This is a genomic window from Tepidicella xavieri (genome assembly GCF_004363315.1).
Taxonomy (GTDB): domain Bacteria; phylum Pseudomonadota; class Gammaproteobacteria; order Burkholderiales; family Burkholderiaceae_C; genus Tepidicella; species Tepidicella xavieri.
Map to the genome: position 1 here is coordinate 33,342 of NZ_SNYL01000003.1, position 223,289 is coordinate 256,630.

208 protein-coding genes, 5 pseudogenes and 1 CRISPR repeat array (2 of these 214 cut by a window edge) are annotated in these 223,289 nt (G+C 67.0%); of the genes and pseudogenes, 96 read left to right on the plus strand and 117 right to left on the minus strand.

From position 1 onward, the window contains the following. The 6 genes from DFR43_RS03040 to DFR43_RS03065 all read left to right on the plus strand — a co-directional run. Window positions 1-1,042: the 3' portion of an ATP-binding cassette domain-containing protein gene (locus tag DFR43_RS03040; RefSeq protein WP_133595893.1), read on the plus strand. Its footprint begins 890 nt before the window's first position; 1,042 of the gene's 1,932 nt are visible here — the last part of the coding sequence; its start codon lies off the left edge, out of view; the stop codon is at window positions 1,040-1,042. A gap of 80 nt (window positions 1,043-1,122) precedes the next feature. Further along, window positions 1,123-1,767 carry a LysE family translocator gene (locus DFR43_RS03045; RefSeq protein ID WP_133595894.1) on the plus strand — a complete coding sequence of 215 codons (645 nt, stop codon included), beginning with the start codon at window positions 1,123-1,125 and terminating at the stop codon, window positions 1,765-1,767. A gap of 41 nt (window positions 1,768-1,808) precedes the next feature. Next, on the plus strand, window positions 1,809-3,065 hold the full coding sequence (locus DFR43_RS03050; protein ID WP_133595895.1) for an aminotransferase-like domain-containing protein: 1,257 nt from the start codon (window positions 1,809-1,811) through the stop codon (window positions 3,063-3,065). Beyond that, window positions 3,062-3,931 (plus strand): PhzF family phenazine biosynthesis protein, encoded by an 870-nt coding sequence (locus DFR43_RS03055; RefSeq protein ID WP_133595896.1) that lies wholly within the window; start codon window positions 3,062-3,064, stop codon window positions 3,929-3,931. The genes DFR43_RS03050 and DFR43_RS03055 overlap by 4 nt, the downstream gene beginning before the upstream one ends. After that, window positions 3,928-4,899 (plus strand): threonine dehydratase, encoded by a 972-nt coding sequence (locus DFR43_RS03060; RefSeq protein WP_133595897.1) that lies wholly within the window; start codon window positions 3,928-3,930, stop codon window positions 4,897-4,899. The genes DFR43_RS03055 and DFR43_RS03060 overlap by 4 nt, the downstream gene beginning before the upstream one ends. 89 nt (window positions 4,900-4,988) lie before the next feature. Next, the gene (locus DFR43_RS03065) at window positions 4,989-5,657 is read left to right on the plus strand and encodes a histidine phosphatase family protein (protein ID WP_133595898.1); all 669 of its coding nucleotides are present in this window, start codon (window positions 4,989-4,991) and stop codon (window positions 5,655-5,657) included. A 25-nt stretch (window positions 5,658-5,682) separates the two neighbouring features. Here DFR43_RS03065 and DFR43_RS03070 read toward each other — a convergent pair whose 3' ends face one another. Continuing rightward, the gene (locus DFR43_RS03070; RefSeq protein WP_133595899.1) at window positions 5,683-6,528 is read right to left on the minus strand and encodes a creatininase family protein; all 846 of its coding nucleotides are present in this window, start codon (window positions 6,526-6,528) and stop codon (window positions 5,683-5,685) included. A gap of 10 nt (window positions 6,529-6,538) precedes the next feature. Beyond that, on the minus strand, window positions 6,539-7,783 hold the full coding sequence (locus DFR43_RS03075) for a class I SAM-dependent methyltransferase (RefSeq protein WP_425471069.1): 1,245 nt from the start codon (window positions 7,781-7,783) through the stop codon (window positions 6,539-6,541). Window positions 7,784-8,091: 308 nt separating this feature from the next. Between DFR43_RS03075 and DFR43_RS03080 the strand changes: the two genes are divergently transcribed. From DFR43_RS03080 to priA, 6 genes are all read left to right on the plus strand, one after another. Further along, window positions 8,092-10,263 carry a protein-disulfide reductase DsbD family protein gene (locus DFR43_RS03080; protein ID WP_133595901.1) on the plus strand — a complete coding sequence of 724 codons (2,172 nt, stop codon included), beginning with the start codon at window positions 8,092-8,094 and terminating at the stop codon, window positions 10,261-10,263. Between the two features lie 14 nt (window positions 10,264-10,277). Next, entirely contained in the window at window positions 10,278-10,895 is a 618-nt protein-coding gene (locus DFR43_RS03085; RefSeq protein ID WP_133595902.1) for a thioredoxin family protein, read from the plus strand. Between the two features lie 2 nt (window positions 10,896-10,897). Then, window positions 10,898-11,290, plus strand: coding sequence for a rhodanese-like domain-containing protein (locus DFR43_RS03090; RefSeq protein ID WP_245988810.1), 393 nt, complete (start codon window positions 10,898-10,900; stop codon window positions 11,288-11,290). A gap of 33 nt (window positions 11,291-11,323) precedes the next feature. Then, entirely contained in the window at window positions 11,324-11,803 is a 480-nt protein-coding gene (locus DFR43_RS03095; protein WP_133595904.1) for a CoA-binding protein, read from the plus strand. After that, window positions 11,800-12,918, plus strand: coding sequence for a uroporphyrinogen decarboxylase (gene hemE, locus DFR43_RS03100; protein WP_133595905.1), 1,119 nt, complete (start codon window positions 11,800-11,802; stop codon window positions 12,916-12,918). Before DFR43_RS03095 ends, hemE begins: the two co-directional genes overlap by 4 nt. A 323-nt stretch (window positions 12,919-13,241) precedes the next feature. Beyond that, window positions 13,242-15,350: a replication restart helicase PriA gene (gene priA, locus DFR43_RS03105; protein WP_133595906.1), complete on the plus strand. Its 2,109-nt coding sequence runs from the start codon at window positions 13,242-13,244 to the stop codon at window positions 15,348-15,350. 11 nt (window positions 15,351-15,361) lie between these two features. On the opposite strand, the gene DFR43_RS03110 is transcribed toward priA, so the two are convergent. Then, window positions 15,362-16,315 (minus strand): AEC family transporter, encoded by a 954-nt coding sequence (locus DFR43_RS03110; protein WP_133595907.1) that lies wholly within the window; start codon window positions 16,313-16,315, stop codon window positions 15,362-15,364. 131 nt (window positions 16,316-16,446) lie between these two features. Between DFR43_RS03110 and DFR43_RS03115 the strand changes: the two genes are divergently transcribed. The 3 genes from DFR43_RS03115 to DFR43_RS03125 all read left to right on the plus strand — a co-directional run bounded on the left by DFR43_RS03115 (window position 16,447) and on the right by DFR43_RS03125 (window position 21,005). Further along, window positions 16,447-18,510: an ATP-dependent helicase gene (locus DFR43_RS03115; RefSeq protein ID WP_133595908.1), complete on the plus strand. Its 2,064-nt coding sequence runs from the start codon at window positions 16,447-16,449 to the stop codon at window positions 18,508-18,510. Window positions 18,511-18,576: 66 nt separating this feature from the next. Beyond that, a complete protein-coding gene (locus DFR43_RS03120) occupies window positions 18,577-19,092 on the plus strand; it encodes a putative pterin-binding protein (RefSeq protein ID WP_133595909.1) in 516 nt (171 codons plus the stop codon). Continuing rightward, window positions 19,089-21,005, plus strand: coding sequence for an ATP-binding protein (locus DFR43_RS03125; RefSeq protein ID WP_133595910.1), 1,917 nt, complete (start codon window positions 19,089-19,091; stop codon window positions 21,003-21,005). Before DFR43_RS03120 ends, DFR43_RS03125 begins: the two co-directional genes overlap by 4 nt. Before the next feature lie 31 nt (window positions 21,006-21,036). On the opposite strand, the gene DFR43_RS03130 is transcribed toward DFR43_RS03125, so the two are convergent. The 4 genes from DFR43_RS03130 to def are packed head-to-tail and all read right to left on the minus strand — an operon-like array spanning window position 21,037 to window position 23,619. Further along, window positions 21,037-21,372 (minus strand): AzlD domain-containing protein, encoded by a 336-nt coding sequence (locus DFR43_RS03130; protein WP_133595911.1) that lies wholly within the window; start codon window positions 21,370-21,372, stop codon window positions 21,037-21,039. Then, window positions 21,365-22,114 carry an AzlC family ABC transporter permease gene (locus DFR43_RS03135; protein ID WP_133595912.1) on the minus strand — a complete coding sequence of 250 codons (750 nt, stop codon included), beginning with the start codon at window positions 22,112-22,114 and terminating at the stop codon, window positions 21,365-21,367. Before DFR43_RS03135 ends, DFR43_RS03130 begins: the two co-directional genes overlap by 8 nt. A 1-nt stretch (window position 22,115) precedes the next feature. Continuing rightward, window positions 22,116-23,090, minus strand: a complete 975-nt coding sequence (gene fmt, locus DFR43_RS03140; protein WP_133595913.1) for a methionyl-tRNA formyltransferase — start codon at window positions 23,088-23,090, stop codon at window positions 22,116-22,118. Between the two features lie 10 nt (window positions 23,091-23,100). Then, window positions 23,101-23,619, minus strand: coding sequence for a peptide deformylase (gene def / locus DFR43_RS03145; RefSeq protein ID WP_133595914.1), 519 nt, complete (start codon window positions 23,617-23,619; stop codon window positions 23,101-23,103). A gap of 227 nt (window positions 23,620-23,846) precedes the next feature. On the opposite strand from def, the gene DFR43_RS03150 reads away from it, so the two are divergent. Then, window positions 23,847-25,100 carry a LysM peptidoglycan-binding domain-containing protein gene (locus DFR43_RS03150; RefSeq protein WP_133596111.1) on the plus strand — a complete coding sequence of 418 codons (1,254 nt, stop codon included), beginning with the start codon at window positions 23,847-23,849 and terminating at the stop codon, window positions 25,098-25,100. Window positions 25,101-25,108: 8 nt separating this feature from the next. Next, window positions 25,109-26,227, plus strand: coding sequence for a DNA-processing protein DprA (dprA, locus tag DFR43_RS03155; protein ID WP_133595915.1), 1,119 nt, complete (start codon window positions 25,109-25,111; stop codon window positions 26,225-26,227). A 20-nt stretch (window positions 26,228-26,247) separates the two neighbouring features. Here the strand turns inward: dprA and DFR43_RS03160 are convergent, their stop codons facing one another. From DFR43_RS03160 to yajC, 4 genes are all read right to left on the minus strand, one after another. Beyond that, window positions 26,248-28,542, minus strand: a complete 2,295-nt coding sequence (locus DFR43_RS03160) for a DUF1631 family protein (RefSeq protein WP_164499690.1) — start codon at window positions 28,540-28,542, stop codon at window positions 26,248-26,250. A 43-nt stretch (window positions 28,543-28,585) separates the two neighbouring features. Next, on the minus strand, window positions 28,586-29,536 hold the full coding sequence (secF, locus tag DFR43_RS03165; RefSeq protein ID WP_133595917.1) for a protein translocase subunit SecF: 951 nt from the start codon (window positions 29,534-29,536) through the stop codon (window positions 28,586-28,588). 15 nt (window positions 29,537-29,551) lie between these two features. Beyond that, entirely contained in the window at window positions 29,552-31,438 is a 1,887-nt protein-coding gene (secD, locus tag DFR43_RS03170; RefSeq protein WP_133595918.1) for a protein translocase subunit SecD, read from the minus strand. 78 nt (window positions 31,439-31,516) lie between these two features. Continuing rightward, window positions 31,517-31,831, minus strand: coding sequence for a preprotein translocase subunit YajC (gene yajC / locus DFR43_RS03175; RefSeq protein ID WP_133595919.1), 315 nt, complete (start codon window positions 31,829-31,831; stop codon window positions 31,517-31,519). Between the two features lie 367 nt (window positions 31,832-32,198). On the opposite strand from yajC, the pseudogene DFR43_RS03180 reads away from it, so the two are divergent. Next, window positions 32,199-32,594, plus strand: a pseudogene (locus tag DFR43_RS03180) (barstar family protein); the annotation flags it as partial. Window positions 32,595-32,811: 217 nt separating this feature from the next. Here the strand turns inward: DFR43_RS03180 and rsmA are convergent. Genes rsmA through DFR43_RS03195 form a run of 3 tightly spaced genes read right to left on the minus strand, consistent with a single transcriptional unit; the run spans window position 32,812 to window position 37,377 of the window. Then, a complete protein-coding gene (gene rsmA / locus DFR43_RS03185; protein ID WP_245988811.1) occupies window positions 32,812-33,624 on the minus strand; it encodes a 16S rRNA (adenine(1518)-N(6)/adenine(1519)-N(6))-dimethyltransferase RsmA in 813 nt (270 codons plus the stop codon). Next, window positions 33,621-34,970 carry a peptidylprolyl isomerase gene (locus DFR43_RS03190; protein ID WP_133595922.1) on the minus strand — a complete coding sequence of 450 codons (1,350 nt, stop codon included), beginning with the start codon at window positions 34,968-34,970 and terminating at the stop codon, window positions 33,621-33,623. Before DFR43_RS03190 ends, rsmA begins: the two co-directional genes overlap by 4 nt. Continuing rightward, window positions 34,963-37,377, minus strand: a complete 2,415-nt coding sequence (locus tag DFR43_RS03195; RefSeq protein ID WP_133595923.1) for an LPS-assembly protein LptD — start codon at window positions 37,375-37,377, stop codon at window positions 34,963-34,965. Before DFR43_RS03195 ends, DFR43_RS03190 begins: the two co-directional genes overlap by 8 nt. Window positions 37,378-37,477: 100 nt before the next feature. Between DFR43_RS03195 and DFR43_RS03200 the strand changes: the two genes are divergently transcribed. Continuing rightward, window positions 37,478-38,590 (plus strand): aminoglycoside phosphotransferase family protein, encoded by a 1,113-nt coding sequence (locus DFR43_RS03200; RefSeq protein ID WP_133595924.1) that lies wholly within the window; start codon window positions 37,478-37,480, stop codon window positions 38,588-38,590. 6 nt (window positions 38,591-38,596) lie between these two features. Beyond that, a complete protein-coding gene (locus DFR43_RS03205; protein ID WP_133595925.1) occupies window positions 38,597-39,325 on the plus strand; it encodes a 16S rRNA (uracil(1498)-N(3))-methyltransferase in 729 nt (242 codons plus the stop codon). 61 nt (window positions 39,326-39,386) lie between these two features. On the opposite strand, the gene DFR43_RS03210 is transcribed toward DFR43_RS03205, so the two are convergent. Beyond that, window positions 39,387-39,872 (minus strand): NUDIX hydrolase, encoded by a 486-nt coding sequence (locus DFR43_RS03210; protein WP_133595926.1) that lies wholly within the window; start codon window positions 39,870-39,872, stop codon window positions 39,387-39,389. Window positions 39,873-40,050: 178 nt separating this feature from the next. On the opposite strand from DFR43_RS03210, the gene DFR43_RS03215 reads away from it, so the two are divergent. The 3 genes from DFR43_RS03215 to DFR43_RS03225 are packed head-to-tail and all read left to right on the plus strand — an operon-like array spanning window position 40,051 to window position 42,959. Further along, window positions 40,051-41,184 (plus strand): Re/Si-specific NAD(P)(+) transhydrogenase subunit alpha, encoded by a 1,134-nt coding sequence (locus tag DFR43_RS03215; protein WP_133595927.1) that lies wholly within the window; start codon window positions 40,051-40,053, stop codon window positions 41,182-41,184. Between the two features lie 18 nt (window positions 41,185-41,202). Further along, window positions 41,203-41,526, plus strand: a complete 324-nt coding sequence (locus tag DFR43_RS03220; protein WP_133595928.1) for an NAD(P) transhydrogenase subunit alpha part 2 — start codon at window positions 41,203-41,205, stop codon at window positions 41,524-41,526. Continuing rightward, window positions 41,523-42,959, plus strand: a complete 1,437-nt coding sequence (locus tag DFR43_RS03225) for an NAD(P)(+) transhydrogenase (Re/Si-specific) subunit beta (RefSeq protein WP_133595929.1) — start codon at window positions 41,523-41,525, stop codon at window positions 42,957-42,959. The genes DFR43_RS03220 and DFR43_RS03225 overlap by 4 nt, the downstream gene beginning before the upstream one ends. A 46-nt stretch (window positions 42,960-43,005) precedes the next feature. Here DFR43_RS03225 and mnmA read toward each other — a convergent pair whose 3' ends face one another. From mnmA to DFR43_RS03245, 4 genes are all read right to left on the minus strand, one after another. After that, entirely contained in the window at window positions 43,006-44,208 is a 1,203-nt protein-coding gene (mnmA, locus tag DFR43_RS03230) for a tRNA 2-thiouridine(34) synthase MnmA (RefSeq protein ID WP_133596112.1), read from the minus strand. Between the two features lie 74 nt (window positions 44,209-44,282). Continuing rightward, a complete protein-coding gene (locus DFR43_RS03235; protein WP_133595930.1) occupies window positions 44,283-45,521 on the minus strand; it encodes a saccharopine dehydrogenase family protein in 1,239 nt (412 codons plus the stop codon). A gap of 85 nt (window positions 45,522-45,606) precedes the next feature. Continuing rightward, window positions 45,607-46,713 carry a carboxynorspermidine decarboxylase gene (locus tag DFR43_RS03240; protein WP_211338590.1) on the minus strand — a complete coding sequence of 369 codons (1,107 nt, stop codon included), beginning with the start codon at window positions 46,711-46,713 and terminating at the stop codon, window positions 45,607-45,609. 86 nt (window positions 46,714-46,799) lie between these two features. Continuing rightward, window positions 46,800-48,101 (minus strand): glutamate-5-semialdehyde dehydrogenase, encoded by a 1,302-nt coding sequence (locus DFR43_RS03245; protein ID WP_484421919.1) that lies wholly within the window; start codon window positions 48,099-48,101, stop codon window positions 46,800-46,802. A gap of 173 nt (window positions 48,102-48,274) precedes the next feature. Between DFR43_RS03245 and putP the strand changes: the two genes are divergently transcribed. After that, on the plus strand, window positions 48,275-49,768 hold the full coding sequence (gene putP, locus DFR43_RS03250; protein ID WP_211338591.1) for a sodium/proline symporter PutP: 1,494 nt from the start codon (window positions 48,275-48,277) through the stop codon (window positions 49,766-49,768). 81 nt (window positions 49,769-49,849) lie between these two features. On the opposite strand, the gene DFR43_RS03255 is transcribed toward putP, so the two are convergent. Further along, entirely contained in the window at window positions 49,850-50,341 is a 492-nt protein-coding gene (locus DFR43_RS03255; RefSeq protein ID WP_133595933.1) for a MarR family winged helix-turn-helix transcriptional regulator, read from the minus strand. A gap of 136 nt (window positions 50,342-50,477) precedes the next feature. Between DFR43_RS03255 and DFR43_RS03260 the strand changes: the two genes are divergently transcribed. Genes DFR43_RS03260 through DFR43_RS03270 form a run of 3 tightly spaced genes read left to right on the plus strand, consistent with a single transcriptional unit; the run spans window position 50,478 to window position 53,472 of the window. Then, complete coding sequence (locus DFR43_RS03260) at window positions 50,478-51,689, plus strand: 3-hydroxybenzoate 6-monooxygenase (protein ID WP_133595934.1); 1,212 nt, start codon at window positions 50,478-50,480, stop codon at window positions 51,687-51,689. A 13-nt stretch (window positions 51,690-51,702) separates the two neighbouring features. After that, a complete protein-coding gene (locus DFR43_RS03265; protein WP_133595935.1) occupies window positions 51,703-52,746 on the plus strand; it encodes a cupin domain-containing protein in 1,044 nt (347 codons plus the stop codon). A gap of 24 nt (window positions 52,747-52,770) precedes the next feature. Next, complete coding sequence (locus DFR43_RS03270; RefSeq protein WP_133595936.1) at window positions 52,771-53,472, plus strand: fumarylacetoacetate hydrolase family protein; 702 nt, start codon at window positions 52,771-52,773, stop codon at window positions 53,470-53,472. Between the two features lie 31 nt (window positions 53,473-53,503). Here DFR43_RS03270 and dacB read toward each other — a convergent pair whose 3' ends face one another. Beyond that, on the minus strand, window positions 53,504-54,910 hold the full coding sequence (gene dacB, locus DFR43_RS03275) for a D-alanyl-D-alanine carboxypeptidase/D-alanyl-D-alanine endopeptidase (protein WP_245988813.1): 1,407 nt from the start codon (window positions 54,908-54,910) through the stop codon (window positions 53,504-53,506). Window positions 54,911-54,956: 46 nt separating this feature from the next. Between dacB and tsaB the strand changes: the two genes are divergently transcribed. The 4 genes from tsaB (at window position 54,957) to DFR43_RS03295 (ending at window position 58,387) form a co-directional block, all read left to right on the plus strand. Beyond that, window positions 54,957-55,787: a tRNA (adenosine(37)-N6)-threonylcarbamoyltransferase complex dimerization subunit type 1 TsaB gene (gene tsaB, locus DFR43_RS03280; protein WP_133595938.1), complete on the plus strand. Its 831-nt coding sequence runs from the start codon at window positions 54,957-54,959 to the stop codon at window positions 55,785-55,787. Next, window positions 55,784-56,335, plus strand: a complete 552-nt coding sequence (locus DFR43_RS03285) for a GNAT family N-acetyltransferase (RefSeq protein ID WP_133595939.1) — start codon at window positions 55,784-55,786, stop codon at window positions 56,333-56,335. The genes tsaB and DFR43_RS03285 overlap by 4 nt, the downstream gene beginning before the upstream one ends. A gap of 5 nt (window positions 56,336-56,340) precedes the next feature. Next, on the plus strand, window positions 56,341-57,252 hold the full coding sequence (locus DFR43_RS03290; RefSeq protein ID WP_133595940.1) for a uracil-DNA glycosylase: 912 nt from the start codon (window positions 56,341-56,343) through the stop codon (window positions 57,250-57,252). Window positions 57,253-57,346: 94 nt separating this feature from the next. After that, window positions 57,347-58,387, plus strand: a complete 1,041-nt coding sequence (locus DFR43_RS03295) for an outer membrane lipoprotein (protein WP_164499691.1) — start codon at window positions 57,347-57,349, stop codon at window positions 58,385-58,387. Window positions 58,388-58,414: 27 nt separating this feature from the next. On the opposite strand, the gene DFR43_RS03300 is transcribed toward DFR43_RS03295, so the two are convergent. The 7 genes from DFR43_RS03300 to mltA form a co-directional block, all read right to left on the minus strand. Then, the gene (locus DFR43_RS03300) at window positions 58,415-59,461 is read right to left on the minus strand and encodes an ABC transporter ATP-binding protein (RefSeq protein WP_245988814.1); all 1,047 of its coding nucleotides are present in this window, start codon (window positions 59,459-59,461) and stop codon (window positions 58,415-58,417) included. Beyond that, window positions 59,458-60,462 carry an ABC transporter ATP-binding protein gene (locus tag DFR43_RS03305; RefSeq protein WP_133595942.1) on the minus strand — a complete coding sequence of 335 codons (1,005 nt, stop codon included), beginning with the start codon at window positions 60,460-60,462 and terminating at the stop codon, window positions 59,458-59,460. The genes DFR43_RS03300 and DFR43_RS03305 overlap by 4 nt, the downstream gene beginning before the upstream one ends. A gap of 10 nt (window positions 60,463-60,472) precedes the next feature. Beyond that, a complete protein-coding gene (locus tag DFR43_RS03310; RefSeq protein ID WP_133595943.1) occupies window positions 60,473-61,384 on the minus strand; it encodes an ABC transporter permease in 912 nt (303 codons plus the stop codon). A 16-nt stretch (window positions 61,385-61,400) separates the two neighbouring features. Next, entirely contained in the window at window positions 61,401-62,381 is a 981-nt protein-coding gene (locus tag DFR43_RS03315) for an ABC transporter permease (RefSeq protein ID WP_133595944.1), read from the minus strand. Between the two features lie 70 nt (window positions 62,382-62,451). Continuing rightward, a complete protein-coding gene (locus tag DFR43_RS03320) occupies window positions 62,452-64,023 on the minus strand; it encodes an ABC transporter substrate-binding protein (protein WP_133595945.1) in 1,572 nt (523 codons plus the stop codon). A 102-nt stretch (window positions 64,024-64,125) separates the two neighbouring features. After that, complete coding sequence (locus tag DFR43_RS03325; protein WP_133595946.1) at window positions 64,126-65,181, minus strand: 6-phosphofructokinase; 1,056 nt, start codon at window positions 65,179-65,181, stop codon at window positions 64,126-64,128. A 49-nt stretch (window positions 65,182-65,230) separates the two neighbouring features. Continuing rightward, on the minus strand, window positions 65,231-66,556 hold the full coding sequence (gene mltA / locus DFR43_RS03330) for a murein transglycosylase A (protein ID WP_133595947.1): 1,326 nt from the start codon (window positions 66,554-66,556) through the stop codon (window positions 65,231-65,233). Here mltA and DFR43_RS13605 point away from each other — a divergent pair. Next, a complete protein-coding gene (locus DFR43_RS13605; RefSeq protein WP_164499692.1) occupies window positions 66,489-66,656 on the plus strand; it encodes a hypothetical protein in 168 nt (55 codons plus the stop codon). The genes mltA and DFR43_RS13605 overlap by 68 nt on opposite strands. Before the next feature lie 3 nt (window positions 66,657-66,659). Here the strand turns inward: DFR43_RS13605 and DFR43_RS03335 are convergent, their stop codons facing one another. The 4 genes from DFR43_RS03335 to DFR43_RS03350 are packed head-to-tail and all read right to left on the minus strand — an operon-like array spanning window position 66,660 to window position 74,220. After that, complete coding sequence (locus DFR43_RS03335) at window positions 66,660-67,292, minus strand: response regulator transcription factor (RefSeq protein WP_133595948.1); 633 nt, start codon at window positions 67,290-67,292, stop codon at window positions 66,660-66,662. Between the two features lie 7 nt (window positions 67,293-67,299). Further along, window positions 67,300-69,330 (minus strand): two-component system sensor histidine kinase NtrB, encoded by a 2,031-nt coding sequence (locus DFR43_RS03340; RefSeq protein WP_133595949.1) that lies wholly within the window; start codon window positions 69,328-69,330, stop codon window positions 67,300-67,302. Window position 69,331: 1 nt separating this feature from the next. Then, complete coding sequence (locus DFR43_RS03345; protein WP_133595950.1) at window positions 69,332-70,138, minus strand: carbon-nitrogen hydrolase family protein; 807 nt, start codon at window positions 70,136-70,138, stop codon at window positions 69,332-69,334. Then, complete coding sequence (locus tag DFR43_RS03350) at window positions 70,135-74,220, minus strand: YhdP family protein (RefSeq protein ID WP_164499693.1); 4,086 nt, start codon at window positions 74,218-74,220, stop codon at window positions 70,135-70,137. The genes DFR43_RS03345 and DFR43_RS03350 overlap by 4 nt, the downstream gene beginning before the upstream one ends. Before the next feature lie 23 nt (window positions 74,221-74,243). Between DFR43_RS03350 and glnE the strand changes: the two genes are divergently transcribed. Next, window positions 74,244-77,021: a bifunctional [glutamate--ammonia ligase]-adenylyl-L-tyrosine phosphorylase/[glutamate--ammonia-ligase] adenylyltransferase gene (glnE, locus tag DFR43_RS03355; RefSeq protein ID WP_133595952.1), complete on the plus strand. Its 2,778-nt coding sequence runs from the start codon at window positions 74,244-74,246 to the stop codon at window positions 77,019-77,021. Window positions 77,022-77,061: 40 nt separating this feature from the next. Here glnE and DFR43_RS03360 read toward each other — a convergent pair whose 3' ends face one another. Beyond that, on the minus strand, window positions 77,062-77,919 hold the full coding sequence (locus tag DFR43_RS03360) for a ferritin family protein (protein ID WP_133595953.1): 858 nt from the start codon (window positions 77,917-77,919) through the stop codon (window positions 77,062-77,064). Window positions 77,920-78,089: 170 nt separating this feature from the next. Here DFR43_RS03360 and DFR43_RS03365 point away from each other — a divergent pair, with 170 nt between their 5' ends. Beyond that, window positions 78,090-78,743 carry a glutathione peroxidase gene (locus DFR43_RS03365; RefSeq protein WP_133595954.1) on the plus strand — a complete coding sequence of 218 codons (654 nt, stop codon included), beginning with the start codon at window positions 78,090-78,092 and terminating at the stop codon, window positions 78,741-78,743. An 18-nt stretch (window positions 78,744-78,761) separates the two neighbouring features. Here DFR43_RS03365 and holA read toward each other — a convergent pair whose 3' ends face one another. Then, window positions 78,762-79,814: a DNA polymerase III subunit delta gene (gene holA, locus DFR43_RS03370; protein ID WP_133595955.1), complete on the minus strand. Its 1,053-nt coding sequence runs from the start codon at window positions 79,812-79,814 to the stop codon at window positions 78,762-78,764. Between the two features lie 7 nt (window positions 79,815-79,821). Further along, complete coding sequence (locus DFR43_RS03375; RefSeq protein WP_133595956.1) at window positions 79,822-80,454, minus strand: OmpA family protein; 633 nt, start codon at window positions 80,452-80,454, stop codon at window positions 79,822-79,824. A gap of 156 nt (window positions 80,455-80,610) precedes the next feature. Here DFR43_RS03375 and DFR43_RS03380 point away from each other — a divergent pair, with 156 nt between their 5' ends. Beyond that, a complete protein-coding gene (locus DFR43_RS03380) occupies window positions 80,611-81,063 on the plus strand; it encodes a FecR family protein (RefSeq protein ID WP_133595957.1) in 453 nt (150 codons plus the stop codon). Between the two features lie 9 nt (window positions 81,064-81,072). Here DFR43_RS03380 and DFR43_RS03385 read toward each other — a convergent pair whose 3' ends face one another. Beyond that, window positions 81,073-83,241, minus strand: coding sequence for a CHASE2 domain-containing protein (locus DFR43_RS03385; RefSeq protein ID WP_133595958.1), 2,169 nt, complete (start codon window positions 83,239-83,241; stop codon window positions 81,073-81,075). A 659-nt stretch (window positions 83,242-83,900) separates the two neighbouring features. On the opposite strand from DFR43_RS03385, the gene DFR43_RS03395 reads away from it, so the two are divergent. Continuing rightward, window positions 83,901-86,372 carry an HD domain-containing phosphohydrolase gene (locus DFR43_RS03395; protein ID WP_425471070.1) on the plus strand — a complete coding sequence of 824 codons (2,472 nt, stop codon included), beginning with the start codon at window positions 83,901-83,903 and terminating at the stop codon, window positions 86,370-86,372. On the opposite strand, the gene DFR43_RS03400 is transcribed toward DFR43_RS03395, so the two are convergent. Both DFR43_RS03400 and DFR43_RS03405 read right to left on the minus strand, forming a co-directional pair. Next, window positions 86,373-87,155, minus strand: a complete 783-nt coding sequence (locus tag DFR43_RS03400) for an MBL fold metallo-hydrolase (protein ID WP_133595960.1) — start codon at window positions 87,153-87,155, stop codon at window positions 86,373-86,375. A 78-nt stretch (window positions 87,156-87,233) separates the two neighbouring features. Then, window positions 87,234-87,656 carry an Lrp/AsnC family transcriptional regulator gene (locus DFR43_RS03405; RefSeq protein ID WP_133595961.1) on the minus strand — a complete coding sequence of 141 codons (423 nt, stop codon included), beginning with the start codon at window positions 87,654-87,656 and terminating at the stop codon, window positions 87,234-87,236. A gap of 157 nt (window positions 87,657-87,813) precedes the next feature. Here DFR43_RS03405 and DFR43_RS03410 point away from each other — a divergent pair, with 157 nt between their 5' ends. Continuing rightward, a complete protein-coding gene (locus DFR43_RS03410) occupies window positions 87,814-88,887 on the plus strand; it encodes an ornithine cyclodeaminase (protein WP_133595962.1) in 1,074 nt (357 codons plus the stop codon). A 40-nt stretch (window positions 88,888-88,927) separates the two neighbouring features. Then, complete coding sequence (gene rocF, locus DFR43_RS03415; RefSeq protein ID WP_133595963.1) at window positions 88,928-89,878, plus strand: arginase; 951 nt, start codon at window positions 88,928-88,930, stop codon at window positions 89,876-89,878. Here the strand turns inward: rocF and DFR43_RS03420 are convergent, their stop codons facing one another. Genes DFR43_RS03420 through DFR43_RS03435 form a run of 4 tightly spaced genes read right to left on the minus strand, consistent with a single transcriptional unit; the run spans window position 89,879 to window position 94,575 of the window. Then, window positions 89,879-90,421, minus strand: a complete 543-nt coding sequence (locus tag DFR43_RS03420; protein WP_133595964.1) for an LPS-assembly lipoprotein LptE — start codon at window positions 90,419-90,421, stop codon at window positions 89,879-89,881. 4 nt (window positions 90,422-90,425) lie between these two features. Continuing rightward, window positions 90,426-93,155 (minus strand): leucine--tRNA ligase, encoded by a 2,730-nt coding sequence (leuS, locus tag DFR43_RS03425; RefSeq protein WP_133595965.1) that lies wholly within the window; start codon window positions 93,153-93,155, stop codon window positions 90,426-90,428. A gap of 22 nt (window positions 93,156-93,177) precedes the next feature. Beyond that, entirely contained in the window at window positions 93,178-93,993 is an 816-nt protein-coding gene (gene dapB, locus DFR43_RS03430; protein ID WP_133595966.1) for a 4-hydroxy-tetrahydrodipicolinate reductase, read from the minus strand. A 9-nt stretch (window positions 93,994-94,002) separates the two neighbouring features. Further along, entirely contained in the window at window positions 94,003-94,575 is a 573-nt protein-coding gene (locus DFR43_RS03435; RefSeq protein ID WP_133595967.1) for an outer membrane protein assembly factor BamE, read from the minus strand. 151 nt (window positions 94,576-94,726) lie between these two features. Between DFR43_RS03435 and fur the strand changes: the two genes are divergently transcribed. Continuing rightward, window positions 94,727-95,167, plus strand: coding sequence for a ferric iron uptake transcriptional regulator (gene fur / locus DFR43_RS03440; protein ID WP_133595968.1), 441 nt, complete (start codon window positions 94,727-94,729; stop codon window positions 95,165-95,167). A 28-nt stretch (window positions 95,168-95,195) separates the two neighbouring features. Here the strand turns inward: fur and hprK are convergent, their stop codons facing one another. The 3 genes from hprK to hpf all read right to left on the minus strand — a co-directional run bounded on the left by hprK (window position 95,196) and on the right by hpf (window position 97,130). Next, window positions 95,196-96,146 (minus strand): HPr(Ser) kinase/phosphatase, encoded by a 951-nt coding sequence (gene hprK / locus DFR43_RS03445; RefSeq protein WP_133595969.1) that lies wholly within the window; start codon window positions 96,144-96,146, stop codon window positions 95,196-95,198. 52 nt (window positions 96,147-96,198) lie between these two features. Next, window positions 96,199-96,669 (minus strand): PTS sugar transporter subunit IIA, encoded by a 471-nt coding sequence (locus DFR43_RS03450; RefSeq protein WP_133595970.1) that lies wholly within the window; start codon window positions 96,667-96,669, stop codon window positions 96,199-96,201. 128 nt (window positions 96,670-96,797) lie between these two features. Then, window positions 96,798-97,130, minus strand: coding sequence for a ribosome hibernation-promoting factor, HPF/YfiA family (gene hpf / locus DFR43_RS03455; protein ID WP_133595971.1), 333 nt, complete (start codon window positions 97,128-97,130; stop codon window positions 96,798-96,800). Window positions 97,131-97,448: 318 nt separating this feature from the next. Here hpf and corA point away from each other — a divergent pair, with 318 nt between their 5' ends. Next, window positions 97,449-98,435 (plus strand): magnesium/cobalt transporter CorA, encoded by a 987-nt coding sequence (corA, locus tag DFR43_RS03460; RefSeq protein ID WP_133595972.1) that lies wholly within the window; start codon window positions 97,449-97,451, stop codon window positions 98,433-98,435. Window positions 98,436-98,439: 4 nt separating this feature from the next. On the opposite strand, the gene DFR43_RS03465 is transcribed toward corA, so the two are convergent. The 4 genes from DFR43_RS03465 to DFR43_RS03480 form a co-directional block, all read right to left on the minus strand. Beyond that, window positions 98,440-99,195: a 5'-methylthioadenosine/adenosylhomocysteine nucleosidase gene (locus DFR43_RS03465; RefSeq protein ID WP_133595973.1), complete on the minus strand. Its 756-nt coding sequence runs from the start codon at window positions 99,193-99,195 to the stop codon at window positions 98,440-98,442. Window positions 99,196-99,211: 16 nt separating this feature from the next. Continuing rightward, window positions 99,212-100,906 carry a long-chain-fatty-acid--CoA ligase gene (locus DFR43_RS03470; RefSeq protein WP_133595974.1) on the minus strand — a complete coding sequence of 565 codons (1,695 nt, stop codon included), beginning with the start codon at window positions 100,904-100,906 and terminating at the stop codon, window positions 99,212-99,214. A gap of 126 nt (window positions 100,907-101,032) precedes the next feature. Further along, a complete protein-coding gene (locus DFR43_RS03475; protein ID WP_133595975.1) occupies window positions 101,033-102,064 on the minus strand; it encodes a GGDEF domain-containing protein in 1,032 nt (343 codons plus the stop codon). Window positions 102,065-102,116: 52 nt separating this feature from the next. Further along, complete coding sequence (locus tag DFR43_RS03480) at window positions 102,117-103,043, minus strand: LysR family transcriptional regulator (protein ID WP_133595976.1); 927 nt, start codon at window positions 103,041-103,043, stop codon at window positions 102,117-102,119. A 94-nt stretch (window positions 103,044-103,137) separates the two neighbouring features. Here DFR43_RS03480 and DFR43_RS03485 point away from each other — a divergent pair, with 94 nt between their 5' ends. Continuing rightward, complete coding sequence (locus DFR43_RS03485) at window positions 103,138-103,737, plus strand: FMN-dependent NADH-azoreductase (RefSeq protein ID WP_133595977.1); 600 nt, start codon at window positions 103,138-103,140, stop codon at window positions 103,735-103,737. A 20-nt stretch (window positions 103,738-103,757) separates the two neighbouring features. Then, window positions 103,758-104,630: a pirin family protein gene (locus DFR43_RS03490; RefSeq protein ID WP_211338594.1), complete on the plus strand. Its 873-nt coding sequence runs from the start codon at window positions 103,758-103,760 to the stop codon at window positions 104,628-104,630. A gap of 626 nt (window positions 104,631-105,256) precedes the next feature. Here the strand turns inward: DFR43_RS03490 and DFR43_RS03500 are convergent. From DFR43_RS03500 to csm6, 12 genes are all read right to left on the minus strand, one after another. Then, window positions 105,257-105,619 (minus strand): CRISPR-associated endonuclease Cas2, encoded by a 363-nt coding sequence (locus DFR43_RS03500; RefSeq protein ID WP_211338592.1) that lies wholly within the window; start codon window positions 105,617-105,619, stop codon window positions 105,257-105,259. After that, window positions 105,612-106,586 (minus strand): CRISPR-associated endonuclease Cas1, encoded by a 975-nt coding sequence (gene cas1 / locus DFR43_RS03505; RefSeq protein ID WP_133595981.1) that lies wholly within the window; start codon window positions 106,584-106,586, stop codon window positions 105,612-105,614. Before cas1 ends, DFR43_RS03500 begins: the two co-directional genes overlap by 8 nt. 24 nt (window positions 106,587-106,610) lie before the next feature. After that, window positions 106,611-106,892 carry a CRISPR-associated endonuclease Cas2 gene (gene cas2, locus DFR43_RS03510; protein WP_133595982.1) on the minus strand — a complete coding sequence of 94 codons (282 nt, stop codon included), beginning with the start codon at window positions 106,890-106,892 and terminating at the stop codon, window positions 106,611-106,613. Between the two features lie 136 nt (window positions 106,893-107,028). Next, window positions 107,029-108,238: a CRISPR direct-repeat array (repeat unit 36 nt; unit sequence GTCTTAATCCCTTTGATATCAGGGCTTTGTCCGGAC). Window positions 108,239-108,313: 75 nt separating this feature from the next. After that, a complete protein-coding gene (gene cas6, locus DFR43_RS03515) occupies window positions 108,314-109,297 on the minus strand; it encodes a CRISPR system precrRNA processing endoribonuclease RAMP protein Cas6 (protein ID WP_133595983.1) in 984 nt (327 codons plus the stop codon). Beyond that, window positions 109,294-110,379 carry a type III-B CRISPR module RAMP protein Cmr6 gene (gene cmr6 / locus DFR43_RS03520; protein WP_164499695.1) on the minus strand — a complete coding sequence of 362 codons (1,086 nt, stop codon included), beginning with the start codon at window positions 110,377-110,379 and terminating at the stop codon, window positions 109,294-109,296. The genes cas6 and cmr6 overlap by 4 nt, the downstream gene beginning before the upstream one ends. 247 nt (window positions 110,380-110,626) lie before the next feature. Further along, window positions 110,627-110,977, minus strand: coding sequence for a type III-B CRISPR module-associated protein Cmr5 (cmr5, locus tag DFR43_RS03525; RefSeq protein WP_133595985.1), 351 nt, complete (start codon window positions 110,975-110,977; stop codon window positions 110,627-110,629). A 67-nt stretch (window positions 110,978-111,044) separates the two neighbouring features. Then, window positions 111,045-111,953, minus strand: a complete 909-nt coding sequence (cmr4, locus tag DFR43_RS03530) for a type III-B CRISPR module RAMP protein Cmr4 (RefSeq protein WP_133595986.1) — start codon at window positions 111,951-111,953, stop codon at window positions 111,045-111,047. 49 nt (window positions 111,954-112,002) lie between these two features. After that, on the minus strand, window positions 112,003-113,196 hold the full coding sequence (locus tag DFR43_RS03535) for a type III-B CRISPR module-associated Cmr3 family protein (protein ID WP_133595987.1): 1,194 nt from the start codon (window positions 113,194-113,196) through the stop codon (window positions 112,003-112,005). After that, a complete protein-coding gene (gene cas10 / locus DFR43_RS03540) occupies window positions 113,193-116,216 on the minus strand; it encodes a type III-B CRISPR-associated protein Cas10/Cmr2 (protein WP_133595988.1) in 3,024 nt (1,007 codons plus the stop codon). The genes DFR43_RS03535 and cas10 overlap by 4 nt, the downstream gene beginning before the upstream one ends. Window positions 116,217-116,220: 4 nt before the next feature. Next, window positions 116,221-117,357 carry a hypothetical protein gene (locus DFR43_RS03545; protein WP_133595989.1) on the minus strand — a complete coding sequence of 379 codons (1,137 nt, stop codon included), beginning with the start codon at window positions 117,355-117,357 and terminating at the stop codon, window positions 116,221-116,223. 61 nt (window positions 117,358-117,418) lie between these two features. Next, complete coding sequence (gene csx2, locus DFR43_RS03550; protein WP_164499696.1) at window positions 117,419-118,630, minus strand: TIGR02221 family CRISPR-associated protein; 1,212 nt, start codon at window positions 118,628-118,630, stop codon at window positions 117,419-117,421. A 7-nt stretch (window positions 118,631-118,637) separates the two neighbouring features. Beyond that, window positions 118,638-119,774, minus strand: a complete 1,137-nt coding sequence (gene csm6 / locus DFR43_RS03555) for a CRISPR-associated ring nuclease Csm6 (RefSeq protein WP_133595991.1) — start codon at window positions 119,772-119,774, stop codon at window positions 118,638-118,640. A gap of 255 nt (window positions 119,775-120,029) precedes the next feature. Between csm6 and DFR43_RS03560 the strand changes: the two genes are divergently transcribed. The 3 genes from DFR43_RS03560 (at window position 120,030) to DFR43_RS03570 (ending at window position 121,436) form a co-directional block, all read left to right on the plus strand. Beyond that, on the plus strand, window positions 120,030-120,401 hold the full coding sequence (locus DFR43_RS03560) for an STIV orfB116 family protein (RefSeq protein ID WP_133595992.1): 372 nt from the start codon (window positions 120,030-120,032) through the stop codon (window positions 120,399-120,401). A 258-nt stretch (window positions 120,402-120,659) separates the two neighbouring features. Beyond that, window positions 120,660-120,935, plus strand: a complete 276-nt coding sequence (locus DFR43_RS03565; RefSeq protein WP_133595993.1) for a type II toxin-antitoxin system TacA family antitoxin — start codon at window positions 120,660-120,662, stop codon at window positions 120,933-120,935. Beyond that, window positions 120,936-121,436 (plus strand): GNAT family N-acetyltransferase, encoded by a 501-nt coding sequence (locus DFR43_RS03570; RefSeq protein ID WP_133595994.1) that lies wholly within the window; start codon window positions 120,936-120,938, stop codon window positions 121,434-121,436. It abuts the gene before it with no gap. A gap of 13 nt (window positions 121,437-121,449) precedes the next feature. On the opposite strand, the gene gyrB is transcribed toward DFR43_RS03570, so the two are convergent. The 3 genes from gyrB to dnaA form a co-directional block, all read right to left on the minus strand. Further along, on the minus strand, window positions 121,450-124,044 hold the full coding sequence (gene gyrB, locus DFR43_RS03575) for a DNA topoisomerase (ATP-hydrolyzing) subunit B (protein ID WP_133595995.1): 2,595 nt from the start codon (window positions 124,042-124,044) through the stop codon (window positions 121,450-121,452). A gap of 109 nt (window positions 124,045-124,153) precedes the next feature. After that, window positions 124,154-125,260, minus strand: coding sequence for a DNA polymerase III subunit beta (gene dnaN / locus DFR43_RS03580; RefSeq protein WP_133595996.1), 1,107 nt, complete (start codon window positions 125,258-125,260; stop codon window positions 124,154-124,156). A gap of 119 nt (window positions 125,261-125,379) precedes the next feature. Further along, entirely contained in the window at window positions 125,380-126,804 is a 1,425-nt protein-coding gene (dnaA, locus tag DFR43_RS03585; RefSeq protein WP_133595997.1) for a chromosomal replication initiator protein DnaA, read from the minus strand. A 208-nt stretch (window positions 126,805-127,012) separates the two neighbouring features. Between dnaA and rpmH the strand changes: the two genes are divergently transcribed. Genes rpmH through DFR43_RS03615 form a run of 6 tightly spaced genes read left to right on the plus strand, consistent with a single transcriptional unit; the run spans window position 127,013 to window position 132,276 of the window. Beyond that, a complete protein-coding gene (gene rpmH, locus DFR43_RS03590) occupies window positions 127,013-127,147 on the plus strand; it encodes a 50S ribosomal protein L34 (RefSeq protein WP_133595998.1) in 135 nt (44 codons plus the stop codon). A gap of 26 nt (window positions 127,148-127,173) precedes the next feature. Beyond that, window positions 127,174-127,617 (plus strand): ribonuclease P protein component, encoded by a 444-nt coding sequence (locus DFR43_RS03595; protein ID WP_245988815.1) that lies wholly within the window; start codon window positions 127,174-127,176, stop codon window positions 127,615-127,617. Continuing rightward, the gene (yidD, locus tag DFR43_RS03600) at window positions 127,607-127,900 is read left to right on the plus strand and encodes a membrane protein insertion efficiency factor YidD (RefSeq protein ID WP_133595999.1); all 294 of its coding nucleotides are present in this window, start codon (window positions 127,607-127,609) and stop codon (window positions 127,898-127,900) included. Before DFR43_RS03595 ends, yidD begins: the two co-directional genes overlap by 11 nt. After that, complete coding sequence (gene yidC / locus DFR43_RS03605; protein WP_133596000.1) at window positions 127,897-129,588, plus strand: membrane protein insertase YidC; 1,692 nt, start codon at window positions 127,897-127,899, stop codon at window positions 129,586-129,588. The genes yidD and yidC overlap by 4 nt, the downstream gene beginning before the upstream one ends. Window positions 129,589-129,592: 4 nt before the next feature. After that, entirely contained in the window at window positions 129,593-131,026 is a 1,434-nt protein-coding gene (mnmE, locus tag DFR43_RS03610; RefSeq protein ID WP_133596001.1) for a tRNA uridine-5-carboxymethylaminomethyl(34) synthesis GTPase MnmE, read from the plus strand. 56 nt (window positions 131,027-131,082) lie between these two features. Beyond that, entirely contained in the window at window positions 131,083-132,276 is a 1,194-nt protein-coding gene (locus tag DFR43_RS03615; RefSeq protein WP_133596002.1) for a pyridoxal phosphate-dependent aminotransferase, read from the plus strand. 22 nt (window positions 132,277-132,298) lie between these two features. Here DFR43_RS03615 and DFR43_RS03620 read toward each other — a convergent pair whose 3' ends face one another. The 4 genes from DFR43_RS03620 to recA all read right to left on the minus strand — a co-directional run bounded on the left by DFR43_RS03620 (window position 132,299) and on the right by recA (window position 136,227). After that, window positions 132,299-134,143, minus strand: coding sequence for a methyl-accepting chemotaxis protein (locus DFR43_RS03620; RefSeq protein ID WP_133596003.1), 1,845 nt, complete (start codon window positions 134,141-134,143; stop codon window positions 132,299-132,301). A 110-nt stretch (window positions 134,144-134,253) separates the two neighbouring features. Continuing rightward, window positions 134,254-134,661, minus strand: coding sequence for a response regulator (locus DFR43_RS03625; RefSeq protein WP_164499697.1), 408 nt, complete (start codon window positions 134,659-134,661; stop codon window positions 134,254-134,256). A 4-nt stretch (window positions 134,662-134,665) separates the two neighbouring features. Further along, the gene (recX, locus tag DFR43_RS03630) at window positions 134,666-135,160 is read right to left on the minus strand and encodes a recombination regulator RecX (protein ID WP_133596005.1); all 495 of its coding nucleotides are present in this window, start codon (window positions 135,158-135,160) and stop codon (window positions 134,666-134,668) included. Further along, window positions 135,157-136,227 (minus strand): recombinase RecA, encoded by a 1,071-nt coding sequence (gene recA / locus DFR43_RS03635; RefSeq protein ID WP_133596006.1) that lies wholly within the window; start codon window positions 136,225-136,227, stop codon window positions 135,157-135,159. Before recA ends, recX begins: the two co-directional genes overlap by 4 nt. Window positions 136,228-136,368: 141 nt before the next feature. Here recA and DFR43_RS03640 point away from each other — a divergent pair, with 141 nt between their 5' ends. The 3 genes from DFR43_RS03640 (at window position 136,369) to DFR43_RS03650 (ending at window position 139,091) form a co-directional block, all read left to right on the plus strand. After that, window positions 136,369-136,866 carry a MarR family winged helix-turn-helix transcriptional regulator gene (locus DFR43_RS03640; RefSeq protein ID WP_133596007.1) on the plus strand — a complete coding sequence of 166 codons (498 nt, stop codon included), beginning with the start codon at window positions 136,369-136,371 and terminating at the stop codon, window positions 136,864-136,866. 52 nt (window positions 136,867-136,918) lie between these two features. Beyond that, on the plus strand, window positions 136,919-137,593 hold the full coding sequence (locus tag DFR43_RS03645) for a response regulator (RefSeq protein WP_133596008.1): 675 nt from the start codon (window positions 136,919-136,921) through the stop codon (window positions 137,591-137,593). 103 nt (window positions 137,594-137,696) lie between these two features. Then, complete coding sequence (locus tag DFR43_RS03650; RefSeq protein WP_133596117.1) at window positions 137,697-139,091, plus strand: sensor histidine kinase N-terminal domain-containing protein; 1,395 nt, start codon at window positions 137,697-137,699, stop codon at window positions 139,089-139,091. Here DFR43_RS03650 and DFR43_RS03655 read toward each other — a convergent pair. Continuing rightward, window positions 139,076-139,726 (minus strand): glutathione S-transferase family protein, encoded by a 651-nt coding sequence (locus tag DFR43_RS03655; RefSeq protein ID WP_133596009.1) that lies wholly within the window; start codon window positions 139,724-139,726, stop codon window positions 139,076-139,078. The two genes, DFR43_RS03650 and DFR43_RS03655, sit on opposite strands and share 16 nt — an antisense overlap. 31 nt (window positions 139,727-139,757) lie before the next feature. Further along, a complete protein-coding gene (locus DFR43_RS03660; protein ID WP_245988816.1) occupies window positions 139,758-142,418 on the minus strand; it encodes a DNA topoisomerase III in 2,661 nt (886 codons plus the stop codon). A 104-nt stretch (window positions 142,419-142,522) separates the two neighbouring features. On the opposite strand from DFR43_RS03660, the gene DFR43_RS03665 reads away from it, so the two are divergent. The 3 genes from DFR43_RS03665 to DFR43_RS13885 are packed head-to-tail and all read left to right on the plus strand — an operon-like array spanning window position 142,523 to window position 144,713. Then, window positions 142,523-143,071: an SET domain-containing protein gene (locus DFR43_RS03665; protein ID WP_245988817.1), complete on the plus strand. Its 549-nt coding sequence runs from the start codon at window positions 142,523-142,525 to the stop codon at window positions 143,069-143,071. Continuing rightward, on the plus strand, window positions 143,068-143,871 hold the full coding sequence (locus tag DFR43_RS03670) for a biotin--[acetyl-CoA-carboxylase] ligase (protein ID WP_133596011.1): 804 nt from the start codon (window positions 143,068-143,070) through the stop codon (window positions 143,869-143,871). Before DFR43_RS03665 ends, DFR43_RS03670 begins: the two co-directional genes overlap by 4 nt. Beyond that, window positions 143,865-144,713, plus strand: coding sequence for an SPOR domain-containing protein (locus DFR43_RS13885; protein WP_133596012.1), 849 nt, complete (start codon window positions 143,865-143,867; stop codon window positions 144,711-144,713). Before DFR43_RS03670 ends, DFR43_RS13885 begins: the two co-directional genes overlap by 7 nt. A gap of 22 nt (window positions 144,714-144,735) precedes the next feature. On the opposite strand, the gene gap is transcribed toward DFR43_RS13885, so the two are convergent. From gap to DFR43_RS03750, 15 genes and pseudogenes are all read right to left on the minus strand, one after another. Continuing rightward, window positions 144,736-145,752 carry a type I glyceraldehyde-3-phosphate dehydrogenase gene (gene gap, locus DFR43_RS03680; RefSeq protein WP_133596013.1) on the minus strand — a complete coding sequence of 339 codons (1,017 nt, stop codon included), beginning with the start codon at window positions 145,750-145,752 and terminating at the stop codon, window positions 144,736-144,738. Window positions 145,753-145,785: 33 nt separating this feature from the next. After that, the gene (gene tkt / locus DFR43_RS03685; RefSeq protein ID WP_245988818.1) at window positions 145,786-147,843 is read right to left on the minus strand and encodes a transketolase; all 2,058 of its coding nucleotides are present in this window, start codon (window positions 147,841-147,843) and stop codon (window positions 145,786-145,788) included. Window positions 147,844-147,907: 64 nt separating this feature from the next. Further along, window positions 147,908-148,633, minus strand: coding sequence for a ligase-associated DNA damage response endonuclease PdeM (pdeM, locus tag DFR43_RS03690; protein WP_133596014.1), 726 nt, complete (start codon window positions 148,631-148,633; stop codon window positions 147,908-147,910). Window positions 148,634-148,650: 17 nt separating this feature from the next. Continuing rightward, window positions 148,651-151,164: a ligase-associated DNA damage response DEXH box helicase gene (locus tag DFR43_RS03695; RefSeq protein ID WP_133596015.1), complete on the minus strand. Its 2,514-nt coding sequence runs from the start codon at window positions 151,162-151,164 to the stop codon at window positions 148,651-148,653. Further along, window positions 151,161-152,921: an ATP-dependent DNA ligase gene (locus tag DFR43_RS03700; protein ID WP_133596016.1), complete on the minus strand. Its 1,761-nt coding sequence runs from the start codon at window positions 152,919-152,921 to the stop codon at window positions 151,161-151,163. The genes DFR43_RS03695 and DFR43_RS03700 overlap by 4 nt, the downstream gene beginning before the upstream one ends. Then, window positions 152,918-153,937 (minus strand): ligase-associated DNA damage response exonuclease, encoded by a 1,020-nt coding sequence (locus DFR43_RS03705; protein WP_133596017.1) that lies wholly within the window; start codon window positions 153,935-153,937, stop codon window positions 152,918-152,920. The genes DFR43_RS03700 and DFR43_RS03705 overlap by 4 nt, the downstream gene beginning before the upstream one ends. A gap of 125 nt (window positions 153,938-154,062) precedes the next feature. Continuing rightward, window positions 154,063-154,175: pseudogene (locus DFR43_RS03710) on the minus strand (IS5/IS1182 family transposase); the annotation flags it as partial. Between the two features lie 253 nt (window positions 154,176-154,428). Next, window positions 154,429-154,692, minus strand: a complete 264-nt coding sequence (locus tag DFR43_RS03715) for a Txe/YoeB family addiction module toxin (protein ID WP_133596018.1) — start codon at window positions 154,690-154,692, stop codon at window positions 154,429-154,431. Next, entirely contained in the window at window positions 154,689-154,931 is a 243-nt protein-coding gene (locus tag DFR43_RS03720) for a type II toxin-antitoxin system Phd/YefM family antitoxin (RefSeq protein ID WP_133596019.1), read from the minus strand. The genes DFR43_RS03715 and DFR43_RS03720 overlap by 4 nt, the downstream gene beginning before the upstream one ends. Before the next feature lie 741 nt (window positions 154,932-155,672). Next, complete coding sequence (locus tag DFR43_RS03725) at window positions 155,673-156,023, minus strand: Ltp family lipoprotein (protein WP_133596020.1); 351 nt, start codon at window positions 156,021-156,023, stop codon at window positions 155,673-155,675. Between the two features lie 104 nt (window positions 156,024-156,127). Continuing rightward, window positions 156,128-156,634 (minus strand): hypothetical protein, encoded by a 507-nt coding sequence (locus tag DFR43_RS03730; RefSeq protein ID WP_133596021.1) that lies wholly within the window; start codon window positions 156,632-156,634, stop codon window positions 156,128-156,130. 26 nt (window positions 156,635-156,660) lie between these two features. Next, window positions 156,661-156,978, minus strand: coding sequence for a hypothetical protein (locus DFR43_RS03735; RefSeq protein WP_133596022.1), 318 nt, complete (start codon window positions 156,976-156,978; stop codon window positions 156,661-156,663). A gap of 84 nt (window positions 156,979-157,062) precedes the next feature. Continuing rightward, a complete protein-coding gene (locus tag DFR43_RS03740; protein ID WP_133596023.1) occupies window positions 157,063-157,494 on the minus strand; it encodes a hypothetical protein in 432 nt (143 codons plus the stop codon). A gap of 13 nt (window positions 157,495-157,507) precedes the next feature. Continuing rightward, a complete protein-coding gene (locus DFR43_RS03745; protein WP_133596024.1) occupies window positions 157,508-157,807 on the minus strand; it encodes a DUF2442 domain-containing protein in 300 nt (99 codons plus the stop codon). After that, window positions 157,779-158,018 carry a DUF4160 domain-containing protein gene (locus tag DFR43_RS03750; protein WP_133596025.1) on the minus strand — a complete coding sequence of 80 codons (240 nt, stop codon included), beginning with the start codon at window positions 158,016-158,018 and terminating at the stop codon, window positions 157,779-157,781. The genes DFR43_RS03745 and DFR43_RS03750 overlap by 29 nt, the downstream gene beginning before the upstream one ends. A 122-nt stretch (window positions 158,019-158,140) precedes the next feature. On the opposite strand from DFR43_RS03750, the gene DFR43_RS03755 reads away from it, so the two are divergent. From DFR43_RS03755 to DFR43_RS03765, 3 genes are read left to right on the plus strand one after another with little or no spacing between them, the layout of a single operon-like run. Beyond that, window positions 158,141-158,494, plus strand: coding sequence for a phage integrase N-terminal SAM-like domain-containing protein (locus tag DFR43_RS03755; protein WP_133596026.1), 354 nt, complete (start codon window positions 158,141-158,143; stop codon window positions 158,492-158,494). Further along, window positions 158,491-159,261 carry a nucleotidyltransferase family protein gene (locus tag DFR43_RS03760; protein ID WP_133596027.1) on the plus strand — a complete coding sequence of 257 codons (771 nt, stop codon included), beginning with the start codon at window positions 158,491-158,493 and terminating at the stop codon, window positions 159,259-159,261. The genes DFR43_RS03755 and DFR43_RS03760 overlap by 4 nt, the downstream gene beginning before the upstream one ends. 55 nt (window positions 159,262-159,316) lie before the next feature. After that, complete coding sequence (locus DFR43_RS03765; protein ID WP_133596028.1) at window positions 159,317-160,714, plus strand: aminopeptidase P N-terminal domain-containing protein; 1,398 nt, start codon at window positions 159,317-159,319, stop codon at window positions 160,712-160,714. 36 nt (window positions 160,715-160,750) lie between these two features. Here DFR43_RS03765 and pcaF read toward each other — a convergent pair whose 3' ends face one another. Next, window positions 160,751-161,953, minus strand: a complete 1,203-nt coding sequence (pcaF, locus tag DFR43_RS03770) for a 3-oxoadipyl-CoA thiolase (RefSeq protein ID WP_133596029.1) — start codon at window positions 161,951-161,953, stop codon at window positions 160,751-160,753. A gap of 26 nt (window positions 161,954-161,979) precedes the next feature. After that, window positions 161,980-164,040, minus strand: coding sequence for a 3-hydroxyacyl-CoA dehydrogenase NAD-binding domain-containing protein (locus tag DFR43_RS03775; protein WP_211338593.1), 2,061 nt, complete (start codon window positions 164,038-164,040; stop codon window positions 161,980-161,982). Window positions 164,041-164,119: 79 nt separating this feature from the next. Between DFR43_RS03775 and DFR43_RS03780 the strand changes: the two genes are divergently transcribed. After that, window positions 164,120-165,031 carry a LysR family transcriptional regulator gene (locus DFR43_RS03780; protein ID WP_133596120.1) on the plus strand — a complete coding sequence of 304 codons (912 nt, stop codon included), beginning with the start codon at window positions 164,120-164,122 and terminating at the stop codon, window positions 165,029-165,031. A gap of 3 nt (window positions 165,032-165,034) precedes the next feature. Here DFR43_RS03780 and DFR43_RS03785 read toward each other — a convergent pair whose 3' ends face one another. Next, window positions 165,035-167,509 carry a Lon protease family protein gene (locus DFR43_RS03785; RefSeq protein ID WP_133596030.1) on the minus strand — a complete coding sequence of 825 codons (2,475 nt, stop codon included), beginning with the start codon at window positions 167,507-167,509 and terminating at the stop codon, window positions 165,035-165,037. A gap of 83 nt (window positions 167,510-167,592) precedes the next feature. Between DFR43_RS03785 and DFR43_RS03790 the strand changes: the two genes are divergently transcribed. Further along, window positions 167,593-168,399 (plus strand): YecA/YgfB family protein, encoded by an 807-nt coding sequence (locus tag DFR43_RS03790; RefSeq protein WP_133596031.1) that lies wholly within the window; start codon window positions 167,593-167,595, stop codon window positions 168,397-168,399. Window positions 168,400-168,420: 21 nt separating this feature from the next. On the opposite strand, the gene DFR43_RS03795 is transcribed toward DFR43_RS03790, so the two are convergent. The 5 genes from DFR43_RS03795 to apaG are packed head-to-tail and all read right to left on the minus strand — an operon-like array spanning window position 168,421 to window position 171,747. Further along, the gene (locus DFR43_RS03795; protein WP_133596032.1) at window positions 168,421-168,912 is read right to left on the minus strand and encodes a CinA family protein; all 492 of its coding nucleotides are present in this window, start codon (window positions 168,910-168,912) and stop codon (window positions 168,421-168,423) included. Window positions 168,913-168,919: 7 nt separating this feature from the next. Beyond that, the gene (locus DFR43_RS03800) at window positions 168,920-169,438 is read right to left on the minus strand and encodes a phosphatidylglycerophosphatase A family protein (RefSeq protein ID WP_245988819.1); all 519 of its coding nucleotides are present in this window, start codon (window positions 169,436-169,438) and stop codon (window positions 168,920-168,922) included. Then, complete coding sequence (locus tag DFR43_RS03805; protein WP_133596034.1) at window positions 169,435-170,313, minus strand: NUDIX hydrolase; 879 nt, start codon at window positions 170,311-170,313, stop codon at window positions 169,435-169,437. Before DFR43_RS03805 ends, DFR43_RS03800 begins: the two co-directional genes overlap by 4 nt. A 49-nt stretch (window positions 170,314-170,362) precedes the next feature. Then, on the minus strand, window positions 170,363-171,358 hold the full coding sequence (gene thiL, locus DFR43_RS03810) for a thiamine-phosphate kinase (protein WP_133596121.1): 996 nt from the start codon (window positions 171,356-171,358) through the stop codon (window positions 170,363-170,365). After that, window positions 171,358-171,747, minus strand: coding sequence for a Co2+/Mg2+ efflux protein ApaG (gene apaG / locus DFR43_RS03815; RefSeq protein ID WP_133596035.1), 390 nt, complete (start codon window positions 171,745-171,747; stop codon window positions 171,358-171,360). Before apaG ends, thiL begins: the two co-directional genes overlap by 1 nt. 92 nt (window positions 171,748-171,839) lie before the next feature. Between apaG and rpe the strand changes: the two genes are divergently transcribed. The 3 genes from rpe (at window position 171,840) to DFR43_RS03830 (ending at window position 176,390) form a co-directional block, all read left to right on the plus strand. Further along, on the plus strand, window positions 171,840-172,523 hold the full coding sequence (gene rpe / locus DFR43_RS03820) for a ribulose-phosphate 3-epimerase (RefSeq protein WP_133596036.1): 684 nt from the start codon (window positions 171,840-171,842) through the stop codon (window positions 172,521-172,523). 155 nt (window positions 172,524-172,678) lie between these two features. Continuing rightward, window positions 172,679-175,039 (plus strand): methyl-accepting chemotaxis protein, encoded by a 2,361-nt coding sequence (locus DFR43_RS03825; RefSeq protein ID WP_133596037.1) that lies wholly within the window; start codon window positions 172,679-172,681, stop codon window positions 175,037-175,039. 127 nt (window positions 175,040-175,166) lie between these two features. After that, a complete protein-coding gene (locus tag DFR43_RS03830) occupies window positions 175,167-176,390 on the plus strand; it encodes an MFS transporter (RefSeq protein WP_133596038.1) in 1,224 nt (407 codons plus the stop codon). 136 nt (window positions 176,391-176,526) lie between these two features. On the opposite strand, the pseudogene DFR43_RS03835 reads toward DFR43_RS03830, so the two are convergent. Further along, a pseudogene (locus tag DFR43_RS03835) lies at window positions 176,527-177,906 on the minus strand (chloride channel protein); the annotation flags it as partial. On the opposite strand from DFR43_RS03835, the gene ssb reads away from it, so the two are divergent. Then, a complete protein-coding gene (gene ssb, locus DFR43_RS03840) occupies window positions 177,900-178,397 on the plus strand; it encodes a single-stranded DNA-binding protein (RefSeq protein WP_133596039.1) in 498 nt (165 codons plus the stop codon). The pseudogene DFR43_RS03835 and the gene ssb overlap by 7 nt on opposite strands. 128 nt (window positions 178,398-178,525) lie before the next feature. After that, window positions 178,526-179,056: an Mpo1 family 2-hydroxy fatty acid dioxygenase gene (locus tag DFR43_RS03845; RefSeq protein WP_133596040.1), complete on the plus strand. Its 531-nt coding sequence runs from the start codon at window positions 178,526-178,528 to the stop codon at window positions 179,054-179,056. 21 nt (window positions 179,057-179,077) lie between these two features. On the opposite strand, the gene DFR43_RS03850 is transcribed toward DFR43_RS03845, so the two are convergent. After that, the gene (locus tag DFR43_RS03850; protein WP_133596041.1) at window positions 179,078-180,541 is read right to left on the minus strand and encodes an NADP-dependent isocitrate dehydrogenase; all 1,464 of its coding nucleotides are present in this window, start codon (window positions 180,539-180,541) and stop codon (window positions 179,078-179,080) included. Between the two features lie 106 nt (window positions 180,542-180,647). On the opposite strand from DFR43_RS03850, the gene DFR43_RS03855 reads away from it, so the two are divergent. The 8 genes from DFR43_RS03855 to DFR43_RS03890 all read left to right on the plus strand — a co-directional run bounded on the left by DFR43_RS03855 (window position 180,648) and on the right by DFR43_RS03890 (window position 186,825). Then, complete coding sequence (locus DFR43_RS03855) at window positions 180,648-181,565, plus strand: LysR substrate-binding domain-containing protein (RefSeq protein ID WP_133596042.1); 918 nt, start codon at window positions 180,648-180,650, stop codon at window positions 181,563-181,565. 78 nt (window positions 181,566-181,643) lie between these two features. Continuing rightward, on the plus strand, window positions 181,644-182,633 hold the full coding sequence (locus DFR43_RS03860) for a DUF533 domain-containing protein (protein WP_133596043.1): 990 nt from the start codon (window positions 181,644-181,646) through the stop codon (window positions 182,631-182,633). Between the two features lie 48 nt (window positions 182,634-182,681). After that, window positions 182,682-183,746, plus strand: a complete 1,065-nt coding sequence (fba, locus tag DFR43_RS03865) for a class II fructose-bisphosphate aldolase (protein ID WP_133596044.1) — start codon at window positions 182,682-182,684, stop codon at window positions 183,744-183,746. Window positions 183,747-183,764: 18 nt separating this feature from the next. After that, window positions 183,765-184,673, plus strand: coding sequence for a phosphoribosylaminoimidazolesuccinocarboxamide synthase (locus DFR43_RS03870; protein WP_133596045.1), 909 nt, complete (start codon window positions 183,765-183,767; stop codon window positions 184,671-184,673). Between the two features lie 18 nt (window positions 184,674-184,691). Continuing rightward, window positions 184,692-185,081, plus strand: coding sequence for a DUF2946 domain-containing protein (locus DFR43_RS03875; RefSeq protein ID WP_133596046.1), 390 nt, complete (start codon window positions 184,692-184,694; stop codon window positions 185,079-185,081). A 113-nt stretch (window positions 185,082-185,194) separates the two neighbouring features. Beyond that, on the plus strand, window positions 185,195-185,809 hold the full coding sequence (locus DFR43_RS03880; protein ID WP_133596047.1) for a cyclic nucleotide-binding domain-containing protein: 615 nt from the start codon (window positions 185,195-185,197) through the stop codon (window positions 185,807-185,809). Next, on the plus strand, window positions 185,806-186,285 hold the full coding sequence (locus DFR43_RS03885) for a copper chaperone PCu(A)C (protein ID WP_133596048.1): 480 nt from the start codon (window positions 185,806-185,808) through the stop codon (window positions 186,283-186,285). The genes DFR43_RS03880 and DFR43_RS03885 overlap by 4 nt, the downstream gene beginning before the upstream one ends. 36 nt (window positions 186,286-186,321) lie before the next feature. Further along, the gene (locus tag DFR43_RS03890; protein WP_133596049.1) at window positions 186,322-186,825 is read left to right on the plus strand and encodes a copper chaperone PCu(A)C; all 504 of its coding nucleotides are present in this window, start codon (window positions 186,322-186,324) and stop codon (window positions 186,823-186,825) included. Window positions 186,826-186,894: 69 nt separating this feature from the next. Here the strand turns inward: DFR43_RS03890 and DFR43_RS03895 are convergent, their stop codons facing one another. From DFR43_RS03895 to DFR43_RS03930, 8 genes are all read right to left on the minus strand, one after another. Further along, on the minus strand, window positions 186,895-188,064 hold the full coding sequence (locus DFR43_RS03895) for an MFS transporter (protein ID WP_133596050.1): 1,170 nt from the start codon (window positions 188,062-188,064) through the stop codon (window positions 186,895-186,897). A gap of 4 nt (window positions 188,065-188,068) precedes the next feature. After that, window positions 188,069-188,449 carry a diacylglycerol kinase gene (locus DFR43_RS03900; protein ID WP_133596051.1) on the minus strand — a complete coding sequence of 127 codons (381 nt, stop codon included), beginning with the start codon at window positions 188,447-188,449 and terminating at the stop codon, window positions 188,069-188,071. 79 nt (window positions 188,450-188,528) lie between these two features. Continuing rightward, a complete protein-coding gene (locus DFR43_RS03905; RefSeq protein WP_133596052.1) occupies window positions 188,529-189,524 on the minus strand; it encodes a cytochrome d ubiquinol oxidase subunit II in 996 nt (331 codons plus the stop codon). Window position 189,525: 1 nt separating this feature from the next. After that, window positions 189,526-190,890 carry a cytochrome ubiquinol oxidase subunit I gene (locus DFR43_RS03910; RefSeq protein WP_133596053.1) on the minus strand — a complete coding sequence of 455 codons (1,365 nt, stop codon included), beginning with the start codon at window positions 190,888-190,890 and terminating at the stop codon, window positions 189,526-189,528. A gap of 20 nt (window positions 190,891-190,910) precedes the next feature. After that, complete coding sequence (locus DFR43_RS03915) at window positions 190,911-191,492, minus strand: GbsR/MarR family transcriptional regulator (protein ID WP_133596054.1); 582 nt, start codon at window positions 191,490-191,492, stop codon at window positions 190,911-190,913. Between the two features lie 124 nt (window positions 191,493-191,616). Further along, window positions 191,617-191,940, minus strand: coding sequence for a 2Fe-2S iron-sulfur cluster-binding protein (locus DFR43_RS03920; RefSeq protein ID WP_133596055.1), 324 nt, complete (start codon window positions 191,938-191,940; stop codon window positions 191,617-191,619). Continuing rightward, a complete protein-coding gene (locus tag DFR43_RS03925) occupies window positions 191,940-193,418 on the minus strand; it encodes a glutamine synthetase family protein (protein WP_133596056.1) in 1,479 nt (492 codons plus the stop codon). The genes DFR43_RS03920 and DFR43_RS03925 overlap by 1 nt, the downstream gene beginning before the upstream one ends. Next, window positions 193,415-194,788, minus strand: coding sequence for a Rieske 2Fe-2S domain-containing protein (locus tag DFR43_RS03930; RefSeq protein ID WP_133596057.1), 1,374 nt, complete (start codon window positions 194,786-194,788; stop codon window positions 193,415-193,417). Before DFR43_RS03930 ends, DFR43_RS03925 begins: the two co-directional genes overlap by 4 nt. A gap of 118 nt (window positions 194,789-194,906) precedes the next feature. On the opposite strand from DFR43_RS03930, the gene DFR43_RS03935 reads away from it, so the two are divergent. Next, window positions 194,907-195,629: a GntR family transcriptional regulator gene (locus DFR43_RS03935; protein WP_133596058.1), complete on the plus strand. Its 723-nt coding sequence runs from the start codon at window positions 194,907-194,909 to the stop codon at window positions 195,627-195,629. Window position 195,630: 1 nt separating this feature from the next. Here DFR43_RS03935 and trxA read toward each other — a convergent pair whose 3' ends face one another. Then, window positions 195,631-196,587: a thioredoxin gene (trxA, locus tag DFR43_RS03940; RefSeq protein ID WP_133596059.1), complete on the minus strand. Its 957-nt coding sequence runs from the start codon at window positions 196,585-196,587 to the stop codon at window positions 195,631-195,633. A 258-nt stretch (window positions 196,588-196,845) separates the two neighbouring features. On the opposite strand from trxA, the gene DFR43_RS03945 reads away from it, so the two are divergent. The 7 genes from DFR43_RS03945 to DFR43_RS03970 are packed head-to-tail and all read left to right on the plus strand — an operon-like array spanning window position 196,846 to window position 202,674. Next, the gene (locus DFR43_RS03945; protein ID WP_133596060.1) at window positions 196,846-198,540 is read left to right on the plus strand and encodes a site-specific DNA-methyltransferase; all 1,695 of its coding nucleotides are present in this window, start codon (window positions 196,846-196,848) and stop codon (window positions 198,538-198,540) included. A 39-nt stretch (window positions 198,541-198,579) separates the two neighbouring features. Then, on the plus strand, window positions 198,580-198,786 hold the full coding sequence (locus DFR43_RS03950) for an addiction module protein (RefSeq protein WP_068606257.1): 207 nt from the start codon (window positions 198,580-198,582) through the stop codon (window positions 198,784-198,786). After that, the gene (locus tag DFR43_RS03955; protein ID WP_133596061.1) at window positions 198,786-199,088 is read left to right on the plus strand and encodes a type II toxin-antitoxin system RelE/ParE family toxin; all 303 of its coding nucleotides are present in this window, start codon (window positions 198,786-198,788) and stop codon (window positions 199,086-199,088) included. The genes DFR43_RS03950 and DFR43_RS03955 overlap by 1 nt, the downstream gene beginning before the upstream one ends. Then, window positions 199,081-199,245, plus strand: a complete 165-nt coding sequence (locus DFR43_RS13610; RefSeq protein WP_164499689.1) for a hypothetical protein — start codon at window positions 199,081-199,083, stop codon at window positions 199,243-199,245. Before DFR43_RS03955 ends, DFR43_RS13610 begins: the two co-directional genes overlap by 8 nt. A gap of 2 nt (window positions 199,246-199,247) precedes the next feature. After that, complete coding sequence (locus tag DFR43_RS03960; protein ID WP_133596062.1) at window positions 199,248-199,769, plus strand: ATPase; 522 nt, start codon at window positions 199,248-199,250, stop codon at window positions 199,767-199,769. Continuing rightward, entirely contained in the window at window positions 199,766-199,972 is a 207-nt protein-coding gene (locus DFR43_RS03965; protein ID WP_133596063.1) for a hypothetical protein, read from the plus strand. Before DFR43_RS03960 ends, DFR43_RS03965 begins: the two co-directional genes overlap by 4 nt. Next, complete coding sequence (locus DFR43_RS03970; RefSeq protein WP_133596064.1) at window positions 199,969-202,674, plus strand: DEAD/DEAH box helicase; 2,706 nt, start codon at window positions 199,969-199,971, stop codon at window positions 202,672-202,674. Before DFR43_RS03965 ends, DFR43_RS03970 begins: the two co-directional genes overlap by 4 nt. Window positions 202,675-202,812: 138 nt before the next feature. Here DFR43_RS03970 and DFR43_RS03975 read toward each other — a convergent pair. The 3 genes and pseudogenes from DFR43_RS03975 to DFR43_RS03985 all read right to left on the minus strand — a co-directional run. After that, window positions 202,813-202,983: pseudogene (locus tag DFR43_RS03975) on the minus strand (integrase core domain-containing protein); the annotation flags it as partial. Window positions 202,984-203,009: 26 nt separating this feature from the next. Next, entirely contained in the window at window positions 203,010-203,339 is a 330-nt protein-coding gene (locus DFR43_RS03980; protein ID WP_133596065.1) for a type II toxin-antitoxin system RelE/ParE family toxin, read from the minus strand. Continuing rightward, the gene (locus DFR43_RS03985; protein ID WP_133596122.1) at window positions 203,336-203,587 is read right to left on the minus strand and encodes a type II toxin-antitoxin system ParD family antitoxin; all 252 of its coding nucleotides are present in this window, start codon (window positions 203,585-203,587) and stop codon (window positions 203,336-203,338) included. Before DFR43_RS03985 ends, DFR43_RS03980 begins: the two co-directional genes overlap by 4 nt. A 169-nt stretch (window positions 203,588-203,756) precedes the next feature. Here DFR43_RS03985 and DFR43_RS03990 point away from each other — a divergent pair. From DFR43_RS03990 to DFR43_RS04010, 5 genes and pseudogenes are all read left to right on the plus strand, one after another. Then, window positions 203,757-203,855: pseudogene (locus DFR43_RS03990) on the plus strand (IS5-like element ISCARN85 family transposase); the annotation flags it as partial. Window positions 203,856-203,969: 114 nt separating this feature from the next. Beyond that, on the plus strand, window positions 203,970-204,473 hold the full coding sequence (gene purE, locus DFR43_RS03995) for a 5-(carboxyamino)imidazole ribonucleotide mutase (protein WP_133596066.1): 504 nt from the start codon (window positions 203,970-203,972) through the stop codon (window positions 204,471-204,473). Further along, window positions 204,470-205,684: a 5-(carboxyamino)imidazole ribonucleotide synthase gene (locus DFR43_RS04000; RefSeq protein ID WP_133596067.1), complete on the plus strand. Its 1,215-nt coding sequence runs from the start codon at window positions 204,470-204,472 to the stop codon at window positions 205,682-205,684. The genes purE and DFR43_RS04000 overlap by 4 nt, the downstream gene beginning before the upstream one ends. Next, window positions 205,681-206,706 (plus strand): L-threonylcarbamoyladenylate synthase, encoded by a 1,026-nt coding sequence (locus DFR43_RS04005; RefSeq protein WP_133596123.1) that lies wholly within the window; start codon window positions 205,681-205,683, stop codon window positions 206,704-206,706. Before DFR43_RS04000 ends, DFR43_RS04005 begins: the two co-directional genes overlap by 4 nt. 58 nt (window positions 206,707-206,764) lie before the next feature. Beyond that, window positions 206,765-207,676: a mechanosensitive ion channel family protein gene (locus DFR43_RS04010; RefSeq protein WP_133596068.1), complete on the plus strand. Its 912-nt coding sequence runs from the start codon at window positions 206,765-206,767 to the stop codon at window positions 207,674-207,676. A 13-nt stretch (window positions 207,677-207,689) separates the two neighbouring features. Here the strand turns inward: DFR43_RS04010 and DFR43_RS04015 are convergent, their stop codons facing one another. Further along, complete coding sequence (locus tag DFR43_RS04015; protein ID WP_133596069.1) at window positions 207,690-208,106, minus strand: Cd(II)/Pb(II)-responsive transcriptional regulator; 417 nt, start codon at window positions 208,104-208,106, stop codon at window positions 207,690-207,692. Window positions 208,107-208,183: 77 nt separating this feature from the next. Between DFR43_RS04015 and DFR43_RS04020 the strand changes: the two genes are divergently transcribed. Together DFR43_RS04020 and DFR43_RS04025 are read left to right on the plus strand one after the other, a co-directional pair. After that, on the plus strand, window positions 208,184-208,876 hold the full coding sequence (locus DFR43_RS04020) for a cation diffusion facilitator family transporter (RefSeq protein WP_133596070.1): 693 nt from the start codon (window positions 208,184-208,186) through the stop codon (window positions 208,874-208,876). 26 nt (window positions 208,877-208,902) lie between these two features. Continuing rightward, window positions 208,903-209,931 carry a sensor domain-containing diguanylate cyclase gene (locus DFR43_RS04025; protein ID WP_133596071.1) on the plus strand — a complete coding sequence of 343 codons (1,029 nt, stop codon included), beginning with the start codon at window positions 208,903-208,905 and terminating at the stop codon, window positions 209,929-209,931. Between the two features lie 4 nt (window positions 209,932-209,935). Here DFR43_RS04025 and DFR43_RS04030 read toward each other — a convergent pair whose 3' ends face one another. The 7 genes from DFR43_RS04030 to DFR43_RS04060 all read right to left on the minus strand — a co-directional run bounded on the left by DFR43_RS04030 (window position 209,936) and on the right by DFR43_RS04060 (window position 213,537). After that, entirely contained in the window at window positions 209,936-210,109 is a 174-nt protein-coding gene (locus tag DFR43_RS04030; protein WP_245988820.1) for an EAL domain-containing protein, read from the minus strand. Window positions 210,110-210,115: 6 nt separating this feature from the next. Next, window positions 210,116-210,376: a cell division topological specificity factor MinE gene (gene minE / locus DFR43_RS04035; RefSeq protein ID WP_133596073.1), complete on the minus strand. Its 261-nt coding sequence runs from the start codon at window positions 210,374-210,376 to the stop codon at window positions 210,116-210,118. 5 nt (window positions 210,377-210,381) lie between these two features. After that, window positions 210,382-211,194 (minus strand): septum site-determining protein MinD, encoded by an 813-nt coding sequence (minD, locus tag DFR43_RS04040; protein WP_133596074.1) that lies wholly within the window; start codon window positions 211,192-211,194, stop codon window positions 210,382-210,384. A gap of 31 nt (window positions 211,195-211,225) precedes the next feature. Next, window positions 211,226-211,981 (minus strand): septum site-determining protein MinC, encoded by a 756-nt coding sequence (gene minC, locus DFR43_RS04045; RefSeq protein ID WP_133596075.1) that lies wholly within the window; start codon window positions 211,979-211,981, stop codon window positions 211,226-211,228. 334 nt (window positions 211,982-212,315) lie between these two features. Next, window positions 212,316-212,807, minus strand: a complete 492-nt coding sequence (locus tag DFR43_RS04050; protein WP_133596076.1) for a Spy/CpxP family protein refolding chaperone — start codon at window positions 212,805-212,807, stop codon at window positions 212,316-212,318. A gap of 116 nt (window positions 212,808-212,923) precedes the next feature. Beyond that, window positions 212,924-213,346 carry a Cu(I)-responsive transcriptional regulator gene (gene cueR / locus DFR43_RS04055; RefSeq protein WP_133596077.1) on the minus strand — a complete coding sequence of 141 codons (423 nt, stop codon included), beginning with the start codon at window positions 213,344-213,346 and terminating at the stop codon, window positions 212,924-212,926. Continuing rightward, a complete protein-coding gene (locus tag DFR43_RS04060; protein ID WP_133596078.1) occupies window positions 213,343-213,537 on the minus strand; it encodes a heavy-metal-associated domain-containing protein in 195 nt (64 codons plus the stop codon). Before DFR43_RS04060 ends, cueR begins: the two co-directional genes overlap by 4 nt. 117 nt (window positions 213,538-213,654) lie before the next feature. On the opposite strand from DFR43_RS04060, the gene DFR43_RS04065 reads away from it, so the two are divergent. Both DFR43_RS04065 and DFR43_RS04070 read left to right on the plus strand, forming a co-directional pair. Continuing rightward, window positions 213,655-216,021, plus strand: coding sequence for a heavy metal translocating P-type ATPase (locus DFR43_RS04065; protein WP_133596079.1), 2,367 nt, complete (start codon window positions 213,655-213,657; stop codon window positions 216,019-216,021). Window positions 216,022-216,045: 24 nt separating this feature from the next. Continuing rightward, window positions 216,046-216,633, plus strand: a complete 588-nt coding sequence (locus DFR43_RS04070) for a hemerythrin domain-containing protein (protein WP_133596080.1) — start codon at window positions 216,046-216,048, stop codon at window positions 216,631-216,633. Window positions 216,634-216,646: 13 nt separating this feature from the next. On the opposite strand, the gene DFR43_RS04075 is transcribed toward DFR43_RS04070, so the two are convergent. Then, a complete protein-coding gene (locus DFR43_RS04075; RefSeq protein WP_133596081.1) occupies window positions 216,647-218,023 on the minus strand; it encodes a transaminase in 1,377 nt (458 codons plus the stop codon). 42 nt (window positions 218,024-218,065) lie between these two features. Between DFR43_RS04075 and DFR43_RS04080 the strand changes: the two genes are divergently transcribed. Together DFR43_RS04080 and DFR43_RS04085 are read left to right on the plus strand one after the other, a co-directional pair. Then, on the plus strand, window positions 218,066-219,319 hold the full coding sequence (locus tag DFR43_RS04080) for a YbfB/YjiJ family MFS transporter (RefSeq protein WP_133596082.1): 1,254 nt from the start codon (window positions 218,066-218,068) through the stop codon (window positions 219,317-219,319). Window positions 219,320-219,394: 75 nt separating this feature from the next. Further along, window positions 219,395-220,714, plus strand: a complete 1,320-nt coding sequence (locus DFR43_RS04085) for an NAD(P)/FAD-dependent oxidoreductase (protein ID WP_133596083.1) — start codon at window positions 219,395-219,397, stop codon at window positions 220,712-220,714. Window positions 220,715-220,730: 16 nt separating this feature from the next. Here DFR43_RS04085 and pdxR read toward each other — a convergent pair whose 3' ends face one another. After that, window positions 220,731-222,209, minus strand: a complete 1,479-nt coding sequence (pdxR, locus tag DFR43_RS04090; protein ID WP_133596084.1) for a MocR-like pyridoxine biosynthesis transcription factor PdxR — start codon at window positions 222,207-222,209, stop codon at window positions 220,731-220,733. Between the two features lie 119 nt (window positions 222,210-222,328). Between pdxR and DFR43_RS04095 the strand changes: the two genes are divergently transcribed. Together DFR43_RS04095 and DFR43_RS04100 are read left to right on the plus strand one after the other, a co-directional pair. Continuing rightward, on the plus strand, window positions 222,329-223,147 hold the full coding sequence (locus DFR43_RS04095) for a gamma-glutamyl-gamma-aminobutyrate hydrolase family protein (RefSeq protein ID WP_133596085.1): 819 nt from the start codon (window positions 222,329-222,331) through the stop codon (window positions 223,145-223,147). A gap of 58 nt (window positions 223,148-223,205) precedes the next feature. Further along, window positions 223,206-223,289 carry the beginning of a glutamine synthetase family protein gene (locus DFR43_RS04100; protein WP_133596086.1) on the plus strand. 1,284 nt of this gene lie beyond the right edge of the window, so 84 of the gene's 1,368 nt are visible here — the first part of the coding sequence; it begins with the start codon at window positions 223,206-223,208; its stop codon lies beyond the right edge, outside the window.

Below are 223,289 nucleotides of genomic sequence, written 5' to 3' on the forward strand. Positions count from 1 at the left end.
GGAGGTTCACCGCGGCGATGCCGGCGGCAGGCTGGTGGCGGAGTTGGAAGGGGTCAGCAAGCATTTCGAGGCAGACGGGCAGCGCAAAACGGTGGTGGACCGTTTCAGTGCCACCGTGTTGCGTGGCGACAAGATCGGGCTGATCGGGCCCAATGGGGCAGGCAAAACGACCTTGCTCAAGCTGATTCTGGGCGAGCTGGCGCCGGATTCGGGAACGGTGCGGCGGGGACAGCGGCTGGAGGTGGCGTATTTCGATCAAATGCGTCAGCAGCTGGACCTGGACGCGACGCTGGAGGACTTCATCAGCCCGGGCAGTGAGTGGATCGAAATCGGCCAGCGGCGCACGCATGTGAAGAGCTATTTGGGGGATTTTCTGTTTTCACCGGCACGGGCGCAGTCGCCGGTGCGCAGCCTCTCGGGCGGAGAGCGGAACCGGCTGCTGCTGGCGCGGCTGTTTGCACGGCCTGCCAATGTGTTGGTGCTGGACGAACCGACGAATGATCTGGATATCGAAACGCTGGAGTTGCTGGAGCAACTGCTGGCCGACTTTGACGGCACGGTGTTTCTGGTCAGTCATGACCGGCGTTTCTTGGACCATGTCGTCACGAGCACCATCGTTTACGAAGGCCATGGGCAATGGCGCGAGTATGAGGGCGGGGTGACGGACTGGGTGCAGCAGTCGATCCGCCTGCATGGGCGCGCGCCGGTGTGGCAACCGGCTGCCGATGCGCCTGCGGCAGCCCCTTCCCCTGCCGCACAGAGCCGGCAGACCCCATCCCCAGCCACGCCGCCCGTATCAGCGAGCCGACCACCGCGCCGCAAGCTCAGCTACAAGGAGCAACGGGAACTGGAGGCCTTGCCCGGGCTCATCGACACCCTGGAGGCGGAGCAGCGCTCGATCGACACAGCGCTGGCCGATGGCTCCTTATACGGCACAGACCCGGCCCGGGCCGCTGCCCTGGCGGCCCGACATGGCGAAATCGAGGAGGCGCTGATGGCGGCGCTGGAGCGCTGGGAGGCCTTGAGCAGCCCAGGGGGCTGAGGACCAGCCGCGTCGCTCACCCGGATGGCTCTGCTCTATAGTGCGGTCATGCATTTGATAAAAAATCCTGGAGACTTCCTTTGACCGCCGCTGAATTCGGCGCCCTGCTGGCGCTGGCGACGGCCACCAGCTTCACCCCGGGGCCGAACACCACGCTGTCCACAGCGCTGGCGGCCAATTTCGGCCTGCGGCGTGCGCTGCGTTTTGTGCTGGCCGTGCCAGTGGGCTGGACGTTGTTGCTGACCTTGTGCGCCGCCGGCGTTGGCGCGCTGGTGCTCGCAGCCCCCCTGCTGCGCGGTGCCATCTTGATGGGCGGCGTGGCTTATCTGCTGTGGCTGGCTTGGCGCCTGGCGGGCAGCCAGACACTGGCCAGCGCCTCTACATCGAGCCTGAACGTGACCTTCGTGCAGGGCGTGGGCCTGCAATTTCTCAACATCAAGGCCTGGATGCTGGCCCTGTCGATCGTGGCCGGCTGGATCGCCGGCCAGCCCGATGCATGGCAACGGTTCGGGCTGGTGGTGCCGGTGATGATGTTCTACGCCTTTTCCAGCAACCTGGCGTATGCGCTGGTCGGCTCCGTCTTGCGCCACTGGTTGGCCGGGCCCTGGGTACAGGGGCACCCCACCGGCCAGCGGCTGCGCGCATTCAACCGCTGGATGGCGCTGGCCCTGGTGCTGACCGCCGTCTGGATGTCGTTCAGCGGCCTGGGTGCCACCACGCACTGAACACCGATGCCCTCAACCCAAGACTCTGCAAGGAAACCCTCATGGACTGGACCCTGGCCCAACGCGCCCACAAGATGAACCCTTCGGTGATCCGCGAGATTCTGAAGGTGACGGAGCGCCCCGGCATCATCAGCCTGGCCGGTGGCTTGCCCTCCCCCAAGACGTTCCCGGTGGAGGTGTTTGCCGAAGCGTGCGCCAAGGTGCTGCGCGACGATGGGCGCGCGGCCTTGCAGTATGCCGCCAGCGAAGGGCTGCCCGCCCTGCGCGAGCAGGTGGCTGCCATGCTGCCCTGGCCGGTGGACCCGGCACAGATACTGATCACCACGGGTTCGCAGCAGGGTTTGGACCTGGTGGCCAAGGTGCTGATCGACCCGGGCAGCCGCGTGCTGGTAGAAACGCCGACCTACCTGGGCGCCTTGCAGGCTTTCACACCGATGGAGCCGCTGATCGAGGGCGTGGCCAGCGACGACGAGGGCCCGGTGCTGCAAGACCTGCGCCACGCATTGGGTGTGGCAGACGACCCGGCCGATGCGCCACCAGCCCCTGATCGGCGACGCCTGTTGCGACTGGATCTGGACCCCGGCCACGACTTTCCGCGTTTCATGTACCTGCTGCCCAACTTCCAGAACCCGACCGGGCGCAGCATGAGCGAGGCCCGGCGTGCGGCCCTCAGCGCCGAAGCCCAGCGGCTGGGCTTGCCCATCGTGGAAGACAACCCCTACGGCGACCTCTGGTTCGACAACCCGCCGCCAGCCCCCCTGACGGCGCGCCATCCGCAAGGGTGTGTGTACCTGGGGTCGTTCTCCAAGGTGCTCGCGCCCGGGCTGCGCCTCGGCTTCGTGGTGGCCCCTGCGGCACTCTATCCCAAACTGCTGCAAGCCAAGCAAGCGGCCGACCTGCACACCCCGAGCTTCAATCAGCGGGTGGTGGCCGAGGTGCTGAAAAACGGTTTTCTGGAGCGCCACGTCCCGACCATCCGGGCGCTGTACCGCGCCCAGCGCGACGCCATGCTCGCGTCCCTGGACCATGAAATGCAAGGACTGGGTGTGAGTTGGAACCGACCGGACGGTGGCATGTTCCTGTGGGTGCGGCTGCCCGAAGGCATGAGCGCGATCGAGCTGCTGCCGCGCGCCGTGGACAAAGGCGTGGCATTCGTGCCGGGGGCCGCTTTCTACGCCGACCACGCCGACCTTCGCACCCTGCGCCTTTCGTTCGTGACCGCCACGGCTGAGCAGATTCAAGCCGGCGTGGCCGCGCTGGCACAGGCCGTGCGCGAACAGCAGGATGCAGCACGATGAGCCGCTCCCGCCCTTTCCAGCAGGTGGATGTGTTCACCGACACCCCTCACATGGGTAATCCGCTGGCGGTGGTGCTCGACGGCACAGACCTGAGCACCGAGGAAATGCAGCGCTTCACCGACTGGACCAATCTGTCGGAGTGCACCTTCGTGCTGCCACCTTCGGACCGAGGGCGGGCGGGGGGTGCAGACTATCGTGTGCGCATCTTCTGCCCAGGGCAGGAGCTGCCGTTTGCCGGCCATCCCACACTGGGCACCTGCCATGCGTGGCTGCGCACAGGCGGCCGCCCACGTGCGCCCGGCACCGTGGTACAGGAATGCGAAGTGGGCCTGGTGCCCATCCGGCAGAAAGTGGCCGACGGTCAAGCGCGTTTGGCTTTTGCCGCGCCGCCCCTGCGCCGCAGCGGGCCGCTGGACGAAGACGACGTCCAGCGTATCGCGCGAGGGTTGGGTTTGCAACGGCATGCGATCGCAGCCCATGCCTGGTGCGACAATGGCCCGGGCTGGCAGGCAGTGATGCTGCGCGACGCCCCAACGGTGCTTGCGCTGCGCCCCGACCCCGCTGCACTCAAAGGCATGACAGTGGGCGTGGTCGCTCCTCAGGCGTCTGGGCACGACACGAACTTCGAGGTGCGGGCCTTCTTCCCGGGGAACCACGGCGTGGCTGAAGACCCGGTGACGGGCAGCCTCAATGCCGCGCTGGCACAGTGGCTGATCGGCACAAACCTGGCACCACCACGCTACGTCGCCACCCAAGGCACCGCGCTGGGTCGCGCCGGGCGTGTGTATGTGGAACGCGACGAACATGGGGGCGTCTGGATCGGTGGCGGCACCATCACCTGCATCCAGGGCGAGGTGATACTGTGATCGCCTCTGCATTGCCGACGCTCGCCGAGATCGAAGCCGCCGCTCGAGTGGTCCGGCAAGTGTTTCAACCCACCCCCCAATACCGCTGGCCCCTTGCCGAGCAACGCCTTGGCACACGCTGCTGGATCAAGCATGAAAACCACACACCAGTGGGCGCCTTCAAAATCCGGGGTGGGCTCTACCACTTTCACCGACTGGCCACCCAGGGCCGGCTGCCCCGTCATGTGGTCAGTGCGACACGGGGCAACCATGGACAAAGCATCGGTTGGGCCGCACGGACCTATGGGGTGCGTTGCACCATCGTCGTGCCGCACGGCAATTCGATGGAAAAGAACGCCGCCATGCGCGCCCTGGGGGTGGATCTGGTCGAACAGGGCGATGATTTTCAAGCCAGTCGCGAGTACGCTCAGGCTCTGGCCGAAGCCACCGGCGCCTATATGGTGCCGAGCTTTCACCGGGATTTGGTCGCTGGCGTCGCCACTTATTGGCATGAGTTGCTGCAAGCAGCGCCAGAAGTGGATGTGATTTACGTGCCGATTGGACTGGGCTCTGGCGCCTGCGCGGCGATTGCCGCCAGACAGGCGCTGGGGCACCGGGCTCGGATCGTCGGCGTGATCAGCGCCCACGCCACCACCTACGCCGACTCGCTGGCCGCCGCACGGGTGGTGGACGCAGCGGTGCATACCCGACTCGCTGATGGCATGGCCTGCCGACGCGCCGACCCAGAGGCGCTGGCCATACTCGCCCACGGCCTCGACCGCGTGGTGCAGGTCAGCGATGAAGCGGTGGCTGAAGGGATACGCACGCTCTACCATGACACCCACAATGTGGCCGAAGGCGCAGGCGCTGCGGCATGGGCAGCCGCATTGCAGGAGCGCGAGCAACTGCGCGGACAAACCGTGGCCGTGGTGCTCAGCGGCGGCAATATCGATGCCTCGATGTTTGCCGATGTTTTGAATCGCCGCTGAATGGCGACAAGCCGCGGTATGCCCAGCCGAATCGGCAACGGTCGCAGCGGTGACTGTCGCGCTGACCACTGCCCCGGACAATCGCGGCCATGGGAACGCTATACCTCGTGCGCCACGGCCAGGCCTCATTCGGCGCGGACGATTACGATCGGCTCAGCCCGCTGGGCATGCAGCAGAGTGTGCGCCTGGGCGAGTACTGGCGGGCACATGGGCTGCGCTGGGAGGCCGTGCTCACTGGCACGCTGCAGCGGCATCGGCAGACCTGGGAAGGCATCGCCCAAGGCATGGGGGATGTGCCCGAGGCCCAGGCTTGGCCGGGATTGAATGAGTACGACAGCGCCGCCCTGATCGACGCCCTGCCCGTCAAGCCCACCGAGCCACCCACCACACCCGAAGGATACCGCCAACACTTCCGGCTGCTGCGTGACGCGCTGCGCCAGTGGATGGCGGGGGTGATTTCACCCCGAGGCATGCCGCGCTATGAAGCTTTCGTGGCTGGCGTGACGGCGGCGCTGGAGCATGTGCGGACCCGCCATCAGGGGGCGGTGCTGATCGTCTCCAGCGGCGGGCCGATTGCCACGGCCGTGGGCCATGTGCTGGGCACGTCCCCGGAGACGACGGTGGAGCTGAACCTGCGCATGCGCAACACCTCGGTGACCGAATTCGACTACAACCCCAAGCGCCACGCGCTGGTCAGCTTCAACACCCTGCCCCACCTGAACACGCCTGAGTTGCGCGACTGGATCACGCACGCCTGAGGCCTGGCCCGCCATGGGTGGCAGATCACTGGCCCTGCGGGCGATCGACCAGGGTGTGCAGCGGCAGTTCGCTGAATTCGCGCAGCAGCGCCGCCAGCGAGCGCCCGGCAGCCTGTATCAGCGCCGCCCCCAAATCGGCGGTGGCGGCAGCGGCGTTGCCGACGGCTCCAGCGGGGTGATAGTCCTGCATCTGCCAGGCGAGCTTGGCGCTGCGGCCATTGCCCAGGATAGACCAGCGCGCGGCACGCTGCTGTGCGCTGGAGGCAAAGTCCTGCGCCTGCGCCATGCGCACGGTGTGCGGGCGCAACGCCAGCATCATGCTGGTTTCCACCTGGCCGGCGTGGATGCCGTAACGGTGCTCCTGTGGCGGGATGCGCTCGTTGAGGTCATGCCCCTGCTCGTCGAGCAACGGCAGGTTGAACCAGCTGGCACCATAGACCAGCAAGTCGTGGCGGGCACGCAGTTCGCGGCCCACCAGATCCATCACGCCGGTGTGTCCGCCATGGCTGTTGAAGATGAGCAGCTTGCGCACGCCCGCCCGCGCCACACCGGCACCGATATCGCACCACAGATGCAGGAGGGTTTGGGGGCTCAGGGTCAGCGTGCCGGCAAAGCGCTCGTGCTCGGGGCTCAGGCCCACGGCCTGGGTCGGCAGGACATAGACGGGCCAGCCCTGCCCCAGGTGGGGGCCGGCAGCGGCCAGCACGCCCTCCAGCAGATCGGTATCGACCGACAGCGGCAGGTGCGGTCCGTGTTGCTCGGTGGCGGCCACAGGCAGCACGGCCACGGTGCGCGCGGGGTCCAGCGCGGCAAAATCGGTGGTGCACAAGTCAGCCCAACGGGGCAGCGTGGCAGAAGGCGGCATCGACATGCCAGCCATCTTAGCCGCTGGCGGGTGCGCCGGCGTACATCCAGCGGCGCGACCAGGGCAGTTCCTGGGCCGAACGCCCGGCCCGGCGGCACAGCACCTGGAACAGGGAAATCTGGTCGTGCTCGAAGGCCCAGGCGCAACCGGCCAGGTACACGCGCCAGATGCGCCAGGTTTTTTCGGGCACCATGGCCCGCAAGCGCTCGGCCTTGGCTTCGAACGTTTCGCTCCAGCAACTCAGCGTGCGGGCATAGTGGCGGCGCAGGCTTTCGGCGTCCCAGGGCTCCAGGCCGCCTTCCTGCATGGTGCGCAGCACGGTGGAAATGTGGGGCAGCTCCCCTTGCGGGAAGACGTATTTGTCGATGAACCGTCCGCCGCCGTGGGCGGTTTCGCCATCGTGCGCATCGGTGGAGGTGATGCCGTGGTTCATGCACCAACCGTCGGGCGTGAGCAATTCGCCAATGAGGCGGAAGTAATCGGCCAGGTGCTTGAGCCCCACGTGCTCGAACATGCCCACGCTGGTGATGCGGTCGAATGGCCCGGTCACGTCCCGATAATCTTGCAGGCGGATCTCGACCTGGTTCTGCAAACCAGCGGCCCGCACCCGTTCGGTGGCCAAGTCGTATTGGTTCTGGGACAGGGTGATGCCGACGCACCGGGCGCCGAACTTCTGCGCAGCGCGGATGACGAGCGCCCCCCAGCCACAGCCGATGTCGAGCAGGCGTTGGCCCGGTTGCAGCCGGATCTTGGTGAGGATGTGGTCGATTTTCTTGAGCTGTGCCTGCGCCAGCGTCTCGTCGCCGTTTTCGAAATACGCGCAGGAATAGACCATGGCGGGGTCGAGCCATTCGCTGTAGAAGGCGTTGGAGACGTCGTAGTGGTACTGGATGGCCGCCTGGTCGCTCTTGCGGCTGTGGGTGAACGATTTGACGATGCGCGACAGGGTTCCGCCCCCTTCGGCCGCGCCGTTTTCCGCGAGGGTATGGGCCATGGCCAGGATGTCCTCGATGCGCCCGTCCACGTCGATGCGGCCTTCGACATAGGCTTCGCCGAGGCTGTCGAGCGTGGGGGTGAGCAAGGCGGGCAAGGCAGCCCCGTCACGCACGGTCACGGTGACGGCGGGCTGCTCGAATGCCCCCAACCGCCAGCTCGGCGCATCCGGAGGGACTTCGCCAGGCGCGGTGTGCCAGCGCACCAGCAGCGGCAAATCGACACGCTGGCGCCAGCGTGCCACCCAGGATTCCAATGCCTTGTCCATCGAAAGCATCCGTTCGTCCTCCATGACAGGGGGCCATCCGTCCCGTTTGGCCCATTGTTCAACAGCGCGGCGGGTTTGAAAACCCCTTTGGGGCTATGGTTTTGATAGATTTCCCATTTGACCCATTGTTCAACAGCGCGGCGGGTTTGAAAACCCCTTTGGGGCTATGGTTTTGATAGATTTCCCCAATAAGCATTCCCCGATCTCGGCTGCACGCAACGCGCGTCTGCCGGACAATCCAGCCCTGCACCGGGCGGAACTTTGACCGCCCCGGGGTATTCCCAACTGTGTTTCATTGCCCCACTCCCATGCTCAAACACTGGCTTCGTTTCTGCTTGGCCCTGCTCATGGCCGCAGGCGGTGCTCATGCCCAGGCGGTGATTTCTCCGCCCGTGCAGAGCGAGTATTCGCGCGCCGAACTGCTGGTGCATGCCCCCAACGGGGTGACCCCGGGCCAGCCGCTCTGGCTGGGGTTGCAGATCACCCACGCCCCGGACTGGCACACGTACTGGAAGAACCCGGGGGATTCCGGCTTGCCCACCGAGCTCGAATGGCAATTGCCGGTGGGGGTGACGCCGGGGGAAATTCAGTGGCCCACGCCCCGCAAGTTCCCCCTGGGCGATCTGGCGAACTATGGCTACGACGGCACGGTGCTGCTGCCGGTGCCGCTGCGCGTCGGGGCGGACTTTCAAGGCACGGCGTTGGAAGCCGAGGTGTTGGCAACCTGGCTGATCTGCCGCAAGGAGTGCATCCCGGAAGAAGCGGCGTTCCGCATCCGGCTGCCGGCACAGGCGTCCTGGGTGGCGCACGCCACGGCGTTTGAACAGGCCTGGAACGCCGCGCCGACCGACCAGCCGGCAGCCGACAGCCTGTTGCAGGCCAACGGCGAGCGGCTGCACATCCGCTTGAACGGCTTGCCTGCCGACTGGCGTGGCCGGGCGCTGGAGTTCTTCCCCGAAGCCGCCGGGCTGATCGAGCCGGGATCGGCCTGGACACAACGCTGGGAAGGCGAGTCCTGGCAGGCCGAGGTGCCCCTGTCGCGCTTCCGGGCCGACAGCCCGGCCCGCGTGGCCCTGGTGGTGGCGCCCGCCGATGCGCCTGGCCAAGGCCCGGGGCTGCGCGGGGTGCGCATGGAGGTGCCGGTGCCCGAGGGCTGGCCCCCGGTGGCGGCCCCCGCCGGGCCGGGTGCCTCGGCCGCTTTGCAAGCGGCCTTGGCCGAGAATGCGGCACGCGCGGCGGCAGCCAGCGGGGCGGCCAGCGGCCCATCGCTGACCCTGTGGGCCGCGCTGCTGGGCGCCTTGGTCGGCGGCATGATCCTCAACCTCATGCCCTGTGTGTTCCCGGTATTGGCCATCAAGGTGTTGGCTTTTTCGCAACACGGCAATCAGCTGCGCGCCCACCGCATCGGTGGGTTGGCGTACACGGCCGGGGTGGTCTTGTCGTTCATGGCCTTGGGCGGCGTGCTGCTCGCGCTGCGCGCTGCGGGTGAGCAATTGGGCTGGGGCTTTCAACTGCAGAACCCGGCCGTCGTGGCGGCGCTGGCCGTGCTGTTCACCGTGATCGGCCTCAATCTGGCGGGCCTGTTCGAATTTGGTCGTCTGGTGCCCAGCGCCGTGGCCAGCCTGCAAGCCAAAAACCCCACCGCCGACGCATTTCTCACCGGCGTGTTGGCCACGGCAATCGCGTCGCCCTGCACAGCGCCTTTCATGGGGGCTTCGCTGGGGCTGGCGGTCACTCTGCCGGCGGGGCAGGCCTTGGCCGTCTTTGGCGCGCTGGGCCTGGGGATGGCCCTGCCGTATCTGGCCGCCAGCTGGGTGCCGGCGGTGGCCCGCGCTCTGCCACGCCCCGGCCCCTGGATGGAGACCTTCCGCCAACTCATGGCCTTCCCGATGTTTGCCACGGTGGTTTGGCTGCTGTGGGTCTTGGGCCAGCAAAGTGGCATTGACGGCGCTGCGGCGCTGCTCATGATGCTGGTGGTGCTGGCCTTGCTGATCTGGGCGTTGGGGCGGGGGGGGCGGGTGCGCACCGTGCTCGGCGCCCTCTCGGCCCTGGGCCTGGGCTGGCTGCTGTGGGCGGCAGGCCCTTATGTGACGCGGGTGCAAGACGCCTCGGCCACCGCCACGCCCACGGCCATCGAAGGGTTGGCCTGGGAAGCCTGGAGTCCGCAGCGCGAGGCGCAACTGCTGGCCGAAGGGCGCGCCGTCTTCGTGGACTACACCGCGGCGTGGTGCGTCACCTGCCAATACAACAAGCGCACGGTCCTCAACCATCCCCAGGTGCTCGATGCATTCGCTCAGCAGCAGGTGGTGCTGCTGCGGGCCGATTGGACCCGGCGCGACCCGGTCATTTCGGCATCGCTGGCGGCGCTGGGCCGCAGTAGCATCCCGGTTTATGTGCTGCGCCGCGCCGGCCAGCCACCGCAGGTGCTTTCGGAAATCCTCACGGTCGAGGAGGTGCGTTCGGCCGTTTTGTCTCTCTAACAAGGAGTACCGCCATGCAACGACGTGTGTTTTCCCTGGGCCTGATGAGCACCGCCGCTGCCCCGCTGTGGTGGAGCCAGCCCGCCTGGGCCGCCCAGATTGGACAGGCCGCGCCCGCCTTCAGCCTGAGCGATACGCAAGGCCGCCGCGTGAGCCTGGCCGATTTCAAAGGCCGACCCGTCGTGCTGGAATGGCTCAACCCCGGCTGCCCGTTCGTGCGCAAACACTATCAAGGCAATATGCAAGGGTTGCAGCGGGAATACACCGGCCGGGGCGTGGCATGGTTGGCCATCAACTCCACCGAGCCGGCCAGCGTGGACTACATGGCCCCGGCAACCTTGGCGCAATGGATGCGCGAGCAGCAGGCCGCAGCCACGGCCGTGCTGATGGACGAGGACGGCCGCACCGGCCGTGCCTACGGTGCCCGTGTGACCCCCCACATGTACATCATCGATGCCGAAGGCATGCTGCGCTACGCGGGGGCGATCGACAGCATCCCCTCGGCCCGCGTGAGTGACATCGAGCGGGCCACCAACTACGTGCGCCAAGGCCTGGACGAACTGCTGGCCGGCCGGCCGCTGAGCGTCAGCACCAACCAGCCCTACGGCTGCACCATCAAGTACAAGGCCTGACGGTGCGCCGCATCGGATTCGTGCTGGCGCTGCTCATCGGGCTGAGTGCTTGCACCCGCCCCCCGGAGGACTGGCGGGTGTCGCTGGAGGAAGGCCGCGCCCTGCTCGAAAGCGGCCAGGCGCTGGTGTTCGACATCCGCGAACCCCAGGAACATGCCACCGGGGTGGCCGCGGGTACCGTGCTGCTGCCCATGTCGCAATGGAACCAGCGGCTCGGCGAGATTCCCCGCGACGCCGACCGCCCGGTGCTGCTGATCTGCAACACCCAAAACCGTTCGGCCAAAGCGGTGCAAGCCCTGCGGGAAGCGGGCTGGCACGATGTGCGTTACATCCACGGCGGCATGAGCGAGTGGGCGCGGCGCGGCTGGCCCATGGGGCCCCCATCGGAGCGCTGACAATCTCCCTCTGCCTAGTCGTACACTGCGCCCATGATCGACGACGCCACCCTGCACACCATCCTGTCCACCTGCCGCACCCTGGCGGTGGTGGGCCTGTCACCCCAAGCCGATCGCCCCAGCCATGGGGTGGCCCGCTACATGCAGTCGCACGGCTATCGCATCGTGCCGGTCAACCCGCTGGTGGCCCGCGAAGGCGGGCGCATTCTGGGCGAGCCGTGCCATGCCAGCCTGCCGGATGCCGCTCGCGCATTGGCCGCCGAGGGACTGCGCATCGATCTGGTGGACTGTTTTCGCAAGAGCGAAGACATCCCTCCCCTGGCCGAAGACGCCATCGCCGTGGGGGCGCGTTGTCTGTGGATGCAGCTCGGCGTGTCCCACGCCCAGGCCGCCGATCGGGCGCAAGCAGCCGGTCTGCGGGTGGTGCAAGACCGCTGCATCAAGATCGAACACGCCCGCTGGATGGCCAGCCGCGCGCCCCAGGCAGAGGCCCTGCGACAATCGGGGGCATGAGCACGACCTTCGCCCCCCTGCGCAACGACACTTTTTTGCGCGCCTGCCTGCGCCAGGCCACCGAGTACACACCGATCTGGCTGATGCGCCAAGCGGGGCGCTACCTGCCCGAATACTGCGCCACCCGGGCACGGGCCGGCTCGTTCATGGGCCTGGCCACCAATGTCGATTTCGCCACCGAGGTGACGCTGCAACCCCTGGAACGCTATGCGCTGGATGCGGCGATTCTGTTCTCCGACATCTTGACCGTACCCGATGCGATGGGGCTGGGCCTGTCGTTCCAGCAAGGTGAGGGGCCGCGTTTCGAACGCACCGTGCGCACCGAAGCGGACGTGGCCGCGCTGACCGTGCCCGACATGGAGCGGCTGCGCTATGTGTTCGACGCTGTCACCTCCATCCGGCGGGCCTTGAATGGGCGCGTGCCGCTGATCGGTTTTTCTGGCAGCCCCTGGACACTGGCCTGCTACATGGTCGAAGGCGGCGGCAGCGACGATTACCGGCTGGTGAAAACCCTGATGTATCAGCGCCCCGACCTGATGCACCGCTTGCTCGCCATCAATGCCGATGCGGTGGCCTTGTATCTGCGGCATCAGATCGAAGCCGGTGCGCAGGCCGTGATGATTTTCGACAGCTGGGGCGGGGTGCTGGCCGACGGCTGCTTCCAGACGTTCAGCCTGGCCTACACCCAGCGGGTGCTGGCCCAACTGCCGCAAACGCATGCCGGGCAGCGCATTCCGCGCATCGTGTTCACCAAAGGCGGCGCCTTGTGGCTGAGCGACATGAACACGCTGGACTGCGACGTGCTGGGGCTGGACTGGACCGCCCACCTGGGCCGGGCCCGGGCGGCCGTCGGCGGCGAACCCGGTACCCCCGGCAAGGCCCTGCAAGGCAATCTGGACCCCAACGTGCTGTTCGCTAACCCCGAGCAGGTGGCCGCCGAAGCGGTGCAAGTGCTGGAGCGCTTTGGGGCGCCCCATACCGACCCGCAGACTTGCGGCCCCACCCACATCTTCAACCTGGGGCACGGCATCAGCCAATACACCCCGCCCGAGCATGTGCACGCTTTGGTCGAAACCGTGCATGCCCACTCCCGGCGCATGCGGCAGACGGCTTGATCCCCGGGGCGCGGATGCGTCGCTTTAGCACAAAAACAGGGCTTCGAGGCGGCGACGCACCGGGTTTATGCACAAAATGTGGTGTGCAGCGCAGCATCGGTGCACGCCGTGTTTTTTGCCCTTAAGCGCCTCCACGCAGATCGCAAGTCATTGATTTTATTAGACATGCTCCGTTGCACATTTTCTGAGCAGTCTAATCAAGGCCTTGATTTTCAAGCCCTTGCGCGACGGATTCAAGCACTATCAACAAAGTTATCCACAGAAACCTTGAGCAAGTCAGACAAGCCACGGCGAATCAATGACTTATCGGTTTTTTCACCAAAATGAGTGAACTTCGGGCGCCAAATTTGCTCGCGTGGGTCGATGTGGTGGTGACGGCCCCGGCCCACAGTGGCCTAGGGGAAACCCTGACCTATCGCTGTGAGCAAGCACTCACACCGGGAACCCTGGTTCGGGTGCCCATGGGCCGGCGGGAAACCCTGGGGCTGGTATGGGCGGTGCGCGATCACCCACCCGAAGGCCTGCAGCCGGCACAAACCCGGCCTGTGACCGCGGTGCTCGACGCCCTGCCCCCCTTGAATGCCCGGTGGCGCGAATTGGTGGCTTTCGCGGCACGGTACTACCAACGTGCGCTGGGCGAGGTGGCGCTGGCCGCCCTGCCACCCGCCTTGCGGGACCTCACGCCCGAACAGCTCGGCCGTCGTTTGAAAAAAACCCAGCCAGAAACACCCACTGCCGTCTCTGCCTCCGCCTTGGCCCCGCTCAGCCCAGACCAGGCCCAAGCCTTGGCCGATTTGCAGGGCGAATCCCGCCCGGTGCTGCTGTACGGGACCACCGGCAGCGGCAAGACCGAGGTGTACCTGCGCGCCGCCCAGCGCCTGCTGGAGGAAGACCCCGAGGCCCAGGTGCTGGTGATGGTGCCGGAGATCAACCTCACGCCCCAGTTGGAAGCGCGCCTGCGGGAGCGCTTTGCGGCTCACGCCCTGGTCACGCTGCACAGCGGTCTCACCCCGGCCCAGCGCCTCAAGCACTGGATCGCCGCCCACCTGGGGCAGGCGCGCATCGTGCTGGGCACGCGCATGGCCATTTTTGCCAGCCTGCCGCGGCTGCGCCTGATCGTGGTGGACGAGGAGCATGACCCGAGCTACAAGAGCCAGGAAGGCGCGCGCTATTCGGCCCGGGATCTGGCGGTGTACCGTGCCCGGCTGGAGTCGGCCCATGCGCCGTGCCAAGTGCTGCTGGGATCGGCCACCCCGTCGCTGGAAAGCTGGCATGCGGCCGAGCAAGGCCGCTACCGGCGGCTGGCGATGCCGAGCCGCATCGGCGGCGGTGCCTTGCCCCGGCTGCGGCTGGTGGACATGAACCAGCAACCCAGACACACGGTGATCGCCCCCGCGCTGCTGCAGGCGATGGCCGATCGCGCCGCTCGCGGCGAGCAAAGCCTGGTGCTGCTCAACCGGCGGGGCTACGCGCCCGTGCTGGCCTGCCACGACTGCGGATGGAAAAGCGATTGCCCGCACTGCAGCGCCCATGCGGTGTTTCACAAGATCGACCGCACCCTGCGCTGCCACCACTGCGGCCACACCACGCGCGTGCCACGCGCCTGCCCAGAATGCGGCAACCTCGACATCACTCCTTTGGGGCGGGGCACCGAGCAGATCGAGGAGCAGCTCACCGGCCTGCTGGCCGACGCCCGCCGGCCCGACGGGCAACCGGTGCGCGTGGCCCGGCTGGACGCCGACACCACCCGCGCCAAGGGCAGCCTGGAAAGCCAGCTGGCCGGCATGCACAGCGGTGAGGTGGATGTGCTGGTGGGCACCCAGATGGTGGCCAAGGGGCATGATTTCCGTCGCATCACACTGGTGGCCAGCCTCAACACCGACAGCGGCCTGTTTGCCAGCGACTACCGGGCCCCGGAACGCCTGTTCGCCCTGCTGATGCAGGCCGCGGGCCGGGCCGGCCGAGACGCCGCTTTCGTGGCCGAACAGGGCAGCCAAGTGGAACTGTGGGTGCAGACCTGGTACCCCCAGCACCCACTCTTTGCCGCGCTGGCCCGCCACGACTATCCGGCATTCGCCGCACAGCAGCTCGAAGAGCGCGCCTCGGCCCAGATGCCTCCCTACGGCCATCAGGCCCTGGTTCGCGCCGAAGCCCGCACCCAACCAGCGGCGCAAGCCTGGCTGCGCCTGGCCGCCGAAGCCGGCGCGGGCCTGCCCGGGCACGAGCGGCTCACCCTCTACCCGGCCGTGCCCATGGCCATCCAGCGCGTGGCCAATGTGGAGCGGGCGCAAATGCTGATCGAAAGCCCATCGCGCCCGGCGCTGCAAGCCTTCCTCGCTGCTTGGCAACCGGCCCTGCAGGCCTTGCGGGCGCACCCCGAAACACACGGCTTGATCCGCTGGGCCATCGACGTCGATCCGTTGACGATCTGACGGCGCCGGGGTCAGCCTTTGAGCAAGGCCACGGCCCCAGAAAACGACACGAAGGCCAGGGCCGTGGACACCAGAATGATGCGTGCGATGCGGCCATTGTCAGCGCCGAAACGCTCGGCGAGCATGGACACGTTGCTGGCGCTGGGGAGGGCCGCCACCAGCACCATCACCGTCAAGGCAAAGGGGTCCAGCGGCACCCCCAGCTGGATCGCCACCGACCCCGCCAGCAACACCAGCAAAGGGTGCAGCAACAGTTTCATCAAGGCCACCGGCACATAATCGCTCCAGGGCATGGGGTGGTCGGCCTGCATTTGCGAGCGCGCCAACACCGCGCCGATGGTGAACAACGCCACCGGTGAAGCGGCATCGGCCAGCAGCCAGACCGTTTTTTCGATGGGTGCGGGCAAGGTGAGCTCGATCGCCGAAGCGGCAGCCCCCAAGATGATGGCCCAAGGCATGGGGTTGGCCAGCACGCCACGCAGCGCTTTGCCGGCGGCGGCCAGGGCGCCGCCATCGCGCTGGTCCAGCCGCGACAGCGCGATGCACAGGGAACTGGTGATCACCATGTCCACCACGATCAACACGATCACCGTGCCCACGCTTTCGGGCCCCATGAGCGCGGCCAGCAGGGGCACGCCCATGAACCCCGTGTTGGGAAATGCCGCGACCAGCGCGCCCAGTGCGCCGTCGTTCCAGCGAATGCGCCGGTTCAGGGTCATCGCCAGCGTGAAGGCCACCATGACCAACGCGCACAACAGATACACCCCGAAGACCGCCGCATCCAGCAGCTGCGCGATCGGCGTGGTGGACCCGAAGCGATACAGCATCGCTGGCAAGGCGAAGTACAGCACGAAGGTGTTGAGCCCCGGGATGGCCTCCAGCGGCAGCCAACGGCGACGCGCCGCCACGAAGCCAGCCAGCACCAGCGCGAAGAACGGAAAGGTGACGAGAAGGACGGTGAGCACGGGCGACATTGTCGCAGGCACGCCCAAGCGCTGCAGAAGGCGCCCACCTTCACACAGCGCCGCCTGACGCCTGGGCGACGCGAGCCTGCCACGGCCCGTTATCATCCCCGCTCCATGCGCAATGCCTGCCTATGTCCGCTGGTCTGAATCTTGCCCAACTCCAAGCCGTCAACCATTTGTCCGGGCCTTGCCTGGTGCTGGCTGGCGCCGGCTCAGGCAAGACGCGCGTCATCACGCACAAAATCGCTCGCCTCATCCAGACCGGGCTGGCGGCCGAGCGCATCGCCGCCATCACCTTCACCAACAAGGCCGCTGCCGAAATGCGCGAGCGCGCCCGGCAGTTGGTCGGCAAGCCGGCCAAAGACGTCGTCATCTGCACTTTTCATGCGCTGGGGGTGCGGCTGCTGCGCGAAGACGGTGCCGCCCTGGGGCTGAAACCACAGTTCTCCATTCTCGATACCGACGACATCGTCGGCATCCTCAAGGACTGTGGGGGCACCACCGATGCCGTCACCGCCCGCCACTGGCAATGGACCATCAGCGCGTGGAAAGGCGCCGGGCTCGATGCCGCCCAGGCCTTGGCCCAGGCCCGGGACGACAACGAGCGCTTCATTGCCCTGGTGATGGCCAAGTACCAGGAGCGGCTGGCCGCATACCAGAGCGTGGATTTCGACGACCTCATCGGCCTGCCGCTGAAGCTGCTGCGCGAACACGACGACGTACGACAGCGCTGGCAACAGCGCCTGGGGCATGTGCTGATCGACGAGTACCAAGACACCAACGCCTCGCAGTACGAGTTGCTCAAGCTGCTGGTCGGCCAGGCAGCGCGATTCACCGCCGTGGGCGACGACGATCAGTCCATCTACGGCTGGCGGGGCGCGACGCTGGAGAACCTGAAAAAACTGCCTCAGGACTTCCCCCAACTGCAAGTCATCAAGCTGGAGCAAAACTACCGATCCACCAGCGCCATCTTGCGGGCGGCCAATGCCGTCATCGGCCCCAACCCCAAGCTGTTTCCCAAAACCTTGTGGAGCGAGCTGGGCGAGGGCGAGCCGGTGCGCGTCATCGCCTGCGACCACGAGGAGCACGAGGCCGAGCGGGCCGTGGCCCGCATCCAGAGCATCCGCGCCGGCTCCAGCGCCGCCGGCGGCAGCGGCGCGCGGTTCAAGGCGTTCAAGGACTTTGCCATCCTCTACCGCGCCAACCACCAAGCCCGCGCCTTCGAGGCGGCGCTGCGCAAAGCGCAAATCCCGTACAAAGTCTCGGGAGGCACGAGCTTTTTCGACCGCGCCGAGATCAAAGACCTGTGCGCCTGGCTGCGCCTGCTGGTCAATCCGGACGACGACCCGGCCTTTCTGCGCGCCATCACGACTCCCCGGCGCGGCATCGGGCACCAGACCCTGGCCCAGTTGGGCGCATTTGCGACGCAGTACAAGCTCAGCCTGTTCGAGGCCCTCTTTGCCCATTCACTGTCGGCCGTTTTGCCAGCCCGGGCCGTCAGCGGACTGCACGAGTTCGGCCGTTATCTCAACGAGTTGGAGCACCGCGCGCGCCACACCACCGGCCACGAAGCCGCCCGCGCCTTTCTGGACGACTGGCTCAAGACCATCGGCTACGAGCAGTACCTGCACGACAGCGAAGACAGCGACAAAATGGCCGCCGCCCGCTGGGGCCATGTGCTGGACTTTTGCGACTGGGTCGCCCAGCGTTGCGGCGGCCAAATCGACGACAGCGGCGGCCTGACCACAGAGCGCGAACCCAAAACCCTGCTGGAAGTGGCCCAGACGATCGCGCTCATCGCCACCATCTCGGAGCGCGAGCAAGACCAGGATGTCGTCACCCTGTCCACCCTGCACGCCGCCAAGGGCCTGGAGTGGCCGCACGTCATCCTCGCCGGTGTCAACGAAGGGTTGCTGCCGTTCAAGCCCGACGACGACGGCCCGGCCGAGGCGCTGGCTCAGCGCATTCAAGAAGAGCGCCGCCTCATGTATGTCGGCATCACCCGCGCCCAGCACACCCTCGTGGTGAGCTGGCTGAAGCGGCGCAAAAAAGGGCGCGAGCTGGTGCCCGGGCAGCCCAGCCGCTTCATCGAAGAGATGCAACTGGACGCCGACACCACCCGCGAAGACCCTCGGGCCAAGCTGCGAGCGTTGCGCGAAGAGTTCGCCCGTCGCGCCGGCACGCCTGCCGCCTGAAAGGGTTGGCACACACTGCCATTTCGCCTACCATTGCGCGCTATCAATCGAAAAATCGACAGCGCCATGCGCATTTTTTTTGATAAAAACATCATTCGCGGCTGCTGGTTCCTCATCTGGGTCGGCTGGTCCCTGGCCGCGCAAGCGCTGGAGCCCCCGCGCAGCGAACCCATCCTGACCTTCACCGGCCAGGTGGGCGTGCGCAATCATGGCCAAGTCGCCGCTTTCGACATGGCCATGCTCGAAGCCCTGCCGCAGCATCGCTTCACCACGCTCACCCCGTGGGAGGACCGCCCCATCACCTTCAGCGGCCCACTGCTGCGCGACGTGCTGCGCCTGGTGCAGGCCAGTGGGCAGACGCTGCGCGCCACCGCGTTGAACGACTACCGCATCACCATCCCCGTCTCCGACGCGCATCGGTTCGACGTCATCATCGCCACGCGGCTCAACGACCAGCCCATGTCGGTCCGCACCCGCGGCCCCCTGTTCATCATCTACCCATTCGACGCCCACCCGCAACTGCGCAGCGCGCGCTACTATGAGCGCTCCATCTGGCAGTTGAAGGCCATACACGTCGAATGACGGAGACATCCACCCCCACACGCCGCGAAGGCCGCCGGTTCTATCTTTGGCTGGCCCTGACCACGCTTGCGCTGGCCGTGGGACTGGGGGTGATCACGGCCGTGTTCCTGCGCCAGTCGCAGACGGTGGAAATCACCGCCCGCCTGCAAGCCGATTCAGTCACCTCGCTGACTTTCCAGCTCGAACGCGAATTCCTGCGACTGCGCAGCGAATTGGCCCTGGCGCTGGCCCGCCCCGAGCAGGCCGACTGGAACCCGCTCATGGTGCGCTACGACATCTTTGTCAGCCGCATCGGGCTGATGCGCAACAACCCCAGCCTCCAAAAACTGACCCACCGGCCCGAATACCGCGAGACCATGCCCAAGCTCGAAGCCTGGGTGCAAGAGGCCGACCCGCTGATGACCCATCCGGCCCGGCACGTCGAGGCGCTGCGGGGCTTGCTCGATGCCATGAACGCCCTCGGCCCGGACGTGCAAGCGCTGAGCTTCGCCGCCAACAGCCTGGTCACCCATTTGATGGAACGGCAGCTCGATGTGGTGCATCAGCAAAACCGCTGGATCGCCTGGCTGGTGGGCGTGCAAATCCTGGTGCTGCTGACGGCATCGGCCAGCCTGCTGCTGCGCCAGCGGCGGCAGCTCCGGGAGCGCCGCGAGCTCGAAACCCTCAATGCCGCGCTCGTGCAGGCCAAGGAACAGGCCGATCAGGCCAATCTGGCGAAAAGCCAGTTTCTGGCCAACATGAGCCACGAGCTGCGCACCCCCTTCAACGGCATGTTGGGCATGATCGACATGCTCGAAAACAGCCCACTGTCTGAGCGGCAGCGCGACCAACTCGCCACCGCCCGCGCCTCGGCCGAGCACCTGCTGAGTCTGCTCAATGACCTGCTGGACCTCTCGGCCATCGATGCGGGGCGCATGAAGATCCACCCCGAACCGATGCAGATGGCCGCGGTCGTCCGCGACGCGCACCAACTCGTGCGGGCCCAAGGCCAACGCAAGGGCCTGGACATGCCGCTGCAGATCAGCCCGCATGGCCCAGTCTGGGTGCTGGCCGACGCCACCCGGATCCGACAAATCCTGCTCAACCTGCTGAGCAACGCCATCAAATTCACCGATGAGGGCGAAGTCCGGCTCCACGTCGGCTGCAAAAGCGACGGCCAACGCGCCCTGTGGACCATCACCGTCTCGGACACAGGCATCGGCATGGACGAGCACACCGTGGCCAGCCTGTTCCAGCGCTTCCGCCAGGCCGACGACAGCACCACCCGGCGCTATGGCGGCAGCGGGCTGGGGTTGGAAATCTCGCGCTCACTGGCGCGCATGATGGGCGGCGACATCACCGTCACGAGCCAACGCGGCCAGGGGTCCACCTTTGTCGTCACGCTGGCCACGCCCATCTGCGATGCCCCCCTGCCCAGCCAGACCGCCGACCCGGCCGCTGTATTCAGCCCCCCGCCCTGCCCTCCCCCGGCACCGAGGCATGACACCGCCGCCCCCAGCTCCACGCCCCTGCGCGTGCTGGTGGCCGAAGACCACCCGGTGAACCGCAAATTCATCGGCATGCTGCTGGACAAGCTGGGCCACCACGCCACCTTCGCACACAATGGGCGCGAAGCCCTGACGCTCGCTTCAACGCAAGACTTCAACCTCATCCTGATGGACGTGCACATGCCCGAGATGGATGGGCTGACCTGCGCCCAGCACATTCGGGCGCTCGAAGGCGAGCGCGCCCGCGTGCCCATCATCGCCCTGACCGCCGACGTGATGGACGAAGCCCAGGAGCGCGCACACGCCGCTGGCATGAATGCCTTTCTCGCCAAACCGGTGCAGCCGCACCAGCTGCGCGAGGTGATGGCCCACTGCGTGGGCCAGCGCCAGGGCGGCCAGCGGGCGCCCGACGAATCCCCCAATTAACGGCCCCCTGACGGCCCGCCGGCACGCAGACTCACCAGCCCAGCGCCAGGCGCAAAGGCAGGTACACCGCCATGCCGGTGACGATGGTGCCCAACACGCCGCCACGCCAGAAGAACCAGCCCGTCCCCGCCACAGCGGCAAACAGTCGAGCGTCGCGCCAGGTGTCGATCAACTGGCCTTGATCGGCAATCACCTCCGGCACCACCACCGCCGCCAATGCGGCGATGGGGGCATACTGCAAGCCGCGCTCGGCCCAGCGTGGCAAAGTCCAGTCGCGTTCGGAAATGAAGAAAAACCCGCGGGTGACCACCGTCACCACGGCCAGCGCCGCAATCACCAGCAAGGTCCACGGATCGAATTCAGGCATGAGGGGGCACCGGCTGGCCACGCAACCAGCGCGGCCCATACGACTCGATCACCAAGCAGATGGCCACCGCCGCCGCGATGGCCACCACGATATTGAGCTTCAGCGGCAAGGCCCAGGCCGCAATGGCCGCCGCCCCCGCCACGCCGGCGGAAACGACGCGCAAGCGCGACGTGGCCAGCGAACAGCCCACCCCCAGCAGCGCCAGGATGCCGGCAAACCCCAGCCCCCACTCGGGCGGAATGACGTTGGCCAGCGCGATGCCGATCAGGCTGGCCGACATCCACGCCAGGTAATTCACCGCGCAGTTGCCCGCCAGATACGCTTGCTGGCATTCGCGCGCCTGTGGCGTCTGACCGGGGTGGGGATAGCGCCGGGCAAAAAACACGTAGCTCAAATCGCCCGTCACGTAGCCGGTGGCCAGTCGCTCGCGCAGCGGCATGTGCATCACATAAGGCCGCAGGTGCGCGGAAAACACCACGAAGCGCAGATTGACACAGAAGGCAGCTGCCAAAATCACCCACAGCGGCGCCCCAGAGGCCATCAACGGCACCGCCGTCAGCTGGGCGCTGCCCGCATACACCAGCAAGGTCATGGCCACGGCCTCGAAGGCGCTGAGCCCGGCCTTGACCATGGCCACGCCCGTCATCAAGCCCCAGGCCGCGATGCCCGTGGCCACGCCGGCTTGGTCGCGCACCCCTTCCCAGAACTCCGAATGGCGGCGATGGCTGGAGCGCCAGAACATGTCAGTGCCCGGGCGCCGCTCGCCCCCACACCTCGCCGGCGCTCAGGGGATGGCCACGCAAAAAATCCGCCACGGGCAGGCGCTTGCCGCCGGCGCGCTGCAACTCCAGCAGCCGCAGCACGCCTTCGCCCGTCTGCACCCGAACGCCAGACGCATCGGCCGACAGCACCGTGCCCGGGGCCACCGTGGCCTGCCCGGGCTCCAGCGCCGCCGTCCAGACCTTGACCCCCTCGCCCGCCGCATCGGTCGTCGAGGCGCCGGGCATGGGCTGAAAGGCACGGATGCGGCGTTCGATCTGCGCCGCCGGCGCGCGCCAATCGATCACGGCCTCGGCCTTGTCGATCTTGTGGGCGTAGGTCACGCCCTCGGCCGGCTGAGGCTGTGGATGCAGCCCGCCGCAGGCCGCCAGTTCCAGCGCCTCCACGATCAACCGCCCGCCGAGTTCGGCCAGCCGGTCGTGCAGACTGCCCGTCGTGTCATCGGGGCGAATCGGCAGGCGCTCGATCAGCAGCATGTCGCCCGTATCCAACCCCTCGTCCATCTGCATGATGGTCACCCCCGTCTCGGCATCACCGGCCTCGATCGCGCGATGGATGGGGGCAGCGCCACGCCAGCGCGGCAAGAGCGAGGCATGGATGTTCAAGCAACCCAGGCGGGGGGTTTGCAGCACCCAGGCCGGCAGGATCAGGCCATAGGCCGCCACCACCATGGCATCGGGCTGCGCCGCCCACAGCGCCTGCCGCGCCGCGGCCGCTTCCTGCGGATAGCGGCCGTCGAGCCGCAGCCCGTGCGGCTGCGCCACCTCGATGCCATGCGCCTGCGCCAGCTGCTTGACGGGAGATGCCTGCAGCTTCATGCCCCGGCCTGCGGGCCGATCGGGCTGGGTGAGCACCAGCGGCACCTCGAAGCCGGCCGCAAGCAAGGCTTGCAGGGCCTGCGCCGCAAATGCCGGCGTGCCGGCAAACACCACTTTCATGCGCGCCCCTTCACCGTGCCGCTTCGCGCTCGGCTTTGAGGAGCTTGGTCTTGATGCGATTGCGCTTCAGGGGCGAGAGGTATTCGACAAAGACCTTGCCCATGAGGTGGTCCATCTCGTGCTGGATGCACACCGCCAGCAGGCCTTCGGCCTCGATGGCGCGCGAATTCCCATCGGCATCCAGCGCGCGCACCCGCACCGCCACCGAACGCTCCACGCCGTCGTAAATGCCCGGCACGGACAGGCAGCCCTCCTCGCCCTTGCGCTTTTCTTCGCTGGCCCACTCCAGTTCGGGGTTGATGAGGACCATGGGCTGGTTGCGCTCCTCGCTGACATCGATCACGATCAGGCGCTCGTGGATATCCACCTGCGTGGCCGCCAGGCCGATGCCGTTGGCGTGATACATGGTGGCCAGCATGCGCGGGATGATCGCCCGAATACGATCATCCACTTCGGCGATGGGGCGGGCCACTTTGTGCAGACGTGGATCGGGATAACGCAGAATGGGGAGCAGTTCGGGTTCGTTCATGGGTGATCGCGCAGACGGGAGGCCACAAGCGCGCCCCCCGGGAAATGTCGCTATTTTCGCCACTTTCGCCGCCCGTTGCAGGCGGCAGCAGGCGATATCATTGCCAGAAATAGGGCTTGATCGCAAAATCTCCAGTGATCACATCACCAAACACCACGACCGGGAGGGAAGGCCATGGATGCATCGGCGCGACTTTCCCACCGTGACTTCGGGGCACCACCATGCGTATGAACCCACTTTCCGCCGACCTTCATCACAGCGCTTGCGTGCCCCCGCCGGTGTGGCGCCGTGTCGGTTCTTGGGCGCTGGCCACCTCGCTGCTGGTAGGCCTGGCGGCTCAGGCCCAGACCTTCCCGAATTACCCGATCACCGCCGGGCAGCGCAGCACGGCCCAGCAAGTCGCCCAGGCCGGGGTGCCCCTGAGCGAGCTCTCGCCCAACGCGCCCGAGCGCTACACCGTCAAACGCGGCGACACCCTATGGGACATCTCCGCGCTGTTCCTGCAACGCCCCTGGCGCTGGCCCGAGCTCTGGGGCATGAACATGGACCAGATCCGCAACCCGCACCTCATTTTCCCGGGCCAGGTGCTGGTGCTGACCCGCGTGGGTGATCGCGCCTTCCTCGCGTTGGAGGGGTCTGGTGATGTGCCCACCGTCAAGATTTCGCCCCGCATTCGCGCCGAAAGCCTGGCCGAGGCCGCCGTGCCGCCGATCCCCCTGAATGTGATCGAGCCGTTCCTGACCGAATCGCTGGTGGTGGACGAGGCGGAACACGCCCGCGCGCCACGCATCGTGGCCACCCAGGAAAACCGCGTCTTTCTCAGCCGCGGTGACCGCGCCTACGCCCGCGGGCAATACGGCAACGCCGACGCCCTCGATGGCCTGGCCTTGAGCATCGACCCCGGTCAGCCCCAGGTGCACCGCATCTACCGCAACGCCACGGCGCTGATCGATCCGACCACGGGCGAAACGCTGGGCTACGAGGCCCAGTTCATCGGCCAATCGCGCCTGGTTCGCAGCGAGACGCTGCGTGAAATCCCCGGCCCCAATGGCGTCCAGCTCCAGGTAGAGCCTGCGACCATCGACATCACCCTCTCGCGCGAGGAAATCCGCGTCGGCGACCGGCTGCTGCCCGAGCCTTTGCGCGAGGTGCCGGTGTACGTGCCCCGCGCCCCGGCAACGGCCCAGTCGGGCCAGATCGTCAAGGCCTACGGCAATGCGCTGCGCTTCAGCGGGCAAAACCAGATCGTGGTGCTCAACCGCGGCGCACGCGACGGGCTGGAGCGCGGCCATGTGCTGGCCATTCTGCGCGACACCGAGCGCTTGACCGACGCCACCGATCCGAGCCGCCCGGCGCTGCAATTGCCCGGTGAACGCAACGGCTTGATGATGGTGTTTCGCACCTTCGACCGCGTCTCCTACGCCTTGATTCTGCAAATCACCGACGGCGTGAAGGTGGGCGACCGCTTCGTCACCCCCTGACCGGGCTGATGCTGCCCGACGCACTCGACGCCTGGCTGCGCCTGACCACCACGCCCGGCGTGGGGCCGGCCACGGCACGCCGGCTGCTCGCAGCCCTGGGGCCAGCGGAATCGGTGTATGCCGCCTCGCCGGCCACCCTCACCCACCTCGTGGGTGAGCGGCTCGCCCGGGCGCTGCTGGACCACGGCGCGGCGGCCGACGCACTGGTCCGTCAAACCCTGAACTGGTGCGCGGCCGAACCCGAGCACCGGCACGTGATCACGCTGGCCGATGCCGCCTATCCGCCAGCCCTGCTGCACACCGAAGATCCGCCGGTGCTGCTCTATGTGCAGGGCCGGCTCGACGCGCTGACCCATGCGCGTTCGATCGCTGTCGTGGGCAGCCGCCACCCCACGCCGCAGGGGATGGAAAACGCGCGCCATTTCGCCCACGAACTCGGCAAGGCGGGGGTCTGCGTGGTCTCTGGCCTGGCCCTGGGCATCGACGGCGCAGCCCACGAAGGGGCGCTGGACGCCGACGCGCTGACCGTGGCCGTGGTCGGCACCGGGCTGGACCGTGTCTACCCGCGGCGTCATCACGCCCTGGCGCACCGCGTCGCCCAGCAGGGCGCGCTGGTCAGCGAGTATCCGCTGGGCACGCCGCCCCTGGCCCCGCATTTCCCGCGCCGCAACCGCATCATCGCCGGGCTGGCGCACGGAACGCTGGTGGTGGAAGCGGCGCTGCGCTCCGGCTCGCTGATCACGGCCGAACTGGCCCTGCAAATGGGGCGCGAGGTCTTTGCCATCCCCGGCTCCATCCACGCGCCCCAGTCGCGCGGCTGCCATGCCCTCATCCGTCAGGGGGCCCTGCTCGTCGAATCGGCGGCAGACATCCTGCAAGACCTGCGTCACGTGCTGGGCCCGGCGGAGGACCCCCCAGTGACCACAGCGCCTTCAACGCCTACGCCGCCGGCAGACCCATGCCCATTGTTGCAAGCCTTGGGGTTCGATCCGGCCGACCTGGACACGCTCCAGGCCCGCACCGGTTGGGACACGGCAGCCCTGCAGGCCCGGCTGCTGGAGCTCGAACTGGACGGCCGGGTGCAGCGCATGCCTGGCGGGCGCTTTCAGCGCCTGGCGCGGGCGTGATCGCGCCGCGGCAGCGCACACTATCCATCGGTTTGCAAAAGACGCTCGGGATTGGCCTGTAGCTTGACCAGCGCCTGCCGTGTCGCCCGGGTCGTCAGTGCCTCGGCTTCGCCCGGGCGCAACAACCCGGCCTTGAGATACATCGCCACCCGCCCCTGCTGCAACAGCCATGCGGCCTGCGCACTGCTGACAAACAGATACAGCTGTCGTTTCGGACTGACCCAGGCCAACCGGACCACCGCCTTGACGCCGCTGTGTTCCAGCCCATACCAACTGCCCACGGGCAACGCGGCCGCCCAAGCCATGAGATGCTTGGGCACGGCCACCTCCGGAGCGGGCACGACGGTCAGCCCGGCCAGCTCCTGTCCGGTGAGCCACTCCAGGCTCTCGGGGCTCAGCACCCATTCCCCGCCTGCCTGCGCCGAAGGCAGCACGCCCTCCAGGGTTTCGAGCCGGCGGGTAAAGCGCGCGAGCCAGGCCGGATCGACGCTGGCGGCGCGAGAGACGAAAGCGGCCGCCAACGCGTCCGTCACGGGCTTGAGCGCAGCCTCCTGATGCGCCTCGTCCATGCCCAGCAGGCCCAGCCCCTCCCGCAAGCGCGCCAGCAACGCCGGCACCCTGGCGATGACCAGGGCCCGCTCCTGCCGCGTCGGCTTGGCGCTGGCGGCCCAGAGCAAGTCCGCGGCCAGCTCTCGAGCCTGAACCGCGCGCGCATCTTTCTCCCCATACACCACGGCAGCCTGGGCCATCGCCTCGGCCCAGGTATGAAACAGGAAATCACGCAGCCCGTCGTCCACGGCCGTCTGTTCCAGCAGGCGCCGCAGTTCAATGGTGTAGCGCACGGTCAGCGTCTCGCGCTGCTCCAGCTGGCTGGCCACATCGACCACACGCTGCCACTGCGGCTGCTCGCGCACGACGCTGGCCAGAAAGGCCTCGAACTCTTTGAGCACCAACTCAAACACCCGGCATCCGGTCTCCGGGTACTGTTCGACCACTTGCACGATGCGCCGAATTTCCGCTTCCAACGCCTCGATGCCAGCGCTGGGATCGAAGCCGAGCACGCAAGCCCCCATGCGGTCAATCAGGCGCCGCGCCGGATGGTTTTCCGCCGTGAGGAAAGAAGGTTCGGCCAGCGCGCAACGCAACACCGGCATCTGCAAACGGGCAAACCACAGCCGAATGCTGGCCGGAATCCGGTCTTCACCGAGAATGCCATCAAAAATCAGCGCCACCAGTTCGATGATCGCCTTGTCCTCGTCACTGCGAGCCGCTCGCTTGAACGCACGCGACTGGGCATGCAACCCCGCCATCCCGGCTTCCAGACTGCTCCAGTCTACCGGCGGCAATGCCGGCATCATCGGCTCCCGGGTGCTTTGGGCAGACGCGGCCTCGTTGACGGAGCCGCCCGCTGGCATCGCCTTGGCCCAACGGGCCGCAGACGGCAGGCGCTGGCCAATGAACGCCATGAGCCGCTGTGCCACCGCCTGATGCCCCGTGTGCGGTGGGATCCATTCCGTGCCATGCGCGCTGACTTGCTCGGCCATGGCCTGGATGGGTGGAATGTCGCCCAGCCCCTCACGCTCTGCCGCATGCCCGCCGGTGGCTGCGCGACCGGGCATGACGTGCGTGACCTGCGCGCCGGCAGACACAGGGCGCTGACTGCGCCGCATCAAGTCGCGCAAATCGATCTCGGGCAGCACGCCCTGCGTGAGCAGCCACTGGTTGGCCTGCCCGTACCCTGCGGCGACCAGCTTGGCCACAGCCCCCTGCAAGGCCGCCTGGCCAACCTGCCAGTCCAGCCGCAGCAATCCAGCCTCCACCCAGGCTTCGACCAAGATCTGGCACACCTGCAAGGCCTGAACCGGGTCACGCTTGTCGAGCTCGTCGGACAGTTCCAGGTGTTGCAGCCGCAAACGCAATTCATTGAAGGCTTCGCTGGCCTTGTCCAGCACCACCAACGCCGCCCGGGCCGCCAGGATCTGGCTCTCTACCGTGTCTTCGGCCACCAGACTCAGCGCTTGCGGGCTGGCGCCGACGGACGGGGCGGCGTCGCGCTGCCGCAAGGCCTGTTTCAGGCGCTCAGCGGCAAGATCACACCAGCGCACGCCGGCCTGGTTGAACCGTTGGTAGGCATCGCGCAGGCGCTGCGCCTCCTCGCCAAACAGCACCTCGTTGCTGCGTTGCAGCAGATACTCCCGCATCCGCTGTGCCACCTGTGGCAGGCCGGCGCACACATGCGCCACGAAGCGCTCGCGCGCCTGTTGCGCGAGCGCACCCGAAGGCGATGGGACGAAAGACGTTGGAGACTGCGCCACGCCAGCGAGTATGCCAGTTCCTCGGTGGCGCAGCGCCCTGCCATCAGACGGCGGCGCCCGCGTTGGGATCGTCCGGATCCTCCACCTTGCGGGTGGGTTTGACGAGGTCTTCGCGGCGCACGCCCAGCCACATCGCCACGGCCGAAGCCACGAAGATCGACGAGTAGATGCCAAAGAGAATGCCGATGGTCAGCGCCAGAGCGAAGTAGAACAGCGTCGGCCCGCCAAACAGCAGCATCGAAACGACCATCACCTCGGTCGAACCGTGGGTGATCGCCGTGCGGCTCATGGTCCGCGTGATGGCGTGATCGATCACCTCGCGGGTGGTCATTTTGCGCTGGCGTCGGAAAGTCTCGCGGATGCGGTCGAAGATCACCACCGACTCGTTGACCGAGTAGCCCAACACGGCCAGCACCGCGGCCAGCACCGCGAGCGAGAACTCCCATTGGAAAAACGCGAAAAACCCGAGCACGATCACCACATCATGCAGGTTGGCCACGATGGCGGCCACGGCGTATTTCCATTCGAAGCGGAATGCCAAATACACCATGATGCCCAGGATCACGAAGGCCAAGGCCATCAAACCGTCTTCGGCCAGCTCACGCCCCACCTGCGGCCCCACGTATTCGGTGCGGCGCAACTCCACCGTCGGATCGTGGGCGCGCAGGGCCGCCAGCACGATCTCGCTCTGCTGGCCCGAGGTCTGGCCTTCCATCAACGGCAGGCGCATCAGCACATCGCGCGACGTGCCGAAGTTTTGCACCGGCACCTCGGTATAGCCCAGGCCCGCGATCACCTGCCGAATCGCTGGCAAATCGGCCGGCTGCTCATATGCCACCTCGATGACCGTACCGCCCGTGAATTCGACCGACAGGTTGAGCCCGCGCGTGACGAGGAAGAACACCGCCAGGACGAACGCCGTGATGGAAATCGCGTTCAGCAGCACCGCGTGCCGCATGAAGGGGATGTCTTTTTTGATGCGGAAAAATTCCATGTTCGCTTCCCCCGTTCAGTCGGCCTTGAGGCCACGTTTGCCAGCCTCGTCCGCGCGCCAGACGGTGCCGATCGACAGGCTCTTGAGCTTCTTTTGGCGGCCATACCAGGCGTTGACCAGACCGCGCGAGAAGAACACGGCCGAGAACATGCTGGTGAGGATGCCGATGCAGTGCACCACCGCAAAACCGCGCACCGGGCCGGAGCCGAAAGTCAACAGCGCCAGCCCGGCCAGCAACGAGGTGATGTTGGAGTCCAGGATGGTGCCCCAGGCGTTGTCGTAGCCGGTGTTGATCGCTGTCTGAGGCGCCGAGCCGTTGCGCAACTCTTCGCGTATGCGTTCGTTGATGAGTACGTTGGCGTCGATCGCCATGCCAAGCGCCAGGGCCATCGCCGCCATGCCGGGCAGGGTGAGCGTGGCTTGCAGCATCGACAGCACCGCCACCAACAGCATCAGGTTGAACGCCAGCGCGATGCTCGAAATCACCCCGAACAGCATGTAGTACACGCTCATGAAGGCCACCACGACGATGAACCCCCACTTCACGCTGTTGAAGCCCATCTGGATGTTCTCGGCCCCCAGGCTCGGGCCGATGGTACGCTCCTCGACGATCTCCATCGGCGCAGCCAGCGAGCCCGAGCGCAACAGCAGGGCGATGTCGGCCGCCTCGGTGGTGGTCATGCGCCCCGAGATCTGCACCCGCCCGCCACCGATTTCGGTCCGGATCACCGGGGCGGTGACCACCTCGCCACGGCCACGCTCGAACAGCAGGATGGCCATGCGCTTGCCCACGTTCTCGCGCGTGACGTCGCGGAAGATGCGCGCGCCCTTGGCGTCCAACGTGAGATGGACCGCCGGCTCCTGGTTCTGGCTGTCGAAGCCGGCCTGGGCGTCGGTGAGGTTTTCGCCGGTGAGCAGCACCTCGCGGCGGGTGATCACAGGCTGCCCGTTGCGGTCCAAGTGTCGCTCGGACCCAAAGGGCACCGGGCCCAGACCGCGCTCGGCCGCCAGGCCTTCGGGGCTTTCATCCACCAGACGCAGCTCCAGCGTGGCGGTGCGGCCGAGGATGTCCTTGGCCTTGGCCGTGTCCTGCACGCCGGGCAGCTGCACCACGATCCGATCCAGCCCTTGCTGCTGAATGATGGGCTCGGCCACGCCGAGTTCGTTGATACGGTTGTTCAGCGTGGTGATGTTCTGCCGCAGGGCCTGTTCCTGGATGCGGCGCGCGGCATCGGCGCGCAAGGTGCCCACCAGCTTGAGGTCGGCGCCATCAGTGGTGCGATCGAACTGCAGTTCGGGAAACTGTTCCTCCAGCACACGCAAAGCGGCGGCTTGCGTCTCGGCATCGCGGAAGCGCAGCTCCACCGACTGCCCTTCGCGGCGGATGCCGCCATGGCGAATGTTGCGGTCGCGCAGCGTGGTGCGCATGTCGCTGGCCAGCACTTCGGCGCGTTTTTCCAGCGCGCCCGGCATGTCCACCTGCAGCAGGAAGTGTACGCCGCCGCGCAAGTCCAGCCCCAGGTACATGGGCAAGGCGTTGATGGACTGCAGCCAGGCCGGCGTGCGCGGCAGCAGGTTCAGCGCCACCACGTGGGTGAGATCGGCCGGATCGGGATTGAGGGCGCGGTCGATCGCATCGCGCGCCAGAATCTGGGTGTCCGTGCTGTCGAAACGCACGCGGATCGACTGCCCGTCGAACTGGGTGGCCGCGGGGGTGATGTTCTGCTCGGCCAGGATGCGCTCGACCCGGCTCAGCGTCGTCTCATCGAGGCGAACCGAAGGCTTGCCCGCCGAGATCTGCACCGCCGGCGCCTCGCCGTAAAAGTTGGGCAGGGTGTAGAGCGTGGCGATGATCAACGCGACCACGATGGTCACGTACTTCCACAAGGGGTATCGGTTCATGAGCGACGGGCTCCGGAAAAGCCAAACGGCCGGGCGCAAGCCCAGCCGGATGGCAGCAGTGCATGGGGGATCGGTCGTTTATTGCACGGTGCCTTTGGGCAGCACCTGCACCACGGCCGTGCGTTGCATCTGGACTTCGACGCCATTGGCAAGTTCCACGGCGATGTACGGGTCCCCGACCTTGGAGACCTTGCCCAACAGCCCGCCAGCGGTGACCACTTCGTCGCCTTTGGCCAGCGCCTCGACCATGGCCTTGTGCTCTTTCTGGCGCTTCATCTGAGGACGGATCATGACGAAGTACAGCACCACGAACATGAGCACCAGCGGCAGCAGGCTCATGAGGGTAGAGGGAGAACCCTCGGCGGCTTGGGCGTATGCGGGAGAGATGAACACGGCAATTCCTGTGGAGATGAGTGGTCTCGGATTCGGCGGGCACCAGGCCCACCACAGCCAATCGGTCATTTTAACCGGGCTGTTTTCAGCAGAAACCTCCTGACGTGCGCAAGGGTCCCATATCGCCCCGCATATCACCCCTTCGGCAGGCCTGTCAAGCCTTGCATTTTGGGGCCGGATCGGGCACACTTGCGCCCTTGAAATTCAGGGTTTACCCGTGGCAACGCGGGGGCCCAGAGTCTCGGCTCAGCCGAGGCCGTCGCCAGGTAAAGCCATCGCCCTCCCCTGCCCGGCGGGCAGTCAGCCAGGCGCCTGGCACCGTATCGATTTCGCTTATTTTTCACCATTCATCGGAAGAACCGCGGAGATGGATACACCGCTTCGTAACGTGCGAACCAACATCGTGCAATCGATTCGTGCCTTCACGGTCAAAGACCTGCAGGCTGCCGCCGAACAGCTGGGGCACCATTTTCTTTACGCCAACCTGGCCACCGCCCAGAGCAAGCAGGACGTGATCGACCTGGTCGCCGAGCAGTACACCCTGCCGGTGCAAAACGGCAAGAATTTCGATGCGCTCTACGACAGCATGACCGACGTGGTCCACAAGTCCGGGCCGCAGACCGGCTTCATCGTGGTGCTGGAGCACATCCCCACCGGGCCGAAGTTCGACAAGGAAGCCCGCGAGCAGTTGCTCGACATCTTCCGCGACGTGGCCGACTACTGGAGCGACCGCAAGGTGCCGTTCCGCTGCTTCTACTCTTTCTCGGTGGCCCGCGCGCCCAAGGCGTCCGACCTGGAAGCCGCCGAGGAGCCGCTGCTGACCGACAAGCTGGTGGACGTCAGCCCACAGGCATTGCGCATGAGCAGCCCCTTCAACGCCGGCTACTGGCTCAGCGCGGCCTGACGCCTCGCGCCCCACGGCGCCTCGGGTGGCGCGGGATTGCGGCCTGCACCCTTCCCCGGGGCAGGCCGTTTGGCTTTCAGGGGGCGATGGCCTGCGCCAAGGCCACGTACTCGGCCACGGGCACCTCCTCGGCACGACGCTGCAGATCGAAGCCGCCCCCATGGCCGCGCTCCTCCAGCCAGCGCCCCAGGGTGTGGCGAAGCAGCTTGCGGCGCTGTGAAAACGCCACCTGCACCAAGGCTTCCAGACAGGCGACATCCACCGGCGCCGGGCTGGGTCGCGGCACCATGCGCACCACGGCGCTGTCCACCCGGGGCGGCGGGTCGAAGCTCTCGGGGGGCACGAACAAGACGTCCTCCATCTCGTAGCGCCACTGCAGCATCACGCTCAGCCGGCCGTAGCCGGCGGTGGCGGGCGGCGCGACCATGCGGTCGATGACCTCCTTCTGCAGCATGAAGTGCTGATCCTGCACCCAGTCGGCCACGGGCATCAGGTGGAACAGAATGGGGCTGGAGATGTTGTACGGCAGGTTGCCCACGATGCGCAAGCGCGGCGGCGCGGCGGCAGCGCTTGGCGCCAGGTCGATGGCCAGTTGGCGAAAGTCCACCCGCAGCACGTCGGACTCGATCACCACCAGTTGGGGATGCCGGCGCAAGCGAGCGGCCAAATCGCGGTCGAGCTCAATGACAGTCAGCCGCCCCAGCCGCTCCACCAAAGGCTGGGTGAGCGCGGCCAAGCCGGGGCCGATTTCGACCATGGCATCCCCGGGGCGGGGCGCGATGGCCCGCACGATGGCGTCGATGATGGCCGGATCGGCCAGGAAGTGCTGGCCAAACCGTTTGCGGGCCTGGTGCGGCCCGTTCAACGGGTCGCGCTGGACGGGTTTCACCGGCCGTTCTCTCGGTATTCGACGAAGGCACGCGCCCGCAGCTCGCGCGCCCATTCCTCGTAAGCTTCCTCGGCTTTCTGTTCGCGCAGCACGTTGCGCACCCACTCGCGGCGCTCGCGCGCGGGCAGTTCCACCTCGCGGCGCTCGACGACCTGGATCAGATGCAGGCCAAAGCGCGAGCGCACGGGCTCGGACACCTCGCCGGGCGAGAGCCGGTTCATCACCTGCTCGAATTCGGGCACGAACTGCCCGGGCTGGGCCCAGCCCAAATCGCCACCGGCACGGGCCGAGCCGTCCTGGCTGTGCTCACGGGCCAATTCCTCGAAGCGGGCCTGCCCGGCCTGCAGGCGCTCGCGCCACTCGATCATGCGCCGGGCCATGCGCTCCTCCTCGGCCGGCGAAGCGGGCTGCAGCAGGATGTGGCGGGCGCGTGTCTGGGTGATGTGGGTCGGCGGCAGGTTGAGGCTGCGGTTTTCCAGCACCTTGAGCACATGGAACCCGGCGCCGCTGCGCACCGGACCGGCCACATCGCCCTTTTTCAGCGACTGGACGGCTTCGACGAACAGGGTCGGGTAGCGATCGGCCGTGCGCAAGCCCATGTCGCCGCCCGCCGCCCGCTCGGGGCCTTCGGAGAACTCGCGGGCCAGCGTGGCAAAGTCCTCGCCGGCGCGGGCGCGTCGGGCCACGTCTCGGGCGCGGGCTTCCAGGCCGGCCAGCGCGGCCGCATCGGCATTTTCGGGCACGGCGATGAGCACCTGCGCCAGTTGCAAGGCCGTCTGCTCAGGGCGGCGGCTGGCGGCGTGTTCACGCAGGTAGTTGTCGATGTCGAGCTCGCTGACGCGCACGCGGCTTTCGACCTCGCGCTCGCGCACCCGCTGCAGCAGGATTTCGTTGCGCAGATTGGCGCGGAAACCGGCCGGCGTCATGCCCATGGCCGCCAGGCGCTCGTGCAGTTGCGGCACGGTCAGCCCGTTTTGCCGCGCCACCGAGGCTTCGGCCTCGTTGACGGTGGACTCCTCCACCCGGATGCCGATTTCGCGCGCCCATTGGATCTGGGTGCGCTCCACGATCAGCCGCTCCAGCACCTGGCGCGCCAGTTCGTCGGGCGGCGGCAGGGTGCCGCCCGGGGGCGCCTCGATGCGTGCCATGCGGTTGCGCACGTCGGCGCTGGTGATGGGCTCGGAGTTGACCAGGGCCACGATGCGGTCGGCCTCGCGCACAGTGGTCGTTGCGCTGGCCTGCGCCCAGGCCGGGGCTGTGGGCAGGGCCGTCAGGCCGATAGCGCCCAGAACCGCCAGCGACAAGCCGCGGCGCAGCAAAGTGGCAAAGGAGTGAATGTCAGTCATAGCGCTCGAAACGGCTCGGCGGGTTGATCTGCTCGCGCAGGTATTGGTAACGCGGAACGTTCTCGCGCAGCGTCTGCAAGGGGTTGGAGCCGATGCGGGAGAAACCGGTGAATTCGAGTTGGAACAGGATGCGCTGGTTCGCGCTGGTGCGGCTTTGCTGCAGGCGTTCCAGCACGATGCGGCCAATCCAGCAGCCGGCGTCGTACTCGAAGCCGGCGATCAAGTCCACGATGCGACGGTCCTGCAAGCTGTAGTTGAGCCGGCCCACGCTGTACCAATGGCCAGGCCCGAGCCCACGACCGGGGCCGAGATCGGGCACGCGGGGCCCGCCCAACAGGTCGCGCAACGGCCACTGCCAGCCCAGGTCGAGCTGTTCGCTTTCGCCGCGCTGCAAGCGGTAGGCGGCGCTGACCACCCGGTAGTTGCCGGGGCTGTAGCGGCCGCTGAGGGTGGTCCGCACCGACTCGCGGTTCTTGGGGTTGTATTGCACGGTGCCACCGAAAGACCATTGCGGCGTCCAGTTCAGCGAGCCGCCGAACAGCACGTCGCTCAAGCGCTCATTGATGGGCGTCTGCCCGGGCAGCACCACGCGCTGGTCGCTGAGCCGGATGCGCTGCGCCACCCCAAAGCTCATCCATTCCGCCCCGGTCTGCGGGCTCAGCAGCCGCGAGGTGAGGCCCAGCGTCAGCGCATGCAGGTCGGCCACCCGGTCGTGCCCCCCGAAGGCGTTGGGGGTGAAGATGGTGGCCAGGTTGAAATCCAGCGCGGAACTGTCGTACACCGGCAGGTAGCCCTGTTCCCGGAAGGGGGTGGCGGTGTAGAAGGCGCGCGGCTCCAGGGTCTGGAGCACGTCGCGTCCGAAGAGGCTGGCCTCGCGCTCGAAGAACAGCCCGCCGTCGAGGAAGGCGGTCGGGATGAGGAAGCTCTGGCTGCGCTGGCGCTCGCCCACGGGCCCCACCCCTTGCGCGAACTGGTACTGCCGCGCGTGCAGGCGCAGGCCTGGGCGCAGGTACCAGCCAGGGGTCTGCCAGGTGTGGTCGAACTGCGCCACGCCCAGCCAGCGGGTGCCGTTGACATCGGTGGTCTGGTTCAAGCCGCCGATCACCGGGGAGCGGTCGGTGCGGAAATGGGTGACCTCCCCCAGCACGTCCAGGCTTGTGTCGCCCCAGCCGGCCCAGGCTCGCGGCCGGTAGGCCACGGCCACCGAAGGCAGCCGGTCGTAGGGCGCCACGATGGGTGCATCCACGTCCTGCAGGGTCTGCCAGCGATAAGCCCCGGCACTGAAGGACCAATCGCCGCGCCCGCCGGAGAGCACGGCCTCGCTGGGCAGCAAGCGTTCGGTCAACGCGGTGCTGGTGCGGGGAAAGTCGCGCCAATAGTTGTCGTCACTGACGCGGTTGAGGTTCAGACGCAGACCGATCGGGCCGAGCCAGTCGTGGCGGCCCAGTTGGTGCTGGTGCTGCAGCGTGGCGGCCCAGCGGTCTTCACGGCGCAGCCGGTCATTGGGCATGTAGGCGGCGCGCAGCACGCCGGCGTAGGTGCGCTCCAGATAGCGGTATTCCCCCGCCAGATCGACCCCGCGCCGGCTCATCAGCGTGGGATAGAGGGTGGCATCGCGGTTGGGGGCCAGGTTCAGGTAATAGGGCGCGGTGATTTCGAGGCCGCTGCGGTTGTCGATGTTGAAGGTCGGCGGCAGCACGCCGGACTTGCGCCGGTCCGACAGGGGAAAGCTGACCCAGGGCGAAGCCAGCAAGGGCACCCCTTTGAAGCGCAGCACCCCATTGATGGCCGTGCCCGTTTCCTCGGCCTGGTCGAAATCGATGCGGCTGGCGCTGACGTACCAGTCGGGCGCCCACTCACCGCTGGCCGGACGGGGGCAGGTGGTGTAGCGCACCCGGTGGGCCACCAGCAGGTCACGCCCTTTGAACTCCACCTGGGCCGCATCGCCTTCGCCCCCAGTGCGCAGAAAGGCAAAGCGGGGCTGCTCGAACACCCCTTCATAGGTGTCGAGCTGCAACTGCAGCGCTGGCCCCTCGAACACGTCGCCCTCGCGGTTGATGCGCACGTCGCCCTGCGCGATGGCCAGATTATCCGGGCGGCGGTGCTCCAGCCGTTGGGCGCGAATGACCAGATCGTGGCGGCGCAATTCCGCATCACCTTCCACGACGACCCGCGCGTCGGTCTGCCCCTCGATCCGCTGCCCGGAGACGAACACCGGGGCCTGCTCCACCGCGGCCTTGGGCAAGGTCTCCTGCAACCGCTCGCTCATCTGCAGGCTCAGGCCCTGGCTGTGGGCCAACGGCCCCCAGCTCAGCAGCAGACAGCCGCAGGCCTGCAGCACCCAGCGGGGCACGGCGGGCGAGACGCAATCGGCAAACGGACGCGCTGAGCGCAAGACAACGGGCATGAACAGGGTCAGTGACTAGGCACGGTGGGGCAACACGGCCTCCGTAGAATAAGCGGCAATTATCCACGAGCCCCCGGCAGGTCTGCCGCCAGCCCACACCATGTCCGCCTCCCTCCCCCAGAACGCCCAGACCGTGACCTGGGCCGACCCCGCGCGTGGCGCCCGCTTTGCCCGCTGGATCGCCGCCATCGCCCCCGACCAAGCCATCGACCCGTCCACCCTGCGGCTGGCCTCGGCCGACGCGAGCTTTCGGCGCTATTTCCGCGTGGACCGCACCGACGCGCCGGGCAGCCGCATCGTCATGGACGCCCCGCCCGACAAAGAGGATTGCCGCCCTTTCGTGCGCGTGGCCGCCCTGCTGCACGAAGCCGGCGTGCGGGCCCCCGAAGTCCTGGCCTGGGACGAAGCCCAGGGCTTCATGCTCTTGACCGACCTGGGCGAGCAAACCCTGCTCACCGCGCTGGACCCGGCGCAGCCCACGGCGGCCCTGCCCTATTTCAAAGATGCCGCCGCCACCCTGCTGAGCTGGCAACGCGCTTCCCGCCCGGGCGTGCTGCCGGCCTACGACGCGGCTTTGCTGCAACGCGAACTCCAACTGTTTCCCGATTGGTACCTGACTCGACACAAAGGCCTGGCGCTGGACGAGGCCACCCGCAGCCTGTTGGCACAGACCTTTGCCCGCATCGTCGAACGCAACCTGGCCGCGCCCAGCGTGTTCGTGCACCGCGACTTCATGCCGCGCAATCTGATGCTGCCGCGCGAGGGCTTCGACCCTGCCGACCCGGCCCGGCGACTGGGGGTGCTCGACTTTCAGGACGCGGTCTATGGCCCGGTGACCTACGACATCGCCTGCCTCATGCGCGACGCCTTCCTCACCTGGGAGGAAGACATGGTGCTGGACGTGACCATCCGCTACTGGGAACAGGCGCGCAAGACCGGTCTGCTGGACTTCGAGGGCTGGAGCGAGGACTTCGGCGCCTTCTACCGCGCCGTGGACTGGATGGCGCTGCAGCGCCACCTCAAAGTGGCCGGCATCTTCGCACGGTTGACCCTGCGTGACGGCAAGCCCCAGTACCTGGCCGACGCGCCGCGTTTCCTCCTGTACATCCGCAACACGGCGGCGCGTTACCGCGAACTCACGCCCCTGCTGCGGCTGATCGACCGGATCGAAGGCTGGGAAGCCGCCAGCGGCTTTGCCTTCGGCCGGGTTTGAGCCGCCATGCCGCGCATCTACCACCCCGAAGCGCTGCGCCCCGGCCAGACGCTGGCGCTGCCGCCCGAAGGCACGCGCCATGTACAGGTGCTGCGGCTGCAACCCGGCGATGGGCTGACCCTGTTCGGCGACCCGACAGCAGGCGGCGAGTGGCACGCGACCATACTGCGCATGGGCCGCAGCAGCGTGGAAGTGCGGATCGATGACCATGCGGCGGTGGAGCGCGAGCCGGCACGGGCCGTTCACCTGGCCGTGGGCATGCCCGCCAACGAGCGCATGGACTGGCTGGTGGAGAAAGCCACCGAACTCGGCGTGGCCAGCATCCAGCCCCTGATGACGGAGCGCACCGTGCTGCGCCTGCAGGGGGAGCGGGCCGACAAGAAACAGGCCCACTGGCGGGCCGTGGCGGTGAGCGCCTGCGAGCAATGCGGCGGCAACCGGATCCCCACCATCCACCCGGTGCGCACGCTCGCCCGCTGGCTGGAGCAACTGCCTGCCGGCGCAGGCCCGTGGCGGGGCGTGCTGTCGCTGGCCGCCGGCAGCCAGCCACTGGCCCAAGCCCTGCCCCGCGACGCGGCCACTCCCGTCTGCCTGGTCCACGGCCCCGAAGGCGGCCTGACGCCGGCCGAAGACGCCGCCTTGCGCGCGGCAGGCTTTGCCCCCGTCAGCCTGGGGCCGCGCGTGCTGCGGGCCGAAACGGCGGCCTTGGCCGCGCTCGTTCAAGCGCTCTGCTGAACCGTGCCAGCTCGATGGTCGCGCTGGTGACGGCCTTCGAGCGCCTCAGAACCGCCCGCTTTTAGCGTGCGGCGGCGAACACCGAGGCATCGGTGTGGATGAGCTGGAGTGGAAAGCGCTGCCCGGCCAGATGATCTTCCATGCACTGCAGCACCAAGGGGCTGCGGTGCCGGTGGCGACTGGCCCGCACCTCCTCGGGCGTGAGCCAGACGGTGCGCACGATGCCCGTATCGAGCGCCCGACCGGGCACCGCTTCCCCCAACGCGCCGCAGAACGCAAAGCGCACATAGGTGATGTCTTCGCCGGTGGCGGGCCGCTGAAAGCGTGAGAGGTAGATGCCCACCAGGGCCGTGGGCTCGAAACGGTGCGTGGTCTCTTCCAGCACTTCGCGGATGCAGCCTTCCACCGGGCCCTCGCCCGGGTCCAGGTGGCCGGCGGGGTTGTTCAGCCGCAAGCCTTCGGGGGTGTGCTCCTCGACAAGCAGGTAGCGCCCATCGCGCTCGATGATGGCGGCCACGGTGACGCTCGGTGTCCAGCGGGTCTGCATAGGCGGGATTATGGCGAAAGCGGTGCAGGGAAGGCCGTGTCAGAATATCAGCCAACGCTGATGTTTTCGCATCCACGCGACAGATGTCGTTGCGCCGACAGCACAGCCCGCCCAAAACCGGTTACGCTGCGGGGCGCAGACTGTTGAACCAACTGTTTCAGCGAGTGAGGAGACCGACATGCAGATAGGCGTACCCGCCGAGACGATGGCGGGGGAGACCCGTGTGGCCGTCACGCCCGAGACGGCCAAGAAACTCGTGGCCCAGGGCCACACGGTGCGCGTGCAGGCGGGCGCCGGCCTGGCCGCCAGCGCCACCGACGAGGCCTACCGCGCAGCAGGCGCCGAGATCGTGGATGCGGCCGGCGCGCTGGGCTGCGATCTGGTGCTCAAGGTGCGCGGCCCGTCGCCCGAGGAACTGGCGCTGATGAAGCCCGGTGCCACCCTGGTCGGCATGCTCAACCCGTTCGACGCCGAAGGGCTGCAGCGCCTGGCCAGCGCCGGGCTGACCAGCTTTGCCCTGGAAGCGGCGCCACGCACCACGCGGGCGCAGAGCATGGACGTGCTCTCCAGCCAGGCCAACATCGCCGGCTACAAAGCCGTCATGATGGCCGCCAACCAGTACCAGCGGCTGTTTCCCATGCTGATGACGGCGGCCGGCACCATCAAGGCCGCGCGCGTGGTGGTGCTGGGCGTGGGGGTGGCGGGCTTGCAGGCCATCGCCACGGCCAAGCGGCTGGGGGCGGTGATCGAAGCCTCCGACGTGCGGCCCGCGGTGAAGGAGCAAGTCGAGTCGCTGGGCGCCAAGTTCATCGACGTGCCTTACGAAACCCCGGAAGAAAAAGAGGCGGCCGAAGGCGTGGGCGGCTATGCCCGCCCCATGCCCCAGAGCTGGCTGGACCGGCAGAAAGCCGAAGTGGCCAAGCGCGTGGCGCAGGCCGACGTGGTCATCTCCACCGCGCTCATCCCCGGGCGGCCCGCGCCGGTGCTCATCACCGAAGACATGGTGAAAAGCATGAAACCGGGCTCGGTGATCGTGGACATTGCCGCCGGCAAAGGCCCCAACGGCCACGATGGCAACTGCCCCCTGACCGAAGCCGGCAAGACGGTGCACAAGCACGGCGTCTACATCATCGGTGAGACCAATCTGCCGGCGCTGGTGGCGGCCGACAGCTCGGCCCTGTACGCGCGCAATGTGCTGGACTTCCTCAAGCTCATCTGTCCCAAGGATGCCACCGCCGTGCAGGTGCCCATGGACGACGACATCGTCGCGGCCTGCCTGATGACCCAAGGCGGCGAAGTCAAGCGCCGATAACCACCGAGGAGCCTTTTCATGGATGCCATCTCCCCGATCGTCTTCAACCTCATCATCTTCGTGCTGGCCATTTACGTGGGCTACCACGTGGTCTGGAACGTCACGCCGGCGCTGCACACCCCGCTGATGTCGGTGACCAACGCCATTTCGGCCATCGTGATCGTGGGCGCCATGCTGGCCGCCGCGCTCACCGAAACCGGCCTGGGCAAAACCATGGGCGTGCTGGCCGTGGCGCTGGCCGCCGTCAACGTGTTCGGCGGCTTTCTGGTGACGCGCCGGATGCTGGAAATGTTCAAGAAAAAAGAACGCAAGGCCGAGCCCAAGAACGGGGGTGCGCAATGAGCATGAACCTCGTGGTACTGCTGTACCTGGTGGCTTCGGTGTGCTTCATCCAGGCCTTGAAGGGCCTGAGCCACCCGACCACCTCCATCCGCGGCAACGTGTTCGGCATGACGGGGATGGGTATCGCCATCCTGACCACCATCGGCCTGATCGTCACCCTGGCCGAACAAATGTCGGTCAGCGCCGCGCAGGGCCTGGGGTGGATCGTGCTGGGCTTGTTGGCCGGGGGGGCGTTCGGCACCCTGCTGGCGCGGCGCGTGGAGATGACCAAGATGCCCGAGCTGGTGGCCTTCATGCACAGCATGATCGGCATGTCGGCGGTGTGCATCGCCATTGCGGTGGTGGCCGAGCCCTGGGCCTTTGGCATCGCCGACAAAGGGGCGGAGATCCCCTTCGGCAACAAGATCGAGCTGTTCCTGGGGTCGGCCATCGGCGCCATCACCTTCAGCGGCTCGGTGATTGCGTTTGGCAAGCTCTCGGGCAAGTACAAGTTCCGCTTGTTCCAGGGCGCGCCGGTCGTCTTTGCCGGCCAGCACCTGCTCAACCTGGCGCTCGGCCTGGCGGTGCTGGCGCTGGGCCTGTACTTCGCCGCCACCGGCAGCTGGACGGCCTTCTTCGTGCTGACGGCCATCGCCTTCGTGCTGGGCGTGCTCATCATCATCCCCATCGGCGGAGCCGACATGCCGGTGGTGGTGTCCATGCTCAACAGCTACTCGGGCTGGGCGGCGGCGGGCATCGGCTTCAGCCTCAACAACTCCATGCTGATCATCGCGGGCTCGCTGGTGGGCAGCTCGGGCGCCATCCTGAGCTACATCATGTGCAAGGCGATGAACCGCTCGTTCTTCAACGTGATCCTGGGCGGCTTCGGGGGTGAGTCGTCTGCGGCGGCCGGCAGCGGCGGGGTGCAGCGCACCGCCAAGAGCGGCAGCGCCGACGACGCCGCCTTCATCCTGAGCAACGCCGAGACGGTCATCATCGTGCCGGGCTATGGCCTGGCCGTGGCGCGCGCCCAGCATGCGGTCAAGGAACTGGCCGAGAAGCTCACGCACAAGGGCATCACGGTGAAATACGCCATCCACCCGGTGGCCGGCCGCATGCCGGGCCACATGAACGTGCTGCTGGCCGAGGCCGAAGTGCCGTACGACCAGGTCTTCGAGATGGAAGACATCAACCCCGAATTCGGCCAGGCCGACGTGGCCATCATCCTGGGTGCCAACGACGTGGTCAACCCGGCCGCGCTGCAAAAAGGCAGCTCCATCTACGGCATGCCGATTCTGGAGGCGTACAAGGCCAAGACCGTGATCGTGAACAAGCGCTCCATGGCCACCGGCTACGCCGGGCTGGACAACGAGCTGTTCTACATGGACAAGACGATGATGGTCTTTGGCGACGCGAAAAAGGTTGTGGAAGACATGACCAAGGCCATCGAGTGAGAGCCTGATACCCTGCAAGCCCGCCAGCCAAGGCGGGCTTGCGTTTTCAGGGTCGGCCGACGGCCGGCGCGGCAGGCACCCGGCGCCGCGGCCGCCGGACGGTGGCGGGGGCCGCTGGCGGCAAGGGCCGGTCGGTGGCGCTGGCGCTGTGGATGACGCCACCGCCCAGGCACACGTCGCCATCGTAGAGCACGGCGCTTTGCCCGGGCGTGACCGCCCACTGCGGCTGGTCGAAATCCAGCCACGCCGCCCCATCGGCCCCGAGGCTCAGGCGGCAAGCCGCATCGGCTTGCCGGTAGCGGGTCTTGGCCGCGTAACGGCCCGGCGCGGGCGGCACGCCGGCGATCCAGCTGAGGTCTTGCGCCTGCAAGCGCGGCGACAACAGCCACGGATGGTCATGCCCTTGCACCACCCAGAGGGTGTTGTGCGGCACATCCTTGTGGGCGACGAACCAGGGGGCATGATCGCTGCCGCCCTTGGCTTGGCCCTGCGCCTTGATGCCGCCGATGCCCAGGCCCTGACGCTGCCCCAGGGTGTAGAAGCTCAGGCCCACGTGCTGCCCAATTTCGCGCCCCTGATCGTCGCGGATGGGGCCGGGCGCCTTCTGGATGTAGCGGTTGAGGAATTCGCGAAACGGCCGCTCGCCAATGAAGCAGATGCCGGTGGAGTCCTTTTTCTTGGCATTGGGCAGGCCGATCTCGGCGGCGATGCGCCGCACCTCGGTCTTGGGCAGCTCGCCCACCGGAAACAGGGTTTTGCTCAGTTGCGCCTGATTGAGGCGGTGCAGGAAGTAGCTCTGGTCCTTCAGCGGGTCGCAGCCCTTGAGCAGCTCGTGCAGGCCGGTCTGCGGGTTGTGGCGCACCCGGGCATAGTGGCCGGTGGCGATCTTCTCCGCGCCCAGGCGCATCGCATGGTCCAGGAACGCCTTGAACTTGATTTCCGCATTGCACAGGATGTCGGGGTTGGGCGTGCGGCCGGCCTGGTATTCGCGCAGAAACTCGGCAAACACGCGGTCCTTGTACTCGGCAGCAAAATTGACGTGCTCGATGTCGATGCCGATCACGTCGGCCACGCTGGCCGCGTCCAGCCAGTCCTGCCGGCTGGAGCAGTAGTCGCTGTCGTCGTCATCTTCCCAGTTCTTCATGAAGATACCCACGACCTCATGCCCCTGCTGCTTGAGCAGGTAGGCGCTGACGGCGGAATCCACGCCGCCGGACAAGCCGACGACGACCCGGTGTTTGCGATGCATCATGGGCCGATTATCCCGCCACCGGAGCGGGCGCGCCACGCCACAGCGGCACACCATCACCCGGCGGGTGGCGCTCAGGCATCCCAAGGGCGGTCGCCCTGCGCGTCGCGCACGCGCGTGGGCAGGCCCATGCGGTCCATCAGGCGCAGGAAGGGGGCGGGGTCGAGTTCCTCGACGTTGACCATGGTGCGGGCGTCCCAGGTGCCTTCGGCAATCAGGAGCGCCGCTGCCACGGGCGGCACGCCCGCGGTGTAGGAGATGGCCTGACTGCCCACTTCGGCGTAGGCTTGGGCATGGTCGGCCACGTTGTAGATGAAGACTTCGACCGGCTGCCCGTTCTTGGTGCCTTTGACCCAATCGCCGATGCAGGTCTTGCCGGTATAGGTCGGGGCCAGGCTGGCGGGGTCAGGCAGCACGGCCTTGACGACTTTGAGCGGCACCACTTCCAGCCCTTCAGCGGTTTTCACCGGCTGCTCGGACAACAGGCCCAGGTTCTTGAGCACAGTAAAGACGTTGATGTAGTGGTCGCCAAAGCCCATCCAGAATCGCAAGTCGGCGTGTGGGTAGCGGGCCGACAGGGAGTGCAGTTCGTCGTGCCCGGTCAGGTAGGCTTTTTGGGCGCCGACCACCGGCAAGTCCCAGGTCTGGCTGACTTCGAACATGCGGTGGGTCTGCCATTGCCCGTTTTGCCACGAATAGACCGTGCCGGTGAACTCGCGAAAGTTGATCTCGGGGTCGAAATTGGTGGCGAAGTAGCGGCCGTGGCTGCCGGCGTTGATGTCGATGATGTCGATGCTGGCGATGGTGTCGCAAAAGCGGTCTTCGGCCAGCCGGGCATAGGCGTTGACGACGCCGGGGTCGAACCCGACGCCCAGGATGGCCGTCACCCCGGCATCGGCGCAGCGCTGGCGGCGCTTCCACTCATGGTTGGCGTACCACGGCGGGGTTTCGCAGACCTTGAGCGGGTCTTCGTGTATGGCCGTGTCCATGTAGGCCACGCCGGTGTCGATGCACGCCTCCAGCACCGACATGTTGACGAACGCGCTGCCCAGGTTGATGACGATCTGGGCGCCTGTGCGCCGGATCAAGGCGGCCACGGCGGCGCTGTCCATGGCATCGACTTGGTGGGCCTGCAGCACGCCAGGCACCTTCAGGCTGCCCTTGGCCTGGACCGACGCGATGATGGCCTCGCACTTGGCCAGCGTGCGCGAAGCGATGTGGATGTCGCCCAACACGTCGTTGTGCTGCGCACACTTGTGCGCTGCCACCTGGGCCACGCCACCGGCGCCGATGATGAGCACATTGCGCTTCATGTCGTTGTCCTTTCGTCGGAGGGGGTTGAGGAAAACCGGGATCGGGCCGGTGCCTGGGGCTGGCCGGCCGCTGGGGCCTGGCGGCTCACGACAGAGCGGCGGCGAAATCGTCGTAACCGAAATCGCGCACCAGCCGCACCTGCCCATCGAGCTCGCGCACCGCGATGGCTGGCATCTTCACGCCGTTGAACCAGTTTTTCTTGACCATGGTGTAGGCGGCCGCATCCTCGATGGAGAGGCGGTCGCCCACTTGCAGGGGCCGCTCGAAGCGGAATTCCCCAAAAATGTCACCGGCCAGGCAGGACTTGCCACACACCATCCACACGTGCTCGCCACGGTTGGGCTCGATGCGGCCGCTGTAGCGGTACACCAGCAAATCCAGCATGTGCGCTTCGATGGAGCTGTCCACGATGGCCAGGTGCTTGCCGTTGTGCAGCGTGTCGAGCACGGTCACTTCCAGCGTGGTGGAGTTGAGAACCGCAGCTTCGCCCGGCTCCAGATAGACCTGCACGCCGTACTCGCCCGCGAAGCGCTTGAGCCGTTCGGCCAGGCCGGCCAGTGGGTAATCCGGATGGGTGAAGGCGATGCCGCCGCCCAGGCTGATCCAGTCCATGCGCCGGATCAGGTGGCCAAAGCGGCGCTCGATGTGGTCGAGCATGTCGCTGAAACGGTCCAGACGACCGTTTTCGCAGTTGTTGTGGAACATGAAGCCGCTGATGCCGCCGATCTCGTCGAGGGCCTGCTCGATGGCGGCCGGCTCATGCTCGCCCAGACGCGAGAACGGCCGCGCCGGATCGGCCAGGTCGTAGCTGGACGAGCTCACGCCGGGGTTGACGCGCAGCCCCCGCACCCGGCCGCGAGACGCCGCCTCGAAGCGGCGCAATTGCCCCAGGGTGTTGAAGATGATCTTGTCGCAATGGCCCAGCACTTCGTCGATTTCGTGGTCGGCCCAAGCCACCGAGTAGGCGTGCGTCTCACCCGGGAATTTCTCGCGGCCCAAGCGCACTTCGTACAACGACGAGCTGGTCGTGCCGTCCATGTACTGGGCCATGAAGTCGAACACGGCCCAGGTGGCGAAGCACTTGAGCGCCAGCAACGATTTGGCGCCGCTGGCTTGCCGCAGCCAGGCGATTTTTTCCAGGTTGGGCAGCAGCCGGGTTTTGTCGATGAGGTAATACGGTGTCTGGATCATGGACGGTCTCGGACATCGGCCTGTCGGCAAAACGCCCGATTATCGCAAACCGCCCGTGACAGGCGTTTGACGGCATGGGGCCCGCCTCAGCCCCGCACTTCCCCGTCGCCCAGCACCACGTACTTGAGCGAAGTCAGCCCCGCCACGCCCACCGGGCCGCGGGCATGGAACTTGTCGGTGGAAATGCCGATCTCGGCGCCCAGCCCGTACTCGAAGCCGTCGGCGAAGCGCGTGCTGGCGTTGACCATCACGCTGCTGGAATCGACCTCGCGCAGGAAACGCTGCGCGTGCCGGTGGTCGGTGGTCAGGATGGCCTCGGTGTGGTGGCTGGAATAACGGTTGATGTGGGCGATCGCCTCATCCAGCCCGGCCACCACCTTGACGCTGATGATCGGCGCCAGGTACTCCTCAAACCAGTCCTGCTCGGTGGCGTCCTTCAGCAGCGCGCCCGGCACGCCAGCCAGCAGCGCCTTGGCCTCGGGGCAGCAGCGCATCTCCACCCCCTTGGCGGCGAACACCGCGCCGATGCGCGGCAGGAAAGCCGCCGCCACCCCGCGCGCCACCAGCAGGCTCTCGGTGGCGTTGCAGGGGCTGTATTTCTGCGTCTTGGCGTTGTCGGTGACGCGCACGGCCATGTCCAGGTCGCACGGGTCGTCCACGTAAGTGTGGCAGTTGCCGTCCAGGTGTTTGATGACCGGCACCTTGGCCTCGCGGCTGATGCGCTCGATCAGGCCCTTGCCACCGCGCGGGATGATGACGTCCACATACTGCGGCATCGCGATCAGGCGGCCGACGGCCTCGCGGTCGGTGGTGGGCACGAGTTGCACCGCTTCGGGCGGCAGGCCGGCCTGCTGCAGCGCCTGCTGCACCAGCGCGGCCAGCGCCCGGTTGCTGTCGATGGCTTCAGAGCCGCCGCGCAGGATGCAGGCGTTGCCGCTCTTGATCGAGAGGCTTGCCGCCTCGATCGTGACGTTGGGGCGGCTCTCGTAGATCATGCCGAAGACGCCGATGGGCACGCGCATCTGCCCGACGCGGATGCCGCTGGGCTGCTGCTGCAGGCCGATGATCTCGCCGATGAGGTCCGGCATGGCGGCGAGCTGCTCGCAGCCCTGGGCGCAGGTCTCGATCACCTGGGGCGTGAGCTTGAGGCGGTCCACCATCGGGTCGCTGAGGCCCACGGCGCGGGCGCGGTCGATGTCGCGGGCATTGTGGGCCTGCAAAGGCTCGGCATGGTCACGCAGCAGCGCCGCCAAGCCACGCAGCGCCCGGTTTTTCGCCTGGGCGGAGGCTCGGGCCATCTCGAAAGCCGCCGCACGGGCATGGCGGCCCAAGGTTTCCATCAGGGGCGTGACGTCTGCTGTGCTCATCCGGCGATTGTGGCACAGCATTAGCACATCTGATGGCCGATGCAATTCACCGCATACATACCTAGGGTAAACCCTAATTCGCGCCATGGAGCCCTGGGCGGATGGATAGCATTCGTGCCTTTGTCAACCATCGGAACGGGCGCCACGAGCGCCCGTCTTCATGCCCGGTACCCACCGGCGCCAAGGATTTTCATATGCAAAACATGGATGGCCCCGTTTTGGGGATGTTTGGCCTGTATCTGGCAGGCATGATGCTGATTGGATGGCTGGGCTGGCGCGCCACGCAAAGCCTGTCGGACTACATTCTGGGCGGCCGCCGCCTGGGCGCTTTCGTGACCGCGCTGGCCGCTGGCGCTTCCGACATGAGCGGCTGGCTGCTTATGGGGCTGCCGGGGGCCATCTTTTTGGCGGGCCTGTCGGAAGCCTGGATCGCCATCGGCCTGATCGTGGGCGCCTACCTCAACTGGCGCTGGGTGGCGGCGCGGCTGCGCCTGTATTCGGAGCGCTGTGGCAATGCGCTGACGCTGCCGGATTATTTCGCCAACCGCTTCGGCGCGCACGCGCACCTGCTGCGCACCGTCTCGGCCGTGGTGATTCTGGTGTTCTTCACGCTCTACGCCGCCTCTGGCGTGGTGGCCGGCGCCCGTCTGTTCGAGACGATGTTCGGCCTGCCCTATGGCACGGCGCTGTGGATCGGGGCGCTGTGCACCATGGCCTATGTGTTCATCGGCGGCTTTTTGGCCGTGAGCTGGACCGACACCATCCAGGCTTCGCTGATGTTCACCGCCCTGGTGCTGGCGCCGCTGATGGTGATGGCCGCATTGGGCGGCCCCACGGCCAGCGTGCAAGCCGTCGCGCTGACGCACCCCGGTCACATGGATTGGATCGGCAATCTGGACACGATCGCCATCGTGTCGCTGCTGGCCTGGGGGCTGGGCTACTTCGGCCAACCGCACATCCTGGTGCGCTTCATGGCCGCGGAATCGGCCGGCGCCATGGCGCGTGCCCGTCGCATTGGCATGACGTGGATGGTGCTGTGCCTGGCCGGTGCGGTGGCCGTCGGCTTCTTTGGCAGCGCCTACTTTGCCGCCCATCCGGACCAGGCCGGTGGCGTGGCGGCCAATGCCGAGCGGGTGTTCATCGAGCTGGCGCTGGTGCTGTTCTCGCCTTGGCTGGCCGGGATGCTGCTGGCCGCGGTGCTGGCCGCCATCATGAGCACGCTGTCGGCCCAGTTGCTGGTGTGCTCCAGCGCGCTGACGCAGGACATTTACAAAAACTTCGTTCGCCGGCAGGCCAGCGAGCGCGAGCTGGTGTGGTTTGGCCGCGCCACCGTGCTGGGCGTGACGCTGCTGGCCATCGCTTTGGCGTCTGACCCCAACAGCCGCGTGCTGGGCATGGTCAGCTATGCCTGGGCCGGCTTTGGCGCGGCCTTCGGCCCGGTGGTGCTGCTGTCGCTGATGTGGCGCCGCATGACCGCCCGTGGCGCGCTGGCCGGCATGGTGGTGGGCGCAGTGACCGTGCTGGTGTGGAAGCAGGCCGGCTGGTTCGGCCTGTATGAGATGGTCCCCGGCTTCGTGCTGGCGACGCTGGCCATCGTGCTCACGAGCCTGCTGGACCGCGAGCCTGCCCGCGCCGTGGTGGCCACGTTCGACGAGGTGCAAGACCGCCTCCAGCAAGCCCGCGCTTGAGCGGGCCTGGCGCAGGGCGTGGGCGGCTGCCGGGGCCGCCCGCCGATGCGCCCCCATCGCCGCGATGCCTGCCCCCGCGGCTCATTCGCTGGGGGCGCGGCTGAAGGCGTTGTTTTCTTCGACCAGTCGCAACAGCAAGCGCATGAACGTGCGCTGCTGCGGCCCGGTCAGCGGCGCCAGAATGAGCGCCTGCGCCCGCGCCACGGCGGGCTCGGCTTCGGCCAGGAGGGCTTGCCCGGCTTCGGTGATGTGCAGCAGCCGCACCCGCCGATCCTGCGCCGACAGCCTGCGCTGCAACAGCCCCCGGGCCTCCAGCCGGTCCACCACGCCCGCGGTGGTGGAGGTGTCCAGCGCAATCAGCCGCGCCAAGGTGCGCTGATCGATGCCGGGCTGCTCGCGCACCGTCCACAAAGCGCCGTACTGCAACGGCGTGAGATGGAAACCCTCGACCTCTTGATGGAAGATGCCCACGGCGATCTGGTGCAGCCGCCGGATGGCGTGACCAGGCAGGCGATTCAGGCCAAGGGGATCGGGCGTGTCAATGGGCTGGGTGTCGGGCAGGGTGTCGCTCATGGGGCGTCAGTCTAGGGCATGCGAGACAGGCGCCGGCACCGGCCACAGGCCCGTCAAAAAAACTTGCACACCGCCGATTTAATCACTACACTTACTGTCAGTGTACTGATTATTTGCCACCCACAGGAGACAAGCCATGAGCACATCCTCCCCGCAAAGCCTGCCCGTCCTGGTGGCTGGCGGCGGCATCGGCGGCCTGGCGGCCGCCCTCGCCTTGGTCAACCAGGGCTTTCGCGTCCAGGTGTTTGAACAGGCTCCCGAAATCGGCGAAATCGGTGCCGGCATCCAGCTCGGCCCCAACGCCTTCCATGCCTTTGACGCGCTGGGGGTGGGGCCGCAGGCGCGCGCCCGAGCGGTGTACACCGATTACATGGTCATGCACGACGCGGTGGACGAATCCCTGGTGGGCAAGATCGAGACCGGCGAAGCCTTCCGCCAGCGCTTCGGCAACCCCTATGCCGTGATCCACCGCGCCGATGTCCATCTGTCGCTATTGGAAGGCGCCCAGGCCAGTGGGCAGGTGGAGTTTTTCACCCACACGCGAATCGAAGCCATTCAGCAAGACGAAGCGGCCGGCACCGTCACCGCCATCGACCAGAACGGCAAGCGCTGGGTGGGCCAGGCGCTGATCGGCGCCGATGGCGTGAAGTCGGTGGTGCGCCAACAGTATGTGGGCGATCCGCACCGCGTCACCGGCCACGTGGTGTACCGCGCGGTGGTGGACAAGGCCGACTTTCCGAAAGACTTGCAGTGGAACGGCGCCAGCCTGTGGGCCGGGCCCAAGTGCCACCTGGTGCATTACCCCCTGCGCGGCGGCGAACAGTACAACGTGGTGGTGACCTTCCACAGCCGGCAGCAGGAGCAGTGGGGCGTGACCGAAGGCTCCAAGGCCGAGGTGGAAAGCTACTTCCAGGGCATCAGCCCGAAGGCGCGCCAGCTCATCGAACTGCCGAAAAGCTGGAAGCGCTGGGCCACAGCCGACAAAGACCCGATCGAGAACTGGGTGTTTGGCCGCGTGACCCTGCTGGGCGACGCCGCCCACCCCACCACCCAGTACATGGCCCAAGGCGCCTGCATGGCCATGGAAGATGCCGTGACCCTGGGCGAAGCCCTGCGCGTGACCGGCAAAGACTGGGCCGCAGCGCTGGAGCTATACCGGAAGAACCGGGTTCCGCGCACCGGCCGCATCGTGCTGAGCAGCCGCGAGATGGGCCGCATCTACCATGCCACCGGGGTGGAGCGCCTGATCCGCAACCAAATGTGGAAGAACCGGCCGCAAGAACGCTTCTATGATGCGTTGGAGTGGCTGTACGGCTGGAATGTGAGCAACTGCCTGCAACAGGGCTGACGAGGAGACGAACATGGAAGAACTCGGCCGACTGGAAGACCTGCCGGCGGACTACCGCGAGGCGCTGACCCGGCTCAACCTCGTGCCCTTGTGGCCCAGCCTGCGCAGCGTGCTGCCCCCCCACATCCCTACGCGCCAGACCCGCGCCACCCACTGGCCCTACGCCAGCCTCAAGCCCTTGTTGCTCAAAGCCGGGGAGCTGACCCCGATTGAAAAAGCCGAGCGCCGCGTGCTGGTGCTGGCCAACCCCGGCCACGGCCTGGAAAAGATGCAAGCCAGCGCCGCCATGTACCTGGGTATGCAGCTACTGCTGCCCGGTGAATGGGCACCCAGCCACCGCCACACGCCCAACGCCGTGCGCATGATCGTCGAGGGCGAAGGCGCCTACACCACCGTGGACGGTGAAAAGTGCCCCATGAGCCGGGGCGACCTGATCCTCACCCCCACCGGCCTGTGGCACGAGCACGGCCACGACGGCACCGAGCCCGTGGTGTGGCTGGACGTGCTGGACCTGCCGCTGGTGTACTACATGGAAGCCAGCTACCACGTCAATGGCGAGCGCCAGCAGGTCAAGCCGGGCAGCGGCGACCGCGCCTGGACACGTGCCGGCGTGGCGCCCACGCCGGTGTTCCAGCGCAGCCAACAGCGCTACCCCATGCTGCGCTACCCCTGGGCCGACACACGGGCCGCCCTGCTGGCCCTGGCCGAAGACCAACCCGCGCTGGAGTGCGTGCAGGTCACCTACATCAACCCCGAAACCGGCGAGGACGCCGAGAACATCCTGGGCTTCTACGCGCTGATGCTCAAGCCGAGCCAGACGCTGCGCCTGCCCGCGCGCTCGCCCGCCCAGGTGTTCCACCAGATCGAAGGCAACGCCGCAGTCACGGTGGACGGCGCCAGCCAGCCCTTCACCCTGGCCGAGGCCGACACCTGCTGCGCCCCCGGCTACACCGCCGTCACGCTGCACAACCTCAGCTCCGACCAACCCGCCTTCCTCTTCATGGCCGACGAGTCCCCACTGCACCGCAAGCTCGGCGTCTATGAAGTGCGCGCCTGACCCCCTCTTTCCCCTGGAGACGACATGACCGCCTACCTGTTCAGCCCGCCCTCTGTCCCATCCCTGCCCATCCGCGGCAAGACGGAGCGCTTCCCCATCCACCGCCTGTTCTTCGTCGGGCGCAACTACCATGCGCACGCGGTCGAAATGGGCCGCCCGGTGGACAAAAGCACCGACAACCCGTTCTACTTCACCAAATCGCCCAGCGCCCTGGTAGAAAGCGGCGCCACCATCCCGTACCCGCCGCGCACCCAGAACTATCACTACGAAATGGAACTGGTCGTCGCGCTGGGCCGGCCGGGCTTTCGCGTCAGCCCAGATGAGGCCCAGGCGCTGATTTACGGCTATGCCGCCGGCCTGGACATGACCCGGCGCGACCTGCAACTGGTGGCTCGGGACAAGGGACGCCCCTGGGACACCGGCAAAGACGTGGAGCAAGGCGCGGTGTGCAGCGAGATCGTGCCGATGGAAGGCGTGGTGGTGAGCCAAGGCGCCATCAGCCTAGACGTCAACGGCGTGACCAAGCAGTCGTCCAACATCGACAAGCTGATCTGGAACATCACGGAAATCATCGCCGACCTGTCCACCTACTACCACCTGCAACCGGGCGACCTCATCTACACCGGCACGCCCGAAGGCGTGGGCCCGGTGGTGGCGGGCGACCGCCTGCACGGCCGCGTGGAAGGCGTGGCCGACGTGTCGTTACACATCGCCTCGCCAGCCTGACGGCCCATCCGGCACCTGGGCTCACCTCGGATCAACGGCTGGCCGCCCACTGCACCAGCGCATCCAGGGCCGGTCGGGCGGCGCGGGCGTTGGGGTGGTTGACGATGGCCACCAGCACCAGTCGCTGCCCGTCGGGGCGGTGCACATACCCGGCCAAGGCCTGCACATCGCGCAGGCTGCCGGTCTTCAGATGGGCCAGCCCCTCACCCATGGCGCTGCGGCGCAAGGTGCCATCCATGCCGCTGACCGGCAACGACGCCATCAGCTCCGGCATCATGGGGGACACATAGGCCACCTGCAGCAACCGGGCCAAGGCATCGGCGCTGATGCGGGCATCGCGGCTGAGGCCCGCGCCGTTGTCCACCAGCGGCGCAGGCGGCACGGGGCCGATGCGCTGACCCCACCATTGGGCGATGCGCTCACGCGCCGCGTCGAACGTGGCCGGACGCCCAGGGGTCTGGGCCAAGGCCAACAGCAGGTGCTGCGCCATCACGTTGTTGCTGAACTTGTTGACGTCGCGCACCACCTCGGTCAGCGGCACGGACTCCAGGGCGATGCGCTCTTGCGCCTGCGGCGGCGTCAGCCCCTCGCGCACCTGACCGTCGAGCCGACCGCCCAGGGCTTGCCACATGCCCTGCACGGCGCGCAGCGCCATGGCGGAGGGCTCCGGATGGGCCAGAGGCCAGCTGCGCTCGCCGCAAGCAGCCGGGTAGCTGCCGCCAAAGCGCGGCCGCAACGGGTCGGCAAAATCGGCCCGTAAACTGGCCCGCCAGTCGCCACAGGCCCCGCCGGTCAGCGGCACCGTGATCGGCCATTGCACGCCGGCCAAGGGGGGCTCCATGCCCACCCGGGCCACCCCGGCGCCGGCATCGGGGACGAAGGTGAACACCTGCGACTTGAAGTTCACCAGCAAGGCATCCGGGGCCGCGTTGTAAGGGCGCAGCGGCTCGCCGTCGAAGGCGCCAGGATCGATGGGGGGCAGATCGAAGGTGCTGCGATCGACCACGATGTCGCCGGCGATGCGCGTGATGCCCAGGGCCTGGACGCGGCGCATCAGCAACCAGAGCTTTTCCGAAACGAGTTTCGGGTCGCCACCGCCTTTGAGGTAGAGGTGGCCTTGCAGCACGCCGTCTTGCACCGGGGCGTCGGTCAGCACCGCGGTGCGCCACACGTGAGCAGGCCCCAGCAGGTCGAGCGCGGCAAACGTGGTCACCAGCTTCATGGTCGAAGCCGGGTTGACAGGCTCCCCCGCTCGGTGGCTCACCCAAGGGGGCGCGCCGGGGACGGCCGGGGCCACCACCACCGCCAGCGCGTCGGGCGGCAACTGCGCCCGCTGCAACGCCGCCTGCACATCGGCAGGCAGTCCGCTGGCCTGCGCCCATCCCCCAACAAGCATGCCCAGCAGGCAGGCCCACCCCCAACGCCGACACCACGTCATCCAACCACGCATCCCTGCATTATGCGGGGCACCGGATAATCACGGCATGACCGCATCGCCCTCCTCTTCCCCGGCCTGGCCGAACAAAGTGCTGGCCTTGGACACCAGCACCGACCGTCTGAGCATCGCCGTGGGCGCGGCCGGTCAGGCGGCGCTGTTGCACCACGAAGCCGAAGGCGGGGCCCAGGCATCGGCCACGCTGTTGCCCGCCATCCTGGACATGCTCGATGCGGCAGGCTGGCGCCTGGACGAGCTCGAAGCCATCGCCTTCGGCTGCGGGCCCGGCACCTTCACCGGCCTGCGCACGGCCTGCGCCGTGGTCCAGGGCCTGGCCGTGGCGGGCCGCCCGGGCGGCATCCCCGTGATTCCTGTCCATGGCCTGCTGGCGGTGGCTCGGGCGGCGCTGGATCGCTGGCTGGCACAGCACGGCGACTGGCCTGGCGGACGCCTCTCCGCGGCGCTGGACGCCCGCATGGACGAAATGTATGTGGCCGACGTGGCGGTGACCCCGGCCACCGACATGCCCGACGGCTGGCGGCTGGCATTGGTCCAAGACGCCCGGTTGTGCACCCCCCCCGCGCTGGCCACGGCGGATGGCTGGCCAGTCAGCCCCGCCACCCCGCCCACCCTGCTGGCGGGCAACGTATCGGGCTACGCCTCCCGCTGGCCCACAGCCTGGCAGACCGTGCCCCTGATCCCTGCCTGGCCCGATGCCCAAGCCTTGCTACGCCTCAGCGCCGCCCTGTGGGCAGCGGGTGCCGCCGTGCCCGCCGCCGCGGCCCAGCCGCTGTATGTGCGCGACAAAGTCGCCCTCACCACCGAAGAGCGCGAACGGCTGCGCCCACCCGGCCACATGCCACCCGCCCCTAAGCCATGAACCCGTGGCCCGATGCCCTGCCGCCCCCAGACCAGCGGGTCGGCTTCACCCCCATGACCGACGCGGTGCTCGACCTCATCGCCGAGGTGGACAAGACCGCTTACGCCCATCCCTGGAGCCGGCGCCATTTTGCTGACTCGTTGCACCAGGGCCACCTCATGCAGATGCTGGTCATGCGTCCGTCGCCCCCGCTGGACCCTGCCACCTGGACCCATGCCCCCGCGCTGCCAGACGGCCGCTGGCTGCTGGGCTACCTGGTGGCCATGGAAGGGGTGGAGGAAGTGCATCTGCTCAACCTGACCACGGTGCCGCTGCACCGGCGCCGTGGCTGGGCCCGCCGCATGCTGGCCGCGCTGGTGGCCTGGGCGCAGACCCGCGGCGCCCAGGCCCTGTGGCTGGAGGTGCGGGCCAGCAACCAAGCGGCGCGCGCCCTGTATGAGGGTTGCGGCTTTGCGGCCGTGGGCGTGCGCAAAGGCTATTACCCCGACCACGGCATCCAGCGCGAGGACGCCGTGGTGATGCGTCGCGTGCTCGACCCATTACACTGACCCGCATGTCTGCCGCTCCTATCTTGGCACCAAGCGTGCCCCGGCTCAGCCCCCGCCAGCGTGCCATGCTGGTGGAAATGGGCGTGCCGGTGTGGTGGCCGGCCGACAGCGAGCCCACCTCGCCCCCGGCCGCGGCCCAGGCGGCCACCCGCGCCATGCCCGAGGCGCCCACCAGGCCCGAGGCCAAACCCGTGGACGCACCGCCGCCCCCGCGCGTTCCCCACGGCCCCCCCGGCGTCCCCGCGGCACAGGCCGCGGCGCCTGTGACGCCCGGCGGCACCGAACACCCCGCCCCCCTGCTGCCCGACCTCCCCAGCCTGGAAGCCTGCGTGCACGACTGCCGCCGCTGCGTGCTCGGCCAAAGGCGCCAGCGGGCCGTCCCCGGCATGGGCGATGCGCAGCCCGACTGGCTCATCGTGGGCGAGGCGCCGGGCGAGGAGGAGGACCGTCAGGGCCTGCCCTTCGTGGGGCGGGCGGGCCAGCTCCTCGACCGCATGCTTGCTGCCATAGGGTTGGCGCGCGGGCACAAGGTCTATATCGCCAACATCATCAAATGCCGGCCGCCGCTCAACCGCAACCCCGACCCGGCCGAGATCGCGCAATGCAGCCCCTACCTGCTGCGTCAGATTGCGCTGCTGCGCCCCCGCCTCATCGTGGCGATGGGCCGGTTCGCCGCGCAAACCCTGCTGGCCGAAGGGGGCACCCTGCCTCCCGAAACGGCTCGCCAAATGCCCTTGGGCAAACTGCGTGGCCAGGTCCATCGGGCCTCCCTGGGTGGGCTGGAATTGCCCGTCATCGTCACCTACCACCCGGCCTACTTGCTGCGCAGCCCCGCGGAAAAAGCCAAAGCCTGGGCCGACCTGTGCCTGGCGCTGGAGACATTCGACGCGCTGCCAGCGCCGTTTAGCAAGCCGTAACAGTGGTAACGGTTGACGCCAGTGCTTGAAGGCGCCCCGCGCCGGTGGTACCGTATGCATGCATGCCTGCGTCCAGGCACCTACAGGAAACACCATGATGATCCAACCCCTCGCTCGCGTCTGGCTGGCGCTATTGGCCTTGTGCATGTTCAGTGTGTCCGCAGTGGCACAGACCCGCCCCGCCATCCAGACCTTCACCGTGCAGCAGGTGACCGAGCTGACCCCTGGCACGGAGCTGGTGTTCCAGCTCAACGGCACCCCCGGTGCCACGGTGACACTGACCCTGGAAGGCAGCACCAACACCGTCGCCCTGCGTGAAACCCGGCCTGGCCGCTATGACGGCAGCTACACCCTCAGCGTGCGGGATCAGGTCAAGCACAGCAGTCAGGTGCGTGCCATCATGCGCTTGGGCAGCGCCGAAACACAGGCCGTCCTCGGCCAGACGCTGCTGACCGCTGCCGCCCACCAACGAGCCGTGGCGGCCGCCACCCCCACGCCGGTCATCGACTATTTCGCCACCCAGGCCACCGGTTGGACGGGCGGACATGAAATCACCCTGACGGTACGCGGAACGCCGGGCGCCCAGGCCACGGCCACCCTGGCCGGTACCGATGTTCGCCCCACGCTCAGCGAGGTCAAACCCGGCGAATACAGCGGCACCTACACCATCCGCACGCGCGATTCGATCAGCGAGCGCAGCCAGGCCAGCGTCACGCTGGCACTGGCCGGCAAAACCGTGAAAGTGGACAAGCCCCTGGGGGCCGCCGCGGTCCACCCCACATTGGCCCAACGCCAGAGTTGCGCCACCTGTGGCGTGGTGCAAGCCGTCCAGGCCGTGGAAGTGGAAGGCGAAGCCGGCGTCGGCGGCATGATTGCCGGCGGCGTGGCTGGTGCCGTGCTGGGCAGCCAAGTGGGCAAAGGCAGCGGCCGCACGGCTGCCCAGGTGCTGGGGGCCGTGGGAGGCGCCTATGCCGGGCGCGAAATCGAAAAGACCTTGAAAAAGGAAACCCGCTACGACGTGACCGTGCGGCTGCACAACGGCACGGTACAGACCGTGCGCATGGCCCAGGACCCGGGCCTCGCTGTGGGTCGTCAGGTCAAGATCGTGGACGGTGCGGTGGTCGCCAACGACTGACGACCACCGGCACCTGGCACCAGCGCCTCACACGCCGATGCGGCCTTCTTCCACCGCGTGGCAAGCCACACGCACCCCATGGAAGGTCTGCATCGCGGGGCGTTCGGCTTTGCAGCGGGCGTTCGCATGGGGGCAGCGTGGGTGAAACGCACAGCCACTCGGCGGGTTGAGCGGATTGGGCACTTCCCCCTGCACCGGCGTGCGCGCGCGGCCCGTGTCGTGCATCTTGGGGATGGCATCGAGCAGCATCCGGGTGTAGGGGTGGCGGGGCGTGTTGAACAAGGTGCTCTTGTCGGCCAGTTCGACCAAGCGGCCCAAGTACATCACGCCGACCTGATCGCTCACGTGCCGCACCACCGCCAGGTTGTGGCTGATGAACAGATAGGTCAACCCCTGCTGGCGCTGCAGGTCTTTCATGATGTTGAGCACCTGGGCCTGCACGCTCACATCCAGCGCCGAGGTGGGCTCGTCGCACACCAGAAACTCCGGATGCGTGGCCAAGGCGCGGGCGATCGAGATGCGCTGGCGCTGACCGCCGGAGAACTGGTGCGGGTACTTCACCATGTCCAGCGGGCTCAGGCCCACCGATTGCAGCAGTTCCCCCACCCGGTCCTTGATGGCCTGGGGATCGCGCAGCAGCCCATGCTCGCGCAGGGGTTCGGCCACGATGTCGGCCACGCGCCAGCGCGGATTGAGGCTGGCGTAAGGGTCCTGGAAGATCATCTGGATGCGGCGACGCAATTGCCGGCCTTCGGCGGTCGCGTAAGCGGCATGGGCGTCTTGCCCGTCGAAGGTGAAACGGCCGCGGGTGGGCGCATACAACCCCACCAGCAGACGCGCCACGGTGCTCTTGCCACAGCCGGATTCCCCGACCAGCGCCAGCGTCTGGCCGCGCTGGATCTCGAAACTCACCCCATCGACGGCGTGCAGGAGCTGGCGCGGCTTGCGCTCCAGCACCCGGTTCAGCCAGGGGGCCGACACGTCGAACGTGCGGGTCAGGTCGTGGGCCTGCACCAGCGGGGCCGTGGCAGAGGAAGCGGCAGAAGTGGACATCGGTTCCATGACGAGGCTCATGCGACGGCCTCCGGTTGAGCGGTGGACGAAACGGCGCCGCCGCCGGCCTCGTGCAGCCAGCAGGCCGCCTGCGTGGCGCCTGCGGGCATCAGATCGGGGCGGTCAAGGGTGCAACGCGGCAAGGCGTGCGCGCAACGCGGGTTGAAAGCGCAGCCCGTGGGGATGGCGTTGAGCCGCGGCATCGCCCCATCGATCTGGTGCAGACGCTCGCGCTCGACATCCATGTCGGGGATGCAGCTCATGAGGCCACGGGTGTAGGGGTGCGCCGGGTGGTTGATCACCTCGTGCACCGGGCCGATTTCGGCCACCCGGCCGGCGTACATGACGGCCACGCGGTCGCAGGTTTCAGCAATCACGCCCATGTCGTGCGTGATCAGCATCACCGCCGCCCCGCGCTCCTTGCAGATGGTCTTGAGCAGGGTGATGATCTGCGCCTGGATGGACACGTCCAGCGCGGTCGTCGGCTCGTCGGCCACGATGAGCTTGGGCTCGGCCGCCAGGGCCAGGGCAATCACGACGCGCTGGCGCATGCCGCCGCTGAACTGGTGCGGGTAGTGGTCGATGCGCTCCTCGGCGGCCGGGATGCCCGTGTCCTTGAGCAGCTGGATGGCGCGCTGACGTGCCTCGGCCCGACTCACCGGCAGGTGGGTCATGATGGTTTCCACCAATTGGCGTCCGATGGAGTACAGCGGGTTCAGGGAGGTCAACGGGTCCTGGAAAATCGCGCCGATCTGCCGCCCGCGCACCTGACGCATCTGCTCGTGCGGCAGGTTGTCGATGCGGCGGCCTTCCAGCAGGATCTCGCCGTTGGCCACACGCCCCGGGGGCTCCAGCAGCCCGATGATGGAGGCGCCGGTCAGCGACTTGCCGGCACCGGACTCACCCACCACCCCCAGGATCTCACCGGGGGCGATGTCGAAGGACACGTCGTCGAGCGCGCGCAGGGTGCCGCGCCGGCCCGGGAATTCGACGACCAGGTTCTTGACTTGCAACAGACTCATGGACGTCTCCTCAGCGCAGTCGGGGGTTGAGGGCGTCGCGCAGCCAGTCGCCCAGCAGGTTGACGCTCAGGGCAATCAGCACCAGCACCACGCCCGGGAAGATGGTGATCCACCACTCACCCGAGAACAGGTAGTCGTTGCCGATGCGGATCAGCGTGCCCAGCGAAGGCGACGTGGGCGGCGCGCCCACGCCCAGGAAGGACAGCGTGGCTTCGGTGATGATGGCCGTGGCCACCTGGATGGTGGCCAGCACCAGCACCGGCCCGAGCACGTTGGGCAGCACATGCTTGCGCATGATGCGCAGCGGCGCCACGCCGATGACGCGCGCCGCCTGCACATACTCCTTCTGCCGCTCCACGAGGGTGGAGCCGCGCACCGTGCGGGCGTACTGCACCCAGCCGGTCAGCGAAATCGACAGAATCAGCACGCCGAAGGCCAGCGTCTCGTGGGCGTTGGGAAACAGCGCGCGGCCCACGCCGGCGATCAGCAAAGCCACCAAGATGGCGGGGAAAGACAGCATCACGTCGCACAGGCGCATGAGGAAAGCATCGAGCCAGCCGCCGAAGAAGCCGGCGAGCAGGCCCAGCGTGACGCCGACCAGCACCGACAGCACGACCGAAGCCACGCCCACGGCCAGCGAGATGCGTGCGCCATACATCAATGCCGAGAGGATGTCGCGCCCTTGGTCATCGGTGCCGAGCGGAAACTCCCAACGTCCGTCCGCGCTCCAGGCGGGCGGCAGGCGGGCGTTGCCCAATTCCAGCGTGGCCAGATCGAACGGATTGTGCGGAGCCACCCAGGGGGCGAAGGCGGCGCAAAACACACAGATGAAGGCAATCACGGCGGCCGTGATCGCAGTCGGAGAGGTGCGGAAACTGTAGCCGACATCACTGTCGAGCCAGCGTTTGAGTGTGGAAATCATGATGGGGGTCGCCTCCTCAATGCCCGCCAGCCTTGTCCACGCGCAGACGCGGATCGACGGCAAAGTACAGCAGGTCAACGATCAGGTTGATGACGACGAAAATCAGCGCGATCAGGCACAGATAGGCGGCCATGACCGGGATGTCGGCGAAGGTGACGGCCTGGATGAACAGCAGCCCCATGCCGGGCCACTGGAACACCGTCTCGGTGATGATGGCAAACGCGATCAGCCCACCGAGCTGCAGGCCGGTGATGGTCATCACGGGCACCAGCGTGTTTTTCAGCGCATGGCCGAAATGCACGGCGCGGTCGCTCAGGCCGCGGGCGCGGGCGAACTTGATGTAGTCGGTGCGCAGCACCTCCAGCATCTCGGCGCGCACCAGTCGCATGATCAGGGTGAGCTGGAAGATGGCCAGGGTCACCGCCGGCAACGTGATGTGGTGCCAGCCCTTGGCAGTCAGCAGGCCCGTGGTCCACCACCCCAGCGCGGTGACTTCGCCCCGGCCAAAGCTGGGAAACCAGCCCAGTTGCACCGCGAACACCAGAATCAGCAAAATGCCGATCAGGAACGTGGGCAGCGAGACCCCCAACAGCGAGACGGTCATGAACACCTGACTGAGGAAAGAGCCGCGGCGCAGCGCCGCGTACACCCCCATCGGGATGCCCACGATCAGCGCCAGCAACGCCGCCACCACGGCGAGCTCCAGCGTCGCGGGGAAACGTTCGGCAATGAGTTGCGACACCGGTACGCCCTGTCGCAGACTGATGCCAAACTGGCCCTGCATGGCATTGAGCAGGAAGTGCCAGAACTGGACGATGAACGGTTGATCCAGACCCAGAGCGGCGCGCATCTCGGCCACCTGCTCCGGCGTTGCGTCCTGCCCCAGGATGAAGATGACCGGGTCACCCACATATTGGAACAGCATGAATGAAACGAAGGCCACGGCGACCATGACGAGCACGGCCTGCCCGAGCCTTCGCAAAATGAAAGCCAGCATATCGGTAGGTCCCAGAAAGGGTATCGGGCCTGATGGCCCGATACCCTGTGTTGACGCAATCCCTGACGGATCAGTTGACCTTGACCAGGCGCCAGTCGATCCGGTTGTCGGCGCGGTGCACGACCTCGATGTTGCGCTTCATGGCCCAGGGGATGACCTGGTTGTGCAGCGGGATGTGCGCGACATCGTCATTTTGCAATTGCAGCGCCTCGGTCATGAGGGCCGTGCGCTTGGCCGGGTCCATCTCGACCTTGATCTGGTCGATCAGCGCATCCATCTTGGGATTGCTGTAGCGGCCCACGTTGTAGTTGCCGTCACCGCCCTGGCCCGGGGTGCGCACCAGCGACTGCAGCGAATACAGCGCATCGAAAGTGGGCACGCCCCAGCCCAGCATGTAGATGCTGGCCTCGTGGCGCTGGATCATGGGGAAGTACGTCACCAGCGGCATGGTGCGCAGCTTGGCGCGCACGCCGATGCGGGCCCACATGGCCGTGACGGCCTGGCAGATTTGCTCGTCGTTGATGTAGCGGTTGTTCGGACAGGCGAAGTCCACCTCGAAGCCGTTGGGATAGCCGGCATCGGCCAGCAGCTTGCGGGCGGCTTCCACGTCGAAGGGGAAGCGCTTGTGCACCCCTTCCGTCCAGCCGGCCACCTGGGGGGCCACCAGCGCGCCGGTGGGTTGGCCCAGACCACGCATGGTCACGCGGCTGATGGTGTTGGCGTCGATGGCCTGGTACAAGGCCTTGCGCACGCGCACGTCTTTCAGCGGGTTCTTGCCCTTGACGTCGCTGCCCACCAGCTCGTCGCGGTGCTGGTCCATGCCGAAGAAAATGGTGCGGTTTTCGATGCCGTCGAGCACCTTCAGGTTGGCGTTGGAGCGGATGCGGGGCAGATCCTGCGGGCTGGGATCGAGCACGAAATCGACCTCGCCCGAGAGCAGCGCAGCCATGCGGGTGGCCACCGCGCTGACCGGGGTGTAGACGATCTCGGTCACGTTGGTGGGGGCCGTGCCCCACCAGTTGGGGTTGCGCACCAGCACGAGGCGCTGATCCGGCTGCCACTCCCGCAGCATGAAGGGCCCGGTACCCATGGCATTGCGGTGGGCGAAGTTCTCGTCCTGCGTCTTGATGTCTTTGGGGGCGACGGAGTTGTTCTTCTCGGCCCACGCCTTGCTCATCATGCGCAACTCGGTGAGCTGGTTGAGCAGCACCGGGTTGAACGCCTTGGTGAAGATGTCGATGGTGCGGTTGTCGACCTTGACCACGCGGTCGATGCCCTGGGTGTAGGGCGTGAAGTTGGAGGTCGGCGCCATGGCCCGCTGCAGGGAGAACACCGCGTCGTCGGCCGTGAACTCCGAGCCGTCATGGAATTTCACCCCGCTGCGCAGGGTCACCCGCAGTTGGGTCGGCGAGACCTGGGTCCAGGACGTGGCCAGCATCGGCTCGATCTTGAACGTCTGGCTGTTGTAATAGACCAGGCTCTCATAGACCGCTGCGTGGATGCCGTTTTGCAGCGCGTTGTTCTGGGAATGGATGTCCCAGGTGGCGATGTCGCTGGCGCTGGACCATTTGAAGGTTTTGGCCTGCACATGGGCAGCCCCCAGCGCCAACAGGGCGGACAGCGCGATGAGTCGAAGTTTCATGGACTTGACACCTCAAAAAATGTAAAGCCTCGACTATGCAACAACCGTGCCCGGCACACGGTTGGGAGATACCCGAATGGGTCGGCGAACCGACAAGTGGCTTCAGGGTTCGCCCAAGGCCACCCCGATCTGCCGGGCGGTCTGCAACAGCGGGTGATCCAGCGGCACGCTGCGATGCTGGTGCGCGACATCGGCCAGGGCGATGCAGCCCAACTGCCCTTGCTGGAGGGTGACCATGCGGTCATGCCGCCCTGCCATGACGAGCTGCGCGGCCTGGTTGCCAAACTGGGTGGCCAGCACCCGGTCGAACGGCGTGGGCGAGCCGCCGCGTTGCACATGCCCGAGCACCGTGGCACGGACTTCGCTGTGCAGCAGCGGCTGCAACTGCTCGCGCAAGGCGTGCGCCACGCCGCCGAGCCGGATCGGGTCCGGACTGTCGGCAAGGCGGCGCTCCACCGTGAGCGCGCCACCGATCGGCTTGGCCCCTTCGCCAACGCAGATCACGGTGTAGCGCTCGCGCCGCTCGCGCTCCCGGCACACCCGGGCCACGGCCTCGATGTCGTAGTCGATCTCGGGCAACAGAATCACGTCGGCCGCGCCGGCAATCCCCGCCTCCAGCGCGATCCAGCCGGCATAGCGCCCCATGGTCTCGACGATCATGACGCGGCTGTGGCTCTGCCCGGTGGTCTGGATGCGCTCCAGCGCCTCGGTGACGGTGGCCACGGCGGTGTCGAAACCGAAGCTGCGTTCGCAGCCGACGATGTCGTTGTCGATGGTCTTGGGCACGCCCACGATGGGCAGCCCGTGCCGGCTCAGGCCGTGGGCGATGGCCATGCTGCCGTCCCCGCCGATGACGACCAGCGCATCCAGCCCGAGGCGCTGGGCGTTGGCCAGCGTCTGCGCGGTGGCTTCGGGCGTGGCCAGGGGGTTGGCCTTGTTGGAGGTGCCCAGGATGGTGCCGCCCTGCATGAGAATGCCGCTGACGGCGTCCCAGTGCAGCTCGCGCACGCGGGGACTGGGCGCCATGAGGCCGGCAAATCCGTCTTCGATGCCCAGCACCTGCGCGCCGGCCTGCCGCAGCAACGACTTGGTGACGGCGCGGATCACCGCATTGAGGCCGGGGCAGTCACCGCCACCGGTCAGTACGCCGATGCGCATGGGCATTCCTTCTGAAAAGTGAGGGTTTCATGGAATGAGCGGCACGGATTCAGGGCCGCGGCCACAAGGCCCACATCTGCAGCGGCTGCTTGATGCCCGCCGCCAGGGTGTAGGCCTCGTCGCCCCAGCCGGTGAAGAAATCGGCACGCACCGCCCCGATGATGGCACCGCCCGTGTCCTGCGCCATCACGAGCCGGCGCACATGGGCGAAGGGGCCGGGCGAATGGATCCACACCGGGGTGCCGTAGGGAATGCTGTCGCGATCGACCGCGATGGAGCGGCCCGGCGTGAGCGCCACGCCTTGGGCGCCGCGCGGGCCGAACTGGGCATCGAGCTCGCTCAGCGGCTCCTCGCGAAAAAAGACGGTGCGCGGGTTGCTCCAGAGCATTTCATCGACCCGCTGCGGGTTTTCCGCGGCCCAGGCACGGATGGCCTCCCAGGTGCCTTCGCGGATCCAGCCGCGGTCGAGCAGCCAGCGCCCGACGCTGCGGTACGGGTGGCCGTTGTGGGCGGCGAAAGCGAGCCGCACGGTGTGCTGACGGCCATCGGGCTCGGTGATGACGAGGCGCCCCGAACCCTGGATTTGCAACAGCAGGGCATCGAGCGGATCGGCCAGCCAGGCGATCTCGCGGCCGCGCAGCTGGGCCTGGGCGACGGGGTCGGTGGCGATTTGCTCGCGGGTGAACCAGGGCTGGCCGGCGCGCAAGGTGGGCGGCGCCGCGTACAGGGGGGTCTGATGCACGGCGTCGGGCTGGCGCCGCGCGGGCAGCACGGGCTCGTAGTAGCCCGTCAGCAGCCCTTGGGCCTGCCCGTCGGGCGCCTGAACGCGGTAGGGCTGCCAGCGCCGCATCACCCAGGCATGCTGCTCTTGCGGGCTGGCGATGCTGTGCTGGCGCACCTCGGCGCACAGCGCGCCGAGCACCGGCGCCGGGCGCTCGCAACTGCGCAGCCAGGCGTTCCAGACTTCGTGCAGGGCGTCGCGCCCCCAGCCAGGCAGCTCGCTCCAGCGCACCGGTTGCCACACGCTCTTGCCGCGCTGCAGGGGGGGCGGCAGAGGCTGGCTGTCGGCCCAGCGCCATTCGTCGTGCTCGGGCGTGACGACGGGCTGCGGCCAGTGCTCGTCCAGCGAAACCGTGGGGGGCAAAGGCGTCGGCACCGGGGCCGGCGCGGGCTGCGCCGGTGGGGTGACCGGCACGGTGGGCGGGGTTTCCGGCCGGGGCGGGGTGGCACAGGCCGCCAGGGTGCCTACAATCAAAGGCCATGCCACCCTGCGCCCCGCCAGGCGCAACCACACCGTCACCCGCTCCATGACCCTGTTGTTGCTCGAAGCGCTCGGCGCGCTGTTGATTTTTTTGTTCATCATCTGGTGGACCATGTTTTCCGGCCGCAAGAAAGGCGAGCTGCCGGATGACGTGGAACAGGAGAAGGCCGGCAAGCAGACGCCGCCGCGCCAGGAAGACCATCGGGACGCATGACGTTCACAGACCGCGCAGCAGGTTGACCAGTTCCACCGCCGAGCGCACGCCCATCTTGTCGAACACATGGGCGCGGTGCACTTCGACAGTGCGCACGCTGATGCCCAGTTCATCGGCCACCAATTTGTTGGGCAAGCCGCTGGCGATCAGGCGCATGACGTCGCGCTCGCGCTCGGTCAACGCCGCCACCCGGGCTTGCAGCTCGCGGCGGCTGCGCCGCTGCGCCTGCACCGCCGCCGCATGCCGCAGGGCTTGCTCCACCCGATCCACCAAGGCGTTGTCGGAAAAAGGCTTTTCACAAAAGTCGTAAGCCCCGCGCTTGACGGCATCGACGGCGGTGGACACGTCGGCATGGCCGCTCAGGAAAATGACCGGCAAGGTATCGAACCAGTCGAGCTCGCGCAGCCGCTCGAACAGCGCCAAGCCACTCATGCCGGGCATGCGCACGTCCAGCAGCAAGCAAGCCGGCGAGCGGGGCTCTTCCCAGCGGCTGGCCTCGTCCCAAAAGCGCTCGGCGCTGTCGTAAGGGATGCTCAGTAGACGCCGGGTGCGCAGCAGCCAGCCCAGCGCATCGCGCACGCTGGCGTCATCGTCCACCACGTGGACACAGGCATCGGCGACGAGAGAGGGGTTCATCAGGCCGTCATGATAGAGCGTCGGCGGCCGGCAGCGTGAACCGGAACACCGTGCCGCGGGGGGCATGGGCCTCGAAGCGCAGCCCCCCGCCGTGCTGCTCGACCACCGTTCGGCACAGGTTGAGCCCCAGCCCCATGCCTTCGGGCTTGGTGGTGAAGAAGGGCGTGAAGAGGCGCTCGGCGTCTTCGTCGGAAATGCCTCGGCCGTGGTCGGCCACGACGAACTCGACCCAGCGCTGGGTGCTGTGGGCCGCCGCGGTGCGCACGGGCTGGGCACTCAGGCGCAAACGGCGCAGCCCGCTGGCCGCCGCGGGCTCGCCCGGCGGCATGGCCTGCATGCCGTTGCGCGCCAGGTTCAGCAGCACCTGTTCGACCATGGTGCGGTCGCACCAGACGGGCGGGCAGTCGGCCGCCACCTGGACGTCAACCGCGATGCCGAGCTTGCGCGCCTGCAGTTGGAGCAGGGGCATGATGGCCTCGAACAGGGCCGGCACCGCCACGGCTTCGCGCTGCCGCTCGCGCCGGCGCACGAGATCGGCCACGCTGCGGATGACGCGCCCGGCACGCTCGGCCTGCTCCAGAATGCGCTGCAGCGCGGTGCGCAGCTCCGTGGCCTGCGGGGCCGTGTGCTCGACGTCCGGTCCAATGAGGTTGAGCGAGCCGGTGGCATAGCTGGAGATGGCCGCCAACGGCTGGTTGAGTTCGTGGCTGATGAGGGAAGCCATCTCGCCGGCCATGGCCAGCCGCGCGGTGGCCTGCAACCGCTCTTGCGAAGCCCGGTTGAGTTCCTCGACCTGGCGCTGCTCGGTCAAATCGACGATCGCGCCCATGTAACCGCGCTGCAGGCCTTGCGCGTCCAGCAGGGGCGCCTCGATGATGAGGACCGGGAAGCGGGTCCCGTCGCGGCGCAGATACACCGATTCGTACCCTTCGCGCGGCAGGATGTGCCCGGCCAGGCGAATGGCCTGCCGACGCCCGTATTCGTCGGCCAGCTCGGGCGGCCACCAGGGATAGGGAACGCCGGTACCCAGCAGTTCCTCGGCGCTCCAACCCACCATCTGGCAGAACGCGGGGTTCACGTAGGTGATGCGCCCTTCCATGTCGCGGGCGCGCAGGCCCGTGACCAGCGAGTCTTCCATCGCTTTGCGGAAGGCCAGCGCATCGGCCAGCTTCTGCTCGGCCACCTGGCGGCGGCGCAGGTCTCGCGCCAGCAGGGCCAGCACGCCCAGCAGGCTCAAAGCCAGCGTGCCAACGGCCACCGTCATCACATGCGGCAGCCAGCCCCCGGCCGTGCGTGGCTGCTCCAGCCGCAGGATGTAGGTGGCCCCCGGCAGGTCCACGAGCTGGTTGACGTGGATGACGGGCACGCCCGTGGGCAGATCGCCCACGATGGTCAGGCGGGTGCCGTCGGGCTCGGTCCAGGCGATGCGCTGACCGCGCCGGGCTTCGGCCGGGATGTGTTCCGTCAGCAGGGCGGCCATGGCATAGGTGGCCACCAGATAGCCGTCGGCGCGGCCGTCGCGGTTCAGCGGCAGGCACATCTCCATGAGTTCGATGCCCTGGCCCTGTGCCAAGGGCCAGAAGTAGCTGTTGGAGTAGGCCGGTCCACTGACCCGCTCGGCGTTGAGGCAGGCCTGGGAAATGTCGGGCAAGGCGTCTTGCCGTGGGCGGTAAGCGTAGACGCCGGGCAAATAAGGGGTGGCGCGGGCGGCCAGCACGCGCAGTTCGGGATCGCGCCACTCCAGGTGCACGATCTCGCGCTGCGCGGTCAGGATGTCAGCCGCCAAGGCGGCCCAGCTCGCCGGGGTGGGAGCGACGCTGTGCAGCGCCACGAGGTTTTGCACACTGCGCGTCAGGCCGTTGCGCACGTCCATGCCCATGCTCGCGGCGCTGCGCTCTAGGCGAGCCAGGGTCTGGGCCTCCTCGTATTCACGCACCAGGAACACGAGCACCGCAAGCAGGGCCACCACCAGCAGGCAGGTGAGCCCCCACAGCAGCCAGCGCCGCGACAGGCGGGCGGGCCCATGCGGCCAGGCCACCTCAGAACCGCCGGTGTTGCAGGGCCGGCAGTTGCTGGCGCACCTGCTGCAACCGGCTCATGGCGATGTCGGCCACGACCACGCCCGCGCCGCTGGCACGCTGGGCCAGCACCACCCCCCAGGGGTCGATGACCATGCTCTGGCCCCAGGTCTGGCGGCCGTTTTCATGGGAGCCGCCTTGCGCGCTGGCCAGCACATAGGCCTGATTTTCGATGGCACGGGCGCGCAGCAACACTTCCCAATGTGCTTGGCCGGTGGTATGGGTGAAGGCGGCCGGCACCAGCAGCAGGTCGGCGCCCAGCAAGCGGTACAGCTCGGGGAAGCGCAGGTCATAACACACGCTCAGGCCGACGCGCCAAGCCTGGCCCTGAGCGTCGGTGAGGGTGAAGGCGGTCGGCGTGTCGCCGGCGGCCAGCACGGCGGCTTCGTCGTAGCGTTCGCGGCCGTTGTCGTAGCGGAAGAGGTGGATCTTGTCGTAACGCGCCACCGGCTGGCCATCGGGGCCGAACACCAATGTGGCATTGGCGGCATGGGCCGGGTCGCTGGTGGCCAGGGGCAAAGTGCCACCCACGACCCACAGCCCGAAATCGGCGGCCGCGCGACTCAGAAACGCCTGGATCGGCCCGGCCCCGGGAGGCTCGGCGATGCGGAGTTTGTCGGCATCATGGCGCCCCATGAAGCAGAAGTACTCGGGCAACACCGCCAGTTCGGCCCCCGCTTCGCGGGCCTGTTCGAGCAAGGCACGGGCCTGGGCGAGGTTGTCGTCCAGCCGGGTGCCGGAAACCATCTGGATCGCAGCGACTTTCATGGGGCAGTGACTCCGGGAGCAGTGGCATCGGGCGATGGGGACGCAGCCGCATCGCCAGCGTGGATGTTACGCCGGTTCACGCGCTCGACCTGCGGATCGCTCCACGAACCGGTGATGCGAAACTGGCGTGTGGCCGCCTCCTGCAAGGGCTGACGCAGCAGGAATTGCGCCAGGAAGGTGCCCAGCCCGGTCACCGGGCTGATGACGGTGGCCACCAGCGAGGCGGTGCCCGCGTTGAGCTCGGGGATGACGACGGCGGTGAGGTCCTGGGTCTCGCGCACGATGTCGGCCTGCCCTTCCATGAGCACCGCGGCGCTGACCCCTTTCATTTGCAAATTGTTGGTATGGGCCACGCCCTCGGTGATGCGGGCGTTGCCGCGCACGAAGTCGAACGCGAAACCTTCACTGAAGACGTCGCGGAAGTCCAGCGCCAGCCGGCGCGGCAGCGATTGCAGGCTCAGCACGCCCAGCAGCTTGGCAATGCCAGGGTCGGCACGCAGGAACTGGCCGCGCTCCAGATCGATGGCCAGCCCGCCCCCCAGAGAAGGCGCATGAAAGGACAAGGGCGATCCCATCCAGCCGATGTGGCCCTCGATCCGGCCTTTGCCGCCACGCACCACATCGGGCATGCCGAAGCGGCTCAACAGCAGCCCGGCATCGTCGATGTCGAGCTCGATGCGCAGGGCGGTGCGGCGCGGCCCCGTCGGGTCGCCGGCGCTGGCGGCCCAGTTGCCGCTGGCACGCAGACGGGCCTCGGGCACCGCCAGGTTGAGCGTGTGTAGCCGCCATTCGCGCACCCGCTCGCGGGCCGCCAGCACCGCCTGGCGGTTGATGGCCTGGATCTCCAGCCGCCCCAAGTCGCGCCCGCCCATGCGAAAGCGCTCCACGACCAGGTCAATCGCAGGGATGGCCTCGGGCTGGGCCTGCAGCAGGTTTTCGACCTCCGTGGCACCTTGGCGCGACAGATCGAGCCGCGCCAGCCGGGCAAACAGTTGCCCCGGCACCTGGGGCGCATTGGGCTGATATTCGACATAGCCAGACAACTCGTCGGCCTCCACGGAAAAGCGCCAGCGGTCGCGCTCCCGGGTGCCGCCGGCGACCACGTTCTGGAACACCCGGCCCGCGTGCTCGATGCGCTGGGCCGTCAGGCTGAACTGGCTGGGCCAGTACGCCAGGCCTTCGTCGCCCCCTGGCAGGCCCGAGGCGCCGTCGAGCACCCGCTCCCAGGCCGCGGCATCGAAGCGATCGAGGTCGATCTGGGCCCGTACCCCCTGCGCCGGCAGGGCGGGGCGTTCACTGCGCACCGCCAAGGCGCCACGCAGCACCCGGGTGCGGCCGGCCACGTCTTCGCGCTGATAGCGCAGGCTCAGCAAGGGGCGCTGACCTGCGCCCAGCTCGACGCGCAGCTCGTCACGCGGCACCGTGGGCGAGGGGCTGTCGAGCGGTTGCAGACTCAGGCGCAAGGGCAGCACCACCCCGGCGGCCTTGTCGAAGGGCGGCGGCAGGTCAAGCGCCATGCCTTGCAGCCCCGATTCGATGCGCAGGGCCGTGCCCAGGGCATCGACACCCAGTTCGATCTCATACCCGGTCTGCCCGCTGGCCAGCCGCCCCAGCGGGGCCAACCAGGGCCAGTGGTCCTGCCGACCCAACGCTTCGGCCGTGACTTGGCCCTGCCCGCGAAACACCACGCGCGTTCGCCCACCCTCTTCCAGCATCCGGCCAGAAAACCGCACCGGCCCGCCGAGCACGCGGGCCGTGGCCGATGCCACCTCAAAGCCGCTCTCGCTGAACTGCACCGTGGCCTGCACGCCTTGCAGCCGGGGCGTCTCGGGCGTGATCTGCAAATCGTTGCCAGTCAACCTCACCTGCCCCCGCACGCGGGTGGCGTCCACATCTTCCAGGGGCATGGCCAGTTCCAGCGCCAGTTCCACCGCTCCGCTGCCGCGCGCGGCCGACAACGCCCCGGCGGTCATGCCGCGCACCGCAGACCGCTCCACGAAGGCCAGCGCCTCCTGCGCCGGCGCACGGATGAGCCCGCGCACGTCCAGCCGCGGCTGCTCGGCGCTGAAATCGGGAATTTCGGCGCGCGCTTCGACCACGCGCAAACCCGGCCAGGCCTGCGCCACGGCACGTGCGTCGTCGATCACGAGCCGGGTGCGGTCGATCTGCAGCCGCGCCTGCTCCACCCTCAGCCCGGGCCAGCCCAGGCTGGCGGGCGGCAGCAGATAGGCTGGCGCGTAGTCGAACAGCACGTCATGCAAACGGGCCGTGACCTCGAACGCTCCCGTTCCCGGGGCGTCGAACGGGAAATGCCACAAATCGCCGCGCACGCGAAAGCGCCCGTCCGTGGCACGCCCCTCGCGAATGGCGGTCTGCAGGTAGCGGCGCACGGTGGCGGGAATGTCCTGCGGCAGATAGCGGTACACACGGGCGCCGTCGGCCCGCAGCAGGCGTGCCTCCAGGTCCAGCACGCCGGGGAAGCGACTCTGCGCCGGGCTGGTGGCGGGGTCGGCGGTGTGCCAGCGCAGCCGGATGTCGGCCTCCACATCGGCGTTGGCCACCTGCAAGCGCGCAATCTCCACGTCGATGCGGTCGCCGTCCACCGTCCAGCGGATGCCAGCGGCCAGCCGATCGAAGGTCAATCGGGGCGCTTCGAACACGCCGGGAAATTCGAGGTGCCCCCCGTTGAGCGCCACGTCCGCCCGCCCACCGGCGGGCGTGGCCTGGAACACCACGTCCGCGCCCGCCACGCCGGGGCGGCCCAGCGCCTGCGGATCAGCCGCCGGCTCTGCCTGCACGCCCAGCCCGCGCAGCCGGCCTTCGGCCTTCCACGTGGCAGCCCGCGCGCCCGCGGCCGCGTGCCATTCCAGCCGGAAGGCATCGGCCAGCCCCTGGGGCGCCGTGCGCGCCAGCCAGCCAGACGCCTCGGCAGGCAGCGGCAGATGCCGGGCCAGTTGGGCCAGGGCCGCCAGTTCCAGCCGTTCGCCCGCCAGCTCGAACGACGTCAGGGCGCCGGTGCCATCCTGCACCTGCTGGTAACGGATGTCGCCGCCGGGCCAGCGCACGCCTTCGCCGGTCAGAAACGTCAGCCCCCGCGTGCTCAGCCGCGACATGGCCCCCAGGCGCTGCAACTCCAGCCGCGTGCGCAAATCGGCCACGGCCAAGGGGCCCTGCGCCCCATCCCATTGCAGCATCACCTGACCGAGCGCCAGATCGGTGACGATCTGCGGCACGCTGCCGCGTTGCCAGTCCAGCCACAGCCGCGCCCCGCCCCGCCCCTGCAGCAGTTCGACGCCGAATGCGGCCCGCGTGTCCAGATAGCGCCCGAGCCGCTGCATGTCCACCCAGGGCAGCTCGGCATACAACACCCCGCTCCAGTCCCGCACCTGGCCGGCACGCGTCTGCCACACGGGCCGGCTGAAGCGGCCTTGCACCTGCAACCGCTGCCCCCAGGCGGCCGGCGGCGTGGCGTCGAGGCGGAACTGGTGCTGACGCCCGGCATTCCGGCTCACGAAATCGATCGCTTGCAATTCGAGTGGCGGCGCGTCCGGCCGGGTATCGTCGGTCCAGCGCAGGGTGCCGTCGCGGATGGCAAATTCGGTTTGGGCAAAAAACCAGTCGGCCAACCGGCCGTCGCCCTGGCCGTCGGACGTGCCCATGTCTATCCCAGCGAGCAGCAGCCGGCCATCGGCCGTGCGGCGGATGTCGAGCACCGGTTGCTCGATGACGAGCTGATCGAACCCCAGCCGCCACAGCGAACGCACCGACAACGCCGCACGCACCTGCGCCAAGCGCAGCGCCTCGCGCCCCTCTTCATCGCGCAGCACCACATCCTGCAGCCGCAGGCTGGGCACAGGGCCGTCGGAACTGGCCGTCACCGCGCCGATGCTCACCGGGACCCCCAGCGCATGTGAGGCCAAACGCTCCAGGGCCGGACGCCACTCGCCGACTCGGGGCACAATCAGCCCATGCAACGCGCCCCAGCTCAGCCCGAACAGCAGCCATGCGGCCAGCACCAGCCAGAGCAAGCCTCTGGCCAGGGTGGCCCAGATGCGCAGCACGCGCGCCGGCGGGGAGGTCACACGAGTATCGAGCACGCGAAATTATGACGGCCAGCGCCACGGCAGACACAGCCAGCCCGGTTCAATTTGTATCCAAACATGTCGATGCCGCGACCCATTCCCGATTCGTCCAGCGCGTGCGACGGCGCTACGACGCCGAGCTGACCGCCCTGCCGCCCGGCGCGCCCGATGCCGCCTCGCTGCGCCAAGCCCTGCAAGCGCTGCGCGAACGCGGACACGACCTGGGCAGCGCCTTGCGGGTGCTGCGCCACCTGGTGCTGGAGCGGCTGGCCGTGCTCGACGCCGAATGCGAGGCCCCGCTCCATCTGGTGACTGGCGCGGTGACGGCATTGGCCGAGCTGGCGCTGGACGAAGCCCTGGCCCAGACACTGCGCGAACTCGACGACTTGCACGGCGCGCCCGAGTACGCCGACCCCACCGTGCCCGCGGCGCAAGGGCCCGTGCTGCGCCGCGCCGAACTCTGGATCATCGGCATGGGCAAATTCGGCGCCCGCGAGCTCAACGTCTCCAGCGACATCGACCTGATCTACGTCTATGACCACGACGGCGAAACCGCCGGCAACGCGGTCGGGCGCCATCGCATCAGCAACCACGAATACTTTGCCAAAGCGGTCAAGCGGATTCACGCGCTCATCGGCGAGACGACCGAGCATGGCCAAGTCTTTCGCGTGGACCTGGCGCTGCGGCCCAACGGCAACTCTGGCCCGCCTGCCGTCTCGCTGGGGGCGCTGGAAGAATACTTTTTGGTGCAGGGGCGGGAATGGGAGCGCTTTGCCTGGCTCAAAAGCCGCGTGGTAGCGCCGCGCAGCGCCATTGCCAGCGGCAGCGCGGCCGCCTTGCGCGGGGTGGTGCTGCCTTTCGTGTTCCGCCGCTATCTGGACTACAACGTGTTCGAGTCGCTGCGCTCGTTGCACCGGCAAATCCGCGAGCACGCGGCCAAGCGCGCGGCCGGGCACCCCGAGCGCGCGCACGACGTCAAGCTCTCCCGCGGCGGCATCCGCGAAATCGAGTTCACCGTGCAACTGCTGCAAGTGGTGCGCGGCGGGCAGTTCCCCGAACTGCGCACCCGCCCCACGCTGGCCGCCCTGCAGCGGCTGGAGCGCGCTGGCCTGATGCCCCCCGACAAAGCCCGCGCCCTGGCCGACGCATACACCTTCCTGCGCCGGGTCGAACACCGCATCCAATACCTGGACGATCAGCAGACCCACATCCTGCCCACCCGCGACGACGACCTGGCCTGGGTGGCCCATACGATGGGCTTCCCAGGCACCTGCGCCTTCCTGCATGCGCTGGACGCCCATCGCGAGGCGGTGGCCCAGGAGTTCGACACCCTGCTCGGCGCCTCCGGCGGCCAGTGCAACGGCAAAAGCTGCCACGGCCGGCGCACCGCCGTGGAGGACCTGCAATCCGTCCTCGGGCAGCTGCCCCCCAGCTACGCCGCCAAAGTGGCCCAATGGTGCGAGCACCCGCGCGTGCTGGCCCTGCGCGAGGACGCACGGCAACGCCTGGCCCACCTGGTGCAACGCACCGGCGCCTGGCTGGAAGACGGCCGCGTCAGCGAAACCGCCGCCCTGCGCATGGCCGACTGGATCGAGCCCCTGCTGCGGCGGGAAAGTTACCTGGCGCTGCTGCAAGAGCGCCCCTCGGTGCACGAGCGGTTGCTGCACGTCCTGGGCGCGGCCAAATGGCCGGCGCGCTATCTGCTCAAGCACCCCGGCGTGATCGACGAACTGGCAGGGCGGCAGCTGTACGAGGAACGCTTCGACGCCACCGCGTTCGAAGCCGAACTGGAAGCCCGCAAGCGCTCGCTCGCCGTCACCGGCGAGGACGACGACGAAGCGCTGCTCAACCTGCTGCGCCGCGCCCACCATGCCGAGACCTTCCGCACCCTGGCGCGCGACGTCGAAGGCGTGCTGACGGTGGAGCAGGTGGCCGACGACCTCAGCGCCCTGGCCGATGCCGTGCTGCGCGTCACCGGCCGCTGGTGCTGGGAACGCCTGAAACAGCGCCACCGCGAGGAACCGCGTCACGCCATCATCGGCTACGGCAAACTCGGCGGCAAGGAACTGGGCTACGGCAGCGACCTGGACATCGTCTTCGTGTACGAGGACGACGACGAGCGCGCCCCCGAGGTTTATGCCGCCTTCGTGCGCAAGATGATCAACTGGCTCACGGTCAAGACCGGCGAGGGCGACCTGTTCGAGATCGACACCGCGCTGCGCCCCAACGGCAACTCCGGCCTGCTCATCACCAGCTTCGAGGCCTACGCCAACTACCAGCAAAATCGCGGCAGCAACACCGCCTGGACCTGGGAACACCAAGCCATCACGCGGGCCCGATTCGTGCTGGGCGCCCCGGATCTGGCGCCCCGTTTCGACGCCGTGCGCGAAGCGGTCATCACCGCCCCGCGGGACCATCAGGCCCTGGCCCAGGAAATTCGCGCCATGCGCGAACGGGTACGGCAGGCCCACCCTGTCAAGGGCGAGTTGTTCGACATCAAGCACAGCCCGGGCGGCATGGTGGACGTCGAATTCGCCGTGCAATACCTGGTGCTGGCGCATGCCGCCCAACACCCGGCACTGCGCGGCAACATCGGCAACATCGCCCTGCTGCTGCAGGCGCAGCAGGCCGGCCTGCTGCCCCCCGGCATGGGGCAGGCTGCCGCCGATGCCTACCGCGTGCTGCGGCAGCGGCAACACCGCGCCCGGCTGGATGAAGCCCCCACCCAGATCGACCGATCCGCGGTGGCGCCGCATGCGCAAGCCGTCCAAGCCCTGTGGGCCCACGTGCTCGGCCCCTGAAACCCGGTCAGGCCCAGGGCTTGGAGGCGCCCCGGGGCGCTCAAGCCCCCTGATACGTGGGGGCGGGCGGCAAGGTGGCGGCGATTTCCTTGCGGAAACGGTTGAGTTCCTGCACCGTCTTGAAGCTGCGCTCCATCAGCAGGCTCATGTTGTGCAGGATCCGCTCCACCACCTTGCTTTCCCAGGCCGCGTCGAACTGGATCTGCTCGCTGAGCCAGTGCTCTAGCCACTGCGGGTTGGGCAGGCGGCTCTGCACCGTGTCGCGCGGATAGTGCGCCTTGCTGACGTGCAGATTGGTCGGGTGCAGAGCCTGCGCGGTGCGACGGGCGCTGGCCATGAGCACCCCCACCTTGGCAAACGCGGCCTTGGCCTCGTTGCCAAACTTGGCAATCGCCCGCTTCATGTAACGCAGGTAGGCGCCGCCGTGGCGGGCCTCGTCCTGGCTCAAGGTGGTGTAGATGTGCTTGATCACGGGCTCGGTATGCCATTCGGCGGCCCGTCGGTACCAGTGGTTGAGGCGGATCTCGCCGCAGAAGTGCAGCATCAGCGTCTCCAGCGCTGGCGCCGGGTCGAACTCGAAGCGGACCTCGTGCAACTCCTCCTCGGTCGGGGCGAGGTCGGGGCGAAAACGCCGCAGATACTCCATGAGCACCAGCGAGTGCTTCTGCTCCTCGAAGAACCAGATCGACATGAAGGCCGAGAAGTCCGAATCGTCCCGGTTGTCGCGCAGGAACATCTCGGTGGCCGGCAGCGCCGCCCACTCGGTGATGGCATTCATCTTGATGGTCTGTGCCTGCTCATCGCTGAGCTTGGCCGCATCGAATTGGTCCCAGGGAATGTCTTTGTCCATGTCCCAACGGACGGCTTCGAGTTGTTTGAAGAGTTCAGGATAGAGCATGGCGCTTGGCTGGAGGCAGCAGATCACGAAAACACAAAACACCGGCATTCTACGGAGACCGGCAAAAAAATAGCCTTCAAAATCATAGGGCTACTGTCTGGTCGGGGATTCGCTGGTGGCTGCCTTCCCGCGTGGGAAAAGCGCACAATCGATGAACCCAGGAGATTGCCATGCGCCATCGATCCCTTGTTCGCCCAAACGTTCCCGCACCGGCTGACCGCTGGTCGCGTCGGCATTGGTTGGCCCGCACCGGCGGCTGGCTGGTCGGGGCAGGGCTGCTGACACACGCCTGGCACGCGCGCGCCCAGGCCACGCCCCCCGCCGGCCATGCCGCCTGCCCTGCCCTGTTGCAACACCGCTTCGAGCGGCTGCAAGACGAAAAGCTGCAAGACCTTTGCCAATATGCCGGGCAGGTGGTGTTGGTGGTCAATACCGCCAGCTTCTGCGGGTTCACCGGCCAGTACCGTGGGCTCGAAGCCCTGTACCGGCAATACCGCAACGAGGGCCTGGTCGTGCTGGGCTTTCCTGCCAACAATTTCGGCAATCAGGAGCCTGGCTCCAACCAGCAGATCGCCGAATTCTGCGAAAACACCTTTGGCGTGCAGTTCCCGATGTTCGTCAAATCCGACGTGGTCGGGCCCAACACCAATCCGCTGTTTCAGCAACTCGCCCAGATCACCGGCGAGCGGCCGCGCTGGAACTTCCACAAATACCTGATCAGCCGCGACGGTACGACGGTGCTGAGCTACGGCAGCATGGTCTCGCCCGACAACCGGCGTTTTCGTGCCGACCTGCAGCGCCTGTTGCGCGAAGGCAGGGGCTGATCCCGGCCCACTGAACCTTCAGCGCGCCGCACAGGCGCGACAGACGTTCATGGCCAGCCGGTGCAGCGCTTGCCAGGCATCGCCGGGCCAGCGCGGGTCTCGCAAGCCCTTGACGATGCCATCGACCGTATGGGCCTGTTGCACCCACTGCGCCAAGCGCGGCAGGCTCAGGCGGGGCAACACGCGCTCGAAGCGCTTTTCCCGCGCCCCCCAGACACGCTGCTCCCGCAGGGCCAGCGGCAGGGGGCGCCCCTGAGCCACCGCGGCCTTGACGCGCCACAGCGCCCGGATGTCTTCGGCCAAGGCCCAATGCACCAGCACCGGCGCCGTGCCTTCGGCCTGCAAGCCATCGAGCATGCGCTGCACCCGCAGGCCCTGGCCATCAAGCACGGCTTCGGCCAGTTTGAACGGGTCGTAGCGGGCCACGTCGAGCACAGCGCTTTCGACCTGTTCAAACCGCAGCACGCCGGGGGGATGGAGCAGAGCGAGTTTCTGGATTTCCTGATGCGCCGCCAGCAAATTGCCTTCGACCCGGTCGGCCATGAAGGCCAGGGTGCGCTGCCCCGCCTCGCCTGGCTCGACCTGCTGGCCCTGCGCCTGCAAACGCTGCGCGATCCAGGCCGGCAGCTGGGCCCGCTCCACCGGATCGACGCGCACCGTCAGGCCATGCGTATCGAGCGCGACGAACCAGGCGCTCTTGAGGGTGGCCGTATCCAGCCGCGGCAACACCACGATGGCGACCAGCGCATCGGACTGAGCCACCGATTCGGCCAAGCGCTGCAAGGCCGCCGCGCCGTCCTTGCCCGGCTTGCCGGAAGGAATCCGCACTTCCACGAGCTGGCGCTCGGCAAACAGGCTCATGGACTGCCCGGCCTGCAGCACGGCGCTCCAGTCGAAATGCGCGCCCGCCACAGTGAACACCTGGCGCTCGGTGTGCCCACGCGCGCGCGCGGCCGCGCGGATCGTGTCCAGGGCCTCCTGCTGCAGCAGGGGTTCGTCTCCGTGAACGGTGTAGAGCGCGCGCCAGGCACGCTGCAGTTGGGCGTTCAACGCCGACGCACTCACCCCCATCCGCACCTCATCGCAGCGTGATCTCGACCCGGCGATTGCGCGGCTCGGGGGTTTCGTCCGGGGTGGGCACCAGCAGATTCGTCTCGCCGTGGGATTCGACCTGCATGGCCAGCTGTGGCAACCCCAGCGCCTGCAGGCGCTGGGCGACGAACTGGGCGCGCTCCAGCGATACCCGGGCATTGACCTCGGGGCGCCCCACCGTGTCGGTATGGCCGATGATGGACACGTCCACCATGCCCAACGCCCCGCGCTCGGTGATGCGCTGCAGCACACGCGGCAGCAACGCTTCGGATTCTGGGGTCAGGCGGGCCCCTCCGGTTTCGAAATAAAGCAAAAACCGCTCGGGCAATAGCGGTTGGGCTTGGCGTGCGGCCTCGAAATCCCGTGCCAGCCGTTCGGGGGGCACCTGATCCACCACCACGGCCCCGTCGGTGCCTGCCGCCTGGCCCGCCTGCGCCAGCTCCTGCCGCCCCGCCCGGCCTTCAACCGTGACGCGGCCCACCGAGCCATCCGGGCTCGGCACCAGCACCACATAGGATGGCGGGAAAGACGGTTCGGGCGGCGGGGTGGCACAACCGGCCAGGGCCACCCAGGCCACGGCCGCCACCAGCCCCCAACAAAAGCGTGCGATGGGCGTCATGAGGTAGTGAACAAAAAATGTGGTCTGTGAGTGCTATCGATTGCACCCCGAGCACGTCACCGGTACAGTGTAGCCACAAGTTGGCGTGTCGTATATCGGCCCGCGTTTTTTGCCCGGGAAAACACCGGCTCACACCGTTCAATGGAAAGGCCCGCCATGAAGCACACCCTGAGTTCTTCGATCATCGGCCTGCTGCTGATCACCATCACCCTTGGGCAGTCGGCTCAGGCTTCGGAACCCGTCGGCTTTGTGAAAACCGTCACTGGCCAGGCCGAAGTCATCACCGCGGGCCAGTCCGTCGCGGCGGCCGTAGGCACCCCGGTGTTCCAGGGCAGCGCCTTGCGCACCCGTGCCGCCTCCTCTCTGGGCGTGACCTTCCGGGACAACACCGTCATGTCCTTCGGGCCCGACACCGAACTGACGGTAGACGAGTTCCTCTACCAGCCCACGCAAGGCCGGCTCAAATTCGGCACCCACATGAGCAAGGGCACGCTGAATTACGTCTCCGGCGCCATTGCCCGCCTGCAACCCGACGCCGTGACCGTCAGCACCCCGACAGGCACCATCGGCGTGCGCGGCACCCAATTCCTGCTCAAAGTGCAGGAGTGAGCCACGGCCTCACTTGTCGTCCAGCACGATGAGGTCGGCCCGCGCGGACAAGGCCGCAGGCTCCCCATCCTGCAGCCGGCGATGGTGCAGGCGCACGAGCGGGTCATCGGGAAAACGGGCCGCCAATTGGGCAAAATGCGCCACGGCTTCGGCCCGCCCTTGCGCCATGGCCTCGTACGCCGCTTGGTAAGCCGCCAGCGGCGCATAGCCGGCCGGGGTCTCTGCGGTCAGCGGCTCGTACACCTTCAGGGCCTCGGTCTTGCCCTTGAGCACCAGCCTGCCAATCGGCCGCGCCATCACGCCTTCGCCATCGCAAGCCGCCCAGATCGCTTCCGAGACGCAAATCCGCGTGCCCAAGTGCTTGTTGACGCTTTCCAGCCGCGCCGCCGTGTTCACCGGATCGCCCAGCGCCCGGTAATCGAAGATCACGCTGCCCCCGAAGTTGCCCACGATCACCTCGCCCGCGTGCACCCCCAGCCGGGTGTGGCCGAATGCAATGCCCTTGGCTTGCAGGTCCTGCGCATAACGGGTGGCAAAAGCGTGCATCTCCAGCGCGCAGCGCAGCGCGCGCTGGGGGTGATCGGGCTGCGGCACCGGCGCAGAAAACATGATGGCCACCGCATCACCCACGATGCGGTCGAGCGTGCCCTGGTGGCGAAAGGCGATTGAGATCATCTCCTCCAAATAGCGGTTGAGCAGCGTCAACGCTTCGCCGGGGTCGATCTTCTCCATCAGGCTGGTAAAACCCGCCAGATCGGTGAACACAAAGCTGCACGTCTGGCGCTTGCCGCCGAGTTCCAAGGCCTCCGGGTGGTTGACGAGGTAGTCCACCCGGTTCGGCGAGACGTAGCGCGCGAACGCACTCTTGATGAAACGCTGCTGCCGTTCGCTCCAGAAATGGTGCGCCAGGCTGGAGACGATGAAGGTCAATAGCCAAACCAGGGCCGGCGTGAACGTGTCCAGCAGCAAGCCCTCGCGCGAAAAGCTCCACCAGCCCAACCAGAGCACCCCTGCCATGAGCAGCGCCGCCACCCCCGCAGCCAGCAGCGCCGCCGCGCGCACGGCGACCCAGGCCAGGACAATCGCGCCCACCACGACCAGCATCGCTTCCAGCGGCAGCGCCCAGTGGGGCCGCACCAGAAAGTGACCTGTCAGGGCCTGCTCCAACGCCTGGGCATGGGCCTCGACACCCGGCATGATGCGCCCCAAGGGATTGAAGCGCAAATCCATCAACCCCTGCGCCGAACTGCCCACCAGCATCAGGTGCCCTTCCACGGCTGCGGGGTCGAAATCTCCAGCCAGCACACGCCAGGCCGGCAGGTAGCGCTGCGCCACAGGCAAGGAATAGTGCACCCACATTTCGCCCCGGTCGGTGGTCGGGATGGACACGTCTCCCACGCGCACCGCCTGTAGCGCCGGCGCACCGCTTTCGGCGGTCTTGAGCAAGTGGTTGCGCGCGCCCTGGCCCACGCGCAACGTTTCGGTAACCAGCGTGGGCACGGGCTGCTCGCCCAACCGCAACACCAGCGGCACCCGTCGCACCACGCCGTCCCCGTCAGGCATGAAGGTCAGCGCCCCGTTGCCTGCCGCCGCCGTGTCCAGACGCTCCAGAGACGGCACAGCGGTGGTGAACCCATGCAACACCTCGGGCGCGGGTGGCCCCACCCACACATAGCGATAGGGAGCCGCCGGCATGCGCTGCTCCGGCTCAGGCGCCTGGTCACGCCGCACCGCAAAGCCCAGCACCACATCGCGTCCCTGTAGCGTCTCGGCCAGGCGCTCGTCATGGTCCGGCAAATCCAGCAATCGCGCTCGGGTGGCGTCGTCCAGGGGCCAAAGCGCTGCCAAGGCGCGCGGCGAGGTGCGATCCGGTTCGGCAAACACCACGTCAAACCCGATGGCCGCCGCCCCTGCATCACTGAGCCGCTGCACCATCTCGGCGATACGGGTACGGGGCCAGGGCCACTGCCCCAGGCGCTCCAGACTCGCCTCGTCGATGTCCACGATGCGCACCGGCGCAGGCTCATAAGCCCGAGGCTGCCAGCGCTGGTATTGGTCAAACCCCTGGTGACGCAAGGTCTGCAACAGCAGCGGATCGGTCAACAACAGCAGCAGGCCCAAGACTGCCAAGCACAGGCCCAGCAACCACCCGAGCGCATGGAGTGAAAGGTTTTTCATGGAACACCGGGCCCCTGGATCACGCAGATCACACAATTTAGCAGTTAAAGTGTGGCCGGGGACGGTTTCCCTCGACGGGAGGTAGAGATGGCCAGTGCAGCATCGGCTTCGGTTCCTCAGGGTGACGGTACATGGCACCGCCTGCGACGGACCATGGTTCGCTTTCAACCCTGGATCGTCGCCAGCACGGCGGGGTTGATCGCGGTCGTCACGCTGGTGCTGGCCTCGGTGGTCTGGTGGCAGGGGCGGTTGCTGGCCGAAGAAAGCGCCCACGAACGTTTCTCGGCCCTGGCCCAGCGCGTGACCACCGAATTCGACGCCAAGCTCCAAGGCGCCCTCGATCTGGCCCACACCCTGGCAGCGGCCCAGGCAGACGCGTTGCCCGAGACCCACGCGCCCTCCTACGGCGAGCCCTGGTTGCCGCTGTGGTGGGCGGCACTCGAACGCCACCCGCATCTGTACGGCCTGTACGTCGGGCTGGATGACAGCCGTTTCTTGCAAATGATTGCGGTTCGACAGGACCCGCGCATCACCGCGGCGCTGCAGGCTCCGCCATCGACACACCATTCGGTACGGCGCATCCTGGTACCGCCTGTCGGCCCACGCCTGGAACACTGGCGCCACTTCGATGCCCAAGGCACCCTACGGCCGAGCGCACGGTGCCGTCCAGCTACAACCCCACCGAGCGCGGCTGGTACCGCGATGCCCAGGCCCGCCGTCATGCCATCGTCAGCCCGGCTTACACCTTTGCCAGCAACCAGGCACTGGGCATCACCACCGCCACGCCGCTGGCCGCCGCGGCGGGGGTGTTTGGCATCGACCTGACGCTGAACAGCCTGCAGGCGTTTCTGGATCAACTCGCCCTGACGCCGCATGGCGCGGTGGCCATCCTCGATGACGAACGCCGTGTTCTGGGCTGGAGCAACCGTGGCGCCATCGCCAACGACCCCGGGTTGCAACCCCTGGCGCCGCTGGACTCGGCCACGGAGCCCCTCTGGCAAGAAGCCGCCCGACTGTCGGCCACGCTGCAAGCAGGCAGTGCCCGCTTTCAACGCCTGGCAGGCGTGCCTTACGCCGCGGCGCGGCAAGTCATCGAACCCTTGCCCGGCACCCGGTTCGAAGTGCTGCTGTTCGCCCCCCAGGCCGACTTCATGGAAGGCGCGGTGCAGACCCGCAACCGCATGCTTGGCTCCATGCTGGTGGTCATGATCGTGTTGCTGCCTCTGGCCTGGCTGGGAACACGCAACGTCGTCCGTTCGCTGCAGACCCTGGCACGCAATTCCGAGCGCATCCAGCGCATCGACTTCGACAGCCCGCCGCAACCGATCGAGTCGCACCTGTACGAGGTGGACGTGCTCGGCCAATCGCAGCAGACGATGTACCAATCCCTCAAGCAGCGCACCGAAGCCCTGGAACTCGCCCAGGCCAAGCTGTCGCAGATCGTACAGACCGGGATCGAGTTGGGGCGCCAGCAGGACCGTACCGCGCTGCTGCGTCGCGCGCTGTTCGGTGCGCGCGACGTGGCCCACTGCCAGGCCGCCACACTGCTGCTCAAGACCGAGCGGCAAACCCTGCGCTTTGCGCTGCGCACCAGCGACGACCCCATCCCCGACTTCGAGCTGCCGCTGTATGACCCCCAAGGCCAGCCCGTCCACCAATACGTGGCCACTCACGTGGCGTTGACCGGCGAAACCGTCGTCATCGACGACATCTACAGCGAGACCCGTTTCGACGTCAGCGGCACCAAGCGCTTCAGCGAAAGCTCGGGTTTGCGCGTCATTTCCACGCTCAACGTCCCCCTCCAACCCCAGGAAGGCGAAATCATCGGCGTCATCCAGCTGATGAACGCGCTGGACCCGCACACCGGCCAGGTGGTGCCTTTCGACCCGGAAATCGTCAGTTTCGTCGAGGCGATTGCCGCGCAGGCCGCGGTGGCCATCCAAAACCAGAACCTGCTCGACGCCCAAAAGGAAATGGTCGATTCGATGATCCAGATGATCGCTGGCGCCATCGACGCCAAGAGCCCCTACACCGGCGGCCATTGCGAGCGGGTGCCCGAGCTGGCCATCATGCTGGCCGAAAAAGCCTCTGCCGTGCAGGAGGGCCCCCTGGCCGAGTTTGCCTTTCGCACCGAAGACGAATGGCGCGAGTTCCGCATCGGCGCTTGGCTGCACGACTGCGGCAAAGTCACCACCCCCGAATACGTGGTGGACAAAGCCACCAAGCTGGAAACCATCTACAACCGCATCCATGAAGTTCGGATGCGCTTCGAGGTGCTGCTGCGCGACGCCATGATCGAGCGTTTGCAGGCCATCCACGAACAGGGCATGCCCAGCGCCGAGGCCGACGCCCGCTTCGAGGCGCGACGCACACAATTGCTCGACGACTTCGCCTTCGTGGCCGAATGCAACCTCGGCGGTGAGTTCATGGCCCCCGAGCGCACGGAACGGCTGCGGCGCATTGCCGGTGAAACCTGGTGGCGGCATTTCGACGACCGGCTCGGCCTGTCACACGAGGAGTTGCGGCGTCACGAACGGGAACCAGCCCCGCCTCTGCCTGCGCGGGAATCGCTGCTGGCCGACAAACCCCACCACCTCATCGAGCGCGCATCCACCCAGGCTTTCCATCCCAAGTACGGGTTCCAGCTCAAGATACCGGAACACCTGTACAACCACGGCGAAATCTACAACCTCTCCATCGGGCGCGGCACGCTCACCGAAGAAGAGCGCTTCAAAATCAACGAGCACATCATCCAGACCATCGTGATGCTGGAGCGCATGCCTCTGCCGCCCAACCTCAAGCGCGTGCCCGAATACGCCGGCACCCACCACGAGACCCTCACCGGCACCGGCTACCCACGCCGGCTCACGGCCGATGCGCTGTCCGTGCCGGCTCGCATCATGGCCATCGCCGACATCTTCGAGGCCCTCACCGCCAGCGACCGCCCCTACAAGAAGGCCAAAACCCTGTCAGAATCGATCAAGATCCTGAGCCACTTCAAAAAAGACCGGCACATCGATCCGGTGCTGTTCGACCTGTTTTTGACGTCCGGCGTCTATCGGGAATACGCGCAGCGCTTCCTGCTGCCGGAACAGATCGACGAAGTGGACATCACGCCTTACCTGGGCTGATCAGCCCAGCTCGAAGACCTGCCCGGCTTCGAGCCAGATCAGCCCGAAGGCCCGGTCCAGGCCCATCTGCGCCACCTCGGCCTCGATCAGCCCTTTTTCGATCGGCTTGGTGTGCGTGATGCCGATGCGCAACCCCGGATGCCGGGTCAGATCCAGGTGACGCAGTTCCTCTTCCAGCAGGCTGGGGCACAGATGCTGGCTGCGCAAGGCCAAATCGAATTCGCGCTCGCTGAATGCCGTCTCGATCACCAGCATCGCCATCCGCATCTCGTTGACGCGGCGCCAAAACGCCGGGTTGGAGCAGGTGTCGCCCGTAAACACCCACTGACCCGCTGGCGTGTCCACCGCATACCCCACGGCGGGCACGGTATGGGCCGCCGGCAGCACCTCCACCCGATGCCCCGACACCTCCACCACCTCGCCCACCTGCAGCGGGGCAAACACCAGAAACGGGTCCGCCGGACTGGGGATGACGGAAAAATCCGGCCAGATCGTGCCATTGAAGATGTGGCGCCTGAGGGCGTCGATCGTCTCGGGCAAGGCATGGACCACGACCGGTCGGGTCAGCCCCCCGGCCACGGTATCGATCATCAAGGGCAGGGCCGCGATGTGATCCAGGTGCGCATGGGTCAGAAAGACGTGTTCGATCTGCAGCATCGCATCGACCGACAGATCCCCCACCCCCGTACCGGCATCCACCAGGATGTGCCCGTCGATGAGAAAAGACGTGGTGCGGGCCTGTTGCGCAATGGCGCCGGAACACCCGAGAACCTGAACCTGCATGACACCCTTTCGGCGCTGAAGACAATGAGCCATATTAGCGAATCGACGCTCGCGCAGGGAACCCGCCGGGCAGCCTGCTCACAGCTTCAGGGTGGACAGCAGCAAACTGGTTTCGCTGCTGGCAATGCCATCGAGCAGCCGGATGCGGCTGAGCACCTGATCGAATGCTTCCAGCGACTGGGCGTGGAGCTCGGCGACGATGTCCCAACGGCCATTGGTGGTGTGCAGCTCGACCACCGCCGGGTCGCCGCGCAGCGCCCGCAGCACTTGCTCGGTGCGGTTGCCATCCACGGCAATCATGGTCCAGGCCCGAATGCGATGCGCCTGCACCTGGGGCCGCAAGCGTACCGTGTAGCCAACGATGGTGCCATCGGCCTCCAGCCGATGCAGCCGGTTCTGCACCGTGCCGCGCGACACGCCGAGCCGCTGCGCCAACGTGGCCACCGGCAGGCGCGCATTGTCACGCAATTCGCTGATCAAGCGGCGGTCGAGATCGTCCATGCATTCGTCATATCGTCAATAAATACTGGCATTTTGCGCTATTTATGCATGTTTTTGAACAATTTTCTGTCTTTCTTTGGCTCAGCCGCTCTGGACAATAGGCGTGACGCTGGTTTTGCACACAACCGGCACCCACCCAGATTCAGGAGACGCAACCATGGTCCATTACCTCGGTGTTCACCATGTCCGGCAGTTGTTGGCCCACGTGGGCATGCCGGCCTTCTTGCAGCGACTGGAGCGCGAAATCGAGGCCGACTACCGGCGCTGGGGGCAGTTCGACAAATCGCCCCGGCATGCCATCCATTCGGCGGTCGGGGTGATCGAGCTCATGCCTACCAGCGACGGGCGCTGGTACTGCTTCAAGTACGTCAACGGCCACCCCAAAAACACCGCCGAAGGGCTGTTGACGGTCACGGCTTTCGGCGTGCTGTCCGACGTGGACACGGGCTACCCGCTGTTGCTGTCGGAGCTGACGCTGACGACGGCGCTGCGCACCGCGGCGATGTCGGTGCTGGCGGCGCGGCACATGGCTCGGCCCGAGAGCCGTTGCATGGCCCTGATCGGCAATGGGGCCCAGAGCGAATTCCAAGCCTTGGCTTTCTATCACGGCCTGGGCGTGCGCGAATTGCGCCTGTTCGACACCGACGCACACGCCAGCGCCAAACTGGCCGCCAACCTGCAGCGCATGCAGTTGCCCGGGCTGCGCTGGCACATCTGCGCCAGCACCGCCCAAGCCGTGGCCGGCGCCGACATCGTGACCACGGCCACGGCCGACAAGCGCAACGCCACCATCTTGTTGCCCGAGATGATCGAGCCGGGCATGCACCTCAACGCCGTCGGCGGCGACTGCCCGGGCAAGACCGAACTGCACCCCGACATTTTGCGCCGCGCCGATGCGCGGGTCGTCGTCGAATACGAGCCACAATCGCGCATCGAAGGCGAAATCCAGCAAATGCCGGCGGACTTCGCGGTCACCGAATTTGCCGACGTGCTACAAGGCCGCGCGCCGGGCCGTGCCCACCCGCAGGAGGTCACGGTATTTGACTCCGTGGGATTTGCATTGGAAGATTTCTCCGCCCTGCGCACCTTGCATGCCTTGTTGCAGGAACATCCCCGCTTGGCGCAAAGCCTGGACCTGATTCCGCAGCTGAGCGACCCGAAGAACCTGTTTGGCCTGCTGGATGCCACCCCAGCCGGGGCGCCGACGGCGGCGGCTGCCTGCGCCGCCTGATGCGAACCGGCATGCCCGCCGTGGCCTGGAGTTTGACCCGATGAGCCCTTTGAGCACCGCTGCCCCCCTGCGAGCCAGCCTGATTGGCGCCCCCACCGATGTGGGCGCCGGCGCCCGCGGAGCGTCGATGGGGCCCGAAGCCCTGCGCGTGGCCGGCATCGTGGCGGCGCTGACCCACCACGGGCTGGAGGTTCACGACCGCGGCAACCTCAGCGGCCCGCCCAACCCCTGGCTGCCCCCGGTGCAGGGCTACCGGCACCTGGCCGAGGTGGTTGCCTGGAACCGCGCGGTGTTCGACGCCGTCTCGGCCGAACTGGCGAGCGGCCATCTGCCCATCTTGCTCGGGGGCGACCACAGCCTGGGCCTGGGCAGCATCGCCGCGGTAGCGCGCCATTGCCGCCAACAAGGCCGCAAGCTGCGGGTGCTGTGGCTCGATGCCCATGCCGACTTCAACACCAGCGAGCTGACCCCCAGCGGCAACGTGCACGGCATGCCCGTGGCGTGCCTGTGCGGTTTCGGCCCACGCGAACTGACTCACATGGGCGGCGAAGCGCCGGCCTTGCAGCCGCATCAGATCCGGCAAATCGGCATCCGCAGCGTGGACCCCGGCGAGAAACGCTTCGTCCACGAGCAAGGGCTGGAGGTGTTCGACATGCGCTACATCGATGAGCACGGCATGCGCCATGCCATGGAACAAGCGCTGGCCGGTCTGGACGAGCACACCCACCTGCACGTCAGCTTCGACGTGGACTTCCTGGACCCCGAGATCGCCCCCGGGGTGGGCACCACCGTGCCGGGCGGCCCCACCTATCGTGAAGCCCAGCTGTGCATGGAAATGATCGCCGACACCGGCCGGCTCGGGTCGCTGGACATCGTGGAGCTGAACCCGGCGCTGGATGTGCGCAACAAAACCGCCTTGCTGGCGGTGGACCTGGTGGAAAGCCTGTTTGGCAAGAGCACGCTGATGCGCCAGCCCCGCCCGGCCCGCTGATCAACCCAAACGCACCGCCGCCAGCCGCGCCATCCACTGGCGCACGATGGCTTGCTCTATGTCGCGGTACAGCAGGGCCTCCTCGGTTTCCTTGCCCAGCACCTGGGTTTCGGTGAAGCTGAGCTCACGCTCTTGCACCAGTTCGGTGTCGGGGATCAACTCGCGGCCGGCCGGCGTGCGCAGGCGAAACCGCACCCGCTGGCGCAACACCAATTCGCGCACCTGGCCCGCGGCCGTGGTGCCCACGACCACGCGTTCGCGCTGGTCCTGCGCCACGTCCAGCACCACATCGACGGGAGCATCCTGAGGGCCGGGGGCCGACCACCGAACCGCCACGCCGCTGCCCTGCAATTGGGCCGCGAGCCGGCGCAGGGTGTCGGTCTCGGCCGGGCTGTTGATCCACACGCGCTCAAAGGCCAGCGACGTGTGGCTGCCGCGCAGACGAAACCCGCAGGCGCTCAACAGCGACGCGGCCCCCACCACGCACAGCCCTTGGAGCCAGACGCGCCGGCGTTCGTGGTCGCAAGATGGCAAGCGGCGCATGGGCTCACACCACCACGTTGACCAAGCGCCCAGGCACCACCACCACTTTTTTGGGCGAGGCCCCGTTGGCCTGCTTTTGCACCGCTTCGCTGGCCAGGGCCGCGGCCTCGATGACGGCTTGGTCGGCCTGCGCCGGCACCAGGATGGAGCCGCGCAACTTGCCGTTGATTTGCAGCACCAGTTCGATCTCGTCCTGCACCAGCGCGCTTTCATCGACGCGCGGCCAAGGCGCATCGAGCAAATCGCCCAAGGTATGGACGTAGCCCAGTTCTTGCCACAGCACGTGGGTGATGTGCGGCGTGGCCGGGTAGAGGCAACGCAGCAGGATGCCAAAGCCTTCGATCAGCGCCACCCCCAGGCCGGCGGCGTCCTGGCTGGCCGAATCGAGCGCGGCTTCCAGCGCGTTGAGCATCTTCATGCAGCCCGACACCACGGTGTTGTACTGCATGCGCTGGTAGTCGTAGTCCACCTGCTTGAGCACGGTGTGGATGTCGCGCCGCAGGGCCTTGGCGGTTTTGCCGAAAGCCACCTCGGCCAAGGAATGGGCCCCTTGCGTCTGATCAGCCGTCTGGGACCAATCGACTTGCGACAGCTTGTGCCCAAAGGCCCAGACGCGGCGCAGGAAGCGGTAGCTGCCTTCGACGGCGGCGTCGTTCCACTCCAGCGTGGCCTCCGGCGGCGCGGTGAACATGGTGTAGAGCCGCGCGGTGTCGGCGCCGTATTTCTCGATCAGGTCCTGCGGATCGACGCCGTTGTTCTTGGACTTGGACATCGTGCCCACGCCCTCGTAATCGATGGGCGTGCCGGCCGGCAACAGGCCATCGGCGCTATCGACATCGCGCTTGAGCTTGGCGCCAACGATCTTGCCGCTGTCGTCGTGCACATGCTCCACATCGTGCGGCCAGAAGTATTCCTTGCCGCCCTTGGCGGTGCGGCGGCTGTAGATGTGGTTGAGCACCATGCCTTGCGTGAGCAATCGCTTGAAGGGCTCGTCCACCTGCACCAGCCCCAGGTCGCGCATCACCTTGGTCCAGAAACGCGCATACAGCAGGTGCAAGATGGCGTGCTCGATGCCGCCGATGTACTGGTCCATCGGCATCCAGTAGCGGGTGCCTTCGGCCACCATCGCATCGGCGTTGGTCGGGTCGCAGTAGCGCATGAAGTACCAGGACGAATCCACGAAGGTGTCCATGGTGTCGGTCTCGCGCCGTGCGGGCTTGCCGCACTTCGGGCAGTCCACTTTCAGGAACGCCTCGCATCGGGTCAACGGGTTGCCGCTGCCGTCAGGCACCAGGTCTTCGGGCAGGCGCACCGGCAGGTCTTCGTACGGCACGGGCACCGGGCCGCAGTCGTCGCAGTGGATGATCGGGATCGGCGTGCCCCAGTAGCGTTGGCGGCTGATGCCCCAGTCGCGCAAACGGTAGGTGACTTTTTTCTCGCCCAAGCCTTGGGCGGCCAGCAGCTCGGCCACCTTGTCCACCGCGGCCTGGTAAGGCAGGCCGTCGAGCGGCCCGGAATCGATGCAGCGGCCCCGCTGCTTGTCGGCGTACCACTCGGCCCAGGCGTCGGACGAGAACGTCTCCCCCTCCACCGCGATGACCGGCTGGATCGGCAGGCCGTACTTTTTCGCGAATGCGAAGTCGCGCTCGTCGTGGGCGGGCACGCCCATCACGGCGCCATCGCCATAACTCATCAGCACGTAGTTGCCCACCCACACGGGCACGGCTTGGCCGGTCAGCGGGTGCCTCACCGCCAACCCGGTGGGCATGCCTGCTTTTTCCTTCAACGCGAGCTCGGCCTCCGTCGTGCCGCCTTTCTTGCAGTCTTCGATGAAGGCGGCCAGCGCCGGGTTGGCGGCAGCGGCGTGCTGCGCCAGCGGGTGCTCCGGCGCCACGGCGCAGAAGGTCACGCCCATGATGGTGTCGGCGCGGGTGGTGAAGACGTACATCCGGCCGTCACCGATCAACTGGCCGTCGGCACCGCGAATGTCGTGCGGGAAGGCAAAGCGCACGCCCTCGCTCTTGCCGATCCAGTTTTCCTGCATCAGCCGCACCTTGTCGGGCCAGCCGTCCAGCGTGGCTTGGGGGTGGCCGATCTGCACATGCTGCAAGAGTTCGTCGGCATAGGCGGTGATGTTGAGGTAATAGCCCGGAATCTCGCGCTTTTCCACCAGGGCGCCGGTGCGCCAGCCGCGCCCGTCGATGACCTGCTCGTTGGCCAGCACGGTCTGGTCCACCGGGTCCCAGTTGACCACCTGCGTCTTGCGGTAGGCAATGCCCTTTTCCAGCATCTTCAGGAACAGCCACTGGTTCCATTTGTAGTAGTCGGGCGAGCAGGTGGCCACCTCGCGGCTCCAGTCGATGGCCAAGCCCATGGCCTGCATCTGCCGCTTCATGTAGGCGATGTTGTCGTAGGTCCACTGGGCCGGGGGCACCTTGTTCTTGATGGCGGCGTTTTCCGCCGGCAGGCCGAAAGCGTCCCAGCCCATGGGCATGAGCACGTTGTAGCCCCGCATGCGCAGTTGGCGCGCCATCATGTCGTTGATGGTGTAGTTGCGCACATGGCCCATGTGCAGCTTGCCGCTGGGGTAAGGCAGCATGGAGCAGGCGTAGAACTTGGGCTTGGGCTGGCCCTGGGCGTCGGTGGCGTGTTCGTGGACGCGGTAGGCGTCGCGCTCGCGCCAGTCGGCGTGAGCGGCGCGCTCCACGTCCTGCGGGGTGTATTTGTCTTGCATGGTCTACGGTCGGTGAAAAAGCTCAGCGCAGGTTCAGCACGTCGAACATGTCGTACAGGCCGCGCTCCTGGCCGGCCAGAAAGCGCACGGCCCGCAAGCTGCCCTGGGCATAGGTGGCGCGGCTGCTGGATTTGTGGGTGATTTCGATGCGTTCCCCGGTGCCCAGGAACATGACGGTGTGGTCGCCCACCACGTCGCCACCGCGCACGGTGGCAAAGCCGATGGAACCCGCGGCTCGCTCGCCCGTGTGGCCCACCCGCTCGTACACCGCGCAGTCCTTGAGGTCGCGCCCCAGGGCCTGGGCAATGACTTCACCCATCTTCAGGGCCGTGCCGCTGGGGGCGTCCACCTTGTGGCGGTGGTGGGCTTCGACGATTTCGATGTCGTAGCCGCTGGCCAGGGCGCGCGCGGCCATGTCCAGCAGCTTGAGCGTGACGTTGACCCCCACGCTCATGTTGGGCGCCAGCACGATGGGGATCTGCCGCGCCGCGGCGGCGATGTCGGCCTTCTGCGCTTCGGAAAACCCCGTGGTGCCGATGACCATGGCCGTGCCGTGGCGCACGCAGGCGGCCAGGTGGGCCATCGTGCCTTCGGGCCGGGTGAAATCGATGAGGAAACGGCTCGATGCCAGCGCGGCATCCAGGTCCGCGCTGATAGTCACGCCGCTGTGCTGCCCGGCAAAGGCTGCGGCATCCTGGCCCAGGGCAGGGCTGTCGGGGCGGTCCAACGCGCCACTGAGCACGCAGTCATCGGCGGCCTCGACGGCTTCGATCAGCATGCGGCCCATGCGGCCGCTGGCGCCTGCGACGCAGACGCGGAAAGGGGTATCGTGGGTCATGGGCTAGGATCAGCGAGGTTCCAGCGGCGGGTAGCTGGTGCCCGGGGGCACCGCCGGAGCGGGTGGGTCGGAGGCGGCTGCCGCGCCGGTGTTGTAGCGCTCGTGGAAGGCACGCAGCTGCGCCTCGCTGGCTTCGAGAGCTGGGGCGCGGCCGAGGCGGCGGCGCGTGTCCAGCGAAGCCACAAACTCCTCCTCGGTCGGCAGCTCGTCGGCTTCCACCCGCTGCAGCAAGGGCCCGTCGAAGAACACCGACACGCGGCGCTGCTGCGGCTCCTGGCCCTGCCGCCGCAGGGTGAACACATAATCCCAGCGGTCGGCATGGAAGGCGCTGGCCACCAGCGGCGTGCCCAGAATGTTGCGCACCTGCTCGCGCGACATGCCGGGCTGCAAGGCTTGCACCTGCTCCCGAACCACCACGTTGCCTTGCAGGATGTCGATGCGGTAGGGGGTGATCAGCCCGCCGAGGGTGCTCATGGACGCGGTGGCGTCCTGGAAGCTGGCGCAGCCCGGCAACGCCAGGGCCGCCGCCGCGAGCACACCGGCGCCGGTCAGACGGATGCGAGTCGAAAGGGGTGAGATCATGGTGGCGGGTGCGGGTTTGTCGGCAAAACGCGCGCCCACGGGGCGCAACGTACTATCATGCAGGGCATTGTAGCCCTTGCTCCCGGGGCGGATGCGATGGGCCACGGCGCCGCACCGCGCGGCACATGGGCAACGACCGGCGAGATCCCGCATGACCAACATCGAAGAACTCAAAAGCACCGGCCTCAAGGCCACCCTGCCCCGTCTGAAGATCCTGGAAATCTTCCAGTCGGGGCAGCAGCGCCACATGACGGCCGAAGACGTGTTCCGCGTGCTGCTGGACGAGCGCAGCGACATCGGCCTGGCCACGGTGTATCGGGTGCTGACGCAGTTCGAACAGGCCGGGCTGCTGATCCGCAGCAACTTCGAATCCGGCAAAGCGGTGTACGAGCTCAACGAAGGCCAGCACCACGACCACCTGGTCTGCCTGGACTGCGGCCGGGTGGAGGAATTCTGCGACCCCGAAATCGAGCGGCGCCAGCAGGCCATCGCCACGGCGCGCGGCTTCGAAATCCAGGAGCACGCGCTGTCGCTGTACGCCCATTGCACCAAGGCCGACTGCGAGCACCGCGCCAAGAACCGCCGCGGCTGATGCCCGCCCCGTGCCTCGCCCCGCGGCCTCAGGCGTTGCGCAGCATGGCGTCGCGCTGGCGCTGCACGAACTCTTGATAGGTATCGATGCCGCGCAGCTGCAGGATGGTGTTGCGCACCGCGGCCTCCACCAGCACCGCGATGTTGCGGCCCGCCACCACCTGGATCACCGCCTTGCGCACGGCCACGCCCAGCACGTCCTGGTACAGCGGCTCATGCGGCAGACGTTCGTAATCGCGCTCCATGGTCTGCTTGCGCACCAGGTGCACGATGAGGCGCAAACGCATCTTGCGGCGCACCGCCGTCTCGCCAAAAATCGCCTTGATGTCCAGCAGGCCGATGCCCCGCACCTCCAGCAAATTCTGCAGCAGGTCCGGGCAGCGGCCCTCAAGGGTGGTCTGGTTGACGCGGTGGAAATCCACCGCATCGTCAGCCACCAGCCCATGCCCGCGTGAGATCAGCTCCAACCCCAGCTCGCTTTTGCCCAGGCCGGATTCGCCGGTGATGAGCACGCCCAGCCCGAGGATGTCCATGAACACCCCGTGCAGGGTGGTGCGCTCGGCGAAATGGCGCGACAGGTACGCGCGCAGCACGTCGATGACGAAACCGGCCGAATAGGTGGTGGTGAACAGCGGAATGTGCGCCCGTTCGCACATGGCCAGCAGTTCGGCCGGCGGCTGGGCGTCATCGGCCACCACCAGCACCGGCGGCTCCAGCACCACGATGCGCGAGACGCGGCGACGGCAGTCTTCGGGCGTGGAGTTGAGCAGATAGGCCACCTCCCGGTGGCCCAGCACCTGCACCCGGTAAGGGTGGATGTAGTTCAGATAGCCCACCAGATCGGCGCCGGAGCGGGCTTCGCTGACGGCTTTTTCATCGAAGCGGCGCTCGGACGCGCTCTGCCCGGCCGCCCACTGCCACTTGAGGGTTTCGCGGTGGTCCTCGAACAGGACGTCGGCGCTGACGACGGCGGGTTTCATGGGCAGGACAAACGGGCGCCCGGCACCACCTGGCGCCCGGGCAAGAGGGCGGTCAGGCGACGGCGTGCGCCGACTGCCAGTTGGCGATGAGCTGATGCAGGCCGGCGGCGTCCTTGCTTTCCTTCATTTGCTCGCGCAGTTGGGCGTCGCTGAGCAGCTCGGCGATCTCGGACAGGATTTCCAAGTGCTTCTGCGTGGCCGCCTCGGGCACCAGCAGGAAGATCATCAGCCGCACCGGCTGTTCGTCGGGCGCGTCGAAACCGATGGGATTGGCCAGTTGGAACACGGCCGCCAGCGGCTGCTTGAGGCCTTTGATGCGGCCATGCGGAATGGCCACGCCGTGGCCCAGCCCGGTGGAGCCCAGGCGCTCGCGGGCAAACAGGCTGTCGGTGATGAGGGCACGGTTGAGCCCGTGCAGCGACTCGAACAGCAGTCCTGCTTCCTCAAACGCACGCTTCTTGCTGGTCGCGTCCACCGCAACCAGCACCTGCTCGGCAGGCAAAATGGCAGAAAGACGGTTCATATCAACCTCACGGAGGGCAAATTATGCCCTGATGAGCCATTCTGCATAGTCCCCAAAAACAAACAAGCCGCTTGACAAATCAAGCGGCTTGTTGCAGTGCAATATATGTCACTGCCGTGACAAGGGCCTCATTGGAGCGCGCGCTTGGCCGTTTCGTGGTGGTGCTCCTGCACTTTCGTCTTGTAGCGCAGCACCTGGCGGTCGAGCTTGTCGGCCAGCTCGTCCACCGCGGCGTACAGGTCGGCGTGGGTGCTCTCGGCAAAAATATCCTTGCCTTTTACATGGATATTGCACTCGGCTTTCTGTCGGTGGTCTTTCTCCTTGATGTTGTCCACGGTCAGCAGAACCTTGATGTCCACCACCTGGTCGAAATGTCGAGAAATTCGGTCGAGTTTGCTCGTCACGTAGGAGCGCAGCGCGGGCGTGACTTCGAGGTGGTGACCACTGATCGTCAAGTTCATGAAGAGCCTCCTTTGCTCTGGTTGACATGCCCGCCACCGAGGCGGCGGCGGGCCGGGAAACGTGGTTCTTTCACCTCCACTATGCCCGTTTGCACCGTTTTGGGCAAGCCGCGTTCGTCCGGCCAGGCGCGCGCCGGCGCCCGTCACCGCGGCGTCATTCGGCGGTGCGATAATTCGGCGTTGTCCTGAGATTCGAAGACCGTCCCGGACGACCGCCTCTCTTTGCGGGCGTGCGCCCGGTGACCGGTGGTGGTGAACCGCCAGACACCGCTCGTGGTCGTGGCCTCGGTCTGATCGTTTGCGTTCTGGGAGCATCGGATGCTCAATGTGTTCACCTTGGTCAACGGCCGTCTGTTCCAGGAGGAAATCGACTCGCTGGAGGAACTGGCCCGCTTCAAACCCATCTGGGTGGACCTCGAATCCCCAACGCCCGAAGAACGCCGCTGGGTGCGCCAGCATTTCGGCCTGTCCATTCCGGAAGACGCGATGGCCGAGGACATCGAGGAGTCGGCGCGCTTTTTCGAGGAAGACAACGGCGAGCTGCATGTGCGCAGCGACTTCCTCATTGGCGACGAGGACAACCCCCGCACCGTGCGGGTGGCCTTCATCCTGAACGAGCAGAACGAATCGCTCAAGAGCCGCGGGGTGCTGTTTTCCATCCACGACGAGGACGTGCCCGTGTTCCGCCTGCTGCGCCTGCGGGCGCGGCGCATGCCCGGCCTCATCAAGGACGCCAAGGACGTGCTGCTGAGCCTGTTCGACACCGATGCCGAATACTGCGCCGACACGGTGGAAGAGATTTACGACGACCTGGAGCGCATCAGCCGCAAGGTGCTCTCCGGGCAGGTGACGGACGAAATCGCTTCGGAAGTGCTGGCCGGCATTGCCCGCCACGAGGACATGTCGGGCCGCATCCGCCGCAACATGATGGACACACGCCGCGCCGTCAGCTTCATGATGCGCACCCGGCTGCTCAGCGCCGAGCAGTTCGAGGACGCGCGCCAGATCCTGCGTGACCTGGACTCGCTGGACAGCCACACCGCGTTCATGTTCGAGAAGATCAACTTCCTGATGGATGCCACCATCGGCTTCATCAACATCAACCAGAACAAGATCATCAAAATCTTCTCGGTGGCCAGCGTCTCGCTGCTGCCGCCGACGCTGGTGGCCAGCAGTTACGGCATGAACTTTCAATTCATGCCGGAGCTGGAGTGGGCTTACGGCTACCCCTTTGCCATCGTGCTGATGATTCTGTCGGCCGTGATCCCGATGGTCTATTTCCGCAAGCGCGGCTGGCTGAAGTAAGCGCTCAGAGCAGGTTGAGCGCCTTGCGCACGATGCGCCCGCTGTAGTGGCGCGCGACCTGCTGCAGGAAGTGCTGGAAATCCACATGGGCCTCGTCATCGGCCCGGTCAGAGATGGTGCGCACGGCGGCAAAGGGCACGCCGTAGTCATGGCAGACCTGCGCCACGGCCGCGCTTTCCATGTCCACGGCCAGCGCTTCGGGCAGGCTCGCGCGCAAAGCCGCACATTCGGCCGCGGTGGCCACGAAACGGTCGCCGGTGACGATCTCACCCTGATGCACGCTCGGGGCGTGCAGGCCGAGGCCGCGCAGCACGGCTTCGTCCAGCAGCTTGGGCAGCCAGGTCACGGCATCGCGAGCGGCGGCGTGCAACACCTGGGCCAGGGCCATGTCGGCCTTGAAGCGGCTGGCCCCATAGCCCGGCACTTCCCAGCGGGGAAAGAGCGGGGAGGCGTCCAGGTCGTGCTGCATGAAGGCGCTGCCCACGACGATGTCGCCCACCTCCACGCCCAATGCCAAGCCGCCGGCCACGCCGGTGAAGATCACCTGCTGCGGCTCGAACCGTTCGCACAGCACCGTGGCGGTGGTGGCCGCCGCCACCTTGCCGATGCCCGAGAGCACCGCCACCACCTCGTGCCCCTGCAGATGCCCGCTCCAGAAAGTGCGGCCGCCAGCGACGCGCTTTTGCTCGTCGGGCATGAGTTGCAGGATTTCGGCCAGTTCTTCGTGAACGGCGCTGATGATGGCGATGCGTTGACCCATGAGGCGTGGACTCCGATCAGGCTTTGTCGCGCAATTCGCGGCGCAGAATCTTGCCGACCGGGGTCTTGGGCAGTTCGGTGCGGAATTCGATCACCTTGGGTTGCTTGTAGCCGGTCAGGCGCGCTCGGCAATAGTCTCGCACATGTTGCTCGGTCAGCGCGGGATCTTTCTTGACGACGATCAACTTCACCGCTTCGCCGGAGTGGGCATCCGGGATGCCGACGGCCGCGCACTCCAGCACCCCGTCGAGTCCCATCACCACGTCTTCGATTTCGTTCGGATAGACGTTGAAGCCGCTGATGAGGATCATGTCTTTCTTGCGATCGACGATCTTGAAGTAGCCGCGCTCGTCCATGACGCCGATGTCGCCGCTTCGGAACCAGCCGTCGGCGGTCATGACCTTGGCCGTTTCATCCGGACGCTGCCAATAACCGGCCATGACCTGGGGGCCCTTGATGGCGATTTCGCCGGGCTGACCCAGGGGCACTTCGTTGCCCTCGTCGTCGATGCACTTCATGAGGGTTCCGGGCAGCGGCACGCCGATGGTGCCGGTGAATTCGGTGTTGGTCACGGGGTTGCAACTGGCCGAGGGGCTGGTCTCGGACAGGCCGTAGCCTTCGCAGATAGGGCAGCCGGTGCGCGCCAGCCACTTCTGGGCCACGGCGGCCTGCACCGCCATGCCGCCGCCGACCGACACCTTCAGGTTGCGCCAGTTTACCTGGTCGAAATCCGGGTGGTTGAGCAAGGCGTTGAACAGCGTGTTGACCGCCGGAAAGCTGTGGAAGGTGTGGCGACGCAGCTCTTTGATGACCGCAGGCAGGTCGCGTGGATTGGGAATGAGGATGTTCTTGCCGCCGTTGCGCAGGCTCAGCATCATGTTCACCGTGAAGGCGAAGATGTGATACAGCGGCAACGCGCACACCGCCGTGGGCTGCTCGTGCGGCGGAATTTTCTTCATCACCGGCTCGTTCCAGGCCTCGGACTGCAGCACGTTGGCGATCACGTTGCGGTGCAGCAGCACGGCGCCCTTGCTCACGCCGGTGGTGCCGCCCGTGTACTGCAGCACGGCCATGTCATCGGGGCCGATGGTCACCGGGGCCAGCGCCATGCGGCTGCCGGTGCGCACGGCGTCGTTGAAGCGCACGGCACCGGGCAGGTCGAAGGCGGGCACCATTTTCTTGACCTTGCGCACCACGTGGTTGACCAGCGCGCCCTTGAGCCAGCCCAGCATGTCGCCCATGGCGCAGAGCACGACGTGCTTGACCGGGGTGTTGGCGATGCAGGCTTGCAGGGTGTGCGCGAAGTTCTCGATGATGACGATGGCTTTGGCCCCGGAGTCCTTGAGCTGGTGCTCCAGCTCGCGGGCGGTGTACAAGGGGTTGACATTGACCACCACCAGCCCGGCGCGCAGGATGGCGGCCACGGCCACCGGGTACTGCGGGATGTTGGGCATCATCACGGCCACGCGGTCGCCCTTGACCAAGCCCTTGCCTTGCAGGTAGGCCGCCAGCGCCAGAGACTGTTCGTCGATGGTGGCGTAGCGGAAGTCCTGACCGAGGAAGCTGTACGCGGCGCGGTCGGCATAGCGGGCAAAGCTTTCTTCCAGCAGGCCGACGAGCGAGCGGTAGGCGCTGACGTCGATGTCTGCGGGCACCCCGGGCGGGTACGCGCTCAGCCACGGCTTGTCGGCCGACGTGACGGAACTGGGCATGCAGGTCTCCAATGGTTGTTGTGAGGCGCTGTCGCACTCGGCGCGGCCCCGGTGATGATGCCGGCAATTATGAGGCCAGGGCCGCGCGGCTGCCTGTCCTGTATTTCCCTGACATCAGACTGACAATTATGAAAGTTCTGCCACGGTGACGCGGTCGCGCCCGGCCTGCTTGGAGCGATAGAGCGCGGCATCGGCACGAGCCACCCAGTCCTGGGCACTTTCCCCAGGACGATGCACCGCCGCACCGGCCGAGACGGTCACACTCAAGACCACATCGTGGGCATTGCGCTTGCGCAGTTTCATGGCCCGGGTGGTGCGGCACACCTTTTCGGCCAGCGCTGCGGCGGCTTCCAGGCCCGCATGGGGCAGAACGATGGCAAACTCCTCGCCCCCGTAACGCGCCACCACATGCGTCGGGTCGGTGACGACTTGGCGCAAGACCTCCCCCACGGCCGCCAGCACTTGATCGCCGACCAGATGGCCGTGCTGGTCGTTGATCAGCTTGAAGTGGTCGATGTCGAGCATCACCAGCCCATGGCCGGCGTCCTGACCGGCCCGGGCCTGGGTGAGGATCTGTTCCAGCCGGTGATCCAGCCCTTTGCGGTTGAGGACCTTGGTCAGGCTGTCGATGAACACCTCTTCGCGCGCGCGGTCCAGATCGGCCCGCAGGCGCTCGATTTCGGCGCGGCTGGCCGCGACCTGGGTGCGCAGTTCGGTGGTGGCGTCGCGCATGGCCTGGCTGCGCTGCAGGGTGCGCGGCAGACGCGCGCGCAGGGCCTCGGCGTCCTGGGCGCTGAGCGCACCGTGCAGCTGCGTGAGCTCGGCGTCGAACGCGCCGGCCTGCTCGCCAGCGCGGGCGGCGTGGTGCGCCATATGGCTCATGACCTGCTGGAAGTCACGGCTGATGCGATCCATGGTCTTGTCGTCCACGCTGGCCACGTGCTCACGGTACAGGCGCTCGGTGGTGGCCTGGCTCAGCCGCGGTTCGGTGAGCACGAAGCGGTCGATGGCCTCGCGCAGCCGCGCATTGAGGCCCGCGGCGTATTCGTACCAGACGGTGTAGGTGATGGGGTTGAAAGGCGCGTCATGCTGCCCCATCAAGGCAATCACTTGGCGCAGCAGTTCGGCGCTTTTCTCGCGCGATTCGGGGTATTCCATGGACAGCGTCGGTGGAGGGAGGGCTTGGCGGCGCCACCATGCGACCGGCCGATCAGCGTATTGTAGGCGGGGCCTCCTGCAGCACCGGCGCCAGCACCTGCTCCAGCAGGTCGAGAAAGGCGCGGGTTTTGGCCGGCATGAGCCGGCGCTCGGGAAAGACGGCCCAGGCCACGTGAGAGGGCAACGCCCAGTCGGGCAGGATGCGCCGCAGCCGCCCCTGGCGCACCGCCTCGGCGGCCGTGAGGTCGGGCAGGGCAGCGATGCCGGCATCGGCCACGGCAAAAGCGGCCAGCAGCTCAGGCGCATTGGCCAGCAGCCGCCCCGGGGGCAGCCCCTCCCAGTGCTGGGCCTCGCGGCTCAGCCGCCAGGGCAGGGCGTCGCCCTGGCGGCTGAGGAGCAACACCGCCCGGTGGCCCATCAGTTCGCCCGGCTCGCGGGGCTCGCCGTGCGTGGCCAAGTAGCCCGGGCTGGCATACAGACCGTGGGTGAACACCCCCATGCGGCGCGCCACCAGCGAGCCGTCCTGTCCCGGATCGCCCACACGCAGCGCCAGGTCAAACTTCTCGGCCAACAGATCCACCCGGCGCGGCGACAGATCGATTTCGAGCCGAATGCCGGGATGCAAGGCCGAGAAGGCGGCCAGGGCGTCGCTGAGCAGCCGCACGGCCAGGTCATTGGGCATGGAAACCCGCAGCCGGCCGCTGGGGCGCGCCTGGCGATGCTCGCTCAGCGCGGTGGCCGCATCCACCTCAGCGGCCAGCTGGCGCGCGTGCTCCAGCAGCAGCTGCCCGAACTCAGTTAAAGCCAGCCGCCGCGTGGTGCGCAGCAGCAGCCGCTCGCCCAGCTGGCGTTCGAGCTGCGCCAACCGGCGTGACAACCGGCTCTTGGGCAGGCCCAGGCGCTCGGCCGCCCGGCTGAGGTTGCCCGCCTCCACGATGCGGGCAAAGATCAGCAGATCATTGGCGTCCAACTGTTCCATAGACAGAACAATGTTGTGCAGAAAACCCTCTTTATGCCACAAAAACATCAACAATACAGTAGAGGTCATCCACCCACCCAAAGGAAGCCTGCTCATGAAAATCCTGCAAATCAACGCCAGCGCCCGGCGCGAAGGGGCGAACTCCACCAAGCTGGCCAATGCCATCGTCGAGCGGCTGCGTCAGCGCCACCCCGATGCCGCGCTGACGCTGCGCGATCTGGCCGTCCAGCCGGTGCGGGTGCTGGATGAAACCGCGCTGGGCGCGGTGTTCACGCCCGCTGAGCAGCGCACGCCGGCGCAGGCCGCCATCGTGGCTGAATACGACGCGCTCATCGCCGAGGTGCAGGCGCACGACGTGATCGTGCTGGGCGTGCCGATGTACAACTTCGGCGTGCCGGTGCAGCTCAAAGCCTGGATCGACGCCATCGCCCGCGCGGGCGTGACCTTCCGCTACACCGACAACGGCCCCGAAGGCCTGATCAAAGGCAAGCGGGTGTATTTGGCCTTGGCCCGCGGCGGCCTGTACCGCGACCAACCGCACGACAGCCAGGTCCCCTACCTCAAAACGGTGCTGGGCTTCCTGGGCTTGACCGATCTGCGCTTCATCTACGCCGAAGGCCTCAACATGGGGCCCGAAGCCGCCGCACAGGGCTTCGCGCAAGCCGAAGCCGATCTCAACGCCGCCCTGGCCTGACACTGGAGCCCGACATGACCATGCCCCCCTTGCCTGCCGCCCCGGCATCGCCTGCCGTCCACCACGGCCGTCGCGTGGAGGGGCTGGTCGCTGGCCAGGCCACGTCCGACGGCGCCGGCGTGAAGCTGACCCGCGTGCTCACGCATGCGCTGCAACGCCGGCTCGACCCCTTCCTCATGCTCGATGCCTTCGGCAGCGACGACCCGAACGACTACATCGCCGGCTTCCCGGACCACCCGCACCGCGGCTTCGAGACGGTGACCTACATGATCGCCGGACGCATGCGGCACCGCGACAGCGCCGGCCACGAAGGGCTGCTGGAAAACGGCGGCGTGCAGTGGATGACGGCTGGCCGCGGCGTCATCCATTCCGAAATCCCGCAACAGGAAGCGGGCGTGATGGAGGGCTTTCAGCTCTGGCTCAACCTGCCCTCGAGCGCCAAGCTGTGCGCGCCGTGGTACCGCGACTTCCAGGCCACCGACCTGCCGCGGCTGACCACGCCCGAAGGCGTGGCCGTGACGGTGATTGCGGGCCACAGCCACGGGGTGCAGGGCGCCGTCACCCGCCCGGTCACCGAGCCGCTGTACCTGGACCTGCACCTGCCCGCCGGCAGCCATTTCGCCCAACCCTTGCCCGCGGCGCACAACGCGTTCGTCTATGTGTACCGGGGCGCGGTGCGCATTGCCGGGGAAACGGTGCCGGCACAGCGCATGGCGGTACTGGCCAATGAAGGCGACGGCGTGCGCATCGAGGCCGACGCCCCCGCCCAAGCCCTGCTCATCGCCGGGCGCCCGCTCAACGAGCCCATCGTCCAGTACGGCCCCTTCGTGATGAACACCGAGCAGGAAATCTATCAAGCCATCAGCGACTACCGCTCAGGCCGGCTGGGTTGAGGCCATCGGGCATCGAAAGGTGGCGGATACCGCTTCATTCACACCGCAGCGGGATCTGCCATCCAGTCTGCATCGTCCAAGGCGCGAATCACTGCCGCATCGGCTGCGTGCATGAGTGCCGAGCGGACAGGCGCTGGCAGGAAGCTGCGCTCGAACGCCTGCCGCATTAGGATCAACGCCTCCCACAAGGTCAACCCCCCTGCACGATTCGGGAGGCCGTCAAATACTCGTCCGGTAAAGTCGTGCGCGAGATGCCTGGATTGTCTGTGCACAGGGTCAGTGGCAGTCCGGCATCCATGAGCTTTCGCAACGGGTATCTCGGCAACCCAAACCCTCATTGGCATCGGCCAGCCCAAGAGCTGCCACCAACGCTCAATGCAGCGTATCGAGTGCTCCGTCTGCTTTCCAGCCGTAGTGATCAGCCAAAGTTCATCAGGCGACTGCAACGCATGATCGCGCCTACTGCTCTCAAGAGTCGAGCGCTGCGGGTGGTGCTCATACAAAGCCAGCAAATCCGGGGCCACAAAGCCAAACACCTCGGGCACCACCGCCCAACTGGCACCCACCGTACAAACCAGGATATTTCTCGCCACAGTCGCCTTCCCTATCCATCTTTAGGCATGCGATCAGTCGCTACCTCTGAAGCCCACAATGGACTTGTCCAGCGGAATGTCATGATCGGCGTCCCAGCCCCAGCCCGCCGGCACCCCGGACCACTCAATGCCTTGCGGAAGCACCGGTACCCCCAGCCGCACCCTGAAACCGCGCGCCGCGATGGCGTACAGGCGCAAATCATCCCGCGAATTGTCCAACGCCGTCAGCACCTCCTGCAGGCATCGCAAGCGGGCCGTAGGGGTGCCTGTCAGCCAGAACACACTGTACTCGATCGGTACCGCATGGCGACACATCATCCGATGTACCCGCGCCAGCCGCCGCGGCTCCGCCACGTCATAAGCAGCCACCCACGCTCTGCGGCCAGTCTCAGCCATCATCGCCCTCCACCGTTGCCGGCGCCTCCAGCGCCTCCTCTCCGGTCACAGCCGTCACCAGCGTCAAACACGTTGAACGCAACGACTGGCGCAAACCTTCAGAAACATCCGACCAACTCCGGTAAAAATGCTGACGCCCTGCCTTGCCCAGCAGACATGCCCCTTGGACGCGGCTGAAATGCTCCACCGTCAGCACACGCTCGCGAAACAAGCGCCAAGTCAGACGCTCCACACCGCAACGGTGCGGCTCCACCAAATCAGAGGCCAAGGATTCACGGCCATAGTCAAGCTCATGCAGAAATCCAACAAATGGGTCCAGCCCCACCGCATGCGCCTGCAACACCGCCTCCGCGTGAAGCAACGTATAGCCCAACGACAACACCGCATTCACGGGGTCCTGAGGCGGGCGACGGTTTCGCGCACTGAAGTGCAGCGACGGCGCAAACAGCGCCTGATACCCCATGAAAAACGCCTGCGCGGCAGCACCTTCAGCACCTCGAAGCGCAGCAAGGGTCGAGGCCGAAGCCATCGTGCGACAGGCTGCATCCATCCGCTCTGCAGCTGTGCGCAACTCATAACGGTGCATCAGGTCATCCTGCGCACGCTCCAACAAAAAATGGCGCTGCGCCGTCACCTTGCGCTGAAGCAAATCGCGGGCCACATCAAGGCGGAAATTGGAATCCAGTGAGCGCTGCCACTGCAGGATCCGACGCCGCGCGTCGTAGTGGGGCCGCTGCATGAACAGGGCCGGCTCGGCCTTGCGCCCCGACAGAACCAGCACCCCGATACCCGACTGCCCAAGCTTGCCAAGCAGGCTCGCCGAAATCGTGACATCTCCGCGCAAAACGACGCGCTCCAGCGGGGCCAGCGGAATGGCCGCCACCCTCGCGCCCGCCTCCTCAAACACAAGAGTGCCACCATCGAGTCGCAAAGACACCCCCTTGCGGTCAACATACAGCGTGCTCATCGCCTCACCTCCACAGCCGTGTCTCTAGACCACCATCAGCGGGCCGCCATCCCAAGGGCGCCCCTTGCCCCAGCCCTCCCGTGGCATGCGCGGGTCCAGAGCCAGCATATGGACACGATCGGTTTGCAGGTCGATCATTGCCCGCAACTGCGCCAGACAGTCGATGACCTCACCTGGCGTCATCAGGCATTCGCAAACCGATTTTTGGCCACTGACGCGGTATTGCGCCAAATACCGTTGGACTTTCACACGCTGGCGATTGGACGATACGTCGTAGCACACCAGATACAAGCCACGCTGCGCCATGGAACTCTCCTTCTTAGACCTGACATGCAAGCATTCTGAGCTTGCAGACACTGGTCGGGGCAGTCCACAAGCTTGTCAGCTTGTTAAGGTGGGCACCACTGAATATTCGCCAGAGGCACGGACGATCAGTCGAGTTGCCCGGATCCCTTCGAAATCAGGGCTTTGTCCGGACATGTACCGCGCGATCGTCAAGCATGCTCAAGCGTCTTAATCCCTTTGATATCAGGGCTTTGTCCGGACGATTGCCCGAATTCTTTCTGGAGATCCTGACTATGTCTTAATCCCTTTGATATCAGGGCTTTGTCCGGACAGTTCGTACTGCGCCGGGTTGAGGCGCTTAAGAACGTCTTAATCCCTTTGATATCAGGGCTTTGTCCGGACAAGGACGCGATTGCGGTGCACGGCCCATACCGTCTTAATCCCTTTGATATCAGGGCTTTGTCCGGACCTACTGCCACCTGGCCAGCACGACGCGAATGCAGCGGTCTTAATCCCTTTGATATCAGGGCTTTGTCCGGACCCTGATCGGCATGAACAACATCGCACACGCCCTGTCTTAATCCCTTTGATATCAGGGCTTTGTCCGGACGTGGCAGCCAAGCGCAACAAGTTATCCGCCGAACGGTCTTAATCCCTTTGATATCAGGGCTTTGTCCGGACCGAACTCGAAGTCGTGCTGGCAGACATCTGCCGTCTTAATCCCTTTGATATCAGGGCTTTGTCCGGACTTTGGCCTGCATGGGAATGGGGGCCGAAGGGAATGTCTTAATCCCTTTGATATCAGGGCTTTGTCCGGACGACGGTGGGCATGCACAGTCGCATCGCCAAAGAGGCGTCTTAATCCCTTTGATATCAGGGCTTTGTCCGGACCGGGAATGGGCAATGGCAGCCAGGCCAGACCTGGTCTTAATCCCTTTGATATCAGGGCTTTGTCCGGACGGACGGGGTGCTCGAAGTCTTCCGTCGCTACTGGGTCTTAATCCCTTTGATATCAGGGCTTTGTCCGGACACAGATCGGCGTGCATATCGAGGAAGTGGCCGAGTCTTAATCCCTTTGATATCAGGGCTTTGTCCGGACCCATCGCCCGCGTCACCTTCTACCGGCCGGGCTGTCTTAATCCCTTTGATATCAGGGCTTTGTCCGGACGAAAAGCCGTCGCAAAGCGCCCAAGTCTTAATCCCTTTGATATCAGGGCTTTGTCCGGACGCAATATCTGGGCAAAACTCGCGCGGGCGATATTGGTCTTAATCCCTTTGATATCAGGGCTTTGTCCGGACAATCATCGGAGCATCATCATGCAAAACGCCACGTCTTAATCCCTTTGATATCAGGGCTTTGTCCGGACTGCACCGCACAAAAAATCATTGCCACACATGCACTTACGGAAGTGCTTGTGGAGGTTTGTGGGAACTCGCATACCTTACTCAAAACACGGCTCCATTTCAAGGCGGTAAGCACCCATGCCCATGGTGGCATTTTTACCCAGATGAAGCCATTGGCCCAGCCACAGCCACGGCCATATGTCGTCCCACGCTGGCGCATGCAGGGTCCATGCGCCTATTGCGCCGCCCAGCGTCATTTCCTGCTTTTGGCGGCTGGAGTAGCGACTCCAGTCGCGCCAGTGCAGTGCAGTGCGGTCTTCCTCAATATGGGGTAGCAGGCTCAGTACTGACGTGGCATCGGGCGGCGCTGGGCGGTGTAGATGCAATTCCAGCATGAGGCTGGCTCGCCGCAGGGCAGCCAGCAAGAGGGCTCGCGCCGACAGTTCATGCGGACGCAGCGGGGTGCCTTGGCGTTGTAACCGAAGCGGGGTGGTGATGTGCAGGCGCAGGGTACGGCACCCTTGCGGTAGCGTATGGATGGGCAGCATGGCTGGATGTGGGGCCACCTGGTTGCTGGCGTGTGTCCATACGTCGTGAAACTGCTGATGAGGCCGGCACCATTGAACCCGTTCGAGTTGCAGTGGGGCCCGCCTGCTGCCTAGCCCGTGTTCCAGCGCAATGCGCCACGCACGTATGATGAGGGGTAACTGGCGCAGGGTCTCGGTGCCGATGAGCACCATGTGAAACTCAAGCGTCTGCCCTGCCGGGATGGCCGGGGTATCCAGTGGAGGGGGTTCTATGACATAGGGGCAAGGGGCTTGGCTGAACTGCTGCCGCAGTGAGGTGGCCTGAGGTGGCGTTTCAAAGATGGCCGGGTACGGGCAGCGCACATACAAGGGGCAGTTGGGGCATGTTTTTTGCCCGGTAAGGCAGGTGATTTGGCGCAACGCGGCGCCAAAAACCCCTCGCAGCAACGAGCCGGCATACTCCGGCAGCGGCAGGCTTCGATGCGCCCGCGCCACAAACCGGTATCGCGCTATCGGCAATTCGTCACGCGGTTGCAGAGGCGCTGGAATGTTCATGATGTTGGCGCTTCAGGGGTGGTAAGCCAGTCGCCTATTCCCAGTTTTTTGCGGGCGTCTTTCCAGTCGATTTGAATGGCTTGTGGCAGCCATTGCATGAGCATCCGCGCAAGTTGATGCCGCTCCTGGGCAGTCCAGGACTCGTTTTTGGCCTGCGCGACTGTGGCTTGGACAGCACTGGTCAGCGCCTGCCCCCAGTTTTCCTTGCGCCCGCGCAGCTCCTGTTGCCGTTGTTGCAGCTTTTGCTGCAATTGGGCAATAGTGCGCTGGTTTTCGCTCAACGCGCTGAGCTCGGCTTCGCGGCGGGCCTGCTCTGCCGCCTGCTGCTCGGCCTGTAGGGCGCGATGCAGCGCCTCTCGGTCCATGGCCATGGCGCCGTAGCCAACCGCCGTCTTGGCTCCGAAGCCCAGCCACTGGAAGGCGTGCTCGAAGGCGGCAATGAGGAGGTGTTTCCAGCGCGGCTGCCCTTGCTCGTCCTTCAGCAGATCGGGCACCAGCCGCCCTAGACGCGCCACGTCGCAAGCGACGATGAAGGAGAACGCTGACTTTGGCGGCACAGTCAGGAAGCTGATGGGGTTGGGTTGGCCGCTGTCGTGGGGCGTGGAGCTGTTGCCGCTTTTGAGATCGCGTTTTTGTTGGAAGTAGTGCGATTGGTGCGGGGTCATGACCTCCACCAGCAACCGATCGCCGACGATCTGCGGGATCACGTCCCAGAAGCTGAGCACGCCGCGCACGTGTTCAGTCTCGCCACCAGCAGGCTCGCGGCCAAACAGCACGTCGATGACCGACAGGCCTACTTTGGGTTTGTCGATGGCGGCGATGGTTTCGTGACTCCAGCCGTGGGCGTCGCTCCACAAACCGTCGGCCAGCTCCTGCGCAGCCCGGCGCAACACGCCCTTGACGCCCGAACCCGGGAGGTATGGCAGGCCATAGGGGTTGAGGAAGGCAAAGCCGTTTTCCAGGGGGTGCTCGTTACCCAGGCCCGTGGTAAACGGTGCCTTGGCGTGGGCCTGAAGGCGCAGCAGAGCGCCCGGGGGTACTGTGCGGGCGCAGGATTCAAGCCGCCGCGACAAGGCCAGCATGAGGCTTTTGTCTCGCTCGGTCAGCCGACCACTCTCCCTCAGCGCAGAAGTCTTGTTTTCGACTCTGATGTCGCGTTCCTGTCGTTCCTGCCCACGGACATCGCTGTCAATGTCATGTGTGGTCCACAGAACTTCCCGCGTACGACGGTTGACGCCCCATAGGTTGAGGTACATCCCAAACCGCAAGGCCGGTGAGGCGTCCGTGAAATCACTGCCCAAGTACTCGGGCACGGCAGCCACTGGCATGTCAGTCTCCTTTCACCCGTGCTGCAGCCATCTGCCGCATCCATTTCAGCCATGCGAAAGCTTCGGCGGTGACGGCCTGAAAGTCCCGGGGGCTGGCTTGCATCAGCGCCTCCATGAACGTGCTGAAATCGCTCGAACGCAGCAGTTGTGGAAAGCGAGATTGGAGCCACGCCCGCAAATCGGAGGCCACGAGCTCGTGTTTGTCGTTTTTCTGGTGGCAAAACGCCAAGACCTGCATGAGCCCCGAGTTGATGATGAGCGCCGGCAGGGCCTTGGCGATTTTGACGTGCTCTTGGGTGTAACGCTGGGCACGCTGCCAAGCGTCTTGGGCACGGCGCTGCTCCAGCGTCATTCGGCCGGCTGTAGCGGAAGGCGGTGTAGCCGATGGTTGTGGTTTTTTTAGCGACAGGGTGCTCATCTCACTGGCCCTCCACGACTTTGACAACGACCAGGCCACGGCCTGTCGTCGCATCGCCCCCGATTTGTAGCAGTTGCTGATCCAGCAAGGTTCTCATGTGCGTCATGACGAGCTCGGCGTCGAGTTTGTCATCGGAGCGGCCGGTGCGGGTCTGGCTGGCCATGAGGGGGGCTACGAGCAGCGATTCAGGGGGCAGGTTCTCGGTGTAGAAAAGCCCCCCTTCGCTGGCGGTACCGGTTTCGTCGTCGATGCGCACATGGGCCTCTACGAGCATGGCGTGTTCGGCAAAGTGGGCGAAGTCGGTGTCGGAGAGGACGACGAGGTCGCGCTTGAGCTTGTCGGCGAAAAACTTGTAACCGTCATGCCCTGGCAAGGCGTTGGTTGCGAGCCATTCGGCCACGGCCTTGAGCGCGGGGCTGGCCTGGTCTTTGGCGGTGTATTCGAAGGCTTCCAGGTGAAGCTTGTCACCGGTCAGCAGGTCGGGGTTGACCAGCAGGCATTCGCCTTCGGCCAAGGGAGGAAGCTCCGGCCAATTCAGCGACACGCCCACCAGTTGGAGCAGCCGCTGCGCACGCGCCAGGGCCTGCGGGCAGGTGGCATAGACGTAGCCGCCACGCAGTGAGCGCAGTGGCAGGCAGACGGTTTGCGCATCGCCGAACGAGACGGCGCCCGCGTGCAACTCTGGAGCGCCAGCCTCAGGGCCAAATAGGCGAACAAGGTGATCGCTATTACCCCCCAGCGCCACGAAGCCGTGCCGCACGGCTCCCTTGATGCCGCTGCCTGCAAAGCAGGGGTGCCCGGTGTGGCGCTCGCGCTGGATGGGGTTGTCGATGACGCCGATGGCCTGGCCCGCACCCATGTGCACAGGGCTGACGGCATAGAAAAAGACGGCGGCTTGTTGTTGGAACATGGTGTATTACCTCGGGACGGAAATCAATCAGGGAATCAGGTGATTGGCATCAAAACTGTGTCCACGGCGCGATGGCCACGCGGTTGAACCCCTCGGCGCGGCGTGCTTCATCTTCGCAGATGTCGCTCCATAGGCCGCGCTCGACAAGCTTGGCGAGTGCCTCGGGGCTGGTCTGGAGCTCATCGAGCCAATAGACGCTGCCGGCAGGAGCCGCAGACTGGGCGGGCTTGGGCCGCCGCTGTGCCAGATCCCAGCCTGAGACCACTTCGGTCCGCGACACCGCTGCGCAGACAAACCGTCCGCTTACGCCGTGCAGTTCGAAGCGGTAGCTGCCATCCACCCTCTGGCTCATGCCAGTGGGCAGCCAGCCTTGTACAAACAGCCCCGGCGTGGTGAGCACCAGGCGACAGCGCCCGGCTCGAACAATGGCTGCATAGTCGGGCTGCGGCAAGGGCTTATCGATGGCATGCACGGCTGCGGCGCGCCCATCGCCGCCCAAACGTAGGGTACCCGAGCGAGGTGTTTGCGCACCGGCCACAGCGGCCAGAAAGCCGACGTCGTAGTCCGCTGGCTGTCGAAAACCGCCTCTGAGCGGCAGCGGCATGCCTCGCTTGACCATGGCTACGGCCTGCACGGCAAAGAGCTTGCCGTCGTCGGCGCGGCGCATCTCGGCACTCAGACCCACGCCGACGCGCGTATCCAGCGTCCATAGCGCAGACGCTGGGAGGAATTGGTCTGGGCCAGGGATCAGCCCAGCCAGGTAGGTGCGCCAGCCACTCTCGGTCAGCCATAGGCCGCCCTCAGGCTTGCTGCGTGTGGGCTCAGGCAGCACGGGCATCAGCGGCAGCGGGGCAGAAGACGCCAGGCTGCGGCCATTCAGCGCAGTGGGTGCCAATGCCCTAACGTGCAGGCCACCTTCGTCGCCTTTGCTCACCACCAGGTCCGCCGGCGGGGCCATGAGCAAATCAACCGCCCCGTTCGCCCGCCGCTGCGCCAAATGAAAGGCAGTGACGGTGAACGCTCCCGGGGTACTGGGTGTGCCCAATTCAGGGTGTTCGATGTGGCCGTTGGCGAAGTCAACCCTGTCCACCCCGGCATCAGCAAGCAGGCGCGAGCGTAATGCACCAGCCGCCACTGAAGGCCACGGCGGCACGAGCGATTCGCCAAAGCTGCCCGCCTCGCCAAAGAGCTTGTTGCCGCGCAGAAACAGCACATCCAGCGGCTCAAGAAACACGGTATTCATGCGGCTTGCTTCTCCAATTGGGTCGTGGACTTCGGTTTGCCCCGGGTTTCGCGGGCCAGGAATTCGGCCACGGACAGAAAATTGGCGAGCCACACGCGCCCGTTGTCTCCCCGTTGAGCGGCCAGTTTTGTGAGCCGCTTGGCGATATGGGGGGCCCCTTTGGAGGCATGGCCGCGAGACTGTCGTGCAAGCTGATAAGACAGCAGTGACTCGTGCATCTCGGGCGCGTGGTACGGATCTGGCAAGTCGCGCAACCACTCGAGACTGTGATAGACCGCGCGTCGCGATGTGCCCTCGTCGCGCAGGAATTCGATCAAATCCCCCAGCAGCGCCAGCGGCTCGCCCCATTGGGCCGTGAGATACAGTGCCCCGCCGGAACGTTTGATGACGGTGATGGAAAACGCATCGCGCCCACCTTCGCTCTTGGCGCGTTTTTCGGCAGCGCGCAGCTCGCGCAGCACCGCAGCCAGCGGTGCCTGGTGATGAGCAATCAAGGCGCCGGTGGAGGCGGTGGCGTGCTCGCCCATCATGCGCATCAGCCGACCGCGCAACCAGGCGAAGCCGCCCTTGCAGTGCAACTTGTCGCGGTCCTTGCGCAGGTCGCCCCAGTCCTTGGACTCGTCCTCGGGCAATGTGCCGGAATAGGCATGGCGCAACTGCTGCATGCATGGCAACAGGTCAGCCACTGGCAGCATGGCCAGCACATCGTCGCCACCGGCGTAGATGACGCGGCCCAGATGCTCTTCCTCGACGACGTGGCGCACGACGGTCTGCGAGAAGTCGTTGAGCGCGCCGGAGATGGCCAGATGGCGATTGGGCGATACCGGGCGCTTCTGCGCACCGTATTGCTGGATACGCTGTTGTCGGGCGGCGTGTTGATCGAACCCGGCTTGCACCTGCGGGTGAAAGCTCTGGCGATAGGTGATTGAGGTCTTGCCATCGCCCGAGAGAATGGCACCCATGCGGTCGCCATCCATCATCAGCATGGCGTAGTAGGTTTCGAGCTTGGCCTCGTCCTGATTCAGTGCCGTGCCCAGGGTTTTCTTGAGCAGCTTCTCGGCGTCAGACAGTTTTTTGTCCTCGTCGCTGGGTGCCGCCTCCAGCAGCCCCGGCAAGTGCTTGGCGTCGTCGAGCGCCGGATTTTTGGCGTGCCGGCGCGTGAGCCGGCGCGGCAGAGCAACCGGTTCGGCATCCTTGAGCTTTTCTGCGGTGCCGGGCGCGGTATGGCCGCCGCGCTCAAGCCATTGGTCGAGCTGGTGGGCAAGTGCCATCGTGTGGGTGGAGACGACGAAGCGGCCCACTTCCCTGTCGATGGCCTGGCTCGCCTCCCCGGCGAAGAGTGTCGGCCACAGGCGCTTGATCGCTGCGAGGGCCCCGAGATGCTCGCCTTCCTTCGCCCAGGCCGGCTTGCGATCGGCCACGCGCGTCCACAGGGTGTCGGTGCGCTGTCCGGGCGGCAAGGCAAGCTGGGCGCGGTCGGTGGTCAGCCACTCCACTTCGCCCGAGAGCGAATCGCGCCAGCCCTGCTGCGCTTGCTGCTCGAAGGTGCGGGCCGCCTTGGCCGCGGCCAGCACACGCTCGGCCAGGTCATACACCGCCGGATACAGCACCCCTGGGTTGGGTGCAAAGAACGTGGTGCCGTCCGCCCATTCGATGTTCTGCGCCAAGACCTTCCATGCCGGCGTATCCAGGAAGCCGCAAAACTGGCCCGGCGCCACGCCGAAGAAGGGGGCCATCGCACTCAGCAGGCCGCCAACATCGAGGTCGGTTTGCTTGTCCTCGTTACGCGTCCGGATCAGTGAGAACGGCACTGCCGCCCAGTGCACCTCCGGAAAGCCGGCCAGCTGCGCGCGCATCTGCTCGAAAGGTGTGGGGGTGGCGCTGGGGTCGAAGCCGGCGACTTCCAGTAACCGACGCACGACCTCTTCACCCTGTCGAGTCAGCCACTGCCGCACCGCCTGGGTGACCTCTTCGGCGATCGCTTGGGCGCGACTGGCGGGCACCACCGCCACGAAACGGTTGGGCAGCGCCGCAGAAAAGAGTGGGTTGGCATCGGTGCCACCCTGCATCCATTCGCAGCCTTCGAACAGCTTGGGTGGCAGACCCATCTGATCGCGCAGCCACAGATCGACCTGCGGGATGCCGCGCAGCCGCGGAAAAAGAATGGCATCGGGGCCCAGCGCCTCGCACACCGGGCGCATCGCCTCCCACGCCAGGCGCGACAGCAGATGCGAGCCGGCCCAGAGGTCGGACGTGGAGCGTGCCGCGGCGATGAAACCTTGCACCGGACCGATGGACAGCGCCAGCAACGCCGCTTCGCCCTGCGGGTCGGCGGTAAACGCGCCGGCAAAGGCGCTGGTCAAATCCAGGTGATCCCAGATGGAGTGATCCGGCACGCGCGTGTCGGCGGGCAAGAGCGGCCACAAGGCCCCCAGCTTGCCGTTGTCCTGAGTCTCGGCCAGGTCGGGGCCGAAGCGCCAGTAGGCCAGCAACGTCTTGCGCCAGTCCTGGGGGGCATCGCCTTCAGCGCCCAGGGCCTTCAGCAAGCCGGAAAAGTGCGCAAAGCTGCGTTCCTTGAGGTCATTGATGTCCGTCTCGCCAAGTCGCCCAAGATCGAACTGCGCACCGGTGAGCGGATGAATCAGCACGGGCTTTTGCGTCCAGCGCACTTGCGCCCAAGGGGCCACGGCCACGACTTTTTGTTCACCCGTCTTCGTGTGGACCGAGACCTGCTGCATGGGCCATTGAGGCCGATCTGCCGCGGCGGCCCACCAGTCGGCACGCTGCACATGGCGGTAGATCCCACGCGGCAGGCCTTTCCTGAACAGTGTGGCCGAGAGCGCCTCGTCGTTATCCGGATCAATGTGCTCGGGGAGCTGATCGAATCCGAGCAAGCGTGTGAGCGCGCGGCTGGTGCCGCCCTCGTGCCCAGCCGGGTCGCGCAGCAGGACAAGGGCCTTTTCCGCCGGGTCGTGGATGCGGGCGGCGAGCTTGGTTTGCCAAAGGTGGTCGTGTGTCATGGCTTCAGTCCTTGATGCGGCTAAGTGGCTGAGTCGGGGCGTCCAGGAAGGCGTGCACCTGCTGCCATACACGCTCGACGGCGGTGCGGTTGGGATGAAACGCCGGCGGCGGCAGGTGCGGCATGTGAAAAATGACGCCGACCAGCTGTTGGCCGTCGGTGGCCTCACGCACCTTGAAGCGAAGTTGGTTGGGCAGGCGGAGGTTGTTCTGCCTCCACGAATTGACATGGTGCGTGGTCACCGGGTAGCTCAACCAATGCCGATCGTGGACGGCGCCGTCGGGTCGGTCATTCGGGAATTCGAACTGCGTCCGGAGCCCGATCTTGATGATCGCGAGCGTTTTCATGAGCGCCCGCCAATCCGCGTGCGGCTGGGTCTGCCAGACGAGCGGGCCTTTCTCGTCCTTGCCAATCGCATGCGGCCAGTCGAGATCGAGACAGGCCCTCCAGTCGCGCAGCGGCAGCACTTTGCCCTCACCCCGGCCCTCTCCCGGGGGGAGAGGGAGCAGGCTGTAGGAGCCCCAGCCGTTGCGGCTGCGTCCGCCCACCGTGCCGTAGCGGTGCATCAGCGCCATCGCCTGCTCGATGCGATCGGCATGCTCCGCGGGCACTGCGACAGACAGAACAGCCGATTCGCCCGCTTGGATGGCGGCATTGGCTTTCAAGGTGGGCCGCTGCGCACCCCGAGGAAGAACGACCGGCCCGTAGCCAAGGTAAAGGTCGCTTGCCACAGCCTGGCGTACCTCCGGGTGCGTGACCGTACCGAGCGCCGACCAGTGGGCTGCCCGCAGGCCACCCTCGTTCCACTTGTCGAGCCGCAAACGCACTTCGCTGCGTCGGGCCGATGTCTTGATGCGCTTGCCATCGCGCGTGAAGAAGTCATCCTCCAACCATGCGTGCCCGAACAGCAGCCCCTCCTCGCGGCGCATGGCCTCGACGCTCGGCTTGAACTGCGCGTCCTGGGCATAGACCACCCGCCACCACTGCCGCAGTTGGGCCTTGAACGGCGGCGTGCGCCAGCGGCCGCTTTGCTCGGCATCGCCCATGAAAGCCGGTATGAGGAATTTGAGTTCCAAGGTGTAGGTCTGCATGCGGTTGGCCGCCGTGGCGGGCAGTGCGGGGGAATCGATCATCGTGGTCATAGGCGTCACCTTAGCCGAAGCATGGAAGTCAGGAGCGATTCAACAAGCTTGTGGCACCCGATCAGGCAGGCGTATTGGTCAGCCGACTTAGCGTGGCTTCCAACTCGCGGCGCAGCCGCTCGGGGTTTTGCATCAGCTCGGCATGCTGGTCATGGGACGGTCGCGTGGCATGTGCCAGCGCGTTGCGCACGTTGTTGAGCAGTTTATAGGCGCTGCGCTTCCATTCCGGGTGTTTGCCCTCGCGCAGATCCTGCTTGAATTGTTCGGCAGCGCGCTCGCGTGCCCGGTAGTCCAGCGGGTCGCCCCCAGCGTTGACCACCTCCCGCGCGAGAAAACTCTCCAGCCCCAGCAAAGCCGTGCGCAGCAGGTCGCCACGACGCAGGGCCTGTAGGGCCAGCAGCCGCAACTGTTCGTGCAGGCCATTGGCCTTCACCCAGCGCAGGTGGCGGATGAGTTGCTCTTGATAAAGTTGGGCCGCCCCTTTCAGCGGCTCGTCCAGAGCCCGCACCACCGGGCGCAGCGTACGGGCGGCATCGGCCACGTTCATGATGCCCAGCAACTGCCACCCGCGCACCAGCGCCTTGACGTGCTCAGGCGGCAGGCCGTCGCGCTCCAGCAGCGGCGCCAGCCGTGTCAAATCCCCGCTGGCTTCCACGGCGGCCAGGCTTTCAGCCCACTCCTGCACGTGCGCCAGACCCGACAGCTCTACGACCGGTGTGATGCCGTCTACGGTCATGTCCAGCGCGCCGTAATAGATTGCCTCAACGCTGACGCCACCTGCATGGGCCAGGTAGCGTGCCGCACTCAGGCCCAGCATCGCCAGGTGGCGAAAGCCGTGGGTGACGTCTAGCACGGCCCGCTCTCCGCGGGCGAACTGGTCGGCCAAACGCTCCAGCAGCGCCTGCTGGTCGGCGAAGTCCGTCGCATACGGAATCAGCAACGTGGCCACCGGGCGGCCCATGCGCCGCTGCAACGCAGGGCGCAGCGCCTCCAGCAGCGCCTCGGTGACGCTCCCAGCACGCACCGCCTCCATCAGCTCCAGGCGCAAGGCTTCATCGGCGCCGTCCCCGACGGTGGACTCCACCAGCAGATCCCACATGCTGGAAGGCGTGCCCAGCAGCAGGATGCGCCCGACCTGTAGGTGCTCGGCCAGCGCCAGGCCAAGGTAGGCGGTTTCACGCTGCTGGCCATTGGGGAAGCGGTAGCGCACCGTTCGGTAGCCCTGCCGGCTGTCGAGCTGACTCTTGCCCAGAAAGGAAATCAGGGTCGTCATGGTGAATTTAACGCAATGTGATGGAAGATGGGTCGAGACTGAAGCGATATTCGCTGCGCCCACGTGGTCCGCAGCGTTGCAGCAAATAGGCTTGGGCGTGGCCCTCGCCCAGCGCTGCGGTGAAGGCCCGTTTGATCTTGGAGCGGCGCTCGTCAAAGAAACCCATGAGCAGGCCGCGTTCCTTGCTGAGCCGCCCATGGGTACGCGTGCCGGTATCAGCGGGGTCGTCGCCCAGGCTTGCATACTGAGCCAGATATTCCTCGGCATCCGACCGGGCTTCGGGTTGGTTGAGCCGGCGGTGGCGCTGTAGCGGTCGGCCTTGCAGATGCCTTTCCAGCGCCCAGGCAAGAAATGCCAAATCTGCCGGTTCCAGCCTGATGGTCACCCCCCCTGCCAGCACCCGCCTTTGCTGACGGTCCAACATCAGAGACGGCACCACGCTGGCTTGCACGGCCCGAACGGATTCGGCAAAAGCGATGTCAGTGCGCTCGCGCATTTCCCGGGGAAGCGCCGAACGCAAGCGCACAAAAGGAATGTCACCCAGCCAGACGCGCGCCTGGGCGGCATCGAGCACCTCATTGGCACTGCCAGGACGCCGGATGACTTGCGACTGCGGCGTGGGGTAGAAAAATTCCGGGGAGGATTCGTAGGGGCTGCTGACCAGCACGTGGCTGAGGCGATCCTGCGGCCTGCCATACAGGCTCATGGCGTAGCCCAGGAAGAAACCCATCGTCTTACGTCCACCCGCGATGCTGGCATGCACCGCGCTGTGTGGATCCTGCGTGAAGCGTCGCACCCATTCGGCGATGGTGTCAGCGGCGAGGCGGTTGTCGTCGTCGTCTCGGATGTCATCCAGCGCCGTACCATCCGGCCGCTCGATCAGATGAATCGAGCTTTCATCGAAATGGATCGCTGGCAGGCCGTAGTCCTGCCGCAAGCGATGGAACCAGCCGCTGACCGGATGCAGCAATTGCAGCCGAGCGTTGTCCGCGCCGCGGGTGGTGGTGATCAGATGAACCTCGGTAGGGACCCAGCATGCTTGCCCGGCATAACCCACCGCAAGCGCGTAGGTCGTTTCGGTGACGACTTGCGGGCTCAGGCCCGTGACAACCAGCAGGATGCGGCGGGAAACAATGCCAGACATCGAAAATGCTCGCGCGGCGATGTTCTATCTGTCAGGCATTCGCCGTTGCGAGCGCCTGTGTGTGTGACTTGAATCACAGTATGCCATGCGAGTCTGCACAAACCTGACACCACAAGCTTGCGGCCTGGCCCTGTGGGCCCCAGTCTGCGGCACGATACAAGCCCGACCGCTTCGCGGGATACAGGATTTTCCTACGCTGTCGACCGACAAAGGCATGTACCTGCATGGGCGCGACAAGCACAGATTTTGAAAACCATGTCTACTGGCTCCAATCCATCCTTCCCCTCCTCACATTCGCCCTCAGAGGCGCGTCGCTGGCTCATCAACAGCCCCATCCTGACCGCCTGGGGGTTGTGGCGCTTTGTCGGTCCGTTGTCGTTGGAAGAGGCGCGGCAGTGGGCGGCACAAGGCTTCGAGTCTGCCATCGGCCATGCCAGCACGGCTGAATGGCTCAGCCAACTGCTGGGCCACAACGTCCCTACACGCCGCATCACGATCAGCATGAACATGGGCGATGAGGCCCTGGTGGTGCGATTGCTGCGCCGGCTGCCAGAAGGCTCTGTGCTGACGGCTCACGAGCTGCGCACCGTGCCCTACGAATTGGGCCTGCTACGCCGGATCGAATGAACCGATGCCATGGCGCAAATCGCTGTGTAAGTCGCTCAACGAGACCCGCGTGTACCGCGCGCGCACCTGCTTATCACTCATGGCTTCTCTCCTTGTCGTCATTTTCATCAAGGGCTAAGCACCCCCCTTAGCAGGGGCAAGGTCAAAATGATCGACCCAGATCGCCCTGCAATCTCATGCCTCGTTGGACAAGACTGCAACTTGACTGCGTGCGTACAAATGGCGCACAATAGGCGAAGCAAACCTCTGGAGGCTGCCATGCCAACCCTTACCAAAGACACACGCCTGCACATCCGCTGCGATCGGGAGATGCGCCGACTGCTCGACAAAGCAGCAGCCTATACCCATATGAGCGTGTCCGAATTTGTGCTGCGCAACGCGGTCGAACAGGCGCAGTCGGTTGTTCAGGCGTATGAGGCCATCACCCTGTCTCAGAATGATTTCGCGGCTTTCCTGGATGCACTGGATACACCGGCCACAGCCAACCCGGCGTTGCAGCGCGCGTTCCAGCGCCACGCCAAGCACGTGCAGTAGATGACTTATTCCATTCAGCCGCTTACCGCCGACGCGCAGACAGCTGAATTCAAGTGTGGCGAGTTGGCGCTCGACGAATACCTGCAACGCTACGCCGGCCAAGACATCAAGCGGGGCATCGCGCGGGTTTTTGTGGCCTCAGCTCTTGAGCGACCACAGGTGGTGGCAGGTTTCTACACGCTCAGCGCAAACAGCGTCGCGGCAGACACGCTACCCGAAAAGTGGCGCAAGAAATTGCCTCGCTACCCGGTGCCGGTCGCGTTGCTCGGTCGTTTGGCCGTGAGCCAGCCGTTTCAGGGCCAGGGACTCGGTTCGATCCTGCTGGCCGATGCGTGCAAGCGAGTGGCCGCAGCCAGTCAAACGCTGGCGGTCGCCGCCATCGTGGTGGATGCCAAATCCCCGAAAGCGGCTGCGTTCTACCAGCACTTCGGTTTTATCGAACTGCCCGGACAACCCGGCCGTTGGATGCTGCCACGCTCACACTTCGCGGATTTGGCTTGAGGCAAAAGCCCACTCACACATCAATATTGCCCGCCCGCAGCGCATTGGCCTCGATGAACTCGCGCCGTGGCTCGACGTCGTCGCCCATGAGCATGGTGAACACTTTGTCGGCTTCGATGGCGTCTTCGATGCGCACTTGCAGCAGGCGGCGCACTTCCGGGTCCATGGTGGTTTCCCAGAGTTGCTCGGGGTTCATCTCGCCCAACCCCTTGTAGCGCTGACGGCTGGTGCTGCGCTCGGCTTCGGCAATGAGCCAGCGCATGGCCTGGCGGAAGTCGCTGACGCGCTCCTCTTTCTGGCGCTCGCCTTCGCCGCGCATGACCTTGGCGCCTTCGCCCAGCAGGTGGGCGAAGGTGGCCGCGGCTTCGGCCAGGGCGGCATAGTCGGCCCCGTGAACGAAGTCCTGCGTGATGACGCTGCTCTTGACGTTGCCGTGGTGGCGGCGGCTGATGCGCAGCAGCGGCTTGTCGGCGTGCACGTCGAATTCGGCGCTCACTTCGGCCGGCGTGCCGGTGGTGTTGAGTTCGCGCAGCGCGGCTTGCAAAGCGGCGGCGCTGGCGGCGGCCTGCGCCATGTCGTCCAGGTTCAGGGCCACGCCGTCGGCGATGGCGCGCAGGGCCTCGGCGTCCATGAAGGCGCTCAGGCGCGCGATCACGTTCTCGGCCACTTGGTGCTTGCGGGCCAGTTCGGCCAGCGTGTCGCCTTCGAGCACCGTGCCGCCTTCGGCCGCGGTCAGCACTTTGGCGTCTTTGAGGGCGATGCGCAGCAAGAAGGCATCGAGCGCGGCCGCGTCCTTGAGGTAGAGCTCCTCCTTGCCGGCCTTGACCTTGTACAGCGGCGGCTGCGCGATGTAGATGTGGCCACGCTCGACCAGCTCGGGCATCTGGCGGTAGAAGAAGGTCAGCAGCAGGGTGCGGATGTGTGCGCCGTCCACGTCCGCGTCGGTCATGATGATGATGCGGTGGTAGCGCAGCTTGTCGATGTTGAAGTCGTCGGCCCCGCTCTTGGCCTTGGGGTTGTATTCATCGGCGGCGCTGGCTTTGCCGATGCCAGTGCCCAGCGCGGTGATGAGGGTCAGGATTTCGTTGCTGGACAGCAGCTTCTCGTAGCGGGCCTTCTCCACGTTGAGGATCTTGCCGCGCAGCGGCAGGATGGCCTGGAACTTGCGGTCGCGCCCCTGCTTGGCGCTGCCGCCGGCCGAGTCGCCCTCGACGATGTAGATTTCGCACAGGGCCGGGTCTTTTTCCTGGCAATCGGCCAGCTTGCCGGGCAGGCCCATGCCGTCGAGCACGCCCTTGCGGCGCGTCATCTCGCGCGCTTTGCGCGCGGCTTCGCGCGCCCGCGCGGCCTCGACGATCTTGCCGCAAATGATCTTGGCGTCGTTGGGCCGTTCTTCCAGGTATTCGGTCAGCGCCTTGGCCACGATGTCTTCCACCGGCGCGCGCACCTCGCTGCTCACCAGCTTGTCCTTGGTCTGGCTGCTGAACTTGGGCTCGGGCACCTTGACCGAGAGCACGCAGCACAGGCCCTCGCGCATGTCGTCGCCGCTGACCTCCACCTTGGCTTTCTTGGCCAGCTCGTTGTCGGCGATGTATTTGCCGATGACGCGCGTCATGGCCGCGCGCAGGCCCGTGAGGTGTGTGCCGCCATCGCGCTGCGGGATGTTGTTGGTGAAGCACAGCACCGATTCGTTGTAGCCATCGTTCCACTGCATGGCCACTTCCACGCCAATTTCGGTGCCCGGAATGCCGCCATAGCTGTCGGCCGGGCGCGCGCCCGTGGCATGGAACACCGTGGGGTGCAACACCTTCTTGCCGGCATTGATGAACTCGACGAAGCCGCGCACGCCGCCGGCGCCGGAGTAATCGTCCTCCTTGCCGCTGCGCTCGTCCTTGAGGCGGATGCGCACGCCGTTGTTCAGGAAACTGAGCTCGCGCAGCCGCTTGGAGAGGATCTCGTAGTGGAAGTCGTTGTTCTGCTGGAAGATGTCGGTATCGGGCAGGAAGTGCACTTCGGTGCCGCGCTTCTCGGTGGTGCCGGTCACGCGCATGGGCGAGACCTCCACCCCATCGACCACCTCGATGAGGCGGTTTTGCACCTGCCCGCGGGCAAATTCGAGGGTGTGGACTTTGCCCTCGCGGCGCACCGTCAGGCGCAGCCACTTCGACAGGGCATTCACGCAGCTCACGCCCACGCCGTGCAGGCCGCCCGAGACCTTGTAGCTGTTCTGGTTGAACTTGCCGCCGGCGTGCAGCTCGGTCAGCGCGATTTCGGCGGCGCTGCGCTTGGGCTCGTGCTTGTCGTCCCACTTGATGCCGGTGGGGATGCCGCGCCCGTTGTCCACCACGCTGATGGAGTTGTCGGTATGGATGGTCACCACGATGTCGTCGCAATGGCCGGCCAGGGCCTCGTCGATGGAGTTGTCCACCACCTCGAAGACCAGATGGTGCAGCCCGGTGCCGTCGGACGTGTCGCCGATGTACATGCCCGGGCGCTTGCGCACCGCCTCCAGGCCCTCCAGGATCTGGATGGCCCCCTCGCCATAGCCGTCAGCGGCGGTGACGTGGGGCTGGGGCTGGTCGTCGGGGGTCGTGTGTTCTGCGCTCATGGAAAGAATCGGGTGATCTCACAAAAGCCCACCGGCGCGGCCGGGACCATGCCAGGCATGCGCCACGGGCAGTGGCGCAGGCAGCCGGTCGGCGGGCGGGGTGGGTGGCTCAGATGCGCATCGGCATCACCACGTACTTGAAGTGTTCGTTGTCGGGGATGGTGATGAGGGCCGAGGAGTTGCTGTCGGCCAGCTCGATGCGCACCATGTCTTGCGACATGTTGCCCAGGGCGTCGATCAGGTAGCTCACGTTGAAGCCCATCTCGATCGCATCACCCCCGTATTCGATGTCGAGTTCATCGACGGCCTCCTCCTGGTCGGCGTTGTTGGCCGCCAGGCGCAACAGGCCCGGCTCCAGGCTCAGCCGCACGCCTTTGAACTTCTCGCTGGTCATGATGGCGGCGCGTTGCAGCGCGGCCAGCAGCGGCTGGCGCCCCAGCACCACCACGTTGTGGTGGTTGCGCGGGATGACGCGGTTGTAATCCGGGAACTTGCCTTCCACCAGCTTGGTGACGAACTCCATGCCGTCGAAGGTGAAGCGGGCCTGGTTGGCCGCAAACTGCATCTCGATGGCGCCTTCCTTGTCGCTGAGCAGGCGCTGCAGCTCCAGCACCGTCTTGCGCGGCAGGATCACCTCTTGCTTGGGCACTTCCACGTCCAGCTCGGCGCTGGCAAAGGCCAGGCGGTGGCCGTCGGTGGCCACCAGGCTGAGCGTCTTGCCTTCGGCCACGAACAGGATGCCGTTGAGGTAGTAGCGAATGTCGTGCACCGCCATGGCGAACGACACCTGCCCCAGCAGGCTCTTGAGGGTTTTTTGCGGCACGCTGAACGCCGGCCCGAAGCTGGGCGACTCCTGCACCAGCGGGAAGTCTTCTGCCGGCAGGGTTTGCAGGGTGAATTTGGACTTGCCGCCCTTGAGGATGAGCTTGTTCTGCTGCGACTCCAAGCTCACGCGCTGGTCGGGGGGCAGGGTTTTGAGGATGTCGATGAGCTTGCGCGCCCCCACCGTGGTGGCGAAAGGCTGGTCGTCGCCCCCCAGATCGGCCTGGGTGCGGATCTGGATTTCCAGGTCGCTGGTGGTGAGTTGCACCTGGGGCCCCACCTTGCGGATCAGCACATTGGCCAGCACGGGCAGGGTATGACGGCGCTCCACGATGCCGGCCACCGATTGCAGGGCCGCCAACACTTTGTCCTGGGTCGATTGGAAAACGATCATGCGGGGGCTTTCTCAGATTGTCTCGGATAGGAATGGGCGCGGGACGAGCCGCACGCCACCTGAGATTGTGGCAGGTTTGCGTGTCGTGGCCAGCGGGCTGCGCAGTGCCTCGGCATGGGTCAGCCCTTGAGGGTTTGCTCCAGCACGTGCAGCTGCTGGTTGAGCTCGCTGAGCGTCTGGCGCTCGGCGGCGATCTTGCGCACGGCATGCAGCACGGTGGTGTGGTCGCGCCCGCCGAAGAGCTCGCCGATCTCGGGCAGGCTCTTTTGCGTCAGCTCCTTGGCCAGGTACATGGCGATCTGGCGCGGCCGCGCGATGTTGGCCGGCCGCTTCTTGGAGTACATGTCGGCGACCTTGATCTTGTAGAAGTCGGCCACCGTCTTTTGGATGTTTTCGACGCTGATCTGGCGGTTCTGGATGCTCAACAGGTCCTTGAGCGCCTCGCGCGCCAGCGCGATCGACACCTCTTTCTGGTTGAAGCGCGAGTACGCCAGGATCTTGCGCAGCGCGCCCTCCAGCTCGCGCACGTTGGAGCGCACGTTCTTGGCCACGAAGAAGGCCACGTCCTCGGGCATGGTGGCGCCTTCGGCCTCGGCCTTGCTGATGAGGATGGCCACCCGCATTTCCAGCTCCGGCGGCTCGATGGCCACCGTCAACCCCGAATCGAAACGCGAGACCAGCCGCTCGTGGATGTCCGTCAACCCCTTGGGGTAGGTGTCGCTGGTCATCACGATGTGGCTTTTTTTGGCCAGCAGCGCCTCGAAGGCGTTGAAGAATTCCTCCTGGGTGCGCTCCTTGTTGGCAAAGAACTGCACGTCGTCGATGATGAGCAAGTCCAGCGAGTGGTAGCGCTGCTTGAATTCGTCGAAAGTCTTGCGCTGATAGGACTTGACCACATCCGAGACGAACTGCTCGGCATGGATGTAGAGAACCTTGGCCTGGGGCCGCTCGGCCAGCAGCTGGTTGCCGATGGCGTGGACCAGGTGCGTCTTGCCCAGGCCCACGCCGCCGTAAACGAACAGCGGGTTGTACAGCTGCCCGGGGCTGGAGGCCACGTGCATCGCCGCGGCACGCGCCATGCGGTTGGCCGAGCCTTCGACCAGCGTGGCGAACGTCAGCGCCGGGTTGAGCCGGTGCCGGTGCGCCTCGCCCGCCGGCTCGGGCGCCGGGGTCGGCACTTCGGGCAGCTCGGCAAAAATCGGGTCCTGGAGGGCGGCCGGGGTTTTGGGGGCGAAACCCGTTCTGGCGGGGGCTTCACGCGGAGCGAGCACCAACTCCACCGCCACCGGATGCCCGGCCACAGCCTGCAGCGTGGCGCCGATGCGGCTGCCAAACTGGGCGCGGATCCAGTCCATCTTGAAACGGTTGGCCACCGCCAGCGTGACCTTGCTGCCATCGTCGGCCACCTTGGCCGACAAGGGCCGGATCCAGGTGTTGAACAGCTGCTCGGGCAGTTCCAGCGCGAGCCTCTCCACGCAGGCGGCCCACAGGTCGGACTGACCCGCCATGGCTTCGGGCGTGGAATGGGGCTGGTTCTTGAGCATTCGGGAATACGGGATGGGCTGCGCGGCAGGCTGTGGACAGTCGGTCGAAACCGAGGCGCCATTGTAGCCGCTGTGGCGAGTTATCCACATGCGGGTTTGCCGGGGTGGACGGCCGCAGGCGCGGCGGCCCTCCGGCATGGCATTTGGTGAAAACAGGAATCTTTGCAATAATCTAGGGTTTCCTCGGAAAAACCGGAATCACGTCATCATGAAACGCACCTACCAACCCTCCAAGATCCGCCGCGCCCGCACCCACGGCTTTCTGGTCCGCATGAAGACCCGCGGTGGCCGCGCCGTGCTCAACGCCCGTCGCGCCAAGGGCCGCAAGCGTCTGGCCGTCTGAGGCGCGCGCCGCGCCTGCCCTGCCCGGTGCCGGTCTGCGCGCCACCCGGTGGTCTGACGCCTGCGGCCGATGGGCTGCAACGCATTCGCCATCGCGCCCAGTTCGACGCGGTGCTGGCCAGTGCCCCGGCGGTCAAGACCATGCATTTCGCGCTCCACCTCGTCGATCTGTCGGCCTCGCCGGGGCCAGACGGTTCGTTTGCAGGTGGCCGGCGCTGGATAGGCGCGCTCGTCCCCAAGCGTTGGGCGCGCCGGGCCGTGACGCGCAACCTGCTGCGTCGCCAGATTTACGAAGTGGCCCGCGAAATGGCACGGGCCCACGGCTCAGCCTGGCCCCAGGCCGCCATGGTGGTGCGCCTGCGCAGCGCGTTTTCGCGCCAGCAATACCCCAGCGCCGCTTCCGACGCCCTGCGCCGCGCCGCCCGGCAGGAACTGCAGCGCCTGTTTCAAGGGGCATGCCATGGGGCTTGACGTGCGCCGCTGGCCCCAGCAGGCCCTGATCGGGCTGGTCAAAGGCTATCGCCTCCTGCTCAGCCCCTGGCTGGGCTCGGCCTGCCGGTTCGAGCCCACCTGCTCAGCCTATGCGCTGCAAGCTCTGGAGCGGCATGGCGCGCTGGGCGGCAGCTACCTCACCCTGCGGCGGCTGGGCCGTTGTCATCCCTGGTGTGAAGGCGGATGCGATCCGGTCCCTGACACCCTGCCGCGCCCCTTCTCTTCCCTCGTCTCCGCCTCTTCCGAAAAGACACCGTCATGAGCGACATCCGCCGATCCATCCTGTGGGTGATCTTTGGCTTCTCGCTGGTCCTGCTGTGGGACCAGTGGCAGATCTACAACGACCGGCCGGCGACCTTCTTCCCGTCGAGCTCCCGCCCGGCCACCACCCAGGCGCCAGCCCCGGCGGGCGAGGGCGCGTTGCCCGTGGCCTCGGTGATCGGCAGCACGCCCGGCAGCCTGACCCCGCCCGATGCCGCCCCCGAAATCCCGCGGGAAACCCACGTGGTGACCACCGACGTGCTGGAGCTGACTTTCGATTCCGAAGGCGGCTCGCTCGTGGGCGCCACGCTGCTGGAACACTTTGCCGCCACCGGCAAGGCGCTGCGGCGCGACCAATCCCCCCTGACGCTGCTGACCCAGGACGGCAACCGCACCTACGTGGCGCAGACCGGGCTCATCGGTGGCGACTTCCCCACCCACAAGACGCCGATGCGCCTGGTCAGTGGCGAGCGGTCACTGGCCAGCGGCCAGGACGAGTTGGTGTTGCGCTTCGAGTCCGCGCCCGTCAATGGCGTGGTGCGTGCCAAGACCTACACCCTGCGCCGCGGCGCTTACGACATCGGCGTGCGCCATGAAGTCATCAATCAGGGCGACACCCCCGTCAGTCCGCAGGTGTATTTGCAGCTGGTGCGCGACGGCCAGAAAGCCAGCAGCGACACGCCCTTCTATTCCACCTTCACCGGCCCAGCCGTCTTCAGCCAGGAAGGCAAGTTCCAGAAGGTGGAGTTCGAGGACATCGAGCGCAACAAAGCGACCTTCCAGCGCACCGCCGGCGATGGCTATGTCGCGATGGTGCAGCATTACTTTGCCAGCGCCTGGCTGCTGGATCAGGGTATCGAGCGCGAGAATTTCGTGCGCCGCGTCAGCAACAATCTGTACTCGGTGGGCATGATCACGCCGCTGGGCACCATCGCCCCGGGTGAGTCCCGCGTGCTGGACACCCGCCTGTACGTCGGCCCGCAGGAAGAGAAAGTGCTGGAGCGTCTAGCCCCTGGCCTGGAACTGGTCAAGGACTACGGCTGGCTGACCATCCTGGCCAAGCCGCTGTATTGGTTGCTGGAGAAGATCCACGGGCTGGTGGGCAACTGGGGTTGGGCCATCGTGCTGCTGGTGGTGCTCATCAAGGCCGCCTTCTACTGGCTCAATGCCAGCGCCTACCGCAGCATGGCCAAGATGAAGGCCATCAACCCGCGCATCATGGAAATGCGTGAGCGGCTGAAGAACAATCCGCAGCTCATGCAGCAGGAGATGATGAAGATCTATCGCGAGGAGAAGGTCAACCCGCTCGGCGGCTGCTTCCCCATCCTGATCCAGATCCCCGTCTTCATTGCGCTGTACTGGGTGCTGATGGCCAGCGTGGAGATGCGCAACTCGCCCTGGATCGGCTGGATCGTGGACCTGTCCTCGCCGGATCCGTATTACATCCTGCCGCTGATCATGGCGATCACCACCATCTTCCAAACCGCGCTCAACCCGCTGCCGCCCGATCCGCTGCAAGCCAAGCTGATGTGGCTGATGCCGGTGATCTTCAGCGTGATGTTCTTCTTCTTCCCGGCCGGCCTGGTGCTGTACTGGATCACGAACAACATCCTGACGATCGCGCAGCAGGCCTACATCAACCACACCATGGGCGTGCCGTTGAAGTTCAACCTGCCCAAGTTCAAGTAAGGGGATGCTGCCCCGGCACCATGACCCCATCGTGGCGATTGCCACGGCGCCCGGGCGCGGGGCCGTGGGCATCGTGCGGGTGTCGGGCCGTGGGCTGGAAGCGCTGGCGCAGGCGCTCTGCGGCAAGCCCCTGCCGCCGCGCCAAGCCTGCTACCTGCCGTTTCGCGATGCCGATGGCCGCCCCATCGACCACGGGCTGGCCATCTGGTTTCCCGCGCCGCACTCCTACACCGGCGAAGAGGTGCTGGAGCTGCAAGCCCACGGGGGGCCGGTGGTGCTGCAATTGCTGTTGGCCCGTTGCCTGGCCGCCGCCGCCGAAACCGACCCGGCCTCAGGCCGCGCGCGGCTGCCTGGCTTGCGGCTGGCGCAGCCCGGCGAATTCACCGAGCGGGCGTTCCTCAATGGCAAAATCGATCTGGCCCAGGCCGAGGCGATTGCGGACCTGATCGACGCCAGCACCGAAGCGGCGGCCCGCAGCGCCACCCGCTCGCTCTCGGGCGAGTTCTCGCGTGAGATTGGCATCTTGCGCGATGCCCTCATCCACCTGCGCATGCTGGTGGAGGCCACGCTGGACTTCCCGGAAGAGGAGATCGACTTCCTGCAACGGGCCGACGCCCAGGGGCAACTCCAGCGTTTGCAAGCCCAGCTGACCCAGGTGTTGCGAAAAACCCGCCAGGGCGCCCTGCTGCGCGAGGGCATCCGCGTGGTGATCGCCGGGCAGCCGAACGCGGGCAAGAGCTCGCTGCTCAACGCCTTGGCCGGCGCCGAGCTGGCCATCGTCACCCCAATCGCGGGCACCACCCGCGACGTGGTGCAACAGGCCATTCAAATCGACGGCGTGCCGCTGCATGTGATCGACACCGCCGGCTTGCGCGAAGGCCCGGGCATCGACGAGGTGGAGCGCATCGGCATCCAGCGCGCCTGGTCGCAGATCGAAGCGGCCGATGCGGTGCTGTTTCTGCACGACCTCACCCGCCTCGGGCAGCCCGAATACGCCGCCGCCGATGCCGAGATCGCCGCCACGCTGGCGGCGCGCTTGCCCGCGCGGGTGCCGGTGATCGACGTCTGGAACAAGGCCGACGTGGCCGACTCGGCCGACAGCGGCCCGGGGACGGGCACGGCGGGTGAGGGCTTGCGCCTGTCCGCCAAGACCGGCGCGGGGCTGCAGGCGCTGCGCCAGCGGCTGCTGGCGCTGGCCGGCTGGCAAGGCGCCGACAGCGGCTTGTACATCGCCCGCGAGCGCCATGTGCAGGCCCTGCGCCGCGTGGAGACGCATTTGCAGCTGGCCGCCGCGCACCTGGACGCCCAAGCCCAGGCGCTGGACTTGTTGGCCGAAGAACTGCGGCTGGCGCAAAACGCGCTCAACGAGATCACCGGGGCCTTTGGCGCCGACGACCTGCTGGGCGTCATTTTCTCGTCTTTCTGCATCGGGAAATGAACCCTGCCTGAAGCGGCAAAGCCCGGACGCGCCTCAAAAGCCGCTACAGTCGCTGCATGTTGCCATTCCCTGTTTCCGAACGCGCGCGCCAGGTCGCGCCCTTTCACGTCATGCAGGTGGCCAAGCAGGCCCAGGCCCTGGCGGCCGGGCTGGGGCCTGGGCATGACCGCATGATCTATCTCAACATCGGCGAGCCCGACTTCACGGCCCCGCCCCTGGTGCAGGCGGCCGCGCAGCGCGCCATCGCGGCAGGGCTGACCCAATACACCCCCGCGCTGGGCCTGCCGGCTTTGCGCGAGCGCATCAGCGCCTGGTATGCCCAGCGGCACGGCATCGACGTGCCGGCCAGCCGCATCGTGGTCACGGCCGGGGCCTCGGCCGGTCTGCAGCTGGCGTGCCTGGCGCTGTTCAACCCCGGGGATGAAGTGCTGATGCCGGACCCGTGCTACCCGTGCAACCGGCATATTCTGGCCTCCATGGGCGCCCGGGCCCGGCTGCTGCCGGGCTCGCCCGCGCAGCGCTTCCAGCTCGACGCGGCCAGCGTGGCGCAGGCCTGGGGCGAGCGCACCGCCGGGGTGCTGATGGCCTCACCCTCCAACCCCACGGGCACGTCGGTGGACCCGCAGGCCTTGCGGGCCATCCACGCCCAGGTGCGTGCCCGCGGCGGCGTGCTGTTGATGGACGAAATCTACCTCGGCCTGAGCTTCGAGGAGCGCTTCGGCCAAACGGCGCTGGCCTTGGGCGAGGACGTCATCAGCATCAACAGTTTTTCCAAGTACTTCAGCATGACCGGCTGGCGACTGGGCTGGCTGGTGCTGCCCCAGGCGCTGGTGGAGGTGGTGGAACGGCTGGCGCAAAACCTCTACATCTGTGCCAGCACGGTGGCGCAACACGCGGCGCTGGCGTGCTTCGAGCCCGAGAGTCTGGCCATCTACGAAGCGCGCCGGGCCGCCTACCGCGCCCGGCGCGACGCCTTCATCCCCGGGCTGCGCGCCTTGGGCTTTGAGGTGCCCGTGATGCCGGACGGCGCTTTCTATGCCTGGGCCGATGCGCGTCCGCTGCTGGGGCGCCTGGGCGTGCCAGACAGCGCCGCCCTGGTGGAGCGCCTGATGCGCGAGGCCCATGTGGTGGCCACCCCCAGCGTGGATTTCAGCGCGCACGACGCCGGCACGCACGTGCGCTTCTCCACGGCCAGCGCGATGGAGGACTTGGACGAGGCGCTGCAGCGGCTGGCGCGCTGGCTGGGGTAGGCACACGGTCCGGCAGCACCGGTCAGAAGGTTTCCCAGTCGTCCTCCGCGCTGGTGGCCGCGGGCTTGGGCGTGGCCGAAGCCTTGGCAGCGGGCGTCGGCGGCGTGGCGGCGGCAGGCGCGGCAGACGCTGTGGGTTTGGGCGATGCCGTGCGCTGGAGCGCCCGGGCCTGCGGGGCCGCGGCGGGTGGCTTGGCGGCGGACGGCTGGTCCGAAGCGGGCTTGGCCGTGGGTGGCGGAGACGACGCCTCGGCCTCCACGGGGCTCAGGTAGCGCTTGCGCATCTCCACCGCGTCGTCTTCGGCCAGCGTCACGTCCTTGGGCGTGAGGCGGAACACGCGGATGGTGTTGTGCACCTGCTCCACCTGACGGTTCAATGAGGCCGAAGCGGCCGAGAGCTCCTCCACCATCGCAGCGTTTTGCTGCGTGATGCTGTCGAGCTGCGAGACGGCTTCACTGACCTGAGACACGCCGGTGGTCTGCTCGCGCGTGGAGTGGCGGATTTCTTCGAGCACCGCGGCCACGCGCTCGACCGACGCCATGGCCTCATCCATGCGGTCGCGCGCTTCCCGGGCCCGCTCGTCGCCCGCATCCACGCGCTGGCGGGATTCTTCGATCAACGCGCGGATTTCCTTGGCCGCGGTGGAGGTGCGCTGCGCCAGGGCCCGCACCTCGGCGGCGACGACGGCAAAGCCCCGGCCTTGCTCGCCGGCGCGCGCGGCCTCCACGGCGGCGTTGAGCGCCAGGATGTTCGTCTGGAACGCCACCCCCTCGATCACCTGGATGATGTCGCCGATGCGGCGGGACGACTCGGCAATCTCCTTCATGGTGTCGGCCACGTTGGTGACGGCCGCGTGGCTGCGTTGCGCCACCGAGGCGGTGTCGCGCGCCAGCGCAGCGCCTTCGGCCGCCAGATGGGCCGTTTGCTGGATGGTGCCGTTGATTTCCTCCATCGAGGCCGCCGTCTCCTCCAGATTGCTGGCCTGCGCTTCGGTGCGGGCCGACAGGTCGCCGTTGCCGGAGGCGATTTCGGCGGCCCCGCCCAGCAGGTTGCGCACCTCGTGGCGAATGTCGCGCACCACGGTGCGCACGGAGACGTTGAGCTGCGCCAGCGCGAGCTGAAGCTCGCGGATTTCGCCCGATGCATCGACCGGGACGTGGTGCGTCAGGTCGCCCGCGGCGAGGGTATTGGCGGTCTGGATGATGGCCCGGATCGCCCGCACCACGCGCGTGGCCAGCCAGGCGGCCAGCGGCACGGTGACGGCCGCCCCCGCCACCGCGCCCCAAGCAGGGGCCCCGGCCAAGGCCGGCAGCAAGGGACCGGCGGCGGCCAGCAGGGTCAGCCCCGCGAGCCGGCCTCGCAGCCCCGGAGTGAGCGCCCGCTGCAGGCCGCCCAGCAGCCCACGGCGCACCACCACCCCGCCGTCGAGCACGTGCACCAGCCGCCCTGCGGCTTTTTCGGCGCGCATGCGCGCGTACAACTGCTCGTAGGTGGCGATTTCGTCGGCCGACGGCTTGGTGCGCACCGACAGAAACCCGACGATGCGCTCACCGCTGCGCACCGGGGTGGCGTTGGCGCGCACCCAGTAATGGTCGCCGTTCTTGCGTCGGTTTTTGACCAGGGCGGTCCAAGGCTGGCCCCGCTCCAGGATGGTGTGCCACATGTCGCGGAACGCCTCTTCGGGCATGTCCGGGTGGCGCACGATGTTGTGCGGCTGGCCCAGGAGCTCTTCACGGCTGAAGCCGCTGACGTTGACGAAATTGGTGTTGCAGTAGGTGATGCGCCCCTTCAGATCGGTGACCGAAATCAGGGTCTGGTCGGCTGGAAAATCGTAATGCTTCTGTGTGACAGGCAGATTGGTGCGCATGGTTGTTGTGCGGAAGGGTCGTCGGGGCCACGCGGCCGGCAAGCCGCTGGCTCGTGTCTCGCTTTATACCGAGAAAGTGCCTGCCTTCCAAGGCCGGCAGCGGCCTGGGCTCAAGCGGGTGGCAGCCGGCTCAGCGTGGCTTGCAGGTCGGTGGCGGTCAGCGGCTTGAGCAAATAGCCCACCGCCCCCGCCGCCAGACAGTGCATGCGGGTGGCCTCCCCCGTTTCGCCTGAGACGATGATGACGGGCGGGGCCGCGCTGGCCCCCGGCGCACGCAAGGCGCCCAGCACGCCATACCCGTCGAGCACCGGCATGTCCAGATCGAGCAACACAACGTCGAACGTCTGGCTGCGCAGCGCGGCCAGGGCCTGGGCACCGTCGCGCACCAGCACGCCACCATGGCCCAGTTCGCGCAACAGCCGCGCGGCGATGCGCAGGTTCAGCGGCTCATCGTCGGCCACCAGCACGCGCAGCCCTCGGTGGCTGGGGAAGGGTTCGGGCGACGCCAGGGGGTGCATGGGCTCAAGCTCCATCCGGGCTGAAGGCGTCGTCCGCTTCGGCGGCGCTGTGGACACGCGGGACGGTGCGGGCGGCGAGCTCGGGCGCGAAGCCTTTGGCGATCAGATGCCGAATCTGCCGTGCCCGCTCCTGGGCCGATGGGGGCGGCACGCCGAAGCGGCGCGACCAGGCCGCTTGGGCACGCTGCGCCTCGGAGTCCGCCAGATGATGGGTGGCGGCGTCAATGGTGGCCTCGTCCACGCCCTTGGCACGCAAATCCGCCTGCACCCGGCGCAAGCCGTAGCGTTGTGCCCGCTGCCGGCTCAGCGCCTCGGCAAAACGCTCGTCCGACAGCCAGCCTTCGCGTTGCAAGGCGTCGAGCACGGCCAGCACCTCCTGCGCATCGGCCGCATGCGGGGCGAGCTTTTGGGCCAGCTCTTGCCGGCTGTGCTCGCGCCGGGCCAGCCAACGCAAGGCCCGGCTTTGGAGCGATGGGGGGCCGGAAGGGCGGCCGATCATGCGTCGTCGGTCACGTCGGCGGCGGCCGCGGCGCCGGCCGTGGCCTCGGGCAGCGTGGGCACCCCCAGCACCTCGCGGATGCGGTTTTCGATCTCGTGGGCCAGGTCCGGGTTCTCGCGCAGGAATTCGCGGGCGTTTTCGCGGCCCTGACCGATCTTTTCGCCGTTGTAGGCGTACCAGGCGCCGGATTTTTCGATCACCTTGTGCAGCACCCCCAGGTCCACGATCTCGCCCTCGCGGCTGATGCCTTCGCCATAGAGGATGTCGAACTCCGCCGTCTTGAACGGCGGGGCGACCTTGTTTTTCACCACCTTGACCTTGGTTTCGCTGCCGATGACCTCTTCGCCCTTCTTGATCGAGCCGGTGCGGCGGATGTCGATGCGCACCGAGGCGTAGAACTTCAGCGCGTTGCCGCCGGTGGTGGTTTCGGGCGAACCGAACATCACGCCGATCTTCATGCGGATCTGGTTGATGAAGATGACCATGCAGTTGGTCTTTTTGATGGTGGCGGTGAGCTTGCGCAGCGCCTGGCTCATCAGGCGGGCCTGCAGCCCCGGCAGCGCATCGCCCATGTCGCCCTCGATCTCGGCCTTGGGCGTGAGCGCGGCCACCGAGTCCACCACGATCAGGTCCACCGCGCCGGAGCGCACCAGGCTGTCGACGATCTCCAGCGCCTGCTCGCCGGTGTCGGGCTGGCTGATGAGCATGTCTTGCAGATTGACGCCCAGCTTCTGGGCGTACTGCACGTCCAGCGCGTGCTCGGCGTCCACGAAGGCGCACGTGCCGCCTTGCTTTTGCATCTCGGCAATGACTTGCAGCGTCAGCGTGGTCTTGCCCGACGATTCGGGGCCATAAATCTCGATCACCCGGCCGCGCGGCAACCCGCCCACCCCCAAGGCCACATCCAGCCCGAGCGAGCCGGTGGAAACCACCTGAATGTCCTCGATGGCCTCGCCTTCGCCCAGGCGCATGATGGTGCCTTTGCCAAACTGCTTTTCGATCTGGGCCAACGCGGCCTGCAGGGCCTTGGCTTTTTCGCTGTCTTGGGGCTTGATGCCGGCTGTCATGAAAATCTCCTTGAAAAACATGGGGTTGAAGCACCCGCCTCCCTGGCTTCAACATCGCGGTGTCGGTGCTTGATGGGCAGTGTAATGGCGAATACCGTCTAAAAATCTAATTTTTTGGTCAGTTTGCCTTACTATGTGCCCATGGTCGATTTGGCACCCTGGTCGGCGCAAGCCCATGACGACGCCTGGCGGCTGACCCACCTGGGGCGGCTGATGGGCCACGCGCTGCGCCGTTTCGACGAGCGGGTGCTCGAATGCATGACGCACGACCCGCGGGCGCCACTGGCCTTGTCGCACCTGGCCGCGCGCGGCCAGGTGGGAGCGGCCATCGTGCACATCACGCGGCACCTGCCGCTGCAGGGCGCGCGACTGACCGCGCTGGCCCACAGCGCCGGCATGAGCAAGCAAGCCATGGGCGACCTGGTGGACCAATGCGAAGCCTGGGGCCTGGTGCGGCGCGAGCCCGACCCGACCGACGCCCGGGCCAGGCGCATCGTCTTCACCCCGGCCGGGCTGGATTGGCTGCAGGCATTCCGCCATGCCGTGGCCCGGGCCGAGGCCGAATTCCGCGACGCCGTCGGCCCGCAGGTGGCCACCGTGGTGGCGCTGGGGCTGGAAGCCTACGCGCAAGGCGACTGAACGCCTACAATGAGTGCGGGCGGCATCCGAACGCCCCCGCAGGAGACCGACGATGCGCATACTCATAGCCGAAGACGATCAGGTGCTCGCCGACGGGTTGCTGCGAACGCTGCGTGCGGCCGGCGCCGCCGTGGATCACGTGGCCAGCGGCTCCGAGGCCGACGCCGCCTTGCTGACCAACAACGAATTCGATCTGCTCATCCTCGACCTGGGGCTGCCGCGCATGCACGGCCTGGAAGTGCTCAAGCGGCTGCGATCCCGGGGCTCCACCCTGCCGGTGCTCATCCTCACCGCGGCCGACAGCGTGGAGGAGCGCGTGCGCGGCCTGGATCTGGGCGCTGACGACTACATGGCCAAGCCCTTTGCCCTGCAGGAGCTCGAAGCCCGCGTGCGGGCCCTGGTGCGGCGCGGCAATGGCGCGGCCAGCAGCCAGATCAAGCACGGCCCGTTGGTCTACGACCAGGCCGGGCGGGTGGCCACGATCGATGGCAAGATGGTGGAGCTGTCGGCCCGGGAGCTCGGTCTGCTGGAGGTGCTGCTGCAGCGTGCCGGGCGGCTGGTCAGCAAGGACCAGCTCGTCGAGCGCCTGTGCGAGTGGGGCGAAGAGGTGAGCAACAACGCCATCGAGGTGTACATCCACCGCCTGCGCAAGAAGATCGAAAAAGGCCCGATCCGCATTGCCACCGTGCGCGGACTGGGGTACTGCCTTGAAAAAATCCCTGGCTGACGCCTCGCCCCTGGACGCCCAGCCCGAGCCGGCCGACCCACCGCTGTCGTTCGGCCTGTTCCAGCGCGAGCAGCGCAGCCTCTTTGGCGAGATCCTGGACTGGATGCTCACGCCGCTGCTGCTGCTGTGGCCGCTGTCGCTGGCCCTGACCTGGTTCGTCGCCCAGGGCATCGCCAGCAAGCCTTACGACCGGGCGCTGGAGTTCAACCTGCAGGCGCTGACCCAGTTCGTCGTGGTGCGCGACGGACAGGTCCAGTTCAACCTCACCAACCAAGCCCGCGATCTGCTGCGGGCCGACGACACCGACTTGGTGTTCTATCAGGTGCGCGATGCCGATGGCCGGCTCATCAGCGGCGACCCGGATTTTCCGGCGCCCAGCCATGAGGGGCCTGTGCAGCCCGGCGAGGTGTATCTGCGCGATGACGTGGTGCGCGACGAAAACGTCCGCGTGGCCTACACCTGGATCGTGCGTGGGCCGGACCGTGACCAGCGCGTGCTCATGCAGATGGCCGAAACACGCGGCAAGCGCTCCAAGCTCGCCACCGAGATCATCAAGGGCGTGATGGTGCCGCAGTTCATCATCCTGCCGCTGGCGGTGCTGCTGGTGTGGCTGGCGCTGGTGCGAGGCATTCGGCCGCTGAACGATCTGGAGCAGCGCATCCGGGCGCGCAAGCCCGACGACCTCAGCCCGATCGACAACGAGCACGTGCCCCAGGAAGTGGCCCCGCTGGTCTCCTCCATCAACGACCTGCTGCAACGGCTCAAGACCTCGGTCACCAACCAGAAACGGTTCCTGGCCGATGCCGCGCACCAGCTCAAGACCCCGCTGGCCGGCTTGCGCATGCAGGCCGAGATGGCGCAGAACGCCTCGGGCGAGGACATCCACCGCTCGTTGCAGCAGATTGCCAAGTCCAGCATGCGGGCCACGCACACGGTCAACCAGCTGTTGGCGCTGGCCCGCGCCGAAACCTCCGGGCGCAGCCTGCCCAGCGTGCCCGTGGATCTGGCCGAAGCCGTCACCGACGTGATCCAGGACTCCATTCCCCGCGCGCTGGACAAGCAGATCGATCTGGGCTACGAGGGGCCGGAGCACACCCCACCGGGCTGCACCCTCATGGGCAACCCGACGCTGGTGCGCGAACTGGTGCGCAACCTGGTGGACAACGCCATCAACTACACCCCCACCGGAGGTGTGGTGACGGTGCGCCTGCTGGTGGACCGTTTCAGCGGCGTGCAGGTGTTGCAGGTGGAAGACGATGGCCCGGGCATTCCCGAGCCGGAGCGCGCGCTGGTGCTGGAGCCGTTTTACCGGGCCTTGGGCACCAATGTGGATGGCTCCGGGCTGGGTCTGGCCATCGTGCAGGAAATCGCCCGCCAGCACGGCGCGACCCTGCACTTCGAGGACACCCATCCGGGCCGGGCCCAGCGGCGCGGCCTGCGCGTGATCGTGCGCTTTGCCCAGCCCGCGCAGGCGCCGGCGGGTCAGGCCGGCTTGTAGACGTTGAGCTGCAGCTTCTCGCGCTCCACTGCGCGAGCCACGGCCGGCACGGCGGCGAATGCCTGCGCCAGCGCCCAGGTGTGGGGGTAGCCGGTGGGGTCGATCCCAGCAAAGCCGCCCCAGCGCAGGAAGGTCAGCGCGTAGGCATCGAGCACGCCGGGGTTCGCGCCGGTCAGCCAAGGGGCGGTCTTCTTCGCCACCATGGCTTCGATCTCGCCCAGCAGCTGGCGGTACTGGGCGGTGGCATGGGCCTTGATGGCGGCCTGGGCCTCGGGCTGGTCGGTGAACTTTTGCGGCATGAACACGTGGGTGAACGTGGGGTGCACGGTGTTGTTCATCCAGGCCAGCGTCTCAATGACACGGGTGCGCGCCAGACCGGCCGGTGGCAACAGGCCCGCCTCGGGCAGGCGCTGATCCAGGTGCAGCACGATGGCCACGATCTGGGTGATCACCGCATCGCCATCGACGAGCACCGGCACTTGCCCGCGCGGGTTCAAGGCCAGGTACTCGGGGCTGCGCTGCTCGCCTTTGTGCAGCTTGACGAGCACCGCCTCGAACGGGGCGCCTGCCAGCTCCAGCAGGGCATGGGGCACGAAGGAACAGGCGCCAGGGGCGTAGTAGAGTTTGAGGCTCATGTCGTCTCCTACGGGGGGTGAGGGGTCTGGATCAGCCGGCGACCTTGCGCGTGGCCTTGGCCGCGGTCTTGCGCGTGGCAGCGGTCTTGCGGGCAGGGTACTTGCGGTCGCGCGGCTCGAACTCAAAGCCGATTTTGCCAGCGCCCGGGTCCCACACCAGATAGGCTTTGAAGGCGCGGCGCGTCTTGTTGGAGACGAAATGCTCCAGCAAATCCGTCTTGCCCATGCTCAGCAGCTTGCGCATCTGCTCGGGCGCGATGTCTTGCTGCAAGATGGTGGTGGCGCTCTTGAAATCGCAGCTGGGCGTGGGCTGCGCCGCCGTGGGCACGGCCTTGCTGCACACGTAGTGGCTGCCGTGCATATGCACCGGGCTGCCGCATTTGAGGCAGGGCCCCAACGATTCGGCATCGCCGAAGTCGGCGAGCTCGCCGGTTTCTTCGTCCGCTTTGTCGTCGCCAAAATCGAATTCCAGCTTCCAGTTCTTGTCCTCGTCGCTGAACTTGAGCGTCAACTCGGCCACAAAAGGCCAGCCGGCCTTGGAGCGGAAGCCTTCCAGCGGGCCGATGCGCTTGTCGCGCAACAGGGCTTCGGCCTCCTCGATTTCAAACGTGCGCCCGCCTGGCGATTTGCCGAACGAAAAGCCGCAGCCCTCGCCCTGCCCGTCGGCGCCGGTGCAGGCGAAACGGCGGTAGTTTTCCTTGACGATGCCGCCGCAGTTGGGGCAGGGCGTGCGCAGGGTGGCGTAGTTGCCGGGCACGGTGTCGCGGTCGTATTCCTTGGCCTTGCGCACGATGCGCTCGGTCATGGCGGCGATCTCGCGCATGAAGGCTTCGCGGCTGAGCTGGCCGCGCTCCATGAGCGAGAGCTTGTGCTCCCACTCGCCGGTGAGTTCGGGCTTGGAGAGCTCTTCCACCCCCAGCCCGCGCAGCAGCGTCATGAGCTGAAAGGCTTTGGCCGTGGGGACGAGTTCGCGGCCTTCGCGCAACAGGTATTTTTCGGTCAGCAGCCCTTCGATGATGGCCGCGCGCGTGGCGGGCGTGCCCAGCCCTTTGTCGGCCATGGCGTGGCGCAGCTCGTCGTCTTCCACCAGCTTGCCCGCGCCTTCCATGGCCGCCAGCAGGGTGGCTTCGGTGTAGCGGGCCGGGGGGCGGGTCTTGAAGGCTTTGACGAGCGCTTCGTCGGTGCGCACGGTTTCGCCCGGCTGCACGGCCACCAGGTTCTGGCCTTTGTCGCCGTCCTTGGCGTCCTCCGCGTCGGCGGCGGCCTCTTTGCCATAGACGGCCATCCAGCCGGGTTTGACGAGCACCTTGCCCTCGGTCTTGAAATGGTGGGTGGCCCCGGGCACCGCCACCCGGGTGATGCGGGTGGTCACCATGAATTCGGCCGGCGGGTAGAACACCGCGATGAAGCGGCGCGCCACCAGGTCGTAGAGCTTCTGCTCGGCCTCGCTCAGGCCGCTGGGCGCTTGCAGCGTGGGGATGATGGCGAAGTGGTCGCTCACTTTGCTGTTGTCGAACACGCGCTTGGTGGGCTTGAGGTAGCCCTGGTTCAAGGCCACGAGCGCGTGCGGCGCCAGGTGGTTGAGCGGGCTGTCGGCCAGCATCTCGAAGGTCTGCTTGACGGTGCCCAGGTAGTCCTCGGGCAGGGCGCGGCTGTCGGTTCGCGGATAGGTCAGGGCCTTGTGCTTTTCGTACAGGCTTTGCGCCAGCGCCAGCGTGGTTTTGGCCGAAAAACCGAAGCGGCTGTTGGCCTCGCGCTGCAAGCTGGTCAGGTCGTACAGCAAGCCGCAGGCCTGGGTGGTGGGTTTGGATTCTTCGCTGACGCTGGCCGGCTGGCCGCGCACGGCTTGGGCGATGGCTTGGGCCTCGGCCTCGGTCCACAGCCGCTCGGCGCGGGCTTCGGCGTCGGCGCCGTCTTCGATCTGCTTGGGCGTGGGCTTTTTGAAGGCGGGGTCGAACCACTTGCCCGGATACTGGCCCGCCTGGGCACCGAAGCTGGCGTGGATTTCCCAATAGTCGCGGCTCTTGAAGGCACGGATTTTTTCTTCCCGCTCCACCACCACGGCCAGCGTGGGCGTCTGCACCCGGCCCACGGTGGTCAGGAAAAAGCCGCCGTCGCGGCTGTTGAAGGCGGTCATGGCGCGCGTGCCGTTGATGCCCACCAGCCAGTCGGCCTCGGAGCGGCTGCGGGCGGCATCGGCCAGCGGGCGCATCTGCTCGTCGCTGCGCAACTGCTCGAACCCTTCGCGGATGGCCTGCGGCGTCATGGACTGCAGCCACAGCCGCTTGACCGGCTTGTTCAGGCCCTTGGCCCCGCCGGCGTATTGCTCGATCAGACGGAAAATGAGCTCGCCTTCACGCCCGGCATCGCAGGCGTTGATGAGGGCGCCCACGTCTTTGCGCTTGGCCAGCTTGACCACCGCCTGCAGGCGCGACTTGGTCTTGTCGATGGGCTTGAGATCGAAATGCGGCGGAATCACCGGCAGGTGAGCAAAGCTCCACTTGCCGCGCTTGACGTCATACGCCTCGGGCGCGGCGATTTCCACCAGGTGGCCCACGGCGGAGGTCACGACGTAATGGTCGTTTTCGTAATGGTCGTCGTGCTTGTCGAATTTGCCGGTCACGGGCGTGAGCGCGCGCACGATGTCTTGCGCCACGGACGGTTTCTCAGCGATCACCAGTGTTTTGGTCATGTCGGTCGATTCGTTCTCTACAATCCTCTCCCATGCGCGCGCACGCGCACCGGTGCGCACACGTGCGTGCGCAGGCATGTATTAACGTTACCAAATTTCTGCCCGTGAGCGCCGCCGACCCCGCCCAATCCCCCCCCGTGGCCCGCCCCCGCGCGGGCCGGCGCTTGCAGGTGCGCCGCTCGGGCGTGCACGGCAAAGGGGTGTTCGCGCTGCGGCCCATCGCGGCGGGCGAGCGGCTGATCGAGTACACCGGCGAAGTGATTTCGTGGGCCGAGGCGCTGCGCCGCCACCCGCACGACCCGGCCCAGCCCACGCACACCTTTTATTTCCACATCGAAGGTGGCTGCGTCATCGACGCCAAACATGGCGGCAACAGCTCGCGCTGGATCAACCACAGTTGCGCCCCCAACTGCGAGGCCGAAGAAACGCCCGAGGGCCGCGTGTTCATCAAGGCGCTGCGCGACATTGCGCCGGGCGAAGAACTGTTTTACGACTATGGCCTGGTGATCGACGAGCCGCTGACTGCGCGGCTGAAGGCCGAGTACGCCTGCCACTGCGGCACGCCCGCCTGCCGCGGCACCCTGCTGGCCCCACGCGCTGGCCGGCCGCGCCGCCGGGCCTCGGCGTCCGCCACACCAGCCCGTCGATCATGAACACCGCCCGCGCCCTGGCCGATCTGCACAGCGCCGCCGAAGCCGTGTGGCAGGCCGTGGCGCCCGGGTGGCCCGGGTTTGCGGTGGAGGTGCTGCCCACCATCGACTCGACCAACACCGAGCTGATGCGCCGCGCCCGCCAGGGCCAGGCCGATCCCGTGCTGCTGGTGGCGCTGGAACAGACGGCGGGCCGAGGGCGCCGTGGGCGGGGCTGGGTCAGCGAGCCCGGCGCGTCATTGACCTTCTCGCTCGGCCTGCCCCTGCGCCCGGCCAGTTGGTCAGGCCTGTCGCTGGCCGTGGGCGTGAGTCTGGCGGAATCGCTGCACCCCGAGGTGCGGCTGAAATGGCCCAACGACCTGTGGTGGCAGGACCGCAAGCTCGGCGGCATCTTGGTCGAGACGGCCAACGTGGGCACCGAGCGGTTGGCCATCATCGGCGTGGGCCTGAACGTGGAACCCCCACCCCCCCTGCCGGCCGAGCCCGATGCCCAGGGCGTGGCGCCGATGCCACCCGTGGGCCTGCAGACGGTGGCACCGGCCGCCGGCCTGAGCGCTGGCGGCTGGCTGGTGCGGGCCTTGCCGCCGCTGGTGCGCGATCTGGTGGCGTTCGAGCGCGAGGGCTTTGCCCCTTTCGCGGCCCGGTTCGAGGCCCGCGACGCGCTGCGCGGGCGGGCCGTGCGCCTGTCCGACGGACAGGAGGGCGTGGCCGACGGGGTGCGGGCCGACGGCGCCTTGTGGCTGCGCGGCGCGGCTGGCCGCGTGGCCGTGGTGCAGCATGAAGTGAGTGTGCGCCCGTGCTGAGAACCCTGGCGCTGCTGCTGGTGTTGGCCAACCTGGCCTTCTGGGCCTATACCCAGGGGCATCTGGCCGTGCTGGGGCTGGCGCCCGGCGATCCGCGTGAGCCACATCGGCTGGCGATGCAGGTGGCGCCAGAGGCGGTGGTGGTGCTCAACGCCACCGCACGTGCAACGCCACAGGGGAACAGCCGCCCTGCAGCGGCCACACCCGCCACCCCGGCGCCACCCAACCCGACCGCCGCCGCTTCCCCGCCTGCGGCTGAGCCGGTGACAGCGGACCCTGCCACCCAACCCCCAGATGCCCAGCCCTCCGAGCCGGTCGAGCCATCGTCCATGCCGGTGGCTACCGCGCCTGTGCCCGCAGCCGCCTCGCCTGCCGCTGCGCCGGTGCCGGCCGCTTCTTGCTGGCAGGCCAGCGGGTTGCCGCGGGCGCAAGAGATTCTGGTACGCGCCGCGTTGGAAAACATGGACGGCATGCAAGGCCGCTGGAGCCTGGCCGAGAGCGTGCTGCCGGCACGCTGGGTCGTGTATCTGGGGCCGTTCCCCAGCGAAGCCGCCTTGCAGCAGCGGCGCAGCGAACTGCGCCGCGCCGGCATCGATCACCGTGAACTGTCGGCACCGGGGCTGGCCCCGGGCCTGGCGCTGGGAACGTACTCCACGCAAGAGGCCGCGCAACGCGCCCTGGGCGATGCCAGCCGCCAGGGCATCAGTGGCGCGCGCGTGGTACAGGAGCGGCCAGACACGCCGGTCTATACCCTGCGCCTCGATGGCGTCAGCGACGCCCAGCGCCGCCGCATCGAGGCCATGGGCATCCTGCGCGACCGGCCGCTGCAGCGCTGCCCCTGAAGCGGGGCGCCAGCGGGGCCGCTCAGCGGCTCACCACCCGCACCATCTCCAGGCACTTGGCGGCATAGCCCCATTCGTTGTCGTACCAGGCCACCACCTTGATGAAGGTCTTGTCCAGCGCGATGCCCGCCTCGGCGTCGAACACGCTGGTGCAGTTCTCGCCCCGGAAGTCGGTCGAGACGACCTTGTCGCTCGTGTAGCCCAACACGCCCTGCATGCCGCCTTCGCTGACGGGCTTGCGGCTCATGGCCAGCATGTGGGCGCAGATCTCGTCGTAGCTGGCTTCGCGTTCGAGCTCCACCGTCAGGTCCACCACGGAGACGTCGGACGTGGGCACCCGAAAGCTCATGCCCGTGAGTTTCTTGTTGAGCTCGGGGATGACCTTGCCCACGGCCTTGGCCGCGCCGGTGCTGCTGGGGATGATGTTTTCCAGGATGCCGCGGCCGCCGCGCCAGTCTTTCTTGGAGCTGCCATCCACCGTCTTTTGGCTGGCGGTGGCGGCATGCACGGTGGTCATGAGGCCGCGCTTGATGCCCCACTGGTCATGCAGCACCTTGGCCACCGGGGCCAGGGCGTTGGTGGTGCAGGAGGCGTTGGAAATCACGGCCTGCCCGGCGTAGGCGGTGTGGTTGACGCCATAGACGAACATGGGCGTGTCGTCTTTGGAGGGGGCGGAGATGACCACCTTCTGGGCGCCGCCGTCGAGGTGCACCTGGCAGGCTTCGGCAGTCAGGAAGGCGCCGGTGCACTCCAGCACGATGTCTACGCCCATCTCGCCCCATTTGAGCTGCGGGTTGTCGCGCTCGTGGGTCAGCGGGATGCGCTTGCCGTTGACGATGAGGGCCTCGTTGCCCTCGTGGCTGACTTCGCCTTGAAAGCGGCCGTGCACGCTGTCGTACTTCAGCATGTAGGCCAGGTAATCGGCCGATTTGGGGTCGTTGATGCCGGCGATTTCAATGTCGGGGAAGTCGCGCAGCGCCGCGCGCAGCGCCAGTCGGCCGATGCGGCCGAAACCGTTGATGCCGAGTTTGATGCTCATGGGCTTTTCTCTGTGAGGGCGGGAAAGAAAGGGTCAGCGGGCGAGGGCGGCTTGCACAGTGGCGGCCACGTTCTCGGGCGTGAAGCCGAAGTGCTGGAACAGCACCGGCGCGGGGGCCGATTCGCCGTAGGTGTCGATGCCCACCACGGCGGCGCAGCCGTATTTCCACCAGCCGCCGGTGGCGCCCATTTCCACGGCGATGCGCGGCAGCCCCGGGGGCAGCACGGTCAGGCGGTAGTCCAGGCTCTGGCGGTCGAAGGTGGTGCTGCTGGGCATGGAGACCACGCGCACCGGCACTTTCTGTTCGGCCAGCAGCTGTTGGGCCTTGAGCGCCAGTTGCACTTCGGAGCCGGTGGCAATCAGGACGGCCTTGGCTTTCTTGCCGGGCTTGAAGCCGACGTCCTGCGGCTCGCTGAGCACGTAGGCGCCTTTGTTGATGTCGCTGAGGTCTTTTTTGGGCGCGTAGGGCAGGTTTTGCCGGCTCAGCAGCAGCGCGGTGGGTCGGCTGGCGTTTTGCAGCGCCACCGCCCAGGCGATGGCGGTCTCGGCCGTGTCGGCGGGGCGCCACACATCCAGGTTGGGGATCAGGCGCAGGCTGGCGGCGTGTTCGATGGCTTGATGGGTGGGGCCATCTTCGCCCAGGCCGATGGAGTCATGGGTGAACACGTGGATGACGCGCTGCTTCATGAGCGCGGCCATGCGGATGGCGTTGCGGCTGTAGTCGCTGAACGTCAGGAAAGTGCCGCCATAGGGGATGAAGCCGCCATGCAGCGCCACGCCGTTCATGATGGCGGCCATGCCGAATTCGCGCACGCCATAGTTGATGTGGCGGCCGATCTGGCCGGCCTCGGTCTTGACCACCGCGCCCGTGGTGTCGAAGCGCAGGGCCGGCGTGCTCTTGGTGTGGGTGAGGTTGGAGCCGGTGAGGTCGGCGCTGCCGCCCAGCAGCTCCGGCAGGGCGGCGGTGTAGGCTTCCAGCGCCAGTTGGCTGGCCTTGCGGCTGGCCACGGTTTCGGCCTTGGCGTGGGCGGCCACGGCGGTGTCCACCACCAACTGGTCGAAGCCTTTGGGCAGCTCGCCTTGGATGCGGCGCTCGAATTCCTTGGCCAGCGACGGAAACGCCTTTTTGTAGGCCGCAAAGCGGTCTTTCCACGCCTTTTCAGCGGCCTTGCCGCGGGCTTTGGCGTCCCAGGCGGCGTACACGTCTTTGGGCACCACGAAGGGCTCGTGGGTCCAGCCCAGGGCCTGGCGGGTGAGGGCGATTTCTTCGGCGCCCAGGGGCTCGCCATGCGCTTTGGCGGTGTTGGCGCGGTTGGGGCTGCCTTTGCCGATGGCGGTCTTGCAGACGATGAGGGTGGGTTTGTCGGTGCTGCGCTTGGCCTGGGCGATGGCCGCATCCACCGCATCGACGTCGTGCCCGTCGATCGGGCCGATCACGTGCCAGCCATACGCCTGGAAGCGGGCGGGGGTGTCGTCGATGAACCAGGGGGCCACCTGGCCATCGATGGAGATGCCGTTGTCGTCGTACAGGGCGATCAGCTTGTTGAGCTTCCAGGCGCCGGCCAGGGCGCAAGCCTCGTGGCTGATGCCTTCCATCAGGCAGCCGTCGCCCAGGAACACGTAGGTGTGGTGGTCCACGATGGCGTGGCCGTCGCGGTTGAATTCCGCGGCCAGCAGTTTTTCGGCCAGCGCCATGCCCACGGCGTTGGTGATGCCTTGCCCCAGCGGCCCGGTGGTGGTCTCCACGCCCGGGGTGATGCCCACCTCGGGGTGCCCCGGCGTCTTGCTGTGCAGCTGGCGGAAGTTTTTCAGCTCCTGCATGGGCAGGTCGTAGCCGCTTAAGTGCAGCAAGGCGTAGATCAGCATCGAGCCGTGGCCGTTGGAGAGCACGAAACGGTCGCGGTCGGCCCACTGCGGGTTGGCCGGGTTGTGCTTGAGGTGGCGGCTCCACAGAGCGACGGCCATCTCGGCCATGCCCATGGGGGCGCCGGGATGGCCGGAATTGGCTTGCTGCACGGCGTCCATGGCCAGGGCGCGGATGGCATTGGCCATGGTCTGCACGGAAACGGTGGCGGGGGTGGCGGCGGTCATCGAAACCTCGAGGTGAGCGGCACGAAACCGTTCGGCCGCGGGGGATGAAGGAAAACCCCCTATTTTAGCCGGGGGGCGCTGGGAGGGGGTATCCGGCATCCAGTCGCCAGACCCGCCCGCCCCCGATGGGGTACAACGCCCCAGACGCGGGCGGCATGATCAGATGCCCTCCGGTGAACGCGCCGAAGGCGGGCAGCAAGGCCCCGTCGGCGTGCTGCGCAAAGCAAGGCAGCCGCAGCACATCGCGCCCTGGGCCGCGCAGCCGGCACACCGGGTGCACATGGCCGGCGAGCACGAAGCGGCCCGGCAGTGTCTGGGGGTGGTGACAACAGGCAAAGGGGCCCAGGTGCCAGGGTTCGGCCACGGTTTGCAAGCCCAGATCGGCGGGGGGAGCGCCCGCATGGGCGTCGTGGTTGCCGCGCACCAGCACATGCGCCAGGGCCGCGTGGCGCTGGCGCCACTGCCGCCAGGCCGCCAGCACGGCGGCAGTGCGCCCGCTGGCGGCGTGCAGCCAGTCGCCCAGCACCACCAGCCGTCGCGCCGGGTACTGCCGCAGCAGGGCCGAGAGGCGCTCCAGGTTGTCCTGCGTCGTGCCGGTGGGCACGGGCACGCCCTGGGCCCGAAAGCTCGCGGCTTTGCCCAGGTGCACGTCGGCCACGAACAGGGTGTGCTCGCGCGGCCACCACAAGGCGCGCTCGGGCAGCAAGGCGACGGCCTCGCCTGCCCAGGTTTGCCACAAGGCAGCGCTGGCGGGACCACGGTCTGGGGAGGTGTTCTGGGCAGCGGGCATGCGGGGATGACAAAGGGTCAGGCGGGGCGGCGGCGGGCTCGGGGCGGCGCGTCAGCGGCCCGCTCCAGCTGCGCCACCATGCGGGCAATGCGCTGGGCGGCGGTTTCGGTGCTCAGGCGTTCGCGCAGACGCTCGGCCAGCAGCGGAAAGGCCAACGGGGAGGGCCGGGTCAGTGTCTGCCATTGCAGCGGCCATTGGCTCAGGCGCTGCAACGTGGCATGCAGGCGCGGGGCCTCCAACTCGTGCAGCAGCACCTCGGCGCGGGCCTGGGCCAGCAGGCGGTTGTCCGGGTCGTGTTGCGAGAACACGCCCCAGAACAGGCTGGCCGAGGCCTGCCACTGGCGTTGGCGGCGTGCTTCGCGGGGGTGGCTCTGGAACAGCACCCCGGCAATGCGGGCGATTTCCCGGAAGCGGCGCTGCGCGAGCTCGGAGGCATTGACGCTGGCCAGCACCTCTTGCTGCAAGGCGTCGGCCTCGGCGGGGGCGGCAAGCCACCGCGGCAAGTGGGCTCGCCAATCCAGCGGGGTGGGGCTGAGCAGTTCCAGGCCGTAGTCGTTGACCGCCATGGACACGGTGCAGGGCTGCTGCTGCCCCATGCGCCACGCCAGCCAGCTGGCCAGGCCCAGGTGGGCATGGCGGCCGGCAAAGGGGTACAGGAACAGGTGCCAGCCTTCGCGGGTGCGCAGGGTTTCGGCCAGCCACCTGCCAGGCGTGGGCAAGGCCGACCAACGCGCCTGCACGGCCAGCAAGGGCTTGACGGCTTGCAATTCCGGGGCATCCCACTGCCCTTGGGCAGCGGCTTGGAACTGGGCCAACACGGCATCGGCCAGCGCGGTGGACAATGGCAGGCTGCCGCCACTCCAGCGCGGTACCATGGGCCGCTGACCGTCGGCGCGTCGCACCCAGGCCGTCATCTCGCGCACACGCAGCAGTTCCAGCGCGCGCCCCCCGAACAGGAAGCAGTCACCCGGGCGCAAGCGCGCGATGAAGCTCTCTTCGACCTGCCCGATGCGGGCGCCGCCCTGGTACTGCACGGTGACGGTGGCGTCGCTCACGATGGTGCCGATGTTGACGCGATGGCGTCGGGCCAGCCGAGCATCGGTCATGCGCCAGAGGCCGTCGGCATCGGGCATGACGCGGCGATAGTCGGGGTAGCTGGCCAGGGAAGGCCCGCCTTGGGCCACGAAATCCAGGCACCAGCGCCAATCGGCATCGCTCAGGGTGGCATAGGCGGCGGTGCCGCGCACTTCGGCGAGCAAATCGTCTGGCCTGAAGCCGCCTCCCAGCGCCACGGTGACGAGGTGCTGCACCAGCACGTCCAGCGGGTGGCGGGGCGATGGGCGGGGCTCGATGTGGCCCGCCTGCACGGCCCAGCGCACGGCCGCGCCTTCGATCAGCTCCAGGCTGTGCGTGGGCACGAGGCTGATGCGCGAGGGCCGCCCGGGCGCATGGCCGCTGCGCCCGGCGCGTTGCAGCCACCGCGCCACCCCTTTGGGCGAGCCGACATGCAGCACCCGCTCCACGGGCTGGAAGTCCACGCCCAGGTCCAGGCTGCTGGTGCACACCACGGCACGCAACGTGCCTTGGCGCAAAGCGGCCTCCACCCATTGGCGCGTTGCGGCGTCTAGCGCGCCGTGGTGCAGCGCCACTTGGCCCGCCCAGTCGGGCCGCGCGTCCAGCAGGGCTTGGTACCAGAGTTCGGCCTGGGCGCGGGTGTTGGTGAACACCAGGGTACTGGCGGCCGCGTCGATTTCGGCCACCACCTGCGGCACCATGGCCAGCCCCAAATGCCCCGCCCACGGGAAACGCTCGATGCGCGCAGGCAACAAGGTGTCGATGCACAACGGCTTGGGCATGTGCCCTTGGAGCAAGCAGGCGGCCGGGGCGTGTTGCGGGCCCAGCAGCGCGTGCAGGGCTTGATCCAGCTCCCCCAAGGTGGCCGACAGGCCCCAGATGCACAGCCCAGGCTGAAACCGGCGCAGCCGTGCCAAAGCCAGCTGCACCTGCACGCCGCGCTTGTTGCCCATGAGCTCGTGCCATTCGTCCACCACCGCCAAGCGCACCGAGCCCAGCGCCTGGGCCGCATCTGCCCGGGCCAGTAGCAGGCACAGGCTTTCGGGGGTGGTCACCAGCACGGTGGGCAGGCGCTGCTGCTGCGCTTGGCGCTCGCCAGCGGGGGTGTCGCCCGTGCGCAAGCCCAGCGTCCAGTGGGGCGCCCAATCGGGCAATGGGGCTTGCAGCGCGCGGCAGGTATCGGCCGCCAAGGCCCGCATGGGCGTGATCCACAACACCGTCAGCGGTGGGGCGCCCTCGGCCCCTGGCCTCGTGGCCTGCGCCCAGGCGTGCAATGCGCCCAGCCAAATGGCGTAAGTCTTGCCCGCGCCGGTGGTGGCGTGCAGCAGGCCGCTTTGCCCGGCTTCGATGGCTTGCCAAGCCCGGCGCTGAAAATCGAAGGGTTGCCAGCCGCGGGCCTGCATCCAGGCCACCGGGTCCGGCGTCGCCGGCACGCGCTGGCGGCCGCGGCGCGTCATGGCGCATGCGGCGCCAGCGGCGCCCGTTGGTGCGAGGCCGGGGCCAAGGCGGCCAGCGCCTCCAGGGTGTCGGCGTCGTCCACCGGCTTGTCGTGCCGCCATCGCAACATGCGCGGGAAGCGCACCGCCCAGCCGCTTTTGTGGCGCGGGCTGCGGGCAATGCCCTCGAAGCCGATTTCGAACACCAGCGTCGGGCGCACGCTGCGCACCGGGCCAAAGCTGTCCACCGTGGTTTGGCGAATGATGGCATCGACCTGCGCCATTTCGGCATCGGTCAGCCCGGAATAGGCCTTGGCAAAGGGCACGAGCTGCCGCTGCGGGTGGCCGATCGGGGCGCTCCACAAGGCAAAGGTGTAGTCGCTGAACAGGCTGGCCCGGCGGCCATGCCCACGCTGGGCGTAAATGAGCACGGCGTCCACGCTCATGGGGTCGGTTTTCCATTTCCACCACAGGCCATCGGCCTTGGTCCGCCCGACGCCGTAGCGGCTTTCGCGGTGCTTGAGCATGAAGCCCTCGGTGCCCATGGCGCGGGCCTGCTCGCGCCACGCGGCCAACGCGGCCCAGGTGGGGGCGCTGACTTCGGGGCTCAATGGCAGGCGCGGATGCGCCAAGCCACCCACCAGGGCCTGTAAAGCGGCGCGGCGCACCTGCAGCGGCTGCTGCCGCATGTCCTGGCCCTCGTGCTCCAGCAGGTCGTAAGCCAGCAGGGCCACCGGCCGCTGGCGCAACCACTGGGGGCTCAGGCGCTTGCGGCCCAGGCGTTGTTGCAATTCGGCAAACGGGCCGGGGCGCCCACCCAGGCCGTGCAAAGCGCCCGCTGCGCCAAGCGCGGCCGCATCAGAGGCGGCCGCAGCCGGCGGGTCTGCGGCGCTTTGGGGCTGCCAAGCGACGATTTCGCCGTCGATGACGGTGCCTTCGGGCAAGGCATGGCCCAGTTCGGCCAGCTCGGGGAAACGGTCGGTCACCAGTTCCTCGCCCCGGCTCCACAGCCATGTCTGGCCTGCGCGGCGCACCAGCTGGGCACGGATGCCGTCCCACTTCCACTCCACCAGCCAGCCAGACAGCGGGCCCAGCAGGGCGTCGAAATCGGTCCAGGGCTCGGCCAGCGGATGCGCGAGAAAAAAGGGATACGGCTGGCCGCTGGCGGCCTGGGATTCGTCGGCGTGGGCCGGGGCCATCAGGGCGGCCCAGTCCGCGGCCGTGGGCTGGCGGCCGACGGCGGTGTAGCCCATGAGCCGCTGCGCCATGCGCTTGGGCTCCAGCCCGGCCACGGCGGCCAGCGCCTGCGTGACCTGCAGCCGCGACACCCCCACCCGCAGCCCGCCGGTGATGAGCTTGAAATAGACGAAGCGCTGCGCCTGGGGCAGCGCGCGCCACTGCGCCAGCAGGGCTTGGGCCTGGGTGGCGGGCGGCTGGCCGCGCAGGGGCAGCAGATGGTGTTGCAGCCAGTCGGCCAGGCCACGCTCCTGCGGATCGGCCGGCGGCGGCAGCAGCAGGGCCAGGGTTTCGGCCAAATCACCCACCGCCTGATAGCTTTCCTCGAACAGCCAGGCGGGTATGCCCGCGGCTTGCTGGGCCAGATCGCGCAACAGGCGGGTGGGCACGATTTGCCGGGGCTTGCCACCCGCCAGAAAGTACACCGCCCAGGCCGCATCGGCTGGCGGCGCCTCGCGGAAATAACGCTGGAGCGCGGCCTGCTTGTCGCGGATGGCCGTGCTGGCGTCCAGCTCGCGGTACAGGGCGGCAAAACGCTTCATGCCGGCGCTTCCTCCCGCTCATCGCCGTATTCGGTCTGCAAGCTCTGGGCGTCGAGGCCCTGCGCTTGCAGCCAGCGCACCATCACCGCCACGTGGCCATGGGTCACGCGCACCTGCTGCGCCCCTGTGGCCTCAATGGCTTGCAACAGGCCCGGCCAGTCCGCATGGTCTGACAGCACAAAGCCTCGGTCCACCCCGCGGCGGCGGCGCATGCCGCGCACCTGCATCCAGCCGCTGGCCAGCGCCAGCTGCGCATCGGGGCCAAAGCGGCGCAGCCACGGCGAGCCTTGCGCCGAAGGCGGCGCCAGCACCAGGGCGCGGCGCAGCGCAGACGGCTCCAGATCGGTGGCGCGCGCGGTGGGCGGCAACGCCACCCCGGCCGCCCGGTACACCGCGTTCATCGGCTCCAAGGCCCCATGCACCACCAGCGGCCCCACGTCGGCCTCGCGCAGCGCATGCAAAAGGCGCTGCGCCTTGCCCAAGGCATAGCACAGCAGCACGGACGCACGTCCCTGCGCCGCGTTGTGCGCCCACCACTGCCGAATCTGCGCCACCGATTCGGCCTGGGGCGGCCAGCGATACACCGGCAAGCCAAACGTGCTCTCGGTGATGAAGCCATGGCAAGGCACCGGCTCAAAAGGGGCGCAAGTGCCATCGGCTTCGGTTTTGTAGTCGCCCGAAGCCACCCACACCCGCCCCGCGTGCTCCACCCGCACCTGGGCCGAGCCCAGCACATGCCCAGCCGGATGCAGCGACAGACGCACGCCGCGGTGGTCAATCGCCTCGCCGTAATTCAGCGTTTGCAGCGCGATCTCGGCACCCAGCCGCTGCCGCAAAATGCCGGCGCTGTCGGCATGCGCCAGGTAGTGCCGGTGCCCCCAGCGGGCATGGTCTGAGTGGCCGTGCGTGATGACCGCCCGCTCCACGGGGCGCCACGGGTCGATGTAAAAGTCCCCCGCCGGGCAGTACAGCCCTTCGGGCCGGGCGACGATGAGATCTGGGTGCGAGCTCGCCATGTCGGCACACAGTGTGCCGCAGACGGCCCGTGGCTGCCCGGCGCAGTCTCCATACCCCAGCTCACACTCAGGCCACGTCGCCCATTTTGGGCGCACTGCCCCCCTGATTCACACTTGATGCGCACGTACCAGCCCCCGATGGAGCCCATGCGCTACCCAAGTTGTACGTGGCAAAGCACATCAGCGCCTGCCCCGCCAGCTTGGCATGCCCAATTCGTTTGGTCTTGGCCAGCCCCCCACGGTGAGTCGCTTGAAAAAACGGCTCAAGCCACGGTCAGTTCGCGCACGGCTTCAAAGTGGAGTCGTGCCCATGAAAATGGCGTGGACCCGTGCGCACGATCTTGTCAAACACCTTGACATCCAGCAAGGTGGGTTCGCGGAACGCTTGCAGAGATCATCCGTTGCCGTGGTGGACAGAGCCTAACGTCTAAATTCACCGGCCTGCACGGCTTTTCGTACAGGTCCGGTGGAATGATGGGTTGGGCCGCGCCTCACTCATAGTGAGTCCACATGCGCAAGACGCGAACCGTTTTTTCTTTGGTAAAGACCTCGTAGACCAGGCGGTGCTGAATAGTGATGCGACGAGAGTAGGCGCCAGCAAGATCACCGACCAACTTTTCGAAGGGCGGTGGGTTTTGAAATGGGTCACCGGCAAGAACCGCCAGTAGTTCTTGTGCCTTTGGCTTAAGGCCGCTCGCAGCAAGCTTTTTTGCATCCTTCATTGCTTGCTTGGCATAAACAATTTCCCAACTCACCACTTAAGCGCCTTCGAGCTTTTTTCGAGGGGCTCGGCCATCCCGGCTTTGATGGACTCGCGCATGCCAGGCACAGCTAATAGGTACAAAGTTTCTTGAATTGCGCTCCAATCTTCCGCAGAGATCAGAACGGCGCTGCTGCGTTTTCCGGAAATGATGATCGGCTCGTGTGACTCAACTGTTTGGTCAATGAGCCGGTACAGATTGGCGCGCGCTTCGCTGGCGGTAAGGGTGTTCATTTCGTGCTCCTTCAAAGAAGCCTAAATAGTACGCGATAACGTACGCCTGTCAAGCGGGCTCTTCAAGATGCCCAACGTCGAAGCTAAGGGACGCGCCGCTTGCGGCGCGTCCCCCTGGAGCGGAGTGTTAGGCGCTGACGCCCGCAAGAGCGCCAAGGCCCGAAATCCCCGCCCGGCGCAGAAAGCGGCTGCGGCGGACGAGGAAACCGAAACCCAACGAGCCCGCGACGGGGCTGAAGGGCGAAACGAAGCAAGGCGGTGCGAGCCTGTCGGCGACCGCCCCACGGAGCGCCAGCCCGACGGCCGGGACGGAGCGCGAAAGTCGGCGCTGGCGAGACGGCACGGAAGGGAGAAATGGGCTGGCATGGACGGGAACGGCCTAACGTGCAGCTTGAGGGGCTGGCCAATAGCGGGCGCAGCCCGCAGTTGGACAGTCCCACTCGAAGTAGTTGTAGGCTGTTACGCCAACCTATTTACAAGCCGACGTCCCCCCGTTTTCAGTAGCACTGGGCTTTGGAGTCCGGGGGTTAATTTAACCGGTTTTGTATCAACAGCTGGGCATAAGCCTCTGGGGTCAGTCCGCCGGCAGACCCGACTCGGCTTCGCGCAGGAAGCCAATGATCTGTTCTTCCGTAAATCTCTTCTTCACGTCCAATCTCCTGTCACATGGGATTGGACTCCAAGCTCACCTGCTACTCAAATCCGGGGGGACGTCGATTGGACTCCAAGCTCACCTGCTACTCAAATCCGGGGGGACGTCGAAGCACCTGCCTGCTGTGCGCCATATGTTGCCTGGCTCACGGTATATTTATCCCCAGCACTCGATGAAAGTTGCTGAATAAGGCCCTTGCACGAGAAACCCTGCATGCTGAGGTACTGTTTTGCAGATCTAACAGCATTCTTTTGAGGCCCTGACAGCGTAACTGTTTCTTGTTTGCCTTGTTCTGTGTTTGTTCCAGCTTGATTAGCAGACTGATTATCATGAGCCGTCGCCTGCGTCTTATGTTCCTGTGATTGTGGTGGGTCGATTATCATCCCGAGAACAATCAGCCCAACGAATACGATACCAATCCACTTCAATACTTTCTTCATGCTTCGCTCCTTATGATTGACAAGCCTAACGCCCCACATCACCAGCAGCAAAAAGCCGAGCACCGAAGGAGCGGCGCTTTTTGATGTCTGAGTGCATGTGATTGTTAGGCTTTTTCATCAGGGTTTTCTTTCTTGCTGAGGCGTTTGATGATTTTCTCGATTATATTGGCTTCAGTTTCTGTGAATTGAGCTTCTTCGCCTTCAGGGGTGTTGCTAATTTTTTGCTTCAGTTTGTAGAGCCGATAACCACCGTAACCAAGACCAGCGGCTCCACCAGCTGCTGCGCCACCAACTGCTAAAGGCACCCATATTGGAGTGGATGAAATAATCCCTGCTGACATTAGTACCCCTGTAATTCCAGATGCACCAACAGTTGTACCAAATATGCCAGCGCTACCAATGATGCTTCCAGCAGCGCCAGATAAGTACAGTGCTCCAGCGCCAAGCGCCGTTGAAGCGGCTGCAAGTATCCCGCTTATAGCTGCTGTGCTGAGATATGTTCCTGCAACGTAACCAGCAGCCGAAGTAACGATCATTCCGCCAGCCGCGTGTGGAACTAAAGTGCCACCAGCCGCAAGAGCCGAGATTATGGGAATAAGTGGTAATGGCATTTGTATTCCTCCGATTTACATTGTGATTATTTTTTCCATTGTCCCATGTTAAACAAACTCGGAATTTCAATGGTTCCTTTTTCTTCGTCATAAATACATATGCGCACTGAGTATGAATCACCGTCACTATATGATCTGCTTTCCCTTCGATAGCCTACTTCAACCACGATTTTTCCATCTTTCACGTAAGTGTCAAAAACATGCGTTTCATCGAGGTACTTTTCCGCCACTTTTTCAAGCACGAATTTTTCACATGCTGTTTCTGCCCTTTGTTTTTGCTCGTCTGATGGGCCAAAGCAGCCTGTGAGCAGAATGGCTAGTGAAATAGCAAATATTCGTTTCATGTAAGTGTCCTTTTGTATGCCTAACGCCTTGGGTAAGCCGCCGGGACGGAGCGCAGCGTAGTACCGGTCGGCTTCACCCATTGGTTAAATGGCTACAAGCTCAATGCTTAACTTATGCTTTGATTCAAGCATTTTGAGGAACATTTCATCTAACCGCCCCATCAACGAACGGATGCCGGTTTCCTCACTGATAAACACCAGCTTTGTCAGCCTATTTTCTGCAATTTGGTACTCATTGTATGTGAGCACCTTTACCAGATCTTTATAGAACTCGTGGTGCGTATTTTTGCCAGAAACCTTGAGTTCATATGCTGTTTTGGTTTTCAAATCGACGACATCGATTCGCTCATTATTTGCTCTTGAAACCCTCACCTCACCCAACACATCATTCGCGCAGACTGCTGCTTGCCACTCCTTCGTGATGACCTGCGCGGACTTGGTATGTGCAGAAACATCGCCTTCCTGCAGCCGATGCCGCAGATGGATTTTTCTCAGAGCTTCAACAATCATGGCCATTTAACGTTCAAGCTCAGGGGCGCGCCGCTTGCGGCGCGTCCCCCTGGAGCGCAGAGTTAGCCGAAACTGCGGACACCAGCGGGAAGCGCTCGGGATGCCGAATAGACTCGACAGACAGATCGACGTCGAGCTGGGGCCAATAAAGGTGGTCGGCCGTAGGCCATTCAACATCGCAAAGCTGGTCCACGGTTGCTTGCCGGAACCAGGGAAACTCGGAAAACGGAATCAACAGTTCTTCGTCACCAAGCAGTAGCCAGAAGCCGTGCTTGGAAATATGGGTGACCTCAGCGGCCAAAGTGTTTGTGCCAGGCATTTTTGATCTCCTGCAAGTGGCGAAGGATGATTTCCTCGGCAGCGGAAAGCTCTTTCGCTGACAGACCCGTATGGCCCGCAAGGGAAACCGAAGGCTCGAGCCAGAACTTGGCTTCACCATCGGGATGGGCGACGTGGATATGCATTCTCGGCTCTTCACGGGAAAAGAAGAAGAGTCGGAAAGGACCTTCACGGACGACTGTTGGCGCCATAGGGTTATCGTCGGCTAACGTACAGTATACGCCGCAAGCGGCGTATACTCATATAAAAAACAGGTGTATAACAAGGCCTTCCTCCCTTACAGACCTCAAGTAGAACACCGATTTTACGGTCTATGCCAGAAAATTCACCCCAGCCACCCAAACTGCTCGAACAGCTTCGCAACAGGGTGCGTTTCAAGCACTACAGTCTAGCCACAGAAAGGCAATACGTCCACTGGGTCAAGCGGTTCATTTTGTTTCACAACAAGCGCCACCCGAATGAAATGGGGTCTGCCGAGGTGGAGGCCTTTCTGACGCATCTGGCGGTCGATGGGCATGTGTCGGCATCCACACAGAACCAGGCCCTGTCGGCCCTGCTGTTTTGCTACCGCGAGGCCCTTAAACATGAGTCGCCCTGGCTGCAAGACGTGGTGCGCGACGGCAAGGGCGGCAAAGGTGTGGCCAGCCCATTGGACGCCCTGCCATGACCCCCCATCCCCCCGCCCAAGCCCTGCTGTTGGCCGCAGGCCGCGGCGAGCGCATGCGCCCGCTGACCGACACCACCCCCAAGCCGCTGCTGGCGGTGCGGGGCAAGCCTTTGTTGCAGTGGCATCTGGAGGCGCTGGCCCGTGGCGGGGCGCGCAGCGTGTGCATCAATACCGCTTGGCTGGGCGAGCAGATTGCGCAGCGCTTTGGCCCGGTGTTCACGCCCGATGCCGCGGCCTGGGACGGCGCGGGCGCGGCGCCGCAACTGGCGTTGCGCTATTCGATGGAAGGGCAGGACTTTGGCCGCGCGCTAGAGACGGCTGGCGGGATCGTCCGCGCCCTGCCTTGGCTGGATGAGGTGTTTTGGCTGGCCGGCGGCGATGTGTTCGCGCCCGAATTTGCCTTTGCCGAGGCGGTGCGCCATGCTTTTGCCCGCAGCCCTTTGCTGGCGCACATTTGGCTGGTGCCCAACCCGCCGCACCACCCCGAAGGGGATTTTGGCGCGGCGGTGTTGCCCGGTGGGCGGCTGCTGGCGCACAACGGGGCCGGGGTGCCGCGCCACACCTATTCCACCATCGGCTTGTTCAAGCAGGCCTTCTTCGCCCAGCCCTGGTGCACGATTGCCCCCGGCAACCCCGAGGGCGTGGCCGCGCCGCTGGGCCCCATGCTGCGCGCCGCCATCGACGCTGGCCAGGTGGGCGCGAGCCTGTACCCCGAGCATTGGGTGGACGTGGGCACGCCGCAGCGGCTGGCCGCCTTGCAGGTGTGAGGGCAGCAAGACCATGGCGGCCGATGCGCCGCGGCGGCTTGCGTATGATCCGGGGATGCAACCGATCGCCCACCTCGACATCTATGCCCGCCGCCGCGCCCAGTTGGCCGCCCAGCTGGGGCCGGGCGGCATTGCCATCGTGCCCACCGCGCCGGTGCGCCCGCGCAACCGCGACAGCGATTACCTGTATCGCTTTGACAGCTACTTCTACTACCTGACCGGCTTCACCGAGCCCCATGCCTGGCTGGTGCTGACGGCCGAAGGCCGCAGCATCTTGTTCTGCCAGCCCAAGGACGTGGAGCGCGAAATCTGGGACGGCCTGCGCCTGGGCCCCGAGGCCGCCCCCGCCGCGCTGGGTGTGGATGAAGCCCATGCCGTGGATACCCTGCCCAGCCGCCTGCCCGCGCTGCTGGAAAACCGCAGCACGGTGTGGTTTCCGTTTGCCACGCATGAGGGGCTGCAAGCGCAGGTGGATGGCTGGCTGCAGCCGGTGCGCGCCCGGGTGCGCTACGGCGTGCTGTGCCCGCAGAGCCTGCGCGACCTGTGCGGCCCGCTGGATGAGATGCGCCTGGTCAAAGACGACCACGAGCTGGCGCTGATGCGCCGGGCCGCGCAGATCAGCGCCCAGGCCCACATCCGCGCCATGCGCCGCAGCGCCGCGGCCATGCGCAGCGGGCAGGACTTGCGCGAATACCACCTGGACGCCGAGCTGCTGCATGAATTCCGCCAGCACGGCTCGCAATACCCGGCCTACGGCAGCATCGTGGCCGCTGGGGCCAATGCCTGCATCCTGCACTACCGGGCCGATGCCGCGCCCATTCGCGATGGGGAGCTGGTCCTCATCGACGCCGGCTGCGAGCTCGACGGCTACGCCAGCGACATCACCCGCACCTTCCCCGCCAATGGGCGCTTCAGTGGCCCGCAGCGTGAGCTGTACGACCTGGTACTGGCCGCCCAGCAAGCCGCGGTGGCGGCCACCCGGCCCGGCCAGCGCTTCACCGATCCGCACGAGGCCGCCGTGCGGGTGCTGGCGCAAGGCATGCTGGATGTGGGCCTGCTCGATGCCCAGGCCGTGGGCACGGTGGACGACGTGATCGCGCAGCGGCACTATTTCCGCTTCTACATGCACCGCACCGGCCACTGGCTGGGGCTGGACGTGCACGACGTGGGCAGCTATGTGGAGCCCAGCGAGATGGGCCAGGTCAGCGAGCGGCAGGACCCCTTGAGCGGCGAAACCATCAAAGACCGGCCCAGCCGCATCCTGCGCCCGGGCATGGTGCTGACGCTGGAGCCGGGCCTGTACGTGCGGCCCGCCCCCGACGTGCCCGAGCGGTTCTGGAACATCGGCATCCGCATCGAAGACGATGCCGTGGTGACGGCCGACGGCTGCGAGCTCATCACCCGTGGCGTGCCCGTGGCCGCTGACGAGATCGAAGCCCTGATGCGCGGCTGACCCGCCCCGCCGGTGCGCGGCGGCGGGCGGCTGGCCTCAGACCCGCTCCAGCACCAAGGCGATGCCTTGCCCCACGCCGATGCACATGGTGCACAGCGCGTAGCGACCGCCGGTGGCGTGCAGCCGGTTAACGGCGGTGGTGGCCAGGCGCGCCCCGCTGGCGCCCAGCGGGTGGCCGAGCGCGATGGCGCCGCCCCAGGCGTTGACGCGCGCGTCATCGTCGGGCAGGCCCAGCAGGCGCAGCACGGCCAGCCCTTGCGCCGCGAAGGCTTCATTGAGCTCGATCACGTCCATCTGGGCCAGCGTCAGGCCGGTGAGCGCCAACACCTTTTGCGTGGCCGGTGCCGGGCCGATGCCCATGATGCGGGGGGCCACGCCGGCCGTGGCCATGCCGACCACGCGGGCCCGGGGGGTGAGCCCGTGGCGGGCCGCGCTGGTTTCGTCGGCCAGGATGAGGGCGCAGGCGCCGTCATTGACGCCGCTGGCGTTGCCGGCGGTCACCGTGCCGTCGGGCTTGACCACGCCTTTGAGCTTGGCCAGAGCTTCGAGGCTGGTCTGGCGGGGATGCTCGTCCCGGTCCACCACGATGGGGTCGCCTTTTTTCTGGGGCAGCGTGACGGGGCAGATCTCGCGTGCGAGGTGGCCGGCTTCGATGGCAGCCAGGGCGCGTTGCTGGCTGGCCAGCGCCATGCGGTCCTGCGCTTCCCGCTCGATGCCAAACTCTTGGGCCACGTTCTCGGCCGTCTCGGGCATGGAATCGACGCCGTAGCGGGCTTTCATGAGGGGGTTGATGAAGCGCCAGCCGATGGTGGTGTCGTACACGGCGTTGGCGCGGCTGAAGGCGCTGTCGGCCTTGGGCATCACGAACGGGGCCCGGCTCATGCTCTCCACGCCACCGGCGATCATCAGCCCGGCTTCGCCGGCGCGGATGGCGCGTGCCGCCGTGCCCACGGCGTCGAGCCCGGAGCCACACAGGCGGTTGATGGTGGCGCCCGGCACGTCTTGCGGCAGGCCGGCCAGCAGGGCGGCCATGCGTGCGACGTTGCGGTTGTCTTCGCCGGCCTGGTTGGCGCAGCCGTAGATCACATCCGCCACCGCGGCCCAGTCCACGCCGGGGTTGCGCGCCATCAGGGCTTGGAGGGGAATGGCGGCCAGGTCGTCCGTGCGCACGCTGGAGAGGGCGCCGCCGTAGCGGCCGATGGGGGTGCGGATGGCATCGCAAATGAAGGCTTGGTTCATGGAGGTCTCCGAAAGGGGCTGGGGCGTCAGCCCGGCAGCAAGGTGTCGAGGTTGCCCAAGCGCCAGCCGTAGCCGCTGCGCTCGGCGAGCTCGCGCAGTTCGCGCTCCAGGCCGGCCCGGTCTTGTTGACGGGCCCAGAACACGGGGCCGCCCTCCCACCGGGGGAAGCCGTAGCCCTGCACCAGCACCACGTCGATGTCGCTGGCCCGCGCGGCCACGCCTTCGGCCAGCAGCAGGGCCGCCTCGTTCACCATGGCCAGCAGGGCGCGGCGGCAGATGGCCTCGGCGCTCAAGGGCTGGCGCGTGATGCCGCGTGCCGCGCTGGCTTCTTCGATGAGGCGGCGCACGGTGGCGTCGGTGTGCGGGGACTGCTTGCCGTCGGCATAGGTGTAGTAGCCGGCGCCGGTCTTGCGGCCCAGCCGGCCTTGCTCGCACAGGCGGTCGAGGATGGGCACATAGCGTTCACGCGGGTCGCGCGTGGCGGCCTGGGCTTGGCGCATGCGCCAGGCGATGTCCAGGCCCGAGAGGTCGGCCACGGCAAAGGGGCCCATGGCAAAGCCCATGCCGGTCAGCGCGTTGTCTACGTCCTCGGGCCAGGCGCCGTCTTCCAGCATGAATTCACATTGTTTGCGGTAGGCGTTGTAGATGCGGTTGCCAATGAAGCCAAAGGCGTTGCCACAGAGCACGGGCAGCTTTTTGAGGGTCTTGCCCAGCGCCATGCCGGTGGCCAGCACGTCGGGCGCGGTGCGCGCGCCGCGCACCACTTCCAGCAGCTTCATCACATTGGCCGGGCTGAAGAAATGCAGGCCCAGCACGTCCTGTGGCCGGGCCGTGGCCTGGGCGATCTGGTCGATGTCGAGGTAAGAGGTGTTGGTGGCCAGCACGGCACCGGGGCGGGCGTGGGCGTCGATCTGGCGGAACACGGCCTGCTTGACGGCCAGGTCCTCGAACACAGCTTCGATGACCAGATCGGCATGCGCCAGCGCCGGCCAGTCCAGGGTGGGCGTCAGGCGGGATTGCGCCGCTTCGGCCACGGCGGCTGGCATCTTGCCGGCGGCCACGCGGCCGCTGTAGTGCTCGCGAATGCGTTGCTGGCCGCGGGCCAAGGCTTCGTCGTTTTGCTCCAGCAGCAGCACCTTCAGGCCGGCGTCGAGCGCGCAAATGGCAATGCCCGCGCCCATGGTGCCCGCCCCAATGACGGCCACGGTCTGCACCGGGCGCGGGTCGGCTTGCACGTCGGCCGGCAGCTTGGTGGCTTCGCGCTCGGCCTTGAACTGGTGGCGCAGGGCCTGGGCGGCGCGGCTGGGCACGAGTTGCAGGAACACCGCGCGCTCCTGCCGGGCCCCTTCCTCGAACGGCAGGGCGCAGCCTGCCACGGCATCGAGCAGGGCGGCATAGGCCGGCTGCAGGCGCTGGCGTGCCGTCAGGCGCTGCCGCGCGGCATGGACTTCGGCCGCCACCTGGGCCGCATCCAGCGTGCGCTCGCGGGGGCTGGCGGGGCGGGCACCCGCTTCGGCCCAGCCACGGGCCAAGGCACAGGCGGCGACCAGCAAGTCGGCGCCGTCGTCGATCACCCGATCGAACAGGCCGCTGTCGGCCCAGGCGCGGGCGCTTTGCGCTTGGCCGCTGAGCATCATGTCCAGCGCCTTGGGCACGCCCACCAGGCGCGGCAGCAGCTGGGTGCCAGTGGCGCCGGGGATGAGGCCCAGCAGGATTTCGGGCAGGCCCACCTGGGCCGACGCCCGCGCCACCCGGCCGTGGCAGGTCATGGCCAGCTCCAACCCGCCACCCAGCGCCACGCCCGACAGGGCCGCCACCACCGGCTTGCGGCAGGCGGCCACGCGCGCCAGCACCGTCAGCAAAATGGGCTCAGCCAGCTGGGCAGGGGTGCCCACTTCGCTGACGTCGGCGCCAGCAGAAAACGCCTTGTCCTGGCCCGTCAGCACCAGGGCGCAGGCGGCAGGGTCGGCCTCGGCGGCGTCCAGCGCTTGCACGATGCGTTGGCGCAGGGCGTGGTTGAGGCTGTTGACAGGAGGGTGGTCAAGGGTGATGACGGCCACGCCGTCTTGGATGCGGTACAGCGACATGGGCCGCATTGTTCCCCGGGGCGTTTTCCTTGACAATCACAAAACTTATGAACAATCCGTCAAAAAGCTTTTGACAATGATGGATGCCGCTGCCTTGCTGCTGTTGGTGGACATCGTGGACGCGGGGGGGCTGAGTCAGGCGGCTCGCAAGCGGCGCATGAGTCGGGCCAACGTCAGCTACCACCTGAGCCAGTTGGAGAAAACCGTCGGGGTGCAACTGGTGCGGCGCACCACCCGGCGCATCGAGCCCACGGAAGCCGGGCTGAAGCTGTACCGGCACGGCCGCGCCATTCGCGACGAGTTGCTGGCGGCCCAGGAGTCGGTCGCCAGCCTGACCGAGGGTTTGCACGGCTACGTGCGGCTGGCGCTGCCCACGGGCTTTGGGCAGGTGGTGATGTCGCGCTGGCTGATCGAATTCAAGCGGATGTACCCCAGCATCACGCTGGAACTGTTGTTCGACAACCGGGTGGACAATCTGCTGCGCGACGAGGTGGACGTGGCCGTGCGGGTGATGAGCGACCCGCCGCCCGGCCTGGTGGCGCGGGAGCTGGCGCCGATGCGGCACATTGCCTGCGCGTCGGCCGAATTCGCGCTGCGCCACGGCATGCCAGCCACGCTGGAAGCCCTGCACGAAGTGCCCATCATCACCTCGACCGTGGTGGGGCGGGAGCTGCGTTTGGCCGCCTACCAGGGGCAGGAACGGCGCGAACTGGCGTTGCAGCCTACGCTGGCTTCGGAGAACTTCCAGTTCTTGCACGAGGCCATCGTGGCCGGGCTGGGCGTGGGCCTGGTGCCCGATTACCTAGTGGCCGATGACGTGGCCGCGGGCCGTGTGGTGACCACGCTGGATGAGTGGCGGCTGAGCCTGTTCGGCACCCGGCTGTACCTGCTGCGCATGCCCGACCGCTACCAGACCCTGGCCACGCGCACGCTGATCGACTTCGTGCTGGAGCGGGCGCAGCGCTGGGCGCAAAGCCCCGTGCCGGCCTGAGCCTCAGCCGCGCCGCCGCCACGCCCGCGGATTGCCCGCCCGCAGACAGGCCCGCCGGTAGGCGTGCAGCGTGGCCTCGGCCCGGCCCAGCAGCGTGCCGGACGGGTAGGCGGCGGCTTCGTCGCCCGCGGGCTCCAGCGCTCCGACGGGCACCCCCGTCAGCAGGGCCAGCCCCTCCAGGGCGTGGGTGGCGGTGTAGATGTGGAATCGCCCCTGGGCCACGGCGTTGGTCACGTCATCGCTGAGCATGAGGTGGCGCCGGTTGCGTTGCGGGATGAGCACGCCCTGCTCGCCCGTGAGCCCCTGGGCCTGGCAAACCCGGAAGAAGCCTTCGATTTTTTCGTTCACCCCGCCGATGGGCAAGACTTCGCCAAAGGCGTTGAGCGCGCCCGTGACTGCAATGCCCTGCTTCAGCGGCACGCCCGACAACGACGACAGCAGGGCAAACAGCTCGGCGCAGGAGGCCGAATCGCCTTCGACGCCGTGGTATTCCTGCTCGAACACGATGCAGGCCGACAAAGCCAGTGGCGCGATGTGGGCAAACAGCGCCGACAGATAGCTGTGCAGGATGAGCACGGCCTTGTCGTGGATGGGGCCGGAGAGCTCGACCTCGCGTTCGATGTTGAGCAGCCCTTCGGAGCCGGCCACCGTGCGCGCGGCCACCCGCATGGGCAGGCCGAAGCGGTAGTCGCCCAGATCGATCACCGTCAGCCCATTGAGCTGCCCGACCCGTGCCCCGCCCAGGGCGATGAGCCGATCGCCTTCCAGGATGGCCTCGCGCAGGCGTTGGTCCGGGTAGTCGTGGCGGTGGTTGCGAGCGGCCAGTGCGGCATCCACGTCGTGGCGCTCGACCCAACGCGCCCCCCGGGCCTGGGCCATGGCCGCGCTTTCCACCACCAGCGCCTCGGTGCGGGCAAAGGCCGCGCTCTGGCGCGTCTGGTCTTCGGCTTCGCGGTGGCTGTCCTCGATCAGCCGGGCCACGGCCCCGGCGCTGAAATGCGGCAGCCCCAGGCGCTGGCAGGTATGGGCCACGAACACGCCCGTGGCGTAGCGGGTGTCGTCGCTGGCATGAAAGGCATCGGCAAAGTCCACCTTCACGCGGAAGTGGCGGGTGAATTCGGGGTCGCCCTCCTGCAAGGCGTAGTAGTGCTCGTTGGAGCCGATGAGCACCAGCTTCACGTCCACGTCCACCGCCTCGGGCGACAGGGCGGTGGTGGCCAGGGCGCTGAACATGGTGCCCGGCTCCTCGATCTGCAGGCGGCCACTGCGCAGGAAGCGGCGCAACTTCTCCCACACCAGGTCGTCGGCCAGCAGGTCGCGCAGATGCAGCATCAGAAAGCCGCCATGGGCCTTGAGCAGGCTGCCGGCGCGGATGCGGGTGAAGTCGGTGACGAGGACGTCGTTTTCCGAGTGGTATTCGATGCTGCCGAACAGGGGGCGGTACAGCGGATTGTTTTCGACGATGACCGGCGCGCCCTGGGCATTGGCGTTGTCCACCACGAGGTTGACGCGGTAGCGGGCCAACTGCTCGGCCAGCGCCTGGCGCCGGTCTTCTTCGTCTTCCGGGGCGCCGGTTTCAAACAGCTCCACATGGTCGAGCACATCGCGCGTCACCTCGTCGAGCCAGGCGCCCAGCTTGCGCGTGTCTTTGAACTGTTTTTTCAGGCCTTGCCGGATGGCCTGCATTTCGCGCTCCACCAAGGGCTTGACGACCTGGCGCCGCAGCGCTTGCACGCCTTCGCGCAGCGCGCGCTCCAGCGGCGCGGTGGTTTCCAGAAAGCGCAGGATTTCGCTGCGCAGCTCGCGCTCGCCTTGGTCGTAGCGCTCCCGCTCCTGACGCGGCAGCGCGGCCATCTCGGCCGCCGACAGGGTCTCGCCCTGCTCGGTCACCAGGGTGAAGATGAGTTGCCCGCCGTCGCGCCGCAAGGCAAAGTGCCGCGCCTCGGCGAAGGCGGACAACGCCGCATAGGCCCGCGCCTCCTCGTCGGCATAGCGCCGTTCCAGCGCCTGCAGTTCGGCCTTGAAGTCGGGTTCGGTGAAGCGTTTGGGAATGTCGGCTTGCAGGGTGCGCGCGAACTGCTGCATCAGCTGGCGCAATGCCCGCCCTTGTCCTGCCGGCAGGCGCAGGGCCCGCGGCCGCTCGGGCGTCTCGAAGTTGTGCAGATAGCACAGATCGGGCGGCACCGGGCGCTGGGCGGCGGCGGCCTCCATGGCCTGGCGCAGCAGGGTGGAGCGGCCCGTGCCCACGTCGCCCAGCACAAAGAGGTGGTAATCCGGCTGGTCGATGCCCAGGCCGAACCGGGCGGCCGTGTGCGCCCGCTCCTGGCCAATCCAGGGCAGTGGCTCCTGCGCCAGCTCGGCGGTGGTGGAAAAGCCCAGGCTGGCCGGGTCCACCCGCAAGCGCAGGTCCGAGGGCGCCAGCCGGACGGCCGCGCCGTCGTGCGCGGGAACTGGGGGGAAGGCGGTGGGGTCGGTCATCGTGGGCACAGTCTAGCGCCGTTCGTCGAATCCGCGCCCATGCGGATACACTGGCCGCCTCATCATCGACGCGCCCCCGCCCCATGACCAACCCCCATCCCCTGTCCACCGACGCGCTGGGCGATGCCGACTACGACGCCCTCGACCAGATCCTCGATGACCTGCGCACCCGTCTCGACGAAGTGCCCCAATGGGAGTTCTGCGAAGGCTTCATGGCCGCGCTCATTTGCTGCCGCCGCGCCATCCCGCCCGAGGAATATTTCGGCGCCCTGCTCAGCGACCCCGACACCGGCACCTTCGGCCCCCACCTGTTTGCCAGCTCCGAGCAGCACGACCAATTCCTGCGCCTGTGGCAGCGCCGCTGGGCCGAGGTGCAGGCCGCGCTCGATGCGCCGGTCGAGTCACTGGACGATGAACGTTGCTACGCCCCCGAGGTGGTGGACCTGCGGGGCGCCGTGGCCAGCATGACCGAGGCCGAACGCGCCGAGATGGCCGAGCAGTTGGGCGGCGAAGCGTTGCCCTCCTTTGCCCAGGTGTGGGCGCTGGGCTTCATGTACGCCGTCGAAACCTGGCCCGAAGAATGGCAGCCACCGCGTGACAAGGAAGCCGCCGGCTGGGTGGAAGACGCCATGGAACGCATCGTGGCCCTGACCGAGGACGACGAGGGCGAGCCCACCGTGCGCATGTTTGGCGACGACAGCCCGCCCAGCGTGAGCCAAGAGCGCCTCAACGCCTACGGCGACGCCATCTGGGCGGTGTACGACCTGCGCGACACCTGGAAGCACGTGGGCCCACGCGTGGAAACCGTGCGCAAGGCCCAGGAACCCGGGCGCAACGATCCGTGCTGGTGCGGCAGCGGCAAGAAGTACAAGAAGTGCCACGGGGCCTGAGCCCGCCGCCACCCAGGGGCATCAACCCAGCCGTTGCAGCAACCCCTCCAGCGCATGGCGCACCGTGGCGGCGCGCACGGCGTCACGGTCGCCGGGGAAGCATTGCCGCTCGGTGACGACGCCTTGCGGCGTGGCCCAGCCAAACCAGACGGTGCCGACCGGTTTGTCGGCGCTGCCGCCCGTGGGGCCGGCCACGCCGGTCACGGCCACGCTCACCTGCGCCAGCGAGTGCCGCAAGGCGCCTTCGGCCATGGCGCGAGCCACCGCTTCGCTGACCGCGCCGTGCTGGGCGATCAGCGCCTCGGGCACGCCAAGCTGGGCGGTCTTGGCGGCGTTGGAATACGTCACGAAGCCACGGTCCAGCCAGTCGCTGGAGCCGCTGAGCCCGGTGCAGGTGGCCGCGATCAGGCCACCGGTGCAGCTTTCAGCGGTGGCCAGCCGCCACCCGCGTGGCCGCAGGGCTTGGGCCAGCCGCTCGCACAGCGCCAGGAGCTGGGGGTCCAGCGTGTTCATCGGCCCCTCACCACAGGAAGCGCCACAGGGCGATGACCAGCAAGGTGCAGAAGGCCGCCACCAGGTCGTCGAACATGACGCCCCAGGCGCCCTTCCAGCCGGGGCCCTTGAAGGCCTGATCGGCCCAGGCCACCGGGCCGGGCTTGGCGGCGTCGAAGAAACGGAACAGGCCAAAGGCCACGGCCTGCCCGAGCAACCCCATGGGCATGGCCAGCCACAGCACCAGCCAGAAGGCCACGATTTCATCGATCACGATGTAGCCCGGATCGGCCACGCCACAGCGGCGCACGGTGGCCACGCTGGCCCACCAGCCCGCCAGCAGCCCGGCGCCGATCAGGGCCGCCCAGGCCCAGTCGGTCGGCTGGAACAGCGCATCGATGACCAGGAACAGGGCCCAGCCCCACAGCGTGCCCACGGTGCCCGGCGCCCGGCGGCTCAGGCCCGCGCCAAAGCCCAGCGCGATCAGGTGCGACAGCCGCGCAAACAGAAAGCGCGCATCGGGTTGGATGAGGGGTGGGGCCATCATCGGAACCATCCTTCAAAACCGTCGAAAGGCTCGAAACGTTTGTTCACCAGGCGCAGCCGGGTGGGGCCGGGCAGGGCGCGCTGGGCGATCGGGTGCAGCGGGTCGCCGGGATAGCACATGGCGCGCGCCTCACCGTCCATGAAGTGTTCGGGCTGGATGCATGGCGCGCGCCGGCCCTGGGCCTCTTGCCAGGCGCCAGCGGCGCTGGCGTGGCGAGCCAGTTGCGCCAGCGCCATGAGCTGCGGCGGAATGAGCTCGATCTCGCGCCGCCAGTAACGCTGCAGCGCTTCACGCGGGGTCAGCCAGAGGCTGTCGATGGATTCGTGGTCGTCGTGCATGGCGGCCTGCCCCGCCGGCAGCAGAGCCAGGAAGAAGCGGGTGTCGAAACGGGGCGTGCCCACGGGCGGGTTGCGCGGCGTGATCCAGCGCGACCACGGCAACAGCCCCGTCAGATGCGCCCGCAGCCCCTGTCGGCGCAATGCCTGCGGCCAAGCGTGGTGGGGCATGGCTTCGCGCACGGCGCGCAGCGCTTCGGCGCCCGGCGCCGGGGTGGCCAGCAGCACGCCGGCTTCTTCGAACAGTTCACGCAGCGCGGCCACGTGCAAGCCTTGAGCCAAGGCGGGCGACAGGGCCGCTTCATTGAGTCGTTCAGGCAGAGCGGCAGGGGGCAGGTCCAGTGCCTCGGCCCAGGCCGCATCGGTGTCGGCGGCATCGAGCTTGCCGCCCGGAAATACGTACAGGCCACCGAGCACGCCGGCGTTCTGGTGCCGGCGCTGCAACAACACTTCCAGGCCCTGGGGCCCGTCGCGCAGCAGCACCACCGAGGCGGCGTCGCGGGGTGGGGCGTCATCGGCGGGGAAAGTGGAGGCGTTCATGCCAAGGATTGTGACACCGCGCCAAGTGGGCACCGGTCGTTTCGGCCCTTCAGGCGAAATGGTCGAAGCCGGCCAGATGGGCGCCATCGGGCACCCGGTAGGGCCGGCCTTGGGCATCCACGAGCCGGGCGGTGCCGGCCGCCCCAGCGGCAGGCTCTTCAATGGCACCGATGCGTGTCACCGCCACCCCGGCGGCCTGCGCGGCGGCCTGCACCGCCTCACGCGCGGCCGCCGGGGCGGAGAAGACCAATTCGTAGTCGTCGCCACCGGCGAGCACGCAGGTCAGCGCCAACGGTTTGGGCAACGCACGCACGTCGTCGCTGACGGCCGCGGATTGCATCAGCGTTTCGGCGTCGATGCGCGCGCCCACGCCCGAGGCGCGCAGGATGTGCCCCAGGTCGCCGAGCAGCCCGTCGCTCACGTCGGCGCAGGCGCGGGCCACGCCGCGCAGGGCCAACCCCAGCGCCACCCGGGGTTGGGGCCATTCCATGCGCCGCCGCGCCCGCGCGAACGTGGCCGCCGGCACCTCGCAGCGCCCGCGAAACACCTCCAGCGCCAACCGGGCATCGCCCAACTGGCCGCTGACGTACACGTCATCGCCCGGTCGCGCGGCATCGCGCCGCAGGGCCTGGCCGGCGGGCACCTCGCCCATCACGGTCAGGCACAGGTTCAACGGCCCGGCCGTGGTGTCGCCGCCCACCAGGGCACAGCCGTGGGCATCGGCCAGCGCCAGCAGCCCGGCGGCCAAGGCAGCCAGCCAGGCATCGTCAGCCCGGGGCAGCGCCAGCGCCAGCGTCCAGGCCAGGGGGCGGGCCCCCATCGCGGCCAGATCGCTAAGGTTGACGGCCAGCGCCTTGTGGCCGAGGGCGCGGGGGTCCACCGTGGGCAGGAAGTGGCGGCCTTCGACCAGCATGTCGGTGGAAACGGCCAGGTGACAGCCTGGGGCGGGCGCCAGCAGGGCGGCGTCGTCGCCATTGCCCAGGGCCACGCCGGCCGGTTGCAGGGCGTGCTGGAAGTGGCGCCGGATGAGATCGAACTCGCCCATCAGTACCATGCCGCCCCGCCGTTGCCCCCTTCGGCCCGCAGCACAAAAGCAGGCACCGGCGCCTCGAAACGGTGCCCGTCCACGCCCACGCAGAAGTAATGCCCGCTCATGATGCCCATGGGCGTCTGCAGGGGGGCGCTGCTGCTGTACTGGAAGGCCTCGCCCGGCTGTAGCAAAGGCTGCTGCCCAACCACGCCCAGCCCATCGACGACCTGCACCCGCCCCTGGACGTCTTCGATTTCCCAATGGCGGGCAATCAGCTGGGCCGCCACGTCACCCACATTGCGGATGGTGATGGTGTAGGCGAACACGTACAGCGGCGCCTGCGGATCGGAGGCTTCGGGCAAATAGCGAACGGCGGCTTCGCACTGGAACTGGTGGCTGGGCATGGGGCGATTGTGCCGCGCTTGCAGCCTGCCGGTGCAAAACTGCCACAATGCGGGCCTGCAGGGGCGCACCGCCCCCTGAACGGCTTGTGACCATGACCACCTACCGCATCGCCCCCTCCATCCTGTCGGCCGACTTTGCCCGCCTGGGCGAGGAAGTGCGCGCCGTGATCGCCGCTGGCGCCGACTGGATTCATTTCGACGTGATGGACAACCATTACGTGCCCAACCTCACTTTCGGGCCCATGGTCTGCCAGGCCCTCAAGCCCCACGCGAAAAGACCGGACGGCACCCCCGTGCCCATCGACGTGCACCTGATGATTCAACCGGTGGATGCGCTGGCCGGCGCCTTCATCGACGCCGGCGCCGACCTGGTCAGCTTCCACCCCGACGCTTCCACCCATGTGCACCGCAGCGTCCAGGCGATCAAGACGCGGGGGGCTCGGGCGGGCCTCGTGTTCAATCCGGCCACGCCGCTGGACGCGCTGGACTGGGTCATCGACGACATCGATCTCATTCTCATCATGAGCGTCAACCCGGGCTTTGGCGGCCAATCGTTCATCGACAGCGCATTGCGCAAGATCGAGCAAGCACGCCGCCGCATCGATGCTTGCGGCAAGGACATCCGGCTGGAGGTGGACGGCGGCATCAAGGCCGACAACATCCGCCGCGTGGCCGACGCCGGGGCCGACACCTTTGTGGCGGGCAGCGCCATCTTTGGCCAGCCGGATTACCGAGCCGTGATCGACGCCATGCGCGCCGCGCTGGCCAGCCGCTGAGAGCACAAACCAGACGTTAACCCAGACGTCAGCCAGGCGTCAGGAACCCCGCTTGCACCGGACCAACCGGGGGAAATCCCGGTATTTCAGGCGGCTGGATGGTGCCCAATCGTGGCTATGATCGTTGATCGGACGTTTGCCCAGAGTATCCCGCCATGACCGCACCGCACCGCGCACACCCCTTCATCCGCCCCGGCGTCTCGCTCATGCAGCGTCTGCCCATGAGCGCGAAGATGATCGCCATGGCCGCCGTGCTGCTGCTGCCGCTGGCGCTGGCCGGGGCACTGCTGATTCAGAGCTTCTGGAACGACCGGGCCACGGCGCTGCGCGAACTCTCGGGCCTGCGGGTGGTGCAGCAGGTGGTCGATCTGGCGGTGCCGCTACAGGATCACCAGGGTCATGTGAACATGCTGCTGGCCGGGCACGCGCCCTCGGCCACCGGTGTGGAGGAGTCCCGGCAACGGCTGCGCGAGCGCATCACGGCGCTGGATGCCGCCGTGCAGCGCGAAGCCGCGCTGGGCTTGTCGGGCGAATGGGAGCCGATCCGCGAAGAGTTGCGCAAACTGATCGATGCCAGCCCCCAAAGCCAGGCGCGCAGCGAGTGGTACGCCCAGCACACCGACTTGCTCGCCCGCCTGCACAAGCTCGCCGTCGTGGCCGGGGAATCGTCCACCCTGCTGCTGGACCCGAACACCAACGTCTATTACCTCGTCGATCTGCTGGTCGAACGGCTGCTGCCGCTGATGCAGGCCACCACCCATCTGCGCAACGAGGGTGGTGCCCTGCTGGTGCAACAAAGCCAAGGCTACAGCGCCGAGCTCATCACCAACGCGGTGCGTCTGGGTGGGCAAACCGATTTCGTTGACAGCCGCCTGATCCAGATGCAGGAGCGGCTCGACGCGCTGGAGCGCATTGGCGAGGCCGTGCCCGCTGTGTGGGAGGAAGTCACCGGCGCCGCCTACGCCTATACGGCCATCACCCGCTCCAGCATGGGGTCAGGCATCCTGATCGCCGATCCGGTTGGCCATTTCCAGGACGGCACCGAGATCCAGGTCGACCAGCATGCCTTTGGTCAAGCCATGGCCGAGCGGCTGGAGGCCCTGCTGCGCGGCCGCGCCGCGTCCTATGAGCGGCAGGTCGTCATCGTGAGCGTGGCGGCCGTGCTGCTGCTGGTCATTCTCATCTATGGCATGGTGGCCTTCTACCATGCCACCATCGACGGCTTGCGCCAGCTCAACAGCGTGATCGAACGCGCCACCGAGGGCGACCTCACGGGCGAAGTCCATATCGCCGGCACCGACGAAATGGCCCAGATGGCGCGCAAGTTCCAAGGCATGCTCAACAGCCTGTCGGCCATCGTGGCCGATGTGCGCAGCGTCTCTGCCGTGCTGGGCCACATGGGCCAGCAGCTGGTGCACGACAGCACCCAACTGTCCGAGCGCACGCAGGCCCAGGCCGCCAGCCTGGAGGAAGCCAGCGCCAACATCCGCGAAGCGGCCGAGACGGTCAACCGCAACAGCGAAAACGTGCAGGAGGTCAGCCGCGTCAGCGCCCGCCTGCACCAGCAGACCGAAGAGGCCAGCGGGCTGATGCAGCAAACCGTGCGCGGCATGGGCACGCTGCAGGCCACCTCGCGCAAGATGAACGAGATCATCGGCGTGATCGACAGCATCGCGTTCCAGACCAACATCCTGGCGCTCAATGCCGCGGTGGAGGCGGCCCGCGCGGGCGAGGCCGGCCGTGGCTTTGCCGTGGTGGCCGCAGAGGTGCGCAACCTGGCCCAACGCAGCCAGTCGGCCGCCGGTGAAGTGCGGCAGCTCATCGCCGAATCCACCGGCCGGGTGCAGTCGTCCGTCGCCGAGATCAGCTCCGTCAATGCCGTGATGGACCAGCTCGTGCAAGGCATACGCGACATCAACGCCCGCATCGACGGCATGGCCGTGGCCAGCAACCAGCAAAGCGCCGCGCTCAAGGAAGTGGCGCAGGCCATGGGGCAGCTCGACACCGTCACTTACGACAACGCCGCCATGGTGGAACGCACCACCAAGCGCTCGGAGGAACTGCGGGCGCACACCGATGATCTGGATGAGGCCGTGCACCACATGCGGCTGAAGAACGGCACGGCCGACGTGGCGATGCGGCTGGCGCAAGACGCCCTGGCCCACATCCGGGCCATGGGCTACGACCAGGCATGTGAAGACTTCTACCGCAAGGACGGCCCCTTCATCGACCGCGATCTCTACGTGTTCGTGCTCGATCGCCAGGGCACCTACCGCGTCATGGGCGCCGATCGGGCCAAGACCGGCACCCGCGTGCACGACGCCCCCGGCATCGACGCCGATCAGTTCCTGCACGACGCCTGGGACCGCGCCGACAACGGCGGCGGCTGGGTGGAGTACAACATCGTCAATCCGCTGACCGGCGACGTGCGCGGCAAGTCCTCCTTCGTGCTGCCGATCAACGACGAGTTGCTGGTCGGTTGCGGAGCTTACCGCAGCGAGGTCAAGTCGCGCTGACCCGCCGCCGGCATGTCCCGGCGCAGGCAACGGGGCAACGGCATGAGCGACAATCGATGCTTCGCTTCGGGCTTGCGCCCTTCGTCCTTGATTGCCTGTGTCCGTATCGCCTGCTTCTTCGCACCGCATGACTGCGGCCGAGCGCCGCGCCAGTCTGTCGCTGGCGGCCATTTTCGCCTTGCGCATGCTGGGGCTGTTTCTGGTGCTGCCGGTCTTTGCCCTGGAAGCGGCGCGCTACCCGGGTGGCGACGATCCCGCGCTCGTGGGGCTGGCGATGGGCATCTACGGCCTGACCCAAGCCTGTTTGCAGATTCCACTGGGCATGGCATCCGATCGCTGGGGCCGCAAGCGCGTCATCCAGGGCGGGCTGGCGCTGTTTGCGCTGGGCAGCTTGCTGGCGGCCTGGGCGCCCACGCTGGAGTGGCTCACCCTGGGCCGCGCCCTGCAAGGCGGGGGCGCGATTTCGGCGGCGGTCACCGCCTTCATCGCCGACACCACGCGTGACGAAGTCCGCACCAAGGCGATGGCGCTGGTCGGCGTGAGCATCGCGCTGATGTTCGCCTCCTCACTCGTGCTGGCCCCCGTGCTGGCCCACCATATCGGCCTGTCGGGCCTGTTTGCCCTGACCTGCGTGCTGGCGCTGGCTGGCATGGCGGTGGTGGCCTGGGTGGTGCCGCCCGAGCCGCCGGTGCTGCGCGATGCGGCCCGTGGCGGGCTGGGCCCGGTGCTGCGCGATGCGGCCCTGCTGCGCCTGAACCTGGGCGTGTTCGTGCTCCATGCCGTGCAACTGGCCATGTGGATGGCCGTGCCGGCGCTGCTGGTGGCTGCGGGCTTGCCGGCGCCTCGGCATTGGACGGTCTATCTGCTGGCGCTCGTCGGTTCTTTCGCCGTGATGGGGGGGGTCTTGTTCCGGCTGGAACGGCGCGGCTATCTGCGGGCCGTGTTCCTGGTGGCCATCGCGCTGCTCGTGCTGGTGCAAATCGTGTTCTGGTGGAGCAGCCGCCAGACCGAAGCCGTGCCGCTGGCGCTGCTGGGCGGGGCGCTGTTTTTGTTTTTTCTGGGATTCAACACGCTGGAGGCCAGCCAGCCCAGCCTGGTGTCCCGCCTGGCCCCGCCCCAGTCACGCGGTTCAGCGCTCGGGGTGTACAACACCCTGCAATCGGTGGGCTTCTTCGTCGGTGGCGCGGTGGGCGGCTGGCTGGTGGCACAGGCAGGCGCCAGTGGTCTGTTCATGGCTTGCGCGGCGCTGACCCTGGTGTGGCTGGTGGTGGCGTGGCCGATGCAGGCGCCGTCGCCCCAGGGGCCGAAGCGGGTGACGCCGCAGGAGCAGCCTGCGGCCCGGGCGCGCTGACGTCTCCGGGGGGCTCGTCTGCCGCCCCCGCCGGGGCCGGCGCCGGTTCGGCTTTCGTCGCTCGTTCCAGCACCCGTTCGAGCATCAGTTCGGCCATCGTCCCGTACAGCGGGCGGCTGATCATGCGCGAGACCAGGCTCGACAGCAACGCGCACCCCATGAGGCTCAGCACCATGCTGTGGCCATCGGTCATCTCCATGACGATGATCATGGCCGTGATGGGCGCTTGCGTGACGGCGGCCAAAAAGCCGGCCATGCCGATGGCAATCAGTGCCTGCACCTGGCCCGCGTCGGTGAGCCAGGCCACGTCGGCACCCACGCCGGCGCCCATGGCCAGGCTGGGCCCGAAGATGCCGCCCGGCACCCCCGACCAGGCCGACCACCACGACGCGATGAGCTTGAGCCCCGAAAACAGAAAGGGTGTGTGCTCCTCCACCGAGGTCATGGCCAGCAGTTCGCGCGCGTGGTGATGCCCGCCACCATTGGCCGCGCCGCCGGTCACCAGGCCAATGATGGCCACCCCCAGCCCGCACCATGCCGCAAACCGCACCGGGTGGGCGCGCCGGTAGGCACAGAAGCGATCCGGCAGACCGGTGAACGACACCAGCAGCAGCCGCGACAGCAACCCGCCCAGCAGCCCGCAGGCCAGCGCAATCATCAGCCCCGGCCAAAACAGATCGGCCCAGGAGACGATTTCGATCGTCACCCGCCCAAAATACGACAGATTGCCAAACACCGAGACCGACACCAGCCCCGAGACCACGATGGCCGCCAGCATCAGGCCGCTGTTGCGCTGCTCCAGTCGGCGCGACAGTTCCTCGATGGCAAAGACGATGCCGCCCAGCGGCGTGTTGAAGGCGGCGGCGATGCCGGCCGCCCCTCCGGCGACGAGCAGCTCGCGTTCGGTGATGGCGGTGCGCGGCGAGAGGTAGCGGCGCGCATGGTGCATCACGCCAGCGGCCACCTGCACCGACGGCCCCTGGCGCCCGATCGACAGCCCGGCCAGCACCCCACCCGAGACACCCAGCACCTTCGCCACGCTCAGGCGCAGCGAGACGACCCGCCCGCGCTCGGCGCGCGGCAAGGCCGGGTCCAACGCCACCATGGCCTGGGGCACGCCCGAGCCGCCTGCGCCGGGCGCCCAGGCCCGCAGTGCCCACACCACCAAGGCCGTGATGGCCGGCGTCCACAGCAGCGTGAGCCAGCCGTGCCCGGCCTGCAGCGTCTGGAAATAGGCAAACGCCGCGTCGTACAGCAGCGTGAAAGCCACCACCGCCAGACCGGCCAGCACCGCGAACCCGATCACCACCGCCCGGTCCAGCCAGTGGCGGGCATCCACCATCTCGCGGCGAAGGTTTTGCAGGAAGTCGGGCTGCGGCGACCGGGGCATGCGCCCAGTATAAAAGCTAAAAGCGAAAGCCCCCGCATGGCGCGGGGCGGTGGCCAATGCCGCAAATGCTGCACAATCGCTGTTTGATTCACACCACGCTTGAAAGAGGACACCGCGCCATGGCATCCGTCAACAAAGTCATTCTGGTCGGCAACTGCGGCCGCGACGCCGAAATCCGTTACCTGCCCTCTGGCCAGCCCGTGGCGAACGTGACCGTGGCCACCACCAGCCGGCGCAAAGACCGCAATTCCGGCGAGGTGGTGGAAGACACCCAGTGGCATCGCGTCACCTTCTACGACCGGTTGGCCGAAATCGCCGGCGACTATGTCAAGAAAGGGCGCCCCATCTATGTGGAAGGGCGCCTGAAATACGGCAAATACACCGACCAGTCCGGGGTTGAGCGCAATACGGTGGACATCATCGCCACCGAACTGCAACTGCTCGGCACCCGCGATGGCGCTGCCGCGCCGGGCACCGACGAGGGCGGCTACACCGCGCGCCCAGCCGCGCCGGCACGCTCGGCCGCTGCGGCCCCGGCCAGCCGCCCGGCGCCCGCCAGCAAGCCGGCTGCGGCCTCCACCGGCTTCGACGACATGGACGACGACATCCCATTCTGATCGGCCGCCCAGCCTCTGTCTCGCAGGCGACGGTGCGTGCGGGTAACACCTCTATGGCGCCGCGCCCCAGCGGGTTACATCTCTCGAAGGGCGCGCGTTGGCGCCCATGTCCGTGACGAGGTGTGACCATGCATTCCCTGCAGAAACCCGCTGTCGAATTGATGGTGATGTACGCCCAGTACCACCGCGACCGACGCAACATCCTCACCCATCTGGTTGGCATTCCGCTGATCGTGCTCTCCGTTGGGCTGCTGCTGGCGCGACCGATCTGGCCGGTGGCGGGGATGGGCCTGACGCTGGCATGGCTGCTGTGGGCCGCTGCGGCCTTGTGGTACCTCACGCGCGGCTCGGCGCTGCTGGGGGCGGCCACCGTGGGCGCGATGGCCGTGCTGATGGGGTTGGCCCATGCCTGGGCGGGTCATCTGGAAGCCACGGGCAGCGCCTGGGCGCCGTGGATGGCGGGGGTGGCGGTGTTCGTGGTGGGGTGGGTGTTTCAGTTCGTCGGGCACTACTTCGAGGGCCGCAAGCCCGCATTCGCCGACGATCTGGTGGGCCTGCTGGTAGGACCGATGTTCGTGGTGGCCGAGGTGCTGATGATGCTGGGCGCTTTGGGCGCCATGCGCCAGACCATCGAGATGCAGGCCGGCCCGCAGCGCTGAGCCGCGAGGCCGGCCCGGCTCTCATTGCCCCTGGGCCAGGGCGAAGCCACGCGCTCCGTCAAACGTGCACAGGTTTTCCGTCTTGATGAAGTCGATGCCTTGGGCGGCCAGCTCGCTCATCAGCGCCACGAGCGCGCCATGCTGCAACGGCTCGTCACCGGCCGCCACGAAGCGGCAGCGCCAGTGATCGGTGCAGAAGGTTTCGGGAAAGCCTCCAGGCCACACCTTCACCCCCCGGTTCGTGATCACTTGCAGCTCCAGGCCGGCCGGCGTGCAGGCCTTGAGCCGCTCGGCCAGCGCGTCGGGGCGGGTGTGGGCGGCATGCACGAACACGTCGATGCCCACCAGCGCCTTCTGGGCAGGCTCGCTCGCGCGCTGCGGCGCCTCGGGCGCGGCGGCCGGCACCCGCATCGGGCGGGCACCAGCGTAGCTCACGGGCGTGAGCTTCTGCGGCAGGTTGCCCAGGCGGTCGATCACGGCATCGGCAAAGTCCATGCTGCCAAACGGCCGGCCGATGCTCAAATGGCTGTGCAGCTCGGCGGTGTGCACGCCATCCTCGATGGCGCTGAGCCAGGCGTTGTGAATGCGTGCCGCCGCCTCGGCCTGGCCGATGTGCACCAGCATCATCACCGCGGCCAGCAACAGCCCGGACGGGTTGGCGATGCCCTTGCCGGCAATGTCGGGGGCGCTGCCGTGGATGGCCTCGAACATGGCCACGTGCTCACCGATGTTGGCGCTCGGCGCCAGCCCCACCGAGCCGGTGAGTTCGGCCGCGATGTCGGAGAGGATGTCACCATACAGATTGGGCGTGACGATGACATCGAACAGATCGGGGCGCGTGGCCAGCCGCGCGGCGCCGATGTCGATGATCATGTGATCGGTTTGAATCTCGGGGTATTCGGGCGCGATCTCGTCGAACACCTTGTGGAACAGCCCATCGGTCATCTTCATGATGTTGTCTTTGGTCATGCAGGTGACCTTCTTGCGACCGTTGGCCCGGGCGTACTCGAAAGCGTAGCGCACGATCTTCTCGCACCCGGGGCGGGTGATGAGCTTGAGGCACTGGAACACCTCATCGGTCTGCCGGTGCTCGATGCCGGCGTACAGGTCTTCCTCGTTTTCGCGGATGATGACGAGGTCCATCTTGGGATGCAGGGTCTTGACGTACGGCGCGTAGCTGACGCAGGGCCGCACGTTGGCATACAGGCCCAGCGTCTTGCGGATGGTGACGTTGAGGCTCTTGAACCCGCCGCCTTGCGGGGTGGTGATGGGCGCCTTGAGGAACACCTTGGTGCGGCGCAGGCTTTCCCAGGCCTCCGGGGCGATGCCCGAGCTGTGCCCGGCCAGGTACTGCTTCTCGCCAATTTCGATGAATTCGGGGGCGATGGCCGCGCCGGCGGCCTTGAGCACGCGCAGGGTGGCTTCCATGATCTCGGGGCCGATGCCGTCGCCATTGGCCACGGTGATGGGGACTGCTTGCGTCATGTCGCTGCTCCTAGGTAAGGGTTGCATGGAGGAATGAACGCAGTGTGACGGAAAAAGTCATTGGTGAAAAATGATTTGTTTGTGAAAATCACATAGTATTTAACCTATGAGTCGATTCCGCCTGCCCAAAGCCACCTTCAACCAGTTGCGCACGTTCGAGAGCGTGGCGCGGCTGGGCTCCATCACCCAGGCCGCGCGCGAGCTGCACCTGACCCAGCCCACGGTGACGGTGCAGATTCAGGAGCTGCAACACGCGCTGGGCGCCACGCTGGTGGAGCCGGCCGGGCGCGGCATCCGCATCACCGAAGCCGGGCGCCGGCTGCAGCAGGCCGCCACCGACATCTTCGGCCTGTGGCGCCATTGCGAAGACGATCTGCATGCGTTGCAGGGGCTGGAACGCGGGCTGTTGCGCATCGCCGGCGTGACGACCACCGAATACTTCATCGCGCACTGGCTGCAGCGCTTCGCGCAACGCCACCCGGGCATCGAGGTGGACCTGTCGGTGGACAACCGGGACCGCATCATCCAGCGCCTGCAAGACGAGCGCTGCGATCTGGCCGTGATGATGATGCCCCCGCCCACGCTGGATCTGGAGACGCTGGATTGCCTGGACAACCCGTTGGTGGTCATCGGCCCCAGGCACCACCCCTGGGCCCAGCGGCGCAAGGTGCCGGCCAAGGCGCTCAACGGCGTGCCCTGGCTGGCGCGGGAGCCAGGCTCCGGCACGCGGCTGGCCACCGAACAGCATTTGCAGGCGCTGGGCGTGCAGCCGCAAGAGCGCATGACGCTGGGCAGCAACGAGGCCCTCAAGCATGCGGTGGCCGCCGGCATGGGGCTGGCGGTGCTGTCGCGCCACGCGCTCAACCGCGACCCCGCCCTGGAAGGGCTGGCCGTGCTGCCCGTGGCGGGCTTTCCCGTGCGGCGGCAGTGGAAGCTGGTCTGGCGCCGCGACCGCCGGCTGGCCCTGCCCGCGCAGGCCTTCATCGACGAGGCGCGGCAAATCCTGGGCGAACTGTCGGCCTGATTCGCATGCCGCCGCCGTGAACCTGCGGCCCGCGGCACACTCTGAGGCTCATCCCCTCTTTTTTGCAGGAGAACCTTCATGACCCCCGAAGAACAGCGGGCACTGCTCGGCATCCTGGTGCAGGCCGCCCTGTGCGATGGCCAGAAAGCCGACAGCGAACGGCAATTCATCCGCGAACTGGCGCAGCAGCTCGACGCCACGGCCGGATCGACCCACCTCGCCCAAGCGGTGCAGGACGCCCTGCTGCAACGGGTGACGCTGGCGCAAGCCGTGCAGACGCTGACCCAACCGGCCCACCGCCAGCTGGCCTACGAGTGGGCCGTGGCGGTGTGCGACGCCGACGGCCTGACCAGCAGCGCGGAAAAAGCGTTTCTGTCGCAGCTCAAGGCCCAGCTCGGGCTGGCGGCTGACCGCTCGGTGGCCGACGCGGAAGCGCAAACCCATTCGGTGGCCGCTGCCGCTTACGCGGCCGTGCAAAACACCCCTGCCAGCGACACCCCCGACCTGGCCCCGCCCGCATCGGCAGCCACGGCGCATGCCGCATCGACGGCGGTGGACTCGGCGGCCCTGGACAAGATGATCCTCAACTACGCCATCCTCAACGGCGCGCTGGAATTGCTGCCCCAGTCCTGGGCGTCGGTGGCCATCATTCCACTGCAGATCAAGATGGTCTACCGCATCGGCAAGGCCCACGGCATCACGCTCGACCAAGGCCACATCCGGGAATTCCTCGCCACCGCCGGGGTGGGGCTGACCTCGCAGTACGTGGAGCAATTCGGCCGCAAACTGCTGGGCGGACTCGTCGGCAAGGCCGGCGGGCGGCTGCTGGGCGGTCTGGCCGGGCAAGCCACCGGCATGGCGTTTTCGTTTGCCACCACTTACGCACTGGGCCAGCTGGCCAAGCGCTACTACGCCGGCGGCCGGGTCATGTCCACCGAGCTGCTGCGCCAGACCTACCAGGGCCTGCTCGGCCCGGCCAAGACGCTGCAGCAGCAACACCTCGGCGACATCCAGGCCCGCGCCCGCACCCTCGACGCCACCGAGGTGATGCGCCTGGTGCGGGGCTGAGCCCCGTAAAATCGGATTTTTGTCGCTTACCACACCCAAGAGGCTCCCATGGCGCTCGTTTCCCTGCGCGAACTGCTCGACCACGCCGCCGAGCACGGCTACGGCATCCCCGCCTTCAACGTCAACAACCTGGAGCAGGTGCAGGCCGTCATGGCCGCCGCCGCCGAGGTCAACGCCCCGGTCATCCTGCAAGCCAGCGCCGGGGCGCGCAAATACGCCGGTGAAGCCTTCATCAAGCACCTGGTGCAAGCCGCGTGCGAGGCCTATCCCCAGATTCCCGTGGTCATGCACCAGGACCACGGGCAAAGCCCGGCCGTGTGCCAGGGCGCGATCGACCTGGGCTTCAGCTCGGTGATGATGGACGGCTCCTTGCTGGAAGACGGCAAGACGCCGGCCAGCTTCGACTACAACGTGGACGTGACGCGCCGCGTGGTGGAAATGGCCCACCGGGTGGGCGTTTCCGTCGAGGGCGAGCTCGGCTGCCTGGGCAGCCTGGAAACCGGGCAGGCCGGCGAGGAAGACGGCATCGGCGCTGCAGGCACGCTGGACCACAGCCAGATGCTGACCGACCCGGAAGAGGCTGCGCAGTTCGTCAAAGCCACCGGGCTCGACGCGCTGGCCATTGCGATTGGCACCAGCCACGGCGCCTACAAATTCACCCGTCCGCCCACCGGCGACGTGCTGGCCATCGCCCGCGTCAAGGAAATCCACGCCCGCATTCCCAACACCCATCTGGTGATGCACGGCAGCTCCAGCGTGCCCCAGGAACTGCTGGCCATCATCAACCAGTACGGCGGCAAAATCAAAGAAACCTACGGCGTGCCGATCAGCGAAATCCAGGAAGCCATCCGCCACGGGGTGCGCAAGGTCAACATCGACACCGACATCCGGCTGGCCATGACCGGCGCGGCGCGCAAGTTCCTGGCCGAAAACCCCGACAAATTCGACGCCCGCGAATGGCTCAAGCCCGCCCGCGCGGCCGCCCAGGCCGTGTGCAAGCAGCGCTATCTGGACTTCGGCTGCGAAGGCATGGCCAGCAAGGTCAAGGGCTACACGCTGGAACAGATGGCCCAGCGCTACGCCCGCGGCGAGCTGGCGCAGGTCGTCCACTGAGCGCCGGAAGACCGCCCCATGAGCCCAGCCCTGCACACCTCCGCCCTCAAGTCCCTGCCGCTGCTGGCCCGCGGCAAGGTGCGCGACAACTACGCCGTGGGCGATGACCGCATCCTCATGGTCGCCTCCGACCGCATCAGCGCGTTTGACGTCATCATGGGCGAGCCCATCCCCGGCAAAGGCGAATTGCTAACGCGGCTGAGTCTCTTCTGGTTCGATCTGTTGGGCCCCAAAGGGCATGGCATCTGCCCCATCCACCTGACGGGCGAAGATCCCGAAAGCGTGGTCAGCGACGACGAAAAACCGCTGGTGCGCGGCCGCTCGATGCTGGTCAAGCGGCTCAAGCCCATCCCCGTGGAAGCGGTGGTGCGCGGCTACCTGGCCGGCAGCGGCTGGAAGGAATACCAGCAAAGCCGCCACATTTGCGGCGTGCCCCTGCCCGAAGGGCTGCAAAACGCCAGCAAGCTGCCCGCGCCGATCTACACCCCGGCAGCCAAAGCGGCGGTCGGTGAACACGACGAGAACATCACCTTCGAACAGACGGTGGCCATGATCGGCCCCGAGCTGGCCGCCCAGATCCGCGACACCGCCATCCGCCTGTACCAGACGGCGGCCGACTACGCCGCCACCAAAGGTGTCATCATCGCCGACACCAAGTTCGAGTTCGGCCTGGACAAGGACGGTACGCTCGTGCTGATGGACGAGGTGCTGACGCCCGACAGCTCGCGCTACTGGCCGGCCGAAAGCTATGCCGAAGGCCGCAATCCGCCCAGTTTCGACAAGCAATACCTGCGCGACTGGCTGGAATCGGCCCAGGTCGATGGCCGGCCCTGGAACAAGACCGCCCCCGCCCCCCGCCTGCCGCGAGAAGTGATCGAGCAGACCGCGGCCAAGTACCAGGAGGCGCTCAAGCGCTTGCTGGGTTAAACGCCTACAATCGGGCTCATGCCACTGTCTCCTGCCCAACGCCGCCTGACCGCATGGTTTGCCCTGTGGTCCATGGTGCTGGGCACCTTGCTCCCTGCCGTGGCCCAGGCGGCCTGGCGCGGGCAAGACCGGGCCGACTGGATCGAGATCTGCACCACCACCGGCATGGTGTGGGTGCAGGCCGAAGGCGCAGACCATGACGAAGACGCGCCCGGCGCGGTCAGCGTCGGCATGTCGTGCCCGTGGTGCCTCACGCCTCACGGCGGCCCCGGCCTGCCGGCTGCCGACCATTCCCTCTGGCTGCCCCGCATCGCTCTGGCGCAGCACGCGCCCCCTTTTGCGCACGCCGCGCCCGCTGAGCGCGCTTGGCGCAGCGCGCACCCACGCGGCCCTCCCGCCCAGGCCTGAGAGGCGCCCCGCGCGCCCGCGATCCCCTGGCTGCCCCGCGCCTGCATCGCGCGCCGCAGCCCTTGGTCCGGCCGTTGGCCCCGGGCCGATCGATCGAACACCTGGAGCGGAACATGTCTGCCATTCCTATCCCTTTGTCGGGCGTCGGCCTGCGTGCCGCGCCTGACGCACGCCTTGCGGCACGCCCTGTCCACCTCCCTGCCGAGGCCGTGCTCTTTCACGCGCACGACCAGGGCGGTGCCTGGCGCCTGCTTTCTGGCTGCTTGCGGCTGGACCGCGTCGTGGGCGCCGAGCGTCAACTGGTCCAGCTGGCCCTGCCGGGCGACTGGGTGGGCCTGGAGACCCTGTGTGGCGAAGGCTACCGCCTGCAAGCCCAAGCCCTGACCCCTTGCGTGGCCGAACCCCTGTGCGAAGCAGACGTCAACAGCTGGACGTGGGCCAAAGCCTGGCTGCAACAACAGCACCGGCACGTGCAAATGACCCAGCTGCGCACCGGCAAGGTGGCTTCGCGGCTGTCGCATCTGCTGACGCTGCTGGACTTGCCCCAGGACCTGCCCCGCAGCGCCTTGGCCCAGCAGGCGGCGCAGATCCGCCTGCAATTGCCGCCCCTGCGCGTGCTGGCCGAGGTGATCGACGCGCAGCCCGAGACCGTCTGCCGCGCCTTGAGCCGGTTGTTGCCGCAAAGAAAGCGGCGTTCCACGACACCTTTGAATTTGGATTCCGAATGAATACTCTCAAAACCTATCTTTGCGCGCTGTTGTGCGTGGGCCTGATGGCTGGTCAGGCACAAGCCCATGGTTTCAAGCTTGGAGCTTTGCGCATCGACCACCCTTACGCCACCCCTTCGGAAAATGACACAGGCCATGTTTTTTTCCGCCGCTTGACCAATGAAGGCACACGAGCCGATCGGCTGGTCGAGGCATCGACGCCTATTGCGCAACAGGTGGTGATGCAACGCCAAAACCCTCACGATGAAACGGCGCCAATCAGCCCCGTGGCGCACATCGACCTGCCGCCCCACGGCGAAGTGGCCTTCCGGCACGACAGCCCGGAAGGCTATGTGCTCATGCTACAGGGGCTGTCATCCCCCCTGAAAGTGGGCGACCGCTTCACGGTGACACTTCGATTCGCCCATGCTGGCACGCGGCAGGTCGAGGTCTGGGTGCAGCAACCCCGTCCGAACACTTCATCCCATAGCCACTGAACCCCTTTTTCACCACGACGACATAGGAGTCAAACCATGAGCATCAAACGATTCGTCATCGCCGGCCTGCTGGCCATCACGGCGCAAGCCTGGGCGCAGGTGCAAATCACCATCGAAGACGCCTGGGTGCGCGGCACCGTGGCGCAGCAGAAAGCCACGGGCGCCTTCATGCGCCTGACGGCCACGCAAAACGCCCGGCTGGTGGCGGCCGAGTCGCCAGTGGCCGGCGTGGTCGAAATCCACGAAATGGCCATGGAGAACAACGTCATGAAGATGCGCGCCGTCCCTGGCCTGGAGCTGGCCGCAGGCCGCACGGTAGAACTCAAGCCCGGCGGCTTCCATGTGATGCTGATGGACCTGAAACAGGCCATCAAGCCCGGCGACACGGTGCCGCTGACGCTGGTGTTTGAAGACGCCAACCAGCTGCGCTTCACCCAACAGATCCAAGCGCCGGTGCGCGCGCTGGCAAGTGGCCAGAGCGGGCACGGCCACCATGGCCAGCCCCAGGCCCCGGCCGGGCACGGCGGGCACAAGCACTGAACCCGCAGCGGCCTCACGCCCTGGGGCCTGATCGGGCCATCGGGTGGCGCCCGGCACGGCGCCGCCCCTTCAGCGGCGCGTCGCTGGCAAGCCCGCCAGCAAGGCCGCCGCGGCGGCCGCGCAGCCGGCAGAAAACGCGAACGCCGCCCAAGGCGCCCAGGCCTGATACAGCCAGCCAAACACCACCGAAGCCGGCAGCAGGCCCAGGCCGCTGACCAGGTGGAACCAGCCAAACGCCGTGCCGCGGCGCTCGGCGGGGGCCACATCGGCCACGAGGGCTTTTTCCACGCCCTCGGTGGCGGCCATGAACAAGCCATAAGCCGCAAACAACCCAAACAGCAACGGGAGGCTGACGGTCACCATGCCGAGGATCGCATAGATGGCGGCATAAGCCAGATAGCCCCCGATGAGGAGGCGGACACGCCCCAAGCGGTCGGACAGCGCCGACAACGGCGCGGAAAAAACCATGGCCACGCCAGAGACCGCCGCCCACAAGAGCGGAATTTGCGCCGGCGGCACCCCCAGCTCGCTGGCACGCAGCAGCAAGAACATGTTGGACGAGTTGCCCAGCGTGAACAGCAGCACCACGAGCAGAAAATGCTTGAAGGCGCGCGGCATGTCGCGCAGGCGCCAGTCGAATCGCATCGGCGCGGCCACAGGCGCTTGCCGCGGCTCCGCAATGCTCAAGGTCAGGCCCAGGCACACCAGCGCCGGCACGATGGACCATAAAAAGATGTCTTGCAGCGCCACACCGTGCGCCAGCAGACCGAACGCCAGCAGGGGCCCAACGACGGCGCCGGCATTGTCCATCGCCCGATGGATGCCGAAAGCCAGCCCCCGGTGCTCGGGCGCGACGCTGGCAGCCAGCAGGGCATCCCTGGGCGAGGAGCGCAGGCCCTTGCCCACGCGGTCGGCAAACCGGATGCACAGCACCACCCACCACGAGCCGGCCAAGGCCATCAACGGGCGGCCAAACCCGGCCAAGGCATAGCCGACCACCATCCACGGCTTGGAACGCCGGGTCTTGTCCACCACAACCCCCGAAAACAGCTTGAGCAAGCTGGCCGTGGCCTCGGCAATCCCCTCGATGATGCCCAGCGCCTTGGGCCCCGCCATCAGGACGGAGGCCAGGTACAAAGGAATGAGGGGATAGAGCAGCTCGCTGGCGCTGTCATTGACCAGGCTGATGAGGCCGATCAACCAGACGGTTCGCGGCAGGGTGCGCAGGGTGTGCCACATAAGCTCAATGCCACCAGCGGTTGATCAGCGCCGTCAGCCACACGCCGGCGCACAGCAGCAGGCTCAGCAGCACCGCCGCGCTGCCCATGTCCTTGGCCCGCTTGGACAGTTCGTGCCATTCCAGCCCCACGCGGTCCACCACCGACTCCACCGCGGTGTTGAGCAGTTCCACCACCAGCACCCACACCAGCGCCGCGATCAGCACCACGGTTTCCACCCAGTTGCGGCCCAAGGCCCAGGCGGCCGGCAGCATCAGCGCGGCCAGAATCAGTTCCTGCCGGAACGCCGGCTCGTGCCAGCCCGCCCTCAGGCCACTGAGCGAGTACAGGCAGGCGTGCCAGATGCGGCTGAGGCCGCGGCGTTTGTGCATCGGCTGGTCGGTCATGGGTCGATCGGGTAAAGCCCAAAACCCTGCATCCTACCCGCGCCCACATGAACGGCGCATGAACGCGGAGCCTGGCCCATCAATAACTCAGCGCCCGCGCCTTGCCCCAGAACACCTTGTACATGAACAGCGTGTAGGCAATGATCACGGGCAGCGTCAGCGCCACGCCGATGAAGGTGAACCACAGCGATTCGGTGGCGGCAGCTGCCTCCCACACGGTCATCTGGCCCACCACCACGTCTGGGAACAGGCTGTAGGCCAGCCCGAAAAAGGCCAGCACGAACACCAGCACCGTATTGGCAAACACCAGCCAGCCGTAACCGGCCTCGATCACGCTGGGGCGGCGCACCACCCAGTGGATGGCAAACAGCGCCAGCGCGCACATCAGCGGCACCGGCAACAGCATGAACACCTCCGGCAGGCCAAACCATTTGTCCCACACCGCCGGGCTGACCAGCGGCGTGGCCACCGAAATGGCGGCCAACGCCAGCGCCATCGGCCACCAGGCGGCGCGTGCCCAGGCCACGGCATGGTCGCGCAATTCGCCGTCGGTTTTCATGATCAGCCAGCCCGCGCCCAGCATCACGTAAGCGGCCGGCAGCGTCAGCGCAATGCCGAAGCTGAACACCCAGCCCAGCACGCTGCGCTCAAACCCGGTGATGTAGCTGCCCAGCATCCAGCCCTGGGCGAGTGCTGCCAGCAGCGAGCCGGCGAAGAACGCCCGGTTCCAGAACGGTTTGTACGGGGCCGGCGCCTTGGCGCGAAAGTCAAAGGCCACCCCACGCAGTATCAGGCCGATGAGCATCAGCGCCACCGGCAGATACAGCGCCTGCAGCACCAGGCCGTGGGCTTTGGGAAAGGCCACCAGCAACACGCCCACGCCCAGCACCAGCCAGGTTTCGTTGGCGTCCCAGAACGGGCCGATGCTGGCGATCATCGTGTCTTTCTGCGGATCACTGGCACGCGGCAGCAGCAGGCCCACGCCCAGGTCGTAGCCATCGAGCACCACGTAGGCCAGCAGCGCCAGCCCCATGACGGCCATGAAAAAGAAGGGAAGGAATTCGGCCATGGTCATGTCAGGCTCCTGCTTTGCCCAGGCTGGCATCGGTCGGGGCGGTCAAGCCCGTGGGCTTGGGGTGTTCGGCCATGTGCTTGAGCACGCCCACATAGGCCACCAGCAGCAGCCCATAGACCACGAGGTAGGCCGTCAGCGTCAGGCCCACGTAGGCGGGGGGAATCTGCGTGGCCACGTCGGCCGTGCGCAGCAGGCCATAGACCACGTAGGGCTGGCGGCCGATTTCGGTCACGTACCAGCCAGCCAGCGTGGCCAGCCACCCCGAAAACGCCATGCCCGAGAGCACCCACAGCAGCGGGCGCGACAGTCGGGTGTCTGGCGCGCGGCGCTGCGGCCAGAGCTTCCAGGCCGCCCACAAGGCCACGATCAGCATCAGGATGCCTACGCCCACCATCAAGCGGAAGGCGTAGAACACCGGCGCCACCGGCGGGTGCGAGCCCTCGAATTCATTGAGCCCTTTGATTTCGCCATCCCATTGGTGGGTCAGGATCAGGCTGGCCAGGTTGGGGATTTGCACGGCCATGTGGGTGGTGCGGGCGGCTTCGTCCGGGATGCCAAACAGCACCAGCGGCGCGCCGCGCTCGGTTTCCCACACCGCCTCGATGGCGGCCACTTTGGCCGGCTGGTATTTGAGCGTGTTGAGCCCGTGCAGGTCACCGGCCAGGAATTGCAGCGGCATGGCCACCACGGCCACGGCCACCGCCGCCCGCAGGGCCTTGTGCGTGCCACGGGTGGCGCTGCCCTTGAGCAACTGCCAGGCGCACAGGCCGGCCATGAGGAAGGAGGCCGTCAGCGCCGAGGCAAGCAGCTTGTGCGCCAGCCGGTAGGGGAAGGAGGGGTTGAAGATGATGGCCAGCCAGTCGGCCGGCATGAACTCACCGTTGACGATGTCGTAACCGGCCGGGGTCTGCATCCAGGAGTTCAGGCTCAAGATCCAGAACGCCGACAGCGTGGTGCCCACCGCCACGAACAGCGTGGCGGCCATGTGCACCCGCTCGCTCACCCGGCCCCGCCCAAACAGCATGATGCCCAGGAAGCTCGCCTCCAGGAAGAAAGCCGTCAGCACCTCATAGCCCAGCAGCGGCCCGGAGATGTTGCCGGTCAACTCCATGAAGCCCGGCCAGTTGGTGCCGAACTGGAAGCTCATCACGATGCCCGAGACCACGCCCAGCGCGAAGGTCAGCGCGAACACCTTGGTCCAGAAGTAATAGGCCTCCTCCCAGGCCGGGTCGCGCGTCTGCACGAAGCGGATGCGGAAGAACAACAAGAACCACGCCAGCGCGATGGTGATGGTGGGAAACAGGATGTGAAAGCTGACGTTGACCGCGAACTGGATGCGCGACAGCAGCAGGGTGTCGAATTCCATGGAAGCACTCCTTCACAGGTTCATGCCGCGCTGCGGGCCTGGGGGCTGGGCGCGGCGGCCCCTTTGCCCATGAGCCGGTCTTTGAACTCCAGCACCCGCGACACCTTGGCCCCCATGTCCATCAGTTGGCGCGCCGTCTCGGGCGAGAGCTTTTGCACATCGTCGAACCAGTTCATGAGCTGTTCGATGAGGTCGTGCATCTCTTTCATGCGCTGCTGGGCGTAGGCCTCGTCTTCGCTGGCGGGCTGCTGCATGAGCAGGGTGCGCAGCATGCTCTGGGTGGGCTCGACTTCACGCCGGCGGCGCTGCTCGGCCAGGGTGTGGAAGATTTCCCAGACGTCTTTCGGCGCCTCGAAGAACTCGCGCCGGTCGCCGGGGATGTGGTGCAGCTTGACCAACTGCCACGATTGCAGCTCCTTGAGCCCCATGCTCACGTTGGAGCGCGAAAAGGCCAGCGCCTCGGTGATGTCGTCGGCGCACAAGGGGCGGCGCGCCACGAACAGCAGGGCATAAATCTGCCCGACCGTGCGGTTGATGCCCCAGCGGCTGCCCATTTCGCCGAAATGGTGGATGAAGGATTGGGTGAGTGGCGTGAGTTCCATGATTCCCGTAATTTCAGAAATTTCTGAAATTCTAGGAAGCTGCAAAACCCCGCGTGTCGCAAGGGTTTTGCCTGGAGCGTTCTGGGCCCCAGGGGGCTGCGCCCGCGGGGCTGGCGGCGGGGCCTCAGTACTGGGTCGGCGGCACGTCCACCACCAGCCCGTCGAGCGCGGGCGTCAGCGCGATCTGGCAGCTCAGGCGGCTGTTGGGCCGGCGCTCGGCGGCGGAGAAGTCGAGCATGCTGTCCTCATCGGCGCTGGGCGGAGGCAATTGCGCGTGCCACGGCTCGCGCACGTACACATGGCAGGTGGCGCAAGTGAGCAGCCCACCGCAGTCGGCTTCGATGCCGGGGGCGTTGGCGGCGATGGCGGCCTGCATCAGGCTTTGGCCGGGCCGGGCTTGGACGGTGCATTCGGTGCCGGTGGCGGCAATGAGGGTGACGGTGATCATCAGAATCGGCTGAAGTATTCGCGGCGTTGGAAAGCGTCCGGGTCGTCGGCATCGCGCAGGCGCTGCCACTCCAGACGTTTGATCTGCGTGAGGTAGGCCACCCAGTCGGCGCCGATGCGCCCGGCCAGCACGGTATCGGCCTGCAGGGCATCAAGCGCCTCCCCCAAGCTGGCGGGCAACGGGGTGGCCTGGGCACCATACGGGTCTTCGGTGGCCGGGGGCGGCGTCAGGCGGCGTTCGATGCCGTCCAGCCCGGCCTCGATCTGCGCGGCCAGGTAGAGGTAGGGGTTGGCGGCGGATTCGCCGATGCGGTTTTCGATGCGCGTGGCCGGATCGTTGGCGCCGCCGATGACGCGCAGCATGGCGCCCCGGTTGTCGCGCCCCCACTGCACCGACTGCGGCGCCAGCGCGTGGGGCCGAAAACGCGCGTAGCCGTTGGCGGTGGGGGTGCAGAACACGGCCATGCCGCGGGCGTGTTCCAGCAGGCCAGCCAGGTAGTGAGCGCCCACGTCCGACAAGGTGTGGCGGGCATCCCGCGCGGTGCTGCCGGCCAAGGGCTCCGTTCGCACCATGGCGTTGGCGCCGGTGGCAAGGCTGCTGAGCGACTGGTGCAAATGCCAGCCGCTGGACATGATGTGCGCAAACGGCGGGCGGCACATGAAGGTGGCGTGGTAGCCGGCGTCGCGCAGCGCCATCTTCACCGCGTTGCGGAACAGCACCATCTGGTCGGCGGCGGTCAGCGCATCGGTCACGTCGAACACGGCCTCCACCTGGCTCGGGCCCATTTCGGCTTCCAGCGAGAGCAGCGGCAAGCCCAGCGCCTGGGCGGTGCGTTGCACGATGCGCAGGGGCTCGTCGGCTCTGTCCAGCCAGGCTTCGGAGAGCAGCTGATAGCCGGGGTGGATCATGGCCACTTCGGGGGGCTCGCCGGGCCAGGCTGCGCGGTGCGGATCGGTTTGCGCCTCGGTACCGGTGATGCGGTAGATGTGGAACTCCACCTCCAGCCCGCAGCGCAGGCCGTAGCCGTGCGCCGCCAGGCGGTCCAGCGCGCGCTGCAACAGGCGGCGGCTGTCGTAGGGCACAGGGGTGGCGTCGGCGAACCAGGCCTGGGCACGCAGCCAGCCGGTGCGCTCGCGCCAGGGCAGCACGCGAAAGCTCGCCGGGTCGGGCAGCAGCACCACGTTGTTGGCCTGGCCGAAGCCGGGCAGCCCGTCGGTGCCGCCGGGCTGGAACACCGGCCAGGCGGTGCGGTCCGACGTGTCTTTGAGCAAGAGGGTGGACACCATGCCCACGCCGGAACGCAAGGCCTGCTTCACCGCACCGGCCATGAGCGCCTTGCTGCGGGTGAAGCCGTGTAGGTCGCACCAGGCCACGCGGACCTGCTCCAGCCCTTGGGCCTCGATGGCCTGCAGCACGGCCTCGATGGCACGCTGGCGCTCGGGCGTCTGCACGCCGCAGCGGGTGGCGAAATCGGTCATGCGGCGGTCTGGATACCGGCCTGCCACGGCGCGCGTTCGCGCTTGGCGCGCGCCTGCTGCTGCCACCACTCGGCCCATTCGCCTGCCGGCGCAATGCCGTCCACCGTGTCCGGGCCCTGCATCTGGGCGTGCAGCGCCGGGTCGGCCATGCCCGGGGCCTGGCCGCCGTTCTGCACGGTTTCTATCGCCTGCAACAGCAGCCGGCGGTGGGCCATGATGACCTTGTCGGTCGTGCCCAGGTGCTCGCGGGTACGGTCCTGGATCGGACCCATGCTTTCCACCGCCCATTGGTCGTGCACGTTGATGTCTTCCTCGCCCATGCCGAGGTAAGTCTGCTCCCGTTGCTCGGTCGGGTTGAAGCCCCACTGGTTGTGGCGCCCGGCCTTGGGCAGGTAGAGCGGCGGTTCGATGAACTGCACCCGCTGGGCCCGCATGGCGGCCTTGTCCACCGGCTTGTCGAAGCTGGTGAAAAAGGCGTACCAGTAGGTGTGGGTGTCGTCCACCGGCACGTGCATCTGGGTGATGGTGAGCGTTTCCGACAGCGGGATCACGAAGGTATGAGGGAAGATCTCGTTCGTCACGCGCACGTGGGTGAGTTCGTCCGTCATGGGCCGCAGCGTGGTGATCTGGAAGCCCCAGGGGCGCGGCTCGAAGCGGATGTCGGGCCGGTGGAACTCGCGCATGATGCGCGTCATGGGCCAGCGCTCGCCGTCGGCTTCGCCCAGGCTGGCGCTGCGGAACTGCTTGCCGGCCGCGTTGTCGCCGATGGCCTCCAGCGGGGCATCGTGGAGGAAACGGTGCAGGAAGGAAGTGTGCGCCGGGTCGATGCCCACCTCGAACGCCTGCAGCCAGTTGCAGTGCCACAAGCCCTTGAAGGCAAACACGTGCGTGTCCGGCGCGGCGAAGCAATCGAAATGCGGGAAGGGGGGCTGCTGGCCCTCTTCACCCAACCAGGCGAACAGCACCCCACTTTGCTCGATGACGGGGTAGCTGCGCTGGCGCACGCGCTGGCACAGGGTGCTGCCCAACGGCTCGGCCGGCGTCTCCAGACAGCGGCCCGTGGCATCGAACTTCCAGCCGTGGAAAGGGCAGCGCACGCCATCGCCTTCGTGGCGGGCGTAGGCCAGGTCGGCATTGCGATGCGGGCAGTCGCGGTCCAGCAGGCCCCAGCGGCCCTGCCCGTCCTTGAACAGGATCATGTCCTGCCCCAGCAGCCGCACCGCTTTGAGCGGCCGCTCGGCCATGCGCGGGTCGTGCGCGGGGTCGAATTCCTCCCGCAGCGCCACGGGCTGCCAGTAGCGGCGCAGCACGGTGCCGCATGGGGTGCCGGGGCCGATGCGGGTGAGCAGTTCGTTTTGTTCGGCTTTCATGGCATCTCCTGCATGGCCCTCTGGACAAAAAAGGGGGGTGTGAGCGGCAACCCCGTGAACCCGCGCCGCGAGGACATCACGGTATACCGTTGTGCGTTTTCAGTGTACAGTCGTTCCCATGAACGTGCAAGAAACCGTGTTGCTGCAACTGCGCGAGGGCATCTTTCGCGGCGATTTCGAGCCCGGCCAGCGATTGGCCGAACAGCAGGTGGCCGAGCGGCTCGGCGCTTCCCGCACCCCCGTGCGGGCCGCGCTGGTGGCGCTGGAACAGGAAGGGCTGGTGGAAACCCACGACAACGGCGGCTATGTGGTGCGGCGCTTCACCGCCAGCGAGGTGGCCGATGCCATTGCCGTGCGCGGCCATCTGGAAGGCATGGCCGCACGGCTGGTGACCGAGCATGGCGTCTCGCGCCAGCTGGCGCGTGCCTTCGACGATTGCCTGGCCGAAGGCGATGCCGCCCTGGCCAACAACCCGCTGACGATGGCAGACTATGCGCGGTATACCGCCATGAACGACCGCCTGCATGCCCTCATTCTGGAAGCCTGCGGCAACCGGGCCTTGCAGCGTGCCGTGGCGCTGAACGACAAACTGCCTTTCGCCTCGGCCTCGGCCATGCTGCCCATGCAGGGCTCGTTGGCGGTGGACCGCGACTGGATGCTCTATGCCCACCGCCAGCACCACATGCTGGTGGAAGCGATGAAACGCGGCGAAGGCGCCCGTGCCCAGGCGCTGGCCGTCGAGCACACCGAAGTGGCGCAGACCAATCTGCGCCTGGCGCTGGCGCGACGCAGCGAAGCCGAGCAGGTGATGCCGGTGATCCGGCTGGTGATGGGGGGCTGACTCAGTTCAGCGCCATGCTCAGCTTGCGCCGGTAGCGCGACACCAGCTCGGCCTGCGGGTCCTGCTGCACCGCCGTCTGGCCCGCCAGCTCGATGCCGCCGGCGCTTTTGCCCGGCAGCCCGGCGTCGGCCTTGGGCTTGGGCGGGGTCAGCAGCTCCAGCAGAGCCACATAGGTCTTGCGCGGGGCTTCTTCGGCCCAGGTCTTGTCGCGCATGATGATTTCGAGCAGCTCTTCCATGGCCGCGGGCCAATCGCCACGGGCGATCAGCACCCGGCTCTTGGCAAAGCGGGCGTCGAAGTCGCGCCGGTTCTGGGCGATGGCTTCGTCGAAACGCTCCAGCGGCCACTGGCCGCGCGGGTCGTTGGCCACGAATTCCAGCGCGTTGAGCCACTGGGCCAGCGCCTCGAAGCGCAACGGCACCGGAATCAGCGACAAGGCCGGGGCCAGCGCCGCGGCGGCTTCGCCCAGGCGCCCCTGCCCGATGAGCAGCTTGACGTAGTCAAAGCGCAAATCTTGGTTGTCGGGGGCCTGGGCCAGCGCGTCGGCCATGCGCCGCAGGGCGGCTTCGGCATCGCCCGCTTCGGCCAGCTGCTGGGCTTCATCGGCCTGGGCCAGCGCCTGCAAGTCGTCTTCGCTGGGCAGGTGCTTGTCCAGAAACGCGCGCACCTGGCCTTCGGGCAGCGCCCCCATGAAGCCATCCACCGGCTGACCGCCCACCATCAGCACACAGGTGGGAATGCTGCGGATGCCAAACGCCGCGGCCAGCTGCTGCTCCTCGTCGGAATTGATCTTCACCAGCTTGAAGCGGCCCGCGTAAGCGGCCTCCACCTTCTCCAGCACGGGGCCCAGGGAACGGCAGGGGCCACACCACGGCGCCCAGAAATCGACCAGCACAGGCACGGCGTGGGAAGCCTCGATGACTTCGGTCTCAAAGTTGGCAAGGGTGACGTCGATCATGGTGTCAAAGACTGCAAATCACTGAATATGGGGCCGCACACGCGCGCGGGCAACGGCCACATTGTCTTACGGAACCGCCATCGGCTGAAGCCATCGGCTGCGAAAATCCGCGGCAGGCGCATGCGATAAGCTGATAGATTTTGCAAGTCTCATACGGCCCAGTCGCTGCCCGTGCGCCGGCTGGGGCGCTGGCGAAAATGACCAACACTGCCCCGGTGGCCAGATGCCACCGGGCAACGCTTGAAGGAATGGGCGTCAATGCCAACACTGAACTGGATCGGCAAGGAAGTCGTCGTCAAACACCACAAGGAAGTGCCGTTTCGCCTCTTGGAGCCCGTGCCGCAACTATCGCTCCCCTCGCCCGCAGGGAAAGGGGCCGGGGGAGAGGGCGATTTTGGCGGCAACCTCATCGTGCAGGGCGACAACCTGCACGCCTTGAAGGCCCTCTTGCCGCGCTACGCGGGCCAAGTGAAGTGCATCTACATCGACCCGCCCTACAACACCGGCAACGAAGGCTGGGTGTACAACGACAACGTGAATAGCCCGGAGATCAAGAAATGGCTGGGCGAAGTGGTCGGCAAGGAAGGCGAGACGCTGGATCGGCACGACCGCTGGCTGTGCATGATGTACCCGCGCTTGGTGCTGCTGCGGCAGTTTCTGCGCGAGGACGGCGCGATTTTCGTGTCCATCGACGACAACGAAGTGGCCAGCTTGCGGTTGTTGATGGATGAGATTTTTGGGGCAGGGAATTTTATTTCCACGTTCGTCGTTCAAAAGAGAGTCTCTCCAGACAATGATGAGCGTTTAGTCACGGCAGTACATGACTACTTAGTCTGTTACGGGAAGAACAAGCGCTCTTGCCAATTCGCACGACTTGCACGTACCGAAAAAGCAGATGCGCGTTACGAAAATCCTGACAATGATCCGCGAGGGCCGTGGACATCCAGCGATTTGACTCGACGCGAGTATCGAGAGCACGACTTTTATCCAATCAAATTACCCAGTGGACGTGAAGTCACGCCAGCGGCTGGTAGAAGCTGGTCAGTTCCACGCGAAACTTTTCAGCGACTATTGGCCGAAAACCGCATATGGTTTGGCCGAAATGGTGCGGCAATGCCACGCTTGAAACGATTTCTTTCCGAAGTTTCTGGGGGTATGGTTCCAACCACCTGGTTCTCTTCAGACCTTGCGGGCGATAACCAGCAGAGCAAGAAAGAGCTACGAGGGATACTGCACGAGCAAACCGATTTGTTTGCAACGCCAAAGCCAACAAAATTACTTCAGCGCATCCTGCAAATCGCCACCGACAAGGATTCCCTCGTCCTCGACAGCTTCGCCGGCAGCGGCACGACAGCCCACGCGGTGCTCAAGCAAAACGCCGAAGATGGCGGCAAGCGTCGCTTCATCCTCGTGGAAATGGATGAGAACATCGCCCAAAACGTCACCGCCGAGCGTGTGCGGCGCGTGGCACAAGGCTACAGCAAAAGCGCCCTCACCCCCGGCCCCTCTCCCGCCAGCGGGCGAGGGGAGAAAGCCGTCGCAGGCTTGGGCGGCGGCTTTCAGTTCTGCCGCCTATCGGCCGAGCCCCTCTTTGATGCCGACGGCCAGATTCGCCGCGATGTGACCTTTGCGCAGCTCGCGGAGTTCGTCTGGTTTGCCGAAACCGGCACGGGCTTCCCCCTCCCCCAACCCCTCTCCCGGGGGGAGCGGGGAGAAAAATATTCGCCGCTCTTGGGGGTGTTTGAAGGCCGCGCCATCTACCTGCTCTACAACGGCATTCTCAAGGACAAATCGGTTGCCGGCGGCAATGTGCTCACCGGCGCGGTGCTCGACGTGCTGCCGCCGTTTGCCGGCCCCAAGGTGATCTACGCCGCCGCCTGCCGGCTGGGCGGCGCGCGGCTTATGCGCGAGGGCATCACCTTCAAGCAAACGCCTTACGTGCTGGCGGTGTAGCATAGTCCTGACCCCTGTTACCCGCGTGAGGAGTACGCCATGAGTACCGCAGAAATCATCGAGCGCGCCTTGCATTTGACGGCATCGGAACGCTATGCCTTGATTGAGCTGCTGCACCAAAGTCTCGACAAGCCCGACCCGGCGGTGGATCGGGTTTGGCAGGAAGAGGCATTGCGTCGCTTGCAGGCTTACGACGAAGGCCGGCTCGAGTGCGTTTCGATGGAAGAGGCCTTCAAGGACTTGTGATGGAGCTTGTTTTCGCCAAGGTGGCCCGCGCGGAAATGGCCGAGGCCAAGCGTTTCCACGAATGGCAGCAACGCGGCTTGGGCGCGGCTTTTCAGCACGAGGCCATGGTGGCCGCCAGGCGCATTCTGGAACGCCCCTTGGCTTGGCAAGTCGAGATCGATCCGGTGCGGCGGTTTGTGTTCAACCGCTTCCCTTACAAAATGCTCTACGTGGTTCGTGGCGAACGCATCGTTGTGTTGGCAGTCGCGCACCAGCACCGCAATCCGGAATACTGGATCGATCGCATCGACCGCCATGAATAACTTCGCAGCGAAACGCCACCAACAGCGGGGGCTCGACGTGCTGCCGCCGTTTGCCGGCCCCAAGGTGATCTACGCCGCCGCCTGCCGGCTAGGCAGTGCGCGGCTTACGCGCGAGGGCATCACCTTCAAGCAGACGCCTTATGCGCTGGAGGTGTGAGCATGGGGCCACAGCGCAAAGTCATCATCATCGCCGGGCCGAACGGGGCGGGAAAAACCACTTTTGCGCGCGAGTTTCTGCCCAACGAGGCAAGCTGCCCCATTTTTGTGAACGCCGATTTGATTGCTGCGGGGCTCGCCCCCTTTGCGCCGCAGACGGCCGCCGTGCAGGCCGGGCGGCTGATGCTCGAGGAGCTGGAGCGGCATTTCCGGGCAGGGCGCAGCTTCGCGTTCGAGACGACGCTGTCGGGCCGGGCGTACCTGCGCCATATCCGGCGCTGGCAGCAGGCGGGCTATTGGGTGGAGCTGATCTTCCTGCAGCTTGGCAGCGCCGACGAGGCGGTGGGGCGCGTGCAGCAGCGGGTTCGGCAGGGCGGCCATGACATCCCAGAGCCGGTGATCCGGCGCCGCTTCGAGGCCGGGCTGGCCAATTTTCGTCAACACTACGCGCCGGCGGTGGATGCCTGGGCCTTGTATGACAACTCGGGCGAGATGCCGGTATTGCTGGACTGGAGCGAACGATGAACAGTAAGACGATCGATCAGGCCAAGAGCGCGGATTTGCGGGGTTCGTGGCCAGCCCTGCTGCGAGCGGCGCGGCGGGCGCGCGAGCTGGCGGCGCAGACGGGGACCGAGCTCATCGTCATGCGCGATGGCGTGCTGCAACGCATCCGGCCACAGCCGAACGCGGGCGCGATGCCCGCGACCACCCCCGAGGGCAAGCCATGACGACCTTTGCGCCCAAGACCTACCAGCAGCAGGTGCTCGACAGCGTCGAGGCCTATTTCAAGGCCTGCCACGAGCTGCCGTCGCCGTCGATCGCCTTCACCGCCACCACGGAACGGCTGTGGGGGCGTGGCAATGCGTACAACCCGCTTTCGGGCTTTCCGCCCGACATGCCGTACTTCTGCCTGCGCGTGCCCACCGGCGGCGGCAAGACCTGGCTGGCGGCCAAGAGCGTGGCCTTGGTCAACACGCATCTGCTGCGCTGCGAGCACAGCGTGATCCTGTGGCTGGTGCCGAGCAAGCCCATCCGCGAGCAGACCTTGCGGGCCCTGCGCGACCGGCTGCATCCGTACCACGCGGCGCTGCGCGAGGCCGGGCCCATCACGGTGATGGATCTCGACGAGGCCAAGAGCGTGACCCGTGCGACGCTGGACACCTCGACCACGATCATCGTCGCCACCCGGCAGGCGTTTCAGGTGGAGGACGAAGAGTCCCGCAAGGTGTACCAGAGCAGCGGCGCGCTGATGCACCACTTCGACAACCTGTCGCCCACGCAGCGCGACGGCCTATTGAGCGACGGCGAAGGTGCCGAACGCACGACGCCGTGCTCGCTGGCCAACGTGCTGCGGCTGCGCCGGCCCTTCGTGGTGGTGGACGAGGCACACAACAACCGCACCGAACTGGCCTTCGACATGCTGGCGCGCTTCCGCCCCAGCGGCGTGATGGAGCTGACCGCCACGCCCGACCTGGAGCGCACGCCCAGCAACGTGCTGCACAGCGTCTCCGCCGCCGAGTTGAAGGCGGAGGAAATGATCAAGCTGCCCGTGGTCCTGGAAACCGAGCCGAACTGGCAACAGTGCCTGGCCGACGCCATCGGCCGGCGCGATGCCCTGCACAAGCTGGCCGATGAGGAACGCCGCGCGGGCAGCTCCTACCTGCGGCCGCTGGTGTTGATTCAGGCGGAGCCACGACGCGCGGGGGTGGAGACGCTGGACGTTGAGCGCGTGAAGAACGAGCTGATCTCCAACCACGGCATTCCGGCCAGCGAGATCGTCGTGGCCACCGGCGAGGAAAAGGGGCTGGAGAGAATCGACGCCGACTACAAGCTGGGCATTGCCGACCCGGCCTGCCCGGTGAAGTTCGTCATCACCCAGAAGGCGTTGGCCGAGGGTTGGGACTGCCCGTTTGCCTACATCCTGGTCAGCATGGCCTCGCTGTCATCGGCCACGGCAGTGGAGCAGTTGCTCGGGCGCGTGTTGCGTCAACCCGGCGCCAGCCATCGGCAGGCCAAGGCGTTGAATCAGTCCTACGCCTTCGTGGTCTCACGCAACTTTGCCGAGACGGCAGGTGCGCTGAGAGACCGTCTGGTGGCGGGCGCGGGCTTCGAACGACGGGAGGTGACCGAGTTCGTCACCGCAGCCAAGGCTGAGCAGGCGCGGCTGGACTTGGAAGGCCACGCCGGGCGCGTTGTGGTTCGGCCAGTGGCGATCACGTTGACGGAAAAGCCCGATCTCAAGAGAGTGCCCAAGCCGGTGCGCGACAAGGTGAGCTGGGACGGCAAGCTCAACACGTTGACCATCACCACGCCGCTTACCGAGGACGAGACCGAAGTGCTCAAGGCCTCGGTAACCAGCGATTCGGCGGCGGCGGCCATCGCCCGCGCGGCTGAGATCAGCCGGACAACGGCCATCGAGTTCTTCCAGACGCCGGCCGAGTTGGGGGAGCGCTTCCGCGTGCCACAGCTGGCCTTGCGCGTGCAGGGTGAGCTGCAACTGTTCGACGACCCGGAGGTTCTCGACTACCCGTGGGACTTGTCGACGTATGACGCCGCGCCGACAGGTGACGACATCACCGCGCTGGGCGCGGGCCTCAAGGTCTCCGAAGGCGGCGAGATCGATGTCGATGGCGAGAGCGGCAAAGTCGTCTCGCGATTCCTACCCGATTTGCAGCGTGACCTGGGGCTGGTCTATCAGCCCGAGCACTGGGACGAGGTACGCCTCGCGACGTGGCTGTGCCGAAATTTGCCGGAGCCGTCACTCACCCACGCGAGCAAGCTGGCTTTCGTGGCCAAGTGGCTAAGCGAGCTTTTGCGCTGCGAGGGCTTCACGCTGGCGCGCGCGAACCTGCAGAAGTTTTTGATCCGCAATCTGCTCGAAACACGCATCCGCGAACTGCGCCGGCAGGCAGTAGGGCGGGCCTACCAGCAAACCTTGTTCGGCGAAGGCGCGGCGGATCGGGTGGCGGTGAGCGATCGATACGCCTTTGAGTTCCACGCGCAGGCCTATGCGCCCAGCCGTGACTATGACGGTCGTTTCGGGCACTTCGACTTCCGCAAGCACTTCTACGGCCGCATCGGCGACTTCGACAGCAAGGAGGAGTTCGAGTGCGCCTGCTGGCTGGACATTCAAGCACAGCAGGGACGCATCCAGTTCTGGGTGCGTAACCTGGTGCGACGCGAAGGCTGCTCGTTTTTCTTGCAAAAAGCCGATGGGCGCTTCTACCCTGACTTCCTGTGCCAGCTACCGGGCGATGCCGACCAGCCCGGCCCGGTTCTGGCGGTGGAGTACAAGGGCGCGGACCGCTGGGAAGCTGCTACGGACGACCGCATGATCGGCGAGCTGTGGGCCAGCTTGTCTGGCGGGCGCTGCCGCTTTGTCATGGTCAAGGACAAGCGTTGGGAGTGGATCGAGGAGCGGCTGAAGTGAGCAACGCGCGGCAGCTTCGCCGAAAGGGTCGCTGCTACCCACCGGCTTTTTTCGAACGGATTGAGAAGTCCGGGGTTGAAGGTTAATCGAAGTTTTTCCTGCTCACTGCCAGCAGCACCGCCAGCGCGCAATGGGCTACCGCGCCTGTGGCAACGATTCAAACCACTGTTCATTCAGGCATTCATCCCTGAACTTGCCGTCGAAGCTCTCGATGTAGCCGTTTTGCATCGGCTTGCCCGGCTCAATCAGGATGTGGCTTATCCCGTTCCTCTGAGTCCAGGCCAAGAGCGCACGGCTGGTTTTTCGGGGGGATTACCCCCCTGGCGATCCGACCATCACACGCCGTCGGGCTCCTGCATCCACGCCGGGATATCCCGCTGTCCGTGCAGCAGACGCCACACATCGATGTGGTCCGGACGCTCGACGTAGAATACGAGGTATGGGTGGCGCGTCAGCGGCCAAGCGCGTAGGCCCGGCAGGTTGAGTTCATGGGCGTAGCGTGGAGAACCTGTGGCCGGGTGGCGACCAATGTGCCCGTAAGCTTTCTCCAGCGCATCGATGAAGCCGAGTGCCACGGCTTCGCCCGCCTCACTCAGGTAATACGCGACTGCCTCGTCCACATCCCGGTTGGCCTGCTCGCGCGGGATGACGGGCTTGGCCTTCACGCCTTGGCAGCGGGTTTGGCAGCCTTACGCACCCGGTCACGCAAGCCTTCGAAGTAGCTGACATCGGCTGGTGCCGCAGGGGCCGAGACAGCTCCGGCCAACAGTAGGTTGCGCAGTTGCAGACGGTCTTGATCCTTGCGGATGAGTTCGCGCACGTATTCACTGATCGTGCCGTAACCGCGTTGGCTGACCTGTTCGTCCACGAAGGACTTCAGGCTATCGGGGAGGGAAATGTTCATCGTGCTCATGGCGTAAGTGTGGATTATTTGGCAAAATTTGACAAACTGGGTCAAACGAGCCATGTGCGTCCTCCTCGACCGTAACAATAGAACAACCGTCAGCGGGATACTCATCTGCAATGAACTGGGCCGCCGACCACTGCGATTAGGGCGTGTTAACACCAATTGCGGTTAGAGTTACCGCCGCATCTTCTCACGGTTCGAAAAGCTCGATTTGATGTTCCTGGGCTTTCTCAGCTTCGTGCTGGTGGCCGACGGCCTACGTAGTTTGTGTTGACAGGCCCTAAGCCCGCGCCCTATCTCTCTGGGGCTGCCCAAGGCTCACATTCCTGAAACGGCCGCTGAACGGCCAGCCTGCCCCAATCGTAAAATGGCCGCTTTTGGAGCAGCCATGAGCCCAACGGTGCAGGTGGGCGTGGTCATGGGGTCCAGCAGCGACTGGGACACCATGCAGCACGCCGTCGAGATTCTCAAACAATTCGGTGTGAGCCACGAGGCGCGGGTGGTGTCGGCCCACCGCATGCCGGATGACCTGTTTGCCTACGCCGAGAGCGCAGGCCCGCGGGGGCTTAAGGCCATCGTGGCGGGTGCCGGGGGGGCTGCCCACCTGCCGGGCATGCTGGCGGCCAAGACCCCCGTGCCGGTGCTGGGCGTGCCGGTGATGACCAAAGCCCTCTCGGGCGTGGATTCGCTGCACAGCATCGTGCAGATGCCCAAGGGCATTCCGGTGGCCACCTTTGCGATTGGCCCGGCGGGCGCGGCCAACGCCGCCCTGTTTGCCGTGGCCATGCTGGCCAATGAAGACCCGGCCCTGTTGCAGAAGCTGCAAGCCTTCCGCGCCGCGCAGACCGAAGCGGCCCGGGCGATGGTCGTCCCCCCGCCGGAGGGGGCATGAGCCACAAGCCGGTGTTGCCCGGGCAGGTGACGCCCAACGGTCAGCTGGCCACCCTGGGCGTGATGGGTGGCGGCCAGTTGGGCCGCATGTTCGTGCAGGCCGCCCAGGCCATGGGCTACTTCACCGCCGTGCTCGATCCCGATCCGGCCAGCCCCGCCGGCCTGGTCTGCCATTACCACATCCAAACCCCTTACGAGGACGAGCAGGGCCTGGCGCAGCTGATGCAGCGCTGCGAAGCCATCACCACCGAATTCGAAAACGTGCCCGCCCCGGCGCTGATGACGCTGGCGGCGCACCGCCCGGTGGCCCCCGGCGCCCAGGCCGTGGCCATCGCCCAGGACCGTATCGCCGAAAAAGCCCACTTTGCAGCCTGTGCCCAGGCCGGTGGCGTGGGGCCGGCGCCATATGCCGTCATCGAAACGGCGGCCCAGTTGCAGGCCGTGCCCGAATCCTTGCTGCCCGGCATCCTGAAAACCGCCCGCCTGGGCTACGACGGCAAGGGGCAGGCACGCGTGGCCAGCCGCGCCGAACTGGCCGCGGCCTGGGCGCAGATGGGCCAAGTCCCCTGCGTGCTGGAGCAGCGCCTGGCGCTCAAAGACGAGCTGTCCGTCATCGTGGCCCGGGGGGCCGATGGCCAGATGGTGCATTTCCCGCCGCAGCGCAACATCCACCGCGACGGCATTCTGGCCGTGACCGAGGTGTTCGACGGCCACCTGCCCACCGCGCTGGCCCAGCAAGCCATCGCCGCCACGCAGGCGATTGCCGAGCAGCTGCACTACGTGGGCGTGCTGTGCGTGGAATATTTCGTGATCGACGACGGCAGCCCGCAGGGCGCGCTGGTGGTCAATGAAATGGCGCCCCGCCCGCACAACAGCGGCCACTACACGCTCAACGCCTGTGACGTGTCGCAGTTCGAGCTGCAGGTCCGCGCCATGGCGGGGCTGCCGCTGGTGGCCCCGCGCCAGCACAGCCCGGCGGTGATGCTCAATCTGCTGGGGGATTTGTGGTTCGATGCCGACGGGCGCGGCCGCACCCTCGACTGGCCGGCCATCCTGGCCTTGCCCGGCACCCATCTGCACCTGTATGGCAAGCTCAGCGCCCGGCCGGGGCGCAAGATGGGCCATCTCAACATCACCGGCGCCACGGCTCAGCAGGTGCGGGCCACGGCGCAGCAAGCGGCCGAGATCCTCGGCATCGCGCCGTGGGCCTGACCCTTGCGCCCCAGCCCGCCGACGCGCGGGCGCTGGCCCAGGCCGTGGAGGCGCTGCAACGCGGCGCCCTCGTGGCCATGCCCACCGAAACGGTGTATGGCCTGGCCGCCGATGCCGACCAACCTGCCGCCGTGGCCCGCATCTTCGCCGCCAAAGGCCGGCCGAGCGACCATCCGCTCATCGTCCACGTGGCCGCGCCTGCGCCCGGCGAGGAAGCCGCGCCCGATTCGCCGCTGGCCCATTACGCCCGCGACATTCCCCCGTTTGCCCAGCGCCTGATGCAGGCTTTCTGGCCGGGGCCGTTGACGGTCATCCTGCCGCGCCAGCCGGGCGTGGCCCAGGCCGCCGCCGGCGGACAGGATTCGATCGGTCTGCGCTGCCCTTCGCACCCGGTGGCCCAGGCCTTGCTGCGCGCCTGCGCGGCGTCGGGCATCCGGGGCTTGGCCGCGCCCAGCGCCAACCGTTTCGGGCGGGTCAGCCCCACCACGGCCGCGCACGTGGTCGATGAGTTTCAGGGCCTGCTCGGCCCGGAAGATTTGGTCATCCTCGACGGGGGGGCCTGTGCCGTGGGGATCGAGTCCACCATCATCGACTGCTCGCGCGGCCGCCCCGTGCTGCTGCGCCCCGGCATGCTGGCGCCCAGCGAGCTCGAACGCGTCGCTGGCCAGCCGCTGGCCACGCGCGACGCGGCCGCCCCCCGGGCCTCCGGCACGCTGGCCTCGCACTATGCGCCCCGGGCGCGGGTTCGCCTGATGTCGGCCGCCGACATTCAGACCGCGCTGGACGTGCTTGGCCCCGACGCACGCCACATCGCGGTCTACAGCCGCGCCCCGGTGACCAGTCGCAGCCATCACGTGCGGCTGGCGCGCATGCCCGCGCAGGCCGGCGCTTGCGCCCACGAGCTGTTCGCCATGCTGCGGACCCTGGACACGCCAGACACCCGCCTGATCTGGGTCGAGGCGCCGCCGGACGATCCGGCCTGGGACGGCGTGCGCGACCGCCTGCAGCGCGCCGCCGCCTAGCCGATTTTCAACACCGCAGTGTAACGGTCGGTTGTTCGATCTGTGTTACACCTTCGGGATGAATTTCGACTGGATCCATCAACTCAACGACACCCTGGAACAATGGAGCGGCGGCCTGGGCCAGCTCGCCATGACGAGCCTGCGCATCGGCGTCATCATCTTCGCCGCCTGGCTCATCAAGCGCATGCTGCACAAGGCCGTTGGCGGCCTGCGCAGCCACCTCACCAAAGGCTTTGACGACCGCGAGGCGATCAAACGCGCCGAAACGCTGGGGCGCGTCATCCGCTACTTCATCAGCGTGGTCGTCACCCTCGTGGGCACGATGCTCGTGCTGTCGGAGGTGGGCATTTCGCTGGCGCCCATCCTCGGTGCGGCCGGTGTGGTCGGCCTGGCGGTCGGCTTTGGCGCGCAGAGCCTGGTGCGGGATTACTTCTCGGGCTTTTTCCTGCTGCTGGAAAACCAGATCCGCCAGGGCGACGTGGTGACCCTGGCCGGCCAGACCGGCACGGTGGAAGAAGTCACGCTGCGCTACGTGCAGCTGCGCGACTATGCCGGCAACGTGTATTTCATCCCCAACGGCCAAATCAGCACGGTGGTCAACATGTCGCGCGGCTTCGGCAATGCCGTGATCGAGGTGGGCGTGGCCTATCGGGAGGATGTGGACGAGGTCATGGCCGTCATGCACCGGGTGGCCGCCGAGATGCGGCAGGACCCGGAGTTCGGCCCCCGCATCCTGCAAGACCTGGAGATGGCCGGCGTGAACGACTGGGCCGACTCGGCGGTGATGATCCGTGCCCGCATCCGCTGTCAGGCCCAGGAGCAATTCGGGGTGCGGCGCGAGTTCCTGCGCCGTCTCAAGAAAGCCTTCGACGCCGAAGGCATCGAAATCCCTTTCCCCCACCTCACGATCTACGCCGGTCAGCCCAAAGCGGGCAAGGCCCCGGCATTCCGGCTCGAACAGCAGGCCTGAGCCGGCCACCCCATCAGGCCTGGGCGGCGGCGCGGCGCCCGGTTTGGCTGAGTTCGCGCAGCACGCCGCAGGCTCCACCGTCGATGGGCCCGTCGCACTGGCGCTGCAGGTCCAGCAGCTGGCGCTCCAGCGCCCGCATCGAACGAATCCGCGCGCGCACCTGCGCCAGCTGCTCGGCCAGGATGTCGTCCACATGGTGACAGGTATCGGCCGGATCGTTCATGAAAGCGATCAGGCGGGCAATGACCGGCAGGGGCATGTCCAGCGAACGGCAGCGGCGGATGAACACCAGCCGATCGAGGTGTGCATCGTCATACGCGCGGTAGCCATTGGCGCGCCGCGCCGGCGCTGGCAGCAAGCCTTCCTTTTCATAAAAACGGATCGTCTCCGGCGCGACGCCGGCACGCTGGGCCAGTTCCTTGATCTGCACGGCAATCCCCCTGTCGGTCGTGGTCTTGACACTGTAGCGACTTCAAGGTTTCCAATGGCGGTGAAAGGATTTTCACCATGCCTGGCTGCTCCTGCGAACACACCCCTGCCGCCTCTGCACACATCACCAACCTGGGCCGCTACCGGCGCATTCTGTGGATCGCGCTGTGGGCCAACGCCACCATGTTCGGCGTGGAAATGGTGGCCGGCCTGCAAGCCGGCTCCCTGGCCTTGCTGGCCGACGCGATCGACTTCGCGGGCGACGCGTTCAACTACGGCCTGTCGCTGGCAGTGCTGGCTTCGGCCCTGGCGTGGCGGGCCCGCGCCGCGCTGCTCAAAGCCGTCACCATGGCAGGCTTTGGGCTGTTCGTGCTCGGGCAGGCGCTGTGGTCGCTGTGGCACGGCGAGGTGCCAGGGGCCATCACCATGGGCGTGGTGGGCTTCATGGCGCTGCTGGTCAACGTGGGCGTGGCCTGGATGCTCTATGCCTTCCGCGAGGGCGACGCGAACATGCGCAGCGTCTGGATCTGCTCGCGCAACGACGCCATCGGCAACGTGGCCGTGATGCTGGCCGCCCTGGGCGTGTTCGGCACTGGCTCGGCCTGGCCCGATTTGCTGGTGGCCAGTCTCATGGCCACGCTGGCCCTGCACGGCGGCTGGAGCGTCGGCCGCCAGGCCTGGCGCGAATTGCGCAGCGAGGCCCCAGCGTCCGAACCGGCCCAGGCAGACATGGACGCCGAGGCCCCTTCGTGCTCCAATAGGGCCTACTAGAACATGCACGTCGTTGGACCCTTGCGATGGATGATCTGCTGGAACGCCTCTCAGACACCGTCACCCGCGCCCGCTCGGTCGAGGAATTGGCCCGTCCCTTCCTGCAAATCCTCGAAGAGCTCACGGGGATGGAGTCCACTTACCTGACCCGCATCGACCTGATGCAAGGTGTGCAACAGGTGCTGTATGCGCGCAACAGCCGCGAACTGCGCATCCCCGAGGGCCTGAGCGTGCCCTGGGACGACACGCTGTGCCGCCGCGCCCTGGACAGCCAGCGCTTTTTCACGCCCAACGTGAGCGACTGCTGGGGCGATTCGCAGGCGGCGCAGGCGCTGGGCATCCGCTCCTACCTGAGCACGCCGGTGCGCCTGCCCGATGGCACGCTCTACGGCACCCTGTGCGCCGCCAGCGCCCAGGCGGTCGAGCTGGACCCGGTGGCCACGCGCATGCTGCCCCTCTTTGCCAGCCTGATCGCGCAGCAGGTCGAACGCGAGGCGCTGATCGAAAAACTCGTCGAACTCAACCGCCAGTTGACGCTCGAATCCACCCACGACCCCCTGACCGGCTTGCCCAACCGCCGCCATCTGACGCAAGAACTGCGCCGCATGCTCGCCATCGGCCAGCGTCAAGGCTTTGCGGTGCTGGTGGCGTTCATCGATCTGGACGGCTTCAAAGCCATCAACGACCGGCACGGCCATGCCGCGGGCGACGCCTTTTTGCAGGCCGTCGGCGCCCGGCTGCAAGCCGCCGCCCGCAGCGTGGACCTGCCGGCGCGGCTGGGTGGCGACGAGTTCGTCGTCATCGGCCCCGGGCCGTCGGACACGCGCGAATACCAGGCGGCCGTGGCCGGTCTGCAAGAGCGCCTGGGCCGGGCGCTGCAAGGCCGCTACGACCTCGGCGCCGGCGCGATCGACTACGCCGGGCCTAGCATCGGCGTCGTGGCCATTCCACCTGGCCAGCAGGACGCCGAGGAGGCCCTAGAAGCCGCCGATGCGGTGATGTACGCCGTCAAGCGGCAGCGCAAAGCCGCGCCCGCGCCGACCCCTCAGGCCTAGCCGCTCAAGCTTGCTGGCGCTGCCTGACGAATTGCTCCAGCACCGCGACTTCCAGCGGCCGGCTGTACCAGTAGCCCTGCACATCGTCGCAGCCACACGAAGCCAGCACCTGCGCCTGCCGCGCCGTCTCCACCCCTTCGGCGATGGTGCGCAGCCCCAGGGTATGGGCCAGTTGCACGATGGCTCAGCGCGTCTCCGGCAACTCGATCTTGACTTCCAGCACTTCCAGGTTGTCCTGGCGCTCCAGGTGAACCTTGATATCGTCCGGGTTGATGCGCACGTACTTGCCGATCACGGCCACCAGCTCGCGCTGCAATTCGGGCAGGTAATCGGGCTCGGCGGCGTTGCGGCCGGCCCGTTCGTGCGCCAGGATGATTTGCAGCCGCTCCTTGGCCACGCTGGCCGTTTTCTTTTTTTCGCCGAGCAGGAAGGAGAGGAAAGACATGCCGCTCACCTCCCGAACAGCCGTTTGAGCAGGCCGGGTTTCTGCGCCTCGATGAAACGCAGCGGCCGCTCGTTGCCCAGGAACCGCTCGATGACGTCTTTGTAGGCCTCAGACACGTCGGTGCCCTGCAGGTGCACGGCAGGCACCCCCTGGTTGGAGGCTTGCAGCACCGCTTCGCTTTCCGGAATCACGCCAATGAGCGGAATGCGCAAGATATCCTGAATGTCTTCGAGCGACAGCATTTGCCCGTCTTGCACCCGGTTGGGGTTGTAGCGCGTGATCAGCAAATGTTCTTTGATGGGTTCCTTGCCCTCGATGGCGCGCTTGGTCTTGCTGCCCAGCATGCCCAGAATGCGGTCCGAATCGCGCACGCTGGAGACTTCCGGGTTGGTCACCACCAGCGCCTCGTCGGCAAAGTGCATGGCCATGAGGGCGCCGGTTTCGATGCCGGCGGGCGAATCGCAGACGATGTACTCGAACCCCATGGCCGCCAGGTCATTGAGCACGCGCTCGACGCCGTCCTGGGTCAGCGCGTCTTTGTCTCGGGTCTGGCTGGCCGCGAGCACGTAGAGGTTGTCGCACTGCTTGTCGCGGATCAGCGCCTGGTTGAGGTTGGCCTCTTGGTGGATGACGTTGATGAAGTCGTACACCACGCGCCGCTCACAGCCCATGATGAGGTCGAGATTGCGCAGGCCGACGTCGAAGTCGATGACCACGGTCTTGAAGCCCTTGAGCGCCAGGCCGGCGGCGAAGCTGGCACTGGTGGTGGTTTTGCCCACCCCACCTTTACCGGAAGTGACGACGACGATTTTGGTCATGGATGTGGCTTTCTTTCTGACTGGCTGGCCTTCAGGCCAGGGGTTCGATCAACAAACGGTCGCCGTGCTCGCCGCTGTCGAGCCGGATCTGCGCCGCCTTGCCGCGCACCTCGTCGGGCAGGGGCACTTCGCTGGTGCGGTACACGCCGGCGATCGAGACCAGTTCGGCCTCCAGCACGCGCGCGAAAATGCGGGCCGACACGTCGCCGCGGGCACCGGCAATCGCCTTGCCGCGCAGCGGCGCATACACATGGATGTGGCCGTCGGCCACCACCTCGGCGCCGGGATTGACCATGGCGGTGACGATGAGGTCGCGGCCACGGGCATAGACCTGCTGCCCGGAGCGCAGAGGCCGGTCCACCACCAGGGCCGAGGCCATGGGTGGCGCCACCGAAGGGGCAGGGGTGGCGGCTGGGGGTGTTGCAGGCGCGGGGGCGCAAGCCATGGCTTGCCAGGCTTGGGCTTCATCGGCGCAGGCCCAACCCAGGCGTTCGGCGGCTTGGCGTTGCGCTTCCGACCCGCCGCGATAGGCCAGGGGCCGCAGGCGCTGCGCATGCAAGAACACCGCCAACGCTTCGAGGTCAGGCGTGGCCTCGGCCGGCAACGCCGACAGGTCCACGAGCAAAGGGTCGTGGTCGAAGAATTCGGTCGAACCGCCAAAGCGCTGGGCCCAGTCTTGCTGCAGCAGGGCCCAGTCGGTGCCACGCAGCAGCAATGCCACCACCGGCCATTGGGCGCTTTTCAGTTCGAAACTGGTTGGTTGTGGGGCTGCGGCGGCAGGCGGCATGGGCGGGCAAGCGAATAAAACCCGATCTTATCAGCCTGACACCCGGTTCAAAAGCCAGCGCACCGCCTCGTTCACGTGCGCCAGGGCGCTGCATCGAGACGGTTTATCCACTACCTGCTTGAATTTCAAAATTTCAAATTCGTGGTAGTGGTAGAGCCGGCTCTTTCTTGGGGACAAGCCAAATTGCCTTTTTCCATCAAGCCGTTGCACGTGCTCAAGGGTTGTGGAACAACTGGGGGCCGAGGCCCCCGTCGAAACGAACAAGTCGGCCCGAATGATTGATGCTGTGGATAAGTCATGAATTGTTCAAAAACTGTCCACAGGGTTGTGCGGATCAGCCGTTCGTCGGCGGCATGGGGGCGTGACCACGGCGCTGGTGGAAACGGTCGAAGGTTTCGCGCTGCGCCGGGGTGAGGCTGTCATAGAGTTGCCGCGTGGCCTGCAGCCGTTGGGTGAGGGCTTGCTGGCGTTCCTGCTGGTGCGCCAGGTGGCGCTCCATGCGCTCCAGGGTGGTGAGGGGTTCGCCGCTGCCCGGCCGCTGGTGAGGGGGGGCGGGCATTTGCAGGGCGGCGGCGTAAGCTTGCCAGGCGCTTTCCTGCGCCGGCGTGAGTTGCAAAGCGCTCTTCAGCTGGGCCTGGCGCTCTGCGAGCCGTTGCTGCATGCGTTCATGGCGGGCGCCATCGTCGCGCTGGTGCAGGGCGTGGCGCCCCTCTTTGCCGTGGCAGCCGCCCTCTTTCATTTTCGGGCTGGCCAGGGCGGCGCCGGTGGCCGTCATCAGGGCGGCGGTCAGCGCGGCGGCGATCAGCGGAGAAACGCGGGTGTTCATGGAAGCATCCTTTCAAAGAGACAACGGGAAGGCTTCCAGTGTGCGCGTGGGCTTTGTCTGTTTCGTGCGTCCTGCGTGACGCTTGTGTAAAGTGGCCGTTGGCGCGGGCCGGCGGCTCAGCGGGCCAGGTCGTCGAGGATGGGGCAGTCCGGCCGGTCGTCGCCGTGGCAGCAGGCGCTCAACCGCTGCAGGCTGCGTTCGATGGCTTGCAGGTGTTCGATGCGCTCGCGCAGTTGTGCCAGATGGCGCTGCGCAATGCGCTTGACCTGGGCGCTGGAGCGCTTGCGGTCGTGCCACAGGCTGAGCAGACCGGCGATGTCGTGCATGGAAAAGCCCAAGTCCCGCGCCCGCTTGATGAAGCGCAGCGTGTGGACGTCGGCTTCGCTGTAGAGGCGATAGCCGCTGTCGCTGCGGTGCACCGACGTCAACAACCCGAGCGTTTCATAGTGCCGGATCATTTTAGGCGTGACCCCTGACCATGCAGCGGCCTGGCCGATATGCACCGGCCAGGGCGGGGTGGGTTCGGGCGGGCGTTTCACGCGACGCGATAGCCTTCTTCGCGGATGGCGGCGGCCAGCGCTTCGCGCGCGGCGCTGCTGCGCACCTGCACCTGTTGGGCCTGGCGGTCGATGCGCACCTCGGCCTGCGGGTCCACGCCACGCAGGGCCTGGGTGACGGCCTTCTCGCAGTGGCCACAGGTCATGCCTTCGACGGTGAATTGGTGTTCCATGATCGGTCCTTTCCAAGGGGTCAACCCCTTCAGTATGAACCTTTCCACGATGGGAAGGTCAAGCGTTGCCGCCCATGGGGTTGACCTTGACACGATGTCAAGCTTCATACTGTCGCCATGAATACCTCGGTTCCTCGGTCGGATGAAGCGGTTTGTGATGTGGGCATTGGTGGCATGACGTGCGCTTCCTGCGTGGCGCGGGTGGAGCGGGCGTTGCGCAAAGTGCCTGGCGTGCAGGACGCCGCGGTCAATCTGGCCACCGAATCGGCCCGCGTGGTGGGCCATGTGCCTGCCGGCGAGGACGCTGCGGCCTGGCGTGCCCAGCTGCAGCGGGCGGTGCGCGATGCGGGCTATGAACCCCGCGCGGCTGCCGATCCACAAGCCGGCGCAGAAGCCACCCGGCTCTGGGGCGTGCCGCGCGACCTGTGGCCGGTGCTCGTGGCCGTGCTGCTGACCCTGCCCCTGGCCGGACCGATGGTGGGTGATTTGTGGGGCCAGCACTGGATGTTGCCGGCGGCCTGGCAGTTCGTGCTGGCCACGCCGATCCAGTTCATCCTGGGCGGGCGCTTCTACCGCGCCGCCTGGCATGCCTTGAAGGCGGGCACCGGCAACATGGAGTTGCTGGTGGCCATCGGCACCTCGGCGGCCTGGGGTATGAGCACTTGGCTGTGGTGGCGTGCCGAGCCGGGGGCGATGGTGCATCTGTATTACGAGGCCTCGGCCATGGTGATCACCTTGGTGCTGTTGGGCAAATGGCTGGAAGCACGGGCCAAGCACCAGACCACCGAAGCCATCCGTGCCTTGCACGCCCTGCGCCCCGAACTGGCCCATCTGCTGCCCGACGGGGTGCGGCGCGAGGTGCTGCAGGACGTGCCCGTGGCCGAGCTGTTGCCGGGCGACCGGGTCTTGGTCAAGCCCGGGGAACGCATCCCGGCCGATGGCGAAATCGTCAACGGCATGACCCAGGTGGATGAGTCCATGCTCACCGGCGAGCCGCTGCCGGTGGCGCGCGGCGTGGGCGATCGGGTCACGGGGGGCAGCCTCAATGGCGATGGCGCGATCGAGGTGCGGGTTACCGCGGTCGGCGCCCAGAGTGTGTTGCAACGCATCATTGCCATGGTCGAAGATGCCCAGGCGGTCAAAGCCCCGGTGCAGCGCTTGGTGGACCGGGTGGCGGCCGTGTTCGTGCCCGTGGTGGTGCTGGTGGCGCTGCTCACCTTTGGACTCTGGTGGGGCTGGCAGCGGGTGCCGCTGGAGGAAGCGGTGCTGCACGCAGTGGCGGTGCTGGTGATTGCCTGCCCCTGCGCGCTTGGCCTGGCCACGCCGGCGGCCATCATGGCCGGCACGGGCGTGGCAGCCCGGCAAGGCATCCTGATCAAAGACGCCGAAGCCCTGGAGCGGGCCACGCGGGTGGACACGGTGGCGTTCGACAAGACGGGCACGCTGACATTGGGGCAGCCGCGTCTGGTGGCGGTCGAATGCGCGCCGGGCATCGCCCCTGAGCAGGCATTGCAAATGGCCGCTGCCTTGCAACGCGCCAGCGAACATCCCCTGGCCCGGGCGGTGCTGCAAGCCATGCCGGCCCATGCAATCGCGTCGCCGGCCGATGACGTGCGGGCCGTGCCGGGCCACGGCACGGCGGGCCGGGTGGGAACGCACCAGGTGTTTTTGGGGAGCTTGCCCTGGATGCGCCAGCTGGGCGTGTCGCTCGATGGCTGGGAAGCCGCGCTGCAGCGGTTCCAAGCCCAGGGCGTGACCGTTTCGATGCTGGCGCTGCAACCCGTCGATGACCCTGCTGAGACGACCCCTGCCCTCCCGCCAGCGCCATGGGCTTTGCTAGCCTTTGCCGATGCGCCCAAGCCGGGTGTGGAGCGGGCGTTGGCCGAATTGCGGACCCGGGGGTTGCGCCTGGTCATGATCTCGGGCGACAACCGGGCGGCCGCCGAGGCCATGGCACGCCGCATGGGGCTGCGGCCTGAGGCCGGCGAAGTGCTGGCCGAGGTGCTGCCCGGCGACAAGGCCCGCCACATCGACCGGCTCAAGGCCGGCGGTCATGTGGTGGCGATGGTGGGCGATGGCGTCAACGACGCGCCGGCTTTGGCGCGGGCCGATGTGGGGATGGCCATGAGCCATGCCCAGGGTGGGTCGGACGTGGCCATGCACGCGGCCGGCATCACCCTCATGCGCGGCGACCCGGCCCTGGTGGCCGCGGCGCTGGACATCGCGCGGCGCACCGTGGGCAAGATCCGCCAAAACCTGTTCTGGGCTTTTTTGTACAACACGGCCGGCATTCCCTTGGCGGCGCTGGGCTACCTGAGCCCGGTGGTGGCCGGCGCGGCGATGGCGCTGAGTTCGGTCAGTGTGGTCACCAATGCGCTGCTGTTGCGCCGTTGGCGTCCGACGCTGGGCGATCGGCCACCATCTGACCCGGGTTTGACCCCGATCAAGGCACCCAGGCCGGGAAGCGGCGAAGCTGCGGGCTGACTTCAGCGCTTTCAGGAGCACCGCATGAGCCACACGCCCGAAACCCTGCGTGTCATCCAAGACGAGCACATGGCTTTGTCGGCCATGCTGCAATCTGTGCACCTGTTGATCCGGCGCGGTCCGGGTGACGACCGGCGCGCCTTTTTCGACACCCTGCGGGCGATGCTGTTCTACATCGATGAGTTTCCCGAGCGGCTGCATCACCCCAAGGAATCGAACCTGCTGTTTCCGCGCGTGGTGCGCCTGGCCCCGCAGACGATGGACGTGGTGCAGCGGCTGGAGCAGGAGCACTTGCGCGGCGAACCGGCGGTGCGTGCCCTGCAACACCTGCTGCTGGCCTGGGAACTCTTGGGCGAGGGGCGCAGGCCCGCCTTCGTGCAGGCGTTCACCGACTACATGGCTTTTTACCGCGAGCACATGCGGCTGGAAGAGACCGAGATCCTGCCCGTGGCGCAGCGCTGCCTGACGCCGGCCGACTGGCAAGAACTGGACGAAGCGTTTGCCGCCAACCGCGACCCCCTGACGGGCCGATACCCCGCCGCGCCCGAGTACGAAGCGCTGTTTCAGCGCATCCTGCGTGACGCACCGGCCCCCGTGGGCCTGGGGGCTTGACAGGCGTGGCGGCTCACGCCGGATGGGGCGGCACGGTTTCCAGCAAGGCGTCGAAAGCGTCGAGCAGGGCCTGCACGTCTTCGGCGCTGGTGGCTGGCGAGCACAGCATCATGCTGTGGAATGGGGTCAGCAGCACGCCCCGGTTCAGCATGAACAGGTGGGTGAAGGCCTCCAGCGCCGGTTGGCCGAAATCGCGCACGTCTTGGGCATGGCGCGGGGTCTGGGGCATGAACTGCAATTCCATGCGCGCTCCCAGCCGGGTGACGGTCCAGGGCCGGCCCGCGCGGGCGATGCGCTGCATCAGCCCTGCTTCCAGGGTTTCGGCCATCCGCAGCATGTGGTCGTAGCTGGCCGGGGTGTGCAGATGGCGCAGCGCCGCTTCCAGGGCGGCCAGGGTCAGGGCGTTGGCGCTGAGCGTGGTGCCGATGCCGCTGTGGCCCTCGGGCGCGGCCGTCTTGGCGGCGCGCATGCGTTGACCCACGGCTTCGGTGAAGCCATACACCGCGCAAGGCAGGCCACCGGCGACGGCTTTGCCCGCCACCCACATATCCGGCTGCAGTTCATGCGCCCGGGCGTAGCCCCCGACGCCGCTGGACAGGGTGTGCGTTTCGTCCAGCACCAGCAAGGTGCCGTGGCGGCGGCACAGGGCCTGCGCCGCTTCCCAGAAGCCCGGGGCCGGGGGCACCAAGCCGAAGTTGGTCAGGGCCGGTTCGGCCAGCAGCAGGGCCACATCGCCAGGGGCCAGCGCCGCCTCCAGCGCGGCCAGGTCGTTGAAGGGGACCACGCGCGTGAACGAGGCATGGTTGTGCACTTGCCCCAGCACCGAGGCCCGCGGTAGCGTGCCGCCGGTGGCCGGATCCCGATCCACCAAGGTGTCGTCCACCGCGCCGTGGTAGCAGCCGTCGAACACCAGCAGCTGTGGCCGGCCGGTGATCGCGCGGGCCCAGCGCAGCACGAAGCGGTTGGCATCGCTGGCAGTCAGCGTCAGCTGCCACAGCGGCAGGCCGAAGCGTTCCTGCAGCAGTTGCCCCACCTCAGGGGCTTGCGTGCTGGGCAGCATGCAGGTCAGCCCCCGGGCGGCTTGGCGGGCAATGGCTTCGGCCACGGGGGCGGGGCTGTGCCCGAACATGGCGCCGGTGTCGCCGAGGCAGAAATCGCGGTAGCGCAGCCCATCGGCGCACTGCAGGGCCGTGCCTTGGGCCTGTTGCACGAACAAGGTGGCGGGGCTGGGCCAATCGCGCATCCAGTGCAGCGGCACGCCGAACAGGTAGTGCGCTTCGGCGGCCCGGGCCAAGGCCATCGAACGGGGGTGGGACGCGATGAAACGGGTGCGCTCCTGCGCCAGCAGGGTGTCCAGCGGCGTGGCGCTCTGCAGGGGGGTGTCACTCATGGAGCATGACTGTAAGCCAGCCAGGCGCTAGGATGCGGAGCCATGTCTGAACCGAACGCCAGGTCCGCTTCCGCGCCCCAGCCCTTGTGGCAGGGGGTGGTGCTGGCGGCGCTGCTGTCGTTGGGGGCGGCGGTGTCGCTGGGCGTGACGCGCTTTGCCTACGGCTTGCTGTTGCCCCCGATGCGCGATGACCTGGGCTGGAGCTATGCCTTGGCCGGGGCGATGAATACCTTCAATGCGGTGGGTTATCTGCTGGGTGCCTTGTCGGTGCCATGGCTGATGCGGCGCTGGGGGGCCGGGCCGGTGTTGGTGGGTGGGTCCGTGCTGGCCAGTCTGTTCATGGCGGGCAGCGGTTTTTTCACCGCGGCCTCTGCCCTGATGGGGCAGCGCCTGCTGGCGGGGGTGGCCAGCGCCTGGGTGTTTGTGGCCGGGGGGCTGTTGGCAGCGCGGCTGGGGGCCTGGTGGCCACGGCACAGCGGGTGGCTGCTGGGCATTTATTACGGTGGCACCGGCTGGGGGATTGTGGTGTCGGCGCTGGGCGTGCCGCCGGTGTTGGCTTGGGCGGCCGATCGGCCCCATGGCTGGGCCTGGGCCTGGTGGGCGCTGGCGTTGGTGTGTGTGCTGGCCACGCTGGGTCTGGCTGGGCTGGTGCGCAAGCTGCGGCAGCGCGGCTTGGAAGTGGACGCTGCGGCATCGCCGTCTGCCGCCGCCTCTGCCTCGGCGGCCACGGCATTGCGTCGCCTGGCCTGGGCCCTGGGCGGCTATGCCTTGTTTGGCGTGGGCTACATCGGCTATATGACCTTCGTGATCGCGTTGCTGCGCGCGCAAGGCCATGCAGATGCCGCGGTCATGGGGTTTTACACCCTGTTGGGGATGGCGGTGGTGGGGTCGTCGCGGCTGTGGGCGGCCTGGCTGGACCGTTTCCGCGGGGGGCAGGCGTTGGCCCGGCTCAATGGCTTGCTTGGCCTGGCCACGGTGGTGCCGGCCCTCACGGCGGCCTGGCCGGCCTTGCTGGCCTCGGGCCTGTTGTTTGGGGCGGTGTTCTTGTCGGTGGTGGCGTCCACCACGGCGCTGGTGCGGCACAACCTGCCGGCGGCGCAATGGGCCGGCGGCATCAGCGCTTTCACCATCGTGTTTGCCCTGGGCCAGATCGTGGGGCCGACCGTGGTGGGCTGGATTGCGGATGGCCCAGGTGGGCTGGAGCGCGGCTTGCTGTTTTCCGCATGCGCGCTGTGGCTGGGCAGCGCGCTGGCTTGGCGGCAGCGGCCGCTCGACGGTGGGGGTGGTCGGGCCTGAAGGCCGTCGATTGGCCCCAATCGCGACCGGTTTGGGCGCTACGCTAGGTGGCCTGTCCATTGGGGGATAGCCTGCATGTTCAAACCGTCTTTGTTGCGTTCCGACACCCTGCTCAATCAGCGCAGCTACTACGAGGCCAGCGCCGTGCGCGAGGCACCCCTGCCGCCGTTGCGGGGCACGGTGCAGGCCGACGTGGCGGTGGTCGGTGGTGGGTTTGCCGGCTTGAGCGCGGCCATCGAACTGGCCGAGCGGGGCCTGCGCGTGGTGTTGCTGGAAGCGGAACGGGTGGGGTTTGGCGCCAGCGGGCGCAACGGTGGCCAGGCCATCGTGGGCTATGCCTGTGGCCAGGAACCTTTCGAGCAGCAGCTCGGGCGTGACGACGCCCGCCGCGTCTGGGCCATGTCGCTGGAGGCGATCGACATCATCGATCAGCGCATTCGGCGCTTCGGCATCGATTGCGACTGGGTGCGCGGCTATCTGTATGCCGCCGATTCGCCGCGCAAGGCCCGCCAGCTGCTCGACGACCTCAGCGTCCAGGCGCGCGACTATGGCCTGGCGTGCGAAGTGGCCACCGGTGCCGACGTGCAGCGCTACATCGGCAGCGAGCGCTATCACGCGGTCGGCTATGAAAAGGTGTCGGGCCATCTGCATCCGCTCAAATACGCGCTGGGGCTGGCCCGGGCCGCGCGTTCACTGGGGGTGCAGATATACGAGGGTACGGTGGCGCAACGCCTGACGGAGCAGGCCGACGGCGTGCGGTTGCAGGCGGCGCAGGGCGAGGTGCAGGCCCGCTTTGCGGTGCTGGCCGGCAACTGCATGCTGCCCGAATACGCGCCCCAATTGGCAGCCCGCATCCAGGACCGCATCATGCCGGTGGGCACCTACATCATCGGCACCGCTCCGGTGGACGAGGCGCTGGCACAGCGCCTCATCCCCAGCGGCGCGGCGGTCTGCGACAACAACTTCGTGTTGGATTACTTCCGCTTCAGCGCCGACCGCCGGATGCTGTTTGGCGGCCGGGTGAGCTACACCACCATGACGCCGCCGCGCCTGCAGGCGGTCATGCGGCGGCGCATGGCGCGCATTTTTCCGGCCCTGGCCGAGGTGCCGGTGGAATACGTGTGGGGCGGTTTCGTGGACATCAGCATGAACCGGGCTCCGGATTTCGGCCGCCTCTCGCCCCAGGTCTATTACCTCCAGGGCTTCAGCGGGCATGGCGTGGCGCTGACCGGGCTGGCCGGGCGGCTGGTGGCCGAAGCCATTCTGGGCCAGGCCTCGCGGTTCGACGTGTTTGCCCGCCTGCAGCACCGTCGTTTTCCCGGCGGGCCCTGGCTGCGCACGCCGGCGCTGGCTCTGGGCATGCTGTGGTATCGCTTGCGCGACGCGCTGGCCTGAGTCCGCTTGGTGCGGCTCACGCCGCATGGGCGTCCAGTGCCTCGGCCACGCGCTGGCACAGCAGGGCGCCGTGGCGGCGGATCGATGCCAGCGGGGCATAGCCGTAGCCGATGGCCAGCCCGCGCAAGTCGTCGCGTTGCAGGCAATAGGCCGACAGTGGCCGCACCGTCAGGCCATCGCGCGCCAGCGCCTGCGCCAGCGCCCGGTCGTCGATGTGGCGCGGCAGATGCAGACACAGGTGCAGCCCTTGCGCCGCCCCCTCGATGCGGGCCTGGCCGCCGCGCAGCAGGGGCTTCAGGTGATCCAGCAGCACCTGCCGCCGCTCGGCATAGGTCTGGCGCGCGCGCCGCAACGACGACGCAAAATGCCCCATCTCGATGAATTCGGCCAGTGCCGATTGCAGCGGCATCTGGCCCGGGCGGTTGAGGTCGTAATGGGCGCGACGGAAAGCGCTCACCAGGCCCTTGGGCACCACCAGGTAGCCGAGCTTGAGGCCCGGATAAAGCACCTTGGAAAAGGTGCCCAGATACAGCACCCGCTCCGACTGGTCCAGCCCGCACAGCGAGGAGATGGGCGGGCCGGTGAAGCGGAATTCGCTGTCGTAATCGTCTTCCAGAATCCAGGCCTGGCAGCGGGCCGCCGTGGCCAGCAGCTGCTGGCGACGCGGCAGCGACATCACCGCGCCCGTGGGGTACTGGTGCGAGGGGGTGATGTAAATCAGCCGGGGTGACTGGCGCTCGTCCTCGGGGCCTGGGGCCATGCCGTCGCCATCGACGCGCACCGGATGCAGGCACAGCCCGGCCGCCGTGAACGCTTTGACCGCCCCCCAGTAGGCCGGGTCTTCGATCCAGACCGTCTCGCCATGATCGGCCAGCAGGTGCGCGCACAGTTCCATCGATTGCTGGGTGCCGCTGGTGATGAGCACCTGATCCGCATCCAGCGGCACGCTGCGAAAGATGCGCAGGTAGTCCGCCACCGCGCGGCGCAGCGGGCCGTAGCCGCCCGAGTCGTTGTAGTCCAGCATGCTCGGGCCAGCCTGACGCCAATGCTTGTTTTGCAGCCGCTGCCACAGCGCCACGGCGAAAGCGCTGAAGTCCGCCGGTCCGGGCGTGAAGGGCTGGATTTCCAGATCGGTGGCGCAAAAGCGGTGCGCCAGTGCCTCGCCGCGCTGCGACAGTCGGGAGGGATTGACCGCCTTGCGCGGGGCTTTGGCATGCCCTTGCGCCACGGGCACCTGCTCATGCACATAGGTGCCGCTGCCCACGCGGCTGACCAGATACCCCTCCACCGTGAGCTGGCTGATGGCCGCCACCACCGTGTTGCGCGACAGCCCCAGATCCTGCGCCAGATCGCGGCTGGACGGCAGCCGGTCACCGGCCGAGAGCTTGCCCTCCAAAATGGCGCGGCGCATCACCTCGTACAGGCGGCGATGCAAGGGCAGGTCGGCCGCCGCATCGGCCCGGTGGATTTCCGCCAGCAGGTATTCAGAAAGCATGGGATGGCCTCGGGAAAAGGTCGCAGGGGTCTTGCGGCTCGGCCGCTCAAATGGCACCATGGCGTGGCACCTAATGGCACCCATTGTCATCCAATTTCGGGCCCACAATGCCTTCAACCATGCACAACGATGTTTTTTCCCAACCCCCGATGGTCTGGCTGCCCGCCGATCATCGACTGCTCGGTGATCATGGCCACGCCATGCCGTTCCTGCTCTTGGGCGACAAGTACGCCCGGGCGGTCAAGGTCGGCGCCCACGCCCAGCCGGTGATGTTTCCCCTGGCCGATGCGGCCCAGGTGCCGCAACTGCTGTCGCTGGTCGATGGCGTCATGCTCACGGGCTCGCCCTCCAACGTGCACCCTTCGCACTTCAATGAGGAAGTGCATGACCCCAGCCTGCCGCTGGACCCGGAGCGCGACTCGCTCACCCTCACCCTGGTGCATGCCTGCGTGGCGCACGGCGTGCCGCTGCTCGGCATCTGTCGCGGCTTTCAGGAGATCAACGTCGCCCTCGGTGGCAGCCTGCACCAGACCGTGCACGCCGTCACTGGCCTGATGGACCACCGAGAGCCCGATGACGCCCCGATCGACCAGCAATACGCGCCCAGCCACCCGGTGCGCCTGGAGCCCGGCTGCGCCTTGGCCGAATGGGCCGGCGCCACCGAGGTGATGGTCAACTCCCTGCACGGGCAAGGCATCGGCCGGCTGGCGCCAGGCCTGCGCCCGCTGGCGCATGCGCCGGACGGGCTGATCGAAGCCTTCGAAGTCGTCGGCGCCCGCGAATTTGCCTATGCCGTGCAGTGGCACCCCGAATGGCGTTGTTGGGAAAACCCGTTCTACTCGGCCATCTTCCGGGCCTTTGGCGATGCGGTGCGCCGCCGCCGGCAGGCCCGGCTGCAGGAAGGCCGCGCCTTTGCGGCGGCACCGGAGAAGCCCTGAGCACAGGCCATCCGGCCTCCTGCGATGATGCTCCTGTGACTTTTTCCGGTTGACTGCCATGCAACACACCACCCCCCACAGCTTTACCGAACTCGAACACTGGCTCAACGAACGCCGCGTCACCGAAGTCGAATGCCTCGTG

What these genes read in the sequence shown, in the direction of transcription:
- DFR43_RS03050 (WP_133595895.1), top strand. Translation starts at nt 1,809, where the DNA reads ATGGACTGGACCCTGGCCCAACGCGCCCACAAGATGAACCCTTCGGTG.
- DFR43_RS03055 (WP_133595896.1), top strand. Translation starts at nt 3,062, where the DNA reads ATGAGCCGCTCCCGCCCTTTCCAGCAGGTGGATGTGTTCACCGACACC.
- DFR43_RS03065 (WP_133595898.1), top strand. Translation starts at nt 4,989, where the DNA reads ATGGGAACGCTATACCTCGTGCGCCACGGCCAGGCCTCATTCGGCGCG.
- DFR43_RS03070 (WP_133595899.1), bottom strand. Translation starts at nt 6,528, where the DNA reads ATGTCGATGCCGCCTTCTGCCACGCTGCCCCGTTGGGCTGACTTGTGC.
- DFR43_RS03075 (WP_425471069.1), bottom strand. Translation starts at nt 7,783, where the DNA reads ATGGACAAGGCATTGGAATCCTGGGTGGCACGCTGGCGCCAGCGTGTC.
- DFR43_RS03080 (WP_133595901.1), top strand. Translation starts at nt 8,092, where the DNA reads ATGCTCAAACACTGGCTTCGTTTCTGCTTGGCCCTGCTCATGGCCGCA.
- DFR43_RS03085 (WP_133595902.1), top strand. Translation starts at nt 10,278, where the DNA reads ATGCAACGACGTGTGTTTTCCCTGGGCCTGATGAGCACCGCCGCTGCC.
- DFR43_RS03095 (WP_133595904.1), top strand. Translation starts at nt 11,324, where the DNA reads ATGATCGACGACGCCACCCTGCACACCATCCTGTCCACCTGCCGCACC.
- hemE (WP_133595905.1), top strand. Translation starts at nt 11,800, where the DNA reads ATGAGCACGACCTTCGCCCCCCTGCGCAACGACACTTTTTTGCGCGCC.
- priA (WP_133595906.1), top strand. Translation starts at nt 13,242, where the DNA reads ATGAGTGAACTTCGGGCGCCAAATTTGCTCGCGTGGGTCGATGTGGTG.
- DFR43_RS03115 (WP_133595908.1), top strand. Translation starts at nt 16,447, where the DNA reads ATGTCCGCTGGTCTGAATCTTGCCCAACTCCAAGCCGTCAACCATTTG.
- DFR43_RS03120 (WP_133595909.1), top strand. Translation starts at nt 18,577, where the DNA reads ATGCGCATTTTTTTTGATAAAAACATCATTCGCGGCTGCTGGTTCCTC.
- DFR43_RS03125 (WP_133595910.1), top strand. Translation starts at nt 19,089, where the DNA reads ATGACGGAGACATCCACCCCCACACGCCGCGAAGGCCGCCGGTTCTAT.
- DFR43_RS03130 (WP_133595911.1), bottom strand. Translation starts at nt 21,372, where the DNA reads ATGCCTGAATTCGATCCGTGGACCTTGCTGGTGATTGCGGCGCTGGCC.
- DFR43_RS03135 (WP_133595912.1), bottom strand. Translation starts at nt 22,114, where the DNA reads ATGTTCTGGCGCTCCAGCCATCGCCGCCATTCGGAGTTCTGGGAAGGG.
- fmt (WP_133595913.1), bottom strand. Translation starts at nt 23,090, where the DNA reads ATGAAAGTGGTGTTTGCCGGCACGCCGGCATTTGCGGCGCAGGCCCTG.
- def (WP_133595914.1), bottom strand. Translation starts at nt 23,619, where the DNA reads ATGAACGAACCCGAACTGCTCCCCATTCTGCGTTATCCCGATCCACGT.
- DFR43_RS03150 (WP_133596111.1), top strand. Translation starts at nt 23,847, where the DNA reads ATGAACCCACTTTCCGCCGACCTTCATCACAGCGCTTGCGTGCCCCCG.
- dprA (WP_133595915.1), top strand. Translation starts at nt 25,109, where the DNA reads ATGCTGCCCGACGCACTCGACGCCTGGCTGCGCCTGACCACCACGCCC.
- secF (WP_133595917.1), bottom strand. Translation starts at nt 29,536, where the DNA reads ATGGAATTTTTCCGCATCAAAAAAGACATCCCCTTCATGCGGCACGCG.
- secD (WP_133595918.1), bottom strand. Translation starts at nt 31,438, where the DNA reads ATGAACCGATACCCCTTGTGGAAGTACGTGACCATCGTGGTCGCGTTG.
- DFR43_RS03190 (WP_133595922.1), bottom strand. Translation starts at nt 34,970, where the DNA reads ATGACTGACATTCACTCCTTTGCCACTTTGCTGCGCCGCGGCTTGTCG.
- DFR43_RS03195 (WP_133595923.1), bottom strand. Translation starts at nt 37,377, where the DNA reads ATGCCCGTTGTCTTGCGCTCAGCGCGTCCGTTTGCCGATTGCGTCTCG.
- DFR43_RS03200 (WP_133595924.1), top strand. Translation starts at nt 37,478, where the DNA reads ATGTCCGCCTCCCTCCCCCAGAACGCCCAGACCGTGACCTGGGCCGAC.
- DFR43_RS03205 (WP_133595925.1), top strand. Translation starts at nt 38,597, where the DNA reads ATGCCGCGCATCTACCACCCCGAAGCGCTGCGCCCCGGCCAGACGCTG.
- DFR43_RS03210 (WP_133595926.1), bottom strand. Translation starts at nt 39,872, where the DNA reads ATGCAGACCCGCTGGACACCGAGCGTCACCGTGGCCGCCATCATCGAG.
- DFR43_RS03215 (WP_133595927.1), top strand. Translation starts at nt 40,051, where the DNA reads ATGCAGATAGGCGTACCCGCCGAGACGATGGCGGGGGAGACCCGTGTG.
- DFR43_RS03220 (WP_133595928.1), top strand. Translation starts at nt 41,203, where the DNA reads ATGGATGCCATCTCCCCGATCGTCTTCAACCTCATCATCTTCGTGCTG.
- DFR43_RS03225 (WP_133595929.1), top strand. Translation starts at nt 41,523, where the DNA reads ATGAGCATGAACCTCGTGGTACTGCTGTACCTGGTGGCTTCGGTGTGC.
- mnmA (WP_133596112.1), bottom strand. Translation starts at nt 44,208, where the DNA reads ATGCATCGCAAACACCGGGTCGTCGTCGGCTTGTCCGGCGGCGTGGAT.
- DFR43_RS03235 (WP_133595930.1), bottom strand. Translation starts at nt 45,521, where the DNA reads ATGAAGCGCAATGTGCTCATCATCGGCGCCGGTGGCGTGGCCCAGGTG.
- DFR43_RS03240 (WP_211338590.1), bottom strand. Translation starts at nt 46,713, where the DNA reads ATGATCCAGACACCGTATTACCTCATCGACAAAACCCGGCTGCTGCCC.
- DFR43_RS03245 (WP_484421919.1), bottom strand. Translation starts at nt 48,101, where the DNA reads ATGCTGTGCCACAATCGCCGGATGAGCACAGCAGACGTCACGCCCCTG.
- putP (WP_211338591.1), top strand. Translation starts at nt 48,275, where the DNA reads ATGCAAAACATGGATGGCCCCGTTTTGGGGATGTTTGGCCTGTATCTG.
- DFR43_RS03255 (WP_133595933.1), bottom strand. Translation starts at nt 50,341, where the DNA reads ATGAGCGACACCCTGCCCGACACCCAGCCCATTGACACGCCCGATCCC.
- DFR43_RS03260 (WP_133595934.1), top strand. Translation starts at nt 50,478, where the DNA reads ATGAGCACATCCTCCCCGCAAAGCCTGCCCGTCCTGGTGGCTGGCGGC.
- DFR43_RS03265 (WP_133595935.1), top strand. Translation starts at nt 51,703, where the DNA reads ATGGAAGAACTCGGCCGACTGGAAGACCTGCCGGCGGACTACCGCGAG.
- DFR43_RS03270 (WP_133595936.1), top strand. Translation starts at nt 52,771, where the DNA reads ATGACCGCCTACCTGTTCAGCCCGCCCTCTGTCCCATCCCTGCCCATC.
- dacB (WP_245988813.1), bottom strand. Translation starts at nt 54,910, where the DNA reads ATGACGTGGTGTCGGCGTTGGGGGTGGGCCTGCCTGCTGGGCATGCTT.
- tsaB (WP_133595938.1), top strand. Translation starts at nt 54,957, where the DNA reads ATGACCGCATCGCCCTCCTCTTCCCCGGCCTGGCCGAACAAAGTGCTG.
- DFR43_RS03285 (WP_133595939.1), top strand. Translation starts at nt 55,784, where the DNA reads ATGAACCCGTGGCCCGATGCCCTGCCGCCCCCAGACCAGCGGGTCGGC.
- DFR43_RS03290 (WP_133595940.1), top strand. Translation starts at nt 56,341, where the DNA reads ATGTCTGCCGCTCCTATCTTGGCACCAAGCGTGCCCCGGCTCAGCCCC.
- DFR43_RS03295 (WP_164499691.1), top strand. Translation starts at nt 57,347, where the DNA reads ATGATGATCCAACCCCTCGCTCGCGTCTGGCTGGCGCTATTGGCCTTG.
- DFR43_RS03300 (WP_245988814.1), bottom strand. Translation starts at nt 59,461, where the DNA reads ATGAGCCTCGTCATGGAACCGATGTCCACTTCTGCCGCTTCCTCTGCC.
- DFR43_RS03305 (WP_133595942.1), bottom strand. Translation starts at nt 60,462, where the DNA reads ATGAGTCTGTTGCAAGTCAAGAACCTGGTCGTCGAATTCCCGGGCCGG.
- DFR43_RS03310 (WP_133595943.1), bottom strand. Translation starts at nt 61,384, where the DNA reads ATGATTTCCACACTCAAACGCTGGCTCGACAGTGATGTCGGCTACAGT.
- DFR43_RS03315 (WP_133595944.1), bottom strand. Translation starts at nt 62,381, where the DNA reads ATGCTGGCTTTCATTTTGCGAAGGCTCGGGCAGGCCGTGCTCGTCATG.
- DFR43_RS03320 (WP_133595945.1), bottom strand. Translation starts at nt 64,023, where the DNA reads ATGAAACTTCGACTCATCGCGCTGTCCGCCCTGTTGGCGCTGGGGGCT.
- DFR43_RS03325 (WP_133595946.1), bottom strand. Translation starts at nt 65,181, where the DNA reads ATGCGCATCGGCGTACTGACCGGTGGCGGTGACTGCCCCGGCCTCAAT.
- DFR43_RS13605 (WP_164499692.1), top strand. Translation starts at nt 66,489, where the DNA reads ATGACCCTGTTGTTGCTCGAAGCGCTCGGCGCGCTGTTGATTTTTTTG.
- mltA (WP_133595947.1), bottom strand. Translation starts at nt 66,556, where the DNA reads ATGGTCCACCAGATGATGAACAAAAAAATCAACAGCGCGCCGAGCGCT.
- DFR43_RS03335 (WP_133595948.1), bottom strand. Translation starts at nt 67,292, where the DNA reads ATGAACCCCTCTCTCGTCGCCGATGCCTGTGTCCACGTGGTGGACGAT.
- DFR43_RS03345 (WP_133595950.1), bottom strand. Translation starts at nt 70,138, where the DNA reads ATGAAAGTCGCTGCGATCCAGATGGTTTCCGGCACCCGGCTGGACGAC.
- glnE (WP_133595952.1), top strand. Translation starts at nt 74,244, where the DNA reads ATGACGGCCAGCGCCACGGCAGACACAGCCAGCCCGGTTCAATTTGTA.
- DFR43_RS03360 (WP_133595953.1), bottom strand. Translation starts at nt 77,919, where the DNA reads ATGCTCTATCCTGAACTCTTCAAACAACTCGAAGCCGTCCGTTGGGAC.
- DFR43_RS03365 (WP_133595954.1), top strand. Translation starts at nt 78,090, where the DNA reads ATGCGCCATCGATCCCTTGTTCGCCCAAACGTTCCCGCACCGGCTGAC.
- holA (WP_133595955.1), bottom strand. Translation starts at nt 79,814, where the DNA reads ATGGGGGTGAGTGCGTCGGCGTTGAACGCCCAACTGCAGCGTGCCTGG.
- DFR43_RS03375 (WP_133595956.1), bottom strand. Translation starts at nt 80,454, where the DNA reads ATGACGCCCATCGCACGCTTTTGTTGGGGGCTGGTGGCGGCCGTGGCC.
- DFR43_RS03380 (WP_133595957.1), top strand. Translation starts at nt 80,611, where the DNA reads ATGAAGCACACCCTGAGTTCTTCGATCATCGGCCTGCTGCTGATCACC.
- DFR43_RS03385 (WP_133595958.1), bottom strand. Translation starts at nt 83,241, where the DNA reads ATGAAAAACCTTTCACTCCATGCGCTCGGGTGGTTGCTGGGCCTGTGC.
- DFR43_RS03400 (WP_133595960.1), bottom strand. Translation starts at nt 87,155, where the DNA reads ATGCAGGTTCAGGTTCTCGGGTGTTCCGGCGCCATTGCGCAACAGGCC.
- DFR43_RS03405 (WP_133595961.1), bottom strand. Translation starts at nt 87,656, where the DNA reads ATGGACGATCTCGACCGCCGCTTGATCAGCGAATTGCGTGACAATGCG.
- DFR43_RS03410 (WP_133595962.1), top strand. Translation starts at nt 87,814, where the DNA reads ATGGTCCATTACCTCGGTGTTCACCATGTCCGGCAGTTGTTGGCCCAC.
- rocF (WP_133595963.1), top strand. Translation starts at nt 88,928, where the DNA reads ATGAGCCCTTTGAGCACCGCTGCCCCCCTGCGAGCCAGCCTGATTGGC.
- DFR43_RS03420 (WP_133595964.1), bottom strand. Translation starts at nt 90,421, where the DNA reads ATGCGCCGCTTGCCATCTTGCGACCACGAACGCCGGCGCGTCTGGCTC.
- leuS (WP_133595965.1), bottom strand. Translation starts at nt 93,155, where the DNA reads ATGCAAGACAAATACACCCCGCAGGACGTGGAGCGCGCCGCTCACGCC.
- dapB (WP_133595966.1), bottom strand. Translation starts at nt 93,993, where the DNA reads ATGACCCACGATACCCCTTTCCGCGTCTGCGTCGCAGGCGCCAGCGGC.
- DFR43_RS03435 (WP_133595967.1), bottom strand. Translation starts at nt 94,575, where the DNA reads ATGATCTCACCCCTTTCGACTCGCATCCGTCTGACCGGCGCCGGTGTG.
- fur (WP_133595968.1), top strand. Translation starts at nt 94,727, where the DNA reads ATGACCAACATCGAAGAACTCAAAAGCACCGGCCTCAAGGCCACCCTG.
- hprK (WP_133595969.1), bottom strand. Translation starts at nt 96,146, where the DNA reads ATGAAACCCGCCGTCGTCAGCGCCGACGTCCTGTTCGAGGACCACCGC.
- DFR43_RS03450 (WP_133595970.1), bottom strand. Translation starts at nt 96,669, where the DNA reads ATGAACCGTCTTTCTGCCATTTTGCCTGCCGAGCAGGTGCTGGTTGCG.
- hpf (WP_133595971.1), bottom strand. Translation starts at nt 97,130, where the DNA reads ATGAACTTGACGATCAGTGGTCACCACCTCGAAGTCACGCCCGCGCTG.
- corA (WP_133595972.1), top strand. Translation starts at nt 97,449, where the DNA reads ATGCTCAATGTGTTCACCTTGGTCAACGGCCGTCTGTTCCAGGAGGAA.
- DFR43_RS03465 (WP_133595973.1), bottom strand. Translation starts at nt 99,195, where the DNA reads ATGGGTCAACGCATCGCCATCATCAGCGCCGTTCACGAAGAACTGGCC.
- DFR43_RS03470 (WP_133595974.1), bottom strand. Translation starts at nt 100,906, where the DNA reads ATGCCCAGTTCCGTCACGTCGGCCGACAAGCCGTGGCTGAGCGCGTAC.
- DFR43_RS03475 (WP_133595975.1), bottom strand. Translation starts at nt 102,064, where the DNA reads ATGGAATACCCCGAATCGCGCGAGAAAAGCGCCGAACTGCTGCGCCAA.
- DFR43_RS03480 (WP_133595976.1), bottom strand. Translation starts at nt 103,043, where the DNA reads ATGGAACAGTTGGACGCCAATGATCTGCTGATCTTTGCCCGCATCGTG.
- DFR43_RS03485 (WP_133595977.1), top strand. Translation starts at nt 103,138, where the DNA reads ATGAAAATCCTGCAAATCAACGCCAGCGCCCGGCGCGAAGGGGCGAAC.
- DFR43_RS03490 (WP_211338594.1), top strand. Translation starts at nt 103,758, where the DNA reads ATGCCCCCCTTGCCTGCCGCCCCGGCATCGCCTGCCGTCCACCACGGC.
- DFR43_RS03500 (WP_211338592.1), bottom strand. Translation starts at nt 105,619, where the DNA reads ATGGCTGAGACTGGCCGCAGAGCGTGGGTGGCTGCTTATGACGTGGCG.
- cas1 (WP_133595981.1), bottom strand. Translation starts at nt 106,586, where the DNA reads ATGAGCACGCTGTATGTTGACCGCAAGGGGGTGTCTTTGCGACTCGAT.
- cas2 (WP_133595982.1), bottom strand. Translation starts at nt 106,892, where the DNA reads ATGGCGCAGCGTGGCTTGTATCTGGTGTGCTACGACGTATCGTCCAAT.
- cas6 (WP_133595983.1), bottom strand. Translation starts at nt 109,297, where the DNA reads ATGAACATTCCAGCGCCTCTGCAACCGCGTGACGAATTGCCGATAGCG.
- cmr6 (WP_164499695.1), bottom strand. Translation starts at nt 110,379, where the DNA reads ATGCTGGCCTTGTCGCGGCGGCTTGAATCCTGCGCCCGCACAGTACCC.
- cmr5 (WP_133595985.1), bottom strand. Translation starts at nt 110,977, where the DNA reads ATGACGCTGGAGCAGCGCCGTGCCCAAGACGCTTGGCAGCGTGCCCAG.
- cmr4 (WP_133595986.1), bottom strand. Translation starts at nt 111,953, where the DNA reads ATGTTCCAACAACAAGCCGCCGTCTTTTTCTATGCCGTCAGCCCTGTG.
- DFR43_RS03535 (WP_133595987.1), bottom strand. Translation starts at nt 113,196, where the DNA reads ATGAATACCGTGTTTCTTGAGCCGCTGGATGTGCTGTTTCTGCGCGGC.
- cas10 (WP_133595988.1), bottom strand. Translation starts at nt 116,216, where the DNA reads ATGACACACGACCACCTTTGGCAAACCAAGCTCGCCGCCCGCATCCAC.
- DFR43_RS03545 (WP_133595989.1), bottom strand. Translation starts at nt 117,357, where the DNA reads ATGACCACGATGATCGATTCCCCCGCACTGCCCGCCACGGCGGCCAAC.
- csx2 (WP_164499696.1), bottom strand. Translation starts at nt 118,630, where the DNA reads ATGACGACCCTGATTTCCTTTCTGGGCAAGAGTCAGCTCGACAGCCGG.
- csm6 (WP_133595991.1), bottom strand. Translation starts at nt 119,774, where the DNA reads ATGTCTGGCATTGTTTCCCGCCGCATCCTGCTGGTTGTCACGGGCCTG.
- DFR43_RS03560 (WP_133595992.1), top strand. Translation starts at nt 120,030, where the DNA reads ATGTCTACTGGCTCCAATCCATCCTTCCCCTCCTCACATTCGCCCTCA.
- DFR43_RS03565 (WP_133595993.1), top strand. Translation starts at nt 120,660, where the DNA reads ATGCCAACCCTTACCAAAGACACACGCCTGCACATCCGCTGCGATCGG.
- DFR43_RS03570 (WP_133595994.1), top strand. Translation starts at nt 120,936, where the DNA reads ATGACTTATTCCATTCAGCCGCTTACCGCCGACGCGCAGACAGCTGAA.
- gyrB (WP_133595995.1), bottom strand. Translation starts at nt 124,044, where the DNA reads ATGAGCGCAGAACACACGACCCCCGACGACCAGCCCCAGCCCCACGTC.
- dnaN (WP_133595996.1), bottom strand. Translation starts at nt 125,260, where the DNA reads ATGATCGTTTTCCAATCGACCCAGGACAAAGTGTTGGCGGCCCTGCAA.
- dnaA (WP_133595997.1), bottom strand. Translation starts at nt 126,804, where the DNA reads ATGCTCAAGAACCAGCCCCATTCCACGCCCGAAGCCATGGCGGGTCAG.
- rpmH (WP_133595998.1), top strand. Translation starts at nt 127,013, where the DNA reads ATGAAACGCACCTACCAACCCTCCAAGATCCGCCGCGCCCGCACCCAC.
- yidD (WP_133595999.1), top strand. Translation starts at nt 127,607, where the DNA reads ATGGGGCTTGACGTGCGCCGCTGGCCCCAGCAGGCCCTGATCGGGCTG.
- yidC (WP_133596000.1), top strand. Translation starts at nt 127,897, where the DNA reads ATGAGCGACATCCGCCGATCCATCCTGTGGGTGATCTTTGGCTTCTCG.
- mnmE (WP_133596001.1), top strand. Translation starts at nt 129,593, where the DNA reads ATGCTGCCCCGGCACCATGACCCCATCGTGGCGATTGCCACGGCGCCC.
- DFR43_RS03615 (WP_133596002.1), top strand. Translation starts at nt 131,083, where the DNA reads ATGTTGCCATTCCCTGTTTCCGAACGCGCGCGCCAGGTCGCGCCCTTT.
- DFR43_RS03620 (WP_133596003.1), bottom strand. Translation starts at nt 134,143, where the DNA reads ATGCGCACCAATCTGCCTGTCACACAGAAGCATTACGATTTTCCAGCC.
- DFR43_RS03625 (WP_164499697.1), bottom strand. Translation starts at nt 134,661, where the DNA reads ATGCACCCCCTGGCGTCGCCCGAACCCTTCCCCAGCCACCGAGGGCTG.
- recX (WP_133596005.1), bottom strand. Translation starts at nt 135,160, where the DNA reads ATGATCGGCCGCCCTTCCGGCCCCCCATCGCTCCAAAGCCGGGCCTTG.
- recA (WP_133596006.1), bottom strand. Translation starts at nt 136,227, where the DNA reads ATGACAGCCGGCATCAAGCCCCAAGACAGCGAAAAAGCCAAGGCCCTG.
- DFR43_RS03640 (WP_133596007.1), top strand. Translation starts at nt 136,369, where the DNA reads ATGGTCGATTTGGCACCCTGGTCGGCGCAAGCCCATGACGACGCCTGG.
- DFR43_RS03645 (WP_133596008.1), top strand. Translation starts at nt 136,919, where the DNA reads ATGCGCATACTCATAGCCGAAGACGATCAGGTGCTCGCCGACGGGTTG.
- DFR43_RS03650 (WP_133596117.1), top strand. Translation starts at nt 137,697, where the DNA reads ATGCTCACGCCGCTGCTGCTGCTGTGGCCGCTGTCGCTGGCCCTGACC.
- DFR43_RS03655 (WP_133596009.1), bottom strand. Translation starts at nt 139,726, where the DNA reads ATGAGCCTCAAACTCTACTACGCCCCTGGCGCCTGTTCCTTCGTGCCC.
- DFR43_RS03660 (WP_245988816.1), bottom strand. Translation starts at nt 142,418, where the DNA reads ATGACCAAAACACTGGTGATCGCTGAGAAACCGTCCGTGGCGCAAGAC.
- DFR43_RS03670 (WP_133596011.1), top strand. Translation starts at nt 143,068, where the DNA reads ATGAACACCGCCCGCGCCCTGGCCGATCTGCACAGCGCCGCCGAAGCC.
- gap (WP_133596013.1), bottom strand. Translation starts at nt 145,752, where the DNA reads ATGAGCATCAAACTCGGCATCAACGGTTTCGGCCGCATCGGCCGACTG.
- tkt (WP_245988818.1), bottom strand. Translation starts at nt 147,843, where the DNA reads ATGACCGCCGCCACCCCCGCCACCGTTTCCGTGCAGACCATGGCCAAT.
- pdeM (WP_133596014.1), bottom strand. Translation starts at nt 148,633, where the DNA reads ATGCCCGCTGCCCAGAACACCTCCCCAGACCGTGGTCCCGCCAGCGCT.
- DFR43_RS03695 (WP_133596015.1), bottom strand. Translation starts at nt 151,164, where the DNA reads ATGACGCGCCGCGGCCGCCAGCGCGTGCCGGCGACGCCGGACCCGGTG.
- DFR43_RS03700 (WP_133596016.1), bottom strand. Translation starts at nt 152,921, where the DNA reads ATGAAGCGTTTTGCCGCCCTGTACCGCGAGCTGGACGCCAGCACGGCC.
- DFR43_RS03705 (WP_133596017.1), bottom strand. Translation starts at nt 153,937, where the DNA reads ATGGCGAGCTCGCACCCAGATCTCATCGTCGCCCGGCCCGAAGGGCTG.
- DFR43_RS03720 (WP_133596019.1), bottom strand. Translation starts at nt 154,931, where the DNA reads ATGAACACCCTTACCGCCAGCGAAGCGCGCGCCAATCTGTACCGGCTC.
- DFR43_RS03725 (WP_133596020.1), bottom strand. Translation starts at nt 156,023, where the DNA reads ATGAAGAAAGTATTGAAGTGGATTGGTATCGTATTCGTTGGGCTGATT.
- DFR43_RS03730 (WP_133596021.1), bottom strand. Translation starts at nt 156,634, where the DNA reads ATGCCATTACCACTTATTCCCATAATCTCGGCTCTTGCGGCTGGTGGC.
- DFR43_RS03735 (WP_133596022.1), bottom strand. Translation starts at nt 156,978, where the DNA reads ATGAAACGAATATTTGCTATTTCACTAGCCATTCTGCTCACAGGCTGC.
- DFR43_RS03740 (WP_133596023.1), bottom strand. Translation starts at nt 157,494, where the DNA reads ATGGCCATGATTGTTGAAGCTCTGAGAAAAATCCATCTGCGGCATCGG.
- DFR43_RS03745 (WP_133596024.1), bottom strand. Translation starts at nt 157,807, where the DNA reads ATGCCTGGCACAAACACTTTGGCCGCTGAGGTCACCCATATTTCCAAG.
- DFR43_RS03750 (WP_133596025.1), bottom strand. Translation starts at nt 158,018, where the DNA reads ATGGCGCCAACAGTCGTCCGTGAAGGTCCTTTCCGACTCTTCTTCTTT.
- DFR43_RS03755 (WP_133596026.1), top strand. Translation starts at nt 158,141, where the DNA reads ATGCCAGAAAATTCACCCCAGCCACCCAAACTGCTCGAACAGCTTCGC.
- DFR43_RS03760 (WP_133596027.1), top strand. Translation starts at nt 158,491, where the DNA reads ATGACCCCCCATCCCCCCGCCCAAGCCCTGCTGTTGGCCGCAGGCCGC.
- DFR43_RS03765 (WP_133596028.1), top strand. Translation starts at nt 159,317, where the DNA reads ATGCAACCGATCGCCCACCTCGACATCTATGCCCGCCGCCGCGCCCAG.
- pcaF (WP_133596029.1), bottom strand. Translation starts at nt 161,953, where the DNA reads ATGAACCAAGCCTTCATTTGCGATGCCATCCGCACCCCCATCGGCCGC.
- DFR43_RS03775 (WP_211338593.1), bottom strand. Translation starts at nt 164,040, where the DNA reads ATGTCGCTGTACCGCATCCAAGACGGCGTGGCCGTCATCACCCTTGAC.
- DFR43_RS03780 (WP_133596120.1), top strand. Translation starts at nt 164,120, where the DNA reads ATGGATGCCGCTGCCTTGCTGCTGTTGGTGGACATCGTGGACGCGGGG.
- DFR43_RS03785 (WP_133596030.1), bottom strand. Translation starts at nt 167,509, where the DNA reads ATGACCGACCCCACCGCCTTCCCCCCAGTTCCCGCGCACGACGGCGCG.
- DFR43_RS03790 (WP_133596031.1), top strand. Translation starts at nt 167,593, where the DNA reads ATGACCAACCCCCATCCCCTGTCCACCGACGCGCTGGGCGATGCCGAC.
- DFR43_RS03795 (WP_133596032.1), bottom strand. Translation starts at nt 168,912, where the DNA reads ATGAACACGCTGGACCCCCAGCTCCTGGCGCTGTGCGAGCGGCTGGCC.
- DFR43_RS03800 (WP_245988819.1), bottom strand. Translation starts at nt 169,438, where the DNA reads ATGATGGCCCCACCCCTCATCCAACCCGATGCGCGCTTTCTGTTTGCG.
- DFR43_RS03805 (WP_133596034.1), bottom strand. Translation starts at nt 170,313, where the DNA reads ATGAACGCCTCCACTTTCCCCGCCGATGACGCCCCACCCCGCGACGCC.
- thiL (WP_133596121.1), bottom strand. Translation starts at nt 171,358, where the DNA reads ATGGGCGAGTTCGATCTCATCCGGCGCCACTTCCAGCACGCCCTGCAA.
- apaG (WP_133596035.1), bottom strand. Translation starts at nt 171,747, where the DNA reads ATGCCCAGCCACCAGTTCCAGTGCGAAGCCGCCGTTCGCTATTTGCCC.
- rpe (WP_133596036.1), top strand. Translation starts at nt 171,840, where the DNA reads ATGACCACCTACCGCATCGCCCCCTCCATCCTGTCGGCCGACTTTGCC.
- DFR43_RS03825 (WP_133596037.1), top strand. Translation starts at nt 172,679, where the DNA reads ATGACCGCACCGCACCGCGCACACCCCTTCATCCGCCCCGGCGTCTCG.
- DFR43_RS03830 (WP_133596038.1), top strand. Translation starts at nt 175,167, where the DNA reads ATGACTGCGGCCGAGCGCCGCGCCAGTCTGTCGCTGGCGGCCATTTTC.
- ssb (WP_133596039.1), top strand. Translation starts at nt 177,900, where the DNA reads ATGGCATCCGTCAACAAAGTCATTCTGGTCGGCAACTGCGGCCGCGAC.
- DFR43_RS03845 (WP_133596040.1), top strand. Translation starts at nt 178,526, where the DNA reads ATGCATTCCCTGCAGAAACCCGCTGTCGAATTGATGGTGATGTACGCC.
- DFR43_RS03850 (WP_133596041.1), bottom strand. Translation starts at nt 180,541, where the DNA reads ATGACGCAAGCAGTCCCCATCACCGTGGCCAATGGCGACGGCATCGGC.
- DFR43_RS03855 (WP_133596042.1), top strand. Translation starts at nt 180,648, where the DNA reads ATGAGTCGATTCCGCCTGCCCAAAGCCACCTTCAACCAGTTGCGCACG.
- DFR43_RS03860 (WP_133596043.1), top strand. Translation starts at nt 181,644, where the DNA reads ATGACCCCCGAAGAACAGCGGGCACTGCTCGGCATCCTGGTGCAGGCC.
- fba (WP_133596044.1), top strand. Translation starts at nt 182,682, where the DNA reads ATGGCGCTCGTTTCCCTGCGCGAACTGCTCGACCACGCCGCCGAGCAC.
- DFR43_RS03870 (WP_133596045.1), top strand. Translation starts at nt 183,765, where the DNA reads ATGAGCCCAGCCCTGCACACCTCCGCCCTCAAGTCCCTGCCGCTGCTG.
- DFR43_RS03875 (WP_133596046.1), top strand. Translation starts at nt 184,692, where the DNA reads ATGCCACTGTCTCCTGCCCAACGCCGCCTGACCGCATGGTTTGCCCTG.
- DFR43_RS03880 (WP_133596047.1), top strand. Translation starts at nt 185,195, where the DNA reads ATGTCTGCCATTCCTATCCCTTTGTCGGGCGTCGGCCTGCGTGCCGCG.
- DFR43_RS03885 (WP_133596048.1), top strand. Translation starts at nt 185,806, where the DNA reads ATGAATACTCTCAAAACCTATCTTTGCGCGCTGTTGTGCGTGGGCCTG.
- DFR43_RS03890 (WP_133596049.1), top strand. Translation starts at nt 186,322, where the DNA reads ATGAGCATCAAACGATTCGTCATCGCCGGCCTGCTGGCCATCACGGCG.
- DFR43_RS03895 (WP_133596050.1), bottom strand. Translation starts at nt 188,064, where the DNA reads ATGTGGCACACCCTGCGCACCCTGCCGCGAACCGTCTGGTTGATCGGC.
- DFR43_RS03900 (WP_133596051.1), bottom strand. Translation starts at nt 188,449, where the DNA reads ATGACCGACCAGCCGATGCACAAACGCCGCGGCCTCAGCCGCATCTGG.
- DFR43_RS03905 (WP_133596052.1), bottom strand. Translation starts at nt 189,524, where the DNA reads ATGACCATGGCCGAATTCCTTCCCTTCTTTTTCATGGCCGTCATGGGG.
- DFR43_RS03910 (WP_133596053.1), bottom strand. Translation starts at nt 190,890, where the DNA reads ATGGAATTCGACACCCTGCTGCTGTCGCGCATCCAGTTCGCGGTCAAC.
- DFR43_RS03915 (WP_133596054.1), bottom strand. Translation starts at nt 191,492, where the DNA reads ATGGAACTCACGCCACTCACCCAATCCTTCATCCACCATTTCGGCGAA.
- DFR43_RS03920 (WP_133596055.1), bottom strand. Translation starts at nt 191,940, where the DNA reads ATGATCACCGTCACCCTCATTGCCGCCACCGGCACCGAATGCACCGTC.
- DFR43_RS03925 (WP_133596056.1), bottom strand. Translation starts at nt 193,418, where the DNA reads ATGACCGATTTCGCCACCCGCTGCGGCGTGCAGACGCCCGAGCGCCAG.
- DFR43_RS03930 (WP_133596057.1), bottom strand. Translation starts at nt 194,788, where the DNA reads ATGAAAGCCGAACAAAACGAACTGCTCACCCGCATCGGCCCCGGCACC.
- DFR43_RS03935 (WP_133596058.1), top strand. Translation starts at nt 194,907, where the DNA reads ATGAACGTGCAAGAAACCGTGTTGCTGCAACTGCGCGAGGGCATCTTT.
- trxA (WP_133596059.1), bottom strand. Translation starts at nt 196,587, where the DNA reads ATGATCGACGTCACCCTTGCCAACTTTGAGACCGAAGTCATCGAGGCT.
- DFR43_RS03945 (WP_133596060.1), top strand. Translation starts at nt 196,846, where the DNA reads ATGCCAACACTGAACTGGATCGGCAAGGAAGTCGTCGTCAAACACCAC.
- DFR43_RS03950 (WP_068606257.1), top strand. Translation starts at nt 198,580, where the DNA reads ATGAGTACCGCAGAAATCATCGAGCGCGCCTTGCATTTGACGGCATCG.
- DFR43_RS03955 (WP_133596061.1), top strand. Translation starts at nt 198,786, where the DNA reads ATGGAGCTTGTTTTCGCCAAGGTGGCCCGCGCGGAAATGGCCGAGGCC.
- DFR43_RS13610 (WP_164499689.1), top strand. Translation starts at nt 199,081, where the DNA reads ATGAATAACTTCGCAGCGAAACGCCACCAACAGCGGGGGCTCGACGTG.
- DFR43_RS03960 (WP_133596062.1), top strand. Translation starts at nt 199,248, where the DNA reads ATGGGGCCACAGCGCAAAGTCATCATCATCGCCGGGCCGAACGGGGCG.
- DFR43_RS03965 (WP_133596063.1), top strand. Translation starts at nt 199,766, where the DNA reads ATGAACAGTAAGACGATCGATCAGGCCAAGAGCGCGGATTTGCGGGGT.
- DFR43_RS03970 (WP_133596064.1), top strand. Translation starts at nt 199,969, where the DNA reads ATGACGACCTTTGCGCCCAAGACCTACCAGCAGCAGGTGCTCGACAGC.
- DFR43_RS03985 (WP_133596122.1), bottom strand. Translation starts at nt 203,587, where the DNA reads ATGAGCACGATGAACATTTCCCTCCCCGATAGCCTGAAGTCCTTCGTG.
- purE (WP_133596066.1), top strand. Translation starts at nt 203,970, where the DNA reads ATGAGCCCAACGGTGCAGGTGGGCGTGGTCATGGGGTCCAGCAGCGAC.
- DFR43_RS04000 (WP_133596067.1), top strand. Translation starts at nt 204,470, where the DNA reads ATGAGCCACAAGCCGGTGTTGCCCGGGCAGGTGACGCCCAACGGTCAG.
- DFR43_RS04010 (WP_133596068.1), top strand. Translation starts at nt 206,765, where the DNA reads ATGAATTTCGACTGGATCCATCAACTCAACGACACCCTGGAACAATGG.
- DFR43_RS04020 (WP_133596070.1), top strand. Translation starts at nt 208,184, where the DNA reads ATGCCTGGCTGCTCCTGCGAACACACCCCTGCCGCCTCTGCACACATC.
- DFR43_RS04025 (WP_133596071.1), top strand. Translation starts at nt 208,903, where the DNA reads ATGGATGATCTGCTGGAACGCCTCTCAGACACCGTCACCCGCGCCCGC.
- minE (WP_133596073.1), bottom strand. Translation starts at nt 210,376, where the DNA reads ATGTCTTTCCTCTCCTTCCTGCTCGGCGAAAAAAAGAAAACGGCCAGC.
- minD (WP_133596074.1), bottom strand. Translation starts at nt 211,194, where the DNA reads ATGACCAAAATCGTCGTCGTCACTTCCGGTAAAGGTGGGGTGGGCAAA.
- minC (WP_133596075.1), bottom strand. Translation starts at nt 211,981, where the DNA reads ATGCCGCCTGCCGCCGCAGCCCCACAACCAACCAGTTTCGAACTGAAA.
- DFR43_RS04050 (WP_133596076.1), bottom strand. Translation starts at nt 212,807, where the DNA reads ATGAACACCCGCGTTTCTCCGCTGATCGCCGCCGCGCTGACCGCCGCC.
- DFR43_RS04060 (WP_133596078.1), bottom strand. Translation starts at nt 213,537, where the DNA reads ATGGAACACCAATTCACCGTCGAAGGCATGACCTGTGGCCACTGCGAG.
- DFR43_RS04065 (WP_133596079.1), top strand. Translation starts at nt 213,655, where the DNA reads ATGAATACCTCGGTTCCTCGGTCGGATGAAGCGGTTTGTGATGTGGGC.
- DFR43_RS04070 (WP_133596080.1), top strand. Translation starts at nt 216,046, where the DNA reads ATGAGCCACACGCCCGAAACCCTGCGTGTCATCCAAGACGAGCACATG.
- DFR43_RS04075 (WP_133596081.1), bottom strand. Translation starts at nt 218,023, where the DNA reads ATGAGTGACACCCCCCTGCAGAGCGCCACGCCGCTGGACACCCTGCTG.
- DFR43_RS04080 (WP_133596082.1), top strand. Translation starts at nt 218,066, where the DNA reads ATGTCTGAACCGAACGCCAGGTCCGCTTCCGCGCCCCAGCCCTTGTGG.
- DFR43_RS04085 (WP_133596083.1), top strand. Translation starts at nt 219,395, where the DNA reads ATGTTCAAACCGTCTTTGTTGCGTTCCGACACCCTGCTCAATCAGCGC.
- pdxR (WP_133596084.1), bottom strand. Translation starts at nt 222,209, where the DNA reads ATGCTTTCTGAATACCTGCTGGCGGAAATCCACCGGGCCGATGCGGCG.
- DFR43_RS04095 (WP_133596085.1), top strand. Translation starts at nt 222,329, where the DNA reads ATGCACAACGATGTTTTTTCCCAACCCCCGATGGTCTGGCTGCCCGCC.